The following is a 230686-nucleotide window of genomic DNA, read 5'->3' on the forward strand; positions in this document are numbered from 1 at the left end:
GCGATTTCGACGGGCACGGATGCGTTCATGGCGGTGCGTGTTTTGGATGGACGGATGCCGAAGCCGGCATCATAGGTCGAGACCCAACAGCGCCCCCGCGAAGGGGCCTTGAAGCTCCACCGCGAAGGGCTCGGTGTCGGGCGTGGGCCTGAGGCCGGCGGCCTCTCGGAAGTAGTGGGTGTAACCCCCGTGGATTCGCCCATGCACATGGCGGGCGAGCTGGAGCTGGAGGGCCACCAGGCCGCCCGCGCCCAGGGCCCACTTCCGCATGCGGCCCTCATAGAAGTTGATTCCGTCCAGGGGCCTGTAGCCCGGGTCCCCCGGCTGAAGCGCGTTGATCCTCCCCGTCGGCAGGGACACCTCCGCCGCGCTGCCGAACATGCTGAGGCCGAGTGTCAGGCTCCGTGTCAGCATGAACCGCTTCTCCAACCCGGGCCGCAGCGCCAGGACCTGGACGTCACCGCCGGCAAGGTACCAATCGATGCCGTTCGTCCACCACCAGTCGCTCCGGTCGAAATTCCGAACCAGGTTGAAGTGAATCCCACCGGACAGGCGCGCCGCGCCTCGGCGCGCGTCCACCGTTCGCACCCGTGAACGCAACGTGGGCACCTGCGTCGCCGGGTGGCGCATGGGCGCCAGCGTCCCGCCCACTTCGACGGCGAGCTGCGGCGGTAGGCCGGGCGCCCTTGACTCCTCGGATGCCTCCGTCGCCAGGGCTGCCGGCGACAGGCTGGAAGACACCAGCACACTGACGGTGCACACCACGCGAATGACGCTCATGGGGCTTCCTCTCGGACGAGGAATGCTTCCGCCCCGTTCCCGGCGGAAGCCCCGGCCCCCCAGGGCTGTTTCGCGGTGGAACGAGCGCCGCCTCAGAGCCCCGCGACTTTCGCCGCGCTCGTGACCACGTAGTCCATCGCCAGCTCCCGCTGCGAGCGCGGTGCGGCGGTCAGCTCGAAGCGGACGATGCCATCCTCGCTCACCCGGGCCGGCGCGGGCTTCATCTGCTCCCGCAGCAGCTGCACTTCCACGGACTCCACCTCGGAGACGGGAATCCGCTCCTCGATGGCGACGGGCATGGACTGCGCGCCCATGTTGGAGAGGAACAGCCGCACCTTGTGCGTCGTCACCTTGCGGCCCGTCAGCCGGCTGGTCTCCCGTGCCTGCTCCTCCGTGCGCGCCACGCGCAGCGCGTCCTCGCTGCCGAAGCCCAGCTTCACGCGCTCACCCTTGCCGGTGAAGCGCAGCTGCGCGCGCCCCACATAGCCGCTGGTGCGCACCAGATTCACGGGGCCCGCGAGCAGCACCGTGGGGCCCACGTTGTCGAAGCGAGCGACCCGGTGCACCAGGGGCGACTGCTCGGGGCAGGCCACCAGCTCCGAGGTCGCGGGCGCGGTGAACTGGAAGAGGGGCACGCGGTAGGGCTCTCCGTCCGGAGGCACCCTGGCCCGGTGGGGCGCCGCCACCGTCAGGGGCTCGCCTCCGTCGTCCATGCCGGGCAGGGCGTCCTCCCGCCGGGCCGCACCGGGTTCTCCCGTGGTCTGGATGACCTCCTCGCGGATGGCCACCTCCACGACCTGCTTCTCGCGCTCCGTCTTGTCGCGGAGCCACAGCCGGTCCTCCTGGAGCCGGGGCGGCGAGGCGCCCAGGGTGGGACGCGCGGTGGAGAAGGCCAGCTCGACGTCCTTCCACTCCTCCTCGGTGCGTTGCCAGACGACGGCCTCGCACTCCAGCGTCACGGCCTCGCCAGCGCCCTCGCGGGACAGCGTGGCCCGGTAGGACGGACGCCACGCCGCGCAGGGGACCAGGTAGGTGATGGACAGCGTCGCGGAGCCTCCGGTGGGGTGGCCCACCTCCAGCTCGGCCTGGACGTCGAGCTTCGGCTGGGCCTCCGGCTCGGCGAAGGACTGCGAGGCCCGGGCTTCTTCGAGCTGCTTCCGCAGCGAACCGAGTTGCCGGACGTTGTCGTGAAGTGCCGCGTCGACGGACGCTTCTTCCCGCCGCACCGCCTCCAACTGCTCCCGCCAGGCCTCCGGTCGTGCCTGGCCCGCGCCGGCCTGCTCGGAGATGGCGCGGTAGACGTCCGCACGCGCGGCCTTGAGCAGCCGCTTGCGAGCCTCCAGTCGCGCTGCGTCCGCCTCGAAGCGCCGGAGGTCCTGCTCCAGCTCGGCGACGCGCCGGCTCACCTCGGTGCGGTGCTCGCGCTGCGCCTCGGGCGGGACGGGACGGGCCGTCCGCCGGATGCGCGCCTGGGAGATGGTTCCGCCCGCCACCTTCGCCTGGAGCGACCGGTCCACGGCGAGCGGGGACAGCCCCTGGACGAGCAGCCGCTGGGTGCCCACGGACAGTGGGATTTCACCTCGCCGCTCGACGAGCGCCCGGTCCTCCAGGACCGTGACCTTGACCACCGGCAGCGTGAATGGGGTGCCCATCATGTCCTCCGGTTGCCGCCCCCGAGCATCTTGTTGCCGGGAATCTTGACGGTCCATGTCGCCTTCAGCGTCTGTGCCTCACCGGGCTGGAGCACCACACGCCACGCGCGCTCACCCTCCACCTTCAGCTCGCCGGGCAGCGGCAGTCGCTTCTGCCACACCGGCGCCACCTCGACTTCTTCCACCTTGATGTCCTTCTCCGCGCTGGGCGGCACCGTCGGGACGCGCTCGCACACCTCGACGAGGACGCGGTTGGACAGGCGGTTCGCCAGCTCCACCGAGACGTGGTGCGTGAGCATCGTCGAGCCGCCGAACATGCCGCCCGTGGCCTCGTCGAAGCGCGTGTTGCGCGCGACCTTGATGGACTCCTCGACCCCCAGGCCCAGGCGCTGCGTGGAGCCGGGGGCCATGGTGGGCAGCGGCGACGTCATCAGGAATTCACTCTCCAGCGTGACATCCACGGGGCCGGCGAGCAGGGGATACGGCGTCCGGTTCTCCAGCCGCACCGTGCGGAAGGCGCGCGGCTCCACGGACGGGACGCAGACGTACTCGGCGGCCAGCCCCACCGGGACGGACAGGACCGGCACGGTGTGCCACACCGCATCGGAGGGCACATCCGCCCGTGCCTCCACGTCGAAGCGCGCGTCGAAGTGCTGCGACGAGGCACGCGGTGGTTGCGACCATGCGGGGGCGGACACCGCCCAGACAGAGGAGGCCTCCTGTTCGCTCACCGCGATGAGCGCCGTGATGTCGATCTGCACGTGAATCGCCGCCAGTGCCCGCAGCTCCCGGGTGGCGTGCGCGGCGCGAGGGCGCAGACGGCCGCGCGAGCCGGGCTCGTCCGCGGGAGCCAGCGCCAGCCGGTCGTAGTCCAGCAGCGCGTCCGACGGCTCCTGCCTGGAGGGCGCGCGTTCTTCGCCGCCACCGCCTCCAGGCCCGCCGCCTTCGAGCTCGAGCGCAAGCTCGTCGTCGCTGAGCGCCTCCTCCTGTTCTGCGTCCACCTCCGCGGGAATGGGCGGCCTGCTGGCGCGCGGCATCATGGCGCCCCCTCGGGACCCAAGCTTCTTCATGGGCGCCGCCGAGGCCGCGGGACGCACTCGCCCAACGCTCCTGGGGGCCGCCGCTGGGGGGGCAGTTGGGGGCATGGACTCCGGTACGGCCAGGTCGGCTTCCGGCTCATAGGATTCCGAGGGCTCCAGGCGGGCCGCACCGTCTGGCTTGGGAGCCGGTGCCGGGGCCCCCCTGAACACGCCACCGAGGGTGGGCTGCGGAACGGGCATGGGCGCGCGCACCGCGTCGTAGCCCGCGAACAGCTCATCCAACCCGGCAGGTGGCTCTCGCCATCCCGAGCGCGCCGGGGGCGGCTGGTGGCGGCCAATGCGCAGGGCCTTCAGCTCCGGCACCTCCGCGTTCCGGGCGAGGTCCGCGGTGGAGACGGACAGCTTCACGCCGGTCCAGTCTTCACCGGTGCGCTGGAGCACCGAGGCCCGCATGCGCAGCGTGCCCTCTTCGAGCGTCCGGGGCAGGCGCAAGTCATAGGTGGGAACCCAGCGCGCGCCCTGGACGGCGTATTCGAGCGCGAGCTGCGCGCCCTGCTCGGCGGGCAGTGGGCCGCTGAGCGTCAGGACGACCGCGCGGTGCACGCGGGCACGCTGGCCCCGGAGGGAGGAAGAGGCCTCGGCCACGCGGTTGCGGCGCAGGGTGATTTCGGCCTCGGCGTCGCGCAGCTGCCGCTCCAGGTCCAGCTTGCGCGAGTGGAGCTTCTCCAACTCGGCATCCACGAAGGACATGAGTGACAGCATCGCCGCCACGGGCGCTTCCCGTGGTTCGGGAGGGCCGTCCTTCGGCCTGGGCGGGAACCCGGGCGCGAGGTTCGACACGCTCTCCAGCTCCTGCACCACGCGCGACAGCTGCCCCTGGATCTGGGCGTGGTGGAACTGGGCTTCCACCAGCGCGCGGTGCTCCGCGGGCACATCGACCTCGGGCGGAAGCTGGATGTCGTAGGTGGGGCGGAGGTCTCGCACGGCGAGCCCGGAGGGACCTCGGACCACGGAGGCGCGGAGCGACCCCGGCTGTAACGACAAGGGCAGGCCGTCGATTCGCACCTGCGAGGGGAGGTGCCCCCCCGTCGATGGAATCGTGGCGAGTCGCGTACACAGCGCGCCCGCTGCGTAGACGGTGACTGCATCGAGGTGGGATGGGACGACGAGCATGGTCGTCCACCGTAGCCGATGTGTCTGATAAAAATCAGTCCCCCCGGTCAAATGGCCACAACCCAGGAGGTCGGAATGCCCCGGCGTCGGATTGACGACGCAGCGCATTGGGGCTAGCGGGCCCGCCCCTGGGGGCCCGGCTCAGCTCTTCTCCGTGCTGGCCACGGCGGACGTTTCCCGCCGCGGGCGCTTCAGGGGGCGGCCCACGCAGTCGCGGCCCGGCTCGGGTTCGCGGGTGGAGCGCGGGCGGTACTCCCAGTGCCACGGCTCCGAGCGCACCGTCCGCTTGAAGCCGAAGCGGCACGCGTTCGACACGAGCCACTCGTACGTCGGCGTCTTGACGCCGCCGATGACCAGGTCCACCGCCAGCCCGCGTTGATGATTGGAGCGCCCGGGCTTCGCGGCCTGCGGCCCCTTCCCCTTGCGGTAGCGCTCGTAGAGCCGGCGCTGCTTCGCGTGGGAGCGGTAGCCGCTGCGGACCCAGAGGTAGATGTTCTTCGTGCGCGCTTCGGCCTTCATCCGCTGGTACGCGGCCGCGGCATCACGGTGCAGCATCTGCCCGTTCTTGAGACGCACGAGCTTCGATGCCCTGGCCGCGGTTCGCCGGGGCTTGGCATCGCCGGCGAGGGCATGGGGCGCGAACAGGCACAAGAGGAGAAAGACACCCCAGCGGAGCAGCGCGAGCGACATGTTTGGACGCCGGCCCGGTGGCCGGAATCCGAACTTTCGCGCGTCTGCTCCCAGAGGCAAGCAGACGGGAGGGCAGGCGCTTGTTCAGAACAGACGCAGCTGCGCATCTGTCGGCTTCTCCGCACGAGGAGGCAGTGGCTGGAACCCATGGGCTCGCGCCCAGTCCTCGCTGGGGCCTGACCAGTGGTGCGTCTCCATCCGCACATGGTCACGCTCGTCGAACGTGACGCCCTCGGCTTCCAGGGCCTCGCGCTGGCCGTAACCCGAGGTGCTGATACCTCCGGTGCGATTGATGACACGCTGCCAGGGAACACGGTCCGCGCGAGAGCCCAGTGCCCCCAGGGCATGGCCCACGATGCGCGCATCGCAGCCGTCTCCGACGATGGTCGCGATGTCGCCGTAGGTGGCCACCTGCCCATGGGGGACCTGGCAGGTGACCGTGTAGATGCGCTCGTAGTAGTCGCGCTCGTCGCGGGTGGGCGTGGACATGGCGTGCTCCTGGCGTCGTTCGGGGATGGGACGAGGCGTCAACTCTTCCGGTCCCTCAGGCGGGTGTACGTGTACGAGATGACGAGCAGCATCACACCCAGCAGGATGAAGGTAAGGATACGTTGGTTGACCGGGAGGCTGGCCAGGTCCACCAGCAGCAGGCGGAGCAGCGCGAAGCCGAGGACGGCGAGCGCCGCCAGCCGGTACCAGCGCTCCCTCACTGCGAAGCCGAGTCCGAACAGGCCGAAGGCGGCCACGACCCAGCCCAGCGTGGTCAAGCCCGCGGGCATCCAGGCGCTCACCAGTCCCACCAGGGCCAGCCCCGCGCCCGCCGCGCCCAGGGCGTGCAGAAGGCCCTCCGGCGCCCGGCCGCTCGTGGCCGCGCTGCCCGGCAGGGGCAGGACATGCGCGCGCTCCGCCAGCACGAACGCCGCGAGCAGCACGGCGTGGAGCAGTGCGTGCTTCGGTACGAAGACGTAGCAGGTGCCCAGCGCGGCGACGAGGATCAGCAGGCCCGCCCAGCGCAGCAGCGGGGCGCCCACACTTCGGGAGGCCAGCGCCGTCGCCACGCCCGTCACCGTCCACGCGGCCACCAGCGAGGCGCGACTGTACTCGGCGGGCATCGCCGTGGCGAAGGTGAGCGCGCACAGCAGGAGATAGGTGTGGAACAGGGCGCTGGGCGCGCGCCGCTCCCGGGCCACCACCGCGCTCCCCGCCTGGGCGAGCGCCAGCACCACGAAGAAGAGGAAGAGGCGGCCCTCACTCCACTGGGCCACCTCGTATCCACCCAGCAGCAGCATCCCCACCCAGTTGAGCAGCGCGAAGGCGAGGCACGCGGGCATGGACAGCTCGCGGGGGCGCGCCAGCAGCGCCACCGTGAAGAGCATGAAGTAGAGGGCAAGGAACCCGAGGCTCAGCAGCAACCGTTCGTTCTCGGGCGCCCCTGGCGCCACGCCGTCGTTGCGCAGCGCCCAGACGATGTGCGTGGAGTACACGGCCACGAGGCTGGACAGGGGCACGACGACCCAGCGGTTCCGGACCAGGAAGAAGAGCGCGCCCGCGGCCAGCATCGTGGTGGACAGCAGGGTGAACGGGGTGATGTCACTCAGCATCCCCGTGTGCAGCCCGAGGAAGAGCGCGATGCCCGCCACCGTCTCCGAGTGCATCCGCTGCGCGATGACCACGATGCCGACCACCACCGCGGCGAGCAGGACCAGCGCCAGTGCCTGGCTCTCGATGACGCGCACCGAGGGCAGGAAGTGCAGGGCGTAGGTGACGAAGTAGGCCAGCGCGAGCCCTCCGCCGAAGACGATGCGGCCGAAGAGCTGGTGCCGCCGCGACAACCACAAGCCGAAGGCCCCCAGGCCCGCGCTCAACAGGTAGCCGGCCGCCACGCGCGCCAGCATCCCCAGCTCACCGAAGTAGTACGTGATGAGGTACGCGATGCCGATGATGAGGGCGACGATGCCCACCCGGCTCAGCCAGTACGTGCCAAGGTGCGCCTCCAGGTCCCGCTTCGCCGGAGGGACCACGGGAGCTGCCGGCGCGGTGGGGGCGGGGAGGGGGCTCGTGACCCGCGGGAGCGATGTCTCGGGACGCGACTGGGCCTCCTCCAGCCGAGCCAGCCGTGCTTCCAGCGTCGCGACCGTGGCCTCCAACTTGCGAACCGTTTCCCGTAGCTCGTGCTCTTCCGCCTCGACGGCCATTGCTGTGCGCCCCCTGTACCGGCCTGGGCTCGGACCATAACCGACGGCACGGAGGGCGGCTGCTTCCGGCGCGGGGCGTCACCCGCTGCGCGAGCCCAGGCCGGTGGCTTCACCCACGCGCAGGCGTTCGTGCAGGGTGCTGGTGAGCAGGTACCAGAACTGCACGTTGCCCACGCTCAGGATGTCGCCATCGCGCAGCACCGCTTCGCGTCCGCCCAGCGAGCGGGCGTTGAGGAAGGTGCCGTTGGTGGAGCCCAGGTCCTGGACCGTGCAGCGCTGATCGGCCTCGTTCCACCGCAGCTCCGCGTGCATCTTGGACACGGACGCATCGTCGACGACCAGGTCGCAGTCCATGCGGCGGCCGATGCGCAGCCGGTCCGTGGCGTTCAGGGGCGGCAGCGTGGCCACGCGCAGGTGTTCGAATTCGAACAGGAGCGCGAGCATGCCCTGCTCGATCTCCGTGGGCGTCGCCATGCGCGTGGGCGCGAGCACCGCGGCCGAGGCCTCGGAGGGCGGACGCTGGATGAGTGCGAAGGGCCCCAGCTGACGCTGGAAGGCACTGGAGGGCAGGGCCGCGCCGAGCGCGCGCAATTCCTGGACGGACAGCACGGGGCCAGACTAGCGGGTCACCGGGCGCGCGCCCAGTGCATCTCCCGTTCCCTGTACGGGTTTCATTGACCAACTTGTCAGTGGTTCCCTACATTGGCCTTTTGGTCGTGGGGGCGGCTCCGGGAGGAGCGCCAGCCTCCAAGCATCTTGAACCTGGGAGTGGTGGAAGGAGCTGTGTCGATGAGCAGCGGGAGCGACAACATCCCGATGACCCCGTCTGGACTGCGCAAGCTGAAGGAGGAGCTGAAGCACCTTCAGTCCGTCGAACGGGGGAAGATCTCGCGCGAGATCGAGGTCGCTCGCGCCCATGGCGACCTGCGCGAGAACGCGGAGTACCACGCGGCGAAGGAGAAGCAGTCGCACATCGAGGGCCGCATCCTGACCCTCAACGACTGGATTGCCCGCGCGGAGGTCATCGACCCGACCAAGCTGGGCGGCGACAAGGTCGTCTTCGGAGCGACGGTGGACCTGATCGACACCGAGACGGACAAGCCGGTGACCTACCGGCTCGTCGGTGAGATCGAGGCCGATCTGAAGAAGCGCTGGATTGCCGTCACCTCGCCGGTGGCGCGTGCGCTCATCGGCAAGAAGGTGGGCGACATCGCCACGGTGCAGAGCCCCGGCGGCGTGCGCGAGCTGGAAGTCACGGAGATTCGCTTCGAGGAGCCCGAGGACGAGGCCCCGGCAGGCGAGAGCTGAACCTCGGAATACCCAGTCAGTTGCCGGGGGAGCGGGCCAGTGCTCGCTTCCCCGGTCTCGTTTTGTGGGAGACGTCATCCCCGTTCCGTAGGATGTACGGCGGAACCCGCGCGTGAACCATCCGCTCGCCAGCCTCGTTGGACCCCTCCGGTATGCGTGCCAGCGCGACTTCGCGATGCTCGCCACCGTGAAGTCGTTGCGCCCGGTGCTGGAGCGCGCGCTCGCTGGTGCCAGCGGCGTGGACGCCCAGGCGCTGGCGCACCTGCAGGCCGCGCTGCCCTATGTGGACCACCCGGTGCCCGAGCGGCGCAAGGCCGCGCTCCGGCGCGTCGTGGCGGGGTTGAAGCTGAGTGGGGTGGCGTTGCCCGAGGAGCTGCTCGGCGTGTCGGGGGATGGCGCTCCGCCGCGCCCCACGCCCGCACACGGGGGCCCGGCCGCCGTGGGCGCCTCGCCGCGCCCGACGCCCGCGCGGGGGAGTCCGGCCGCCGTGGATGCAACGCCTCCGGGCTACGTGCCGCCCTGGAAGTCCACGGACCCGCTCCCTCCAGCGCGTGGGACGGGGGAGGGGAGGCAGGCACGTGGACCCGTTGGCACGCATCCCGCGCGTGCTGCCTCCGAGCAGGGTTCTCCGCGTGGGAGCTCCTATGCGCTCCGGAGCCAGCGGGGCGCATTGGCCCCCGGTGCTGCGGAGCCGCATTCGGCGCGCAGCCAGTCGGATGCGATGGCGCCCAGCGCCCTGGGGCGTCAGCCTTCGCGGGTGCAGTCGGGCGAGCTCCAAGGTCGGCCGGTGAAGCCCCCGCCACGGGGCACGGCGCCGGGACCCTTTCCGGCCGGCTCGATGGAACCCCGGGGCCGTCAGGGACCCGAGACCGCCATGGCGCGCGCGCCACGGCCAGATTCGGACATCCAGGGGGCGAGGCCGGTCAGCCGCGGTCCAGTGGACTCGAACGGGGCAGGCGCCCCGTCGATGCGTGGCAATCCGGGAAGCCGCCAGGGGACGTTCGACACCGGGAGCGGCGAGGTCCCCGGGGCGAAGACGCGCAAGGAGAAGGCCCAGCGCAAGAAGAAGCGCGCCGTTGCGGCGGAGGCCTCGCGCTCCGAGGCCAAGCTCCTCTCCATCGCGCCGCGCTCCGGGCCGCTGTCCTCGCCGCTGAAGACGCTGGGAAAGCGGCTGGGGCCCCGGCTGGTCTCCACGCTGGACAAGAAGGGGCTGCGTCGCATGGGCGACATCCTCTTCATGCTGCCGCGCTGCTACGAGGACCGCCGCCAGCTGCGCACCATCGCCGAGCTGGAGCCCGGCGAGCGCGGCGTCACCGTGGGCATCGTGAAGGTCGCGGACTTCGTGGCGGGCCGGCAGGGCCGCAGGATGTTCCGCGCCGTCGTGGGAGACCGCTCGGGCAGCATCGCCGCCACCTACTTCAACGCCGGGCCGTGGCTGAAGAGCCGCTTCACCGTGGGCAAGCGCATCGTCCTCTCCGGCGAGGTCCGCGCCACCATGTCGGGCCGGGAGATGGCGCACCCGGAGATCGAGCCCGCGGAGGACATCGAGTCCACGACCTCGGTCCACTTCAACCGCATCGTCCCCGTGTACCCGGGCTTCGAGCGCGGCGAGCAGCGCTCCTTCCGCGAGCTGACCGCCCGGGTCGGCGAGCAGTTCGCGCATGAGCTCGATGACCCGCTGCCCGTGGAGCTGCGCCGTCGCCTGGACCTGATGGGCCTGCCGGACGCGCTGCGCTACATCCACTTCCCGCCGGGGGACGCGGACCTGGAGGCGCTCGATGCGCACCAGAGCCCCGCGCACCGGCGGCTCGCGTTCGACGAGCTGTTCTTCCTCCAGCTCGGCATGGCGCTCAAGCGCCAGGGCGTGAAGGCGGAGGTCGGCATCGCCTTCGACGTCTCCGAGCCTCGGCTGGCGAAGGCCCGCGGGGCGCTGCCCTTCCAGCTCACCGGCGCCCAGGCCCGGGTGGTGGAGGAGCTCTGCCGGGACATGGCGCGCCCGGAGCCCATGAACCGGCTGGTCCAGGGCGACGTGGGCAGCGGCAAGACGGCCGTGGCCATGGTCTCCGCGCTCATCGCGCTGCAGGCGGGCTACCAGGTGGCCGTCATGGCCCCCACGGAAATCCTCGCCGAGCAGCACGAGCGCAACTTCCGCAAGGTCATGGAGCCCCTGGGCTATCAGGTGGGGCTGGTGAGCGCGGCGGGCACGGCGAAGTCCAAGCGCCAGGTTCGCGAGGCCGTGGCCCGGGGCGACATCCACCTGGCCGTGGGAACGCATGCGCTGCTTCAGGACGACGTGTCCTTCCAGCGCCTGGGCCTCGTCGTGATTGACGAGCAGCACCGCTTCGGCGTCCTCCAGCGTCACACGCTCATGAGCAAGGGGCCCAAGCCGGACGTGCTCGTCATGACGGCCACGCCCATTCCCCGCACGCTGGCCATGACGCTCTACGGCGACCTCGACCTGTCCGTCATCGACCAGCTGCCGCCGGGGCGCACGCCCATCCGCACTCGCGTCTTCAACGACAAGCAGCGCGCGCTCGTCTACGAGTCCGTGGGCGCGGAGCTGGCCAAGGGGCACCAGGCCTACGTCGTCTACCCGCTGGTGGAGGAGTCGGAGAAGCTGGACCTGGAGGATGCCACGCGCGGGGTGGAGAAGCTGCGCAAGGTGTTCCCCGACGCGAAGGTGGGCCTGCTGCACGGGCGCATGAAGGCGGACGAGAAGGACGCCGTCATGGAGGACTTCCGGGAGAAGCGACTCCACCTGCTCGTCTGCACCACCGTGGTGGAGGTGGGCGTGGACGTCCCCAACGCCTCGGTGATGGTGGTGGAGTCCGCGGAGCGCTTCGGCCTGTCCCAGCTGCACCAGCTTCGAGGGCGCGTGGGCCGTGGCGCGGCGGCGAGCTTCTGCCACCTGGTGGCGGGGAACGCGCGCTCCTGGGAATCCGCCGAGCGCCTGACGGTGATGGAGCAGAGCAGCGACGGCTTCGTCATCGCGGAGAAGGACCTGGAGATTCGAGGTCCGGGCGAATTCCTGGGCACCCGCCAGAGCGGCCTGCCCGAGCTGGCGGTGGCCAACCTGGCGCGGGATGGGGACCTGCTCTCCATGGCGCAGTCGGAGGCCCGCCGCATCCTGGAGAAGGACCCGGAGATGAAGGCGAAGGAGAACCAGGGTCTCGTGAAGGCGCTCGAGGAGCGGTGGGAAGGGCGGCTCGCGCTCGCGCGCGTCGGGTAGTCCTGGCCCTCGTGGGTGGAGCTGGGGCGTCGCTCTGGCGCCGTGCCCGTCAGTCCTTTCATGGCTAGGGTTGGGGCATGGGAGACTGGGGACGGGCTGACTATCTGTCACGGCATGGCATCCAGGACCGGCGTGTCCTGGACGCGATTGCGCGGCTGAACCGCGCGGACTTCGTCCCCGAGGCGCTGCGGGAGGAAGCGGGGGCGGATGTGGCGCTGCCCATCGGTCACGGGCAGACCATCAGCCAGCCCTACGTCGTCGCGCTGATGACCGAGGCGCTCCAGCTCCAGGGGACGGAGCGCGTGCTGGAGATAGGCACGGGCTCTGGCTATCAGACGGCGGTCCTGGCCCAGCTGTGCCGTGCGCTCTTCACGGTGGAAATCGTTCCCGAGCTGGCCCGGTCGGCGCAGCAGGTGCTGCGGCAGCAGGGCTTTCACAACGTGTCTTTCCGCGAGGGCGATGGCTCCCTGGGGTGGCCCGAGGAGGCGCCGTTCGACGCCATCCTCGCGGCGGCGGCGCCCCAGGACGTGCCACTCCAGCTGCTCGCACAGCTCAAGCCGGGCGGGCGAATGCTGATTCCGGTGGGCCCCCAAGGGGGCACCCAGCAGCTGCTGCGCATCCAGCGCTCGCTCCAGGCGGGCGAGCTGCCCCGGGTGGAATCCCTGCTCTCCGTCCGCTTCGTGCCCATGACAGGGCAGGCCCTTTCATCGGGCTAAGGGGGCTCGGGTAGGGCCTGACCCGGTGAGGCAGCCGACATGCTGACTGTCCGCTTGCTCGCCATGTCCGCGGTGGCCCGCTAACGTTCGCACATCATGATTATCTGTCCGCTCTGCGACCACGTTCAGCCCGAAGGGACGGAGTGCGATGTCTGCGGCAAGCGCTTCCCTCTGCCCACGGCCGACGCGACGCCCGTCGCGACGCTGCCCGAGCTGGAGGTGACGCCGCACGCCGGAGGCCGCGCGCCCGTCAACGTCACGGCCCTGCCGGACCTGGACCTGACGCGGCTGCGCTCCGGCCCGGACCTTCCGGTGCAGATGGTCCCCGACCTGCAACTGACGCGTGCCCGGGACATGGGGCCGGTGCCTGTGGCGCCCATGGCCGAGCTGGACACGGGCCGTGCCGCGGATGATGGCGTTCGCACCGCGGCGCCCCTGGGGGCCGTCGTCTGTCGCTACTGTCGCAACACCCAGGCCGCGGGCCTGCTCTGCGACAACTGCGGCATGCGGCTGCCACGGGTGCGTCCCACGGCGGCAGCGGCTCCCGCGAAGAACTCTGGTGGCGAAGATGGGTGGAGGGCCTGCACGTCGTGCCATACACCCGTGCGGCCCGGGAAGGCCTGTCCGGAGTGCGGCACGCGGGCTCAGGAGGACGCATGAGCGAGGGCCTGGCTTCGGCTTTCCGCGCGGAGTTCGCATGCAGCGAGGGCTGTGACTTTCGCGCCTCGCTGCTGGACGTGGTGTACCGGTGCCCACGCTGCGGTGGGTTGCTGGAGGTCTCGCACGACGTGGCCGCGCTGCGCACCGTGCCCGCCGCGGAGTGGAAGCGCCGTTTCGAGACGCGCTTCGGCTCCGCGCGGCTGCCGGATGGCTCGGGCGTCTGGGGCAAGCGGGAGTGGGCCTATCCGCAGCTCCCCACGGAGGACATCGTGTCCCTCGGTGAGGGGCGCGTGCCGCTCAAGCCCCTGCCGCGCATGGCGGCGGAGCTGGGACTCGCCGCGCTCGACCTGAAGGAGTGCGGGGTCTCGCCCACGGGCAGCTTCAAGGACTGGGGCATGACGGTCCTCGTGTCCGCGGTGAAGCACATGCGCGCCCGGGGCGTCCCGCTGCGCGCGGTGGCGTGTGCTTCCACCGGCGACACGTCCGCGGCGCTCTCCGCCTACTGCGCGGCGGCGGGGATTCCGGCGGTGGTGTTCCTGCCGCGCAACAAGGTGTCGCTCGCGCAGCTCGTGCAGCCCATCGCCAATGGCGCGCGCGTGCTGTCGCTGGACACGGACTTCGACGGCTGCATGAAGCTGGTGCAGGCGGTGACGGCGGACACGGGGCTGTATCTGGCCAACTCGATGAACTCGCTGCGCATCGAGGGGCAGAAGATGGTCGCCGTGGAGCTCTGTCAGGACCTGGGCTGGGAGCCGCCGGACTGGGTGGTGATTCCCGGGGGCAACCTGGGCAACGCCAGCGCGTTGGGGAAGGGCTTCGAGCTGATGTTCGAGCTGGGGCTCATCTCCCGCCGGCCGCGCATCGCCGTGGCACAGGCGCAGCGGGCCAACCCCCTGGTGCGCTCGTTCCGGGGCGGCTTCCAGGAGCTGGTGCCCCTGCAGGCCGAGCCCACGCTGGCGTCGGCCATCCAGATTGGCAACCCGGTGTCCTTCAAGCGCGCGGTGAAGGTGCTCAAGGCCTTCGAGGGCGTGGTGGAAGACGCCACGGAGTCCGAGCTGGCCAACGCCGCGGCGCGCGCGGACCGGGAGGGAACCTTCGCCTGCCCGCACACGGGTGTGGCGCTGGCCGCGCTGGAGAAGCTGGTGGCCCAGGGCGTGATTGCCCGGGGCTCGCGGGTGGCGGTGGTGTCCACCGCGCACGGCCTGAAGTTCGCTGACTTCAAGGTGGGCTACCACCGGGGTGCGCTGGCGGACGTTCAGAGCCAATTCGCCAACCCGCCCGTGGAGCTGCCGGCGACGCTGGACGCGGTGAAGGGCGCACTGGCGGACCTGGGCTGACGCCGCTCCGGTCCGCCTGGCTGGCACACGTCAGTCCGGCTGGAGCGGGACGCGCTTCTCGATGGTGAGGCCGAAGCCGGCGAGCCCCCGGTAGGTGATGTCCGAGTTGGTCATCACCTGCAGCGTGCGCACGCCCAGGTCGTTGAGGATCTGGCAGCCCATGCCCAGGTCGCGCGACTCCTGGGGGCCCCGGGTGGGGCCGCTGCTGCCGTCCGTGTTGCGCTTGTGGTGGATGCCGAAGTCGTCGCCGTGCATGCCCGGCAGGTACACGAGCACGCCGTTGCCCTCGCGAGCGATGCGCGCCAGCGCTTGGTCCAGCAGCGCGTTGCAGTTGCACGTCGGCGAGCCGAACACGTCGCCCATGGCGCACGCCGCGTGCAGGCGGACCAGCGCGCTGGGGCGCGAGGCCGGGTCGCCCTTCATGAGCACCAGGGACTTCGCGCCGTCGGGCAGCCACGAATACGTGAGGGCGGTGAAGTCGCCGTAGCGGGTGCTGACGGTGTGCTGGCCGGGCTCGCGGCGCACCAGCCGGTCCTTGCGGCGGCGGTACTCGATGAGGTCCGCGATGGTGATGAGCGACAGCTTGTGCTCGCGGGCGAAGACCTTGAGGTCCGGCATCCGCATCATGGTGCCGTCGTCCTTCACCAGCTCGCAGAGGATGCCAGAGGGGGCCAGGCCCGCGAGGCGGGACAGGTCCACGGTGGCCTCGGTGTGGCCGGCCCGCCGGAGGACGCCGCCCTCGCGGTAACGGAGCGGGAAGATGTGACCCGGGCGCAGGAAGTCCTCCGCCTTGCTGGTGGGGTCCACCAGGGCGCGGATGGTCTTCGCGCGGTCCGCCGCGGAGACGCCCGTGTGGGTGCCGTGGCGGTAGTCCACGGAGACGGTGAAGGCGGTGCGGTGGGATTCGGTGTTGTCCGACACCATCTGCGGCAGGCGGAGCTCGTCCAGCCGCTCGGCCAGCATGGGCATGCAGACGATGCCGCTGGTGTGGCGCACCATGAAGGCGAGGTGCTCGGGCGTCACCTTCTCCGCGGCCATGATGAGGTCACCCTCGTTCTCACGGTCCTCGTCGTCGGCGACGATGACGAACTTGCCTTCCTGGATGTCGCGGATGGCATCGTCGATGGAGGAGAGCTCGCTGTCGTGGCGCATGGAGGGTTCGGTCCGGGCGGAGGGCTGCATGTGCGGCGCATGTAGCGTGGGCGCCCGTGGCTCGCAAGCCAACCGGCCCGTAGGCGTGTGTGGGGGTGATGGCGGGGATGAGGTGGGCAGGGGGCGCCGACTCGACGTGGGAGATGCCCTGATGTAGGGTGCTTGGCGCCGTGATGACTTCCAATACCCAGGAACTCCGGGCTCGGCTCGACCAGCTCCAGGACCGTCTTGCCACCCGTCACAGCACGACGCGCTTCGCCCATGCGGGGGTGGCCACCGTCATCGCCCTCCTGGTGGGTGGGGCGGCGGGCAAGCTCTTCTACGACTCCATCCGGACGCCCCTGCTGGCCTGGGCGGCCGCCCTGCTGTCCCTGGGGCTGCTGGTGTACGCCTTCATCAGCTACCGCATGGGGCGCAAGCTCCTGGTGGACGAGCTGAAGCAATACGAGTCGATGCTGGCCCTGCGCAGCGAGCTGCGGCTGGACGACCCCTCGGCGCTGCTTCCCCAGTGAGCGCTGCCCGGAAGAAGGCCATCGCGCGCTACCCGGGGCGGTTCATCGTCCTGGAGGGGCTGGATGGCGCGGGCACCACGACGCAGGTGGAGCGGCTGGCCTCGGCCCTGCGCGGGGAGGGGCACTCGGTCCTGACGACGCGGGAGCCCTCGGATGGCCCCGTGGGGACGATGATCCGTCAGGCCCTCACGGGTCGGCTGGGGCTGCCCGGAGGAGGGGGGCCCCTGGCGCCGGAGACGCTGGCGCTGCTCTTCGCGGCGGACCGGACGGACCACCTCACGGCGCGGGTGCTCCCGGCGCTGGCCGCGGGGCAGCTTGTCCTCTGCGACCGCTATGTCCTGTCGTCCCTGGCCTACCAGGGGGCGACGTTGCCCATGGAGTGGGTGGAGGCGGTGAATGCCTGCGCGGTGTCGCCGGACCTGACGCTGTTCGTCGGGGTGGCGCCCGAGGTGGCGGCCCGCCGGCGCAAGGCGCGGGGCGGGGCGGCGGAGCTCTTCGAGGCGGACGAGGCGCAGCGGCGGATCGCGAAGCAGTACCTCGCCGCCATCCGCCGCCGGGAGAAGCACGAGCGCATCATCCACATCGATGGTGAGCAGGGCATCGAGGCGGTGACGGCCGCGTCGCTGGTGGAGATTCGCAAGCTGCTGGGTCGCAAGCGCTGAGGGAGTCTCGCCTGGTCGCTACCCTGGCACCATGTAGCCGATGCCAAGTGGGACCAGGACGTGAGCCGCGCCGCCTGTCACGTGAGAGTTTGCGGTACAGTCCCGCTCCTTATGATGGAGCGGACCGGCGCGGCGGCAGTCATCATCGGCAATGAGGTCCTGACGGCGAAGGTCCAGGACCTGAACGGGCCGCACCTCATCAAGCGCCTGCGCGAGGTGGGCATCCCGCTGTTGTCGGTGGAGACCGTCCTCGACGACGTGGACGCCATCGTGGACGCGGTGTCCCGGGCACGGCGCAAGGCCCGCTACGTCTTCACCAGCGGCGGCATCGGCCCGACGCACGACGACGTCACCGTGCGCGCGGTGGCCATGGCCATGGGCCGCAAGGTGGTGCGGCTCCAGGAGATGCTGGACCTCATCATGTCCCGGGCCACCGAGCGGCAGTTGACACCCGAGGCCCTGCGGCTCGCCGATGCTCCCGAGGGCGCCGTGCTGCTCCCCCAGTCCGGCACCTGGTTCCCCGTACTCTCCGTGGATGACATCTTCCTGCTCCCCGGCGTGCCACAGCTCTTCCGGCTGCAATTGGAGACGGTGCTCGCGCGCCTGAGCGGTTCACCCGTGGCGATGAGCTGCCTCTACCTCAGCCTGGGCGAGAGCGACATCGCCGCCGTGCTGGACCGGGTGGCGCTCGACATGCCGCACGTGGCCATCGGCTCCTACCCGGAGTTCGACCCGGCCAAGGACTACCGGGTGAAGGTGACCATCGAGTCCGCACAGCGCGGGCCCGTGGACGACGCCCTGGAGCGGATCGTCACGGGCCTGCCCGAGGGCGCGGTGGTGCGGCGGGAGTAGGGCCCCGCCGCATCACGAGCCGACGCGGGGCTACAGCCCCAATCCCAGCCGCTGACGCAGCCGGAAGAAGTCATCCGTGAAGGCCCACGCCAGGATGGTGCGCAGCCGCTCGCCCTCGCGCACGGCCTGGAGCATGGGCTCGGGCGTGTCCAGCCGGGCGCCCGCGAAGTTCGGGTCCTCGCGCAGCACCATGCCCAGGCCCACCGCCACGTCGCCGCACATCAGCATGCCCGCGCGGTCCGCCGAGTAGTCGACGGCCTCCAGCCATGGCGCCAGCTCGACCTTCTGCACGTCGCCCAGCGCCATCGCTGGAATCTCCAGCGCCTTGAGCGCCTTGCGCGGGAAGGCCCGCTTGAGCTGCTTCACCGACTCGTCGTTGCGCCGGCCCAGCGCGCTGAACTGCGGCGCGTGGATGCGGATGGCGTTGCCGAAGAGGTCCGCCGTCTCACCCTGGGACAGCTTCTCCAGCACGGCCGACTTGTTGAGCAGCCCCAGCGCCGCGCGGCCCAGGAGGAACTTCTGCTCGCGGGCGTTGAAGCGCCGCACCACGTCCTGGCCGATGCACACCGACAAGGGCTCGGTGGTCTCCAGCACCGTCAGGCCGCGCCGCGCCTGGTAGGCCTCGAAGTCCTCCACGCCGAACACCTGCGCCACGGCGCGGATGGCCTTGTAAACGGCCGAGTCGGCCTTCAGCCGATCCGCCTTCGGGTTGACGCCCACGATGTCGAAGTTGGGCGGGTACACCTTTTCCAGGTGCTCGCCCATGGCACGCAGCACCTCGAGCAGCGGGCTCCGCGCACCCGGGTGCATCAGCACGGCGTCCACATCCGTCTGCGTCAGGGACTCGCGGGCCTCCTGTGCCAGCCGCGTGCGAGCCTCCATGTAGAAGGCCAGCTCCACCTCGTTGGCGGAGCGCAGGAAGTGCAGCACCGCCGCCGCGCAGAAGGCCTTGTCCAGCTGCTTCAAGCCCTCCCAGAGCTTGAACAGCGCGTGCAGGCTGTCCACCCGCGTCGGGTCCTGGCGGAGGATTTGACGGTGCTCCTCGATGGCCAGGGGCACCGACGACGAGTCCCGCGCATACAGGTCCGCGAGCACCGCGCGCGCCTGGAGGTTGGTGCCATCGCCGTCCACCACCTGCCGGTACAGGGCGGTGGCGCGAGCCGGCTCGGACAGCGGCCCCGCGTACAGGTCCGCGGCCCGCATCCGGAGCGTCGCGGCGCGCTTCGGATCCACCGGAAGCTGGCCCGCGGCCTGCGCCTCCAGGAGCTGCGCCAGCTCGGGCAGGTTGCGCGCGCGCTCGTAGAGGACGACCAGCCGATCCACCAGGGCGAGGTTGCCCGGAGACAGCTCCAGCGCCCGCCGGTAGAGCGGCGTCGCCGCGCCCGCGTCGCCCAGCCCCTCGTCGTAGGTGCGCGCCAGCTCCAGCGTGAAGCGCGCCCGGTGCTCCGGAGGCAGCTCCTGCTGCAGCAGCTTGTGCAGGCAGTCCACCGCGCCCGCATAGTTGCGCGCCTGGACATGGAGCCCGGCCAGCCGCTCCAGGGCCTCCAGGTGGCGGGGCAGGGTGGCCAGCACCGTCTGGAAGTGCGCGGCGGCGCGGCTCGGGTCATTGAGGTGCGTCGCGTACAGGTTGCCCAGCGTCAGGTGGAACTGGGCCAGGGTGCGCGGGTCGCCGCCCAGTTGCACGCGCTGGCTCAGCATGGCCGCGGCCTCCGCGTACTGCTGCGCCTCCAGGAGCAGCGCGCCGCGCAGCTCCAGGGCTTCCGGGTGGCCCGGCTGTGCGGCCAGTGCCCGCTCCAGCAGGGCCAGCGCCTTCGCCCGGTCGTTCAGTGCGCCGTGGCACAGCCGTGCCGCGCTGACGAAGGCCGTGGCCGCGGCGAGCCCGTCCCGCTGTGCCAGCTTCGCCTCGCCGCGCCGCTCATGCAGCGCCGCCAGGTCCGCGGAGCCTCCGCGCTGGGCCAGCAGCTCCTCCAGCCCCGCCTGCGCGCCCGCGTGGAGCGGATCCCGCTCCAACGCCTGGCGGTACAGCGCCGCCGCGCCGTCAGGGTCGTTCAGCCGCTGGGCGGCCAGCCGCGCCGCGCCGATGAACGCGTCGATGGCGCCGCGAGGGTCCTTGCACGCACGGGCTTCCGTCTCCAGCGCGGCACGGGCGCCCGCAAAGTCACCCCGCTTCAGGGCCACGCGGCGAGCGCCCTGGAGCGCGGGCAGGCCGTGTGGCTGCAGCTCCAGGGCCTGGTGGTAGAGCGCCGCCGCGCGCTCCAGATCGTTGAAGCGCGTGTCCGCCAGCTCCGCGGTCCGCAGCAGCATCTCCAGCGCCTCGTCCACATCCTGCGCGGCGGCCAGCCGCATGGTGTACATGCGCGCCAGCCCCGACGCGTCACCGGCCTGCCGCAGGCCGCGCTCCAGCACGAAGGCCAGTCGCGCGTCGCCCGGGTCGGCCTCGAAGGCGCGCTTGTAGGCCTCCAGCGTGCCTTCGGCGGGGCTCCGGTCCAGGTCCACCGCGGCGGACAACCGCAGCGCGGTGGCCAGCCGAGGGTCGTTCACGCGCTCGGCGATGCGCTGGCGCAGCTCCGCGCGGCGGGGGCGGTCCGAGGCGCGGATGCGCTCCAGCAGGGTGAGGGCGGTGAGGTTGCCCGCGTCCAGTCCCAGCACGGCCTCGCAGCACTGGGCCGCGCGCGAGGGCTCCTGGAACCGGTCCAGGTACAGCCTCGCCAGCTTCAGGTACGCCGTCACCTTGGCGGCGGGTGTGCCGCCCACCTGCGTCTCGCGGTCGAGGATGCCGACCAGCTCCTTCGCGTTGTCCTGGGCCAGGTACAGTCGCTCCAGCGCGCGCAGGGTGGCGGCATGGCCCGGCGTCAGGCGCAGCACCTCCTGGTACGTGTCGATGGCCAGCTCCGGCCGCAGCAGCTGCTCCTCCCAGATGGCCGCGGCCTGGTAGAGCGCATTGGCGCGCTCCAGCGGGTCGGTGCGGTTGGCGGCCTCGGCGCGGAGCACCTCGACCAGGCTCTCCCACGCGCCCTGCGCGCGGTAGATGCGCGCCAGCGCACGCAGCGCCGGGAAGTAGCTGGGCGCCAGCATCAGCGCCTCGTTGTAGGACGCGATGGCCTCGTTGTCCTGGTTCAGCCGCTGCTCGTACAGCTCGCCAATCTTGTAGATGAGCGCGGCGGCCTGCTCGGTGGAGGTCGAGCTCTCCGACTCCGCCCGGTACATGTCGACCAGCTTCTCCCAGCGGCCCTCCTGCGCGTACAGCCGGCCCAGGGCCTTGAGCGCGGGCAGGTAGGACGGGGACAGCGCCAGCACGCGCTCGTACGCGGCGATGGCGCCCGCGCGGTCCTTGAGGTGCTCGTCGAGAATCTCCGCGTTGCGGTGCAGCAGCGACAGCACCTGCTTGGTGTCACCCGCGAGCGAGGCCTCCAGGTCGTGCGTGTCCAGCAGCTCGCGGTAGCGGCCGGCCCGCTCGTACAGCCGCGCGAGGTTGCGGATGGTGGGCAGGTGGTCCGACGCCAGGTCGAGGATGCGCTTCATGCACTCGATGGCGTGGTCCAGGTCGCCCAGCCGGTCCTCGTACACCACCGACATCTTGTTCAGCGTGGTGATGAGCTGATCCCGGTCGCTCGTCTGGAGCAGGTCCTGCTCATACATGGCCACCAGCTCGGCGAAGCGTCCCTGGCGCTCGTAGAGGCGGGTGAGTGCCTTCTGCGCGGGGAGGTAGCCGGGCTGGAGCTGGAGGCAGGTGTTGTAGCGGGCGATGGCCTCTTCCTGCCGGCCCAGGCGCTCCTCCAGGATTTCGGCCGCCTTGTACATGCGCGCGGCCTTCTGCTTCGCGTCCTCGGCGGCGGCGACCTCCGCGTCGAAGACGGCGACCAGCCCCTCCCAGTTCTGCATGCGGTAGTACAGCTTGCCCAGGCCCGCGAGCGCCGCCGCATGACCGGGGATGCGCGCGACGATGGCCTGGTAGCGCGCCGCCGCGTCCGCCTCGCGCTTGAGGACCTCCTCGTACAGCGCGGCCAGGCGCAGGTTGGTGGCCACCAGCTCGCTCTCGTCGTTGAGCGAGCCCACGCGCGCCAGCAGCACGTCCGCCAGCTCCTCGAAGCGGCCCTGTGTCTCGTAGATGCCGGCCAGCTCGCTCAGCACCAGCGGCTCGTTGGGGGACACCTGCCGCGCGGCGAGCAGCGCGGCCAGCGCGTCATCCTTGCGGCCATTGCGCTCGTACACCTTGGCGATCTGCAGGTACGCGGGCGCCGCCTGTGCGCCCAGCGCTGCGGCCTCCGCGCCCAGCGCGGCGAGCAGCTCGTCGACGCGGCCCTCGCGCTCGGCCAGGCGCTTCATCGCGGCGAGGAGCTGGAGGTCCGACCGGTCCAGCGCGAAGGCCTCGCGGAACAGGGCCGCGGCGCCGTCCCGCTGCTTCAGGCGCTCCTCCAGGAGCAGGCCCGCGGCGGTGAGGTAGTGCGCGCGCAGCGACGGCTGCTGCACGGCGGCGGCGAGCAGCCGGTACACCTCCACCAGCGCCGGGGCGTCGTTCCGCGCGGCGTACACGGACTCCAGCTGCGTGAGCACGACGACGTCGGTGGGCCGGCGGTCCAGGCACTGGCGCAGGCAGGCGGCGGACTCCTCGTCACGGGACAGGCGCTCCTGGAGGATGATGCCCTTCTCGAAGAGCAGCGCGGCCTGGTGGCGCGTGTCCTCGGTGGCGGCGAGCTCCGCGTCCATCAGCTGCAGCACCATCTGCCAGTTGCCCACGTCCGAGAACAGGCGGCGCGCGGCGCGGATGTTGACGAGGTAGCGCGGTGACAGCTTGTACGCGTTCTGGAACGCGACCGCTGCATTGCGTGGATTCTTGAGCGGCTCTTCCCAGAGCAGTCCCACTTCGTGGAAGAGCAATGCCGCCGTGTGGGGCTCCGAGGCGCTGAGGGCCTTGGCCTCACGCTCCAGCGACGCGATGCGCTCTCGCGCCTCGTCTTCGGCGCGGGTGTTGGCGGCGGCCGCGGGAAGGTGGGGGGCGGCCTGGGCCAGCGTCTCCGTGGCCGGAGCGTTCGGGCTCGCGGGCGCGCCGGGCGCAGGCAGGGGGGCCACGGGAACAGTGGTCCGCGGGACGTCGTTGCGCTCGCTCATGGAAAGCCGGCTCCGAATGGCCAGTTTGGGGGTGGAGGGATTGGCCATCGGCGGTCGTAACACGCGCTTGGCCGGTCCCTCAACTTCCCGTCTTTCCTGGCGATTTGGGTGCCAGCCGCCCCAGGGGCCGGGCAGGCGGCGCGTGTTCCAGGACGACCCGCTCCCCGGTGCTCAGGTGCCTGTTTCGCCGATGGGGGCTCGCGCTTCGACGCGCTGGAGGAAGGCGGTGAGGTGGCGCGCCATGACCTCGACGTTCGGGGGCTCGATCATCGTCTGGTGGTTTCCCGGGACATGCACGAGCTCCAGGCCACCGCGGACGAGCTGCTGCCAGGGCCGTTCCGGATGCCGGGGATGGGGCGGCACATACTCCGAGGCTCGGAGGTAGACGGCCGCTCCGTCATAGGGCTGGGGCTGGTAGCTGAACAGCGCGCGCATGTGCGCCTTCCAGACGGCGAGGAACGTCTGCAGGTCCACGAGCGAGAACGACGCCTCGACGACACCGTCGGCACGGGCTCGGCGGAGGACCTCGAGCATCTGCTCATGGGGAGCGAGCCTTCGCAGGTGCTGGGTCAACTCCTCCGAGGCATCGCCGAACGCAGCCGCCAGGAGCGCGGCGTCGTCCTCGAACTGCGTGGGCAACTGTCCGGGGCCGGGCGTGTCGAGGAACACCAGGAGTTCCGGCGCAATCCCCATGCGCCGCATGCGCTGCGCCATGTCGTAGACAATCGTTCCGCCCATGGAGAGCCCCACCAGGTAGTACGGCGGGCGCGGCAGGTGCTGGAGCAGCGCGTCGAGGTGCACCGACGCCAGCTGCTCGACCGTCTGCAAGGGCTCGCACTCGCCATTCACTCCGGGCGCCTGGAAGCCGTAGACGGTCCGTTCCGGGCCCAGCGCTCGGACCAGGTCCTGGTAGCAGAACACCGTGCCGCCCACGGGGTGCATGCACAGCAGCGGAGGCAGGTCGGCCCGCCCCTGCTGGAGCAGCACGAGGCTTCCTGGTAGCGAAGGGCCCACGCCTTCCGTCCCTCCGCCGCGTTTCAGGTCCTGGAGCCACCGGGCGAGCGCGGCCACCGTGGGACTCTGGAAGAGGACCTGCAAGGGGACCTTCACGCCGAGCCGCTCGGAGAGCTTCGCCACCAGCTGCGCCGCCAGCAGCGAGTGGCCGCCCAGGTCGAAGAAGCTGGCCGTCACGCTGACGGATGGACGGCCCAGGACCTCCGCCCAGAGCGCCGCGAGCTCCTGCTCGAGCGGCGTTCGTGGCTCCACCTCATCGGCGGTGTCATCCGTGGCATCCGCGGGGCGTGGCAGCGCGCGGTGGTCGACCTTGCCGTTCGGCGTCAGCGGCAGTGCGTCCAGGACGATGACGGCCGAGGGCACCATGTGCGAGGGCAGCTGACGCTGGAGGTGCTCGCGCAGTGACGCAGGCGGCGCGTTCGCGGCGGCATAGGCCACCAGCCGCCTGTCCCCGGGCGCGTCTTCCCGGACGAGCACGACGGCGTCATGGACCTGGTCGTGCCGGCGCAGGGCGGCTTCGACCTCACCCAGCTCGATGCGGAAGCCACGCAGCTTCACCTGGTTGTCACGGCGGCCGACGAACTCCAGCGCGCCATCCGGGCCGCGTCGCACCAGGTCTCCAGTGCGGTAGAGACGCGCGCCAGCGGTGGCGGAATAGGGATGCGGGACGAAGCGCTCGGCGGTGAGCTCGGGGCGGGCCCAATAGCCCCATGCGAGCCCGTCACCTCCGACGAACAGCTCGCCGGTGACGCCGATGGGGACGGGCTGGAGCCGGGCATCCAATACGTACGCGGTGCTGTTGGCCAGCGGCTGCCCGATGGGAACGGAGTGCGCCGAGGGCTCGACCTGGGACGTCAGGTGCCACGAGCTGAACGTGGTGTTCTCGGTCGGGCCGTAGACGTGGAGCAGCCGCTGCGGGCCACCGTGCGCGAGGACTGCTCGGACGCAGTCGGGGTCCACGGCCTCACCGCCGAAGAGGAGCGTCCGCTGGGGTTGGAACGCCGCCGGTTGAGTGCGGGCGACGTGGTTGAAGAGAGCGGTGGTGAGGAAGAGCGCCGTGATGCGCTCCTCGGCGAGGCGCCTGGCCAGGACGGCCGGGTCGAGGATGTCATCCTTGGAGAGGATGACGAGCGTGGCGCCATTGAGCAGCGCTCCCCAGATCTCGAACGTCGATGCGTCGAACGAGGCGGTGGCGGCCTGTGCGACCCGGTCCTCTGGCCCCAGTTGGAGATAGTCCGTGTCCAGCACCAGCCGGAGGACACCCCGATGGGGAACGCAGACGCCCTTGGGCGTCCCCGTGGACCCAGATGTATAGATGACGTACGCGAGGTCATCCGCGCCGACTTGCGGCTGTCGACGAAGCGCGGCGGACGGAGCGGACGGAGCGAGCGCGTCGATGCAGAGGGGCTCTCCGGCTTCCGTGGGCACGCGGCTCGCCAGGCAGCTGTGCGTGATGACTCGCCGCATCTGGGCGTCTCGAGCCATGAACGACAGTCGCTCGGGCGGGTAGTCCGGGTCGAGCGGCACATACGCGCCGCCGGCCTTGAGGATGGCGAGGAGCGCGACCACGAGGTCACAGGACCGAGGCAGGCACACCCCTACCTGCGGCTGACGCCGGCTCACGCCGTGTGCCTGCAGCAGGGACGCGAGCGCCTGTGCCCGCCGGTCGAGCTGCCCATAGGTGAGCACCTCGTCACCGTGGCGAACCGCGATGGCTTCGGGGAACTTCGCGGCCTGCGCCTCGACAACGTGCGCAATGGAGGTCTCGGACGGATAGGGCCGTGCCGTGGCGTTCCATTCGAGCAGCGCCTGATGCCGTTCGTCTTCGGACATCAGTTCCAGCCCGCCCACGGGGGCAAGGGGCGCATCGACCAGCGCGTGCAGCAGGCGGACGTAGTGCGACGACATTCTTTCCACGGTGGAGCGTGTGAAGAGCGTGGTCGCATACTCGATGGTGCCGTGCAGGCCATCGGCTGTCTCTTCGAGCGACAACGTCAGATCGAACTTCGCCGTGCGGTTGTGCAGGGGCAGCGCTGTGGCTTGCGTCCCAGTCAGCTCAGGCAGAGCACCTGGGGCGTTCTGCAAGGCGAACATGACCTGGACGAGCGGGGCGTGGCTCAGGGAGCGCTCGACGTGGAGGGCCTCGACGAGCTTCTCGAAGGGCAGCTCCTGGTGTGCGTAGGCGTCGAGGCAGCAGTCGCGGACGCGGAGGAGGAGCTGGAGGAAGGAGAGGTTGGCGTCGAGGCGGGCGCGAAGCGGGAGTGTGTTGACGAAGAAGCCGATGAGGCCTTCGAGGAGTGGGTGCGTGCGGTTGGCGATGGGAGTGCCGACGAGGAAGTCGGACTGTCCGGAGTAGCGGGAGAGGAGGAGCTGGAAGCCGGAGAGGAGCGCCATGAAGAGGGTGGCGCCGTGCTGACGGCTGAAGCGCACGAGGGAGGAGTGGAGGGAGCGAGGAAGGGAGAAGCGGAAGGTATCGCCGGAGAAGTGCTGGGTGGGAGGACGAGGGAAGTCGGTGGGCAGCTCGAGGAAGTGGGGGGCGCCGTGGAGGTGGCCGGTCCAGAAGTCGAGGAGGCGCTGGAGGACGTCCCCCTGGAGCCACTGGCGCTGCCAGGCGGCGAAGTCGGCGTACTGGATGGGGAGCGGGGCCAGCGGGGACGGCAGGCCGGAGAGGCGGGCGCGGTACTCGGCGGACAGCTCCCGGTAGAGGACGCCCAGGGACCAGCCGTCGGAGATGATGTGGTGCAGGTTGAGGAGCAAGACGTGCTGCTCGTCACCGAGCGCGACAAGGAAGGCTCGGAACAGTGGGCCTTGAGCGACGTCGAAAGGCTCGCTGGCTGCGCGGAGCAGCAGCTCACGTGTTTCGTCCAGTGACGAGGCGGTGGCGTGCTCCAGGTGGACATCCAGCGCGACAGCAATCTTTTGCTCGGGGATGCCTTCGCCGGGAAAGCGTGTGCGCAGCGACTCATGCCGCTGGACCAGTGCCTGCACGCTGAGCTCCAGTGCGGTCACATCCAGTGGACCGTCGAGTTGGACGGCCATCGGCACGTTGTAGACGGACCGATCGACATGGAGCTGGTTGAGGAACCACAAGCGCTCCTGTGCGAAGGAGAGCGGCAGCGGCCCGTCTCGATGCTGCGTCGGAATGGGGGTCGGAAGGGTGACGGCCTTGTCTGCTCCGAGTCGGGGCCCCACAGCGAGGGCGAAGGACTCGAGCGTCGGCGCCTCGAACAGCACTCGGACCGACAACGGGATGCCGAGCGTTTCCTGCGTGCGTGACACCAACTGGGTGGCGAGAAGCGAGTGCCCACCCAACTCGAAGAAATTGGCGCGGGGGTCGAGGCGGGGAAGCCGAAGCACGTCGCACCAGATGGGGGCGAGCTTCTGTTCGAGCTCCGTCAGTGTTCGTGACGGTGGTGCCTCGTCCTCGGGGCTTCCGCCGTCCATGGGTGATGGAAGGGCCCGGCGGTCCACCTTGCCATTGGGCGTGAGCGGCAGCTCGTCGAGCACGAGGATGGTGGCCGGTACCATGTGCCCAGGCAGCAGGCCCTGCAGATGGGTCCGCAGTTCGGTGGTGGAGGCGGTGGACGCGGCATAGGCCACCAGTCGCTTGTCGCCCGGGAATTCCTCACGGACGAGCACGATGGCGCCTCGGACTTCGGGATGCTGACCCAGCGCTGCTTCGATTTCTCCTGGCTCGATGCGGAAGCCACGCACCTTGACCTGGGTGTCGCGGCGGCCCACGAACTCCAGTGCTCCATCCCGGCGCTGACGCACGAGATCTCCGGTGCGGTAGAGGCGTGCACCCGGCTCGGTCGAGAAGGGATGGGGGATGAAATGCTCGGCGGTGAGGTCGGGGCGGTTCCAATAGCCCATCGCCAGGCCGTCGCCGCCAACGAAGAGCTCACCCGTGACGCCGAGGGGAACGGGTTGGAGCCGCGCGTCCAGAACATAGGCCGTGCTGTTCGCGATGGGGCGTCCGATAGGGACGGTCAGGCTATTCGGAACGGCCTGGAGCACCTGCTGACATGTGCTGAAGGTCGCATTCTCCGTCGGTCCATAGGCATTGACCAGGAAGCCCGGTGCACTGTGCGCGAGAATGCGCTGAACGCATGCCGCATCCGCGGCCTCTCCACCGAAGAAGAGTCCTCGGAGGCCTCGAACCGCCGACGGCCGGTGTCGCGCGACATGGTTGAGAAGCGCGGTGGTGAGGAACAGGACCGAGATTCGTTCGGCGTGGAGTTTCTGCTCCAGGGCGACTGGGTCGAGGACGTCATCCTTGGAGAGGATGACAAGCGTGGCGCCGTTGAGCAGCGCACCCCAGATCTCGAAGGTGGATGCATCGAACGATGCAGTGGCCGCCTGGGCAACTCGGTCCTCGGGTGTGAACTGGAAGTAGTCGGCGTTGACCACCAGCCGGCTGACGCCTCGGTGCGTGATGCAGACGCCCTTGGGGATACCGGTGGAGCCCGAGGTGTAGATGACGTGAGCGATGTCCTGGCCCGTGGCGTTGGAGGCAGGGGGCCGTACGTCGAGGCGTGCGAGCTCGGAGCCAAGGGCGTCGAGGCACAGGCGCGCATAGTCGGAGGGAAGGCGCGAGAGGAGGGAGGAGTCAGTGACGATGGCGGAGAGGCGCGCATCGCGGGCCATGAAGGCGAGGCGCTCGGAGGGGTAGTCAGGGTCGAGAGGGACGTAGGCGGCCCCTGCCTTGAGGATGGCGAGGAAGGAGACGATGAGGTCCGGGGAGCGTTGGAGGCAGACGCCAACGAGAGGACGGAGTGGCGAGACGCCGTGCGAGCGGAGGAGGCAGGCGAGTGAGTCGGAGCGTGCGTCGAGCTGGGCGTAGGAGAGGGAGGCGTTGCCCTGCTGGACGGCGATGGCGTGAGGGCGAGCGAGGACCTGGGCCTGGAAGAGCTGGGGCAGGGAGGCGTCGGCGGGATAGGGACGGGCGGTGGCGTTCCAATCCATCAGCAGGCGCTGGCGCTCGTCACCACGGAGCAGCTGCACGCTGTGGACAGGTGTCTCAGGGGCTCGGACAATTTCTTCCAGCAGGACCTGGTAGTGCGCAGCGAGTGCTTCAATGCTATCGCGCGTGAAGAGCGAGGTTGCGTACTCGATGGCACCGCGCAGGCCGTCGTCCGACTCCTCCAGCATCAAGGTCAGGTCGAATTTCGACGTATGGGTCTGCAGTTCGATGGTGTCCGCCTGAAGGCCCGGGAGCTCAGGCAGAGCACCTGGGGCGTTCTGCAAGGCGAACATGACCTGGATGAGCGGGGCGTGGCTCAGGGAGCGCTCGACGTGGAGGGCCTCGACGAGCTTCTCGAAGGGCAGCTCCTGGTGTGCGTAGGCGTCGAGGCAGCAGTCGCGGACGCGGAGGAGGAGCTGAAGGAAGGAGGGGTTGGCGTCGAGGCGGGCGCGAAGCGGGAGTGTGTTGACGAAGAAGCCGATGAGGCCTTCGAGGAGTGGGTGCGTGCGGTTGGCGATGGGAGTGCCGACGAGGAAGTCGGACTGTCCGGAGTAGCGGGAGAGGAGGAGCTGGAAGCCGGAGAGGAGCGCCATGAAGAGGGTGGCGCCGTGCTGACGGCTGAAGCGCACGAGGGAGGAGTGGAGGGAGCGAGGAAGGGAGAAGCGGAAGGTATCGCCGGAGAAGTGCTGGGTGGGAGGACGAGGGAAGTCGGTGGGCAGCTCGAGGAGGTGAGGGGCGCCGTGGAGGTGGCCGGTCCAGAAGTCGAGGAGGCGCTGGAGGACGTCCCCCTGGAGCCACTGACGTTGCCAGGCGGCGAAGTCGGCGTACTGGATGGGGAGCGGGGCCAGCGGGGACGGCAGGCCGGAGAGGCGGGCGCGGTACTCGGCGGACAGCTCCCGGTAGAGGACGCCCAGGGACCAGCCGTCGGAGATGATGTGGTGCAGGTTGAGCACGAGGATGTGCTGGTGCGCTGCGAGCTCCAGGAGGCGCGCGCGGATCAGTGGCCCTTCGGCCAGCATGAAGGGGGACTCTGCTTCGTGCTGAATGCTGGCAAGCGCGGAGGACTCCAAGCTGCTTGTGCCGCTGAGGGGCACGTCGAGCGTATCGGCGATGACCTGCGTGGGAACGGCGCTACCCGGAAAGCAGGTTCGGAGCGCCTCATGCCGGGCGACCACCGCCTGGAGCGCGTCCTTCAATGCCTGGACGTCAAGTGGCCCCACCAGGCGAACGGCCATCGGGAGGTTGTAGACCCGGTGGTCGTCATGGAACTGGCTGAGGAACCACAGTCGCTCCTGTGCGAACGAAAGGGGCAGTGGTCCCTGTCGAGGGGTGACCGGGATGAGTACCGCCTCGGGATTCCCTGTCTGGCCCGTGAGTCGCTGTTGAAGCGCGCACGCAAAGTCTTCGATGGTGGGCGCCTCGAAAAGGGTCCTGACCGGGAGCGGCACCCCAAGGGCTTCCTGAACGCGCGACACCACTTGCGTGGCCAGCAGTGAGTGCCCGCCCAGGTCGAAGAAGTTGGCGGTGACGCTGATGTCCGGACGTCCCAGCACTTCGCTCCAGATGCCGGCGACCTGCTTCTCCAGCGGAGTCCGCGGCTCGGTGAATGCCTCGGTGTCGGAGCCGAGTGCTCCGGGAGCTGGCAGCGCGCGGCGGTCCAGCTTCCCGTTCGGGGTCAGCGGGAGCGCATCCAGCACGACGAAGGCGCTGGGCAGCATGTAGTTGGGCAACGACTCACGCAGGTGCTCGCGGAGCGCGGTGGGAGCAACGTTCGTGGCCACATACGCCACGAGCTGCTTGATTCCGGGTGTGTCCTCCTGGACCAGGACCGCGGACTCGCGGACAGCGGGGTGCCGACGCAGGGCGGCTTCAACCTCGCCCAGTTCGATGCGGAAGCCTCGTAGCTTGACCTGGTTGTCGCGGCGGCCGATGAACTCCAATGCCCCATCATGCCGGCGTCGCGCGAGGTCTCCGGTGCGATAGAGGCGCGCACCGGGTGCAGTCGAGAAGGGATGGGGGATGAATCGCTCGGCGGTGAGGTCGGGCCGGTTCCAGTAGCCCATCGCCAGACCGTCGCCGCCGACGAAGAGCTCACCTGCCACGCCGAGAGGGAGGGGTTGAAGGTGTGAGTCGAGCACGTAGGCCGTGCCGTTGGACACGGGGTGTCCGATGGGAACGGAGCCCTCCGGACCCGGCCCCGCGCGAAACCACGTGCTGAACGTGGTGTTCTCCGTGGGGCCGTAGCCGTTCAGCAACGTCCCGGGCGCACCGTGGGAGAGCACCGCGTTGACGCAGGAGACATCCGCTGCTTCGCCACCAAACACCACCCAGCGCAGCATGCGGAATGCGTCCGGGCGGGTTCGAGCCGTCAGGTTGAACAGCGCCGTGGCGATGACCAGCGCGCTGATGCGCTCTTCGAGAAGCCGGCGCGCGAAGACGGTGGGATCGAGGACCTCGTCCCTGGTGAGGATGACGAGCGTGGCCCCGTTGAGCAGCGCGCCCCAGATTTCCAGGGTCGAGAGGTCGAAGGCGACCGTCGTAACCTGCGCGACGCGATCCTCGGGGCCGAGCTGAAGGTAATCCGAGTCGAATACCATCCGGCAGATTCCGCCGTGCGTGATGCAGACGCCCTTGGGGATACCGGTGGAGCCCGAGGTGTAGATGACGTGAGCGATGTCCTGGCCCGTGGCGTTGGAGGCAGGGGGCCGTACGTCGAGGCGTGCGAGCTCGGAGCCAAGCGTGTCAAGGCACAGGCGCGCACAGTCGGAGGGAAGGCGCGAGAGGAGGGAGGAGTCAGTGACGATGGCGGAGAGGCGCGCATCGCGGGCCATGAAGGCGAGGCGCTCGGAGGGGTAGTCAGGGTCGAGAGGGACGTAGGCGGCCCCTGCCTTGAGGATGGCGAGGAAGGAGACGATGAGGTCCGGGGAGCGTTGGAGGCAGACGCCAACGAGAGGACGGAGTGGCGAGACGCCGTGCGAGCGGAGGAGGCAGGCGAGTGAGTCGGAGCGTGCGTCGAGCTGGGCGTAGGAGAGGGAGACGTCGCCCTGCTGGACGGCGATGGCGTGAGGGCGAGCGAGGACCTGGGCCTGGAAGAGCTGGGGCAGGGAGGCATCGGCGGGATAGGGACGGGCAGTGGCGTTCCAATCCATCAGCAGGCGCTGGCGCTCCTCGGCCGCCAACATGTCCAGCTGCCCGATGGGTATGTGCGGCGCCCGGGCCATGGCGTCCAGCAGGTTCAGGTAGTGCTGCGCCAGCCGCTCCACGGTCGCCGGCTCGAAGAGGGCCGTGGCGTATTCGATGGTGCCGAGAAGTCCCTCAGGGGATTCCTCCAGGGCCAGGAAGAGGTCGAACTTCGCCGTCCGCGTCTCCAAGGGCTTCGGCGTGACTTCGAGCCCGGAGAGTTGAAGCCCCGAGCCCGGTGCGTTCTGCAAAGCGAACAGCACTTGAACCAGTGGCACACGGCCTGGCTCTCGGACGACGTGGAGGGCCTCGACGAGCTTCTCGAAGGGCAGCTCCTGGTGTGCGTAGGCATCGAGGCAGCAGTCGCGGACGCGGAGGAGGAGCTGGAGGAAGGAGAGGTTGGCGTCGAGGCGGGCGCGAAGCGGGAGTGTGTTGACGAAGAAGCCGATGAGGCCTTCGAGGAGTGGGTGTGTGCGGTTGGCGATGGGAGTGCCGACGAGGAAGTCGGACTGTCCGGAGTAGCGGGAGAGGAGGAGCTGGAAGCCGGAGAGGAGCGCCATGAAGAGGGTGGCGCCGTGCTGACGGCTGAAGCGCACGAGGGAGGAGTGGAGGGAGCGAGGAAGGGAGAAGCGGAAGGTATCGCCGGAGAAGTGCTGGGTGGGAGGACGAGGGAAGTCGGTGGGCAGCTCGAGGAGGTGAGGGGCGCCGTGGAGGTGGCCGGTCCAGAAGTCGAGGAGGCGCTGGAGGACGTCCCCCTGGAGCCACTGGCGCTGCCAGGCGGCGAAGTCGGCGTACTGGATGGGGAGCGGGGCCAGCGGGGACGGCAGGCCGGAGAGGCGGGCGCGGTACTCGGCGGACAGCTCCCGGTAGAGGACGCCCAGGGACCAGCCGTCGGAGATGATGTGGTGCAGGTTGAGCACGAGGATGTGCTGGTGCGCTGCGAGCTCCAGGAGGCGCGCGCGAATCAGTGGCCCGTCGGCCAGAGAGAACGGTGCGTCTGCTTCCTGCTGCATCAGGGACTGTGCTTGATCGGCGGTCTCCACGACGTGCCGGGTCAGTCGAACCGTCAGGGCCGTGGCGATACGTTGCTCCGGGACACCGTCACCTGGGAAGGCCGTGCGCAGGGCTTCGTGACGCTGTACCAGGGCCTGAAGACTGGCCTCCAGGCAGGCCACGTCCAGGGGGCCACGCAGCTCGAATGCCATGGGGAGTGAATAGAGCGGCGTGCCTGGCATCAGCCGCTCCAGGAACCACAGCCGTTGCTGCGCGAACGAGACCTGTCGCCTGGCTTCCTCGCTGAATGGACCGAAGCGGGCTTCCTCGTCCACGGAGCCCCAGGTCGCGGTGGGCAGGCTCGCGCAGAACTCACGGAGGGTGGGATGGTCGAAGAGCGCGCGGAGTGGAATCGACTGTTTCAGGGCGGCGCGGAGGCGCGAGATGGCTTGCGCGGCCAGCAGCGAATGGCCGCCGAGCTCGAAGAAGCTCGTCGTCGCATCCACGGAGCCAAGCCCCAGGGTCTCCGCCCAGACCTTGGCGACGATTGCCTCCAGACCCGGCGCGGGAGCGGCGTCAGCGGCAGTGTCGGCGGATATGAGGGTATCGGGCCGTGGCAGTGCTGAACGGTCCACCTTGCCGTTGGGGGTCAGGGGTAGCGCCTCGAGCAGGACGAAGGCCTGCGGATGCATGTGCGCGGGGAGCTGGCGTTCCAGGTGCGCGCGCAGCGGCTCCGCGGTGACGTCCGAGGCCACGTAGGCCACGAGCCGCTTGTCACCGGGGACGTCCTCTCGAACCAGCACCGCGACTTCTCGCACGGCGGGATGTTGGCGCAAGGCCGCTTCGACTTCGCCCAGCTCGATGCGGAAGCCTCGCAGCTTCACCTGATGGTCGCGCCGACCGATGAACTCCAGCGCCCCGTCGGGCCGCTGCCGGACGATGTCACCGGTGCGGTACAAGCGGCTTCCGGGCGTGGTGCTTCGAGGGTCCGGAATGAAGCGATCCGCCGTGAGGTCCGGCCGGTTCCAGTACCCCCAGGCGAGCCCGTCCCCACCGACGAAGAGCTCTCCTTCTGACGCGGGCTGAAGCCGCTCGTCCAGCACGCACGCCGAGCCATGGGCCAGCGACTTCCCGATCGGAACGGTGAGCGCGGCGGCTTCGACGTGGGACGTCGGGTGCCAGGTGCTGAAGGTCGTGTTCTCGGTGGGACCGTAGACGTGAAGCAGGCGCTCCGGCGCGCCCCGCGCGAGGACCTCGCGGACGCAGGCGGGGTCCACGGCTTCGCCGCCGAAGAGCAAGGCGCGCAAGGGACGGAAGGCGGCCGGCCGTGTGCGAGCGATGTGATTGAAGAGGGCGGTGGTGAGGAAGAGCGCGGTGATGCGCTCGTCCTGGATGCGCTTCGCGAAGAGCACGGGGTCCAGCACATCCTCCTTGGCGAGGATGACCAGCGTGGCGCCGTTGAGGAGCGCGCCCCAGACCTCGAAGGTGGATGCGTCGAAGGAGACCGTCGCGGCCTGGGCGACCCGGTCCTCGGGGCGAAGCGCGAGGTAGTCCGTGTCGAGCACGCGCCGGAGCACGCCTCGGTGAGGAATGCAGACGCCCTTGGGCGTGCCCGTCGAGCCTGACGTGTAGATGACGTAGGCGAGGTCATCGAGCTCGGCGGGGGGGACCGTGGTCAGGAGTGCATCGGACGCGCGTTCATCGCGATGTTCATCCAGGCAGAGGGGTTGCCATCCCCCCTCGGGCAGTCGGGAGCAGAGCTCCGTCCGGGTGACGATGACGCGCAGCCCCACATCCGAGGCCATGAAGGCGAGCCGCTCGGCGGGATACTCCGGATCGAGTGGAACATAGGCGCCACCGGCCTTGAGGATGCCCAGGAGCGCGACGACCAGCTCCGGCGCGCGTGGAAGACAGACACCCACGCGAGGGTACGTCCTGCCCACTCCCACGGCGCGCAGCCGCTGGGCGAGGCGGCTCGCCTCCGCGTCGAGCTGACTGTATGTGAGCGCATGATCCCCGAAGGTGACGGCAACGGCATGGGGCTGCCGCGTCACCTGCTCCGTGAACGCATCCACGATGCTACGAGGACCCTGCGAGAGGCAGCGAGGCAACTGCTCGGTGGAATGGGTCATGTCGGCGCGTCGCCCTATGTGAGAACAGGTCGATAGCGCCTTCGCGAGACATCACGGAGACGGTTGAAACAGGGACTGACGCGTCTTGCAGGTTTAACGGCCCGGACGGATTGCGCGCAAGATTGGCCGTCCCCACGCCCCCCTATCAGGGTGGCTCGATGCCGGGGCGGCGGCTACTGCCTGCGTGTCCGCCAGGCGTTCCGGGTTTGCCCCCACAGGTCGACGCGCGTGGTGTCGAGCGGCGGTGGGAGCTGGCCCGGTCCGAGCAGCCGTGAGCCCAGCCGGAGCGCGACCTGCTGGGACGGCGTGTTCTCCGGCGCGATGCAGTGGATGACGTCGGTCCAGCCGAGGTGGTCGAACGCCCAGTCGAGGGTGGCCGTCGTCGCCTCGGTCGCGTAGCCCCGCCCCCAGTATTCGCGGAGCAGGCCCCAGCCAATCTCCGTTCCCGGCCAGCCATCCGGCTTCCATGGGCCCACCCGTCCCACCCACGCGCCGGTGGACTTCTCCAGGACGGAGAACATCGCGAAGCCGTGGAGTGCCCACGAGCCCGCCATCACGCACAGGCTCCGCCACGCCACCGAGCGCGGCTGGACGCCGCCGATGAACCGCGCGGATACCGGGTCCGCCAGCAGCGCCGCGAAGCCGTCCAGATCCGCGGCGACCGGCGGCCGCAGGATGAGACGCGGTGTTTCGAGCACAAGACTGGGGAGCGACATCTGTTGCCTCCACCGGGCGCCGGCCCATGGCTTCAAGAGAGCCGCCAGGCGGCCACGAAAGGACCGCCTGGCGGGAACCGCGTGGAAATCAGAGCGGCAAGGGCCGGCACACCTTGCCTTCGCAGTAGAAGCCATCCGGACAAGGCTTCGGGACGTCCACCTTGCACATGGGCAGCTCCTGCTCCTGGTCCGCCAGCATCGGCTCATGGGCGTCGTCCATCGGGCCACCACAGCCCACCATGGCCAGCACCGCGACGACACCCAGTCCCTTCCACAGCATGTGACGCATCATTTCGGCTCCTCCGGGGTGAAGTCATTACAGTCCTTCAATCCGGGTTAAGCCGTCAAATGCTCGGTTCACCAGATGTGAACGCGTTGCTCGGGAGCAAGGTACAGCGCCTGGCCGGGCTTGACATCGAAGGCGTCGTACCACGCGTCGATGTTCCGCACGGTGGCGGTGCGGTACGGGCCGGGCGCGTGCCCGTCCGTCATCAGGATGCGGCGCAGGTAGGGCTCGCGGAACTTGGTGCGCCACACCTGACCGAAGCCAAGGAAGAAGCGCTGGTCTCCGGTGAAGCCATCGATGACGGGCGCGGGCTTGCCACCCAGGGACAGCTGATACGCGTCATAGGCGACGGCGACGCCCGCCATGTCCGCGATGTTCTCTCCCAGCGTCAGCTCGCCGTTCACCGAGAGGTCCGGCAGCGGGCGGTAGGCGTTGTACTGGGCCGCCAGCGCCTTGCCCGCGGCCTGGAACTTCGCCTCGTCCGCCTTCGTCCACCAGTTCTCCAGCTTGCCGCGCGCGTCGAACTTGGCGCCCACGTCGTCGAAGCTGTGGACGATTTCGTGGCCGATGACGGCGCCGATACCACCGTAGTTGACGGCCGGGTCCGCGTTCGCGTCGAAGAAGGGGGGCTGGAGGATGGCCGCCGGGAAGATGATGGAGTTCTGCTGCGGCGAGTTCAGCGCGTTCACCAGCTGCGGCACCATGTACCACTCCTTGCGGTCCACGGGCTTGCCCAGCTTGCCGACGTTGCGGTGGTACTCGAAGAGGACGGCGCGCTCCGCGTTGCCGTAGGCGTCGCCGCGCACGATTTCGAGCCCCGAATAGTCACGCCAGCGCTCCGGGTGGCCGATGCTGGCCTGGAGCGTGGACACCTTCTCCTTCGCGCGGGCCTTCGTCTCAGGCGACATCCACTCCAGCGCGTCGATGCGCTTGGCGAACGCGGTGATGATGTTGCGGACCATGGCATCCGCCTCCGCCTTCACCTCCGGCGGGAAGTACTTCTCCACGTACAGCTTGCCCACGGCCTCGCCCATGGCGTGATTGGTGAAGTCGACGCCGCGCTTCCATCGCTCGCGCATGCTCGGCGTGCCGCTGAGCGTCTTGCCATTGAAGGCGAAGCTCTCGTCCACGAACGCCTTCGACAGATACGGCGCCGCGCGGGCCACGGCGTGGAAGGCCAGGTAGTCCTTCCAGGTCTGGAGCGGCTCGCTCTGCGTCAGCTTCGACAGGCCCGTCAGCGCGCTCGGCTGCCAGACGATGAACTGTGGCTGCGAGCCCAGGCCCGCGGCGGTGAAGAACTCGTTCCAGTTCAGCCCGGGTGCGCGCTTCGCGAACTCCGCGCGAGGCCAGGGGTTGTTCGCCTTGGAGACGTCGCGCGTGTCCACCTGCGTCCAGTGCGCCTGGGCAATCTTGCGCTCCAGCGCGAGGACGCGGCCCGCGCGGGCCTCCACGTCGTCGAAGCCCGCCAGCTTCAGCATGGCCGCGATGTGCGCCTGGTAGCGCTTGCGGACCTCCGTGAAGCGGGGGTTGTCCACCAGGTAGTAGTCGCGGTCCGGCAGCCACAGGCCGCCCTGGAGCAGGTAGGGGGCGTAGCGCGACGGCTCGTTGAAGTCCTCGGCCACCCAGAGGCCGAAGAGGCGGTCCGTGGTGACGTCGCCCATGTTGAGCGCGTCCACGTCCGAGCGCAGCGTCGCGCCCAGCACCGCGGCCAGCTGGCTGCGCTGGCTGATGGCGGCGATGCGGTCCAGCTCCGGCTTGAGCGGCGCGGCGCCCTTGGCCTCGATGGCCGCCTCGTCCATGAAGCTGGCGAAGATGTCACCCACCTTCCGGGCTTCACTCCCCTCGGGGGCCTGGGACTGGGATTCGATGAGCTGGCGGTTGCGCTGGTCCGCCTGCTCCGCGAGCGTCGTGAACATGCTGTAGCTGGAGCGGTCCGACGGAATCTCCGTCCGCTGCACCCAGCGGCCGTTGGCGAAGCCGTAGAAGTCATCTCCCGGCGGGACGTTGCGGTCCATGCCGTCGAGGTCGAACCCGAAGGTCCCATACGTGGGCTTCGGCGCGGAAGCCTCCGGAGCCGGCTGGGGCGCGGCGGGCGTGGCCGCGGGAGCGGGCGTCTCCGCCTTCTCGGCGGAGGTGGAGGAGGCGCACGAGGTCAGCAGGGCGGAGGTGCACGCGGAGACCAGCACATACCTGGCGCCGGCGAAACGTCGATGGGGATGTCTCAAGGGTGGCTCCTGAAACGGGGTGTCCAGACCGCGGGTAGGGCGGAAAGCCGGGGATATAGACGGTCTGGCGCATGAAGGCGCGGCTGGAACAACGGATTCGTTGCTTTCATCCCGGACGGGCACACCTTGCGCCTGGACCCGCTCCGCCCCGGATGCCGGACGGCCGGGCCGTACCCGAGTCCCGCGTGACGGACGCCTAGCTTTCCCTGGAGCCGGTGTCGCGGTGTGTTCGCGCACCAACATCCAGGAGGCTCGTATGCGTCTGCTGTTTCGGATGACGCCCGTGCTGTTGGGGCTGGCGCTGGCGGCCTGCTCGGGCATCCGCGTCAACACCAACTACGACCCCACGGCGGTCGAGCGCATCGAGCGCTTCCAGCGCTATGCGTGGCTGCCTCAGCCCCAGGGCAAGGATCCTCGCGTCTACAACGACATCATCGACGTCCGGGTGCGCATGGCGGTGGACAAGGAGCTGCAGGACCGCGGCTACCAGAAGGTCGACATGGGAGACGACCCGGACTTCCTCGTGGGGTGGCAGGGGGCCATCACCACCAAGGTGTCCGTGGACACGGTGGACTCCTTCTACGGCTATCCGTGGGGCCCTTACTGGAGCCCCTGGAGCGCCTTCTACGGACCCTACGGCTATCCGTATGGCGTGGGCGGGCCACGCACCTACGTCCGCGAGTACGACGTGGGCACCCTCATCCTCGACGGGGTGGATGCGCGCGAGCAGCGGCTCGTCTGGCGAGGCACGGCCCAGGCCGAGCTCCACCGGAACCTGTCGCCGGACGACCTCCAGAAGAAGATCAACGACGCCGTGCACAAGCTGCTGGCTCGCTTTCCTCCCAGCCCCGACAAGCAATGAGCCCGTGAAGGCGTCCGCCGTGCTTTCCGTTGCGCGCGCGGCCGCCGCGCTGCATGATTAGACCAGTGGTCCAACCATCGGTCTAGGACGGGATGCATGAATGAGGTGACGGGCTCGAAGCAGGGGGAGCGGTGGGCCGCCAGCTGGTACGCGGTGGCCCGGGCGTCAGCGCTCGGAGGGGCGCGGCCCGTGGGGCTCCAGCGGCTGGGGCGGCGGCTCGTGCTCTGGCGGGACGCGACGGGCGTGGCGCGCTGCGCGGATGCGGCCTGTCCCCATCGCGGCGCGGACCTCGGGCTGGGACGGGTGCAGGAGGGCGCGCTGGAGTGCCCCTACCATGGCTTCCGCTACGACGGCGGCGGCGCCTGTCAGCTCATGCCCTGCGAGGGCCGTGACGCGAAGCCTTCGCGGGCGCTGACGCTTCGCATGCACCCGGTTCGAGAGGCGCATGGCTTTATCTGGGCGTGGCTCGGGGGGCCGGCGCCGGAGGCCCTGCCCGCGCTGCCGTGGCTTCCGGGAGCGCCCGAGCCCGACGCGAACAGCGCCTCCGTCGAGGAGGTCTGGAGCGCGCGCTTCACGCGGGTCATGGAGGGGATGATGGACCTCCACCATTTCCCCTTCGCGCACCGGCGCTACGTGCCACCCGGGTACACGCGCCTGGACCCCTACGAAGTCCAGGTGGACGAGGGCGCCATCCGCACGGAGGGCTGGCTGCGGAAGGAGGAGCGGCCACCCGGCACCGGATTCCGCTTCGCCATCAGCGTCGCGTATCCGGGCGTGATTCATCTGCGCTTCACGTCGCGGCTGGAAGGCGCCGTGGTGTGTACGCCCGTGGACGCCGAGCACACGTGGATTGCCGCCCGCTTCCACCAGTCCTATGTCCGCCTGCCGTGGCTGGGCTGGCTCGCGGCGAGGCTGGCGATTGCCTTCGAGTTCCGGTTCATCCAGCCAGATGACCACCGGATGGTCCGCTCCAGCCTGCCGCGCTCCGGCGCGCTGACGCATGGCCACCTGGTCCGGTCGGACCGCGCCATTGTCGCGTGGCACCAGTTGCACCGCGCGGCGCTCGGCGACACCCCTGGCGCATCCTGATAGAAGCCCTTCGCTCCATGCCCCGTCCCCGCTCCAGCAGGCTCGACCCCGAGCGCCGACAGACACTCCTCGCCGTGGCCGCGGAGGAGTTCGCGGAGCACGGCTTCGATGGGGCTTCCTACAACCGCATCCTGGAGCGCGCGGGGTTCTCCAAGGGCGTCGCGTACTACTATTTCGAGGGCAAGGACGACCTGTATGCCGCCGTGCTCGGCCAGACGCTGGAGGCGCTGGCGCACCGGTTCGGCGCATGGCAGGCGCCCGCCAGCGCTGAGGACTTCTGGCGCACGCTGCGCGAGCGATACTTCGCGCTGATTGCCTACGTCATGGAGGAGGAGCGCGCGGCTCGGCTCCTGCGGGGCATGTCGCTGGTGCGGACGCACCCGAAGCTCCACGACGCCTGGCTGCGCTTCGAAGGGCCGTTGGTCGCGTGGTTCCAGCGCGCCCTGGAGGACGGGCGCAAGCTGGGCGCGGTGCGGGGCGATGTGCCGGAGGCGCTGCTGCTGACGGCGCTCATGGGCATTGGTCAGGCCACGGATGGGTGGCTGCTGGACCAGTGGGCACGAGCTGGGGCCCCGGCGCTGCAACAGGGCGCGGAGCAGGTGTTCTCCCTCTTCGAGGACCTGCTGGCCCCGCGGCCGTCGCGAGCGCGGCCCGCCCGGAAGCGCTGAAGCATTCCCGGCCGCATGGAGCAGGGTGCGTCACCCAGCCCCATGCCCGGTATCGTTGACGTCAGTAGGCGCAGGCCCGGCCCGCGCAGTATCCCTGCACACCGTTGCAGACGCAGTCGTCGTCGTACATGCAGCGTGTCGAGGGGCAGGAGGGACCGCCCGGGCCACCGCCACCACCACCGCCGCCGAAGGTGTAGCTGCACGCGTTGCCCGAGCACGTTGCCGTCCTCGCGGTGGGGCATGCCGCCTGGCATTCCTGGTCCGTCGAGCAGCGAACCGAGAGACAGACGAGCCCCGACAGCTCGCCCTCGTCAGCCAGGGCATCGGACTGGACTTGCTGAGAGCATACCGACGGCTCCGCCACGGCCAGCGAGGTGCCGGCCGGCTCCGTGGCGCTGGCGGTGCTGGCGGCGAAGGTCAGCAGGAGGGCGACGCTCCAGGACAGGCTGTGTCGGCGGGAGGACATGTTGGCGTTCCTTTCGTGGCCCGAATGGCTCTCCGTGAGCGGGTGGGAGTTTCGGGTTGGTCCAGATTATCATGGATGTGTCTGCCGATGCGTCGGGGCTCGAAACCTGTTTCCCTCGAGCGCGCGGCCGTGAATCATCCCGCGCATGTCGCCGCCTCCCTGGACCTCCCCCGCGCCCCGGCACGTGCAGCGACGGGTGCGGGGACTCGTCTTCGTCACGGTGTTCCTGGACCTGGTGGGCTTCGGGCTCATCATCCCGCTGCTGCCTTTCTACGTGGAGTCCATGGGTGGGACGGCCACCACCGCGGGGGTGCTGCTGGCGCTGTTCTCCACCGCGCAGCTCGTCGCCTCGCCGGTGCTCGGGCGGCTGTCGGACCGGGTGGGGCGCAGGCCCGTCATCCTGCTGAGCCTGCTGGGCAACGCGCTCTCCATGGCGCTGTTCGCCTACTCCACGCACGTACGCCTGCTGCCGCTGCTCTTCGCGTCTCGGCTGCTGGCAGGGGCCACCGCCGGCAACCTGGCGGCCTGTCAGGCGGCGGTGGCGGACGTGACGGACGAGCACGGCCGGACGGAGGGCATGGGCCGGGTGGGAGCGGGCATCGGCCTGGGCATGGTGCTGGGGCCCGTCATTGGCGGGGTGCTCCACGTATGGGGGGCCTGGGCGCCTCCGCTGGCGGGCGCGGTGCTCGCGGCGCTGGCGATGATGGGCGTGTTCTTCTTCTTCCCGGAGACCCACCGGCCTCACGCGGGCGAGCCCGTGACGCCCGAGCGTCCCCGCGTGCGCGTCTCGCAGGTCCTGGCCCGGCCGGGACTGGGCGCGGTGCTGGCCCTGACGTTCCTGGTGTTCATCGGGATGACGAACCTGCAGGTGTCCCTGGGGCTGCTGGCCCAGGCGCGGTTCGGCTGGGGCGAGCGCGAGGTGGGGCGACTGTTCGCGCTGATGGGGCTGACGACGTTCGTCCTCCAGGCCTTCGGCATTGGCTGGCTGACGCGGCGGGTGCGTGACACGACGCTGGTGCTGGTGGGGGCCGCGTGCATGGGGACGGGGCTGGGGCTCATCGCGGCCGCCAGCCATGGCGCCATGCTGGTGCTGGCCATGGTGCTCGTGGGCTCGGGCACCGGGCTGCTGCAGCCCTTGATGGCCAGCCTCGCCTCGGGCTTCGCGGGGCGCGAGCTGCGTGGCGGTGTGCTGGGTGTGGTGCAGTCCGCCGGAGGGCTTGCGCGCGTCGTGGGGCCGGTGTGGAGCGGCTTCCTCTATTCGCGGTTGGGGCCGGGCGCGCCCTTCACCAGTGGGGTGGCGGCATCCGGCATCGCGCTGCTGGTGGCCGTCTCACTGCGGCGTCGGCGCGTCCCGGATGCCTCGCCGCCGTCGACCCTGAAGGCCTGAGCCTTCCGGCCGGGGCACCGCTGTGGGGTGCCCCGGCGCGGAGCTCCAGGGGCGGCGTCGAACGCCCGAGGCCCTCAGAGGCAGTACTGGGCGAACGTCGGGTCGCTGCACAGCTTCTGGAAGGCCGTCAGGTTGCAGGTGTCGGCGCCGGGGACGACGTTGCAGGGATTGCCGATGGGGCTGCCGTAGTCCATGCAGGAGAACTCGACGCGCTCGCCGTGGAGCGTGGTGACGGCCACCACGCGGTTGTCATACTGGCCATTGACGACGCAGGCGTCCTGCACGCCCGCGCGGTCCGGCGTGTAGACGCCGTGGGACAGGATGGCGGGGCATTCCACCGAGCAGTGCGTTGGCGTCTCAGGCGGGCGGAAGCCGTACATGAAGGTGTTGGGCTGACCCGTGACGGCGGCGAAGGTGCCGGTCGGCGCGCCCGTGGGGCTCAGCGGGTCGCCGGTTCCATCCCAGTTCCCCTTGGCGAGCGAGTACGTGCTCGCCCCCACCGCCGCGAGCGCGTTGAGCGCATCCGCATGGCTACCGGCCGCGCCGTAGAAGGTGCGGAAGGAACGGACCTCACCCGGGGCGAGCGAGCCCAGCCGGAAGTCGAGCTGCGCGCCCAGATCGCCCGGGCCCAGGTTGGTGAAATCGCCCACGCCTCCCATGAGGGGGAAGTTGGGGGCCAGCGGATCCAACGAAACGAAGTTGTTGTCGACCGCGCCCACCACCCAGGGGTTGCCCGCGGTGCCCGCGATGGTGACGTACTCGGAGAAGGTGTTGGGCAGGATGTCGTAGTCGATGCCGCGCGTGTAGCGCAGGTCGGAGACGAAGGACGTGCCGATGTTCTCGATGAGGACGTTCACCTGATACAGGAAGGGCGTCGCGGGTGATGGCGTGTAGATGTGCGTCACCCGGAACGTGTCGCCGACCCGGACCACGGACAGGGTGGAGATGGGCGAAGGCGCGTTGATTTCCACCGTGACGTTGGCGGAGCCGCAGCCTGCCGAGCTGTAGCCGGAGACGCCCAGGTCGGCGCTCGCGACACCCCAGCCCTCACAGGCGTCCCCGGGAGCCGCGGCCTCTCCGTTCGTGGGCAGGTAGCGCAGGCCAATCGATGAGGTGCCATACGTGCCGCTGGAGACGGGGTTGGTGGGGCAGGGAATGTTCAGATGCCCGGCGGGTGCGACTCCGAGCCGGACCACCGTGTTGTCGATCATCCCGGGACAGTCGGGGAGGGGCGGGGGGATGAGATGTGGTTCGTCGGCGGGGACAGGGGCTGGTTGCTGCAATGCCCTCGCGTTCTTGGGGTGAGGCCGCACCTTCGTCGCGCCGTCGGCGACCGTCTCCGGAGGGGTCGCCAGGGCCTGTCCACCCCAGGAAAGGGCACAGAGCAGTGCCGTGTGTCGCAAGCGCAGGGGCTTCGTCAAAGCGTGCATCCAGTGTCTCCTGTGCCCGGGAGTCGGGCAGTAAGGGGGATTCCGAGCCGCTGTGTCACCGCGGTGCCAGGCCTGGATGCGCCGCGACCGTCCACGGCACCAGGTGGACCCGGGGCACACGCAGCGTAGCCGCTTACGCGGCGTGCGGGCGCTTCTCTCCCTGCGTCTCAGGAACACAGGGTGAATCAGGCTGCACGGGGAAGACGACGCGCTGCATGCTGGAGGCGCGGAGCGATTGGCTGCGATCGCTCAGGACGAGGCCCCCATTCCTCGAGCCCGGGAGTCCTGGCGGGATTATCAACCCATCCCCGCCGGGTGGGGTCTGAGCCGGCGAGCTCCGTGGGAGGAACCAGCAGTGCCGAAGCGCGTCCGGTCCGTCGATGAATGGGTCGTCCTCCTCAGTTCACCATCGGCGTCGGAGCGTGAGCTGGCCGTGGAGGGACTGGGAGACGCACTGGGCGCGGAGGACGGCATGGCGCGCGAGCGAGCCGCCGAGGTCCTCCTGGAGGCCCTGGCGCGGCCCGGAGCTGCGGTGGGCCCCCTGCTCTCCGTGTTGCAGTCCGCCTGGTGGCCGCCGCCGGTGCGACTGGCGGGCACCGCGATGCAGGCGGTGGTGGTGGCTGTGTCCACTCTGGACGCGGCGAATGCGGCGGTGGAGGACGCGGCCTTCGTGCTGGCCAACGTGTGCCGGGTGGCGCCCGCGCAGTGTGCGGCCGTGGATGCGGCGCTGGAGCACCCGCGGCCGGCGGTCCGACGCGCTGCGGCGGGAGCGGTCGGGCGGATGGGGGAGGCAGCGGTTCCGCTGCTGCCCCGGCTCATTCCCTTGTTGGACGACGAGGAGGACGTGGCGGGCGCGGCGCTGGAGTCGATGGGGGCGTTGGCCTCGTTGGCGCCGGGCGTGGCCATGCCCGCGCTGCTGGAGCACATTCGCACCGCCGAAGGCGCGCGGCTCTATCTGGCCCTGACGGCGCTGCGGAGCCTGGTCGAGGACGCGCGCCGCGAGGGCAGGCCGCTTCCCTCGCTGCAAGGGCTGGAGGCGTCACTCCATCGCGCCGTGAAGGAAGGGGAGTCCGCCATTCGCGTGGAGGCGCTCACGCTGGTGGGCCTCATGGGGGCTGCCAGCGCCGAGCTGCTGGAGCGGGTGAGCGGCCGTCTTGAGGATACGAACCCATCCGTGGCGGCGTGCGCGGCAGTGGCGCTCCTCCGGCTCGGGGCGCCATCGCAGGCGCCGGTGGCCCTGCTGGAGTTCCAGCTCCGCGCGGTGGAGGCCCCGGAGCAGCAAGCGGCCGCCTTGTCCGCCTTGGAAGACGTGGAGCCCGCGACGTGGGTCCATGCGAGGGACATGTTGAAGCGCGTGGCGGACACGGCATCGGGGCCGACGCGAGACGCGCTGCGCGCGCTCCTCGAACAGCTCGTATGACGCAGGCGGCCAAGGGGGCAGGCGGCACGCTGGCACACCACCTGCTACCGGAGGGCAGGGGGCCCTCTGGAGACCTGTCCGGCGGAATGGGCTATGGAGTATCTGGAATTCTCCGTCGAGGGCATCCTCGACGTCCCGCCTGACCCGAGCCCCGGCCGAACCGAATTTCGTCCTCATGAAACGCCGACCCGAGTTCGACAGCCTGCGCGGCGCGTTGCTCGTCCTGATGACGCTGACGCACCTGCCGACCCGCCTGAATACGTACAGCAACCAGCCCATTGGCTTCGTATCCGCCGCCGAGGGATTCGTCTTCCTGTCGGCGTTTCTCGTCGGCGTGGTGCATGCCCGCAAGGTCGATGACGCCGACCCGAACGTGCTCTGGCGCAGCCTCTGGCAGCGGGCGTTCAAGGTCTACGGCTACCACGTGGCGTTGCTGGCGTTCGCCTTCGCCGTCATCGGGACATTGGGCGTGACGGGGCACCGTCCCGCCATCCACAACCTGCTCGGCTTCTTCCACGAGGACCCCATCACCGCGCTCTGGAGCAGCCTGTTCCTGCTCTACTGCCCGCCGCTGCTCGACATCCTCCCGCTGTACGTCGTGCTGTTGCTGCTGACGCCGTGGGTCCTGCTGGGGGCGCGGCGACTGGGGTGGACGCAGGTGCTGTGCATGAGCGGCCTGGTCTGGCTGGCGGCGCAGCTCGGGTTGAAGCGCGCCCTCTATGACTTGCTGGTGTTCATCCCGGTGCTGCCCTGGCCGCCGCTGCGCATCGAGCTGTCGGGGGCCTTCGACGTCTTCGCGTGGCAGTTCCTCTGGGTGCTGGGCGTGTGGCTGGGGGTGAGCCGGGCCACGGCACCGGAGAAGCGCGAGGCCGTCTCGCCCGTGCTGCTCACGGGGGCGCTGGCGGTGAGCGTGGCGTTGCTGCTGATGCGCTACCAGGTGGGCATCTTCAACATCGACTTCGGGGTGTACGGCGCGCTCATCGACAAGTGGACACTGGCGCCGGTGCGGCTGGTGAACTTCCTGGCTGTGGCGCTGCTGGTGAGCTGGCTGAGCCCCAAGGTGTTCCGCTGGCTGCGGCCCCGCGTACTCGAGGCGCTGGGTCGGGCGTCCCTGCCGGTGTTCTCCGTCCACCTCGTGCTCTGTCTGCTGAGCCTGGCGCTGCTCAACGAGAACGAGGACCCGCTGGCGGAGTGGGAGGAGGCCGCCGTGCTGGTGGCGACCTTCACCGTGATGCTCCTGGTGGCGTGCCGGCAGGCGGCGGCTTTTCGCGACAATCAGCTCCGGTAGAACCCGCCGGACAGTCTGAGAAGTTTCTCAGGATGCCCTCAAACGGCATGCGCGTGCCCTCCCTAGGGTGCGTCGCATGTGGGCGCTCCTTGTCACGCTTGTCGCCGCGGCCCCCGCGTCCGACTCCCAGCCCCTCTCGTTCTCGGAAGCCCAGGCCCTGGCGGCGAAGGCCGCGCTGCCGGCCAGCCTGGCTCGTGCCGTGGAGACGCGGCGAGTCTGGGACGCAAGGCTGCCGTCGCTCGCGGCCAACCCCACCCTCAGTGTGATGCCCGGGCGTCGAGCCCAGCCGGACGGTCCTGGCTTCGAGCTGACGGTGACGGTGGAGCAGCCGCTCTTCCTGTCGAACCTGGCGGGCGCCCAGCGCGACGCCGCCCGGGCCGAGACGCGCGCCCTGGAAAAGGAAGCCGTGGCTGCGCTGCTGGACCGCCGGCTGGACGTGGCGCGAGCCTGGTTGACCCTGTGGGCGGCGCAGCAGGCCGCGGCATCGGCCGAGCATGAGGCGGAGCTCGCCGGAACGCTCCGGACGTCCGTGGCGGACGCGCTGGCCCTGGGGGGCGCCACCCGGCTGGAGCTGGCGGAGGCGGAGGGATACGAGGCGGAGGCACGCCTGGCGCAGCTGGCCCGGGAAGCCGAGGTGACGCATGCGCGCCTCGCCCTGGCGGTGCTGCTGGGACGCTCACCCGACGCGCCGCTGGTGGCCGCCGAGGCGCTGCCAGCGGTGGCGCTCCCGCCCGCCGCCGAGGAACCGCGGTGGCTGGCTCGCGCCGCGGAGCTTCCGGAGGCGGAGGCCCGGCGGCTGCTCGGGGCCGCGGAGCGAGCGCGCGCGGCGGAGGTCCGTGCCGCGCGGGGCTGGCAGGTGACGGTGGGGGCGCAGGGCGTGCGCGAGTACTACGGCGGCCTCAGCGGGCTGCTGATGGTGGGCGTGACGCCGCCCGTGTTCGACGCCGGCCAGCGCGAGCGAGGGGCCTTGCTCGCCGCCGCCGAGCGCCTGGAGGGCGAGGCCCAGGAAGCCGCGGTGCGCGCAGCCGCGGAGCTGGCGCTGGCCTTTCACGAGCGCGAGCACGCTGACGCCCAGCTATCCCTCGTCGAGAAGTCGCTGGTGCCCACCGCGGAGGAGGCGGCGCGGCTGGCGGAGGTCCTCCTGCGCGCGGGCCAGAGCACGCTGCCCGATGTCCTTCGTGCCCGCCGAGCGCGGGCCGCCGCCAAGGCGCGGCTCGCCTTTGCCCGTAGCGAGGCGTCGCTCGCCGCCGCGCGGCTCCACCTCCTGCTTTCGGCCCTGCCATGACGCTCCTCGTCCGTCGCTTCGTCACCGTGCCGCTGCTGCTGCTGGGCGCGGCCTGCACCTCGAACCCCTCCAACACGCCGGCTCCGGCCTCCGAGCCACCGGCGCGTGCCTCCGCGCCCTCGGCGTGGGTGCCCGTGCGGGCCGCGGCTCGCGTCGCCCTGGTGGAGGCGCCCGCGGTGGTGCTGTCCGCTCCGGACACCACGGCGGCGCTCACCGCGCCGTTCCGCGCCCGGGTGCAGCAGGTGCGCGCCCGGCCCGGCCAGCAGGTCCGGCAGGGCGAGGCGCTGGTGGAGGTGTTGATGCCGGAGGTGGTGGAAGCCGCGGGTGCCGCCAGCGCGGCGTCGCTGCGGCTGGAGGCCTATGCGCGGCAGGTGGAGCGCCTGGAGGCGCTGCATGCCCAGGGGCTGGCGAAGCTGCCCGAGCTGGCGGACGCGCAGACGCAGCACGCGGAGGCGCGCGCCGCGCTGGTGGCCGCGCACGCCGTCCTCCGGGTGGCGGGCATTGGCCCCGGTGAGGCTCGCGCCGTGGCCGAGCGCGGCACCGTCTGGCTCAAGAGCCCGATTGACGGCGTCGTCACGGAGGTGCGCGCGGTGCTTGGAGAGATGCAGCCGGAGGCCAGCACCGCCCTGGTGCGCGTGGCGGCGGACGGGCCGGCGCGCCTGGAGGCCCGGCTGTCGACGCGCCCTCCCGAGGGCGCCACGTTCGCCTTCGTTTCGTCCCTGGGGGCGCCCGTCCCCGTGCGGCTCGTGGGGCAGTCCCCACAGGTCGATTCCGCTGACGGGACGTGGCGCGCGTGGTTCGAGCCGGAGGAGGGCATCGTGCTGCGCGCGGGGCTGGGCGGCCGCCTGAGGATCCACGCGGCCGCGGGGGACGACACCGTCCTGGTACCCGCGCGCGCCCTCGCTTTCGAAAACGAGCGCACCGTCGTCTTCACGCGCGGCGCGGACGGTCAGCCCGTGCGGCGTGAGGTGGACGTGCTCGCGACCTCGGGCGCCGAAGCGCTGGTGAAGGGCGCGCTGTCCACCGGGGATGCCGTCGCCGCGGACGGCGCGGTGGTTCTTCAGGAGGCGCAGGCTGAGGAGGGCACGGGCGCCGATGGGGTGACGCCGTGATTGAGGCCCTCGTCCGCTGGTCGGTACGGCATCGGGGCTGGGTCCTGGCCCTGACGGGAGTGCTCGCGCTCGCGGGCGTGGTGGTGTCGCTTCAGCTGGAGCTGGACGCGATGCCGGACATCACCACCAACCAGGTCCTCGTCCTCACGCGCGCGCCCGGACTCACGCCCGAGGAGGTGGAGCGACTGGTGACGCGGCCCGTGGAGGTCGCGCTGGGTGGCATGCCCGGGCTGGAGGCGCAGCGCAGCCTGTCGCGCTACGGCCTCTCCTCCGTGACGGCCGTCTTCGCCGATGGCGTGGACCCGTACCGGGCCCGGCAGCAGGTGCAGGAGCGCCTCAACGTGCTCGGTTCGGCGCTGCCACCCGGCGTGGACCCACCGGAGCTGGGGCCCCTGACGGGTGGCCTGGGCGAGGTGTTCCACTTCACGCTGTCGTCGCAGGAGCGCACGGCGGCGCAGCTGCTCGAGCTGACCCAGCTTCGCGTTGCCCCTCGGTTGCGCTCGGTGCCGGGCGTGGTGGAGGTGAATAGCTGGGGCGGGCAGCAGCGAACGCTGGAGGTGCGGGCGGACGCGGTGCGGCTGGCCCAGCGGGGTGTGACACTCGCGCAGCTCCGCGACGCGCTGGAGCGCGCCACCGGCAGTGCCCCAGGCGCGAGCCTCCCGGTGGGCGAGCGCCACGTCCTCATTCGTGCGGTGGCGAGGCCCCGGGCGCCAGCCGATCTGGCCGAGGCGCTGATTCCCAGGGCTGGCGCCCCGGCCGTGCGACTGGGCGACGTGGCCGAGGTGACGGAGGGCGCGCTGCCGCGCATCGGCAGTGCCACCTCCAACGGCCGGGGCGAAACGGTGTACGTCATGGTGCAGATGCTGCGGGACGCGAACGCGCTCGCGGTGACGGGCGACATCTCCGCCGCGCTGCCTGATGTGCGGACCCTGCTTCCCGAGGACGTGCGCCTCGATGTCGTCTACGACCGCGCCACGCTGGTGCGCGGCACCGTGCGGACCGTGGCGAAGAACCTGCTGGAGGGAGGCCTCCTCGTCGTCGGCGTCCTCTTCCTGCTGCTGGGCAGCGTGCGGGCCGGTCTTCTCGTCGCGTCCGCCATTCCGCTGTCCATGCTGGGGGCCACCGCCGCCATGGTGGCGCTCGACATTCCGGGCAACCTGATGAGCCTGGGCGCCATCGACTTCGGTCTGCTGGTCGACGGCGCGGTGGTGATGGTGGAGGGCCTGTTCCACCGATTGGCCCACCTGTCACCGGAGGAGAAGCGGCGCCCGCCCCGGGAGCATGTCGAGGAGACGGCCGTCTCCCTGGCCCGCCCCGTGTTCTTCTCCGTGCTCATCATCCTGCTGGTGTACCTGCCCATCCTGTCGCTGCGTGGCGTGGACGGGAAGATGTTCCGGCCCATGGCGATGACCGTCGTCTTCGCGCTGGCCACCGCGCTCGTGCTGTCGTTGACCTTCATCCCCGCAGCCGCGAGCTGGCTGATTCGCCCCGAGCACGTGCCCACGCGCGAGCCGCTGCTGGTGCGCTGGTTCGAGCGGCTCTACGCGCCGGTGCTGGGCCGGAGCGTGCGCTCGCGCGTGCCGGTGGCTGCGGTCGCCCTGTTCCTGCTGGGCGTGGGCGGGTGGCTCTTCGCTCGCGCGGGGACGGAGTTCACGCCGCAGCTCGATGAAGGGGACATGGTCATCCAGACGACCCGCGCGCCGGACATCAGCCTGGAGGCCGCGGTGAGCGAGGCTGGCCGGCTGGAGCGCGCGCTGCTCGACGGGATTCCGGAGGTGCGGCAGGTCGTCTCGCGCGTGGGCAGCCCCGCGGTGGCCACCGACATCATGGGCCTGGAGATGGCGGACGTGTTCGTGTCGCTGGCGCCCCGCGATGCATGGCGGCCGGGCCTCACCCGCGAGTCGCTCATCACCGAGATGGAGCAGGTGCTCGACGCACGCGCGCCGGGCGGTGAGCCGTCCTTCACGCAGCCCATCCAGATGCGCTTCAACGAGCTGCTGGGCGGCGCCGTGACGGACGTGGCGCTGAGCATCTACGGCGAGGACCTGGGGGAGTTGAGCCGGCTGGCGCGGAAGGCCGCGGCGATGCTGAGCGAGGAGCCCGGCGCGGTGGACGTGCGCGTGCTCGCTCCGCCGGAGGTGCCGCTCTTCGAGGTGGCGCCCCGACCGCTGGATTCGGCGCGCGCGGGGCTAGCCGTGGTGGACGTGCTGGAGGCGGTGCGCGCGGTCCGCAGTGGCGTGGAGGTGGGCGCCACGTGGGACGGCGCGGTGCGCGTGCCCATCGTCCTGCGCTTGATGGGCGCGTCCGACGCCTTCTCGCTCGCCGAGCTACCCCTGCCCACCGAGACGGGGGGACTGGTGCCGCTCTCCCGCGTGGCGGACGTGCGCCTGACGTCCTCGCCTGGGCTGGTGAGTCGCGAGGACGGCCAGCGCCGGCTGGTCGTGGGCTTCAACGTGCGCGGCGCGGACCTGGGCACCGTGGTGGCGCGGGCCCGGGCGCGCGTGGAGCAGGCGCTCGCTCCGCCCGATGGCTACCGGCTCGTCTGGGGCGGCCAGTACGAGACCTTGACGGAGGCGCGGGAAAGGCTTTCGCTGGTCCTCCCCGCCGTGGCCCTCCTCATCTTCGCCGTGCTGCTGTTCGCCTTCCGCCGCCTGCGCCCCGCGCTGGCCATCTTCGCCAACGTCCCGTTCGCGTGCGTGGGCGGGATGATGGCGCTGGCCGTGCGCGACCTGCCCGTGTCCATCTCCGCGGCGGTGGGCTTCATCGCCCTGTCCGGCATCGCGGTGCTCAATGGCGTGGTGCTGATGTCGCGCGAGCAGCGGCTCGAGCAGGACGGCCACGCGCCCGCGGAAGCCGTGGTGCTGGCGGCGCGCGAGCGGGCCCGGCCCGTGCTCATGACGGCCCTGGTCGCGGCCCTGGGCTTCATCCCGATGATGCTCGCGCAGGGCGTGGGCGCCGAGGTCCAGCGGCCCCTGGCCACCGTGGTGGTGGGCGGGCTCGTCACGTCCACGCTGCTGACGCTGGTCATCCTGCCCACGCTCTACCCGTGGTTCGCGGGCGGCCGGCGCGCCGGAGCGGGTGCATGATGGCGCGGAGGAGGGCGGTGCCGTGAGGCTGTTGCTGGTGGAGGACGAGGAGCGGATGGCGAGCCTGCTCCGCCGGGGGCTCGGTGAAGAGGGCCACCTCGTGGACACCTGCCGCACGGCGGAGGATGCGCTCGACCAGGCGGGCGTGGTGGCCTACGACGCCATCATCCTGGACTGGGCCCTGCCTGGCATGGACGGCGTGGCCCTGCTGCGGCGCTGGCGCGAGCGCGGCCTGACGACGCCCGTCCTCATGCTCACCGCTCGCGGCACCGTGGGGGAGCGGGTGACGGGCCTGCGCGCCGGCGCGGATGACTACCTCGTGAAGCCCTTTGCCTTCGAGGAGCTGCTGGCGCGGCTGGAGGCGCTCCACCGCCGCGCCGAGGGGCAGGCCCAGACGTGGACGGTGGGGCCCATCCACATCGATGCCCGGCGGCGGATGCTGACGTGTGGGGCCCGGGAGGTGGCGCTCACGGGCCGCGAGTTCGCCCTGCTGGGGGAGCTGGCCTCGCGCGCGGGCGAGGTGCACACCCGCTCCAGCCTGCTGGCGAAGGTGTGGGGTCCGAGCTTCGACGGTCCCCCGAACATCGTGGACGTCTACGTGGGGTATGTGCGCACGAAGCTCACGGAGGTGGGCGCGGACGGGGTGTCCATCCAGGCCGTGCGCGGGGTGGGCTTCCGGCTGGTGGCCGAGGGCGCGCGGTGAGGCTCGTCCGCCGGATGTGGCTGTGGGGCGCGGTGGTGCCCGTCGTGGCCGTGGCCGCCGCGCTGGGCGTGGCGGTCCAGGTGTTCCGCGTGGTCCTCGAGCGCGCGCTGGACGAGGCGCTGCTGTCCCAGGCCGCCGCGGAGAGCGTCAGCCTCTTCGATGCGCCCGATGGGCGCCCGCACCTGCACGTCGAGCCGTCACCGCTGGCGGGAGAGGTGCGTGCCTTCGTGCCCGCGACGCGGCTGTACGGACCGGATGGGACGCTGCTCGGCGTCTTCCCGCCGGAGTCGCCCAGCGTGTCCGAGCGCGTGCTGCCGGAGGAGGGGCCCACCTCGCGGCTGGAGACGCGGACCGTGGGCTCGGGCCTGCGGCTCCGGGTGCTGACGGTGCAGGTTCGCTCGCCCCAGGGCGTGCCGCACGTGCTCCAGCTGGTGGCCTCCCTGGGCACGGTGGACCAGGCGGTGGGGACCTTCAGCTCCGTCGCGACGGTGCTGGCCCTGCTCCTCGGCGGGGTGCTGATTGGCATCCAGGGCTGGCAGGCCAAGGGGCTCGCGCGGCGCCTGCACGGCATCGCGGAGCAGGTGGCGCGCTCGCGGGATGGCGGCATGGTGGCGCCCATCCCCGCCGGGGAACCCCGGGACGAGATCGCGGAGGTGCGCGTGGCGTTGACGGACGCGGCGCTGCGGGTTCGCGCCGCGCGGGAGGGCCAGGAGCGGCTCATCGCGCGCGCCGCCCACGAGCTGCGCACGCCCCTGGCGCTGATGCGCACCAGCCTGGACCTGGCGCTGCGGCGCGAGCGCGGCGCGGAGGAGCTGCGCACCGTGCTGGAGGAGAACCGCCGCGAGGTGGACCGGCTGGCCAGCGTCGCGGATGCGCTGCTGGAGCTGTCCGCCGCGGCGGGCGCCGCGCTCGACGTGCAGGCGGGGGACCTGCGCGTCCTGCTCGATGAGGCCGCGGCGGGCGCGCGGGCGGAGGCGGACCTGCGCGGGGTGTCGCTGCGCATCGAAGGCCCCGGCGAGGCGTCGTGCCGGATGGATGCCATGGCGGTCCGCCGGGCGGTGGACAACCTGCTGGCGAACGCGCTCCGGTATGCACCGCGTGGCTCGACGGTGCGGCTGGAGCTCGCGCACCGTGGTGAGCAGTGGGAGGTCGCGGTCCAGGACGAGGGCCGCGGCATCCCCGAGAACCACCGCGAAGACGTCTTCACGCCCTTCCACCGCCTGGAGCGGGACGCGGGTGGGGTGGGCCTGGGGCTGAGCCTCGTGCGCGAGGTGGCGCGCGGCCATGGCGGCGACGCGCGTGTCGCGGAGAGTACAGGCGCCGGAGCACGGCTGGTGCTGACGCTGCCCATGCGTTGACGCATCCGCTAGAACGCCGCCGGCATTCCTCTCCCTTGACTCCTCAGCGTGGTGGGCATGGCCAAGGCGCGTCGTCCCAAGCAGGGTCCTGAATCTCCTCGTCCGCTCGCGGACGGCTTCGTCCGGGTGCGCGGCGCCCGCGAGCACAACCTGAAGAACATCGACGTCGAGCTGCCGCGTGACGCCCTGGTCGTGTTCACCGGCGTGTCCGGCTCGGGCAAGTCGTCGCTGGCCTTCGGGACGCTCTACGCCGAGGCCCAGCGCCGCTACTTCGAGTCCGTGGCGCCCTATGCGAGGCGTCTCATCGACCAGGCGGGCGTCCCGGAGGTCGATGCCATCGACGGGCTGCCCCCGGCCGTGGCGCTCCAGCAGCACCGGGGCGCGCCCACCACGCGCTCGTCCGTGGGCAGTGTGACGACGTTGGCGAACTCGCTCCGCCTGCTGTACTCGCGCGCGGGGACGTACCCTCGTGGCCAGCCGCACCTGGACTCGGACGCGTTCTCTCCCAACACGCCCGCGGGGGCGTGTCCCCACTGTCATGGCCTGGGCCGCGTCTATGACGCCACCGAGCGGTCCATGGTGCCGGACGATTCGCTGACCATCCGCGAGCGGGCGATTGCCGCGTGGCCTCCCGCGTGGCACGGCCAGAACCTGCGCGACATCCTGGTGACGCTCGGCTACGACGTCGACCGTCCGTGGCGGGAGCTGCCCAAGAAGGACCGGGACTGGATTCTCTTCACGGACGAGCAGCCGACGGTGCCCGTCTACGCGGGCTTCACCCCCGCCGAGACGCAGCGGGCCCTCAAGCGCAAGGAGCCCCCCAGCTACATGGGGACCTTCACGGGCGCCCGGCGCTACGTGCTCCAGACCTTCGCCACCACCCAGAGCGCGATGATGAAGAAGCGCGTCTCCCAGTACCTGGTGAGCGGCGAGTGCCCGGAATGCCACGGCAAGCGCCTGCGCCGCGAGGCCCTGTCCGTCAAGTTCGCGGGGCTGGACATCGGCGAGCTGTCGCGGCTTCCCCTGAGCGAGCTCACGGACCTCCTCGAGCCCGTGGCGGAAGGAACCGCCCCGGACGTGGCGGCGCTCGCGCGCGCGCACCCCGAGAAGGCGCTGGTGGCGCAGCGCATCGCGCGTGACGTGCTGGAGCGCGTCGGCGTCCTGACGGAGCTGGGCCTGGGCTACCTGTCGCTGGAGCGCGCCACGCCCACGCTGTCACCCGGTGAGCTCCAGCGGTTGCGGCTCGCCACGCAGGTGCGCTCCAACCTGTTCGGCGTGGTGTACGTGCTGGACGAGCCGTCCGCCGGGCTCCATCCCGCGGACACCGCTGCGCTGCTGCGAGCGCTGGATCAGCTCAAGGGCGCCGGCAACTCCCTGTTCGTGGTGGAGCACGAGGTGGACGTCATCCGCCACGCCGACTGGATTGTCGACGTGGGCCCCGACGCGGGCGAGCAGGGCGGGCGGATTCTCTACAGCGGTCCGCTCGAAGGCTTGAAGGCGGTGAAGGCGTCCCGGACGCGCCGCTACCTGTTCGACGAAGCGGAGAAGCGCCAATGGACCCGGCGCAGCCCCAGGGGCTGGCTCAGCCTGCAAGGCGTTTCCCGCAACAACCTGCGCGACCTGGACGTGGCGTTCCCGCTGGGCGTCCTCACCACGGTGACGGGCGTGTCGGGCTCCGGCAAGTCGAGCCTCGTCAGCCAGGTCCTGGTGGAGCTGGTGTCCAGCCACCTGGGCCACGAGGCCCCTCCGGACGATGACGAGGGCGAGGAGCTGGAGCGCACCGTCGTGCGCACCACCGGCGGCCGCATTGCCTCCGGCATGGAGGGCATCAAGCGCCTGGTCCGGGTGGACCAGAAGCCCATTGGCCGCACCCCGCGCTCCAACCTCGCGACGTACACCGGGCTGTTCGACAACGTCCGGAAGCTCTTCGCCGAGACGCCCGCCGCGCGGGCGCGGCGCTACGACGTGGGCCGCTTCTCCTTCAACGTGGCGAAGGGCCGCTGCGAGACGTGTGAAGGAGAGGGCTTCGTCAGCGTGGAGCTGCTCTTCCTGCCCAGCGTCTACGCGCCGTGCCCCACGTGCCAGGGGGCCCGCTACAACGCGAAGACGCTGGAGATTCAGTACCGGGGCAAGAACATCGCCGAGGTGCTGGGCATGACGGTGGACGCCGCCCACGACTTCTTCAGCGAGGAGCCCCTGGTGCAGCGCCCGCTCGCCGTGCTGCGCGAGGTGGGGCTGGGCTACCTGCGGCTGGGACAGCCCGCGACGGAGCTGTCCGGAGGCGAGGCCCAGCGCATCAAGCTGGCGACGGAGCTCCAGCGGCCCCAGCGCGGCAGCACGCTGTACGTCCTGGACGAGCCCACCACGGGCCTGCACCCCTCGGACGTGGACAAGCTGATGTCCCAGCTGGAGGGGCTGGTGGCGGCCGGCAACACCGTCATCCTCGTCGAGCACGACATGCGCGTGATCGCCGCCAGCGACTGGGTCATCGACATGGGCCCGGGCGCGGGTGACAGGGGAGGGCGGGTGGTGGTGGCGGGCCCGCCCGAGGACGTGGTGGGCGTGCCCTCCAGCGAGACGGCCCGCTTCCTGGAGGCGGCGCTGCGCTGACGCCGTCCCGTGCGGACGGCGGCGCCTCCGAGCCGGGCTCGGAGGCATGAGGCGCGGGCTTCAGCGCGCCTGCGCGGCGGGGATGGACAGGCCTTCCGCCTTGAGCGTCTGGCTGGCCATGGAGGACATGCTCTCCGCCAGCGTCTGCACGGAGCGGGTGGCCTCCTGCGTCTCCTGCACCGTCTTCAGCGTGCGCTGCATCTGCCCGGACAGCTCCTGGATGGCCTGGGCCATCTGGTGCGTGCCCGCGTCCTGCGCGCTGACGGCGGCGGTGATCTGCCGCACGCTGGAGCTGGTGTCGCTGATCATGTCCGCCAGCTGCTGGAACTGGGCGCTGGAGGTGCGCACGGCATCGAGGCTCTGCCGGACGCGCTCGTCGCCCTTCTCGCTGGAGCGAGCCGCCTCGCGCATGCTGTTGCTGACGCCGTCGAGCACCTCGCGGATGCGGTGCGTGGCCTGGATGGACTGGTCCGCCAGGCCGCGCATCTCCCGCGCCACCACGCCGAAGCCCCGGCCGCTCTCACCGCTGCGCGCCGCTTCGATGGCCGCGTTGATGGCCAGCATGTTGGACTGGTCCGCCAGGTCCTTCACGGAGTCCACGATGCCGGAGACCTCGCGGGTGCGCTCGTCGAGCGCGAAGATGCGGCGGGCCATGTCGGAGACCTCGGTGCGGATGGCCGCGAGGTCCTGCAGCGTGCGCTCCAGGGCCGCCGTGCCCTCGCGCCCCACCTGCTCGGCGGTCTCCGCCGACGCCGCGAGCGCGCTGGCCTTCTCCGCCGTCATCTGCGAGCTGCGACGGATCTCCTTCACCGTCTGCTCCGCCTCCTGGAGCGCGACGGCCTGGCGGCTCACGCCCTCGGTCTGCTCGTCGCTGGAGGCGCGGAGCTGCTGCACCACAGTGGCGAGCTCGCCGGCGCCGTTGCCCATGCGCTCGGCCAGGTTGCGCACCTCCTGCGCCCGCGCCTCCAGCTGGTGCGTATGGGCCTCCAGCGTGCGCACCACCATGATGGAGCGGCGGGTGACGATGCCCAGCAGGGACAGCGTCAGCGTGACGTAGCCCCAGTGCGTGACGTTGCCGATGTTCCAGCTCACCATGCCGATGACGGGGAGGATGGTGATGACGATGGAGAGCACCAGCCCCGCGAAGCCGCCCACGAAGAGGCGCGCATCCGGGTTGCCCATCCACGCCTGGACGATGGCCACCCCGAGCACCACGATCAGCGTCATCACCGCCATGGGCAGGAAGGGCACGAGGATGCGCTGGCCGATGCCCAGGTCCAGCAGCGAGGCCAGGGCGCAGACGGCCGCCACGGGGGAGAACACCATCGTCGCCCGCTGGAACCAGCCGCGCCGGTTGTCGAGCAGCGCGTCCGAGACGAACTCCATCAGGCCCGCGACGAGCAGGAAGATGCCCACCGTCGTCGCCAGCGTCGCGGGGCCCGAGTTGCCCCACAGCGCCATGGGCATGCCGCTCAGGCCCAGGAGGATGGCGCCGCCGCTGCCGGCGGACACGGACAGGCCCGCGAGCATGCGCCGCCGCCAGTGCAGCGCGAACGCGCCGCCCGCGCCGAGCGACACCGCGAAGAGGAGGCAACCGACGACGAAGGCCGCCTGGCCCTGGCGCGTGACGAAGACGAGCAGGTCGTACCGCGCGCCCACCTGCGCGGCCTGGAACACGCCGATGTTGGGGTTGTTGGACTGGATGCGCAGCAGCACGCGCTTGCCCTGGACCTCGCGCGGCAGCGGGATCAGGTGCCACGAGAGGTTCTCGCTGATCTCGTGCGTGTTCGTGCGGATCTTGCCGTTCGAGTAGATGTGCTGGCCATCCACGTACGCTTCCACCGCGTGGGTGACCTCACCCAGGTACAGCGCGGGCTCCGTCCAGCCGCCATCCGGGATCGGGATGCTGAGCCACATGAACGTGTGGTCTCCACGGCCCTCGGGCGTCGTGAGCGGGGGCGTGGGTGTCCAGCCCTTGCCTTGCCCTGTCTCTTTCGCCCAGACGAACGTGCCGTCGGCGGCCACGGGGGAGTCGCCCCACCGGAAGTGCCAGCCGTCGTGCACGTTGACGGGGGGTTTCGCCTCCGCCGCGTGGGCCGTGGAGGTCAGAGCGAACAGCATCAGAAGCGCGGAGCCCAGCAGGAGATGCGTGGGCGCAACGAACGCACGCACGGAGCAGAAGCGGAAGCCAGCCATGGAGTGCGTATGGTCTTCTGCCCAGGCCCCGGATGTAAATGGGTCTTCCCGACCTCTCCCGAGAATCCCCAGGCGTTGCTTGGAATTGACGTCCTGCGAGTGCGTGCGAGACGGTGAATGCCTCGAATTTTATGTTTGCGGTGAATTCTCTGGCCCTCCCACGCAGGGTGAACGCGGCCGACCGGCCGGGTCGTGGCCTGGACGCTGAACCCGGCCCCGACTGTGGGCGTTGCTTCCGCTCGGGTCTGAACGGCGACCCGGTGCGTCATGTTGAGTCTGGAGCGTGCAGGCGCGAAGGTTTGGCGCGTGGCCTTCCCTTGACGTGGGGCGAGCGGCGACACTGCGGGCATGGCGCATCTGGAGTTGATCCCCAAGCGGGACCTGTCGAGCTTTCGCAAGCTAGCGATTGGAAGTTGGAAGACGGCGTATGACCCCACCGTCTACGGCACGCTGACCGTCCGGATGGACAAGGCGATGGCGTACATCGAGGCCTTCCGCCAGCGCACCGGCGTCCGGCTCACGGTGACGCATCTGGTGGCCAAGGCCATGGGCGAGGCGCTGCGCCGCTGCCCGGACGCCAACGCCATCCTCCGCTTCAACCGCATCTACCTGCGCAAGCGCGTGACGCTGTCCACGCTGGTGGTCCAGACGGACGGTGGCAAGGTGGACCTCACGTCGGCTCGCATCGAGGACGCCGATCAGAAGAACCTGAAGGAGATTGCCCGCGACCTGGAAGATGCGGTGCGCCGCGTGCGCGAGCGCCGCGACGTGGCGCTGGAGAAGGGCAAGGGGACCATCCAGAAGATTCCCTACCTCCTCCTCAACACCTTCACCTGGCTGCTGTCCTTCTTCATGTACACGCTGAACCTGGACATGAGCCGGTTCGGCATGCCGAAGGACGCCTTCGGGTCCGCCATCATCACCAACGTGGGCTCGCTGGGGCTGGACACGGCCTACGTCCCGCTGGCGCCGTACACGCGCGTCCCCATCTTCGTCGCGCCCGGCGCGGTGAAGGAGGTCCCCGTGGTGGAGGACGGCAAGGTGGTGCCGGGCAAGGTGATGAACATCAACGCCACCTTCGACCACCGCTTCATCGATGGCTTCCACGCGGGCGTGCTCGCCAACACCCTGCGGGAGATGCTGGAGAACCCCTTCGAGAGCTTCGACGCGCTCCCGGAGGACGCCGAGGCGCAGGTCGCCGCCGTCGGGTAGGACGGCGGGGCTCTGGCCGACAGGGCCCCGTCATTGCCGCGCCAGCCTCCGGAGCCGCCGGAGGCCGAGGCCACCGGGGATGGGGCGGGGCCTGATCGGGCCGTGCGGCCCCTCCTCCGGGGCTCTTCGAGTCACGTATTCATGGCATTCGCTGGAAGTGCTCGGTCCGATGTCGGACATCAGCGGAAAATTGCGTGCGCCGCACGCAACCTGGCCTCCGTGCAGCCGATACTGGGACGTACCCCCACTCCCTCGCACGACCCTCGGCCGAGCCATGACCTCCCGGATCCAACAACCGAGCCGTCCCGCCTCCTCTAGCAAGACGTCCGCCCCCCAGCGCGCCGCGGAGCCGCGCGCGCAGGAGGACGCGTCCTCGCCGGGGGCCACCCCGAAGGCCGCGCCGCAGCCGCGCCCGGTGGTGAAGGACTTCTTCGACGACGCCCGTCAGGCGCGAAACGCCGAGTCCCAGCGGCATGGCTCCACGTTCCAGGCGGACCGGGGCCCCGCTGCGGCGCGGTCCGCGCAGCGGACGACGGGGACGCTGCTTCCGGAGCCCCTGCGGATGAGCGCCGCGGCGGTGCCCACCCAGCCGTCCAGCCGCCCCGGCATGGGCGCGATGCCGTATGACGGTGGCACCACGTTCCGCGTCTGGGCGCCCAACGCGCAGCGCGTGCAGGTGGCCGGTGACTTCAGCAACTGGCAGGCGGTGGAGCTGCAGCGCGAGCCGAGTGGCAACTTCTCGCTCGACGTCCCCGGCGCGAAGCCGGGGGACCAGTACCAGTACGTCATCCAGGGCAAGTACGGCGACTGGCGCTGGAAGGGCGACCCGCGCGCCCAGGACGTCACCAACTCCACGGGCAACTCCATCATCGTCGACCACAAGTCGTACGAGTGGAAGCACGACTACGACTTCAAGATGCCGCCCTGGAACGAGGCGGTCATCTACGAGATGCACGTGGGCACCTTCCACGACGAGCCCGGCTGGGGCCCCGGCAACTGGCAGAGCGCCATCGACAAGCTGGACCACCTCAAGGACCTGGGCATCAACGTCATCAAGATGATGCCCACGGCCGAGTTCGCGGCGGACTTCAGCTGGGGCTACAACCCCGCGTACCCCTTCGCGCCGGAGAGCGCGTACGGCACGCCGGACGACCTCAAGCGCTTCGTGGACGAGGCCCACAAGCGCGGCATCGGCGTGGTCATGGACGTCGTCTACAACCACCTGGGCCCCAGCGACCTGCCGCACTGGGACTTCGACGGCGAGACGTACGGCAAGGGCGGCAGCTACTTCTACACGGACTGGCGCGCCAAGACGCCGTGGGGTGACACCCGGCCCGACTACGGCCGTCACGAGGTCCGCGACTACCTGCGCGACAACGCCATGATGTGGCTGCGCGAGTACCACATGGACGGCCTGCGCGTGGACGCCACCAAGGAGATCCGGATGGCGAGCGGCGTGAACAACCCGGAAGGGTGGCAGCTGCTGCGCGACATCAACGACGCCGTCAACCGCGAGTTCCCGCAGAAGATCGTCATCGCCGAGGACCTGGGGGGCGATGGGGGCCTCACGCACCCGGACGGGGCGAACTTCGACAGCCAGTGGGACGCCAACTTCGTGCACCCGGTGCGCGCCGCGCTGACGGCGTTCTCCGACAGCGACCGGGACATGAACGCCGTCGCGGACGCCATCCGCTTCAAGTACAACGGCAGCGCCACCCAGCGCGTCATCTACACGGAGAGCCACGACGAGGTGGCCAACGGCAAGCAGCGCCTGCCCAGCGAGGTGGGGGGCTGGGACGCGGGTGGCTACCACGCCAAGAAGCGCTCGCTCATCGGCGCCGCGCTCACCATGACGAGCCCCGGCATCCCGATGATCTTCCAGGGCCAGGAGTTCCTCGAGGACGGTCACTTCCAGGACGCGGACCCGCTCGACTGGAAGAAGAAGGAGACCTACGCCGGCATCAACCAGGCGTACACGGACCTCATCAAGCTGCGCCGCAACTGGAACGACAACACCGCCGGCCTGCGGGGTGAGAACGTCAACGTCCACCACGTGAACAACAACGACAAGGTCATCGCCTTCCACCGCTGGGACAAGGGCGGGCCGGGCGACGACACCATCGTCATCGTGAACATGGGGGGCAAGCACCTCTCCAATTACGACCTGGGCCTGCCGTCCGACGGCACGTGGAAGGTGCGCTTCAACAGCGACTGGCAGGGCTACTCCGGTGACTTCGGCAACGCCCAGAGCTTCGACGTGGGCGGCCGGTGGAGCGGCAAGGACGGTATGCCCGCCAGCGGCACACTGAACAACCTCGGTCCGTATAGCGTGGTCATCCTCTCCAAGGACAAGTGATGAAGCTCGAAGGCTCCTGCCACTGTCGCGGCGTGCGGTTCAGCGTGGAGACGCACCATCCGTCTCCCTTCATGCGGTGCTACTGCTCCGTGTGCCGCAAGACGCAAGGCGGCGGGGGCTACGCCATCAACCTGTCGGGGGATGCGCGCACGCTCAAGGTGCGCGGCCGGCAGCACCTCAAGGTGTACCGGGCGCGCATCAAGAATCCGGAGGATGCGCGGGCCCGCAAGAGCACGGGGCAGCGACACTTCTGCGGTCGCTGTGGCTCCGCGCTCTGGCTGTATGACCCGACGTGGCCGGAGCTCGTCCACCCCTTCGCCTCCGCCATCGACACGCCGCTGCCGGAGGCGCCCGAGCTGGTCCACATCATGCTCGAGTTCAAGCCCGACTGGGTTCCGCTCCAGGCGGGCAAGAAGGACAAGAAGTTCCAGCGGTATCCGAAGGAGTCCATCGCCGAGTGGCATCAGCGCCACGGCGTGGAGGTGGAGTAGCCGCCAGCGCCTGGGGCATGGGCCGCCTGGCGGCCTGGTGCCCGGGCGTGCCGCGCGACGTTGCCCGGAACGTGGGTTGTGACGGAGGCCACCGGAGCCCAGCGTGACGCTCACACGCGGAGGGCAATCGATGGCACAGGGTGACACGCGGCGAATCCGATATGCGGTGGTGGGGGTGGGGAATATCGCGCAGGTGGCCGTGCTGCCCGCCTTCCAGCATGCCCGGGAGAACTCGGAGCTGGTGGCCCTCATCTCGTCCGACGCGGAGAAGCGCGACGTGCTGGGGAAGAAGTACGGTGTACGGTACACCGCGGGCTACGACGACCTCGAGCAGGTGCTGCGCGACGCGGACGTCGACGCGGTGTACATCGCGCTGCCCAACACCCTGCACCGCGCCTTCACCGAGCGCGCCGCGCGCGCGGGGGTTCACGTCCTCTGCGAGAAGCCGATGGCCACCACGGTGGAGGACTGCGAGGCGATGATTCGCGTCGCGGACGAGAACCACGTCAAGCTGATGATTGCCTACCGGCTCCACTTCGAGGAGGCGAACCTGCGCGCCATCGAGCTGCTGCGCTCGGGGCGCATGGGGGAGCCCCTAATGCTGTCGGCGCTGCTGACGCAGCAGGTGCGCGAGGGCGACATCCGGACGCGCGAGAGCGTGGGCGGAGGCGCGCTGCTCGATGAAGGGCCATACCCCATCAACGCCGCGCGCTACCTCTTCGGCGACGAGCCCACCGAGGTGTTCTGCTACACCAACGAGGAGCAGGATCCGCGCTTCCAGGGCGTGGATGCCTCGGCCTTCGCGTTGATGCGCTTCCCGAAGGGGCGGGTCGCGCAGTTCGCCATCAGCCACGCGGCATCGGCGGTCTCCAGCTTCCAGGTGGTGGGCGAGAAGGGCGACCTGCAGGTCGAGTCCGCGTTCGGATACGAGAAGGAGCGCAAGCACATCCTCACCGTGGGCGGGAAGTCCGAGGAGCGCGTGTTCGCCACGCACGACCAGTTCGCGCCCGAGCTCATCTACTTCTCGAAGTGCGTGCTGGAGGATCAGGTGCCCGAGCCGGACGGCTGGGAGGGGCTCGCGGACGTGCGCGTCATCACCGCGCTGCAGGAGTCGGCGAGGACCGGGCGCCCGGTGAAGCTTGCGCCATTCCAACGCCAACGCAGGCCTTCGGTGGACCAGCTCATCGTCCGGCCCGCAGTCGAGCAGCCGGAGCCCATCAACGCACCCGCGCCAGCGCAAGGCTGAAAGTGAGTTGAACGGAAATATCTCCCGCGTGCGTGCTTTTCAAGCGCACGATGTGAGGTGACGTCCGCCTCCGCAAGTCGTGTCAGACCCCTGGTGCATTCATTGCCGCGAACCGGAACACAAGGGGCGGCAATGACATCACACGCATCGCATCAGGGTTCCCACGTGGCGACGAATGTGCTGGAGCGCATTCGTCGCTGTGCCGCGGAGGTCACGCGCTATCCCATCGACATCCTGACGGCGGACGCGCAGCTCGAGGACGAGCTGGGGATCGACTCGGTCAAGCTCGCGGAGATTGCCGCGGTGGTCGGCCGCGAGTTCAGCATTCCGTCGGAGCGGCTGCCGCGCGGAGCCCAGGCCCGGACGCTGGGCGCCATCGCCGACGTCGTGGGACGGTGGGTCGCGGAGTCCTCGCGCCCGACATCGGCCGTCACCACGGCCACGCCGCCACCCGCTGTCGTTGCCGTCGCCACGGCGACCCGTGCTCCCGTCACGCCTCCGTTGCCCGCGGCGGCCAGCGAGGACCTCGAGGCGCGCGTGCGTGCCGTGTTCGCGAAGGTCACGCGCTATCCGGAGGCGCTGCTGACGGCAGAGGCGGACCTCGAGGACGAGCTGGGCATCGACTCCGTGAAGCAGGCCGAGGTGCTGGCCGTGCTCGTGAAGGAGCTGGGCCTGAGTGACGCCCCGCAGCCCTCCCAGCGGCTGCGGACGATTGCCGCCGTCTGTGAGATGGCGCGTGCGCGGATGGGGACTGCTCCCGCGCCCGTGGCGCCCGAGCGCGAGGCACGCACGCCTCGCCGTTCGCCGCCGCCAGTGGAGCTGCCTTTCGAGGGGAAGGTCGCGCTCGTCACGGGGTCGGGGAAGGGGATTGGCAAGGTCATCGCCGCGCGGCTGGCCAACGCGGGCGCGACGGTGGTGGTGAACTCCTTCCACTCTCGTGACGAAGGCGAGCGGACGGCTCGGGAGCTGAACGCCGCGGGTGGCAAGGCCATCCACGTGTGGGGCTCGGTCGCGCAGGAGGAGCACCTGGACCGCATCTTCGCCGCCATCATGGAGTCATTCGGCGGGCTGGACTTCCTGGTGTGCAATGCGTCCAACGGCCTCATTGGTCCGTTCGACCGGATTACGCCGCGCGACTGGGACAAGGCTTTCCGCACCTGCATCACCGGCACCTACGAGTGTGCGATGCGTGCACGGCCCCTGATGGCCCGACGGGGTGGGGGCAGCATCGTGACCATGTCCACGTCGATGTCCCAGCGGTACATGCATGACCTGGGATGTCAGGGCGTGGTGAAGGCGGGAGTGGAGTCGCTGACGCGCTATCTCGCCGCGGAGCTGGCACCGGACGGCATCCGCACCAACTGCGTGTCCGCGGGCCCGGTGCATGGGGAGTTGCTCGGCATGTTCCCGGACGCCGCGGGTCGTGTCGCGCGCTGGGAGGCCGCCACCCCGGGCGGAGAAATCTGCACGGCGGAGGATGTGGCGGACGTCACCGAGCTCCTGCTGGGACCGAAGACGCGGCGGGTGAACGGGGCCATCTGGGTGGTGGACGCGGGGCTCTCTGGAACCGTGGACGGGCTGCTGCCGGGAACGCCCGAGGCGCGGACCTCTCGGCCGGTGGAGCCGGGGTGGAAGCACCGCAATGGCCAGGACGTGGGCGCGCTGCTCGCGCTCGATTCCTGAACGCTTCGCACCGGAGGCAACCACCATGGGGTTCTTCGCCGTCCCGTACGACATTCATTTCGATGACACGATGGCCTACGGGAGCCATCACTTCCTCACGAACTTCAAGTTCCAATGTGCCGGACGGGAGCATCTGCTCTTCAGCCCGGCCGTCTTCGACGTGCCGGAGTTCCGGCGCGACTTCGACCAGGTGTTGTTGCTCACCTACGAGGGCTACACACGCAACCTGGCCTCCGCGTCGCTCGGGGACCGGCTCGTCGTACTGACGACGCTGGAGGAACGGGGAGAGGTCTCCATCCGCTTCTGCTTCCGGACGCTGAAGAGCGACGGCACGCCGGTGGCCTGCGGCTATCAGACGGTGCTCTGCGCGGACCGGACGAGCGGAGCGCTGTGCCCCTTCCCGGAGTCCTTCCAGCGCTGCTTCGAATCGCTGTCGGGAATCTTCGAGGCCGCCGCGCCGAAGAGCTTCCGGGACCGGGCGCAGCAGGGCGGCGCCGCCATCAAGGCGCTGTTCTCCGAGGACATTCAAGCGCTCGCGAAGGCGCTCCTCGCGGACCCTGCGTCCCTGGGGACATCCCGGGTGGTGTCGATGGACACCGTGTCCGCCTCACATGGCTCAGCGGAGTCGGGCCCGTTGGAGCTGCCTCCGGGGGCGACGGCGTACCTCTTCGCCGGACAGGGCTCTTTCGAGCCGGAGCTCTTCATCCGGCTCAAGGCGCTTCAGCCCGACCTCGGAAGTGAGCTCGAAGCCATCGCCACGGCCTGCCGCTCCGCGGGGGTGGACGCGGCCCCCTTGCTGTTCGCACAAGAGGCCGAGGACGTCCGGCGGGCGCTCGCACAGGTGCCGCAGTTGGATCAGCTCGGCATCTACCTGGCGGGCGTGCTGGGCGCCCGCTGGTTGCAGCGACAGGGCGTGAGTCCGGACGTGTTCGTGGGGCACAGCTTCGGGGAGATCGCCGCGATGGCGTCGGCCGGGGCGCTGGACCTGGCCACGGGCGCTCAGGTCGTCTGTCACCGCATCCGGGCGCTCCAGGTCCTCCCCGATGACCTGGGGACCCTGGCGGCGGTGGCGCTTGGTGAGGCGGACGCGGCTCGTGCCATCGCGGACTGTGGTGCCTCGGGGGTGACCATCGCGGGGCGGAACCACGCCCGGCAGACAGTGGTCGCGGGGGCGCGTGGGGCGCTCGAGCGGCTTCGCATGTTGCTGGAGTCCCGTGGGCAGGGGTTCACGTTCGTCTCCAGCCGCTACCCGTTCCATCACCCGGACATGGAGGAGGCCGCGAAGGGCTTCCGGACGTTGCTGGACGGCGTGACCATGCGCGCGCCGCAGGGACGCGTCTATTCGCCCATCGAACGCAGGCAGTACGTAGGTGGACAGCCCGAGCTGGCGGATGCCCTGGCCTCTCATCTGGTGCGGCCGTTCGACTTCTTCGGAACCGTGGAGGCCCTGTCGCGGGCTGGATGCACGCGGTTCGTGGACTGTGGGACCACCGGAGTCCTGGCACGCATCGTCCAGAAGGTCCTCCCCGCGAGCGGAGCCCATGAGGTCAGTGTCATCAGCAAGCTGCTGCCCGAGCCGGGCTCCGTCGGTGCGCCTCGTCCGGACGCTGGCGGGGCACCGCGTGTCGCGGACCCGGTTGATGGCATTGCGGTGGTGTCCCTGGGCTGCCTCCTGCCGGGCGGCGCGAAGGATCCGGAGGCGTACTGGCAGAACATCCGGCGGGGCATCAGCGGCATCGTCGACCCGAGCGTCGCGCAGCCGGAGCTGGTGACGGACTTCATGGGTCCGCATGGGACGCCGGACCGGGCGTACACGCTGCTCACGGGCCAGGTGCGTGATGAGGACCTGGTTCCACCTCCCGGATTCGACCCGGTGCGCTTCAGTCAGTACGTGCGCACGCAGAAGCTGCTGGCCATTGCGCTCGAGCAGGCGATGCGTGGGCTGAAGCCCATGGCGGCGGAGGCTCCTGGACGTATCCAGTGCCTGCTCGGTTCGACGGCGGAGGGCTCCGCCGAGTACGACGCCGCGCTGAGCGTGGAGGCCGGCGAGGCGCTGCTGTGCGCCAGGGGCGAGCGCATCCATGAGGTCGCGTCGCTCTCGACCGCCGCGCGCGAGGTGCTGGGCGTGGAGGCCATTTCCAGCGACCTGGCCCCGCATCCGACCCTCCAGGCGGTGGTGACGGACGTGGTGGGCGCGGGCGTCGCCACGACGTTGCTCGATGCGGCCTGTGCGTCGTCGCTCTACGCGATGGCGCTGGGCATGAAGGCGCTCGAGCGCGGCGACGCGGACCTCGTCCTGGCCGGCGGTGTCTTCTCGCCGGGACCTGGGAACAGCTGTCTGTTCTCCCAGTTCAACGGCCTCTCCGCCACGGGGAGCCGGCCCTTCGACGCGAGCGCGGACGGCGTCATCTTCGGTGAAGGCGCGGGCGTCGTGGGGCTGATGCGGCTGAAGGATGCCGTGGCCGCGGGACACCGGGTGTATGCCGTCATTCGTGGCGCGGGGCTCTCCAGCGACGGGCGGAGCAGCTCGGCGAACGTGCCTCGTTCGGAGGGGCAGGTGGCCGCGATGGAGGCGTGCTACGCCCAGGCCCAGGTGGAGCCTTCCACCATTCAGTACATCGAGGCGCATGGGACGGCGACTCCAGCGGGCGACGCCACGGAGCTGAAGTCGATTGCCCGCGTCTTCGGTGGCAAGCGCGGTGGCATCCAGCTCGCCAGCGTCAAAGCGTTGATTGGCCATGTTGGCTGGGCCGCGGGGGCGGCCTCGGTCATCAAGCTGTGCAAGGCGCTCGAGCACCGGCTCTTCCCGGTGCAGGCCCAGTTCACGCAGCCGGGGGCCGCGCTGCTCGCGATGGGGCCCGGCTTCGAGGTGAATACGCGAGAGCAGCCCTGGCCGGAGAATGGAGCGCTGCCGCGGCGAGCCGCGACCAATGGCTTCGGCTTCGGTGGAACCAATGCCCATCTCGTGCTGGAGGAGTACCGGGGACTGGCGGACGCGCCTCGGGCGGTGTCTGGAGCGCGGGACGATTCCGACCTCGTGGTGGTGGCCGCGGAAGGCCTGTTCCCCGATGGGCAGGGGAGGCCCGTGGCGGGGGCTGGCGCGGAGATGGGGGCGCGTTTCGACCTGTCGGCGCTGCGACTGCCGCCGACGGTGCGCCTGCTGCCAGACATCTCCGAGGACATGGACGCCACGCAGCATGTGGGCCTCGTCGTCGCGAGTGCGCTCGCCCAGAAGCTGGGGGCGTTCGACGCGCTCCGAGCGAAGACGGCCATTGTCGTCGGGCTCGAGGGAAAGACGCGTCGCGGGGTCGAGGCGGTCCAGCGGGTCCTGGCGTTCTCGCTGCAGCGACGACTGCATGAGAAGACCCGGCGCGAGCCTGCGTCCGCCGCCGTGCTGCCGCTCGCGGAGCGGTTGCATACGGTGGTGACGGAGTCACTTCGTCCCTCGGGGCCCTACACGCTTCAGGGCATGATGCCCAACGTCACGCCCGGCCGCGTCGCCGGAGCGCTCGACGTCAAGGGGCCCAACTTCGTGGTGGATGCCGGGGCCGCATCCTCGGCGGCGGCGTTGAAGGCCGCGCGGGGGCTGCTGGAGAGCGGCTTCGAGCTGGTGTTCGTGGGCAGCACGCACATCGGCCGGCCTGGGGAGGTTCGGGGAGCGATTCCTCCCGAAGAGGGAGCCGCCCTGTTCGCCGTGACGACGGCCGCGAGGGCCCGGAGCCTGGAATTGAAGCCCCTGTGTCACCTCCGGTTTGCGCCTGCTGGCAGGACGCGGCCTGGCCAAAGCGTCGATCTCCCGCCGCACTCGGCGGGAGAGAGCCTGGCGCTCCTCCGGGCGGTGCGGGCGGCGGCGAACGGACAGGCAGCCTCGCTTCGCTTCCACCCGGATGTGGCCACGGGCTCGCGGCTGGAGGTGGAACTCGTCCCGGCAGCGGAACATTCATCATTCGCTGTACGACCGGATGGGGCCGTGGGGGCACAGCTCCAGGCGGAGCTGGCTTCGACCGAGGGGCGTGCGTCGGCTGCTGCACGGTCGGCGGATGAACAGGTGTCGTCGAATGAGCGCATGCCGGTGGCCGGTGCACCCGAGTCTGCCGGTGGTGGCTTCGACCATTCGGGAACCATCCGCTACCACGCACCGGTCCTCGTCGAGCGGCCGGCAGCGCGGATACGGACCGCGCACCTGCGGGGACGAAGAGTGCTGTTCATCGCCCAGGACGTGACGATGGCCCGCGAGCTCGCGGGCAAGGCCGAGGCGCTCTGCGGTCCGGACCACCTCATCCTGTGCTCGGGGACTTCAGTCGCGGACGGCCGCATCCGGTACATCGACCTCACCTCGGAGGCCACTGCGGAGGCGGGCTTGTCGGCACTCGCCTTCGAGCCCGAGGTCGTCCTCGCGGTCAGCCGCGTCGAGGCGGGAGCGGGCCAGGCGGAGGTGGTGGCAGACACGGCCGTGAAGCACGGCGCCCTGGAGCTGCTCTTCCTTGTGGCACGTCGCGCCTATGAGCGACTGCAGCGCAGTGAGGTCGAGCTGGCCAGCCTCTGCATCGGCGCGGTGGGTGCGCGCAGGTGCCTGCACCCCATGTCCGGCCTGTTCGCGGGACTGCTCAAGTCCATCGGCCGCGAGGTCCCCGCCAGGAAGGTTCACGCCGTGTCCACGTCGGCCAATTCGCTTCAGGCTGCGCTCGAGCGGGTCGAGGCCGAGCTGGGAACGGAAGTGGAAGGCACTCCGTCCATCGAAGTCTGTTTCGACGGGCCACGGCGCTGCGTCCGCGTGCTGCGTGAGACAGCCGTCGTCGCGGACGCGGCGCCGACGCTCGACGCGGGTTCGGTGGTCCTGCTCACGGGCGGTGGACGCGGTGTCACGGCCGTGCTCGCAGGGGCGCTGCTCAAGCGCTACGGGTGCAGGGTGGTCCTCCTGGGCCGGAGCGATCCCAACGAGGCACCCCAGCACGTCCTCCAGGCGCGAGACGAGGACCTGCCCCAGGTGGAGCGTGCGTTCTATGCCTCCGAGCTGGCGCGCAATCCGGGCACGCGGATGCCCGAGCTGCGCAAGCGCTTCGAGCGATTCCTGGCCGCGCGCGAGCTGAAGGCGACCCTGGAAGGCCTCGCGAGGCTCCCGGGACAGGTGCGCTATCACGCCGCGGACGTGACGCGGGCCGAGGACGTCGAGCGGGTGGTCCAGGAGATTGCCGACACGTATGGACGACTGGACCTGGTGGTTCATGGCGCCGGCACGCAGACCTCCAAGAAGCTGAACCGGAGGCAGCTCGGGGAGCTTCGAACCAACCTGGGCACCAAGCTGAGGGGCCTCCGGAACCTGCGAGACGCCTGCGCCTCCCGCTTCGCGCGGCCCGTGGCGTTCCATGTCCTGACGTCCGCGTTCAGCTACATCGGGAATGACGGCCAGGCGGACTACGGGGCGGCGAACGAGGCCCTGGACAGGCTCTGCGCCTGGGTCAGCGATGCCAGCCAGGAGGTGCGCTGGTGCAGCGTGGGATGGCTCGCGTGGGACGGTATCGGCATGACGCGCGGCTCGGAGTACCGGGTGCTCGGTGCCAGCCGGCAGCTGCGAGGCATCCGGGCGGAGGAGGGCGAGGCGCTCTTCCTTCAGCTCGTCGAGGGGAAACCCCGTCAGCCCATCAACGTCCAGCTCACCGACAGTGAGCGCGGGTACTACGGGCTGGAGGTGATGCCCGCGGAGCCGGTGGCGGACAGTGCCTCCGGGCCGGTGCGCCACCCGCTGGTCGTCGACGCGGCGAGCGTGCCGTGCCTGGAGGACCACCTGGTCCGGGGCACACCGACCCTGCCGGGGGCCTGGGCACTGGACCTGATGCTGCAAGCCGCGGTGGGCGACGGGCGGCCGGAGCTGCGCACCGTCACCATCGAGGACGTCCGGTTCTCACGCTTCATTCGCGTGAAGCCCGGAGGCCAGCAGCACCTGCGCGCCGAATGCACGCCGCTCGAGGACATGCCGGGTCGGTACTGCGTGCAGGTCCGGCTCCTGGGGGACATCGTCCATGCAACGGGTGTCGTTCTGGAACGGGACCTCGTCTACGCGGAGGCCCGCTTCACGTTGACGCCGGAGCCTCCCCGGGGGACGCCGGCCCTGGATGCAGCGGCGCCCACGGGACGGGCGCTGCGGGTCCGCGACCCGCACTGTGCGACGGGAGCCCCCATCGAGCTGCGAAAGATGTTCGATTGCCTGGAGGAGATCCGGATCGAACCCGCGGCCCGTTTCGCACGGCTGGGGCTGCCCGCGGTGCCTCGGCAGGCGGGGAGTACGGTGCCCGCGCTCGTCCTCGATGCCGCGTTGCGGTTGAGCGCGATGCACGTGGACGGAGAGTCGAGCGCCGTGTTCGCACCCATCCAGTTCCAGCGGGCAACGTTCGATCGGGGACTGGTGGACGTCGGGGGCGGAGCACCGCTTCGCCTCTCATTGAAGGCGCTGCCGCCGCGAGTGGATGGCGAACTGCTGGAGTGCGGCAGCGTCGCGGCGCTCGACGAGGCGGGACGGCTCCGGATGTTGCTCGAGGGCGGCCTCGCGCGGCCCATGGCTTGAAACCTCTCCGCATTGGGTGAACACATGCGTGCTTCGATTTCCCCGGCGGGAGTGATTCCCGCCGATGACCCGCGCCGGCTCCGTGCCGAGCTGCGCCGGGTGATGCCTCCGGAGTCCTTCCAACCGCAGCCGTTGCGCGGCGTTGTCGCGCTGGGGCTCGTGCCGGTGGCCGGCGTCTTGATGTGGGCGGCGGGCAGCGGGACGTTCCCGTGGTGGGCGTGCCTGCTCATCTCGTTCGTGCTGGCGCAGGTGGTGACCGCCGTGGCGCTGATCGCACACGAGGCGCTGCACCACGCGGTGTTCCGCAGCAGAGCGCTCGAGAGCCTCCTGGGCTGGGTGGGCTTCAGCCCGTTCTTGGTAACGCCGGGGAACTGGCGGGCCTGGCACGTCCAGGCGCACCACAGCGCGGCGAATGTCCTGGCCCGCGATCCGGACATCCTGCCCCGTCAGAGCGAGTGGCGGACCCAGTGGTTCGCCAAGGTGTTCCATGCGATGTCGCCGGGCTCCGGCTCGTGGCTGAGCTTCGTCAGCTTCACGTTCTTCTTCACCGCGCAGGGGCAGGCCTTCCTGTGGCATCACAGCTCGCTGCCGCAGTTCAAGCACGTCCACATGCATCGGGCGCGTGAGCGCATCCTCACCGTGCTCGTGATGCTCGGTTGGATTGCCCTGGGCTGGATGATGGGGCCGCTGGGGGCGCTGTACGCGCTCGTCCTGCCGCTGCTCATCGGCAACTTCACGCTGATGATCTACATCGCGACGAACCACTGGCTGCTGGCCGCGCACGAGGAGTCGGACAACCCGTTCGTGAATACCGCCAGCGTGGCGACGCACCCGGTGATGGACTGGATGCACGTCAACTTCAGCCACCACCAGGAGCACCACATCTTCCCTGCGATGAGTCCGAAGTTCGCGCCCCTGCTGCGCAAGCACCTGCGCGAGCTCAACGCCGAGGCGTCGCAGGTGTACCCGCACCTGCACGCGCTGCGCATGCTCTACCAGCGCCCGGCGCTCTACGCGGAGGATGGCCAGACGTTGATGGGGCCGGACGGCACGCCCGCGATTGCCGCGGAGGAGCTGCGCCGCAAGCTCAAGGGACCGGAGGCTGTCGCGTCCTGAGGCTGGATGCAGGACGGGCGGGGTCGTTCGAGCCCCGCCCGTCCTGGAGGGCCTGGCCGGGTGGCACGGTGGGCGCACCCGGCGGGGCCTCAGGCCGTGGCGGAGCGCACCGCCGCGAGCAGCTCACCGGAGTCGACGAGCTGGCTCACGGCCTCGATGTCCCGGTGCAGCTCGCGGTCCTTCTCCATGTGGGGGACCTTCGAGCGCACCAGCTCGTAGGCCGCGAGGGCGCCCTTGCCGGGCTTGAGGGGCAGGCGGAAGTCCAGGGCCTGCGCGGCCACCAGGATTTCAATGGCGAGGCAGGTGCGAGCGAAGTCGCTGACCTGCCGGCCCTTGAGGGCCGCCGTCATGCCCATGGACACGTGGTCCTCGCGGCCGGCGGAGGAGGGAATCGAGTCCACCGACGCGGGGTGGCTCAGCACGCGCGACTCGGCCACCAGCGCCGCGCTCGTGACCTGCGCAATCATGAAGCCGGAGTTCAGCCCCGAGTTCTTCGCCAGGAACGCCGGCAGGTTCGACAGGGCCGGGTTCACCAGCTGCTCCACGCGGCGCTCGCTGATGGACGACAGCTGCGTGAGCGCCATGGCCACCACGTCCATGGCCAGGGAGATGGGCTGACCGTGGAAGTTGCCGCCCGAGACGATGCGCTCCGACTCCGCGAACACCAGCGGGTTGTCGGTGGCGCTGTTCACCTCCACCTCGAGGATGCGCCGGGAGAACGCGATGCCCTCGCGCGCAGCGCCGTGGACCTGCGGCATGCAGCGCAGGGAGTAGGGGTCCTGCACCTTGCTGCAGTTGATGTGCGACTCCACCAGCTCGCTGCCCGCCAGGATGCGCCGCAGGTGCTCCGCGACGTCCTTCTGCCCGGGGTGCGCGCGCACATCGTGAATCTCAGGGATGAAGGGCTTGTGGCTTCCCAGCAGCCCTTCCAGCGTCATGGCACCCGCGACGTCCGCGACGTCCGAGAGAGACTCGGCTCGGAGCTGGAGCAGGGTGCCCACCGCACACATGGCCTGGGTGCCATTCACCAGCGCGAGGCCCTCCTTGGCCTCCAGCACGACCGGCTTCAGGCCGGCGCGGTCCAGCGCCTGCCGCGCGGGCATCCGCTGCCCCTGGTAGAAGGCTTCACCCTCGCCGATGAAGACGAGCGCCAGGTGCGCCAGCGGGGCCAGGTCGCCGGAGGCACCCACGCTGCCCCGCTCGGGGACCACGGGCACCACGTCGCGGTTCAGCATGTCCAGCGCCAGGGACAGCGTCTCCATGCGGATGCCGGAGTAGCCCTTGGCGAGCACGTTGCACCGCAGCAGCAGCAGGGCCCGGGCTTCCGGGAGGGGCAGGGGCGTCCCGACGCCACACGCGTGCGAGAGGATGAGGTTGCGCTGGAGGTCTCGCAGGTCCTTCTTGTCGATGCGGACCTCGGCCAGGGTGCCGAAGCCGGTGTTGATGCCATAGGCGGGGGTGTCTCCAGCGGCGACGCGGTCCACCAGGGCGCGCGAGGCTTGAACGCGGACCGCGGCGTCGGGAGATAGCTCCACGGTGGCCTCGTTGCGGGCCACCTGGAGGATTTCTTCCAGCTTCAGCGTGTCGCCGTCGATGAGGATACGGGGGCGTGACATTGGGAGCTCCAAAGGGGTGCGGCGGAAGGCCGGGCACCCTAGCGTAAACGGGTGCGTTGGTTGCGGGCGCTTTACACCCAGCAGGAGGGCTCGTATAGCTCCCGGCCGTCCGAAGAGGGAGGTTGCAGGCGCCGTGGCACTCATCGTCCAGAAGTATGGCGGTACCTCCGTTGGTGACGTGGGCCGCATCAAGAACGTGGCCCTGCGCTGCCTGGCCGCCCAGGAGGCGGGGCACGACGTGGTGGTCGTCGTGTCCGCCATGTCGGGCGAGACCAACCGGCTGCTCAAACTCGTGTCGCAGATCACCGACCGGCCCGACGAGCGCGAGCAAGACGTGGTCGTCGCCACCGGCGAGCAGGTCTCCGTCGGCCTCGTGGCCATGGCCATCCACGCCCAGCAGGGGAAGGCGACCAGCTTCCTGGGACACCAGGTGCGCATCACCACCGACAGCACCTTCTCCAAGGCCCGCATCAAGAGCATCGACGCGCAGCCCATCCGCGCCGCGCTGGCCCGTGGGCACATCGTCGTGGTGGCGGGGTTCCAGGGCGTGGACGAGTCGGGCAGCGTCACCACGCTGGGACGCGGGGGCTCCGACACCACCGCCGTGGCCGTGGCCGCCGCGCTGAACGCGGACGCCTGTGAAATCTACACGGACGTGGACGGCGTCTACACCACCGACCCGAACATGGTGCCCTCCGCCCGCAAGCTGGACCGCATCACCTACGAGGAGATGCTGGAGCTGGCCAGCGTGGGCGCCAAGGTGTTGCAGATCCGCTCGGTCGAGTTCGCCATGAAGTACAAGGTGCCGCTCTGGGTGAAGTCGTCCTTCACCGACGACCCCGGCACCCTCGTGTGTGAGGAGGACAGTTCCATGGAGGATGTGCTGGTCCGCGGAGTCGCCTACGACCGGAACGAGGCGAAGATTACCGTGTGCGGCGTGCCGGACGTCGCGGGCGCGGCGGCGAAGATCTTCGGTCCGCTCGATGAGAAGCACATCGTGGTGGACCTCATCGTGCAGAACCCCGCGAAGGAGGGCCGCACGGACGTCACCTTCACCGTGGGCAAGACGGACTTCCTGACCGCGCAGGACCTGGTGCGGAAGGTCGTGGAGGAGATTGGCGCGACCGGCATCGAGACGGACCCGGACATCGCGAAGGTGTCCATCGTCGGCGTGGGCATGCGCAACCACTCGGGCGTGGCGGCGCGGATGTTCCAGGCGCTGTCGGCCGAGGGCATCAACATCCAGATGATCTCCACGTCGGAGATCAAGGTGTCATGCGTGGTCCACTCCAAGTACACGGAGCTGGCCGTGCGCGCGCTGCACACCGCCTTCGGGTTGGACCAGCCGCTGCCGCCCGAGGGCGTCTCCGCCGTGTCCGAGACGGCGGCTCTGAAGGGCGAGAAGGCCTGAGACCGTGGCGAGCCGCACCGCAGCGCTCGCTGCCGTCGCGCTGGGGGTGTTGGGCGTGGGCGTCGTCGCGCGCCTGCGCTGGCCGGATGCGGGGCCGGCGCTCGACTGTGCTCCGGAGGCGGTGCGGATCCGCCCGGATGGCGTGGCCACCTGCGGCGACGGCGCGGTTCCCACGGGAGCGCAGGCGCTGGCCCTGGGGCGCCGGCTGGATCTGAACTCGGCGACCGAGGAGGAGCTTGCCCTCCTTCCGGGCGTGGGGCGCTCGCTGGCGCGCAGCCTCGTCGAGGCACGGGAGGAACAAGGGGGCTTCAAGCGCTGGGAGGACGTGGACGCCGTTCGCGGCGTGGGTGCTGCCAAGTTGCAGACCCTCCAGGCGGCCACCTCGCTTGGAGCTCCTCCGGACGCCGGGCCCGTGTGGTAAGCACGTCGAGTGCAGATCGCGTGCCCTCAGTGCTCGATGCAGTACGTCCTCGACTCCCGCCTGCTTCCGCCAGGAGGCGCGTCCGTCCAGTGCACGCGCTGTGGTCACGTCTTCATGGCCGCGCCGCACGGCGCGCCGCCGCCTTCGCGGTCGACGCCTGCGGTGACGGGAGGCTCGGGGCAGGCGACGCGCTCGGCACTGAAGTCCACCCAGCTCTTCGGAGGGGCACCGTCAGGGGGCTCGGCGCCCGCGTCGAGCGCGACGCAGGCCTTCGGGGCCGTGCCTCCCGTCGGGGGCGGGGCGCCGGCGGCGGTGCCTCCGTCGATTCCGCCCGTGGGCACGACGCAGACGTTTGGCGCGGTGCCCCGAGGGCCCGGCGCCGATAACGCGACGCAGGCGTTCGGGGCCGCTCCCCCCGTGGGGCGGACGCAGACCTACGGTGCGGTTCCCGCGCAGGGGGCGGCTGTGGGGTCGACGACGCAGACCTTCGGCGCGGTGCCTCCCGTGGCGCCCGCGGTTCCTCCTGTGGGAAGGACGCAGGCCTACGGGGCGGTCTCCGGGCAACCTTCAGGGCCGGTGGGACATTCGACGCAGGTGTTTGGCGCGGCGCCAGGGCAGGTGCCCAGCGAACAAAAGGGCACGACGCAGACCTACGGGGCCTTCACGCCCCCGGAGCCAGGGGGCGCGCCGCCCAGCAACAGAACGCAGGTGTTCGGCGCCGCGCATGGGCAGGTGCTGACCCCGCCACCTGTCAGTCCACTCTCCGTGGGCTCCCTTCCCTCGAACGATGCCCCTGGCCCGCTGGGACGAAGCCAGGCGTTCAGGGCCGTGCAGGCGCCAGCGGCCGAAGCCCCCGGCGGTACCCGGAGCGTCGTCGGCTCGGTGCCTCCGGTCGCGCCTCTTGCTGAGGTTTCCGGTCCCTTGGCTCCGAGCCTTGGCGCGGAAGCCCCGCACGACGGCGTCCCCGGGACGCCGCAAGCCCCGGGTGTCCGTTCGACGAGCCCCTTCGGGCTCTCCTCCCTCCCTGCCGCCGACAGTGGCATCGACCTGCCTCCCGAGTCCGAGCCGGCCGCGGAGGCCCCCTCGCTGCCGGGAGACTTCGGCGCGATGGGGAACACGTTCGGTTCCGGGGCGGAGGCTGTCGATGCCCCCGCGCCACGCCGCGCTCCCGTGGAGTTGCCGCCTGACCTGCTGTCGTCCTCCCGCATGTCGGCGCCGGGCCCCATCGAGTACGCGAGCAGTTCCTCGTCAGGCGTGCGCCCCCGGCTGGTGCTGGTCCTCCTGGTGGGGCTCGCACTCGTGGCCAGCCTGGCCACCCTCGCGCTGAAGGGACGGCGCGTGGAGATTCCCACGGAAGCGGTGGACAAGACGGACCGGGCGGCGGTCCTCCTTCGCCGCGACGACACGGCCTCGCGCGAACAGGCCATCCAGCGCTTGCGCGAGGTCATCGGGTCACAGCCGCGCTATGTCGAAGCGCACGCCGAGCTGGCGGTGGCGCTCGCCCTGAACCTGTCCGACCTCCAGGCCGACGCCGAGCGGCTTCGTACGCGAAGTGAGGCGGTCGCGCGTGCAAGGGAGACCGCGCAGACGATTCGCGACCCCGCCGAGCGAGCGCTCCGCCGTAGCGCGCTCCAGCGAGACCAGGACGCCATCGCGCGTGACATGGCGCCGCTCCGCGCTTCGATTGAAACGGTCCGCAAGGAACTGGATGCCCAGATGACCCTGCTGGGCAAGGCGCCCGAGACGGAGTCCACGTCCGCGGCGGCGGCTCGGCTGAAGGCCCAGGCCCTATACGCCTCCGTCCTGGCGGCGCCGGATTCGCTGGGGCTCGCCGAACGCCTGCGGAAAGGGGAGAGCGCGCCGCATCTCTGGAGCACCGTGGCCAGGGCCGAGTATGCGCTGAGTGCCAGCTCCCCACCGGACACGCTCATGTCGGCGGCCAAGGACCTGGAGGTGCTGCGCCAGGCCGACAGCTCCTTGCTGCGGGCCTATCTCCTCGGAGCCCGGGTGGCGTTGCGGCTGCGGGATACGGCCACGGCGCGTTCGCTTCTGGACGATGCACTGGCGCTCAACCCCGGTCACCAGGTGGCAAAGCGGCTGATCGAGCAGATCGACTCGAACGTCGCCGCACCCTGAAACGACGACGGGCGTTCCGTCCCGCGGGGCTGGAGAAAGTCCAGTCCTGCACCGCCGGGCCCGGGCTCGACGGGGGGCTCCCGTGGGATTTGGGCGCCGCAGCCAAGGCATGCCTCTTGCTGGACCCAGCGCAAGTTCGAGGACTGGGTGCTCGGGAGGCTGGGTTGATGGCGGAGGTCTTCTTCTGGTGTGCGGTGGTGCTACTCGCGCACACGTATTTTCTCTATCCCTTGAGTCTTTTTCTGCTCGAAGGGGCCGCGCAGGTACTCAAGAACGCCCGCAAGGTGCGGCAGGGAGACGCGGAGCCGCAGGTGGAGGGAGGGCAGAGACCGTTGCCCTCGGTGAGCCTGGTCGTCGCGGCCTACAACGAGGCCTCGTGCATCCAGCAGAAGCTGGAGAACAGCCTCGCGCTGGCGTACCCGGCGGAGAAGTTCGAGGTGCTCATCGGCTCGGATGGGTCGTCGGACGGGACGGATGACATCGTCCGCGCGTGCACCGACGCGCGCGTGCGGTTGTCTCCGGCGCCGCGGGCGGGAAAGACGACGGTGCTCAACCGCTGCATCCCGATGGCGAAGGGGGACATCGTCGTCCTGTCCGACGCCAACACGATGATTGAGCCCGAGGCCATCGAGCGCCTGGTCCGCCACTTCGAGGACCCGGAGGTGGGGGCTGTCTGCGGCAAGCTGCGGCTCTACAACCCCACGAAGCAGGACTACGAGGAGAGCGCCTACTGGAGCTACGAGTCCCTCATCAAGCTGTACGAGGGGCGTCGCGGCGCGGTGGTGGGGGCCAACGGCGGGCTCTACGCCATCCGCCGCTCGCTGTTCACCCAGCTGCCGCCGTCCACCATCGTGGACGACTTCGTGATTCCGCTGCGCATCCTGGAGAACGGCTACAAGGTCGTCTACGAGGAGCACGCTGTCGCGCACGAGGAGACGACGGAGGACTACGGTAAGGAGTTCGGCCGGCGGGCCCGCATTGCCGCGGGCAACTTCCAGAGCCTGCGCATGGTGCCCGGCCTGCTGCTGCCGACCGCGGGCTTCCCGGCCTTCGCCTTCTGGTCCCACAAGCTGCTGCGCTGGTGCGCGCCCGCACTCATGGGGCTGGCGCTGGTGGTGAACCTGTTCCTGCTCGACCGGCTCTTCTACCAGTTCACCCTCTTCATGCAGGCGCTGTTCTACGCGCTCGCGTACCTGGGGAAGACGGGGGTGCTGAAGCGGGGGACGTCGAAGAAGGCCGCGTCGGTGGCGTACTACTTCGTGACCATGAACCTGGCCATCGTCGTGGGCTTCTGGCGCTTCCTGCGCAACTCACAGCGCGCCGCGTGGGACCGGACGGCTCGCGCCTGAGGGTGGTTTCGCGCTGGCCGGAGGCCGCTGCCCGACGATGGGGCGCGGCTCACCGGCCGGTGTGCCTTTCTGCCGGTGCCATGAGTCCCTGCCTGACGGCTGCAGGTGGCCCAGGGAGACGTGGACCCGCGTGACATGCAGCGTGGCCGGGCGGTTCACGGCGAGCGTGTCGTCACGGTTGCCGAACGCCCGGCGCGCCTTCTGCCAGGATTTCGGCGAGCGCGGCGATGTGCCGCTCGTCGGTGCCGCAGCACCCGCCGAGCAGGCGCGTGCCGAGCTCCGCATGGACACGGGCCATCTCCCGCGCGAATGCGTCCGGAGGCGCGGTGTCGAGCTCCGCGCGCCCGTCGAGCTCCTCGGGGGAGAGGCGGGAGGTATTGGCCTGCAGTCCCACCACCCGCGCGCCGAGGGAGGGGGACGCGGACAGCTGGCGCGACAGGCCCTCGCGGAAGACGGAGGGGTGGACGCAGTTCACCATGTACGCTGTCGGGCGCGCGCCGGGCAGGGCGTCGATGCGCGCCACGGCCTCACCCAGCGGGGTTCCGTCGAGCAGCGTCCCGGCGGGACGGAGGACGAAGCTCAGGAGGAACGGTGCCCCGGTTCGCGCCATCGCCAGGGCGAGGCCCTCGGCCTCCGAGAGCGCTGGCAGCGCCTGGGCCACGAGGAAGTCCACCCCGGCGCGCGCGAGCGACTCCACGTGGGGCGCGTGGAAGGCCGCCGCCTCCTCGCGGGGGAGGGCCTCCGCGGGCTGATAGGCGTCCCCGCGGCACCCGACGAGCCCTCCGATGAAGACGTTCTCCCCCCGGGCCCCGACTTCATCGCGCAGGCCCGCCAGCAGCCCCACTGCTTGGGCGAAGACGTCCCGGCCGGCGAGGCCTGCGCGCGCGAGCCGTTCCGTGTTCGCGCGCCAGGTGGGCGTGAGGAGCAGGGTGGGCAGGCCATGGCGCAGGCCGATGTCGCGGTAGTCGCGGTAGATGCCGGCGAGCGCCTCGCGTCCTTCCGGAGTGAAGAGGAGGCCCGCGTTGGCCACATGCGGGTCCAGCAGTCCCGCGGGGTGGCGGCGCAGGCGCTCGACCACGGAGCCCTCGGCGAGCACCCGCGGTGCCTCGTTCAGGGCACGAAGGAAAGCTCCGTGGCGCGCCAGGCCATCCATCAGCGCGCCTCCGTCATCGTCAACACCATCCGAAACCTCGCCTCACCGGACTTCATTCGCGAGTATGCCTCTCCCGCACTCTCGATCGGCATCGTTTCGATGGGCCGGGTTGCCTGCATGGCGTGGTACGTCCTCGGCAAGGCCATCACCTGCGCGCCCTCATCCGGTAGATTCCTGGTCATGGATGCTCCTGCCATGGGCGCGGCCCCATGGTGCGAGGCCGCCTGGGGAACCCTTCCCAGGGTCAGTTGTACGTGTTGCGTCCCGCCATGACGCCGCCGTCGACATCCCAGATGGCGCCGGTGACCCAAGACGTCTCGTTCGACAACAGATGGGCGATGGTCTGCGCAACATCCTCTGCGCGGCCCACGCGGCCGATCGGATGGAATCCACTGAACCCCTGGAGCGCACTGTGAAGCTGCTCCTTCGGGATGAAGCCTTCGTAGATGGGGGGCTCGACGACAGCTGGCGAAATCGCGTTGACGCGGATGTCATGGCTGGCCAGCTCCATCGCCAGGTGCTGCGTCAGCGAGTGAAGTCCTGCCTTGGCCATCGAATAGGCCGAGGAGGGAGTGGCCTGGATGGCCTGCTTGGCCCACATCAAGCCGATGTTGACAATCGCCCCCCCTTGCGCAGCGCGACCATGGACCTGGCGACGGCCTGCGTGATGAAGAAGAGGGCCTTGTTGATGTCGAGGTACAGGTCGTAATCGCGTTCCTCGCGCTCCAGGGACGCCTTCGGTAGGAAGACGCCCGCAGCGTTGACCAGCAGCGTCGCGTCGGCGTGGTCCCTGGCTGGCACTGGGTGAGCGTCGGGCCACCGCAGTCGGCGGCGGTCCGACACGGAACGCCTCAGGCGGCCTGATAGATCCGGATGTCCGGGGCGGCGTCGAGGAGCGGCGTCAGCGCGGTCACGACGTCGGAAGTGAACAGGTCGGTCTTGAGGTAGGCGCTGGCCTGCTGCGCCGTCTCGAATCCGTGGAGCACCTGCACGTCCTCGTCCCGGACGAGCAACTCCTTCGACTTCGCGCCGGCGATCGTCTCGAGGAAGGGCGCCTTGTAACGCTGGTACACACCGGCGGCCGCGGGCCGGTTGGCATGAGAGATCTGCAGAGTGATTTGCACGTAGACCATGGGGTTCCTCCGTCTTGACGTCCGTGTTACGTGAAAGATGAGCTATCCCGCAGAGGGCGCTTCGAAAGCAGCCGCTGGCTCCACTCCGCGCCTGGGATGGCAGGTCGGGCTCTCCTCACAGGGAGCCGACGAGGAATTCATGCGTCTGAGGACCCACTGTCGCAAACGAGATGTTCTTGGCTCCCGGCAAAGGAAATCTTGACCGCCCATGAGCGCGCCCGAACACCTCAATGCCCTGCGTGCCTTTGAGGCGAGCGCCAGGCACGAGAGCTTCTCCGCCGCAGCCGCCGAGCTTCATGTGACCCCTGCGGCGGTCGGGCAACTCGTGCGGAGCCTCGAGGAGGCGCTTGGCACGACGCTGTTCCACCGGGGCACGAGCGGACGGAAGCGGCTCGTCCTCACCGAAGCGGCCCAGCGGGCGCTGCCGGATATCCGCGCGGGGTTCGAGCGGCTGAGCGCCGGCGTCGCGCGGCTGAAGGAGGGCTCGGCGGCCGGTGTGCTGACCGTGACGGTCAGCCCCGCCTTCGCGGCCAAGTGGCTCCTGCCGCGCCTCGAACGGTTCCAGGCCGCATGGCCGGAGCTGGACGTGCGGCTCGACGCGTCCACCGAGCTGCTCGACTTCGCCACGCGCGGGGTGGATATCGGCGTGCGCTACGGACCTGGAGGCTGGCGCGGGCTGGTCGCGGAGAAGCTTCTCGACGAGGAGGTCTATCCCGTCTGCTCGCCTGCACTCCTGCGGCAGAATCGCCGACTGCGTCGGCCGTCGGACCTGCGCGGCCTACGGCTCATTCACGACCGGTCCGTGGACGCGCGCTCGGGCTTCGTCACGTGGGATGCCTGGCTCGAGAAGGCGGGCGCAAGGGACGTGGAGACGAAGCGAGGCCTGCGCATCAACAACTCCGCCGCGGTGCTTCAGGCGGCGATCGACGGGCAGGGCGTGGCGCTGGCCCGCAGCATCATGGCGCATGACGACCTCGCGGCCGGACGGCTGGTGCGTCTGTTCCCGGAGGTCGAGTTCCCTTCCAAGCTCGCCTACTACGTCGTCTACCGTCCCGAGTGCGCCTCGCTCCCGAAGCTGGTGGCGTTTCGTGAATGGCTCGTTCGCGAGGCGTCCGAGCGCCAGGCCCGCTGACGGGCGGGTGGCGAGGGGATTCAGCTCGGAGCGCATCACCATGCCGGCGCGCTGCCGCAGGGAGGCAACCAGCCGCGCCAGCAATTCCATCAGACAGCGCCTACCGCAGCGCCACCGGGACGGGCTTGGAGGCCTTGGGGCTGGCGGGCAGCACGCTGCCGTAGCCACCGAAGAGCTGCCCGGTGAGGACGGGGGCGCGGTTGGGGCCCGGGTGGCGGAGCATGTCGTTGAGCACCTCGCCCGTCTGCGGGTCGCGGCGCAGGTTCGGCCGCTCGAGGTTCATCCGGTAGCGCACGACGCCGCGGCGCACGCGGTGGATGACGGTGACGGTGCCGGTGGCGCTCACGCTCTCGACGATGCCCACGTGCGTGAGGCCGTCGTTGCGGCGGCCATCCCGGTTCTGGTCATACGTCTCGTTGAAGAAGACGAGGTCGCCGGGAGTGGGGCGGCCTTCCGAGTACACGCGGCCCCGGGCACGGGTGAAGCGGTACATGGCGGTGACGCCGTTGTCGCCTGGCTGGACGGTGCCCCGGAAGGTGACGCCGGCCTGGGCATAGACACCCTCGATGAGGCCCGTGCAGTCCGAGGGGTACTTCCGGCCGTTGAGCTTCACCTGCGTCTTGCCCACCAGCGAGCGGGCCGTGGTGACCACCTTCGCGCGCGCGTCGCCCGAGGCCGCGGAGGTCACGCGGGCAGGGGTGGCGCGAGCCTTCCGGCTCGAGCCCTTGCCCGCGCGGGTCGCCACGCGGGCGGGGCGCTCCTGGCGCGTGTCCTTGCTCGCGGTGGCCACCGGCTTGGACAGCGACTCGCGGGGGAAGGCGGGCGGGGAGGCGGAGCGGTAGCGAAGGGCATAGGAGTCCAGCCACGGCTCCAGCGGCGCTCCCGTGGTGGCACATCCCGTCGCCAGCACGGCGAGGGCTCCCATCAGCGTGATTGTCCTCATGGCGCGACCTCCCTGTAGCGTCCTGGGGCACATGCTCGGTCCGGGAAGCTGTGTCGTCAAAAAACCTACCCAGGCAACCGTCCACCAGGGCTCGGGTTTCCGGGTGGGCGCGGGTGCGGTATTGCTCCAGGGACATGGCTTCCCTTCGCCGAGCCCTCGCCGTCCTGCTGCTGGCCACTGGCTGCATCCCTTCGCCGTATGACCGCGCGGCGAAGACGGACACCATCGACGGCTACCGCGCCTTCCTGCGCGAATACCCCACGCACCAGGACGCGGACGCGGCCGAGGCCCGGCTGGAGGAGCTGGAGTTCGAGGAGGCGAAGCGGCTGCACACGGTGATTGCCTACAAGCGCTTCCTGGAGGCGTACCCGGACGCGGCCCAGGCGCGCACGGCGAAGACGCTGCTGGAGGGCCTGCGCTTCAACGCGGCGAAGGAGCTGGACTCCGTCGCGGGCTGGCGCCAGTTCCTCCAGGAGCACCCGGACGGGGCCCAACGCGACGAGGCGAAGCGGCTGCTGGCGGAGGCGGAGACGCGCGAGCTGGCCACGACGGACGACCCGCGCAAGCTGGCGGAGTACCTGCGCGCGGCGCCGGATGATCCGCGTCGCCAGGACGTGGAGGCCCGGCTGGACGCCCAGGCCTTCGCTCAGGCGAAGGCCTCCGGCGCGGCGAAGCTCTTCGCATACCTCAAGGACCACCCGGCCGGCGCGCACCGGGAGGAGGCGCGCGTCCTGCTGCTGGGCCTGGAGGTGGAGGGGCTGCTCGTCTCCGGACTGGTGGACGAGGCCGAGGCGCGGGTGAAGGCCCATCCCCTGGGCCCCAAGCTGACGGAGTTCCCGGCGCGGCTGGCCCGGGCTCGCGCCGAGCTGGCGGCCCTGGCCCGTCCGGAGCCCGTGGCCCAGGCGGCCCACGTGGGGTTCTACCTGCGGGGCATTGAGGACCTGAAGCGCGCGCTGGTGGCGCCGGACCCGCTGGACCGCTGGCAGGCGGCGGAGGAGCTGGGGCAGCACGTCTCGGTGCGGGTGCTGGATCCGCTGCTGGAGGCGCTGCGCTCCGCACGCAACCCGTTGATCCGCCAGCACGCCTTCGAGTCCCTGCACACCGTCCTGGCGGCGCTGCCCCGTCCGGTGGCCGAATACGAGGTGACCTCGCGCCTGGACGCCCTGCGCGAGCGCGCGACGAGCGCGGAGATGTACCTCACGGTGGCGGTGCTGCTGGACCTCTCCGGCCAGCTCGCCCAGGCGTCCACGGAGTACCAGCGGGCCGCCGAGTCGGGCGCGGTGGACCCCGTCATCCTCCGGCGCTGGGTACAGATTCGCGAGGAGCGGCGGCAGCACTTCTCCGCGGGGGTGGCGGCGCGGCAGCTCGCGCTGTGGTCCCTGGAGGTGGCGCAGGAGTCCCAGGTGACGCCGGAGGGCCGCGTGCCGCTGGCCTCGGCGCGGCAGCTCTGCGCGGCGGCCGTCAACGCCCGCTTCGCCGTGGAGGCCATCGCCCGCGCCCGGACCGCGAGCACCGAGTTCCCCGAGGACCTGGCCGAGTTCGAGCGCAAGGCCGCGGACGCGAAGCGGTTGGCCGACGCGCGGCTGGCGGACGCGGAGCTGCTGCTGCGCGAGCAGACGCCCGGCGTGCGGACCTGCGGGGACCGGGGCGTGCGCGAGCGCCTGGAGAGCGCCGTGAAGGAGCGCACCGCCGCGCTGGACGCGGTGGCCACGAAGCTGCCGCAGGTGGGGCGGCTGCTGCTCGAGGTGGCGAAGGCGCGTGATCCATCACCCCAGGTCCGCGCGGCGGCGTCGGCCCGGCTGACGGCGCTGAACGGCGCGCCCTGAGGCGCCCGGATCCGGATGTCCCGAGCGGGCGGGGCGGCTAGAGTCGGCGCCCCCATGGCCTCCCGCACCGACATGCTCAGGGCCGATCCGGCGAGGCCCTCGCTGCGGATCGACTACGCCGCGCTCCTCAACGAGGAGCAGCTCCGGGCGGTGGAGGCGGGGGCGGGGCCCGTGCTGGTCATCGCCGGGGCGGGCTCCGGCAAGACGCGCACGCTGACCTTCCGGGTGGCGCGGCTGCTGGAGCGGGGCGTGCCGCCCGAGGGCATCCTCCTGCTCACGTTCACCAACAAGGCCGCCCGGGAGATGACGCGCCGGGTGGAGGAGCTGGCCGGCGCCTCCGTGGACGTGCGGCGCATTCTCGGGGGCACCTTCCACCATGCCGCGCACGTGCTGCTCCGGCAGTACGCGGGGGTGCTCGGCTTCTCCAGGAGCTTCACCGTGCTGGACCGCGAGGACGCGCGGGACCTGATGGTGACGTGCATCGCCGAGCGCCGGCTCAAGAGTGACAAACGCTTCCCCCGGCCGGACCTGGTGCTCGACCTGGTGTCGCTGTCGGCCAACCTCCAGCAGCCCGTGTCGCACGTGCTGATGGACCGCAGGCCCCAGCTGCTCCCGCTGGCGCCCGAGGTGCTCGCCGCCGCCGCGCGCTACCAGCAGCGCAAGGCGCAGATGCACCTGATGGACTTCGACGACCTGCTGGTGCACCTCAAGCGGCTGCTGACGCACCACCCCGACGTGCGCGAGGCCCTCACCGAGCGCTTCCGCTGCGTCCTGGTGGACGAGTATCAGGACACCAACCGGCTCCAGGGCGACCTGGTGGACCTGCTCGCCGGGGAGCGCAAGGACCTGACGGTGGTGGGGGATGACTGCCAGGCCATCTACAGCTTCCGGGGCGCGGACTTCTCCAACATCATCGACTTTCCGCAGCGCTACCCGGGGTGCTCGGTCCACTCGCTGACCCGCAACTACCGCTCCACCCCGGAGATTCTGCGACTGGCCAACGCCTCCATCACCCTCAACACCCAGCAGTTCCCCAAGGTGCTGACGGCGGCGCGGCCTTCCGGGGCCAGGCCCCTCATCGTCCCGACCGAGGACGCCGCCGGGCAGGCCGCCTTCGTGGCCGAGCGAGTCCAGGAGCTGCGCGCGCAGGGCATGTCCCTGGAGGCCATGGCAGTCCTGTACCGGGCCCACAGCCACTCGCTGGAGCTCCAGCTCGAATTGACCCGCCGCGGCATCCCGTTCCGGGTTCGCTCCGGGGTGCGCTTCTTCGAGCAGTCCCACATCAAGGACGTGCTGGCCCACCTCCGGGTCGTGAACAACCCTGCGGATGAGCTGGCCTTCAAGCGGGTCATCCGGCGCGTTCCTGGCGTGGGCCCGGCGACGGCGGAGCACGTCTGGATGTCCCTTCGCGCGCTGCCGGAGGGGACGCCGCTGCCGGAGGGGCTGAGCCACCCGGAGGTCGTCTCGCACCTGCCGCGCAAGGCCCGGAAGGGTTTCCAGGCCTTCAGCGACCTGATGGGGCGGCTGACACGGCCGGGGGCGTCCACCGCGCCGGAGCGGCTCATCGAGGACGTGCTGGCCGGGGGCTACGCGGAGTACCTGAAGGCGGAGTACGCCGAGGAGGAACACCGGGAGGAGGACGTCCGGCAGCTGGCGGAGTTCGCCCGCCGCTTCGAGGACCTGGCGCGCTTCCTGTCGGAGATCGCGCTGGTGTCGGAGTTCGCGGCCGGAGAGGCCCTGGGGGAGGAGCCGTCGGGGGCCTTCCTGACGCTGTCCACCGTCCACCAGGCGAAGGGGCTCGAATGGCGGGCCGTCTTCGTCCTCTGGCTGGTGGACGGGCGCTTTCCGCTGTCGCTGGCCACACGCCTGCCCGAGGAGGAGGAAGAGGAGCGCCGGTTGTTCTACGTGGCCCTCACCCGGGCCCGGGACACGTTGTCGCTGGTGTACCCCTTGTCGGTGCTGCCCCGGGACGGCGAGCGGATCCTCCTGCGCCCGTCCCGGTTCCTCCAGGAACTGCCCGGCGGGGAGGACGCACCGTTCGAGCGGCGCTCCCCGTCCACCCTGGAGGCGGAGCCCGGGGCGGCCGTGGGGCAGGACGGGCCCCCTCCGGGTGGAACGGACCCGGTGGACTGACACCGTCGCCCAGAAACGCGCACTCGCGAGCGCGACGTGATAGACAGTGGCGTCAGGGGCGGCGTCTTCCGGCGCGTCCCCCCTCACTTCATGGCGGACAGACCTCGCATCATCGGGATTGACCTCGGCACCACCAACACGCTGGTGGCGTCCGTCCGCAACCGCATCCCGAAGATCGTCCCCACGGACCGTGGCAACCTCACGCTGCCGTCGGTCGTCGCGCTGTCGGCGCGCGGTGACCTGCTGGTGGGCGGGGTGGCCAAGGACCAGATGGTCACCAACCCCAAGAACACGCTCTGGGGGACCAAGCGGCTCATCGGCCGGAAGTACAACTCCAAGTCGGTGGACGACCTCAAGGCGTACTTCCCCTATGACATCGTCGAGGGCGCCAACGGCGACGCGGCGGTGATGATGGGCGGCAAGCTGTACACGCTGCCGCAGGTCTCCAGCTTCGTGCTGGGCCAGGTGAAGACGATCGCGGAGCAGTTCCTCGGCGGGCCCATCGAAGGGGCCGTCATCTCCGTCCCGGCCTACTACAACGACAACCAGCGCAACGCGGTGAAGGAGGCCGGCCGGCTGGCGGGCTTCGACGTGAAGCGCATCGTCAACGAGCCCACGGCCGCGGCGCTGGCCTACGGCTTCAACCGGGGGCTGGATCAGAAGGTCCTCGTCTACGACCTGGGCGGCGGCACCTTCGACGTGTCCGTGCTGCACCTGGCGGGCAACGTCTTCGAGGTCCTGGCCACCGGCGGCGACGCCTTCCTGGGCGGTGCGGACTTCGACAACCGCATCATGGAGTACGTGCTGGAGCGCTTCCGCGAGGAGACCAAGGTCGACCTCAACACGGAGAACCCCATCGCGCTCCAGCGCATCAAGAACGCGGCCGAGGCGGCGAAGATCGACCTGACGCTGATCCCCAACGTCGTCATCGACCTGCCCTTCATCGACGAGCGCAAGGGCAAGCCGCTGGACCTGCGCATCCCCCTGACGCGCGAGTTCCTCAACAGCCTCACCGGCGACCTGGTGGACCGCACCTTCGAGATCTGCGACCGGGTGCTGGAGGAGAAGGGCATCTCCCGCGCGGAGATCGACGAGATCATCCTGGTGGGCGGCCAGAGCCGCATGCCGCTGGTGCAGCAGAAGATCCAGGCGCACTTCGGCAAGCCGCCGCGCAAGGGCGTCCACCCGGACGAGTGCGTGGCCCTGGGCGCGGCGCTGCTGGGCGACTCGCTGGGCAGCATCGACGCGGTGACGCTGCTGGACGCGCTGTCCATGCCCATCGGCTACGCGATGCCCAACGGCCGCGTGAAGCGCATCATCGAGAAGAACTCGCTGATCCCGATGGTGAAGAGCTTCCGCCTGCCGCCCCCGAAGGAGCCGGGCTCGCCCTTCATCGAGCTGGACATCTACCAGGGGGACAGCGACCTGCTGGTGGACAACGAGTACCTGGGCACGGTGCGCGTGCCCTCGGCCGCGGCCGGCCGGAAGATCGACTTTCGCCTCACCGAGGAGTGCCTGCTCCAGGTGACGGTGGAGGAAGCGAGCGGTATGCGCAAGGTGGACCTCGCCACCCGCGACACGCCGGAGCAGCTCAAGCGGGCGCTCCAGGAGGTCGCGTCGCGCAACTCACAGCAGGTGCCCAGCTCCAGCAGCGGGAGCGACGACCGGGGGCTCTTCTCCAGCATCAAGAGCATCTTCCGGAGGGGCTAGGAGTCCAGATGGCGAAGTTCCCGTCGAAGGAGTGGGTGGACGAGGCCGTCCGCCTCACCAATGAGGATCCCGAGTGCGCCATGGCCGGCAAGGGCTGGAAGGGCGACTTCGGGGCGGTGGTGGAGGCCGAGCCGGGCAAGCTGGCGAAGGCCTTCGTGGTGCACGTCGTCCCCGGTGACTGCCGCATCGAGAGGGCCCACGTGCTGGCGGACCCGGACGACCTGGACGAGATCGAGCCGGTGTACCTGGCGCGCGCGCCCTACAGCGTCTGGAAGCAGCTGTTGAAGGGGACACTGGACCCCGTGGAGGCGGTGCTCAAGCGCCGCATCTCCATGAAGGGGGACTTGCAGCCGCTCATCGAGCGCATGAAGTACAAGGGCATCGCCGACCGCGTCTTCGCCAAGCTGCAGACGCAGTTCGACGACGAGCCCTGAGCCGGGGGGAGCACATGGGAATCGCGGACGACCTCAAGAAGCAGGCGCTCAACATGTCGGGCAAGGCCATGGAGAAGCTCATGGCCGACGACCGGCGCGCCATGGCCATTGCCAACGCCATTGGGAAGGCCCAGCGCGGCAAGCAGGCGCTCGACCGGGGGCAGGAGGAGCTGATGAAGGCGCTGAACTTCGCGCCCCGCAGCGAGTTCAAGTCCCTGGGCAAGCAGCTCTCCGGCCTCAAGCGCCGGCTGCGCGAGCTCGATGAGAAGCTCGGCGAGCTGTAGTCGAAAATGCGTTGACACCTGAGCGGGCGAATGGCATCTACACCCGCGTTCGCCGCTGGCAACACCGGCGGCGGGCAGCAGACAGCAGAAGGGCGTATAGCTCAGCGGTAGAGCACTGCCTTCACACGGCAGGGGTCGCAGGTTCAAACCCTGCTGCGCCCATTCAAAGAGAGGCCGTGAGTCCTGAATCGGACTCACGGCCTTTCTGCTTTTCGGGCTCCGGACGCGCCGCTGGGCCTGGGCCCGACGCTCCCTCGAAAGCATGAAGCCCACCCCGCATGCCTCGCGGAGTGGGCTTCGAATGAATGGCCTGACGGTCGGTTCGGCTCAGGCCTCGGGCACGTCGACGGTGGGCGTGTTCCGCGCCTTGATGAGCGACGCGACGATGCTGGCGCCCAGCAGGCCGGCGATGACGCCCAGGGACAGCGCGGGGGGCACCTTCACGAAGTCGATGAGCGCCATCTTCGCGCCCACGAAGACGAGCACCGCGGACAGGCCCACCTTCAGGTAGCTGAACTTCTCCACCGCGCCGGCCAGCATGAAGAACATGGAGCGCAGGCCGAGGATGGCGAAGATGTTGGACGTGAAGACGATGAAGGGGTCCGTCGTCACGGCGAAGATGGCGGGGATGGAGTCGAGCGCGAAGAGGATGTCCGACGCCTCCACCAGCAGCAGCGCCATCAGCAGCGGGGTGGCCAGCTTCCGGCCGTTCTCCACCGTGAAGAAGTGGTGCCCGTCGAAGTTGGGGGTGGAGGGGATGGTCCGCCGGGCCAGCCGCATCAGCGCCCCGTCCTCGGGGTTGTCCTCCTTGTTGCGCTGCAGGAAGAGCTTCACGCCCGTGATGATGAGGAAGGCGCCGAAGACGTAGATGAGCCAGTGGAAGCGGGCCAGCATCGCCACGCCGGCGAAGATCATGATGGCCCGTAGCACCAGCGCGCTGAGGATGCCCCAGAAGAGCACCCGGTGCTGGTAGAGCGAGGGGATGCGCAGCGCCGAGAAGATGACGACGAAGACGAAGATGTTGTCGACGGAGAGCGACTTCTCGATGAGGTAGCCGGTGATGAACTGGAGCCCGGGCTCCGGTCCGAACTTCCACCAGACTCCCACGCCGAAGAGCAGTGCCAGGCTGACCCAGACCGCGCTCCAGCCCAGGGCCTCCTTGAACTTCACCACGTGGGCCTTGCGGTGGAAGACGCCCAGGTCGAGCGCCAGCATCGCGATGACGAAGGCGACGAAGCCGGCCCACAGACCCGGACTGCCGACGCTTGGGAAGGTTTCCATATGAGGGCGTCAGATAAGAGTCACCTCAGGCTTCCACAAATAGGAATTCCGTACGAACTCCATCGGGAAAACCGAAGGACCGTGGCAAATTGCACCGGTGCTCGCCCTGTAGGTTGGGCGGCACACGGGCAGTCAAAAACCTCCCAATGGTTCGGGATGGGGTTCGGAAGGTGATGGGTTTGGAATCGTCCCGGTTGGAAAGAACAAACACGGGGCTATGAGACCAACCAGGCGTCACCGTCCCTGAGGGCAGCTCCTCCTCCCGACGGAAGGACGCGTCGAGCCAGCTCCAGGCGATAGGCGCCTGGGGACTCGTCACGCTCATGCCTCAAGCAGTAAGGACGCTATTTTGACTCGGAATCGTTTCCTGTCCTCGACGTGTGGCGCTCTCCTCGCTCTGGCTGCCATCACGGGCTGCGGAAGTAATGCTGGCAACGAGGACTCCACCGCGCCAGGGGGGACCGAGACCCCTGGCCAGGCCCCGCAGACGCCTGCTCCCTCGCCGTCCGAGCAGACGCCTGGAGATGAGAACACCGGAACGCCGGCGCCGGGAGACTCTGATAGCGACACCTCGCCGGATGATCCTGTCGCCACCACGCCTCCCGGCGGCGATGAAGACACGTCGACGGACACCGATGAGCCGTCCACCGAGCCCGAGGAGCCCTCCCAGGCCGGCACGGACAAGTTCGGCGTGACGATGATCCACCCGACCCTCGCGGGTGGCGAGCAGTGGTTCCTCGCGGACGATGCGACGTCCGACAAGCGGTTCGACCCGCAGGACGACATCACCCGCAACTCGGACGGCTCCTGGAACATCAAGAGCGACAAGGTCCGCATGTCCGTCTTCACGTCGACGGGCTACAAGCCGGACGAGATCGCCACGTACGACCGTGAGGTGCTCGCCAGCCGCGGTTACATGCAGTCGCCGAACGACTGGAAGAACATCGAGATGACGGGCTTCATGAAGCTCAACTCGGCTTCCGACGAGTCCGACAACTTCGACCTGTACGCCCGCGGCGGTAAGCACAACGACGACCACGAAGGTTGTGAGGGCAGCAGCTACAAGGGCGCGCTGCACTTCGATGGCCGGGCCCGCTACCAGAAGGAGTCGTGGCACGTCTCCTACGAGCAGGCGCCCTACAAGGAAGTGACGGAGCCGCTCACGGGCCGCTGGGTGGGCTTCAAGGCCGTCATGCGGAACACCAAGGCGAACGGCAAGGACGCCGTGCACCTGGAGCTGTACCTCAACGAAAACGCCGACAAGGTCTCCTGGGAGAAGATCTACGACTTCGTGGACGCGGGCGACTGGGGCGGTGACGCCGAGCACTGCGGCGCCGCGGACGGTGCCATGCCCATCACCTGGGGTGGCCCCATCGCCACGTTCCGTTGGGACAGCACCGACGACGTGGACTTCAAGTGGCTGTCCGTGCGCGAAATCGCGCCGGAGCAGTGAGCCGCTGAACCGGAGCGCGTCCGCTGACCGGGGGCGCGCCTGAACGGAAGATTGCAGTCCCACGAGGGCGCGGAGGAACCCACAGGGGGACTTCCGCGCCCTTCGTGCGTCCATGGACGGCGGCGTCCACCTCCCGGGCGGGTGGCAGGTGCGGCTTCGAGCCCCCCACCTTGCGGGCGCCGACGCGCCAGCCAGCCGCCGGCAGCCCTGTGTCCGGGCCCGGCGCTCAGGCCGGCCCGTTGGCTGTCAGAGAGGAAGACTTCCGATGCAGATTACTTTCCTGGGCCACGCCGGGTTCGTCGTGGAGACGGCGGGGGCCCTTGTCGTCATGGACCCCTGGCTGTCAGCCCGTGGGGCCTTCGACTCGGCGTGGATGCAGATGCCGTGCAACCACCACCTGGCGCCCCACGTCCGGGAGAAGCTGGAGACGCCCGGCAAGGAGCGCTTCCTCTACATCAGCCACGAGCACAAGGACCACTTCGACCCGGAGTTCCTGGCCACCATCCGGCAGCGGGACTTCACGGTGCTGGTGCCGCGCTTCCACCGCTCCGAGCTGCAGGACGTGTTCGCCAGATATGGCTGCAAGCGCGTCATCGCCTGCGAGGACGGCCACGAGGTGCCCATCAAGGACGGCTACATCAAGCTGTTCGTGTCCGAGCAGGGCACCAACCGCGACTCCGCGGTGATGGTGCGGGGGGATGGCCAGTGCTTCCTCAACATCAACGACTGCAAGCTCCATGACCGGATGGGGCGCATCGTCGCGGAGGAGGGCCCCATCGACGTGTTCTCCGCGCAGTTCTCCGGGGCCATCTGGCACCCCACCTGCTACGAGTACTCGCCGGAGACGTACGCGGCCATCTCGCTGAAGAAGCGGGAGAGCAAGTTCGAGGCGGTGGCGCGCACGCTCGAGATCATCCAGCCGAGGGCGTACCTCGCCGCGGCCGGCCCCGCAGCCTTCCTGGACCCGGCGCAGTTCCACCTCAACTTCGAGAAGGTGAACATCTTCCCGAACGCGACGCAGCTCTTCGCCTTCCTCGCGCAGCGGCTGCCCCAGGGGAAGACGCGCTACCTGGAGCCCATGCCCGGTGACGTGCTGGACGTGAAGTCCCTGGAGTTCACCTCGCGGTCGGCCGAAAGGGTGACGCCGGAGAACGTGAAGGCGTACCTGCAGGACTACGCGAAGCGGCAGGAGTCCGTGTTCCGCGAGCGGCGCCGCAACCTGCTCGTCGCGGAGGTGCTGGAGATCCACGAGCGGCTCCGCACGGAGCTGCAGCGCAAGCTGGACCTGCTGGACCTGCACGAGCGGGTGGGCATGCCACTGTACGTGGAGCTGACCGAGCTTCCGCAGCAGCTGCTGCGCGTGGACTTCAAGGGCCGCCGTGTGCACGTGGTGCCGGAGGTCCAGGAGGAGGTCCGCTACACGCTGAAGACGAGCGCGGCCGACGTGGGCCGCGTGCTGGATCGCAAGCTCACGTGGGAGGACTTCCTGCTGTCCTTCCGCCTGCGGCTGAGCCGCAACCCGGACGTGTACGAGCCGGTGCTCCATGGGTTCCTGGGCGTGGAGATCGAGGACATGCGCGACTTCTGCGAGGGCATCCGCTCCACGGAATCCCAGCGCGAGCGCACGGTGGTGGAGGCAGGGGGCCGGCGCTACTCCATCCAGCGCTTCTGCCCGCACCAGGGCGCCGACCTGTCCGAGGGATGGGTGGAGGAGGGGCGCTACCTGGTGTGCCCGCGCCACCGCTGGCAGTTCGACCTGGAGGCGGGGGGCGTCTGTACGCAGAACGCGTCGTCGCTCTGCGCCGAGCTGCTGCCGGAGCGCGAGCCGGAGAAGCCCCAGACGCCGGCGACGGACTCTCAGCCGCAGCTGTGAGGCAAACCCCGACGGGGCGACGCGACGACCGTGCGCGGCGCCAGGGGGCGGGCCTGGCGCGACCGTGAGGGATGCGCCGGGCCTCGCTGTGCGCGGTGCTGGTGCTCGACCGCGCGCGAGCGGGGGCTGACGCCCGCCGCTGGTGGTGGCTGGCGAGTCGCGAGCGTGACGTCAGCGCTCCCGTGGCCTCGCCGCAAGCAGCCGCCGCGAGCGCAGCCGACCCGCCAGGTCGCGAGGGCTGCCGCCGGGTCATCCACAGCGGGCGCGCCCGTGCGTGCCGGTCTCACTTCATGGGTGCGTGAAGCTGAAATCGCAGCCGCAGGTTGTCGGAGCGCAGGCCCACGGGAGCCCCCGCGACGATCGCCGCCGCGGGCACCGGGCCCTGCCAGGCGAGCGTACCGTCCGCCCAGATGCGCAGCCGCTTGCCGTCGAGCTGCGCGCGCAGCGTGTGCGGCACGCCCACGGCGGGCGCGGTGAGCGCGGTGTGCTGCTCGGGCTTCACGATGGCGTAGCCGCGGTTGCCGCACTCCCGGCTGGTGTGGAGGCCCGGGTTGCGTTTGAAGTTCACGACGATGCCCGGCTTCGGCGCCATGCGCCACATGGCGTACAGCACGTTGCAGGCATCCACCGACATCAGCTTCAGCCCCACCTGCTGACGCATCTCGCCCGAGGCCAGCGGCACCTGGACGGAGCTGGGACCCAGCACGGTGAAGCGCAGTTCCACGAGGCTCGTCGAGCTCCCGGGAATGACGGCGCGCATGCGCGGCCCGTCGACCAGCATCTGCTCTCCGGCGCCGACCTTCATCGTGCCTTCGGTGACGTCCATCCGCGACAGGGGGACATGCGAGAGGGGCATGGCTTTCACCGGGGCCGGCTTGGAGCCGCCCGCCTTTCTTCGCTGCTTCGGGTCCGTCCGACGGGAGTTGTCCGACGCGTGGGCGGGGGCCACGCCTTCGCCGAAGCCCAGCAGCACGGCCAGGGCCCCGGCGGCCGCGAGGGCCCGACGCGGGGGCCCTGACGCCTTCATGGCGCGCGCGCTCCCAGGAAGCCCTGGAGCGACTCCACATGGGCGCGCAGATAGGCCTGCTCCGCCCGCAGACGAGCCAGCTCCAGCAGCAGGTATCCGCGGAAGCGGCGTATCTCCCGCGTCTGGAGCGCCTCCAGCGACTGGAGCTGACCTTCCAGGTCCGACACCAGGGTGGTCACCTCGCGCAGCCGACCTTCCTCGGTGCGCTGCACGGCGCGCAGCTCCGCCACCAGCTCGGTGATGCGCTGGGGGACGCCGGCCACGTCGTCCAGCGTCGCGCGACGGCGGCCTTCACGCGCCCGGGCATTGGCGGAGCCCTGCCACAGGTGCCCCAGGTTGTAGGCCAGGGTGAGCTGCCCGAAGAGCGGCACGTCCTGGTCGGCGTCGATGAGCTCGTCGTAGCCGCCGCGCAGGCTCACCCGCCAGGCGCGGGAGCGGCGCAGCGCACCGTTGTATTCCTCGAACTGGTCATCCGCGGCCCGCAGCTCTTTCAGCACGCTCTCCAGCTGCGCTCCCGCCTCGAAGCGGGGACGCGCGGCGAGCCGCTCACGCGCGACCTGCGTGCTGGTCGCCAGCTGGCGCAGGGCGTCCAGCCGCACCTGCACCGCGTTCATCTCCTCCAGCGTCACCTGGCCCTGCTTCATGTCGTTGCGCAGGGCGGTGAGCATCGCCTCGGCCTGGGGCAGGGCTTCCTCCAGGACCCGGGCGCGGGCCTCCAGCGCGGCCTCCTCGCCCAGGCCGCTGCCTTGCCGGATGGCGGCCTCCAGCACCGCGACGGCCCGTTGCCGGCGGCAGTCCGCCTCCGCGCGCTTGCGGATGGCGTGGCCGCGATAGAGCCCCACGAAGTCGAAGTTGAGCCCCGCCGTCACGCGCGGGGTCGGCTCCCCCAGCGGCGTGGTGCCGGCGCCGCCGGTGGCCTCGCCCGCGTTGACCACGCCAAAGGCGCCGAACAGCTCGGGGCCCTGCTCGAGCGCGGCCTCCGCGCTGCCCACGCCGCGCACGAAGTCGCAGTAGCCGGCGGCCCGGTCCGTGTCGGAGGGCGCCGAAAGTTCTCCCTCGGGGGAAGGGGCTGGCTGAGCCAGCGCAAGCTGCGCGGCGAGCGACAGGAGCGCGCCGCAAGTGACGGTCTTCCGCATGGTCGAATGTCTCCGGCTCCGAGGCCGTTTCCAGGCAAGGGTGGGTGGGCTCACAGCAGCAGCGGCGGCCGGCCCAGGTGCAGCAGGTCTTCCCGGGCGGAGGGAGCGTCCGTCAGCTGGATCTCCACCATGACGCCGCGAAGCATGTACTGGCGGATGGGATGCTTGAGGGACACCTCGCCCTCGAGGATGCGCCCGATGACGCCGACCTCGTGGCACCAGAAGACGGTGGCGGCGCAGGCGTACAGCGGGGTGCCCTGCTCGGCGTTCGGGATGTTCTCGTAGGGAACGAAGGCGACCGTGAGGTCCTTCTCGATGGCCTTGAGGTACGGGGACGCTCGCAGCGAGGCAATCAGCGTGTCGTAGCGCATCGCGACCTCGTCCAGCGCGGCCAGGTCCGTCTGGAGGCTCTTGAGCGTGGCCTCCGCGCGGGCCTGTTCCAGGATGGACTGGGTGTACTCGCGCTCCAGCAGCAGCACGTCCGACGTCATTCCCTGGGGCGTCTCGTGCTTGCCCATGCCGGACTGCACCGCCGTCAGGCCCGCGATCTCGCGCTCGAGCGCCTCGAGCCGCGTCTCCAGGTCCACCGACGACTGCGCCAGCGACAGGTTGCTCTGGGCGAGCTGCGCCAGGTGGTGGTTGATGGTGAGCTTCTCCTCCTGCTCCAGCAGCCGGGCGTCGTACAGGGCGTCCGTGCGCGTGCGTGCCAGACCCGCATAGGCCTTGTTCGACTGCAGGATTTCCGCGCGGGCGTTGTTGTACTCGCGGCGCAGGGTGGCCAGGCGGCGCGCCACCCGGTCGCGGGCGTCGCGTTCACCACGCAGGGCAACGAGGAAGCGCTGCTGGAACGCGCGCTCCGCGGCGATGGTGCGCTCGGCGTCGGAGATGCGGTTCTCCACCGAGCGCCGATCCGACAGCACGTGGTCCCGGGCGGACGTCTGCGCGGCCACCTGCGTGTTGAGCGTGAGAATCTTCTCGTCCGTGGGCGAGATGACCGTGGGGGACACCCAGCTCCTGCTGACCAGGAAGAAGCCCTGGACGGACAGGAAGGACACCAGGCCCACCATGATGAGCGTGAGCAGCAGAGAACCGATGATTTTGTAGGCGGAGACAGCGATGCTGTTGAGTCGATTGGCGACGCGTTGATTCATGGCGTAGAGCCTTCACCAGCATGGGTGGGAGGAAAGCGGCCGCCGGAGTCCACCGGGGATGGCGCGGGCGCGGCGTTGGCACTGCCCCGTGTCTCCCAGCTGCCCGAGTCGAGCGTCAGCAGCGCGAGCGGCGTGAAGAGCGCGTACGTCACGGGCATCAGCAGGGCCATGGGCAGGAAGCTGGCGCCATGGACGCGCCGGTCATCCGGGAGGTGTCGCGTCTCGATTCGATAGATGACGCCCAGCAGCCCGATGACGAGGAAGTGGAACGCGAGGATGTCCCAGAACTCACCGGTCAGGACGTTGTGGACGATGACGAGGGGATACGACAGCAGCAGGGCGAGCTGCGATACGTAGTGGACCGTCACCACCGGATGCAGCCGCCACGCGTGGGACAGGCCGCCCAGGAGGTCCACGAGGTTGGAACGCCGCCAGCGGAGCTGCTGTGAGAAGTACCCGGCCAGCGTCGACGGCGCGGCGGTGAAGCAGAAGGCATCCAGCGTGTAGACGGTCTCGTAGTCGTGCTTGACGATCTGCCGCGTGAGGAACCGGTCCTCGCCGTACTTGATGGGGATGCCCGCGATGGCACGAGCCTCGAGGATGGGCTCCAGCTCCAGCAGCACGTGGCGGCGGTACGCGGTGAGGCAGCCGGACAGGCACATCACCTGGCGGAAGCTGCGCTCCAAATCCTTGAGCCACTCCTGGGCGAAGTGGAACTTGATTTCAATCATTCGCGTCATCCAGTTCTGATGACGGTTCGTCACGTAGGTGCGGCCTCCCACCGCGGCGATGCGGGGGCTGACGAAGCGGCGCACGAGCTGGCGCACGGCCGCCTTGTCCACGACGACGTCCGAGTCCACCGAGACGATGATCTCCGCCTCGGTGGCGGCCTTCACCGCGCGGTTGATGCCCTTGCGCTTGCCCATGTTCTCCGGGTTGCGCATCACGATGACGTTGGGGTTGCCCTCCGCCGCCTTCAGGGCCCAGGCGTAGCTGTCGTCCTTGGAGCAGTCGTCCACCACGACGATCTGCAGCAGGTGGCTGGGATAGTCCTGCTCCAGCAGGCTGCGCACGGCGTGATAGATGCCGATGCCCTCGTTGAAGAGGGGAATGACGATGGCGACCCGTGGCAGATAGGTGTCGTCGACCCGGTCGAACTGCCGCCCTCTGAGGCGCCGTAGCAACGGCCCGAGGACATAGCGGTTCATCAGAACCACCATGAAGAGTAGCTGAATTGGAAAGAGCTCCATCCGTACCTGTCCCCCGTCACGCCACCAGCTGCATGGGCCGCGGACTCCGCTGTCTCCGCGCCTCCCGATGCGAGCGACGACAAGGTGGGAGGGGGCGAGGGTGTGCGCCAACTGCCTCAGGGGTCAGCTTCAGTGGCCATCAGTGGCCATGCCCGCGACATCGAATCCGAGGAGGGCGAGCAAGCGTCGGTGATAGAAAGAGGCCATGCCGAAAGACTTCCAGCCGCTGGCGCTGCGTCCGGACGAGATCCACGTGTGGATTGTCGAGCCGGAGCGCATCGACGACCGGAGGCTCCTGGACGCCTACTGGGCGCTGCTGGACGCGAAGGAGCGCGACAAGCAGCAGCGCTTCCGCTTCGAGCGCCATCAGCGGCAGTACCTGGTGAGCCACGCGCTGGTGAGACTGACGTTGTCGCGCTACGCGCCGGTGGCGCCCGAGGCTTGGGCCTTCGACACCAACGAATACGGCCGGCCCACGGTGCGAGGCGAGTGGGGGCCCCGTCTGCGTTTCAACCTGTCCCATACGGACGGCATGGCGCTGGTCGCCGTGGGCTGGGACGCGGAGCTGGGCGCGGACGTGGAGGATGCCCAGCGGCCCGGTGAGACGGTGGAGATCGCGGACCACTACTTCGCCGCGTCGGAAGTGGCCGCGCTCAAGGCGCTGCCGCCCGAGCGTCACCGCGATCGGTTCTTCGAGTACTGGACGCTGAAGGAGGCCTATATCAAGGCGCGTGGGGCGGGGCTGTCCCTGCCGCTGGACCAGTTCGCCTTCGACCTGACGCCGGGACAGGCGCCGCGCATCTCCTTCGACCCGAGGATGCGGGACGTCCCCGAGGCGTGGCAGTTCGTGCAGCTCCGCCCCTCGGAGCGGCACCACGCCGCGGTGGCGGTGAAGCGCGCTCGCGGCGAGCCGCTGACGGTGCGCTGGCAGTTCACCGTCCCGCTGTCGGGGGACACGCCGCCCCGGTTCCAGGCGGCGTAGCAGGTCGGCTCAGGGCGCGCTGCCGAGCCACCGGGTGAGGTCCTCGCTGACGTTCGCGAGGATGGCGTCCCGCTGCGGCTTGATGAAGAAGTGGCCGCCGGGGAAGAGCCGGACGCGGACGTCCTCGTGGGTCGTCTCGTCGCGCCAGCGCTCCAGGTTCGCCGTGGGGACGTGCTTGTCCTCGGGCGAGCCCATGACGGAGATGGGGACCTCCAGCTTCGGGGGCTGGTGGCCGTTCTCCGTGAAGGCGAGCGCGAAGTCGGCGCGGAGCGTGGGCAGCACCAGATCCAGCAGCTCGCGGTGGTTGAAGAGCTCCTCGGGCGTCCCATCGTAGCGCCGCAACTGGGCGATGAACTGGTCCTCGGGCAGGTGGTGGATGGGCTCGCGGGTGTTGACCGCCGGCGGCCCGGCGGCCCCGAGGAAGAGGCCCAGCGGACGGGGCCCGCTGCGCGCCTGGAGCCGCCGCGCGAGCTCCAGGGAGATGCGGGCGCCCATGCTGTAGCCGAAGAAGGCGAAGGGCCGGTCCAGCAGCGGCGCCAGCACGGGCAGCAACATGTCGACCAGGACAGGCAGGCTGTCGATGGGCTTCTCCGACAGCCGCCGCTCCCGGCCGGGGAGCTGGATGGGGCAGAGCTCCACGCCAGCGGGCAGCCCCTGGCTCCACGAATGGTAGATGGCGACGCTGCCCCCGGCGAATGGAAGGCAGAACAGCCGTGCGCGCGGGGCCGTCAGCGGCTTCCGCGTCGGGAACCAACGGTCAGGGGCATGAGGGCTCGAGCTGGGCGCGCTGTGCATGACGGAATGGCTCTGTCGCATGGGCACGGAAAACGGGTCAAGTCCCGGAGGACGGGCCGCGTGTTAGCGTTCCGCGAGGGTGTGGCGACGGCGCTCGTCGCCGTTCCCACGGAGCGATGATGGACCGCACGGTGGGCTTCATTCTCTGGCTGACGGGACTGTCTGGCGCGGGCAAGAGCACCTTGTCGCGCGCGCTGCGCGAGCACCTGTCGCCAACCCGCGCCATCGAGGTGCTGGACGGCGACGAGGTGCGCACCTGGCTGTCGCGCGGTCTGGGCTTCTCGCGCGAGGACCGCGAGGAGAACGTGCGCCGCATCGGCCATGTGGCCCGGCTGCTGGCGAAGCATGGCGTGTGTGTCATCGCCGCGGCCATCTCGCCCTACGCGAGCTCCCGAGACGAGGTCCGCCGTCTGGCGGCGGAGGCGGACATCCCCTTCGTGGAGGTCTTCGTCCAGGCGCCGCTGGACGTGCTCATCGTGAGGGACGTGAAGGGGCTCTACAAGAAGGCCCTGGCCGGGGAGCTGGCGCACTTCACGGGCGTCTCCGACCCGTATGAGGCGCCCGCCGCCCCCGACGTCACCGTGCACTCGGACGTGGACACCGTGGAGGCCGGGGCGCGGCGCGTGCTGGAGGCGCTGCGCCAGCGAGGACTGATCGCGGCATTCGCGGCGGCGTGAGCCGGCATCCCGTGGGCCCACTGGGCGGTAGGTGGGTTCTTCCCGGTCCGCCCAGGGAGGATGCCCGGCGCCGGGGCTACGCGAGGATGCGCTCCATCTTCACGTAGGGCCGTTCGGCCTGGATGCCCTTGGCGCGGCAGTGCTCCAGGAACTTGTTCGACTCGACGATCTGCGGGGCCTTGTCGTCGTAGACGAGGATCATCACGTGGCGGAGCCACGGCTCCTGGCCCATGGCGTAGACGTAGACCTCCTTGGGCGACAGGTAGTTGGTGATTTCGATGGCGCGTGCGCTGTCGGAGCCATTGAGCCGGCGGGCCTGGTCCATCTTCCGGGGCAGGGGATTGGTCAGCAGCGGGCCGTACATCCAGCTCATCGGGCCGCCCTCGCACTCCATGCCGAGGAAGAGCACGTCGATGCTGCCGACGATGTCGCGAAGGTGCTGGTACATGCGCGGCTCGATGGCGTTGGAGTCCGCGGCCATCAGCATGGACTTGCCGCCCAGGCGCACCAGGTGCGCCGTCTTCGCCTGGATGGCCAGGTCGCTGTGCTCACCCAGGAAGGGCAGGCCGGTGATGGAGCCACCGGGCACCGGAATCTCCTGCAGGTCGTCGATCTCCACCACGTTCTTGAAGCCGTTGTGGTGGAGCATCAGCCGCAGCGACGGGTCCGCCAGCGAGTTGCCGTTGTTGCGCGGGACGATGATGCAGCCCACCCGGTGCCGCAGCTGGATGAGCGTCTCCATCATCAGGTGGTCGGCGTGGCCGTGGGTGAGGACCACGTAGTCGATGCGCTCGGGCAGGTCGGAGTGGGTGAAGCGGGGAAGGTCCGTGGGGAACTCGTAGCTGATGACGGGGTCGGTGAGGATGCTGACGTCCTTCGTCTCCAGCAGCACGCAGGCGTGGCCGAAGTAGCGCACGCGCACGCCGTCGCCGCTGTAGCGCTCGGTGCGGCGGGGCTCGGCGTCCGTGAAGAGGGCGGCGAAGGCATCCGCGGCCGAGGCGGGCACGCCGAGCATCTCCGCGACCTGGCCGGGCGAGCCCGGCGTGTGGCGCATGCGGAAGAGGGCGTCCAGGCCCTCGTGCTTGTAGGGGACGCGCAGCCACAGCGGCGTGTCCTCCTCCAGGCGGGGCGTGCTGAAGATGTAGGGTCGCCAGTCGCCGTCCACCTGCATCAGCGTCACGCTCTGCGACGACTCCTTGTGGAAGGGGCTGCGGTACAGCAGCGGCTCGATGAAGCGCGCGCTGGCGCGGTTGCTCAGGTCATACGTGAGCTCCACGTAGCCGCGCAGCAGGTCGGGCACCTTGGGGTAGAGGCCCTCCAGCGAGCCGCCGTTGTTGGGGGCCAGCAGCTGCTCCAGCTCCGCCACCGCCTTGGTGTACGCGAGCATGTTGGCCTGCTCCTTCTGCGTCCGCTCCAGGAGCTCCTTCACCCGAGGCGCCTTCGACGCCGGATGGTTGATGAACGGGCCGCCCATCAGCATCGGGTTCTTGAGGGCCGCAACGTGCACGTCCGGGTTCGCGACGAAGGACTGCATCAACTTCTGGTGCAGGTTCGTGACGAAGAGCGGAGCCGTCGCCGGAGACAGCAGGTACCACCACGCGTACCACTGGTTGTACAGCGGCTCGATGGCGACGTTCGGCTTGAGGTACATCGGGCGGTCCAGCATGGCGGTCTCCGAGCAAGGTCCAGAAAACGTCGGGAACTTGGCAAAGGCGGAGCCCGTAGATACACGGATTCGTGGGGGTATGCACGGGGCGGACGTGGCAGGTCCTCCGTGTCCCGCTACCCGTGCGAGCATTCGGGCGCATCCCTCTCACAGCGCAGCTCGAGCAAGGAGCGTCCCATGAAGGCAGCTTGGAGTGCCGTGGTGGCCCTGGCAGTGGGTGTTGTCCTGGGTTGTGGTGCTGGCGTCGCGGACCCGGAGTCCTCGCCGGAGGAGGCGCTCGGGGCATCCGAAGCCACACTGGCCGTCTGTGGCGACGGTGTCTGTGAGCTCGGAGAGCGCCTGTCCTGTCCCGCGGATTGCCCGCGGGGCGAGTACTGCGGAAACGGAGCGTGCTGCCCGGGAGAGACGGCGCGGACCTGTCCCCAGGATTGCACCCAGGGCGACCCGGGCCAGTTCTGCTATCGGGCTCACTGAAGCGACAACGGGCCTACGGGCAGTTGTCGAGACGCGCGAGCGATGAAGGTTCCATCGCTCGCGCGGGTTCCGCCTCGTCAGGAGGGGCGGTGCTCGTCGCTACATCGCGACGCAGCCGTAGACCTTCTCGTAGTAGAGCGTCTTGGTGCCGGTGAGCACCGTCTCCGGCTCACTGCAGCCGCACTGGAGCTGGCCGACCTGGGTGAGCTTCTCGGGCTCGGCGTAATAGGTGATGACGTAATCCCGTCCGGTGAAGTCACGACAGGGGATTGCCTGAGCCTCCGTCTCGAGGCCCATTGCGGCCTCCTCTTCGACACCGCCACAGCCCGTCATCAGCCCCGTCGCCAGCAGACCCGCCATGATTCCCATGCGCATGTGTTTTCCCCTTTTGTGAGAAGGTGGTGCTTCCCCAGGATAGCCGGACATTGGGGGAATCGCACCAGGGGGCAGGGGAGTGCTCGGTTCTGAACGTCCTTGGGGCGCTACCGGCTCGGAATCGGCAGTTGTGCATCTTCAAGCGGAAGTGGATGTGCCCGTCTTGCACATGGAAGACGCGACAGCCTCGAAGGCCGAGCGGCGCAGCCAGAGCGGGAGTGGGAAGATTCGCGGTGGCCCGCCGGGACACAAAGCCCCGACGCGCGCTGGTTGCCGAGGAGACGGCGAGCGAGTTCAAGCACCTCTTCCCGTTCGCGTGTGGGAATGGCTGGGCGCCTCGCTCACGCGCCGTGCGGCTTCTGGGGCATGTGCTGGGCATCGACAGCTCCCTGGGGCGGTGAGTGCCGTCAAGGCGCGCATTGACGAAGCGGTGAAGCCCGCGGTGGACGAGGCCTGGCCCCAGGTGTTGTTGGCGCCGATGAAGCCCGCGGACGGCACCAGTTGGCTTGAGGCCGGGCTGGCGCGCACGCTGGCAAGGCCCAGGTGACCAAGCCACTGCCACCGGAAAGGCGCTGGCCCGTGGAAGGGGCGCGTTCCCCCTTCCCGCTGCTCCACCGGCAGGGCGCGTGCAGTTGAGAGAGGATGAGGGCGAGAAACCGGGCTCGCTGTGAGCTGGACCTGAGGACTCCCGAGGGCCAAGGGGTGCCCCCGGGAGAGAAGGGGTGCGACGTGGTGCGCCACCGCCGGCAGCGCTATCCTGGTAAAGCGGCACAAACCATCAACCCAGGGAGAAGCGAATGCGAGTGAAACTCATGGGAGCCCTACTGGCACTTGGGCTCATGGCGGGATGCGGTGGTGTCGAAGAGGACCTGAGCGCAGGCACCAACGCAGCGCCAGAGAATGGCGGTCCTGAGCAGATGGCGCCGCCGTGCCAACAGCAGTGCTACAACCAAGAACAGCTGTGCCTCCGATACGCCACTACATTCGAGGAGCAGTATCACTGCTACGAGGTCGCCCGCGCGTGCTTTGCCTTGTGTCGGACGCCAACGCCAACCTAGCGAATCTCCGTCCGCGCGATTCGCAGGAGTGGAGGGCACCCAAGCCTTGCGCGCGGCTCGCCGGGGCGCGGCGTCCGTGGACTGGGACCGCCGTCAGGCGTCCGCGACGCGGCGGACCTCCAGGAGGGTGTTGGCGAAGGCGTGCGACAGGGCGCCGTGCCCCGGCGGTCTTGGGGCGCAATGGCCTGCTCAACAATGCGGTCTGGTCTGTCTTTGGCGTTGCCGCAACGCCACGCCAGCGCCACGGCGTCAGGAGTGTCACTGCCCCCCGCCCGCCGAAAACGCTTGGCGGGACGGGGGTTGGGTAGTGACCCCGACAGGAATCGAACCTGTGGCCTGCGGTTTAGGAAACCGCCGCTCTATCCAACTGAGCTACGGGGTCTTGCTCTCACGATTCTGAACCCACTGGGCACTCTTGGGGAGAGTCCCCCAGAAAGGCCCTGCCGTGCGCCGCACTGCACGCACAGCGGCGTGCGTTATAGCAGGCGGCCCGGCGCGCGCAACGCGCCAGCGAGCCCGATTCGAACGACCGGGCGCCTCGGCGCCCTGGCAGGGGGCTCAGGGGGCGGGCTGGACGTCCCGGAAGCGCACCATCCGGCGCCGGCTCGCGTCCCAGATGTCGAGCCGCAGACACGCGAGCACGTCCCTCGGGTGGAGGGTGGTGGTGCGCGGGTTCTGAAGCTCGGGGATGGCCGCCATGGCCTCGGGCAGCCGGTAGAAGGGGATGCGCGGGTTGAGGTGGTGCACGTGGTGGTAGCCGATGTTGCCGGTGAACCACGCCATGACCGGGCCGCAGGCCATGTAGCTCGAGGCCTCCAGCGCCGCGCTCGCGTGCGTCCAGTCCTTGTCCTCACGCAGCGCGACGTCCGGGAAGTTGTGCTGGGAGAAGAAGAGGTAGGCCCCCAGCGCGTACCCGATGGTGAGCGGCAGCACCATGGCCGTGAGGTACACGCCCAGGCCCGTGACGTGGAAGACGGTGAGGCTGATGGCCACGTGCAGCCCCACGGCGAAGCCAGCGCTCCAGTATTTCAGCGGGTGCCGCAGGAAGGGGACGAAGCACAGCCCGCCCAGGAACGCGAGTGGGTACGCGAAGAGCATCACCAACGGATGCCGTTCGACCACGTACGCCAGGCGCTCCAGCGCCGTCGCCTCACGCCACTGCTGGGACGTCCACGTGGTGAAGGTGCCGGACGCGGAGGCCGCCAGGCGCGCGGTGTTCGCATGGTGGTGGTTGTGCGTCTCCGTCCAGACGCGTGGCGGCGTGAGGAGCAGCACGGCGTGGGTGTGGAACAGCGCCCGCGCCAGCCGGGAGCCCGTGAGCAACGAGCCGTGCAGATAGTCGTGCACGAGGATGAAGGAGCGGATGAGGACGAGCGCCTGAAGCACGCTGCCCACCACGCGCAGCGGCCACCAGGGGGGCAGCGCCGCCAGGCTCACCGCGGCCACCAGTGCCGCGAAGGTGATGAACACTTCCCACCAGCTCCGCCGGGTGTCCTGTGTGGCGAAGGGACGCGTGCGGCCGATGAGGCTCCGCTCTTCGTCTCGGGTGAGGGACAGGAAGTCGCTGCGGGTCGCGGTGTCCATGCGCAGGGTCCAGGGAGTGACGGCGGCGCCTGCCGCCAATTCGAGTCCCTGGCACCATGCCTGCCCTCTGTCATGCGACCGTCATGGGCGGTGCCATGGTCAGACACCATCCAGCGTGGAGGCACGCCGCGCCGCGTCGGACGCGGCGGCGCCCCACGGAGGTCACGAGCGCTGCTTGTTCGCCCGGAACTCGCTGGCCCACTGCTCCACGATGGAGGCGACCTGCTCGCGCTCGGAGCGCTGGGCGGACGGCTGGACGGGCGGAATCACCGAGGCCGGCCCCAGCAGGGATGGCTGTGCGTCACCATTGCCATTGCTGGGCGCCCCCGCGGCGGCGCTGCCCTTCTTGCGAACCCAGACACGTGGCCCCTCGCTGGGGCGCACGACCTCTGGCGTCACCTGGGGCTCGGGCGTCTCGGAGGGCTCGCGGCGCTTGCGGCCCAGGATGACGTCCGGGATGCTGTTCGGCGCGGCGTCTTCCGTCCACGCGTGGTGCAGGCGTCCGGAGGCCACCATGAGGCGTCGCTTCTGGTAGTGCGCCGCGCAGTAGCCCAGGCTGCGCACCGGGCGCTTGCAACCGATGACCGCGCAGGCCCGGGCCTCGGGCGCGCCGGCTTCCTGCTCGGCATCCTCATGCTCCACTTCCACCGGAGCAAGCGCCGCCAGGGCGTTCAGCGCCGCCGCGTCCGACAACTTGCGCTGCGGCTGGCGGGGCGCGCTGGAGGACAGGCTCTCCGCGATGCGGAGGAGCGAATCCGTCAGGGACGACAGCTGCCCGGCGAGCTCCTCGCGCAGGACGGCGCGGAACGCTTGCTCCAGCGGTGGCAGTGCCGCCGCTGAAGCCCGGGAGCTTCGCGTGGATTGAAGAGAGGGTACGGAACGAAGGCTACGGTTTCTTGGCATGTGGATGATTGCCTGTAGTCGCTGCCGGCTGCTTCGGGGGGACCGTGGAGCGGACGGCCGTTGCGTTAGCACACCTGTGGCCGACCGCCCAGGACAGCCTGTCAAAGGGCTCGTGAGTGGATGTTTCGCGGCGCAGACCGAGGCGCTGCGTCCCCGTGTCAACACGTCTCATCGTCTTTCAATCCCGAGCCCACCCTGCGGCTGGTGAGGTGTGTTGGAGTCCTACCTGGCGGGTGATTGTTCACGACTTCCAAGGATGACGATTCTTCCTCAGCTGAAACAGGTTACTGCGGCACAATCCGCTTGCTGTGCACCTTCACTGAGAGGATTTGCCCGTGAGAACGATTCCGGCAGTGGCGGTATCCGTGGTTGCTGGTTTCATGGTCGCGTGTGGCGGTGGTATGGACCTGGACCCCCAGGGCGAGCTCCCCGCGTCTCCAGACACCGCGCAGGAGGCCGCCTCGGCGCCCGCGGAGGTGTCCTCGCAGGCCTGTACGACGCTTTATCGGCCCCGCATCACCACGTATTGGACCTCGTTCCCCATCGAGGTGGAAGGGCAGATTGGCATGTGCACGACGGCGGCGGACTGCTCGGTGACATGTGTCGGGGAGACCTCGCAGTACGCGCTCAACTCCCAGTTCTTCTACTGCACGTACTGTCCTTGACCTCCCGGCGTCTCGCTCCGGCGCTTGCCGGAGCGGGCGCCGTGTCGGTCCGCCGGCATCGGGCGTTGCCTCACGAGCGCTCGCGGCCTCCTCCCGCCGACCGGTGGCTTCGAACCGAGGTGGCGCACGCAGAGGCCGGCCGCCTCCTTGGGGCGCGGTCCCGCCTGACGGGGCCGCTCAAGGGCCCTTGTTCTCTAGGGCCCGCGTTGCCGTGCGTGCCTCCATAGCTTTCATACGGATGCCAACGGGGGCGCTGGCTCTTTTGGCCGTTTTGCAGGACGGGCGGGGCCTTGCCGGGCGCGGGACTTGGACGCAGCAAGGACGGCCGGTACAAGGCGGCGCGGGCCTCCAGGCATGTCGCCCTGGCCCTGGGACTCATGATCGCGAACCTCCACAACGCCGACATTCCCCAGCCCGTCCTGGACGTCATCGCGCGGCTGCGCGAGCTGGGGCACGCCGTGTACCTGGTGGGCGGCTGCGTCCGGGACATGGTGCGCCAGGTCCACCCGAAGGACTTCGACGTGGCCACCAGCGCGTTGCCGCAGGAGGTCCAGCGCGCCTTTCGCAAGGTCATCCCTACCGGTATCCAGCACGGCACCGTCACCGTCCTGCAGAACGGGACGCACGTGGAGGTCACGACGTTCCGCTCGGAGGGGGACTATCTCGACGGCCGTCGGCCCAGCTCCGTCGCCTTCGAGCGTGACATCGTCAAGGACCTGTCCCGCCGCGACTTCACCATCAACGCGATGGCCTACAACCCGCTCGACCGCGAGCTGGTGGACCCCTTCGGGGGACAGGCGGACCTCCAGGCCCACCTCATCCGCTGCGTGGGCTCCGCGCAGGAGCGCTTCTCCGAGGATGGCCTGCGGCCGTTGCGCGCGGTGCGCTTCGCCGCGGTGTTGGGCTTCGAGCTCGACGACGCCACCCGGGAGGCCATCCCCGCCACACTCGGCGTGTTCCGGAAGGTCGCCCTGGAGCGGATCCGCGAGGAGCTGGTCAAGCTGCTCCTGTCCCCCCGGGCCGAGAGCGGCCTGCTGCTGCTCGCGGATACCGGGCTGCTGGATTGGTTCCTTCCCGAGCTGGCGCGCGCGGAGCCTCGGACCGCCGCGCTCGCGCGGGCCGCGGCCCAGGCCGCCCCGCTGGAGGTGGAGGTCCGGCTCGCCGCGCTGCTGGCGGACCTGGTGGACCGCGCGCAGGCCCGTGACATCGGCCTGCGTCTGAAGTTCCCCAACAAGGTCGCGGACCTGGTGGCGCTCCTCGTCGAGCACGCGAAGGCGGAGGAGCGGGTGGGGGCGCCGGACGCCGCGCTCCGCCGGCTCCTGGCCCGACTGGGCCCGCCGCAGGTCCCCCATTGGATTGCCGTCGCCCGAGCCCGGGTCCAGGTGCGGCAGCCGGAGGCGCTCCCCGAGGTGGAGGCCCTGTTCTCCCGGGTGGAGGCCATCGCCGCGGGCAAGCCTCCGCTGACCGCGAAGGACCTGGCGCTCACGGGGGGCGACATCATGGCCACCCTGGGCGTGGGGCCGTCCCCCATCGTGGGCGAGGCCACGCGCTTCCTCATCGAGTCCGTGCTGGATGATCCGGCGCTGAACACGGCGGAGGCGCTTCAGGCCCGGCTGAAGACGTGGCACGCCCAGGCCGCCCGCTGAGCCGGCGGGCCGCCGCGGGGTGTTCCACGTCGGGAAAGGGCGCCCCGGACGTCCTCCCGCGTGCGCCCGGATGCGAGGGCGTGTAGGAAGGAGCACCATGCGAGTCGTCGTTGCGATGAGCGGCGGGGTGGATTCCTCGGCCGCGGCCGCCCTGCTCAAGGAGCAGGGCCACGAGGTCATCGGTATCACCCTGCGCGTCTGGTCCTACGAGGGCAAGGCGACGTGCGGGAGCTGCTGCAGCCCCGACGACATCGATGACGCGCGCGCGGTGGCCCAGACGCTGGGGATTCCCTTCTACGTGGCCAACGCGGAGGAGATCTTCCAGGACCGTGTCATCAACCCCTTCGTCCAGTCGTACCTCGGGGGGCGCACGCCCATCCCCTGCGTCGCCTGCAACCGGGACGTGAAGTTCAACTTCCTGCTCAAGCGCGCCCGCGCGCTGGGCGCCCGGCTGGCCACCGGCCACTACGCCCGGGTCGAAGAGGTGGACGGGCGCTACGTGCTGCGCCGCGCGGTCGACACCGCCAAGGACCAGAGCTACTTCCTCTTCACGCTCGGCCAGGACGAGCTGCGCGACATCCTCTTCCCCGTGGGAGGCATGACGAAGGCCGAGGTCCGCGCCGTCGCCGAGCGCCACGGCCTGGTCACCAGCCAGAAGCCGGAGAGCATGGAGATCTGCTTCGTGCCGGACGGTGACTACGCGGGCTTCGTGGAGAAGGTCGCCGGGCCGCAGCCCGCGGGCGAAATCGTCGACACCGAGGGCAACGTGCTCGGCACGCACCAGGGCATCCACCGCTACACCGTGGGCCAGCGCCGCGGCCTCAACCTGGGCGGCGGCGAGATTCGCTACGTGCACCGGCTGGAGCCGGAGACGCAGCGCGTGGTGGTGGGCCCCGCCGAGGGCACCGGCCGCGACAACTTCGGCCTGCTTCAGCCGCACTGGGTGGATGGGCCGCCGCCAGCCAGTCAGCCGGTGGAGGTCCGCATCCGCCACCGCCATGCCGGAGCGCCTGGCCGCGTCCACGTCTCGCCGCACGGGCTCGTCTCGGTGAAGCTGGATGCGCCCGCGCGCGCGGTGACGCCTGGACAGGCCGCGGTGGTCTACGATCAGGACCGCGTGCTCGGCGGCGGTTGGATCGTCTGACCCCGCCCACCCGGGAGGAAGCAGCACATGGCGCAGCGCTTCGTGGGACGTCTGCTCGCGGCCGTCGTCGTCTTCGGGGCCCCTGGCTGCAAGGAGCGCTCGGACAAGCCCGTCGCGGGGCTGCTCGCGGCCGGCGCGCCCGTGCTGCGCGTCGAGGGCAAGGAGTGGCGGCCCATTGCCGTCGGCTCCCAACTCCTGGGACATGACGAACTGAAGGCCACCGGCCCCGCGGTGCTGGAGTTCTTCGGCGGCGGCCTGCGCTTCCTGGAGAAGGGGGACTCGCTGGAGGTGGGCGCTGCCGACGAGGCGAAGCTCCACGGCGTCAACCTGCCGTCCCGCCACATCGTCGAGGGGAAGCTCCAGGAGGCGCCCCGGCCGCTGCGCATCATCGCCGCGCGCTACACCCAGGTGCAGGTGACGCCCGCGAGCGCGCAGCAGGACGACCCGTACAGCTCCAACGGCTACTTCGCCGCCTTCTTCTCCTACAAGGGCCTGTCGCCCAACAAGGCGTCGGATGCGCCGGCTCCCGAGGGGCCGCGCAAGCCGCTGCCGCCTCCGCCGCATCGCCCCCGGGTGCCACACATCCACGCGGGCGCGCTGGGCGAGGGCGGCCTCGTGGCCACCGTGGAGGACGGCTTCGTCGTGGCGGAGACGGATGACCTGGCCACCGCCGTGCTGCTGGAGGGCGGCGACGTGCCCCTGGGCCGCACCGTGCGGCTGGTGGTGCCGGATGGCGCGGAGGTGGTGCTGCGGACGGCGGAGGGGCGCGAGCTCGAGGTGGAAGGACCGGCGGACGTCCGCCTGCGGTGAGCGCGTGGGGGAGGGTGGTTTGTCCTTCCGGGGCCCGCTTCGGTAGAGTCCCCGGTCGCCCTTCGGGAGGTGTGCATGACGCGCAGTGAGCTCATCGAGCGCATCGTGGAGCGTGCCCCGCATGTGCCACGGCGTGAGGTGGAGGCCATCGTCCACGCCGTCTTCGAGGAGATGTCCCGGGCGCTGGTGGCCGGGAAGCGAATCGAGCTGCGGGGCTTCGGCGTCTTCTCCGTCCGCACGCGACGGGCCCGCACGGGCCGCAACCCCAAGACGGGCGAGCGCGTCTCGGTGCCCACGCGCCGCATGCTGTCCTTCTCCGCGGGGAAGGAGCTGCGCGAGCGGCTCAATGCCCCACCCGCCACGGCGGATGCCCCGGCAGCGGCGGCACACCCTGACGGGGCACTGCCCGCGTTGCCCCCCGCCGCGGCGCCCGCGTTCATCGTTCCCGTCACGGGTTGAAGGCGGCATCCAGCGGCGGACCGCGAATTTGACCGACCCTGGGGTGGGGCGTACTTTGCCCTCCACGCCGTCGCTACAGGCCGCAACACAGACGCGTGCGGCCCGCGGCGTTCGTGCCCGAGGACTTTCAAGCCATGCGTGATGCTCACCGGATGAAGGAGAAGTTCGACGTCTCTCTGGACAACCGGCAGATCGTCAGCCTGCTCATCGCCGGCATCGTCGTGATGGGCGCTGTCTTCGTGCTGGGCGTCGTCGTCGGCAAGAAGCTCGCGGGCAACGCGGACGCTGTCGCCGCGCCGGACCTGCTCTCCGCGCTGGATGCCAACGCGCAGGCGCTCCAGAACGTGCAGCAGGAGCCGCTGACCTTCCCGGACGAGCTGACCCGCAAGACGGCCTCCGAGCCGCCGCCTGCGCCCAAGCCCGCAGTGGCCAAGGCCCCGCCGCCGGCGGAGAAGCCCGCGGCGCCGAAGCCCGCAGAGTCGAAGCCCGCCACCGCCCAGCGTTCGAAGCTGGCGCCCACGCCGGATCCGGACACGGGCGAGCTGCCGCCGGAGGAGCCAGAGGCGGAGCCCGAGCGCATCGTGGCCGCCGAGGCGCCTCCTGCGCCGAAGGCCGCCGAGGCGGTGCCGGTGTCGGGCAAGGTGGAGGCCGCGGCCGTTCCCACGCGCACCACCACCACGGAGGGCGGTGGCCTGAAGGAGGCAATCGCTCGCGCCACCCAGCAGCCGTCACGGCCCGCGTCGCCGCCCGCGCAGGCGGTGAAGGGTGGGGCGTTCACCCTCCAGCTCTCGGCGTTCCAGGACAAGCAGGAGGCCGACCGGTTCGCCGCCCGGTTGCGTGACCGGGGCTATGCCCCCTATATCCTGACGGCCGAGGTGCCCGGCAAGGGCACGTGGTACCGCGTCCGCATGGGGAGCTTCGCCTCTCGCGACGCGGCCACCCGGTATCTGTCAGACTTCAAGCGTGAGACTTCGCTCGACGCATTCGTGGCCGGCACGAACTAGAGCGGAACGAGGAAGACAGGAAGCGCCATGACGACGACGAAGCGGGTGGAGAAGCCCTGGGGGCATGAACTCATCTGGGCTCACACCGACCGCTACGTGGGCAAGCTGCTGCACGTGAAGCAGGGCCACAAGCTCAGCCTGCAGTTCCACAACCGCAAGGACGAGACCATCCACGTCCAGAGCGGCAAGCTGCTCTTCGTCGTCGACGAGGGCCAGGGGCTCATCGAGAAGGAGATGAACCCCGGCGAGAGCTACCACATCAAGCCGCTCACCAAGCACCGCATGGTGGCGCTGACTGACTGCGACATCCTCGAGGTCAGCACCCCGGAGCTGGACGACGTGGTGCGGCTCGAGGATGCCTACGGGCGCACCGGCACCAGCAACCCGTAGCCAGCGTCCTCCGCGGAGGCCCGCCTACTCGCGGGCCGTGTTGTTGGGGTTGCGGGTCCACTTGTCGACGGTGCCATCGCCGTCCAGGTCCTCGCCGATGCGGTCCACCTGGCCGCCCTCCCAGTACTCCCAGTAGTCGATGCGGCCGGCGCCGCGGGTGTCGCGCTCCTTGCGCACCAGCTTGCCGCCCTCGTAGTAGGTGAAGCTGTCCGGGCGCCCGTCCCCGTTGGTGTCGCGCTCGCGGCGCGTGTTGACGCCCTTCTCGTAGAAGTAGGTGGCGTCCACGCGCCCGTCGAAGTCCAGGTCCAGCGCCTCGCGCGCCTTGTCGCCGTTGGCGTCGAAGTGGCGGACCAGGTCCACGCGCCCGTCCCAGTTCAGGTCCAGCTCCTGGCGCACCTTGGTGCCGTCCACCGTGTACGTCCACACGTCCGGGCGGCCATCGCCGTTGGCGTCCTGCTCGGCGACCTCCTCGTTGGCCCCGCGCGGTGGCCGGATGGCCTCCCCGGCGGCCCGGCTCCGGGCGTCAGCGGACGGTCCGTCCCGCTCCGCCGACTTGCTCCCGGCGCAGCCCGCCAGCGCGCCCGTGGCGAGGAAGCCCAGGAAAATCAACTGCTTGTAGCGTGGCATGGCGAACTCCCAGCGTCCGGGGACCGACTGGCGACGAGGCACGCACGAGATGCTTTCGCGCGACACGTCATTCCATATATTTTCACATATCGCCATGGCCCGAAAGAAAGTCAGCACCACCATCTACATCACTCCGGAGCAGAACGAGCTCCTCAAGGCGCTGAACCAGAAGACGAAGGTGCCCGTGGCCGAGTACATCCGCCAGGGCATCGACCTGGTCCTGGAGAAGTACAAAGCGCAGTTGCCGGGGCAGTCGTCGTTCGACGAGCTGTGAGAGAGAGGCGTGACGTGAAGAGCATGCGAGGCAAGCGGGTAGCGGTCCTGGGCGGCGCCGGCTTCGTCGGGTCGCACCTGTGTGAGCGGCTCCTGGATGACGGGGCCGCGGCGGTCATCGCCGTGGACAACCTCATCACCGGCAATGAGGAGAACCTGCGCACCCTCACCGGGCGGCCGGGCTTTTCGTTCGTGAAGGCGGACATCACCGAGGGCATCCCGGTGGAGGGGCCGCTGGACTACGTGTTCAACATGGCCTCGCCAGCCTCGCCCATCGACTACGCGCAGCTCCCGCTGGAGACGCTGCGCGTGGGCTCCATCGGCACGGAGAACGCGCTGAAGCTGGCGGAGGCGAACCAGGCCGTGTTCCTGATGGCCTCCACGTCGGAGGTGTACGGGGATCCACTGGTGCACCCGCAGCGCGAGGACTACTGGGGCAACGTGAATCCCATTGGCCCCCGGTCCGTGTACGACGAGGCCAAGCGCTACGCGGAGGCCATCACCGCGGCCTACGGGCGCACCCGGGGCGTGCAGGTCCGCATCGTGCGCATCTTCAACACCTACGGTCCGCGCATGCGCCTCAACGACGGCCGCGTGGTGCCCGCCTTCGTGGGGCAGGCCCTCAAGGGCGAGGACTTCACCGTCTTCGGGGACGGCAGCCAGACGCGCTCGTTCTGTTACGTGAAGGACCTGGTGGACGGCCTGGTGCGGCTCATGCTGTCGGACGAGCCGAACCCGGTGAACATCGGCAACCCCCGGGAGATGACCATCCGTCAGTTCGCGGAGGCCGTGCGTGCGGCGGCGGGCGGGGGCGGGGCCATCATCGAGAAGCCGCTGCCCAAGGATGATCCGAAGCAGCGCCAGCCGGACATCACCCGCGCGCGGACGCTGCTGGGATGGGAGCCGAAGGTGCCCCTGGAGGAAGGTCTCCGGGAGACCATCGCGTGGTTCCGCGAGGTTGCCGCTACGCGTCCCCCGGCATAGTTTGCCGGCGCGGAGATTTACGAAGGCCTGCAGGCGGGAGGATGCGTGAAGGTCCTGGTGACAGGTGGCGCGGGCTTCATCGGCTCGCATGTGTGCGATGAGTTCCTCCGGGGTGGCCACGAGGTCATCGCGTTGGATGACCTGTCTGGCGGCAAGCGGGAGAACCTGGACCCGCGCGTGCGCCTGGCGGTGCATGACATCCGCAGCCGGGAGGCGTCGGAGCTCATCAAGTCCGAGAAGCCCGACGTGCTCTGCCACCTGGCGGCGCAGATGGACGTGCGCCGCAGCGTGGACGACCCGAGCTTCGACGCGGACGTGAACATCCGCGGCATGCTCAACCTGCTGGAGGCCGCCCGCGTCTCCGGCGTGAAGAAGGTCATCTTCAGCTCCACCGGCGGCGCCATCTACGGCGAGCAGGACGTGTTCCCCGCGCCGGAGAGCCACCCCACGCGGCCCATCTCGCCCTACGGCGTCTCCAAGGCGGCGGGCGAGCTGTACCTGGGCTATTACCGTGCGCAGTACGGCCTGCCCTACGTCGCCCTGCGCTACGCGAACGTCTACGGCCCGCGGCAGAACCCGCATGGCGAGGCCGGCGTGGTGGCCATCTTCAGCCAGCGGCTCATCGCCGGCCAGGGCTGCACCATCTACGGCGAGGGCAAGCAGACGCGTGACTTCGTCTTCGGTCCGGACGTGGCCCGCGCCAACCGGCTGGCCTTCGAGAAGGACTACGTGGGCGCCATCAACATCGGCACCGGCGTGGAGACGGACATCAACCGCCTCTATGCGCTGCTGGCCGAGGCGGCGGGCTCCAGCGCGCCCGTGACCCACGCACCCGGCAAGCCGGGCGAGCAGATGCGCTCGTGCGTGGACAACGCCCTGGCGAAGAAGGTGCTCGGCTGGGAGCCCAGCGCGGACCTCCGCGAGGGCCTGCGCCGCACCATCGAGTACTTCCGCCAGAAGGCGGGGGCGCCTGCTCGCGCCCACGGCTGATCGCCGCTCGGGCCCCCGTTCCCACCGGGAGCGGGGGAGGGCGCTTCCCCTTCAAGGCGGCTCGTAGACGGCCCCTGGCAAGGGGCCTCCTGGCATGCCGGGAGGGGGGCCCTGGGCCCGGCGGCGGGGTATTCCCCTCCGGGAAGGGGCTGATGACTGGGGAACAAACGGGCTCCCCCGGTGGGTTGCTCATCGGTCGGACGCGTGTGCGTAGATTTTCGTGCGATTCCTTGTTACGCACGCCCGCTTCCTCCGACGAGCGCCCTGAACATGCCGGCTGAAAACGCGCACATCCGCAACTTCTGCATCATCGCCCATATCGACCATGGAAAGTCGACGCTGGCCGATCGTCTCCTCGACAAGACGGGGACGTTGACCAAGCGCGAGGCGCAGGCCCAGTTCCTCGACAACATGGACATCGAGCGCGAACGGGGCATCACCATCAAGGCCCAGTCCGTGCGGATGAACTACACCGCAAAGGACGGCAAGCAGTACGTCCTCAACCTCATCGACACGCCGGGACACGTCGACTTCGCCTACGAGGTCAGCCGCAGCCTGGCCGCGTGCGAGGGCGCGCTCCTGGTGGTGGACGCGTCGCAGGGCGTGGAGGCCCAGACGCTCTCCAACGTCTACATGGCGCTGGACCACAACCTGGAGATCATCCCGGTCATCAACAAGATTGACCTGCCGAGCGCGGACGTGGACCGCACCCGGGCGGAGATTGAAGACGTCATCGGCATCGACGCGTCCGTCGCCGTGCCGTGCTCCGCCAAGGAAGGCATCGGCATCCAGGACATCCTGGAGGCCGTCGTGAAGACGGTGCCGCCGCCGAGCGGCTCGGCGGACGCGCCGCTCAAGGCCCTCATCTTCGACTCCTGGTACGACAACTACCGGGGCGTGGTGACGCTGGTGCGCGTGCTCGAGGGCACCCTGAAGCTGAAGCAGAAGATCAAGCTCTTCAGCAACAACAAGGTCTTCGAGGTCCAGGAGCTGGGCGTGTTCAGCCCGTTCTCCCGCCCGGTGCCGCAGCTCATCGCCGGCGAGGTGGGCGTGCTCGTGGCCAACGTGAAGGAGCTGCAGGACGCCAAGGTGGGCGACACCGTCACCGAGGAGGCGCGGCCCACGCCCGAGGCCTTCCCGGGCTTCCAGGAAGTGAAGCCGATGGTGTTCTCCGGCATCTTCCCGGTGGACTCCGCGGACTACGAGAACCTGCGCGACGCGCTGGCGAAGCTGGTGCTCAACGACTCGGCCTTCACCTACGAGCCCGAGTCGTCCACGGCGCTGGGCTTCGGCTTCCGCTGCGGCTACCTGGGCCTGCTGCACATGGAGATCGTCCAGGAGCGCCTGGAGCGCGAGTACAACCTGGACCTCATCACCACCGCGCCCAGCGTGGTGTACCGCGTCACCACCAGCAAGGGCGAGACGCTGCTGGTGGACAACCCGGCCAAGCTGCCGCCGGTGCAGAACATCGAGAAGTTCGAGGAGCCCATCCTCACCTGCCACATCCACGTCCCCAACGACCACCTGGGCGCCATCCTCAAGCTGTGCCAGGAGCGCCGGGGCGTGCAGAAGGACATGAAGTACCTGGGCAGCAGCGGCCAGCGTGTACAGGTGACGTACGAGATGCCGCTGGCCGAGGTCGTCTTCGACTTCTTCGACAAGCTCAAGAGCGTGTCGCGCGGCTACGCCAGCCTCGACTACGAGCTGGCCGGCTACATCGAGTCGGACCTGGCCCGGCTGGACATCCTCATCAACGGGGACCCGGTGGACGCCCTCAGCGTCATCGTGCACCGCGAGCGCGCGTACCTGCGCGGCCGCGAGGTGTGCCAGAAGCTGAAGGAGGTCATCCCGAAGCAGATGTACGAGGTGGCCATCCAGGCGGCGATCGGCGCGAAGATCATCGCCCGTGAGACCATCTCCGCCATGCGCAAGAACGTGCTCGCCAAGTGCTACGGTGGTGACATCAGCCGCAAGCGCAAGCTCCTGGAGAAGCAGAAGGAGGGCAAGAAGCGCATGAAGCAGGTCGGAACGGTGGAGATTCCGCAGGAAGCCTTCCTCGCGGTCCTCAAGTCGGAGCAGTAGCCCATGAACGCCGCCATGCCTTCCGCCACCCCTCCCGTGAAGCTCTCGGAGGCGATGGCGGCTCGCCGTACGCCGGAGATGCTCCGCGCCCGCCGCACGCTGGTGTGGCGCGAGCGCCTCACCAGCCTCTGGTCGCCGCTGGTCATCCTCGGCCTGCTGTACGTGCCCTACACGATTCTCATCGAGAACTCGCGGGCCTCGGCGGTGTGGGCCCAGCCGGTGATGAAGGGGCTGGGACTGCTGCTCGTCGTCTACTTCGTGGCGCTGCTGGTGTGGCGCAACGTCTCCCCGAAGGAGAAGGCGCTGCGCGGCGTGCGCCACGAGGCCAACGAGCTGCTCGCGGAGAACGAGCGCATCCTCGGCAAGCCGGCCGTGCGCGCGAAGGTGCCGGGAGACGTCCAGGCGCGCATCGCCGAGCAGGCGCTCCGCGTGGAGCAGGCCTCCGCGGATGGCGACGCGGAGAAGCTGCGCACCGAGGTGAAGGCGCTGGAGGCGCTCACCGCCCAGCACCTGGGCGCGTTCCGCAAGCAGTCCGCCCTGGACTTCCTGGGAGGCTTCGGCAAGGCGCTGCTGGTGGCGCTCATCTTCCGGACCTTCATCGTGGAGCCCTACCGCATCCCGTCCGGCTCCATGCTGCCCACGCTGGAGATTGGCGACCAGGTCTTCGTCAACAAGTTCATCTACGGCGTGCGCATCCCGTTCCTCAACGTGGTGCCGTTCGTCATCGTCCGGCCGCCGGCGCGTGGGGACGTCATCGTCTTCAACAACCCGGTGAACGAGTCGGTGGACTACATCAAGCGCGTGGTGGGCGTGCCGGGTGACGTGGTGGAGTTCATCAACGGCGTGGTCTACATCAACGGCCAGCCGCAGACGCGCGAGCTCGTCTCCAACGAGTTCACCGTCCACAACGTCACCGACGACGGGCGTTGGTTCGACCAGCAGGAGACCCTCTACGAGGAGAACCTGTCGGGCGTGCAGCACGCCGCGCTGCAGACGCTGCCGCGCATGCCGCGCCGCGAGGGGCCCTACGAGGTTCCTCCGGGCCACGTGTTCGCCGTGGGGGACAACCGGGACAACAGCGCGGACAGCCGCCACGGCCTGGGTGTCACCGGGTACGGCAAGGCGGAGTACGTCCCCTACGGGCACATCAAGGGCAAGGCGATGGTGGTGTGGCTGTCGCTGGGCTACCACGGGCTGCTGCACAACCTGTTCGGTGGCACGGGCCTGCGCGTGGATCGGTTCTTCGAACCGGTCCGTTGAGGCGCTCGCTGGAAGCAGGCGGGCCGGCGCGTCGCGCTCGACGCTTGACGTGCCGCACGCCCCGGGGTACGCGGCGCCCCCGGCCATGAGACACCTGCTTGGAATCGAAGGCTGGCGCCGGGACGAGCTGGAGTCACTGCTCGACCGGGCGAAGGCACACCTGCCCGGCGGACCCGATGCCACCCACCTGCTGCGAGGCAAGGTGGTGGCGAACCTCTTCTTCGAGGACTCCACCCGGACGCGCACGTCGTTCCACATGGCAGCCAAGGGGCTGGGAGCCAGTGTGTTCAACTGGACTCACACCGGCTCCTCGGTGTCCAAGGGTGAGACGCTGCTGGACACCGCGCGCAACATCGAGGCGACGGGGCCCGTGGCCATCGTGATGCGCCACCGCTCCTCCGGCGCACCGCACCTGGTGGCGAAGCACGTGAAGTGCGCCGTCATCAACGCGGGGGACGGGACGCACGAGCACCCCTCCCAGGCCCTGCTGGACGCCTTCACGCTGCGGCGGCGCTGGGGCTCGCTGGACGGGCGCACGGTGCTCATCGTGGGGGACGTGCTCCACAGCCGCGTGGCCCGCTCCAACCTGCTGTGCCTGAAGACGCTGGGCGCGCGGGTGGTGGTCTGCGGTCCGCCCACGCTGCTGCCGCCGGGGCTGGAGGCGATGGGCGCGGAGGTGACGTACAACCTGGACGCGGCGCTGCCCCAGGCGGACGCGGTGATGTGCCTGCGCATCCAGCTCGAGCGGCAGGAGCAGGCCTTCCTGCCCTCGACGCGGGAATATGCGCGGCTGTTCGGCCTCAACGTGGCCCGCGAGGAGCGGATGAAGCCGGACGCGCTGGTGATGCACCCGGGGCCCATCAACCGGGGCGTGGAGCTGGCGCCGGCGGTGGCGGACGGGCCTCGCAGCGTCATCCTGGAGCAGGTGTCCAACGGCGTCGCCGTGCGGCGGGCCATCCTGGAGGTGTGTGCGGCATGAGCTCCACGGTGCTCTTCAAGCGGGGGCGTGTCATCGACCCGCGCAACGGCGTGGACGGCGTCCGCGACGTGCTGGTGCGGGACGGCAAGGTGGTGGAGGTGTCGGACGCGCCGCTGCCGGTGCCCTCCGGCGCCGAGGTGGTGGATGCCTCCGGGAAGTGGGTGGTGCCGGGCTTCATCGACCTGCACGTGCACCTGCGCGAGCCGGGCGAGGAAGGGAAGGAGACCGTCCTCACCGGTTGCCGCGCCGCGGTGGCGGGCGGCTTCACCGCGGTGGTGGCCATGCCCAACACCAAGGTGGTCAACGACAACGCCATGGTGACGGAGCTGGTGCTGAACCGCGCCCGCGCGGCCGGGCTGTGCCATGTCTACCCGGCCGGGGCCATCACCAAGGGCCTCAAGGGCGAGGAGCTGGCGGAGATGGGCGAGCTGGTGTCGGCCGGCTGCGTGGCCATCACCGACGATGGCCGCCCGGTGATGAACGCGTCGCTGATGCGGCGCACGCTCCAGTATGCGACGCAGTTCGACGTGCCCGTCATGGTCCACGAGGAGGACCTGACGCTGTCGGCGGGCGGCGCCATGCACGAGGGCGCCATGTCCACGCGGCTCGGCCTGCGCGGGATTCCCGCCTCCGCCGAGGTGGCCATGGTGGCGCGCGACCTGGTGCTCCTGGAGGAGACGAAGGGCCGGCTGCACGTGGCCCACGTGTCCTGCGAGGGCAGCGTGCGGCTCATCCGCGAGGCCAAGCGCCGCGGCCTGCGCGTCACCTGCGAGGTGGCGCCGCACCACTTCATCCTCGATGACCGCGCGGTGGGGGACTACGACACCCACGCGAAGATGGCCCCGCCGCTGCGCTCGGACAGCGACGTGCGGGCCCTGCGCGAGGCGCTGGTGGACGGCACGGTGGACGCCATCGCGACGGACCACGCGCCGCACGGCGTGCTCGACAAGCAGGTGGAGTTCGAGAAGGGCATCAACGGCATCGTGGGGCTGGAGACGGCCCTGGGGTTGACGCTGGAGCTGGTGCACGCCGGCGTGCTCACCGTGAACCGCGCGGTGGAGCTGCTGACGCACGGGCCGGCGAGGGCGTTCGGCCTGCCGGGCGGTCACCTGGCGCCAGGGGCGCCGGCGGACGTCACGGTGGTGGACCCGGACGTGGAGTGGACGGTGGACGCCCACCAGTTCCACTCCCGCAGCCGGAATACGCCGTTCCATGGCCGCAAGCAGAAGGGGCGCGTTATCCAGACGTGGGTCTCGGGCCAGAAGGTGTTCGACAAGGGCCAGGTCGGCCAGAGCAAGGAGTCTCGGTGATGACGAAGCGGGCAGTGCTCGCCCTGGCGGATGGCACCCTTTTCGAGGGCCGTGCCTTTGGCGCGGTCGGCGAAACGGTGGGTGAGGTGGTCTTCAACACCTCCATGTACGGCTACCAGGAGGTCCTCACGGACCCCTCGTACGTGGGGCAGATTGTCACCATGTCGTACCCGGAGATGGGCAACGTCGGCGCCAATCCGGTGGACGAGGAGGGCGCCCGGGTCCACGCGGTGGGCATGGTGGTGCGGGCTCTCAGCGAGCAGCCATCCAACTGGCGCGCGAAGGAGTCCCTGGACGCGTACCTGAAGCGCAACGGCGTGGCCGGCATCGAGGGCATCGACACCCGCCGGCTGGTGCGCCACCTGCGCGAGCACGGCGCGCAGATGGGCGTCATCTCCAGCGAGGGCCTGTCCCCCGCGGCGCTGGTGGAGCGCGCCCGCTCCGCGCGTGGCATGGAGGGCCTGGACCTGGCCACGGGCGTGTCCACGAAGGAGGCCTACACCTTCACGCAGCCCTCGCCGGAGGTCTTCACCGGGGTGGGAGAGGTGCAGGCGCCGGCGGAGCCCCGCTTCGACGTGGTGGCCTACGACTACGGCCTGAAGAAGTCGATGCTGCACTTCCTGGTGGACGTGGGCTGCCGCGTGACGGTGGTGCCCGCCAACACCACGGCCGAGGAAGTCCTGGCGCGCAAGCCCCACGGCGTCTTCCTGGCGAACGGACCGGGCGACCCGGCGGCCGTGAAGGGCGCGGACCGCACCGTGGCGGCGCTGCTGGGCAAGGTGCCGGTGTTCGGCATCTGCCTGGGGCACCAGATCATGGCGCTGGCCCTGGGGGGCCGGACGTACAAGATGAAGTTTGGCCACCGGGGCGGAAATCAGCCCGTCAAGGACCTGACCACGGGCAAGGTGGAAATCACCGCGCAGAACCACGGCTTCGCGGTGGATGACGCCAGCCTCAAGGGCCTGGCGGTCGTGACGCACATCAACCTCAACGACGGCACGGTGGAGGGCCTGGCCGTTCCGGATGCGCGGGCCTTCAGCGTGCAGTACCACCCCGAGGCCTCGCCTGGCCCGCACGACGCGCGCTATCTCTTCGGCCGGTTCGCGAAGCTGATGGCGGAGTAGGATGGCGCCACCGAATATGACCTCGTCGCTGTCACCGCTCTCCTATCAGCCGTACCTGGATCAGCTCATCGCCTTTGGCAGTGCCGAGTCGCGCAAGGAGGACCTCCTCCAGGCCAAGGCGGAGTACTTCCGTCTGACGGGCGAGGTCTTCGAGGACGACAAGCTCTTCGAGCTGCGGATGGCGTCCTTCCTGGACTACTACCTCTATGACCGCGTCTCGCCGCTGACGGGCAAGACGCCGGCCACGGAGTTCTACGAGCAGCGCCTGGCCAGCTCCCCGCCCGAGGAGGCCAACGCCTTCCGGAGCTTCACGGAGACGGTCCACGGCCTCTTCGAGGTCCGCAAGCTGGGCAAGGGCGAGGTCCGACTGCGCGAGCTGTACTCCGGCAAGGACTTCGACGTGACGGAGCGCCGCCACATGGCGGGCCTGGAGACGGGCGACATCCTGGAGGCCCGCCTCATCCCCTTCGGTGGCCACCTGCTGTTCTCCTCCGCCTTCTGCTACCACCCCCGCGTGGCCGTGAAGGCCATCAAGGCGGAGGTGAAGCGCCGCAAGAAGAAGGAGCCGGACCGCACGCCCAACGAGCTGGTGTGGGAGTGCGCCCGCCGCTCGCTCAACGTGGAGCGCTACCGCCAGCTCCCCGTCGAGAAGCTCTACGACTTCGAGCAGAAGGTCCTCTGAGTCCGCCCGCGCCGGGCCCCCGGTGGTGACGTCCGGGGGCCGCGCAGGGCCTCGGCTCAGATGCGGTGGATGCTCATCAGGTTGGTGTTGCCCGGGACGTTGAGGGGCACCCCGGCCACCACCACCACGGGCGTGCCGGGCGCGCAGATCTTCTCCTTCCGGCACAGGTCGCGCACCTGCTTGAGCATGGCGTCCGTCGTCGACACGCGCGCCACCTGCATGCCCGTCACGCCCCAGTAGAGCGCCATGCGGTTCACCGCCGACTCGTTCGGGGTGAGGGCGACGATGCGCGCGCGGGGGCGGAACTCGGAGATGAGGCGCGCGGTGTGGCCGCTCTCCGTGTAGGCGACGATGGTCTCGATGCCCAGCTGGGTGGCCGCCGCCACGGCCGCCGCGGCCACGCCGGTGCCCAGGTCTTCCGAGCGCTCGAAGGGGGAGTGGTGCTGGTGCTTCACCACGCCGCGCTCCGTCTCCTCGACGATGCGCGCCATGGTGGCCGCCGCCTCGATGGGGTACTTGCCCGCCGCCGTCTCGCCCGACAGCATCACGGCGTCCGCGCCGTCGAGGATGGCGTTGGCCACGTCCGACACCTCGGCGCGCGTGGGCCGGGCGTTGGCCACCATGCTCTCCAGCATCTCCGTGGCGACGATGACGAGGCCGCCGTGGCGGTTCACCACGTTCACCATGTGCTTCTGGAGGGCGGGCAGCTGCTCCAGCGGCATCTCCACGCCCAGGTCGCCGCGCGCCACCATGACGCCATCCGCGACGGCGGCAATCTCCTCCACGCACTCCACGGCCTGCGGCTTCTCAATCTTCGCGATGAGCGGCGTCTTCAGCTTCGCCACGTGCGCGCGCGCCTTCTTGATGTCCTCCGGCGTGCGGACGAAGGACAGGGCCACGTAGTCCACGCCCACCTCCTGGCCGAACGCCAGGTCCGCCGCGTCCTTGCGCGTAATCGTGGGCACCGACATGGGCGAGCCGGGCAGGTTGAGGCCCTTGTGGTTCTTCAGCACGCCGCCCACCTCCACGCGGCACCGCACGTCCGGCCCCTCCACGCGCTGCACGCGCAGGCGCACGCGCCCGTCGTCCAGGAGGATTTCATGGCCCTTGGCCACGTCCTTCACCAGCGACTTGATGGGCGTGGGGATGAGGGACTCCGTCCCCAGGACGTTCCGCGTCGTCACCGTGACGGCCTGGCCGGGCTTCACCAGGAGCTGCCCGCCGTCGAAGCGGCCCAGGCGGATTTTCGGGCCCTGGATGTCCTGGAGGATGGCCACCGGCGCGCCCAGGCGCCGCGCCACCTTGCGGATGGTTTCCACCCGGCGGCGGTGCTCCTCGTGCGTGCCGTGCGAGAAGTTCAGCCGCGCCATGTTCATACCCGCGCGGATCAGCCCTTCGATGACCTCGGGAGTGTCAGAGGCGGGGCCCAGGGTGCAGATGATTTTCGCCTTGCGCATAGGGCCGCGCATCCTAGGCGGCCGGGTGCCCGGCTTGACAGCCTTGCGCCCGCGGGACTAACTCTTCTGCCGACGCGGTGCCCGGTTTCGGGCCACGCGGAGCCTTTGCGCTCTCGATGGCAGAGAGAGAAAGCCCGGCAACCCTGGGAGGGGGGGCCGGGCTTTCTTGCGAGGGCCTAGAGCTCGATTTCCTTGCCCGTCCCCAGCGACGATGGCGATGGGGCCGTCGGCGGGTGCCCTGGAGGCAGCGCCTCCATGTCCATGTCGATGGGCGGCTCGCTCGGCGCGCCCGGGGCGGGGAAGTCCGGCATGTCCAGGGGCCCGCTGCCGCCCACGCCAGGGCCTTCCTGCTGCAGTCCCTCAATCTCCTCGCGGGTGATGCCGGCCAGCGTCAGCACCTTGCGCGTGACGCGGATGCGGGCGTCGCTGGAGAGCGCCATGGCGATGGAGTCCGAGGGGCGCGCCTCCAGGGTCATCTTCCGCTTGCCCTGCTCCAGGAAGACGCGACCCGAGTAGACGTTGTCGCGCAGGTCGTCGATGCGGACCTCGGTGACCTTGCCGCCGAGCTCCGACACCACGTCATCCAGCAGGTCCTGGGCGAGCGGCTGGGGTGGCTGGCGCTGCGCCAGCCGGAAGGCGATGGAGATGGCGGAGGCCTCGTCCACGAAGACGGGGAGGACGATGCCCTTGTCCTTGGTGGCCAGGACCACGGCGTGGGCCTGGGCCTCCTCCAGCGGGACGACGTCCTGCACCTCGAGCTCCACGAGCTCCGTGCAGGCCTTGGGGTCGTCTCCGCCTTCGGTGATGCAGGGCTGGCCCTGGGCTTTTCCGAGGGCCGCGAGGGCCTCCGGAGGGACGAAGGCGGGAAACATCAGCAGCCCTCCGAGCGCCAGAAGCACGGCCGAGAGAGGTGCGACGAACAAAGTGGCGCGGTTGGGCGTTTTCACGCTTCTAACCTACGCACCCGGCCATCTCCCGGGAGGGTTGCACTCCAGGCCCGGTTACCCCCTGGCTTCGGGAGCGCTCACCGGGCCGGGGGGCAGGCGGACGGGCTCAACGACGGTCGTCGTCGTCCTCGTCCTCGTCGTAGTCCTCCTCGTCGTCGACGTCCTCGTCCTCATCCTCGTCGAGGTCGTCGTCCTCGGACTCATCCTCGTCCTCGTCGTCCTCGTCGTCGTCGAGCATGTCCTCCAGGTCCTCGGACTCCAGCGTCATCGACACGGCGAAGCGCTTGTCGAGTGCGGCGATCTGCGCGCGCATCTCCGTGAGGGCGGCGACGAAGTCTTCCGTGAGGTTGGCGGGCGCCTTGGCGTCGCAATGCGGGCAGACGATTTTCTCAGTCCCTTCGATGAGGTCCTGAGCGTCCAGCTCGAAGCTCGCCTCGCACTTCTGGCAGGTGAAGTCGATGCTCATGGTCGGGCGCGGCATACAAAGCACTCCAACCAGCTGTCAACGTCCGAGACGCGGGGCCATTGGTGGGGGGCCTTGCATCCGCTAGCGTTCAGGGCATGGACCTTCCCAAGACGGTGGTGCATGCGCTCCATGACCGGGCCACGCAGCAGGAGCATCGGCCGGCCCTGTGGACGCGCCGCGGGGGCGCCTATGCGCCCACCTCGTGGTTCGAGTACGCGCAGCGGGTGAAGCGCTTCGCCCTGGGGTTGCACGCGCTCGGGGTGGGGGCGGGGCAGCCCGTGGGCATCCTGAGCTTCAACCGCGAGGAGTGGCATGTCGCCGACCTGGCCACCATCGCCATGGGTGGGGTCCCTGTCGGTCTGTACACCACCAGCGCGGTGGAGCAGCTCGAGTACATCCTGGGCCACTGCGAGGCGACCCTCCTGGTGGTGGAGAACGAGAAGCACCTGCGCACCGGCCTGGCCCTGCGGGAGCGCCTGCCGAAGCTGCGCCACCTGGTCGTCATCGAGGCGCCCGCGGTGCTCCCGGAGGGCGTGCTGCGCTACGCGGACGTCCTGGCCATGGGCGCCGGCGCGGACGAGAAGCCGTACTGGGACAGCGTCCACGCCCTGAAGCCGGAGGCCCTGGGCACGCTCATCTACACCTCGGGGACCACCGGCCAGCCCAAGGGGGTGATGCTCAGCCACCACAACCTGGTGTGGACGGCGAAGCAGCTCACGGACTCGGTGACCTTCGGCCGGCCGGACGCGTCCTCGCTGGTGTCGTATCTGCCACTGTCGCACATCGCGGAGCAGATCATCTCGCTCCACAGCCCCCTGCTGAACGGGGTGCAGGTGTTCTTCGCGACGTCGGTGGACACGATGCCGCAGAGCCTGCGGGAGGTGCGCCCCTCGTTCTTCTTCGGCGTGCCCCGGGTGTGGGAGAAGTTCAAGGCGAAGGCGGAGGAGGGGCTCAACGCACAGCCCCCCACGAAGCGCCGGGTGGTGGCCTGGGCGCGGCGCATCGCCGCGGAGCGGAACGAGCGGGTGATGCGGCACCAGAGCGTGCCCATGACGATGGAGGCCCAGTACCAGCTGGCCCGCAAGCTCATCTTCGCGCCGCTGAAGGAGCGCATCGGCATGGAGCGGGTGTCCTTCTTCGCCACCGCGGCGGCGCCCATCGGCCGGGACGTGCTCGACTTCTTCGCCTCCATCGACATCGTCATCCACGAGGTGTGGGGCATGACGGAGGTGACGGGGCCCGGCACGGTGAATACCGAGTCCCACACGCGCCTGGGCTCCGTGGGGCGGGCGATGATGGGCGTGGAGCTGCGCATCGCGGAGGACGGCGAGCTGCTCGTGCGGGGCGGCAACGTCTGCATGGGCTACTACAAGAACCCCGAGGCCACGGCCGAGCTGCTGGCGGACGGGTGGCTGCACTCCGGGGACGTGGGCCAGCTCGACGCGGACGGCTACGTCCAGATTACCGGCCGCAAGAAGGACATCATCGTCACCTCCGGCGGGAAGAAGACGTCGCCCTCCAATATCGAGGAGCTGCTGAAGGCCCTGCCCGGGGTGGGGCAGGCGGTGGTGCTCGGTGAGCGCCGCAATTACCTGGTGGCGCTGCTCACGCTGGACGCGGAGAAGGCGCGCGCCCTCGCCAGGGCCCAGGGGTGGCCGGAGGACGTGTCCCAGCTCGCGGAGGACCCGCGGGTGCACCAGCTCCTCCAGGAGCGCGTGGAGCGCGACGTGAACCCGAAGCTGTCGCGCTTCGAGACCATCAAGCGCTTCGCCGTCCTGCCGAGGGACTTCTCCGTGGAGGGCGGCGAGCTGACGCCGAAGCTGAGCGTGCGTCGCAACGTGGTGGCGGAGAAGTACGCCCGCGTCGTCGAGTCCCTCTACGAGGAGCCGCAGTCCGGCACCCGGACGGGCTGAGCCGAACGCCGCGCCAGGCGTGCGCGGAAAAGCGAAAGGGGCGGGAACCTCGCGGTCCCTCGCCCCTTCGTGCTTCAGGCCCACGCCAGCTGCGCGGGCCTCGTGTCACGGACTACTTGGCGGCGCGCTTGTCCATGGGGACGTAGTCGCGGCGCGTGGCGCCCGTGTACACCTGGCGCGGACGGGCGATCTTCTGCTCGTTGTCCGTCACCATCTCCTCCCACTGCGCGCACCAGCCCACCGTGCGGGGGATGGCGAAGAGCACCGGGAACATCTCGACCTGGAAGCCCATGGCCTCGTAGATGAGGCCCGAGTAGAAGTCGACGTTCGGGTACAGCTTGCGCTTCACGAAGTACTCGTCCTCGAGCGCGATGCGCTCCAGCTCGACGGCGATCTCGAGCAGCGGGTTCTTGCCCGTGACCTCGAAGACCTCGTCGGCCACGCGCTTGATGACCTTGGCGCGCGGGTCGTAGGACTTGTAGACGCGGTGACCGAAGCCCATCAGCTTCTTCTCACCCTCGCCGCTCTTCACCGACTTGATGAACTCCGGAATCTTGGAGATGTGGCCGATGTCCCGGAGCATGCGGAGCACGGCCTCGTTGGCGCCGCCGTGCAGCGGGCCGTAGAGGGCGCCGATGCCCGCGCTGACCGCCGAGTAGGGGTCCACTTCGGACGAGCCCACCGTGCGCACGGACGTGGTGGAGCAGTTCTGCTCGTGGTCCGCGTGGAGGATGAAGAGGATGTCGAGCGCGCGCTCGAGCACGGGGTGGACCTTGTAGGTCGACGTGCCGATGCGCTTGATCATCGCCAGGAAGTTGGCGACGTAGGACAGGTCGTTGTCCGGGTAGATGTACGGCAGGCCCATCGTGTGCCGGTACGAGAACGCGGCGATGGTGGGCATCTTCGCGATCAGCCGCGTGATCTGGATGCGGCGGCTGAGCGGGTCCTTGATGTTCTTCGCGTCGGGGTAGAAGCTGGACAGCGCCGCGACCGTGGAGCTGAGCATGGACATCGGGTGCGCGTCGTAGCGGAACCCGTCCATGAAGCTCTTCACGTTCTCGTGCACGTAGGTGTGGTGCGTGACGAGGTGGGTGAACTGCTCCAGCTCCTTCGGCGTGGGAAGCTCACCGTTGAGCAGGAGGTAGGCGACCTCGAGGAAGCTCGACTTCTCGGCGAGCTGCTCGATGGGGTAGCCCCGGTACTCCAGGATACCCTTGTCTCCATCGATGAAGGTGATGGCGCTCTTACAGTTGGCTGTGTTGAGGAACGCCGGGTCGTAGCCCATCAACCCAAAGTCATCGTCGCCCGTTTTGATCTGGCGGAGAGCATTGGTGCGAATACAGCCGTTCTCGATCGGGACCTCGTAGGTCTTCCCGGTCCGATTGTCGGTGATCGTCAGCGTGTCCTTGGCCATGGGGCGGAGATTTCACAGGGCGGAGAGTGCTTTCAACAAAAAAGAACGATAAGTCTGCTGGTCGGACACTGATGGTCTCAGGGTGCATCAGTTATCCGAACGCCCACCCTCGCCAGCTGACGCCAGAAGCCCGGAAAGCTCTTCTCCACGCACTCCGGCCCCGTGAGTGTCAGCGGCGTTCCGGACAAGACACACAGGGTGGCAGCTGTCATCGCGAGGCGATGGTCTCCCTGGCTACTCATCTCGAAGCCCGTGGGCGGCATGCGGGGTGGGTGGATTTCGAGCCGCTCGCCCTGGAGCTTCGTTGTTCCACCAAAGGCCGCGACGAGCGTGCGGATGCCTTCCAGCCGGTCGCTCTCCTTGACCCGGAGGATGCCGACTTCGGTGAGCGTGGACGGCGCGGGGAGCACGCAGGCGAGCGCCGCCAGCGTGGGGAGCAGGTCCGGGCACTCCTCTCCGGACGCGCGCAGGCCGCCAGAGAGTTGGCCCTCCACCTTCAGCGTGAAGGGCTCGTGGGTGGGGACGGCGCGCAGGCCCACCTGCTCGACGAGCCGGACAATCGCATCGTCCGGATGGGCACTTCCCGTGTCCGCCCGCACCACGGTGCCGCCCGTCTTCCACGCCACCAGCAGCAGGTAGCCCAGGGAGGACCAGTCCCCCGGCAGCGTGGGGACGGACGGGGGCGGCGTATACCCGGCCACGGTGTAGCTGGACGGCGCCGCCTGGATGTCGAAGCCGAAGCGCCGCAGCCACGTCAGCGTCAGCTCCAGGTAGCCGGCGCTGGTGAGGAGCCCTTCAATCTCCACGCGCCAGGGCCGCCGCTCGCGCAGGTACAGCGCCGCGCAGCCCAGCAGCAGGCTGGAGGCGTACTGGCTGCTCTGGGCGCCGGGCACGCGAAACACAGGCGTGACATTCGCCGTGTCTCGCGGCGCCTGGAGCGTCACCGGCCAGGGTGCGCCGTCGGTGAGGGTGAGGCCCGCGGGCCCCAGCGTCTCCCGCAGCGAGGTGAAGAGCGCACCATGGGGCCGCTCCCCCAGGCGCGGGGTGCCGGTGAAGCGCGCCTGGGCGCCGGGCGTCACCGCCGCCTGCGTGACGAGGATGCGGAAGGGGGCGCCGCCGTCCGCGCAGTCGATGTCTCGCACGGTGTCGGGTGGCAGGCGCAGGGCCTCCACGCCCCGGCGGAGCACGCGCACGTCGGCGGGGAGGTCCTCGTCCGGTTCGGCCTGGACGGAGGGCAGCGGCCACGCGCCGGTGAGGTGTCCCAGCACCAGCGCGCGTTGCGCGTCCGACTTGGACACCGGCGGGGTGAGCGCGGCGGGCCGCAGGCCGGAGGGGTCCACGAGAATGCGAGAGGCCTTCGCCGTGCTCACGGGCGCACCCCCTTCGTCCACGCGGGCCACAGGGCGCGCCATTGTGACTCCTCCACGTCGCGCACCTCGGTGGTGCCAATGCCCGTCAGCAGCACCATGCGCAGCTCTCCCTTGGCGCCGGCCTTCTTGTCGGCGGTGAGCAGGGCCACCACGTCCTTCATCGGCGCGCGGCGGAGCAGGGCGGCGGCGCGGTCGCGGCCCAGCACGCCCGGGCCCCGCGCCAGCGCGGCCTCGACCTCGGCGGCCACGGGCTCCGGTGTCACGCCCAGGTGACGGCCCACGTCCAGGGCCAGCAGCATGCCCAGGCCCACGCCGTCACCGTGGGACAGCTTGAAGCGGGACACGCTCTCCAGCACGTGGCCGAAGGTGTGGCCGAAGTTGAGCACGCGCCGCAGGCCCGAGTGCTCGTAGGGGTCCTCGGCGCAGATGCGCTCCTTGAGGGCGCGCGCGTCCTTGACCAGCTTCTCCAGCGCGGGTGGCTTGCGTACGTAGCGGCGGAAGAGCGAGGCGTCGAGGCTGACCACCATCTTCCAGGCCTCCAGCGCGCCCTCGCGCCGCTGCGCCTCGGAGAGGGTGTCGAAGAACTCGGGACACACCCAGCCTTCGTCCGCGTAGTGGAAGACGCCGGCGGGGTTCTTCACCACGCGCCCGCGCACCGTCATGTCGACCGCGCCCTTGCCGCCGACGCTGCTGTCCACCGCCGCCAGCAGCGTGGTGGGCACCTGCACCAGGCGCACGCCGCGCTTGAGGACGTGCGCGGCCACGGTGGAGACGTCACCGATGGTGCCGCCGCCCACGGCGAGCAGCGTGCCGGAGCGTGGGAGGGCCAGGCTGCTGGCCAGGACCTTCTCCAGCGCGGTGAACGTCTTGGCACTCTCGCCGCCGGTGAGCTGGATGATGGCGCGCGGGTTGCGGGACGCCAGGGTGGGGATGAGGGTGGGATGGAGCTTCGCGACCGTGCGGTCCACCACCGCCACGCTGCCCTCGGGCAGATTCCTGGCGAGGCGGGCGAAGGAGCCCCAACGGTCGGAGCCAGGACGGTAGGCGCCAGGAGGGAGCGAGCTCATGGCGTGTGGGGCCTGGCGTTGAGGTGGAGGACGAGGTCGGCGATGACGAGCGACACCATGGCCTCCAGCACCGGGACGGCGCGGGGCATGATGCACGGGTCGTGGCGGCCGCCCTTGGCGTGCTCCTGCAGCGTCGCGGGAGGCTTGAAGAAAGTGCGGAGCTGCATGGGCTCACCGTTGGCGAGCCCGCCCTGGATGCCGCCGTAGGCGTCCTTCACCGCGTGGAACTGGATGCCGGGCTGGCTGATGCGCTCGAGCAGGTCGGGCGGGCCCCAGACGACGCCCGTGACGGCGCCGATGCTGCCCAGGGCCTGCGCGATGCGCGCCTTGAGCTTGCCGAAGATGGGCTCGCCCAGGCCCACGGGCAGGCCCTCCACGCGCACGTCGATGGCGCCGCCCAGGCTGTCGCCGGCCTCCTTCGCGGCGAGGATGCGCCGCGACATCTCGTCGCGGATGTTCTCGTCCGGGCAGCGCGTGGCGTGGGCGTCCACCATGCCGCGGGTGAGGCCGGGGGCCGGCACGGCGGCCACGAGGTCGCCCACCTGCGACACGTAGGCCACGGTGCGGATGGAGGGCAGGTCCCGCTGGAGGTACGCCTCGGCGATGGCGCCTCCGATGACGCGGCAGAGCGTCTCACGCCCGCTGGTGCGGCCGCCGCCGCGGTGGTCGCGGTGCTTGAAGCGCTCGCGCCACACGGCGTCCGCGTGGCCGGGCCGGTCCTGGGCCTTCAGCTTGTCGTAGTCCCCCGAGCGCTGGTTGGTGTTGCGCACGATGGCCGCGATGGGCGTGCCCAGCGTCTTGTCCTCGAAGACGCCGGACAGGATTTCCACCTGGTCCGGCTCGCTGCGCGCGGTGGTGATGGTGGACTGGCCGGGGCGGCGGCGGTCCAGCGCCACCTGGATCTGCTCCCGCGTCAGGGGCACGCCCGCGGGGCATCCATCCAGCACGGCGCCGAGCGCGGGGCCGTGGCTCTCTCCGAATGTCGTCAGGCGAAACAGCTCGCCGAAGGTATTCATGTTGCGGACTCCCAGAGTTGGCGCTGACGCCGGGCTTGCGCGATGAACCACGCCGCACCCAGCAGGACCGGAGTACCGCCGCGGCGGACGATCTCCGCGGCGATGCGCCGGCCCGGAGCGCCGTAGGCGATGACCGCCACACGGGCTCCGTCGAAGCGCAGGTCGTCAGGAGCGGGCACCCTATCGGGCCACGTCCAGACGCCCGCCCCTGTGAGAGGCGCCTGGATGTCGGCGCGTCGCAAGACGCGCAAGTCGCAGCCCGTGTCCCTCGCCACGGAGCGGAGCGCGGACGTCGCGCCGCCATCTCCGAGGACGAAGACCTCACGGGCCCCGAGCCGCTCGAGCACCTTGCGGGCGCCGAACGTGTCGGTGTTGAAGGCTTCCCACCGGTTGCCCCGGCGGACGAGCGTGTTGATGGCGTCCAGCGGCGACCCCGCGTGCTTCGCCAGCCGAAGCTTGAACGGGCTGGTGACGGCGAAGCCCGCATAGTGCGGCAGCAGCGCGTCCACGACGGCCTCGACGGGGCCGTCCTCCGGCAGGTCGATGCGGTCGAAGGGCTGACGGTGGATGCGCGGCGAGCGCGAGTGGACGATGGACGTCCCGAGGATGCCCAGGCGCAGCGGCGGAGCCACCGTGTAGCGGTCCGCGCCGCGCAGTTCGCGCACGGCGTCGTCGAGCAGCCGCTGGCCCGGCGCCGCGACCCAGGCGCCACCCGCGGCGACGTAGTCGAGCACATTGTTCCGTGCGAGCAGCGCGCGCGTGGGCAGCGCCACCGCGCCCATGCCCAGCACGGTGACGCGCGTGGGACCGAAGCGCTCCATCATCCGGCGCTGCGTCTCCAGCAGCGTGGTGAGGTGCGCCGGGTCCGTCATCGGCTCCACGTGCTTCACCAGGGCGTCCGCGGGCAGCTCACGCTCCCAGAGCCCGAGCGCTTCCTCGGTGGACAGCGAGCGGCTGGCATGGTGCGACGCGAGCAGCTTCCCCGGAGGCGCCGCCAGCGAGCCCTGCTGACCCGAGGCATCCATCAGGTCCCTGTCCACGCGCCACGCGGCGGCCACCCAGGCCTCCGGAACCGGCTTGCCGCGCTCGGAGACGAGCAGGGGGAGCACCGCGGCCAGCGCTCCGGGCGCGACGGCGTCCGCGGCGTGCAGGTCCGTGCGAATCTCCAGGACGTCCGCGCCGCGGCGCTGGCAATCCCGTGCGAAGCGGACGGCGTCCTCGCCGAGCACGGTGGGGGGCAGGGTGACGACGCGCCGGGCGGGCGTCACAGGGGCACCTCGGAAGCAAGGCAGCCCCGGAGGAAGTCCTCCAGGGCCACGGTGGGGACGCGGGCGTGAAGTGCCTCGCGCTCATGGAACACGGAGGACAGCTCTTCTTCGAGCGACACATCGGCGCGCAAGCGCGGGCGCGTCCGGTCCGCGAGCAGGCGCTCACGGTAGGTGTCGAAGCACACGGGGACGACCAGGATGAAGTGCCCCGCCAGGGCTTCGGGGTGGTGCGAGAGGAAGCCGCCCCCCACGGCCACCAGCCCACCGGGCGGCAGCTCCAGCAGGGCGCGGCGCTCGGCGGCGCGGAAGGCCTGGGGCGCTTCGGCCACCCAGCTGCGCAGCGGGCGCCCGTGCAGGCGCTCCAGATGGGCGTCCAGGTCCAGGCCGGGCCGCCCGAGCATACGGGCCACGATGGGCAGCAGGCGCGACTTGCCCGCGCTCCGGTGGCCGGCAATCACCACCGTCTGTCCGGAGACGGGGTAGAGGGCGGGCCCAGGGCGGGCGACCGCCTCCCTCAGTCCCGGCGCGAGCCGGGGATCGACCGAGGCGAGTATTTCGTCAACGAGGTGCCGCCGCTCCTCAGCGGACCGTGCCGACATAGACGTAGGCGGTGCCGAACGTGAGGGGATGCGCGGCTCGCTCCGCGTACGCACCGGCCTGGTCCATCAGGTCCAGGAACCTGTCACCCGCGGGGAACGCGGCGGAGGTCCGCGGCAGGTACTGATACGCGGCGCGGTTGCCGGTCAGCAGGCCACCCACGGCGGGCATCACCGTCTTGCTGTAGAAGCGGAACAGCGCGCCGAACGCGCCGGTGGGTTGGCCGAACTCCAGCACCACCACACGGCCGCCCGGCCGGACCACCCGCGCCATCTCCTTCAAGCACTTCACCGGGTCATCCACGTTGCGGATGCCGAAGGAGATGGACGCCACGTCGAAGCTGTTGGCCGCGAAGGGCAGGTCCATGGCGTCGGCCACCTGGAACTCCACCTGCAGGCCCGCCTTCTCCGCCTTGGCCGGGGCGCTCTCCAGCATCTCCGGGCAGAAGTCGGTGCCCACCACGCGGCCCGACGTGCCCACCTTCCGCTTGAAGGCCAGGGCCAGGTCCCCCGTGCCCGAGGCGCAGTCGAGGATCCGGTCGCCATCCTTGGCGCCGCTGAGCCGGACGGCCTTCCTGCGCCACAGCCGGTGGATGCCGAACGAGAGAACCTCGTTCGTCACGTCGTACTTCGTGGCGATGGAAGAGAACATCTCACGGACTTCGGTACTCATCGCGCCCTCACGACCTGGGCCGGGGTCTCCGGCCTCCAAAGGTGTCGGTCCACCGCGTCTAGCACGGCTGGCAGCCTGCGCATCAAGGTCTCGAAGCGCTCCGGCGTCAGCGCCTGGTGCCCATCGCACATGGCCTGCTCCGGTTTCGGGTGGACTTCAATCAGCAAACCATCCGCCCCCGCGGCAGCCGCCGCCAGCGACATGGGGAGGATGAGCTCCGGGACCCCCGTCGCATGCGAGGGGTCGACGATAACGGGCAGGTGGGTGCGCTGCTTGGCCCAGGCCACCGCCGCCAGGTCCAGCGTGTTGCGCAGCTCCGTCTCGAAGGTGCGGATGCCGCGCTCACACAGCAGCACCTGCTCGTTGCCGCCGTCGAGGATGTACTCGGCCGCCAGCAGCCACTCCTGGAGCGTGGCCGCCAGACCTCGTTTGAGCAGCACGGGCTTTCGCACCTTCCCCAGCGCCCGCAGCAGCGAGTAGTTCTGCATGTTGCGCGCGCCCACCTGGAGGATGTCCGTGGACTCCTCCATGAGGGGAATCTGGGCCGCCTCCATCACCTCGCTGATGATGGGCATTCCGTGGCGCCGTCCCGCCTCCGCCAGCACGTGCAGGCCCGGCTCGCCCATGCCCTGGAACGCGTAGGGGCTGGTGCGAGGCTTGAATACGCCGCCGCGCAGCACGTGGGCGCCCGCCGCGGCTACCATGGCGGCGGCGTGTTGCACCTGCTCGACGCCTTCCACCGCGCACGGGCCCGCCATGACGACGAAGCCGGGCCCTCCGAACTCCACCGGTCCCACTCGAACCCGGGTGCCCTCGGGCCGCTCCGCGCGGAGCACCCGCAGTGCGCCCGGAGCCCGTCCGGACCCGGGTGATTCGTCTGGCCGCTTGCCTCCCACGGACCCTCCCATTCATGGAGTTCAAGAGGTTTTGAACTCCTTGGTGCATGTATAGCCGAGATGGCTTAGAAGACAACCGAAGGTGATTGCGCCGCAATCGCCGATGAGGAACGCTGATGAAGACGCTCAAACCCGTTGAGAGCCAGCGCTGGGTGGCAGGAATGACGCCCCTGGCGGTGGTGGATCCGCTCGCGGGTGCGGACGTGCTGGGCGTTCCAACCCTCTATTGGGAGCGCCCGCTGGCACAGGAAGCGGCGGCGGGGTGGGGCGAGGCGGCGGTGGTCGAGGCGCACGACGCTTCCGACATCCCGGAGGTGCTGGCCTCGCTGGGCCGCGTGCCGGTGCGCTGGCTGGGCGAGGCCCCGGCGTCGATGCCGGGCCCCTGGTTCGGTGGCATCCGCTTCGGAGCGTCCGGCACGGTGGACGCGGCGTGGGCCTCGCACGGCGTGACGCGCTGGACGCTGCCCGAGGTGCTGGTGTTCCGCTCGGGGCGCGGCGTGTGCGCGGTGGCGTTCGCCGAGGAAGGTCGCGGCGGTGAGGACGTGGTCCGCTCGCGGCTGGAGCGCGTGCGCGCCTGCTTCCCGGAGACGTACCGGCATGCGCGGGGCGAGCCAGTGGCGCTGGAGTTGCGCGCGTCGCGGCCGGACTTCGAGGCCCGGGTGCAGCGGGCGCTGGACGCGATTGCCTCCGGCCATCTCCAGAAGGTGGTGCTGGCGCGCCCCCTGGACGCGGAGGGGCCCGCGCCCTTCGACGTGGTGGACGTGCTGGCGCGGCTGAGAGAGCAGAACCCGCGCTGCGCCACCTTCCACTTCCGGGCGCCGGACGGGACGTGCTTCCTGGGGGCGACGCCGGAGACGCTGTGCCGCGTGGACGGGCAGGTGCTGGAGACGGAGGCCCTCGCGGGCACCGCCGCGCCCGGGCAGGCGGACGGGCTGCGCGGACAGGACAAGGACGTGCGCGAGCACCAGTCGGTGGTGCGCTACCTCGTCGCGGCGCTGAAGCCGCTGGCGGAGCAGGTGACCTCGGACCCCGAGCCCGCGCTGCTGACGCTGAAGAACGTGGTGCACCTGCGGACGGGCTTTCGCGCGGAGCTTCGCCCGGGCGTGACGCCGGCGCAGGTGGTGGCCGCGCTGCATCCCACGCCGGCCGTGGGCGGGACGCCGCGTGAGCGCGCGCTGTCCTTCCTGGTGGAGCACGAGGGGCTGGACCGCGGGTGGTATGCGGGGCCGGTGGGCTGGGTGGGGCCGGAGCGTGCGCACCTGATGGTGGCGCTGCGTTCGGCGCGGGTGAAGGGCGCGACGGCGCGGCTGTTCGTCGGGGTGGGGCTGGTGGCTGGCTCCAATGCCGATTCGGAGTGGCGGGAGACGGAGATGAAGAGCCTGGCCATGTTGCGGGCGCTGGGAGGCGGGGATGTCGTCCGACGCTAACCTCAACGTGCTGTGGGCGCGCGCGTTGCTGGAGGAGCTCGTGCGCGGCGGGGTCCGGCACGCGGTGGTGTGCCCGGGTTCGCGCTCGTCGCCGCTCGCGCTGGCGTGTGCCGGGGCGGAGGGTCTTCGCACCTGGTCCGTCATCGATGAGCGCAGCGCGGGCTTCTTCGCCCTGGGGCTCGCGAAGCAGTCGCGCGCCCCGGCCGTGGTGGTGGCGACCAGCGGCACGGCGGGCGCGCACTTCTATCCGGCGGTCATCGAGGCCGCGCTGTCCCACGTCCCCCTGGTGGTGCTGACGGCGGACCGTCCCCTGGAGCTCCAGGGGTGGGGGGCGCCGCAGACGGTGTCGCAGGCGCGCTTCTTTGGAGAGCACGCCCGGTTCTTCGCGGACCTCGGCCTGCCCGAGGCGCACGAGGCCGCGCTGATGCACATGCGCGCCACCGTCGCGCGCGCCGTCGTCAGTGCATGGCGCGCGCCCCGGGGCGCCGTGCAGCTCAACGTGCCCTTCCGCGAGCCGCTGGCGCCGGTGGCGGAGTCCTTCGCCGAGGCTGCTTTGAGCCCGCTGGCGAAGTCGGGGCGCCCGGGTGCGCCGCTCACGCGCATCGTGCCGCCCGCGCCGGTGCCGGACGCGGCCATCCTGGACGAGGTGCGGCGGTGCATCGCCGAGACGTCGCGCGGGGTCATCGTCTGCGGCCCGCGCGACGAGGCGGACGGCTTCGCGGAGGCCATCAGCGCGCTGTCGCAGGCAACGGGCTATCCCGTGCTGGCCGAGTCCACGTCCCAGGCCCGCTATGGTGGAGGGCCGCTCACCGTGTCGTACTACGACGCGCTGCTGCGCCACGCCCCCTTCGCGAGGGCCCACCGACCGGAGCTGGTGCTGCGCTTCGGGGGCGGGCTGACGCCCAAGGTGCCGCAGCAGTGGTTGGACGGCTCCGGCGCGGACATCGTGCTCTTCAGTGATGGGGGCGCGCTCTTCGACCCGGCGCACCGCGCGGCGACGGTGGTGGAGGGCTCGGCGGTGGCGGCGTGCGAGGCGCTGTCGCGAGGACTCGCGCGCGGCGCGGGGCCGTGGGCGCGCAGCTTCCTGGCCGCCGAGCAGCGGGTCCGCACGGCGCTGGAGGCCGCGTTCGCGGAGCAGCCCGACACGCTCTCCGAGCCGCGCATCGCCCGTGAGGTGGTGGCGGCGCTCCCCACCGGGGCGCTGCTCTTCGTGTCCAGCAGCATGCCCATCCGCGACGTGGACGCGTTCGCCCCGGCGGGTGCCGTGCCGCTGCGCGTCCTGGCCAACCGCGGGGCCAACGGCATCGACGGCATCGTGTCCAGTGCGCTGGGCATGGCCGCGGCGGTGGGGCGGCCCGCGGTGCTGCTCACCGGCGACCTGGCGTTGCTGCACGACGTGGGGGCCTTCGTCACCGCTGCGCGCGCCCGGGTGCCGCTGACGGTGGTGGCGGTGAACAACGACGGCGGCGGCATCTTCTCGTTCCTGCCCATTGCCCAGGCAGCGCCGCGTGACGCGTTCGAGACGCTCTTCGGCACGCCGCACGGCGTGGACCTGTCCCACGCGGCAGCGCTGGGCGGCGCACGGTTCCACCGGCCAGGGACGCCCACGGCGCTCCGGACCGCGGTGCGCGAGGGCCTGGAAGGCGGGCTCCACCTGGTGGAGGTGCGCGTGGACCGCGATGCGAACGTGGATGAGCACCGGCGGCTGTTTGCTCGAATGACCGCTTCCCTGGGAGATGGACCATGGGCGTGAAGCTGGCTTACGAGATGTGGGGTGAGGGTTCCCGTCCGCTCGTGCTGCTGCACGGCTTCACCGGGAGCCGCAGGGCCTTCGACGGGCTGCGCCCGCTGCTGGGACGCGATGTGCGCGCGGTGGCGGTGGACCTGCCGGGCCACGGTGCCACGCCGTTGCCGGACGCGAAGGGGCGTGACGGCTTCCTGGAGACGGTCGACGCGCTCGTGTCGCTGGTGGACTCGCTGGACCTGGGGCCCGTGGACCTGCTGGGCTATTCGCAGGGCGCTCGCGTGGCGCTGGCCGCGGCCGTGCGTGCGCCGGACCGCTTCGGCCGGCTCATCATGGAGAGTGGTTCTCCAGGACTGCACCGGCGTCAGGAGCGCGCGGCGCGACGCGACGCGGACGGGCAGCTGGCGGCGTTCATCCGCTCGCGAGGTGTGGACGCCTTCGTGGACCGCTGGGAGCAGCTGCCGCTGTTCGAAGGGCTGCGGCGGCTTCCGCAGGCGCGCAAGGACACCCTGCGGGCCCTGCGCCGCGCATGCACGCCGGAGGGGCTCGCGGGGGCTCTCGAGTGCCTGGGCCTGGGCGTCCAGCCGGACTTCTGGCCGGCGCTCCATGCCCAGCGGCTGCCCACGCTCCTGCTGACGGGCGCCGAGGACGCGAAGTTCACGCAGATTGCCCGGCGCATGGCCATGGAACTGCCGGTCGTGTGGCGCCATGCCTTCGAGGGCTGCGGCCACGCGCCCCACCTGGAGGCCCCGGAAGCGTACGCCCGCGAGGTCCTGGGCTTCCTCCAGACGCCCTGGTACGAGGCCCCGCAGTTCGACAGCCCCACGGTGGCGGGTGAGGGAAGGGTGACGTCGTGAGCACCTCGGTTCCGGCGCAGGGCCCGCTCCCGGTGAAGCCTCGTCCCGGGGTGAAGCACTGGGTGATGGCGGCGCGGCCCAAGACGCTGACGGCGGCGCTGGTGCCGGTGGCGGTGGGCACGGGACTGGCGTTCGGTCTGGGCGTGGGCCGGTGGCTGCCCGCGCTGGCGGCGCTGCTGGGCGCGGTGCTCATCCAGATCGGCACCAACTTCATCAACGACTATTACGACTTCAAGAAGGGCGCGGACACGCACGAGCGGCTCGGGCCCCAGCGTGTGACGCAGAGCGGCCTCATCGCTCCGGGCACGGTGCTGGCGGGCGCTGGCGTGTGCTTCGCGCTGGCCACGGCCGTGGGGCTCTATCTGGTGATGGTGGGCGGCTGGCCCATCATCGCCATCGGCCTGGCGTCGCTGCTGTGCGGCTATGCGTACACGGGAGGCCCGTTCCCCCTGGGCTACAACGGCCTCGGTGACGTGTTCGTCTTCATCTTCTTCGGCCTGGTGGCGGTGACGGGCACCTACTACGTGCAGGCGGGGACGGTGGACCCGGCGGCGTGGTGGGCCGCGGTGCCGGTGGGGGCCAGCGGCACCATGCTCATCGTCGTCAACAACCTGCGCGACGTGACGACGGACGTGAAGGCGGGCAAGCGGACCCTGGCCGTGCGCTTCGGCACCGGCATGGGGAAGGCGGAGTACGTGCTCCTGCTGGTGCTCTCCTATGCCACGCCCTTCGCGATGTTCGCGCTGCAGCTCGCCAGTCCCTGGGTCTTCCTGTGCCTGCTGAGCCTGCCGCTGGCGGTGCCGCCACTGAAAAGGGTGCTGAAAGAGGAGGGCGCGGCGCTGAATCCGGCCCTGGGCGCCACGGCGCGGCTGCAACTCGTGTTCGGGATGCTGTTCGCCCTGGGCCTCTACCTGAGATGATGTGAGTCCATGCGCATTGCCCAGGTTTCGCTCATCCCCCACCGTTTGGAGCTGCGTCAGCCCCTGAAGACGTCCCAGGGGGCGCACACGGTCCGCGAAGGCTTCATCGTCCGGGTGGTGGACGAGGACGGCCGCGAGGGCCTGGGTGAGGCCATGCCACTGCCCGCCTTCGGGACGGAGTCGCTCGCCGACTGTGGCGTGACGCTGAACGCGTGGCTGTCCGAGCTGAAGGGGCAGTTCCTGGGCGATTCGGTGCGGGCCATCGAGGACACGCTGTCACCGTTTCCTCCAGCGGTGGCGCGAGGCGAGGGGGTGCGCATCCGCGCTCGGCAGACGACCCCGCAGGGGCCCATGCCCGCCGCGGAGCACGCGCTGGAGCTGGCGCTGCTGGACCTGCTCGCGCAGCGCCAGGGCGTTCCCCTGTGCTGGCTGCTCGCGGAGGAGGCGCGGACGGAGGTGTCGGTGAATGCCCTGCTGGGCGCCGACAGCACCGAGGCGCTGGCGGAGGAGGCCCGCCAGGCCGTGGCGGAAGGCTTCGGGACGCTGAAGCTGAAGGTCGCCGGCCGCTCCCTGGATGACGACGAGGCCCGCGTGAAGGCCGTGCGCGAGGCGGTGGGGCCGGACGTGAGGCTCCGCCTGGATGCGAATGGCGGCTGGTCCGAGCCGGACGCCAAGCGCGCCCTGGATCGACTCGGCTGGTACAACCTGGAGCTGATTGAGCAGCCCACGCCGCCGGAGGACCTGGGCGCGCTGTGGCGGGTCCAGCGCCGCGCGCCGTGCGTGGTGGCCGCGGACGAGTCGCTGAGTTCACCAGAGGCGCTGCGCGCGTTGTTGACGGTGGACCCGCTCCTGGGCGGAGGTCCGGCGGTGGGGGCCGTGGTGCTCAAGCCGATGGTGCTGGGAGGGCTGCTTCCTTGCCTCGTGGTCGCGATGCGTGCGGCGCGCCTGGGCATGCAGGCCTATGTCACCAGCTCCATCGATGGCGTGGTCGCTCGGGCCGGCGCGGCGCATCTGGCCGCGGCGCTACCGTCCGGCGCGCTGGCGTCCGGGCTCGCGGTGGGGCGCCTGCTGGCAAAGGAGCCCGAGGAGCACCCGTACCGCCCTCAGCAGGGCGTCATTCGCCTTTCGAGTGTGCCCGGCCTCGGGCTGAATGCCCGGGCCCTGGTGTGACGAAGACGAAGGCGCGGGCCTCGCTCACCTTCGTACAGGGCCGCGGCTGGACGCCGCGTCCGAGGTGATGCAATGCCAGTCCTGTCGTGTCCCATTCGTGAAGGCGCCCGGAGCCATCCGGACGCGGAGGCGCTGACGTTCGGCGGCCGTGCCTGGTCCTACGCCGAATTGGATACGGACGTGGCCCGGTGGGTCGCCGCGCTCGAAGCCCACGGCATTGGCGCCGGGGACCGGGTCGTCTCGCTGGCCACGAACCACGCGGCCTCCGTGTTCCTTTTCTGGGCGCTGGGTCGGCTGGGCGCGGTGCTCGTTCCGCTCAATGCCCGCCTCACGGCCGCCGAGCTGGCGCCGATGCTGGAGGACATTCGTCCCAGCCTGACGCTGGCGATGGAGCCGCTCCTGCCGCGTCTTCCGGGGGCGAGATTGCTTGAGTCCTTCGCGGATGCCGCGGCCATGGGCTCCGCCACGTGCCGTCCTCTGGAGACGACATCCCCCCGGGTGGTGCTCTTCACCAGCGGCACGACGGGCAGGCCGAAGGGCGCGGTGCTGACGGAGGGGAACTTCCGCGCCTCGACCCGCGGCTCCGCGGCCAACCTGGGCGCGCACGCTGCGCCGCGCTGGCTGGGCACGCTGCCCCTCTTCCACGTGGGGGGCATCGCGATGCTCACCCGGACCGCGTACGAAGGGGGCTGCCTCATCCTCCACGAGCGGTTCGATGCGGACGCGGTGAACCGGGCCATCGACACGGAGGGCGCCTCCCACGCGAGCCTCGTCGCCACCACGCTGGAGCGGGTGCTGGAGGCCCGGGGTGACCGGCCAATGCCACCCTCCTTCGCGTTCGCGTTGATTGGAGGTGGCCCGGTGCCGGTGCCGCTCCTGGCCCGGGCGAGGGCCGCCGGCCTGCGGGCCCTCCAGACCTACGGGCTCACGGAGGCCTGCTCCCAGGTGACGACCGAGCGCCCGGACGAAGCGGATGGCCGCACGGCGGGCGCGCCGCTGCCGGGCACCGAAGTCCGAATCGTCGGTGCGGATGGGGACGTCTGCGGCCCCGGGGTCGAAGGTGACATCGAGGTGCGCTCGCCCACGGTGATGGCGGGGTACTGGCAGCGGCCCGAGGCCACACGGGAGGCGCTGCGGGACGGCTGGCTGCGCACGAAGGACGTGGGCGTGCTGGATGTGCGAGGGCGACTCACCGTGCTCTCGCGCCGCACGGACCTCATCGTGCGAGGTGGGGAGAACATCTACCCGGCGGAAATCGAGGCGGTGCTGCTCAACCACCCCGCAGTGCAGGAGGCCGCGGTGGTGGGCTTCCCGGACGACCGCTGGGGCGAGACACCCGTGGCCTTCGTCGTCCGGCGCCCGGGGCAGGAACAGCCCGGCGCGGAAGTGCTGGACGCGTGGAGCCGACAGTCGCTTGCGGGCTTCAAGGTGCCCGCACGCTTCGTCTGGCTGGACGCGCTACCCCGCAATGCCATGGGCAAGGTGGAGCGGACGGTGCTGCGGAAGCACGTCCTCCGCTGACCTCCGCCGCCACCTCGCCCTGGCGGGTGTCTCAGCTCTCGGAGACGGGGTGGCCCCAGGGGTTGGTGCGGGGGAACTGCCGGAGCACGGTGCTCAGCCGGCACGTCGCCGACACCGTGGCGCCAGCGCCAGGCCTGTGGTGGGCCGCGGCCCGCTGATGGTCAGAGGCTCCCAGCCGGGCCGCCTGCATCGACAGTTGCTGTTCCACCTCCGGGGACCAGCGAGAGAACTCGAGCCATTCCATGTGCGTGCTCCTTCGCGCCGCAGTGTTCGGGTGCATCCGACCGCTTCAAATCGGGAAAAGCACGACGCCGTGCGTCGGAGCGGCGCGTCACTGGGGATTTCCCGACACGGGTCGCCGTCACAACGCCGGGAGTTGGTCGCCATCTTTCAAATCGACTGCGGCCTGTCGGAGACCTGAAGGGTCGCCTGCCCTGCGAGGTGGGGCGCGCAATTCCTGCGCTGTCAGGGGAGGCGTGGACAGTCCTGCGCCAGCCCCGCGCGTGGTCCTGGGGCATTGCTGATACGGCTGCAACCTTTCAATCTCAAGGTCAAAACTCAGACATGCAAGGAATTTCACCTCATGCGTTGAAGAGTTGAAGAGACAACGCAAGGGAGGGTTGTGAATGACGCCAGCTCCCGAGGGGAGCGGGGCATTCCAGGACCCGTGAGTAATTCTCGTCCGCGCTGCGCCGGGGCAGCCAGGAATTTCCTGTGACTCATTCCTTGCGAGAGGATTGAACGGTTGTTTTGATATTGAGACGCCACAAAGGCAGCTCAGCACGTGTGCTCACAGCGAGAGGGATGGATGGCTCCGGAATCCGTTGATGTCATCATCGTGGGTTGTGGTCCGGTCGGAGCGATGGCCGCGAACCTCCTGGGGCAGCAGGGGGCTCGGACGCTGGTGGTGGAGCGGGAAGCCACGCCCCATGGCCAGTCGCGCGCCTTCAGCCTGGATGACGAGGGCCAGCGCATCTTCCAGTCGGCGGGTCTGGCGGGGAATCTCGGCCCGGGCTTCTTCCCCTGCAAGCGGCTGCAGTACCTGGATGACTCGCTCCGCTCGCTGGCGGAGGTGGACTTCCTCGGGCTGGACCGGCCCTTCGGCTATGTCCCGGCGGCCTTCTTCGAGCAGCCTCGCATGGAGGCGGCGCTGCGGCAGGGGATGAAGCGCTATCCGCACGTGGACCTGTGGCTCGGCCACGAGGTGGAGTCCTTCGTCCAGGACGAAGAGGGCATCACCGTTCGCGTGACGAGCCTGCGGGAGGAGCGCGCGGTCAACGTGCGGGCGCGTTACCTGCTCGCCTGCGACGGCTCGCACAGCTCCATCCGCCGGCGGCTGGGCCTGAAGCTGGAGGGGACCACGGCGCTGGAGCACTCGCTGGCCATCAACCTGAAGACGGCCTCGCCCGAGCCGGAGATTGCCAGCTACCTGTGCGGGCCCGTGCGGCGGGGGTTCATCGCGAGGACCTCCGCCACGGAAATCCGGATGGACATCATCCTGGAGCCGGATGCGGACCTGAAGGCGGCGCGCGAGATGGACAACGTGCGGCGCATCATCAGCTACTACGTGGACCCGGCGGCGGTGGAGGTCGACGCGGTGAAGATCTTCTCGTACCACAGCCGTATGTCCGAGAAGTGGCGGGTGGGGCGGGTGTTCCTCCTGGGGGATGCGGCCCACCTGATGCCGCCGTTCCTGGGGCAGGGCCTGTGCGCGGGCCTGCGGGACGCGGCGAACCTGTCCTGGAAGCTGGGGCGGGTGCTCGCGGGCGCGGCGGACGCGGACCTGCTCGACAGCTACGAGGAAGAGCGGCGCGGCCACGTGGCGGAGATCATCCGCGGCTCGGACGCCATGGGTCGGGTGATGATGTCGGGAGGGCGGGTGGCGGCCCGCGCGCGCAACGCGCTGATCCAGATCCTCTACCGGCTGCCGGTGACGGGGGACTTCATCCGTCAGTACAAGGTGAAGCCGCAGATGCCACTGCGTCGTGGCTTCATGCTGGGGGCCCGCCGCGAGAAGGGGGATGTGCCCGAGGGCTCCTACTTCCCGCAGCCCCGGGTGGAAGGCCCGGACGGTGGACCCGCGCTGCTGGATGACTGCCTGGGCGAGGGCTTCGTGGTGCTCACGCGGCCCGGTGCGTCCCAGGATACGCAGCGTGATGCCCAGGCGCTGGTGGACGAGCTGGGCGCACGGTGGCTGCGGGTGTCCCCCGCCGCGCGAGCGGGGGACGGCAGACCGGACGCGGTGGTGGACCTGGAAGGCCGACTGGGGGCGTGGTTCTCCCAGTACGCGGCCGACCTGGTGGTGCTCCGCCCGGACCGCTACGTGTTCGGTGTCTCCGGTGGCGGGAAGCGGGGCCACCTCCTGGGCTCGCTGAAGGGCCGCATCCGTCCTCAGGCGCGTCGCAAGGGCACTGAGGTCCGGCGGGCGGGCTGAAGCGGCGCGCGCGGAGGTGTCTGGATGGGAATGCGGGCGCCCGGGCCGGGGCGCCTTGCAACGTTGCGACGGTGCGACTCAGGCCGCGGCGGCCTGGACCAGCTTGCCGGCGCGATCCACGCAGTCACCGAGGAAGCGCAGGTAGATGTCGAGCGCGTCCGCGCCCGTCTTCGCGATGATGGGCGCCTTGTCCGGCACCTGCGACAGGAGCTTGCCCAGCATCACCTCGTTGAGCGCGGTGTGGCCCACGTCGATCTCGGTGTGCTCCTTCAGGAAGGACATGCCCTCGAGGATCTCCTCGCCACAGACGCGCTTGGCCTGCTCGAGCAGCGGGGGGCCGATGATGGTGGACAGGCTCTCGATTTCGTACTCGATGGCCACCTGCGCCGCCGGCATCTCCCCGACGATGGTGTTCTCGTGGATGTCCCGGTACTCCTTCATCGCCTGCGTCGGCGGCTGGGCCATCAGCTCCTCGGCGTTCAGCTTGGGATTGCGGCGCTCGTTCCACCGGGCCACCAGGTGCTTGGTGTCTTCCACCATCATCAGGTGGTGGCCGGCCTCGTGCTTGGCGTGGGCGATGAGCTTCTGGCCCACGTCGTCCAGGCCCACCTTGACGGTGGCCTCGCCGGCGCGGCGAATCCAGCCATCCACCGGCTCCGTCATGTAGACGCCCAGGGAGTTCCAGGTGATGAGGAACGCCTCGAAGAGCGCGGGGTCGGCCTTCTCGTCCAGCAGCGCCTTCAGCTTGGGGTCCGTCTTGATGCGCTCACGGACCGCGGTCACGTGATGGGTGTACAGCTCCTCCACGAGTTGCTTGCTCATGTTCGTGTTACCCCTGGCGAGTATTGGGCGCGTTACGACGCCCGATGGAGACTTCACTGATGTGTTCGAGATAGTCGGGGATCAGCTTCGCGGAGATGATCCACAGGTACGGGTCCGGCCCCGCGTGGATGCCGGCTTCCTGTACGTACTGCCCGCCCTCGTCCTCACAGAGGAAGTGGAACGAGCGGCGGCGGCGGGCGGCGTACCAACGGCGGGCCGCATCCACCAAGGCGACGTAGGTCGACGGCCCCGCGTCGCTCAGGGGGAACAGCCGTGCCATGTCGAGCAGGCTGTAGAGATTGATGCCCTGCTGGCCCAGCTCCAGGACCGCGGCGGCCACGGCCACGCCGTTGCGGCGCGCGACCAGAACCTCGCGCTCACGCTCCAGGCCGAAGCTGTTCCACTGGTTGCGGACGGCGCGCATGTCGATGCGCTCGCGCGAGAAGTCGAGCGCCTCCACGTAGCAGCCGGGGCGCGTGCGGGCGATGTACGTCGTGAGCAGCGTCAGCTCGGCGGACGTGGCGGGGCCAATGGAGATGCCCTCGTGCAAGCGGCCCGTCATCTCGGACGTGTACACGTCCATCATGTGGACTTGGCGCGAGTAGGCCAGGTCCGGGTCGAGGGCCATGTACCGCTCGGCGTAGCGGACGTGCGCCCGTGAAATCCAGGGGTTGAGCCCCTCCGCATAGGCCACGAACCAGCGGAAGTCCGTGTCGCTCTGCGGGTGCTCGAAGCAGCGGACGTACAGGTCGTGCATGATGCGGCCCGGCTCCAGCCCCTTGACGGCGGGCTTGCCCGGGCGCTTCGCCACCTGGTGGATGAGCCAGGAGTGCTGGTACGACTTCATCGAGGACAGCGTCGCCTCGGGGCCGCGCTCCGACGGCCACACGGCCTGGCAGAAGAGCTGCGGAATCTCCGCGGCCCGCTTCGCCATGTGGGCGAAGTCCTGCTTGAGCTGCTCGAACGCCTCGGCGCCCTTGCCCGCCAGGCTGAAGAAGCCGGAGAGCGTGAAGACATCCCAGAGTCCCTCGAGCTGCTGGTCGGTGGTGCAGGTGTTCGGGTTGGCCGTCTGGGAGATGTAGCGGACCCAGCGCGCCTCATCAGAGGAGTAGGGCGCCACGCTCAGGCCACACAGCACCGTGCCGTCCGCGCGCACGCCGGTGACGTAGCGGATCTCCCCGCGCAGGCTGATGGCCTGGCCGTCCGGGGTGTGGATCTCGAGCAGGGGCGGCAGCAGGCCCGGGAACAGCAGGTCCTCGGGGCGGCAGCGGATGCACAGGCCGGAGAAGGACAGGTCCACCACCGAGCGCTCCATCTCGCCCAGCTCCCGCCACAGCGGGTGGTGGAAGGTGACGCGCACGCCCTCGGGGGCCGGGATGCGGCGGTGCCAGCGGTGGCGGATGCGGAAGAGCACGTCCGGCATGCGCGTGGTCAGCCGCTGCCCGTCCGTCGTGCCCACCTCCAGCTTCATGCGGTGCGCGCTGTTGTGGCCGATGACGTCGATGTCGTAGGGACCCTCTCCCCAGTCCACGTCCGGGTCCTCGGCGTGCCACTCCAGGTGACGCGACTCCGGCGTGAGCCGCTGGAGGACGACGCGGATGGTCCGGCCCATGCGGCGCAGCACACCCTTGTTGCCGCCGGTGCTGATGGCCATGAGGATGGCGCGGATGCGCTCGGCCTCGTCGATGGTGTCCTGCACCGGAAGGACGGAGGCCGCGGGCTCCGCCACGCCCCGCTTCAGCGCGTCCGCCAGGAGCGACAGAATCTGCCGGCCCTGCTCCAGGGAGACGCTCACCAGCTGCAGCCCCACGGGGGCGCCAGCCGTCTCCGCGTCCGTCCGGATGAAGGCGCCGTGGATGGGCCCCAGCGTCACGCCACACCCCTTCAGATAGACGGGCAGGGTGCGCTGCTCGGAGGCCTCCACCTGCCCCTGGGGCATCACCCACACCACCGTGGGGCTCAGCCGCGTCACCACGCCGATGACGCCGTCCGGCGTCCCGACGGCGCAGGTGATGGCGTCCGCGCCCGTCCCATGGAGGGAGTAGCCCGAATCGTCCAGCGCCGCCTCGGCGGGCGGAAGCGGAATCACGTTGAACAGCGCGTCACGACTGCGGAACTCAACCGACCGGCGGTCGGAAGGCGGGTTTCCCCCTTCCATGACAAGGCGCCCCCTTCTCCGGTGCTGAGGAACGCTCGATGCAGTCGTCGAAATGGCAAGCACAGTAGCTCCTCCCTGCTCCAGCGGGCCTGCGTTAGGCGGCGAATCGCTATAGGTCCGCATCATACGGATTCCGGAGGAACAGTCAAATCGGATTTGTGCAGTCAGGCTGTTTTCTGGCTGGCGGAATTGACGTCCGTGGGTCGCAGATGACAGCAGCCCGTTTCCAACTCTCGCGAAGCGATGCTCCGAACACGCACTTCCACGGTCAGAATGTCGCGCGGCTGTAATGTCATAAGTCTGGCAGCGTGTGCGGACTTTCTCGTAGTGAAATGGAGATCGTCAGATACGGCCGTTACAGTTCTTTCCGTACAGCCAGCGGGAGGTGAGCGGGATGAGCGCTGTCGTGAACGCCGTGGGAGGAGCAACGACTTCGGAGCAGCGTCAGGCTCCGCTTCCGGAGCGCACGGCGGGGTTGGCGCTGGTGGACGTGCCGGACGTCTTCCGGGTGGACGTGGCGGACGTCGTTGCCAGTGCGGTGGAGCTGCTCTCGGCGACGCGGCGCCTGCGTGGAGTCCAGGTCTCACTGGAGCTGCCGGAGGATCCGGTTCCCGCCCACGTCAGCCACCGGCGGCTTCAGCAAGTGGTGTTGCTGCTTGTTGCACACGCGGCGGACGCGGTGGATGGGCAGGGCGCTCGCGTGGTGGTGGATTCCGCGGATGACTTCGGCGACCTGCCGCCGCGCTTCCAGGTCCAGACCCCGGGTGTGCAGCTCTCGGCGCGGGAGCTCCAGGCCGTCTCGCTGTCGCCCATGCTGGTGGGGCCGCTGCACCGCAAGCTGGCGCGGGCCCGCGAGCTGACGGAGGCCATCGGCGGGACGCTGACAGTGGCGAGCGACGCGGCGCGGGGCCTCACCGTCACGGTGGAGTTGCCCGCACCGGGCATGTCGAGCTGGTGACGCCGACGGGCACGCGGGCCCGTGAATGATCCGTCAGGGTGGAAGGAGAGGGCGGGCCCCCGGGCCTGGCCCTCTTTTTTCGTTCGGGCGCCCGGAATGCCGGCGCCATGTGCCCTGCGCGCGCCCGGGCGGGCCGTTATTCCGCGCCTGGCCGCTGGCTCCGATAAGTCGTTCCACCTGAGCGTGTGGCCAAACTCCTTGACGTCCCGAAGCGGGTTCTCGACTATCCCGCGCCGATTCTTACACGGTCACACCTTCTCAGGAGTCATTCCATGGCGCCCCCGTCGTCCGGAGAGAAGATCTCCCTGCAGAGCGGCAAGCTGTCCGTCCCGGACAACCCGATCATCCCCTACATCGAGGGCGATGGCACCGGCCGCGACATCTGGCGTGCGTCCCAGGCGGTGTTCGATGCAGCGGTGGAGAAGGCCTACAAGGGCAAGAAGAAGATCGCCTGGTACGAGGTGCTGGCCGGCGAGAAGTCCTTCAAGCAGGTCAACAACTGGCTTCCCGACGAGACGGTCGAGGCCTTCCGCACCTACCTGGTCGGCATCAAGGGCCCCCTGACGACGCCGGTGGGCGGCGGCATCCGCTCGCTGAACGTGGCGCTGCGCCAGCTCCTGGACCTGTACGTCTGCCTGCGCCCCGTGCGCTACTTCAAGGGCGTGCCCAGCCCCGTGAAGACGCCGGAGAAGGTCGACATGACCATCTTCCGTGAGAACACGGAGGACATCTACGCCGGCATCGAGTTCGAGGCGGGCACGCCCGCGGCGGAGAAGTTCCTGGGCCTGCTGAAGCAGGAGTTCCCGAAGGAGTTCGGGAAGATCCGCTTCCCCTCCAACGTGGGCCTGGGCGTGAAGCCGGTGTCGCTGGAGGGCAGCGGCCGGCTGATCCGCGCCGCCATCCAGTACGCCGTGGACCACAAGCGCAAGAGCGTCACGCTGGTCCACAAGGGCAACATCATGAAGTTCACCGAGGGCGCCTTCCGCAAGTGGGGCTACGAGCTGGCGGCCAGGGAGTTCGGTGACAAGGTCTACACCTGGGACCAGTGGGAGGCCACCAAGGCCGCCAAGGGCGAGGACGCCGCCAACGCCGAGCAGAAGGCCGCGCTGGCCGCCGGGAAGATCCTGATCAAGGACTCCATCGCGGACATCACCCTGCAGCAGGTCCTCACCCGTCCGGACGAGTTCGACGTCATCGCCACGCTGAACCTCAACGGTGACTACCTGTCGGACGCGCTGGCGGCGCAGGTGGGCGGCATCGGCATCGCGCCGGGCGGCAACATCAACTACGTCACCGGCCACGCCGTGTTCGAGGCCACGCACGGCACCGCGCCGAAGTACGCGGATCAGGACAAGGTGAACCCGGGTTCGGTCATCCTCTCCGGTGAGATGATGTTCCGGCACCTGGGCTGGCACGAGGCGGCGGACCTGATGATCCAGGGCATGGACCGCGCGATTGCCAGCAAGACGGTGACCTACGACTTCGCCCGCCTGATGAAGCAGGAGGGGCAGAGCGGGGTGACCGAGGTGAAGTGCTCCGAGTTCGGGCAGGCCATCATCAAGAACATGTAGTCCCCTGACGGGGACCCAAGGAGAAGCGAATCCATGGCTCAGAATGGCAAGAAGAAGATCAGCCTCATCGGCGGCGGTCAGATCGGCGGCAACCTGGCGCTGCTCGCCGTGCAGAAGTCGCTCGGTGACGTGGTGCTCTTCGACATCCCGGCGGCCGAGGGCCTGGTCAAGGGCAAGGCGCTGGACATCAACCAGCTGTCCGCGGTCGACGGCTATGACTGCCGCGTGACGGGCTCCACGGATTGGAAGGACGTGGCGGGCTCGGACGTGATCATCATCACGGCCGGCGTGCCGCGGAAGCCGGGCATGTCCCGCGAGGACCTGCTCGACATCAACCTGAAGATCATGAAGGACGTGGCGGGCAACATCAAGCAGCACGCCCCCAACGCCTTCGTCATCAACGTGGCCAACCCGCTGGACGCGATGGTGTACGCGCTCCACAAGATCTCCGGGCTGCCCAAGCACATGGTGGCGGGCATGGCCGGCGTGCTGGACACCAGCCGCTTCAAGTGCTTCGTCGCCGAGGCGCTGGGCTCCTCCATCCGCGACGTGGAGGCCCTGGTGCTGGGCGGCCACGGCGACGACATGGTCCCGCTCGTCCGCCACAGCACGGTGGGCGGCGTGCCATTGACGGAGCTGATCGCCAAGGACAAGCTGGACGCCATCATCCAGCGCACCCGGAACGGCGGCGCGGAGCTGGTGGGCCTGTACAAGACGGGCAGCGCCTACTTCGGCCCCGCGGCCTCCGCCATCGCCATGGCGGAGAGCTACCTGCTGGACCGCAAGCGCGTCCTGCCGGCCGCGGCCCTGCTGGAGGGCCAGTACGGCATCAACGGCTACTTCTTCGGCGTCCCCGTGCAGATCGGCGCGGGCGGCGTGGAGAAGGTCATCACCGTCGAGCTGAACGACGGTGAGAAGGCCGAGCTGGAGAAGTCCTTCCAGTCGGTCAAGAAGACGGTCGACTCCGTCAAGCTGTAGTCGCTGGACAGCCACATGTGGCCCGCTGGGGAAACCCGGCGGGCCCTGTGCCTGATGCTGTGGATGACGCGGGCTAATTGCCCCGGACGCCATCGTTGCAGCGCGTTTTCACCAAGTTAACTACCCTGTAGAACTCGCACGGGATGTCCGGGCCCTGGCGCGCCACCTGGCGGGCCGGCTCACGGGAGCAGTGTCCGGCGTCCGGCAGTCAAGGAGACGATGATGGCAGCAGCAGCGCGGTTCACGGTGGTGGGCGGCGGTCTCGCCGGGCTGATGACGACAATCAAGCTCGCGGAGGCGGGTCACCAGGTGGATGTGCTCTCGCTCGTCCCGGTGAAGCGTTCCCACTCGGTTTGTGCCCAGGGCGGCATCAACGGCGCGGTGAACACCAAGGGCGAGGGTGACCACCCGGACATCCACGTGAAGGACACGCTGCGCGGCGGCGACTTCCTCGCGGAGCAGGTGTCCGTGAAGGGCATGTGCTACGCCGCGCCCGGCATCATCTACCTGCTGGACCGCATGGGCGTGACGTTCAACCGCACGCCGGAAGGTCTGCTCGACTTCCGCCGGTTCGGCGGCACGCTGCACCACCGCACGGCCTTCGCCGGCGCCACCACCGGCCAGCAGTTGCTGTACGCGCTGGACGAGCAGGTGCGCCGCTACGAGGCCGAGGGCAAGGTCACCAAGTACGAGTACTGGGAGTGGCTCGGCACGGTGAAGGACGACACCGGGCGCTGCATCGGCAGCGTGGCGGTCGACCTGCGCACCATGGAGATCCGCACCTTCCCGGCCGAGGCCGTCTGCCTGGCCACGGGTGGTCCGGGTATCGTCTTCGGGCGCTCCACCAACTCCATCATCAACACCGGCACCGCCGCGGGCCGCGCCTACATGGAGGGCGCCCTCTACGCCAACGGCGAGTTCATCCAGGTGCACCCGACCTCCATCCCGGGTGAGGACAAGCTGCGCCTGATGAGCGAGTCCGTCCGCGGCGAGGGCGGCCGCGTGTGGGTGCCGCGCAAGAAGGGCGACACGCGTGCTCCCCAGCAGATTCCGGAGAGCGAGCGCTGGTACTTCCTCGAGGAGAAGTACCCCAAGTACAAGAACCTGGTGCCCCGCGACGTGGCCACGCGCGAGATCTTCATGGTCTGCCGCGACCTGGGCATGGGCATCAACGGGCGTGACGGCGTGTACCTGGACGTCACGCACATCCCGGCCAAGACGCTCGACGCCAAGATCAAGGGCGTGATGGAGATCTACGAGAAGTTCGTGGGAGACGACCCGCGCGTCACGCCGATGGTCATCTTCCCGGGCATGCACTACTCCATGGGCGGCCTGTACGTGCAGTTCGAGCCGAACAAGGAGAACACCCCGCTGGAGGGCAGCCCGAAGAACCAGTCCACCACCATCCCCGGCCTCTACGCCGCGGGCGAGGCGGACTACGCCTTCCACGGCGCGAACCGCCTGGGCGCCAACTCGCTCCTATCGTGCATCTACTCGGGCATGATCGGTGGCCCGGCCATGGCGTCCTTCGCCAAGAGCCAGTCCACCAGCGCGGCGGCGATGCCGGAGAAGCACTTCCAGGCGGCGAAGCAGTACTGGCAGGACCGGTTCAACGGCATCCTGAAGATGAACGGCACGGAGAACCCGTACGCGCTCGCCAAGGAGCTGGGCGAGACGATGACGGAGAACTGCACCGTCGTCCGCTACAACGACCGCCTGAAGAAGACGATCGAGAAGATCCGCGAGCTCAAGGAGCGCTGGAAGAACGTCAACGTGCTGGACACGGGCAACGTGGCCAACCGCGCGCTGTCGTACACCAACCAGCTGTGGAACATGTTCGAGCTGGGCGAGGTCATCGCCACCAGCGCGCTGCTGCGCGACGAGAGCCGCGGCGCCCACTACAAGCCGGACTTCTCGCTGCCCGAGCCCAAGACGAAGGACCCGACGCAGGATCCGGAGTGGATGAGCCTGTGGAAGCAGCGCCACGAGAAGTGGGCCAAGACGACCATCGCGACGTACAGCGAGGCCGGTCCGAAGATCCACTACGAGCCCATCCCCACGCCCGTGCTGGACCCCGAGCCGCGCTGGTACGCCTGAGTCGGGAACGAATCTGGCGGCGCCACGCCGTATCACGGCGCCGCCTCAACTGATTTGGAAGTGAAGGGTCGAGCGACATGGACACTGCACAGGCATCCGCTGTCACCACCAAGACGGTCACCTTCCGCATCTGGCGGCAGGACGACCCGGCGAAGCCAGGCCACTTCGATGAGTTCAAGGTCCCCTATGTGAAGGGCGCCAACGTCATCTCGTGCCTGATGGAGATTCAGCGCAACCCCGTCACCGTGGAGGGCAAGAAGGTGGCCCCGGTGATCTGGGACGCCGCCTGCCTCGAGGAGGTCTGCGGCAGCTGCGCCATGAACATCAATGGTCGCGTGCGCATGGCCTGCTCGGCGCTGATCGACAAGCTGGAGCAGCCGATCACGCTCGAGCCCATGAGCAAGTTCCCCGTGGTGCGTGACCTCACGGTGAACCGCGACCGCATGTTCGACGCGCTCAAGCGCATCAAGGGCTGGGTGCCCGTCGACGGCACGCACAACCTGGGCCCCGGCCCGCGCCAGTCCCCCAAGGACCAGTCGGTGATGTACGTGCTGTCCACGTGCATCACCTGCGGCAGCTGCCTGGAGGCGTGCCCCCAGGTGACGCAGGAGAACGACTTCGTCGGCGCGGCGGCCATCAGCCAGGCCCGCCTGTTCAACATGAACCCCACGGGCAAGCTGAACTCCGAGGAGCGCGTGCGCGCGCTCATGGGGCCCGGCGGCGTGCAGGACTGCGGCAAGGCGCAGAACTGCGTAAAGGTCTGCCCGAAGGAGATTCCGCTCGTCACGTCCATCGCGGTGATGAACCGCGAGGTGACGAAGCTGACCATCAAGGACATCTTCTTCGCCGACGAGACCAAGCAGGGCCACGGCGGCGGCCCGGGGTAGGGCGGTCCGTCACGTTCGTGTTTCGAGCGGCCCCGGGCCGGCGCCCACGTCGGGTGTCGGGCGGGGCCGCGGCCGTTTGAATGTCCGTGAAGAGTTCCGCCGTGAAGGCAGGCTCATCTTCGCGGACATTCCTGATTATTTGTTGTGCACCCCGTCGGACGGTGCGGGTCTCTCGGGGTCAAACGGTCTTGCACTCCGTCGCTTTCTGCGCAATGAGGGCCCCGCGCTGACGCCTCTGTTCAGGCTGTCTCCCTCGTCTCCACCGGAGCCTCGATGAAGATCCACGAGTACCAGGGCAAGGAAATCTTCCGGAAGTACGGCGTGCCCACGCCGAAGGGCATCCTCGCTCTTTCTCCCAACGAAGCGGAGGCCGCGGCGAAGGAGCTCGGCACCTCCGTGGTCGTCGTGAAGGCCCAGATCCACGCGGGCGGTCGCGGCAAGGGCGGCGGCGTGAAGCTGGCCAAGAGCCCCGCGGAAGCCAAGGAGCTGGCCAAGCAGATGCTTGGCATGAAGCTCAAGACCATCCAGACCGGGCCGGAAGGCCAGACGGTCCACAAGGTCTACATCGAAGAGGGTCTCGCCATCGGCCAGGAGCTGTACCTGGGCGTGACGCTGGACCGCGCCACCAGCCGCATCACCTTCATGGCCTCCCGCGAGGGCGGCGTGGAGATTGAAGAGGTGGCGGAGAAGCACCCGGAGAAGATCCTCAAGGAGTCGGTGGATCCGGCCGTGGGCTTCCAGGACTTCCAGGGCCGCAAGCTGGCCTTCGGGCTGGGCCTGACGGGCCCGACGGTGAACAAGTTCGTGCACTTCTGCACGTCGCTGTACCGGATGTTCATCGAGACGGACGCCTCGCTGGTGGAGATCAACCCGCTGGTCATCCTGAAGGATGGCGGCGTGGTGGCGCTCGACGCGAAGGTGAACTTCGACGAGAACGCGCTCTACCGGCACAAGGACCTGCTGGAGTACCGCGACCTGGCCGAGGAGGAGCCGCGTGAGATCCAGGCCAAGGAGTGGGACCTGGCCTACATCGCGCTGGACGGCAACATCGGCTGCATGGTGAACGGCGCCGGTCTCGCCATGGCCACCATGGACACCATCAAGCTGGTGGGTGGCAACCCGGCCAACTTCCTGGACGTGGGCGGCGGCGCGAACAAGGAGAAGGTCACCGCGGCCTTCAAGCTCATCCTGGCGGACCCGGCCGTGAAGGCGGTGCTGGTCAACATCTTCGGCGGCATCATGAAGTGCGACGTCATCGCCGAGGGCATCATCGCCGCGGCGAAGGAGGTCCAGCTCAAGGTGCCGCTCGTGGTCCGGCTGGAAGGCACCAACGTGGAGAAGGGCAAGGAGCTGCTGAGCAACTCCGGCCTCGCCATCACCCCGGCGGACAACCTGCGTCAGGCGGCGGAGAAGGCCGTCGCCGCGGTGAAGTAGTCCCGCGCACTCTTTTCCGGAAAGAACGCCATGGCCATTCTCGTCAACGAAAACACGAAGGTCCTCTGCCAGGGCATCACCGGCTCGGCGGGTTCGTTCCACGCGAAGCAGATGCTCGAGTACGGCACGAAGCTCGTCGCCGGTGTGACTCCGGGCAAGGGCGGCACCACGTTCGAGGGCAAGGTCCCCGTGTTCAACTCGGTGGCCGAGGCGGTGAAGGAGACGGGCGCGAACACGTCCGTCGTCTTCGTGCCGCCTCCCTTCGCCGCCGACTCCATCATGGAGGCCGCCGACGCGGGCGTGTCCCTCATCATCGCCATCACCGAGGGCATCCCCGTCCTCGACATGGTGCGCGCCAAGCGCTACCTGCAGGACAAGCCGGGCGTCCGGCTCGTCGGCCCCAACTGCCCGGGCGTCATCACCCCCGGCGCGCAGTGCAAGATCGGCATCATGCCGGGCCACATCCACAAGCCGGGCCGCATCGGCGTGGTGTCCCGCTCCGGCACGCTGACCTACGAGGCCGTGCACCAGCTCACCCAGCTGGGCCTGGGCCAGTCCACCGCCGTGGGCATCGGCGGTGACCCGGTCAACGGCACGGACTTCGTGGACGTGCTCAAGCTCTTCAACGCGGACCCGGACACCGACGCCGTCATCATGATTGGCGAAATCGGCGGTGACGCCGAGGAGAAGGGCGCGGCGTACGTGGCGAGCGAGTTCACCAAGCCCATCGCCGGCTTCATCGCGGGCCAGTCCGCGCCCCCGGGCAAGCGCATGGGCCACGCCGGCGCCATCATCTCCGGCGGCAAGGGCACGGCCACCGAGAAGATCAAGGCCATGGAGGCCGCGGGCATCCTGATGGCCGCCAGCCCCGCCGAGCTAGGCACCACCCTTCAGGAGGCCCTCAAGCGGGGCGCTCCGAAGAAGCGCTAAACCCCAACGGAAACACGAGAAGGAGCCAGTCACATGGCTATTGAGCGTACGCTGTCCATCATCAAGCCGGACGGCCTGGAGAAGGGCGTCATCGGGAAGATCATCAGCCGCTTCGAGGAGAAGGGGCTGAAGCCGGTGGCCATCCGCCTGCAGCAGCTGTCCCAGGCGCAGGCCGAGGGCTTCTACGCGGTCCACAAGGCCCGGCCCTTCTTCAAGGACCTGGTGCAGTTCATGATCTCCGGCCCGGTCGTCCTGATGGTGCTGGAGGGTGAGAACGCCGTCCTGGCCAACCGGGACATCATGGGCGCCACCAACCCCGCCCAGGCCGCCGAGGGCACCATCCGCAAGGACTTCGCGACCAGCATCGACAAGAACACGGTGCACGGCTCCGACAGCCTGGAGAACGCGAAGATCGAGATCGCGTACTTCTTCCGGGAGACGGAGATCCACTCCTACCCGTACCAGAAGTAGCCGGCCGGCCCCCTGCGGGGCCGCCGCTTCCGGCCCGGTGTTCGCGCTCCAGAAGGCGCGGGCCCGGGCCGCTGTTCTTTTCAGGAGAAGGCTCGGGTAGTGTCCACGGGGCGGGCAGGGGAGCATGGGCTCCTTTGACTTGCCGTGCCCAGGTGTGGGAAGGGACGCCCCCAGGCCCACCGTTAAGCGCAACGACGATGTCAGAGACCTCCGCCACCGCCCTGCCAGTCACCGAGCCGCTGCCGGCTCCCGCGCCCGCCAAGCTGGTGGACGTTGCCAGCCTGTCGCTGGAGGCGCTGTCGCGCTTCGTCACCGAGGAACTGGGTGAGCGCGCCTTCCGTGCGCCGCAGATCTACCGCTGGCTGCACCAGCGCGGCGTCACCTCGTTCGACGAGATGACGGACCTCTCCAAGGTCCTGCGCGAGAAGCTCAAGACGCGGGCGGAGATCGTCCCGCTGGTGAAGGACTGCGAGCTGCGCAGCACCGACGGCACCATCAAGTACCGGTGGAAGACGCGGGACGGGCGCTACATCGAGTCCGTCTACATGCCCACCGAGGACCGGCGGACGCTGTGTGTGTCCACGCAGGTGGGCTGCGCCATGGCCTGCGGGTTCTGCATGACGGGCACCATGGGACTCAAGCGCAACCTCACCCCCGGGGAGATTGTCGCCCAGGTCCACGCGGTGAACCGCGAGGTCCGCAAGAACGAGGGGCACGAGACGCTCCGCCCGCTCTCCAACCTGGTCTTCATGGGGATGGGCGAGCCGCTCCACAACTTCGAGAACCTGAAGACGGCGCTCTCCATCCTCCAGTCCGAGGACGGGCCCAACTTCAGCCACCGCCACATCACCGTCTCCACCGTGGGCCTGGTGCCGATGATCGAGCGCTTCGGCAAGGAGACGGACGTCAAGCTGGCCATCTCGCTCAACGCCAGCACCGACGAGCAGCGCAGCAAGACGATGCCCGTCAACCGCAAGTGGAACATCGCGGCCCTGCTCGACGCCTGCCGGAAGTTCCCGCTGCGTCAGGGCCGCCGCATCACCTTCGAGTACGTCCTCATCAAGGGCTTCAACGACGCGGACGAGGACGCGCACCGGCTCATCCAGCTGCTCAAGGGCATCCCGGTGAAGGTGAACCTCATCCCCTACAACGAGAATCCCGGCCTGGGGTTCCACACCACCGGCGAGGAGCGGGCGGAGCAGTTCCGCGCCATCCTCGCGGACGGCCATGTCGCCGCCTACATCCGCAGGAACCGGGGCCGGGACATCGCCGGCGCCTGCGGGCAGCTCGCCAATCGCGGTGAGCAACAAGCCGGGGCCGAGAGTCCGACATAAGGTCCCGAGCTTCCTTGACAATCCAGCGGGAGCGGCGTTAAGAGCGCCACCCCTTTCCTAAGACGTTTCCTGTTCGTTGGAGAGCATTCAATGGCCGTTGTCCTCCGTCTTGCCCGCGCGGGCGCCAAGAAGAAGCCGTACTACCACGTGGTCGCCACCGACTCCCGTAACCCCCGGGATGGCAAGTTCATCGAGGCCGTGGGTGCGTACGACCCGAACCTGGAGCCGCCGAAGGTGGAGTTCAACGAGGAGCGCCTCAACTACTGGCTGAAGACGGGCGCGACCCCGTCCGAGACGGTCGCGGACCTCATCAAGGTCGCCGGCAAGGCCAAGCCCGCTCCCGCGGTCTGAACCACGCCTGAGTGGACGTGGAGCAGCTCATTACCTATCTGGCGCGGGCCCTGGTCGACCAACCAGACCAGGTCAGCCTGCGCATTTCCGAGGCGGAAGGGGCCCGGCTCTTCGAGCTGAAGGTCTCCGCCGAGGACGTCGGCAAGGTCATCGGCCGTGACGGGCGCACCGTGAATGCCCTCCGGACGTTGCTCAATGCCGCCGCCCAGAAATCCGGGCAGAAGGTGCGCCTGGAGATTCTCGACGACCGGCGCAACGCGGCAGGCGCACCGGCGGCGGCTCCGGACTCCGCGCAGTGAAGGCCAGTCCCTACCTCGAGCTGGGGTATGTCGCGCGTGCTCACGGGCTGCGCGGCGAGGTGGCCATCCGGGCGTTGGATCCGGCGTCGGAGACGCTCGACACCGTCGAGCGCATCTTCGTCCGGACGCGCACGGGCGTGGAGCGGGAGCTGCGGCTGGAAGGGCTGCGGCCCACGCCGAAGGAGGACATCGTGGTCCTCGAGGGCGTGGAGACGCGCGACGACGCCGAGGCGCTCGTGGGCGCCAAGGTGTTCGTCTTCCGCGAGGACCTGGAGCCACCCGAAGAGGGCGAGTTCTTCCAGGGCGACCTGGTGGGGCTCGAGGCGGTGGATGTCGCTGGGAGCCCGCTGGGCCGCGTGGAGGAGATCTGGGCCACCAGCGAGGTGCCCAACCTGGTCATCCGCGCGCCGGGCCGCGAGGAGCTCATCGTGCCGTTCGCGGACGACTTCGTGCCCACCGTGGACCTCGCCGCCGGGCGCATCGTCATCCAGCCGCCCGAGTACGTGGAGCCGGGCCGCAAGGGCGCCGAAGCGGGTGGAGGCCCGGAGGACGCGGAATGAGCCCACCGTATCCGGTGGAGATTCTGACGCTGTTCCCGGGGATGGTGTCCGGCTACCTGGGGGCGAGCATCCTCGGGAAGGCGCAGGAGAAGGGCCTCCTGGCGGCCACCATCACCGACATCCGTGAGTATGCCGAGGGCAAGCACCGCGTCACCGACGACGCGCCCTATGGCGGCGGCGCCGGCATGGTGATGAAGCCCGAGCCGCTGGTGGCGGCCATCGAGGCGGCGAAGGCCCGGCTGCCGGGTGCCCGGACGCTGCTCATGAGTCCCCGCGGGCCCGTCTTCACCCAGGCCACCGCGCGCGAGCTGGTGCGCCACGAAGCGGGGCTCATCCTGGTGTGCGGCCGCTACGAGGGCGTGGACGAGCGGGTGATGGCGCACCTCGATGGCGAGCTGTCCCTGGGCGACTTCGTCCTCACCGGCGGCGAGCTGGCCGCGATGACGGTGGTGGACGCGGTGGCGCGGCTGGTGCCCGGCGTGCTGGGGAACGTGGACTCGTCCGTCACCGAGAGCTTCGAGGAGGGGCTGCTCGAGCACCCCCAGTACACCCGCCCGCCTGTCTTCCGGGGCGTCGAGGTGCCGGCCGTCCTCCAGTCCGGCGACCATGCTCGGATTGCCCGGTGGCGCCGCTGGAAGTCGTTGGTGCTCACCCGGGAGCGCCGCCCGGACCTCTACGCTCGCCTGGAGCTGTCGAAGGCCGACCAGAAACTTCTGGCCCGGCGGGAGGAAGAGCTGTAACCCTGAGCGTTGCTAGCGGGTTGGATCATCAGGGCTTGTCCGACACCGCTCTCTCTGTTAGTACGGCCCGCTCTTTCACGCGACCATCGCGTCAGTTCAAGTTTTTCCGGAGTTTGTCATGCGCAACGCCGCCATTCAGCACATCGAGGCCAAGTTCCTGCGCCAGGATGTCACCGCGTTCAACACCGGTGACTCCGTGCGCGTCCATTGGAAGGTCAAGGAGGGCGAGAAGGAGCGCGTGCAGGCGTTCGAGGGCATCGTCATCCGGAAGACGAAGGGCAACCACCGCGCCACCTTCACGGTGCGCAAGCTCTCCTTCGGCGTCGGCGTGGAGCGCGTGTTCCCCCTGCACAGCCCCCGGTACGAGAAGATCGAGGTCCTGTCGCGCGGCAACGTGAACCGCAAGCGCCTCTTCTACCTCCGCGACCTGAAGGGCAAGGCGGCGCGCGTCGACACCATCGAGGAGCCGACCGAGAAGTCCAAGAAGGCCGCTTCGGCGTCCTGAGCGCTTCCAGCGCCTCCGCAGTGAAAAGGAGCGTCCAATCCCGGACGCTCCTTTTTTCATTCGCGCTAACATGCGCGAGCCATGCAATTCGCCGAAGTCGCCGTCCAGAACGTCCGCGGTTTCTCGCCCGCCGGGCGCTTTGCCCTCAAGGCCGGGTACCTCGTCCTCAAGCCGCCCACGGCGGAGATGAGTCCCCTGGCGGGCCTGGCCCTCGCGCTGCTCTTCGCCGACGGACGCGGCGGTGACGCCAGCTTCGTCGCGCCGGGCGCCAAGTCCGGCAAGGCCGCCCTGACGCTGGTGGGCGTGGATGGGGTGACGTACCGCGTGCTGCGCGAGCTGGGCGGCTCCGGGACGCTGCACCGGATGAACCCGACGACGCAGCAGCCGGAGCTGGTGTCCTCGGACGCCTCGGAGATCAACCAGTTCCTCCGGGGCCAGGTGGGGCTGCCGCCGCGCACCACCTTCGAGCAGGTGTACTGCCTGCAGCCGAACCAGCTTCCCTCACGGCGCCCCCGGAAGCCGGCAGCGGCCGCCGCCGCGAAGGTGGACCCGAAGACGTCCGGCAGGTTTCCCTCCCTGGCCTCGGCGTCCGCGGTGCTGCCCGCCGAGGACATCCCGGCCGCGGAGGCGAAGCTGCGCGCGCTGGAGCAGGAGCTCGCGGCCTCGGTCGAGGTGGACGGCCTCCAGTTCAAGGCTGACGGCGTGGCGTCGCAGATCTTCGACGCCGAGCAGAAGCTGAAGGGCACCGAGGGGCTCAAGGTCGCCATCGCGGAGGCGGAGGCGGCCTGGCGCGCGGCGCCGACGCCCGAGTCGCTGGGGCTGCCCCAGGACATCATCAATCGCTTGAAGCGCCACCCGAAGGTCATCGCCCGGCGTGATGAGGCGCTGGCGCGGCTCCAGGCGGACCGGGAGGCGGAGGTGGATGCGCGACCGGCGTCGGTGGCACCGCTGACGCAGAGCGCGGGTTTCTGGGCTGGTCTGGGCGCAGGCGTGTTGTTCCTGGCGCTGGCGGTGGGGCTGGGCTTCGGCGTCGATCGAACCTTCCGCTACCTGGCACTGCTGGACATCCCGGCCTTCGGTGTGGCCGCCTTCCTGGCGCTGCGCTACGTGGACGACCTCCAGAAGGCGAGCCGGCACGGCAGCAAGGAGAGCCGCTTCGACATCCGGGAGAAGAAGATCCTGGAGGAGTACGAGGCCGAGGCCGCGCCGCTGCGCATGGCCCAGAAGGCGCTCGAAGTCGAGGAGATGGACGCCATCGCTCCCGCGCTGGAGCGCAAGGAGCTGCTCGCCGCGCGTGTCGCGGAGCTCCGGGATCAGCTGCACACCCTGGAGTCGGATCCGGACTACATCGCGGCGTCCACCCAGCTTCAGGCGCTCAAGGCGGAGGCGGAGGCTCTCAACGCGGAGCTGTCGCAGAAGGGCACCTACGTGCGCGACGTCCGCGAGGTGGAGCGCGAGATTGGCCGCGTGAAGGAGTCCATCGCCCTGGCCAAGGCGCCGCCGCCTCCCGCCGCGGCGGCACCGGATGGTTCGGCCGCGCCCGCGGAGCCGCTGGAGGATCCGTCTCCCGCGTTGCTGTCGCAGGCCGCGGACGTCTTCACTACGGATGTGATGTCCGTGCAGGGGCTGCTGAAGGAGCGCTGTGTCCAGTACCTCACCGCGCTCACGGACCGGCGCTACCAGGGCATCGAGTGGGACCGCGAGGGCCGTGCCTTCGCGCTGGCCGCGGGCCGCCGCGTGCCCGTGGGCGAGCTCCCGGTGAAGGACCTGGACCTCTACTACCTGGCGCTGCGCATGACGGTGGTGGAGAAGGCGAGCGCCCGGGTGAAGCGCCCCTTCCTCCTGGAGGACGTCTTCACCGGCGTGGAGGAGGTGAAGCTGCCCCTCATCGCCCGCATGTTGAAGCATCTGGGCACGCTGACGCAGGTGCTGCACGTCACCTCGCACCCCGGCTTCGCGCAGATGTCGGACGGCCCCGTTAACGTCTGACGTGACGTGGCGGGTGGCCTCCAGGGGGGAGGCACGCCAGGGGAGGTGGGATGGGACGGGCGGCGCCTCACGAGCGGCGGGCGTATGGGAATGCGGGCGAGGAGGCGGCGGTGCGCTTCCTGGAGTCTCAGGGGTGGAAGGTCCGGCACCGCAACTGGACCTGTCGCTTCGGGGAGCTCGACGTGGTGGCGGAGCGCGAGGACCTGGTGTGCTTCGTGGAGGTGCGGACGCGCTCCACGGCCACCTGGGGAGACCCTTCCCACAGCGTCTCCTTCGCGAAGCAGCGCCGCGTGGTGAAGGCAGCCTTGCGCTACCTGTTCGCGCATGACTTGCGTGGGCGGATGCTGCGATTCGACGTGATTTCGGTGGTGGGGCGCGGTGCGCACGCCACGGTGGAGCACATCCCTGGCGCCTTCGACGCCGGGATGTGAGAGGACGACGCCATGGCTGGAACGCTCTATCTGGTGGCGACGCCCATCGGGAACCTGGGGGACGTCACGTCGCGCGCGTTGGAGACGCTGCGCGCCGTGCGCTTCATTGCGTGCGAGGACACCCGGCACTCGCGGGTGCTGCTCGACCACTTCGGCATTGGCGGGAAGGACCTGGTGAGCCTGCCCGCCTTCGCGGAGGGGCAGCGCGCCGGGCGCATTCTCGACCGGATCGCGGAAGGGGAGGACTGCGCGCTCGTGACGGACGCCGGCAGCCCCGCCATCAGTGATCCGGGGGAGAAGCTGGTGGCCGAGGCACTGGAGCGCGGGCTGACCGTCGTTCCCGTGCCGGGACCCACCGCGCTGGTGGCGGCGCTGAGCGCCTCCGGGTTGCCCACCGGCCGCTTCCATTTCCTGGGATTCCTTCCGCGCAAGGGCGCCGAGCGAAGGGCCATGCTGGAGGAGGTGGCGCAGCTCTCCGCCACCCTGGTGCTCTACGAATCCCCGCGCCGGCTGGCGGAGACGCTGCCGGACCTGCTGGAGGTCTGGGGAGACCGGCGAGCCTGTGTGGCGCGCGAGCTGACGAAACTGCACGAGGAGTTCGCCCGAGGCACCCTGTCCGAGCTCGCGGCGCGCTACCAGTCGGAAGAGGCCCGGGGTGAGGTGGTGGTGCTCGTGGAGGGGCGCACGGGCGACACGCGCTGGTCGGAGGAGGAACTGCGCCGGGCGTTGGAGGAAGGCCTGACGCGCGGCGAGAAGCTCAAGGCGCTGAGCACCGAGCTGGCCCGCCGCGCGGGCTGGGCCGGTCAGGACGTCTACCGGCTGGGGTTGTCACTGAAGCGCTGACCCCGGCAGGGGTGCCTCAACGTGGCGCTCATGGGCTCTGCAGCGTGTTGCGCCCAGGGGCGAGCAGACCGGCATCACCCCATCAGGCGCGGCGTGACGGCGGGGCGAAATGGTCCCGCCATCACCGCATGTGCTGATGCCCGATTAGAAGCTGAACGTCGCGCTGAGGTCGAAGCGGAACGTGGTGCTCTCCACCGCGCGGAAGCGGCGGGACACCAGGTCATAACGCCAGTCGAAGTTGGGGTTGAGCTCGGGCGAGCCGGGCTGCAGGTCCACCGCGCCGTCACCATTCACGTCCTGGCCGGGCTCCTCGGCGGTGATCGCGTGGTTGGTGTTGTAGAGGAACGTACCGGACGCGCGAATCTGGAAGGCCTTCGAGGCGTTCGCGGTGACGCCCAGCATGCCGCCGACCTGGAAGTAGTCTTCCGAGGTGAGCAGCTTGCGGAGGGCGGCGCTCAGCTCGTTGTAGTAGCGGCCGCTGCCCACGTAGTTGCCGATGCCGCGCACGTCCAGGGCGAAGCGCTGGGACTTCGCGGGTCGGTTGAAGGGCACCAGCTCCACGCCGAAGAGCATGCCGGCCTGGTGGGGCGGGTCGATGCCCGTCGCCTTGCGGTCCCAGGGCCCCGTGAAGCAGTTGCGCGGGGCGCCCAGGTTGCCGGTGTCCGGGTCGGCTGCGGCCTGGGCACAGTTGGAGTAGGCGCCAGGACCACGCACGGGAATCGTGTAGTGCGCCTTGAAGTAGGGCTCCGCCGCGCCCATGCGCCGCGAGAAGGCCGTGTAGACCTGGTACTTGTGGACTCGGTCGCCGATGTTGCCCCGGTTGTCCGAGTCGGTGGTGTCCGCGGCCGGGTCACGCAGCTTCGCGGTGGGGGCCTCGTACTCCAGGCCGACAATCCACGTGGGCTTCGTCTCGTCCTTCTCCTGGTTGAAGAAGGCGTAGGCCAGGCCGAAGCGCATATTGCCCAGGCCGCCGCGGAAGCTCTCCTGCGGGACGTCGAACAGGGCGGATGGCGGGGCCGAGCCGTCCAGACAGCCCGGAATGACGGAGCCGTCGGCGTTCAGGCAGTTGTTGGTGATGGTGGAGTTCTCGGGGGACGCGTTGGACGTGTAGCCCCACCGCTCGTTCTGGGAGAAGACCACCGGCAGGGTGAAGGAGAACTCCAGGTCCCGGTAGAGGCCGACGGACAGCTCCAGGTTGAGCCGCGCGTCCACGCCCTTGTACCAGAGCTCCGCGGCATCCACGCGGCCCGAGCCGCCGCTCCCGGTGGGAGCGAGCTGCTCACGGACGATCTTCGCGCGGTTCTGGGTGCGCTCGAAGCCGACGTCGATGAAGAGATCGAACGGGTCGTCCTCCTCGAGCGACGACGCGATTCGGGTGATGTCCGCCGCGCTGGCGGCGAACGGCGCGCCCAGCGTCAGCGCGGCAAGTACGGCGCGAAGCCTGTGCATCCGACCTCCGACGGCGAATCTCCCGGGCCTTCCGGCAAGCCCGGGGGGCTTCCAGCTAGCCGTGCCGTCGAAGGAGTGTCAAGAATCGGGTGGCTTTTACTTACCGGCCACGACGGACGCACTGAGCAGGCCGTCCATGCGGCGCATCTCCGCCTCGAAGCCCGGCCGGTGCTGGGCGGCCAGTGAGCGGCGGTAGGTCTTGTGCTGGTCAAAGGGGTCCAGCACCCGGTCGTCCTGGGTCATGAGCTGGTAGTGCAGGTGCGGGGCGAAGCTCCGGCCGGTGTTGCCGCTCTTGGCAATCACCTGGCCCACCGAGAAGCGGGAGCCCGGCTTGATGCTCTTGTCCACCTCGTCCAGGTGGAGGAAGAGGGCGCGGCGCCCCTTTCCGCCCGACTCCACCAGCTCAATGCAGTTGCCGTTGCTGCCGAAGTTCCAGTTCTTGCGCTTCACGACGCCGTTGAAGGGCGCCTTGATGGGGGTCCCCACCGGGGTGCGGAAGTCCACGCCCTTGTGCCGCCGGCCATCGCGCAGCAGGGATGTAATCTGCTCGTAATCGTCGATGGGGGAGCGCTCCAGGCGAAGCTCCAGCTCGTCCCCGCTGGCCAGGTAGTAGCGGGCGTTGGACTCGCCCTCGGGCTGGTAGCGGTAGGCGCTCATCGTCTTGCCCAGCTTCGCGCTGTTGAAGCGCACCGCGTGGACCAGGGGCTCCTCGTTGACGCGGCGCTGGAAGAGCACCTCCAGCGTGTCTCCCCGGAGGATTTCACTGGGAACAGACACCCACCACACCAGCGTGCGCGTCACCACCTGCGCCAGCGCGGGGCCCACCTCCGCGTCCGTGGCGTTGACGAGCGCCGTCTCCAGGGGGCCGTTGATGCTGACGGACACGCGCTCCATGCCCGCGGCCTTCACCGGGTCGGTCGGGACGGGGGGCGGGGTCGGCGCGGCGACGACGGTGCCAGCGTCCGGGACGGCTGCCGTCGCCTGGGCGGCGGCCTCTTCCGTCGCCTGCACCATCCGCTGCTTCCACCACCAGACGCCCCCCGCGGCACCGCCGAGGATGAGCGACACGGCGACCACCGGTCCGATGGGACTGCGCTTCGGAGGGGCACCGAGGGTGGGAAGGTTCGGCCGCATACAAGCTCCCTGAGTTGGAATAGGTGGGCGGGCCCGAAACCGACGCGCGCGAAGCGGAATTCCGCCTCCTCGCCGGTCTACTCGTCCGGGCCGTCTTCCTGCCCGTCTGGTGTGGTGTCGCGCAAGCCGAACTCCTTCATCTTCGTCTGGAGCGACTTGCGGCTGATCTGGAGCAGGCGGGCGGCGCGGGTGACGTTCCCGCCCGTCTCCTCGAGCTTCTTCACGATGAGGTCCCGTTCGAGCTCGGCGGCCTTCATCCGGACGATGTCCTTGAGGCCCACCTCGCCCGTGGGCACGTCGAGCGCCGCCGCGGCGGTGGCCAGGTTGGCGCTCGCCTGGAGGCTCGCTCCCTGGCGGACCGGCTCCGGCAGGTCCTTGGCGGTGATGAGGGGGCCATCCGCGAAGAGGAGCACGCGCTCGATGAGGTTCTCCAGCTCGCGGATGTTGCCGGGCCAGCCGTAGCCCTGGAGCAGGGCCATGGCGTCGTCGGCGATGCCTTCGATTTTCTTGTTGAGGCGCCGGTTGTACTTCTCCACGAAGTGCCGCGCGAGCATCGGGATGTCGCTGCGGCGCTCACGCAGCGCGGGCAGGGAGATGGGCACCACCGCGAGGCGGTAGTACAGGTCCTTGCGGAAGCGGCCGGCTTCAATCTCCGCCTGGAGGTCGCGGTTGGTCGCGGCCACCAGACGCACGTCGACGCGTGTCGTCTTGATGCCGCCCACGCGCTCGAACTCGCCCTCCTGGAGCGCGCGCAGCAGCTTCACCTGCATCTCCACCGGAATCTCGCCAATCTCGTCCAGGAAGAGGGTGCCTTCGTCGGCGAGCTCGAAGCGCCCTGGCTTGGACGTGACGGCGCCGGTGAAGGCGCCCCGCTCGTAGCCGAAGAGCTCGCTCTCCAGCAGCGTGTCGGGGATGGCGGCGCAGTTGATCTTGATGAACGGCTTGTCGCGGCGGCTGGAGGCGCCATGCAGCGCGGTGGCGATGAGCTCCTTGCCGGTGCCGCTCTCCCCGGTGATGAGCACCGTGGACGGCGTGTCCGCCACCTTGTCGATGATCTTGTAGACCTCCTGGATGGAGGCCGAGTCACCGATGATGGCCGCGCGAGCCTTCACGTCCGGCCGGACGGAGCGACGGGCGCTCTCGTTCGTCTTCGCGGCCTTCGCCACGACGGAGGACAACTCCGCCTGGTCGAAGGGCTTGGTGATGTAGTCGAACGCGCCGGCCTTGATGGCGTCCACGGCGGAGTCCACCGTGCCATGCGCGGTGATGATGATGACGGGCACGTCCGGGTTGGCGGCGCGGATGGTGCCGAGCACCTCCATGCCGCCCACCTTGGGCATCACCAGGTCCGTCACCACGATGTCCGCGCCGTTCTTGTGGAACTCGGCGAGCCCCTGCTCGCCGTTCTCCGCCACGGTGACGTCGAAGCCGTCCCGGCGCAGCATCGCGGCGAGCACCTTGCGGAGGTTCGCCTCGTCGTCGATGACCAGGACCTTGGCCATGATGCAGTCCGCGTCCGCGTCCGCGAGGGACTAGCGGCGATCCACGGAGCCCGCGCCCTCCAGCGTGCAGATGGCGTCCGGGTGCTTGATGCGCAGCAGCAGCGCCTCCAGGACGCGGAACGGGTGGTTCATCCGCGAGGCGCCCAGGTACGCCGCCACCATGTCCATGGACACGGCGAGGTCCATGTTCTCCCGGCCGGTGGACACCACCACGCCGGAGTCCCCGCGCAGGCGGTTGGACTGGTAGACGCCGTCCGACGCGAGCTGCTTGATGGTCTCAATCTCCAGCACGCCCGTCTTCTCGTAGATGCGGTGCAGCTGCGAGTACAGGCGCGGCGAGAGGACGACGGCGTAGGGGCCGAAGTGCCCCTGCTCGTTGAGCTTGCGCGTGGCCTCGACGATGGCCTGGAACCCGCCACCCGCCGCCGACCAGTCCCCCAGCGCCACCGTGAGCCGGCCGTTGGCCGTCATCAGGCCCTCGTAGCCCAGGCGCGCGTCTCCGTAGAAGATGAGCTCGTCTTCCTGCTGCGCGCACAGCGCGGCGGCGCCCGCGGCGGCGGACACGTCCAGCGGCATGTTGTGCGTGCGGGCCGCCTCGATGTCGCGCCAGTGGAGGAGGAAGTCCTTGTAGATGATGGGGATGGTCTTGAACTTGCGCGCGTCGGTGAAGACCATCGCGGTCTCCTGCTCACCGACGATGTCCACCGCGCCCGGGGACACGCCCTGGAACTCGTCGTAGGGCACCGTCTGCACCCCGGCGCCCAGCGGCCCATAGATGTCCAGGATGCGGCGGCCCACGAGCGAGCGCCGAGCCACCTGGATGACAGTCTCATTCAGACGCGCCCACTCCTCCTCGCGGAGCGGGTTCTCGGCATGTCCAAGGAAGTCAGGCATGAAATGGGGCTCCAGAGGCATCAACAGAGGAAGAGGAAAGGACTTCAGCGACCGCTACCAGAACCGCCGCCACCCCGGCGGAGCGACCCCACCGTGAGCGGATGGGACTCCACGGCAGGGGGCGGCGCGGGCAGGCCGTACACCAGCCGCTGCGGCGGCAGGGAGGTGGGCGGCTCGGAGGGGAGGCGGCCGTTGTTGCGGCCGGTGACGGAGAAGGCGGGGGCCTCCGGTCCGGGGACGTGGACGGCGGCCGGGGAGGGGCTGGCGGCGGCGCCCTGGAAGTGTCCAGGGACGAACGGCTTGGCGAAGTGCTCGTTCTGACCACTGTCCAACATGCGCAGCATGTGGACGGCCTCGGAGACGTGCTCCTTCTCCTCGGCCGCGAGGTGCTCGAAGAACGCGCGGACCTCGGGATTGGAGGAGGCGCGAGCGTAGGCCTCGTACTCGTTGATGGTTTCCAGCTCACGCGCCAGGACGAGGCGGATGCGCGCCACGTCGTCCATATCGCTGTCGGAAGGGCCGGCCATTGGACCGGACCCTCGCAATCTGGAGGGTTCGGCGTCAAGCGAAACAGCGGGCCGGGGTTTCGCGCTTCATGACATCCAACGGGCCGCGTAGAGTCCGCCCCTCTCGTGACCACGTCCTCGCCCGAGTCTCCGCCCCCGCCGGTCGCGCCCCCCCGTCCCGAGCGCTCGACCGGCGGCGCGGCGCTGGTCGCCGTCGGAATCCTTGCCTCCCGATTGATGGGGCTGGTGCGTGAGCGCGTCTTCGCCCACTACCTGGGCAACGCGGAGGCCGCGGCCGTCTTCAAGGCGGCGCTGCGCATTCCCAACTTCCTGCAGAACCTCTTCGGTGAAGGCGTCCTCTCCGGCTCCTTCATCCCTGTCTACGCGCAGCTGCTGGGCCGCAGGGACGAGGAGGCGGCGGACCGGGTCGCCGGCGCCGTGTTCGGCATCCTCTCGCTGGCCACGGCGGTGGTGGTGGCGCTGGGCATGCTCTTCACGCCCTATCTGGTGGACGCCATCGCGCCCGGCTTCCAGGGGCGCGAGCGGGAGCTGGCCATCCACCTGGTGCGCATCCTCTTCCCCGGCACGGGCATGCTGGTGTTGAGCGCCTGGTGCCTGGGCATCCTCAACAGCCACCGGCGCTTCCTGCTCTCGTACCTGGCGCCCGTCGTCTGGAACCTGGTCATCATCGCGGCGCTGGTGGGCGCCGGGGGACGCTACGCCGAGGAGCAGTTGGTCGAGGTGCTGGCCTACGCCGTGGTGCTGGGCAGCTTCCTGCAGTTCGCGGTGCAGGTGCCGTCGGTCCTCCAGTTGCTGGGGCGCTTCCGCCCCGCGCTGTCGCTGGCGGCCGAGCCGGTCCGTCAGGTGCTGAAGAACTTCGTGCCCGTGGTGCTGGGCCGTGGCGTGGTCCAGTTCAGCGCCTGGGTGGACACGGCCTTCGCCTCGCTCATCTCCAACCGCGCGCTGTCCTCGCTGCTGTATGCGCAGACCATCTACCTCATCCCGGTGAGCCTCTTCGGCATGGCGGTGTCGGCCGCGGAGCTGCCGGAGATGTCGCGGGCCACGGGGGAGGGTGCCGACGTGGCGGCGAAGCTGCGCCAGCGCATCGATGGAGGGGCGCGCCGCATCTGCTTCTGGGTGGTGCCGTCGGCGGCGGCCTTCCTTTTCTTGGGGGACATGGTGGCGGCGGCGCTGTTGCAGACGGGGCGCTTCGACGCGGCGGACTCGCGCTACCTCTGGTACCTGCTGATGGGGGCCGCGTTGGGGCTCGTGGCCTCCACGGTGGGGCGGCTCTACGCGTCCGCCTTCTATGCCTTGAAGGACCCGAAGACGCCGCTGCGCTTCGCGGTGGTTCGCGTGCTGGTGGGCACGGCGGGGGCGTGGGTGCTGGGCCTGCGGCTTCCGGGCTGGCTCGGCCTGCCCGAGCACCTGGGCGCGCTCGGCCTCACGCTGGCCAGTGGCCTGGTGGCCTGGCTGGAGGCGGGCCTGCTGCGCCGCAAGCTGATGAAGCAGCTGGGCCCGGTGGGCGTGCCGCGTGGGCTCCTGCCCCGGCTGTGGGGGGCGGCGGTGGTGGCGGGCGCCCTGGCGCTGGGCATCAAGCTGGGCCTGACGTCGCTGCTCGGACCCATGCCGGGCGTGACGGCGGAGTGGGGTGGACACTTCCTGATGCCGCCCCGCCTGCATCCCGTCCTGGGCTTCGCCGCGGTGGCCCTGCCGTTCGGTGTCGTCTATTTCGGACTGTCGGCGGCGCTGGGCATCCCGGAGGCGGGCGCGGTGTTTCGCAAGGTGGGGCGGAAGCTGCGACTGGTGCGCTAACCCCTTGGGATTGCTTGGCTCCTCGCCGGGCTGACAGCAATTCCTTGGCGTGACAAACATCCACCAGGGATGGGCTGACGCGCTGCCTCCGTTATGGACGGAGCGTCGGCGTGGACGGCGTGTGCGTCATCTGGCTTCCTCCGGACATGGCGCGCGTGTAGAGTGCGCCGCCTTTTTCACCGGGGCCCGGCTTCTCGGGAAGCCAGGGTCGAATTCGCTTCAGGAAGGTCTCGGCAGTGAGCGACGAGAAGAACGGTTCCAATTCTGGCGGGATGGGTCCCAAGAAGCCGAAGGCCACCTTCGGTGACGTGATGCTCGGCATCCCCTCCGGGGGGGGCCGCAGCGAGGGAGGTCGGGGTGAGCGTGGCGGTGGCCGTGGTGGCGAGCGCGGCGGTGGCCGTGGCGAGCGCGAGGCCCAGCCGCGTCCCTCGGGTGGCGCGCCGCGCGAGGAGCGCGGGCCCCGTGGTGGGGGCGAGCGCCGCGGCGGTGATCGCCGTGGATCGGGCCCCATGGTCGTCGTGAAGCGCGCCTCGGGCGCCATCGAGACGCGTGGCCCGGTGGGCGACGTGCCCGCCGAGGCGACCGCGACGGCCGAGACGACGGCTGCCGCCGCCGAGGCCTCCGCCGCGTCGTCTGCGCCCGCGCCTCGGCCGGTGACGCCGACGCCCGCGCCGTCGAGCGCGCTGTACGAAGAGGTTCCGGAGTCCGAGTCCTTCGCCGAGATGTTCGAGGCCCAGTCCAAGGAAGGCGGCACGCCCAGCCGCCGCGGCCTGCGCGTGGGTGAGAAGGTCCGGGGCACCATCTTCCAGCTCGGCGCGGACACCGCGTTCGTGTCCGTGGAAGGCGCTTCCAAGAGCGAGGCGATGATCGAGCTGCGCGAGCTGAAGGATGACGAGGGCATCCTGCGCTTCGGCGTGGGTGACACCATCGACGCGCACGTCGTCGAGGTGGGCGCCAAGGGCATCCAGCTCAGCCGCGCGCTGGCCAAGGGCAGCGCCAACCTGGCCCTGCTGGCCGAGGCTCGCGCCTCCGGCATGCCCGTCGAGGGCCTGGTGCTGAGCGTGAACAAGGGCGGCGTGGAGGTCGCCATCGGCGACATCCGCGCGTTCTGCCCCATCAGCCAGCTCGACCTGCGCTACGTGGAGAAGCCGGACCAGTTCATCGGTGAGAAGCTCCAGTTCCGCGTCAGCGAGGTCCGCGAGCGCAACGTGGTCCTGTCTCGCCGCGCGCTGCTGGAGGACGAGCAGCGTCAGCTCGCCGCCGAGACGCGCAAGAACCTGGCCCAGGGCAAGGTCGTCAAGGGCAAGGTCACGGGCGTGCGTGACTTCGGCGTGTTCGTGGACCTGGGCGGCGTGGAGGGGATGATTCCCGTCTCCGAGCTCTCGTACACCCGCGTGGGCCACCCGAGCGAGGTGGTGAAGGTCGGTGACGAGGTCGAGGTCGAGATCCTCCGCATGGAGGCGGGCCAGCCCAACTCGCCGGACAAGTCCAAGCAGAAGGAGCGCATCACGCTGTCCATGCGCTCGCGCCAGGAGGACCCGTTCCAGAAGGCGCTCTCTGAAATCAAGGAGGGCGACCGCCTCCAGGGCAAGGTCGTGCGCCTGCAGCAGTTCGGCGCCTTCGTGGAGCTGCGTCCGGGCGTGGATGGCCTGGTTCACATCTCCGCCCTGAGCGACCGCCGCATCGCGCACCCGCGCGACGTGGTGAAGGAAGGGGAGACCATCTGGGTGTCGGTGGAAAAGATCGACACGCAGGAGAAGCGCATCAGCCTGCGTCGCATCTCCGAGGAGGAGGCGCAGCGTCCTCCCGAGGAGCGTCCCGCCGCCGAGGCCGCCGCGGCTCCGGCCCAGCCGGCCGCGCCCCGTCCCAAGGTGGGGCAGATCGTCATGGGCAAGGTGGACCGCATCGAGCCCTACGGCGTGTTCCTCGCATTCCCGGGCGGAAAGGGCCTGCTGCCGGCCAGCGAGACGGGCACCGAGCGTGGCACCGACCTGCGCAAGCACTACACGCTGGGCCAGGAGGTGAAGGTGGCCATCCTGGACATCGACGCGTCCGGCAAGATTCGCTTGTCGGTGACCGCCGCCATCCGGGCCGAGGAGCGCGCCGAGGTGGAGGCGTGGCAGAAGTCGCAGCAGCCGCAGGGCGCGGGCAAGAAGGGCTTCGGCACCTTCGCGGACCTGCTCAACAAGGCGCGCAAGTAATTCCCCTGTCTCCAGTGCTGGTGACGCCGAAGTGATCAGCGCTGGAGAAAGGTGTTGACGGTACAGGCAGGGGGCGGTAGTTACCGCCTCGCCTCTCTCTGCCGCGGGGTGGAGCAGCCTGGTAGCTCGTCGGGCTCATAACCCGAAGGTCGCAGGTTCAAATCCTGCCCCCGCAACTCGTTGCACCTCGAAACCTGATTGGAATCACAGTCAGGTTTCGAGGCGTTGAACCCAAGACATGACGCGGGGTGGAGCAGCCTGGTAGCTCGTCGGGCTCATAACCCGAAGGTCGCAGGTTCAAATCCTGCCCCCGCAACTCGGATCGGCCCGGTCATCGTTACGATGGCCGGGCCGATTGCTTTTTGACGGTCCCGCAAGGCTGCCGCTCCGCACCGTGCCCGCATTGCCTCCAGGCAAGCGGCGCATGTTCGCAGGTGAAGTCGTACCCGGCACCACGGTCCATCTTCCTCCTAGGGGATTGCCCCATCGGTGTGGCGAGCGGCAGCTGCCGCCGACAACGACGAGGAGGAGGCCATGGACACCGACATCACGCATGTCCTGCTGGTGGGAGGGACGGGGCGCTTTGGGGGCAAGCTGGCGTCGGCGTTGCTCGCGCGACCGGGCGTTCATCTCCACGTGTTGGTGCGGCCAGGGACGCGCAGCGCGGGCCTGGCGGCCCTGGCCGCACATGGGGTGACGCTGGTGCGCGGCTCACTGGACGACCTGCGCTCGTTGGACTCCGCGCTGGAGGGGGTGGACGCGGTCGTCTCCGCCGTCAGGGGGCCAGCCGAGGTCCGCGTGGAGGGGCAACTTCGCCTGCTGGACTCGGCGCGGCGGCATGGCGTCATCCGCTTCATTCCATCGGACTTCTCGCTCGACTACGCGGACCCCGAAGCGGGCGCGGGCTTCATGGCGGCGCACCGGCACGTGGCCGACGCGGTGGTGCGCAGTGGCGTGCCGCACAGCTTCGTCCTGTGTGGGGCCTTCATGGAGACCGCCCTGTCACCGCAGGCGCAGGTGTTCGACTTCGAGCGAGGTGTCGTCACCTACTGGGGCACGGGCGATGAGCCCTTCGACGTGACGGCCATGGCGGACGCGGCGCGGTGGGTGGCCGAGGTGGTGGTGGATCCGCACGCCGCGGGGAGGCGACTGGAGTTCGTGGGGGACGTGGTAACGGTGAACGAGGTGGCCGCGGTCTACGAGGCGCTCTCGGGCCTGCCCTTGCGGCGCGTGTGCCGCGGCACGGTGGAGGATCTGCGCCGGCAGCTTTCGCGCGCGCGACCCGCGGGAACGCCAGTCCACACGTCCTCCGCGCAGTTGAGTCTGCTCGCGCAGCTCGCGGGGAAGGGGAGGTTGCATGACCCTTCCAACGCCGACTACCCGCGCCTGCGCCCTCGCTCGGTGCGCGCCTTTCTCCAGTCGTACTTGATGTCGCCGGCGCCTGCGCAAAGCGAGGCGCCCCTCATGACGCAGCCGTGAGTGTCCACGGCCGGACGCGCGTGGGCTTGAGCTCAGCGGGTCTCGATGGCGGTGCGGCGCGGGCTGGGGTCACACACGAGGAGTGCGCATTCGCTCGCGGGCGCGCACTGCCCATCACAGCAGCGCAGGTGTCCCCAGGGGCAGGCTTGATCCGTCGCAGCGGAGTCCTTCGATTGGACTGGAGGGCGCTCCGAGCGCTCCGGGGGCGTGTCTGTGCTGGTGGTGCGTGACGAGGACCCGGGTGCCGCGTCACCTGAGTCGACAGCGGCCTGGGGCGGTGCGGACTGGTGTGCCGTGGTGCTTCGGCACCCGGTCGCGACGACCACCCATCCCGCAAACACCAGTCCCCAGGCCCCAATACTCCGAAATCGCGCGCTCATGGCTCCACCTGTACTGACGCAACCTGCCGTAATTACGGAATTCTGCGTTCCATTGGAAAAAAATCGCGTGTCGCCTTTCAACCTACATCCAATGGGGCACTAATCTCTCCGCCAGGTGACAATCTGTCACTTGGTCGCTTCCTAACCGTGACTGGGAGTTCCGGCGATGGGGCCGGAACAGTTGACCCAGGCTGTAGGGAATCGGCCACCCCCGTCGTCGTAAAAATGGAGTTTCCCCACGTGAGAAGGTTGGTTGCCACTCTGTCCGGGCTCGCCCTGGTATTGTCCGGTACCAGTGCCGTCGCTCGGAGTTTGCCGAATTACGATGCACTCCAGGACGCGAAGCCTACGGGCCGTGCCGCCGCGGGCTTCAAGCCGGTCAACAGCAACCTGAAGGGCGCGCGGATTGCCCACCGGGATGCGCTGACCGACACCCCGACGTTCGTCTGGACGCACCGGACGGCGGAGCAGACGAAGCTCCGCGCCGAGTACGCGAAGATGACGCCCGCCAAGGCGGCGCTGGCGCAGATCTCTGCCCACGCTTCGCTCTACGGCGTTGCCTCCTTCGAGGCCGCGGGCGCGAAGGTCACGAACGTCAGCACCAACAAGCAGGGTGTGACGGTGGTGACGCTGGCCCAGGAGACCGAGGGTATCGAGGTCTTCCGCCAGTCCCTCAAGGTCCTGCTGAACAAGCACAACGAGATCATTGCCATCTCCGGCAGCCTCTCGAAGCAGGGCACGTCGGGGAGCCTCCGGTCGAAGGCGCGCTTCAACCTGCCCGCGACCGAGGCCGTTGCCGCGGCGTACAAGGACCTCACGGGCACCTCGCTGGACCGCAACCTGCTCACCCCGGTGAACAAGGGCAAGAAGGGCGACAAGTACTCGCACTTCACGCTGGCCAGCTACGCGCGTCCGCTCGAGGAGGGGTTCATCATCCCCGCCCGTGCGAAGCAGGTCTACTTCCCGCTGCCCAAGAAGCTGGTCCCCGCGTACTACGTGGAGATCAACACGGGCCGTGCTGACAGCAAGGACTCTGACTACTTCGCGTACGTCATCTCCGCCGTCGACGGTCAGTTGCTGATGCGCAACGACCTGAAGGCACACGCGGAGTTCAGCTACCGCGTGTTCGCGGACACCACGCCCCCGTACACGCCGCACGACGGCCCCGTGGGCAGCGCGGGTACGCCGCACCCGGCGGGCCTCCCGAACGGCTATGTCGCGCCGTACGCCCCGGCGAACCTGATCACGCTCCAGAACGCCCCCTTCAGCCAGAACGACCCCTGGCTGCCGGACGGCGCGACGGAGACCACCGGTAACAACGTCGATGCGTACGCGGACCTCACCGAGCCGGACTACTTCAACACCGGCGACCTCCGTGCGTCCGTCACGGCCCCAGGCGTGTTCGACCGGACCATCGACTTCACCATCCAGCCGGACGCCAACTTGGAGCAGATCGCCGCGGCGACGACGAGCCTGTTCTACCTGAACAACTGGCTCCACGACTGGTACTACGACGCGGGCTTCGACGAGGCCTCCGGCAACGCCCAGATGGACAACTTCGGGCGTGGCGGCGTGGATGGTGACCCCCTCCAGGCGCAGGCGCAGGACTACAGCGGCACCGACAACGCCAACATGCTCACGCCGGCGGACGGTGCGCCGCCGCGCATGCAGATGTACCTGTTCGGCGGCACGCGCAACTCGCGCCTGACGGCGAACGCTCCCGCAGAGGTCGCGGGTGATTACGAGGGTGGCGTTTCGAACACCTTCGGTCCGCAGACCTTCGACGTCACCGGCAACGTGGTGGCCGCGCAGGACGAGGCCAACACCACCGGCCCGACCGCCACCGACGGCTGCACCGCGCTGACCAACGCGGCCGAGGTCGCCGGCAACATCGCGATCATCGACCGCGGCAGCTGCGACTTCATTGTCAAGATCACCAACGCGCAGAACGCAGGCGCCACCGGCGTCATCATCCATGACAACGTCGCGGGTCCGACGATCGACATGGGTGGTGATTCCAGCACGATCACGATCCCGGCGCTCCGCGTGAACCTGGACGATGGCAACACGCTGCGCGGCGCCATCGGCTCGGGCCTCAACGTCACGCTGTGGCGTGGTGAGAGCCTCTGGCTCGACGGCACCATCGACAACGCCATCGTGGCGCACGAGTGGGGTCACTACATCAGCAACCGCCTCATCGCGAACTCGTCCGGTCTGGTGAACAACCAGGGCCGCGCGATGGGTGAGGGCTGGGGCGACTTCACCGCCCTGCTGATGATGGTTCGCGCCGAGGACATCAACGTCCCGTCGAACGCGAACTGGAGCGGCGCCTACGGCGTGGCGGCGTACGCCACTCGCGCTTCGCCGGACTCCGACTTCTACGGTATCCGCCGTGGCGCGTACTCGACGGATCAGACGAAGAACGCGCTCTCGTTCCGTCACATCATGGACGGCGTGGAGCTGCCCACCGGCGTGCCCTTCCTCGGTAACACGGGCCTGCCGAACTCGCAGGTCCACAACTCCGGTGAGATCTGGGCGACGATGCTGTGGGAGTGCTACGTGTCGCTGCTCCGCGCGCATCCGTTCCAGGAGGCGCAGGACCGGATGAAGAACTACCTGGTCAACGGGTACAAGCTCACGCCGGCGGCCCCCACGTACCTGGAGGCGCGTGACGCCATCATCGCGGCGGCCTACGCCAACGACCCGGCGGACGCCGAGCGCTTCTGGCAGGCCTTCGCCAAGCGCGGCGCGGGCGTCGGTGCCCAGGCTCCGGACCGCTACTCCACGAACCACGCGGGTGTCGTGGAGAGCTTCGTGGTGGGTTCGGCCATCCAGATCGTGTCGGCCCAGTTCTTCGACGACGTCGAGGGCGGCACGTGCGACAACGACGGCATCCTCGACAACGGTGAGACGGGTCGCATCGAGGTCACGGTGCGCAACGTCGGCGCCACGGCTGCGACCGCGGCCAGCGTCACGCTGACCTCGGCCTTCGCGGGTGTTGAGTTCGGCAACGGTGGTGAGGCGGACTTCCCGGCCATCCCCGTGTTCAGCGAGGCCACGGTCTCCATCCCGGTCACGCTCAACGGCGCGACCAACCAGCAGGAAGTGGCCATCGACATCGCCGCCCGGGATGACGGTCAGGCGGTTCCGGGTGACCTCACCGACAGCCTCGTCCTCACCACGCACTACGACGAGCGGCAGAACTCCAGCCACATCGAGGACGTGCAGGCGACCCCGGAGAACCTCCCGTGGACGACCGAGTACGACGAGAACCTGACCCCGGCCGTGTTTGGCGTGGTCACGTTCGAGGACGGCAACCGCACGTTCTACGCCGAGAACACCCCTTCCTACTCCGACGTCCGCCTCATCACCCCGGAGCTTCACGTCAGTGAGACCGAGCCCTTCGTGCTCAACTTCACGCACGCCTGGGACTTCGAGGACTACTACGACGGCGCCACGGTCGAGATCACCGAGGACGGTGGCCAGACCTGGGTGGATATCGGCGAGCCCATCCACAACATGGTGCTGGAGAACTACGCGGGTAACCTGAACCCGCTGGCCGGCAAGCCCGCACTGTCGGGGTGGAACACGGAGTTCCCGGGCATGCTCCCCGCGACCATCGACCTGGGCACGGCCTACGCCGGCAAGACGGTGCAGATTCGCTTCCGCGTCGGTACGGACGAGAGCGCCGGCTACACGGGCTGGCTGATCGACAACCTCGAGTTCAACGGCATCACGAACACGCCGTTCATCACCATCGGGGCTGAGGATGGCGTGTGCGGCGGCGCGAATCAGGCGCCCACCGCCAACGCCGGCACGGACGTCTCTGCCACGAGCGGCAACCCGGTGAGCCTCTCCGGCTCGGCCACCGATCCGGATGGCGACGCCCTGACCTACGCCTGGGTGCAGACGTCTGGCCCCTCCGTCACCCTGACGGGCGCGGACACCCTGACGCCGTCCTTCACGGCGCCGAACGTCACCGCGAGCACCGCCCTGGTGTTCGAGCTGACGGTGTCTGACGGCACGGCCACGGCCACCGACTCGGTGACCGTGACGGTGACGCCGGGTACGCCGAGCAACCACCCGCCCACCGTGAACGCGGGCCTCGACGGCACGGTCGAGGAGCGCGCTGAGTACACGCTGAGCGGCTCTGCCAGCGATGAGGACGGCGACGCCCTCACGTACCTGTGGACGCAGGTTTCCGGTACGCCTGTGGCGGTGAAGAACTACACCACGCCGACGGCGACGTTCATCGCGCCCGAGGTCACCCTGGGTGAGGAGCTGGTCTTCCGTCTGACGGTTAGCGACGGGGTGGCCAGCGCGAACGACACGGTCACCGTGACGGTCACCAACGTGAACCGCGCGCCGATCGTCTCCGACACCTCCGTGGGCTTCGCCGCGGGTACCGTCACCGTGACGGCGGCCGCGGTCGACCCGGACGGTGATGCCATTAACTACAGCTGGGCGCAGACGGCTGGCGCTCCGGTGGGCATCAACGGCGCCGACACGTCCGCCATCACCTTCAGCACGCCTGCGGCGGGCTCGTACGAGTTCACCGTGACGGCGTCTGACGGCACGGACTCCGCCTCCAAGGCGGTCGCGGTGACCATCATCGGCGGCGGTGGCACGGATCCGGAGAACACGCCTCCGACCGTGAACGCGGGCGCGGATGCGACGGCGAACGCCGGCGACATCGTCACGCTCAGCGGCTCGGCGAGCGACGCCGAGGGTGACACGCTCACCTACACGTGGACGCAGATTGGCGGCACCCCTGTGGCGCTGGCGGATGCCTCCGCGCTGTCCACCACGTTCACCGCGCCGGGCACGGCGAACGGCGACACGCTGGCCTTCCTCCTGACGGTCAACGATGGCAACTCGTCCAGCAGCGACATCGTGCGCGTCATCGTGGCGGCGGATCCGGGGACCAGCCCGGGCAATGCCGCCCCGGCCGTGAGCGCGGGTGCTCCTTCCACCGTCGAGGCCGGTGCCACCGTGACCCTCAACGGCACGGCGACCGACGCGGACGGTGATGCGCTCACCTACACGTGGACGCAGATTGGCGGCACCGAGGTGGTGCTGTCCGACAGCTCCTCGCTGACGCCGACCTTCACGGCGCCTTCCAGCGCCGGGACGCTGACCTTCCTCCTGCTGGTCAGCGACGGCAAGGCCACCATCTCCGCCGTGACGACCGTCACGGTCTCCGACGCGAACGTCGCCCCCGAGGCGAGCGCTCGCGCGGTGGTCTCTGGCAACCAGACGTCGGCCACGCTCGACGGCTCGGCTTCCAGCGACGCGAACGGTGATGAGCTGACCTACAGCTGGACGCAGACGGCCGGTCCGACCGCGACCATCAACGGCGCGGACCAGGCGGTTGCGGTTGCCAACCTGCCCGACCTCGAGGGCAAGACCGCGACGTTCACCTTCCGTCTGACGGTGACGGACGCGAACGGCGCGGAGAGCAGCACCACCGTGACGTTCACCGCGAAGAACGACGTTGGCGGTGATGACGGCGGTGGCTGCTCCGCGACGGGCGCGGGCGCTCCGGCCGGCATGCTCGGCCTGGCGCTGCTCGGCCTGCTGCGCCGCCGTCGTCAGAACTGAGACGGACGGTTCCTCCTCCCGCCTGTGGGTGGGAGGAGGAGGCCGCGAGGCCCGGACGAAGTAACGGTCCGGGCGTCGCGGAAGGTTGACTGAGCGAGGTTCCTGACGGCCGGCTCCTGTCTACAGGGGCCGGCCGTTGTTCTTCCGGGGCCTCGACCGCGGCGTCAGAGCGGCCGGACGTGCTCGGCGATGCGCCCGGTGGCGATCAGCTCCAGGAGCTCGTCGCCCATGCGCTCGCTCTCGGAGACCACCTGGTTCCAGGCGCGCATCCGCTCGGCGTCCTTCATTTGTTCGAAGTCGACCCGGTCCGGAATGCGCCCACCGGGAAGTCGCGCCACCAGCTCGGCGGACGGCGCGATGAGCAGCGCCCGGCGGAAGTTCTCCGGGCGCGCCCGCCGCCAGCGCAGCGCCTTGTCGAACCAGCCGGGCACCACGTACGGGTAGAAGTGCGGGTACAGCACCAGGCCCGTCCCCGGTCCGAAGTCCAGGTCCAGGTGATAGTCGAGCACGCCGCCATCGCGGTAGATGCCGTTGGGCGCGCCGGGAATCCGCACGCCGCTCAGGACCAGGGGAATGGCGCCGGAGGCGAGCAGCGCCCGCCGCAGGTTCTCCCGGGTGAGGGGAAGGTGGGTGGAGGGCAGGTCCTTCAGCCCTGCGAAGGGGCTGGTGTCGCCGGCCGTGTGGAAGATGACGCGCTCCATGTGGAGCCCGAGCGTCCGTCGGCTCACCACGTTGCCCAGGGCGCACAGCGCCAGCCCGAGCAGTTGGGCCCGTGGATGTTCCAGACCCACGGCACCCCGGCACAGGGCGGTGACGACGTGGAGCCGGGCCCAGGGATGGCCCAGTACCTCCGCCTCGCCCGTGTCGCCCAGGAGCGCGTCGAGGATGCGCTCACACGTCTCGCTGACCTGCGCGGGCGACGGCTTGAGGGGATAGCGCTGGTCGATATAGGCGGCCTCGAAGCGGCGCAGCGCGAGCACCGGGTCCTTCTGGGCCACGCACGCCAGCCGCCAGCTGCCAATCGAGCTGCCGATGAGGTGCAGGGGGCGCGTCCGGTTCTGGAACAGGCTGCCGAAGAGGGCCCGGTCGAGTCCGGCCAGCACCAGCCACTTCGGACCTCCGGAGGCGCCGGGCACGACGTCCACGTCCTCGCCGCGCAAGCCCCGTTCGCGAATGAGCCGGAGGGCATCCGGCCCGGCCAGGAGGGTGAGGTGAGAGGCCATATGGACCCGCCACGCTAACCAAGCCCCGGCGGGGTTGCGACCCTTCATGCGCCGCTGCTGTAGTGCGCATCCACGATGAAGAAGCCTCCTTCGAAGCCCGCTTCCACGTCAGGCGCCGCCACGGGCCTCAGCCGCCGTGCCCTCCTGGGCGGCACCGCCGCCGCCACGGCGCTCGTCACGCTGGACGTCCAGGGCCGGGCTCCCGCCGAGCCGCCCTCGGTGAAGAAGGCCGCGCCCGCCGTGAAGCCCTTCGAATTGGAGGAGGCCACGGTGGCGCAGCTCCAGGCCGCCATGCAGACGGGCGAGCACACCGCGGAGGGACTCGCGGAGCGCTACCTCGCGCGCATCGCCGCGCTGGACACCCAGGGGCCGCTGCCGCTGCGCTCGGTCATCGAGCTGAATCCGGACGCGCTGGCGACAGCCGCGGCGCTCGACCAGGAGCGCCGCGAGAAGGGACCGCGAGGCCCCCTGCACGGCATCCCCGTGCTCCTCAAGGACAACATCGCGACCGCCGACGCGATGCAGACGACGGCGGGGGCGCTGGCGCTGGTGGGGGCCAGGCCTCCGCGCGACGCGTTCATCGTGGAGCGGCTGCGGGCGGCGGGCGCGGTCATCCTGGGCAAGACGAACCTGAGCGAGTGGGCCAACTTCCGCTCCACGCGCTCCTCCAGCGGCTGGAGCTCGAGGGGAGGGCAGACGCGCAATCCGTATGCGCTGGACCGGACGCCCTCGGGTTCCAGCTCGGGCTCGGGCGCCGCCACCGCCGCCAACTTCTGCGCCGTATCCGTGGGGACGGAGACGGACGGCTCCATCGTGTCGCCGTCGGCGGCCGCGTCCCTCGTGGGGCTCAAGCCGACAGTGGGCTTGGTGAGCCGCTCCGGCATCATCCCCATCTCCCACAGTCAGGACACCGCGGGCCCCATGACGCGCACCGTGGCGGATGCGGCGGCGCTGTTGAGCGTGCTGGCGGGGGTGGACGCGGCGGATGCGGCGACGGCGGCCAGCCGCGGCAAGGCACATGCGGACTACACCCGGTTCCTCGACCCGGATGGGCTGAAGGGCGCGCGCATCGGCGTCCCCCGGGAGCGCTTCTTCGGCTACCACCCGGCGACCGATGCCCGGGTGGAGGAAGCGCTCGAGGTGATGAAGTCCCGAGGCGCCATCCTCGTGGACCCGGCCCCCATTCCCTCGGCGGAGAAGCTGGACGCGCCCGAGCTCGACGTCCTCCTCTACGAGTTCAAGGCCGGGCTGCAGGCCTACCTCGCCACCCTGGGCGAGGGGGCGGCGCCACGCACGCTCGCGGAGCTCATCCGTTACAACGAAGCGCACGCCGCCTCGGCGCTGCCGTACTTCGGCCAGGAGCTCTTCCACATGGCGCAGGCGAAGGGGCCGCTCACCGACAAGGCCTACCTCAAGGCGCTCCAGGCCTGCCGGCGGCTGTCACGCGCACAAGGCCTGGACGCGGTGATGAAGAAGCACCGCCTGGATGCGCTGGTGGCGCCGACCCAGGCGCCGCCGGGGCTCATCGATCTGGTCAACGGCGACCACTGGCTGGGCAGCAGCTCCACGCCCGCGGCCGTCGCAGGGTACGCCTCCATCACCGTGCCCGCCGGCTACGTGCACGGCCTGCCGGTGGGCCTGTCCTTCATCGGGAGGGCGTGGAGCGAGCCCGTGCTGCTGAAGCTGGCCTACGCGTACGAGCAGGCGTCGAAGCACCGCCGCCCGCCCACGTTCGCGGCGACGGCGGACCTTCGCCTGCAGCCCGACTCGCGGGCGCTGCCGTCCACGCCCTGACTCAGGGCTCCGGCGACGTGGCCCAGGGCGTGGTGGCCTGGAGCACCGCCTCCTGCAAGGCCTCGGTGCGCAGGTGCGCGATGCGCTGGTACTCCGGGTCCGCCACCATCTGGAGGAACGCGGCGCGGCTGGGATAGCGCACCAGCAACACCGCGTCCCAGGCCTGGCCCGGCTCGGCCACCAGGGCCGTCGAGCCGTCGCCCGCATACAGGGGCTGGGCGCCCACCTTGTGGATGAAGGGCATCACCGCGCGGGCGTAGGCCTCGTAGGACGCGCGCCCACCTTCCTTGAAGCGGATCAGGTTCAACATGACCACGGGGCCGCCCGGGTCCTCGCGGGTGAAGCGCTCGACGTCGGTGCTGCGGGGATCGACGGCCATGGAGCCTCCTGGGTTCGAGATGAAGCCTATTCCAGCGTCCCGGCCCGTCCTCCTCCCGGGCGTTCGCGCTGGTCATCGAGGTAGGCCGCGAAGCCCGCCTTGGACTGGATGCGAAACGTGGGGATTCGCGCGAGCGCCTCGGGGGCGAAGGCGTACTGCTCGCAGACGAGGCTCGCGCGGCTGGCACCCTGCGGGCCACCGGTGAATGGCTGGACCTCGTGCTGGAGGTCGCCACGGAAGTGCACCAGCAAGCCCTCGCGGGGGCGGACTTCACCCACCGGGGTATCATGGCGCAGCAGGCGCAACGCGCCGCCCTGCGCATTCTCGGGGACCTGGAGGTACAGGACGCTCACGTGCTGCGGCGTTGCGTCCGGCACGCCGCTGGGCTCCTGGAGTGTGGCGTCGATGTGCCGGCCCACGCCACGTCCCGCATCCAGCAACAGCAGGTTGAGGTAGAATGCGTTGGGGACCGGCCGCGGCCTCCGTGCCCCCCAGAGTCGCTCGTGCCAGGGCCAGAGGCCCCGGGCGCTGGCCGGGTCCAGCACGCGAGCCAGGTAGGGCACCAGGAAGGGAAAGCGAGCCTCCAACGTGGCACGGCCCTCGTGCGTGAAGATGAAGGCGAACCCGCGGCTGGCCTGGAACGTCCCCATCAGTGGGCTCCGGGCCACGAAGCGCGAGCCGAGCAGCGCGGCTCGCAGCTCATGGAGCGCGCTGCGGGGCAGTGCGTCTCGGCGGGTGACGAATGCGCGCACGAGGAGACTCGGACTCAAGAATAGGTAAGAAAATCGTATTAGTTTTACAGCCTACCTTACGGGTTGTAGCCTCGCGGTAGCATCACCACACCTTGGAGACGGACACATGAGCCAGCAACCTCGAGCCTCTCACGCGCCTCCGCCCGCGGCCATCCAAATGACGCAAATGGTCTACGGCTTCTGGGTTTCCCGGTGCCTTCAGACCATGGCGGAGCTGGAGATCGCGGACACGATTGGTGACACGCCCAAGACGGTGGAGGAGCTGGCCGAGGCCAGTGGGACGCATGCGCCGTCGCTGCGCCGGCTGTTGCGTCTGCTCAGCGGGCTGGGAATCCTCGTGAAGGACGAGGCCACGCAGCGCTGGGGGCTCACGGAGCTGGGCGAGATGCTGCGCAAGGACAACCCCGGGTCTGTGTATGGCTCGCTGCGCGCACACGGCCACATCCTGTCGTGGCAGGCGTGGGGTGACCTGGCCAACGCGTTGAAGACGGGGCAACCATCCATCGAGAAATTCATGGGGGACTCGTTCTTCAACTACATGAGCAAGAACCCGGGTATCGCCACCATCTTCAATGACAGCATGGCCGCGTACCAGACGATGAACGCGCCGGCCGTGGTGAATGCGTATGACTTCTCCACCACGCGCAGCATCTGCGACGTGGGCGGCGGCACCGGCATGCTCCTGGCGCGCATCCTCCAGGCGAACCCCGGCGCACGCGGCGCCATTTTCGAGATGCCTCACGTGGCGCCCCAGGCCCGCCAGCAGCTGACTGAGCAGGGATTGGCGGGGCGCTGCGAGGTCCTGGAAGGCGACTTCTTCGCGCGCATCCCCGAGGGCTACGACGCCTATATCCTCTCGCAGATCCTCCACGACTGGGACGACGAGCGCAGCCTTCGCATCCTCCAGTGCATCCGCGCCGCGATGCGGCCCGATTCGCGCCTGCTCATCGTGGAGACGGTGCTCCCGGGCGACAACGTCCCCCACTTCGGCAACCTCTATGACATGGCCATGCTCGTCGTGGTGGGCGGCCGCGAGCGCACGGGGACCGAGTACGCGGAGCTGCTGGCGAAGGCCGGCCTGAAGCTGTCCAACATCTTCCCGACGACGATGCCGCCCAGCGTCGTCGAGGCCATGGTGGCCTGAGTCGCCGCATGCCGGGAGACGGGTGCGCATCAGTGGCGGCGCGCCCGTTTCCGTCGCTTCCGGCCGGCGTCGAGCATGTCGAGCAGGGCCTTCTCCGAGCAGTGCAGGCTCCCGCTCTTCGTCTCCGCCAGCTCATCCACGGAGTCGAACCACGTATCCACCACCTGGCCTCGCTCGAACATGGCCAGCACGGACGGATAGATGTACGAGGATCGGGCCACCGCGGGGGTGTTGCCCAGGTGCTCGGCGGCCTCCTTCACCGCGGCCACCATCGTCTTCTTGAGCACGGTGGGTTTCACCGTGCCGTCGTCGCCATCGGACGCTCGGACCCGCTCGCGGGCTCGGGCCAGCGCGCACGCGCAGATGAGCGTGCCGGCCCAGGTGCGGAAGTCCTTGGCGCTGTACTGCTCGCCCATGACCTCCTGGATGTACTCGTTGATGTGGCGGCGCCGCACGTCCACCACGAAGCCGTCATCCAGCACGAACTTGAACACGTCCCGGCCAGGGACCTTCATCAACTGCCGGACGAGCGTCGCCACCCGTCGGTCTCGCAGCTGCCGATGCTGCTGCTTGCCGCTCTTGCCCGGGAAGTCGAAGTAGACAGTGTCACCCGCCACGCGCACGTGCCGGCGCCGCAGGGTGGCGATGCCGAAGCTGCCATTCTCTTCGGCGTATTGCTGGCTGCCCGGACGGATGAAGCACGTCCCCAGGATGCGGAGGACGCCGGCCATCACCTTGTCCCGCCCCAGGCCCGGCTTGCGAAGGTCGGCGTTGATGCGGCGCCGCATGCGAGGCAGCGCCCGGGCGAAGCCGACGACGCGCCGGAACTTCTCCGCGTCCTGCTTGCGGGTATGGCTGGCGTGGTAGCGGTATTGCCACCGCCCCGCGGCGTCCCGGCCCACTGCCTGCAACCTCGCGGTGGGGGAGGGGGCGATGGCCACATCCACCCAGGCGGGGGGAAGGCGCAGTGCGTCGATGCGCTCGCGCTCCGCCTGGGAGATGGGCTTGCCGTTGGCGTGGAGGTAGCGGAAACCCCGCTTCGGCGTGCCCCGTCGCTGGATGCCCTCGCGCTGGAGCCGCTCGAGTTGTGTCTCGCCCCGGGCCCGGCGCCGGGCGACCTGCCGGGCATCGGTACGCGAGGCTGGCACCGCGTGCGTGGTCATGGACCTGGGTCGTGGGAATCCCGCGCACCCCATGTGAGCAGGTCTTCCTGTTGTGCGCAGGGTAGGGCCGCGCGGCAAGACAGGTGCCGTCCGGCTGGCTGCTCAAGAATCAGCCAGAAAAGCGCCCGGCCGCGTTTTCTACGGGAATGGCATTCGCTTAGAGTGCAGGCCGAGCCGTATGAACGCCTTTCTCGACACCATATTGGCCTTCCCGACCGCCATCTTCACCATCGTCCTGGGCGTGGTGATGACGTACTGGCTGTTCGTCATCGTGGGCGCGGTCGGCATCGACCTGTTCGATGGCGACGTCAGCCTCGAGGGCGGCGGCAAGGCGCTGAGCGGCGCCGTCGAGGGAGGCGGCAAGGCGCTGAGCGGGGCGGTGGAAGGCGGCGGCAAGGCGCTGAGCGGCGCCATGGAAAGCGGCGCGAAGGCACTGGGCGCGCATGACTCGGACTTCGACGTCGATGGCGGGGGGCTGCTGGCGGCGATGGGCTTCGCGGGCATCCCCATCACCGTCTCCGTGAGCTTCGTGGTCTTCATCGCCTGGTTGCTGTCGGTGCTGAGCGCGCAGCCGCTGCACGCGGCCCTGGGCGGGCTGCTGCCGTCGTGGCTGCTGAGCTCCGTGCTGGGAGTGGCCTGCTTCGCGGCGGGAACGGTGTCCGCGGGCTTCGTGGTCCGCCCGCTGCGGCCGGTGTTCGTGGCCAAGCGCGCGCCGGGGCGTGAGGCCCTGATGGGCCGCGTGTGCACCATCTCCAGCGGCAGCGTCACGGCCAAGACGGGCCATGCGACCTTCGAGGACGGCGGGGCAGGCGTCATCCTGAACGTGGTCTGCTCGAAGCCCAATGAGCTCAAGCGAGGCCAGCCCGCGCTGATCCTCGCGTACGACGCCGAGCGACACGTCTATGAAGTGGAGCCAGTCGACTGGCTGCTGCCCGAGGAGTTGGTGCAACTCCAGGATCCTGTGCGGGCCGCGGCGCTCGCTCGCATGAAGGCACGAGGCTGACGCATCACCGGCCGCGCAGAGGGGGCGGCCGTCACATTCGACGCCGGAGGGCTTTTGCGGGGGACCTCCGGCGCCTGATACAAGGCCCGCTGTCATCATCAATCAGGAATTGGCCATGGATCCCATTACCGCGGTCGCCGCCGGTGCCGGTGGCATCATCCTTCTCGGAGGCATCCTCCTGACCATTGTCCGGCTCTACCGGCAGGTGGACCAGGGCAAGGTGCTCATCGTCAACACGCTGAAGGCCGAACCGGTCGTCACCTTCACCGGCGCGGTGGTGTTCCCCATCATCAACCGGGCCGAGGTGATGGACATTGCCTTGAAGACGGTCGAGATCGACCGTCGCGGCAAGGAAGGCCTCATCTGCAAGGACAACATCCGCGCGGACATCAAGGTGACGTTCTTCGTGCGCGTGAACAAGACGCGCGAGGACGTCCTGAAGGTGGCGCAGTCCATCGGGTGCGCGCGCGCCTCCGACCAGGAGACGCTGGAGAACCTCTTCGAGGCCAAGTTCTCCGAGGCGCTCAAGACGGTGGGCAAGAGCTTCGACTTCGAGGAGCTCTACACCAAGCGCGAGGAGATCAAGGACGAGGTCGTCCGCGTCATCGGCCGTGACCTCAACGGCTACATGCTCGAGGACTGCGCCATCGACTTCCTGGAGCAGACCCCGGTCGAGATGCTGGACAAGGACAACATCCTCGACGCGCAGGGCATCCGGAAGATCACCGAGCTGACCACCAAGCAGAACGTCTTCACCAACGAGCTGCGCCAGGACGAGCGCATGGCCGTCACCAAGCGCAACGTCGAGGCGGACGAGGCCATCTTCGCCCTCGAGCGTCAGCGCGAGGAGGCCGCCGCGAAGCAAAAGCGCGAGATTGACAGCATCCAGGCGCGCGAGACGGCCGAGGCCGAGCGCGTGAAGCAGGAGGAGTACGCCAAGGCGCAGCTGGCGCGCATCAAGGCCGAGGAGGAGATCCACATCAACGAGCAGAACAAGGCTCGTCAGGTGGAGGTCGCGCAGAAGAACCGCGAGCGCGTGGTGGGCGTGGAGGCCGAGCGCGTGGAGAAGGACCGCGCCCTGGAGGCCATCAACCGCGAGCGCGAGACGGAGCTGCAGCGCATCGCCAAGGAGAAGGCGCTCGAGGCCGAGAAGAAGGCCATCGCCGACGTGGTGCGCGCCCGCATCGCCGTGGAGAAGACGGTGGCGGAGGAGGAAGAGCGCATCAAGGACCTGCGCGTGAAGGCCGAGGCCACGCGCCGCAAGGACGCGCTGCTCATCACCGCCGAGGCGCAGGCGCAGGAGAAGCTGGTCAAGGACATCAAGGCGGCCGAGGCCTCCAACGAGGTGGCCAAGTTCACCGCCAAGGAGAAGCTGACGCTGGCCGAGGCCGAGCTGGAGGCCGCGGACAAGACGGCGAAGGCGAAGGTCCGCCTGGCCGAGGGCATCCAGGCCGAGGCCGCCGCCGAGGGTCTGGCCGAGGTGCGCGTGAAGGAAGCCGACGCGCAGGCCCAGGAGAAGCTGGGCATGGTCAATGTCCGCGTGAAGGAGGCCGAGGCGGGCGCCATCGAGAAGCAGGGCCACGCGGAGGCGAACATCGTCCGCGAGAAGCTGCTGGCGGAGGCCGCGGGTGAGCAGGAGAAGGGCCTGGCCCACGCGCGCGTGCTGGAGGCGGAAGCCACCGCCATCCAGAAGCGCGGCGAGGCGGAGGCCATTGCCACGCGCGAGAAGCAGCTGGCGGAGGCCGCGGCCATCCAGGAGAAGCTCCTGGCCGAGGCCCGGGGCCTGGCGGAGAAGGCCGCGTCCATGAAGCTGATGGACGGCGTGGGCCGCGAGCACGAGGAGTTCCGCCTCAAGCTCAACAAGGAGCGCGACGTGGAGCTGGAGGCCATCCGCGCGAGGAAGGAGATCGCGCACGCGCAGGCCGAGGTGCTGGCCAAGGCGTTCGCCAACGCGAAGTTCAACATCGTCGGCGGCGACGGCCAGTTCTTCGAGCGCTTCGTCAAGGCGGTGTCGTTCGGCTCCGCGGTGGACGGCGCGCTGGACCACGGCGAGGCGCTGAAGAAGGCGCTGGGTGGCTACCTCAACGGCGAGAAGGACCTGCCGGCCGACCTGAAGGAGATCCTCTCCAAGCCGGGCCTGAGCAACGACGCGCAGAACCTGGCGGTGGCCGCGCTGCTGCACAAGATGGCGGCCAGCCCCGTCGCCGCGACCACCGCCGGCATCAAGGCGCTGGTAAACGAGGTGCGGCCCGGCGCGAGCGACACGCAGCAGGGCTGACAGTCCGAAGGGCCACCGCCGTGACAGGGCGGCGGTGGCACGGCCGTAAGACGACCCTCACCCCGGCCTCCCCTCCGGGGTGGCGCCCCTCCGCTCCGGAGGGTGTGGGGGTGGGGGTCTACGCTTTTTCGGTGAACATCCATGGCAACTGACGGTGGCAAGGGCGCGGCGCCCGCGGGCGAGGCGGCGCTGGAAGGCGGCAGCTACGAGGTCATCCGGGCGCGGCTCCTGGCGCAGGCGGACGTCCTCGGGGCGAAGGCGACGGACCTCAACGGGCGGCGCAAGGCGCTCTTCGGCGGGACGGAGCTGACCGTCATCGGCAACGAGCGGGTGCGCACCGAGAACAACTGCGTCCCGTGCGACATCGCCAGCGTCGGCAAGTACCTGCTCTTCGGCTACAACGTCTTCATCGGTCTGAAGCGCGAGACGTCGGTGTCCGACGTGTTCTCGCTGCACAAGTTCGAGAAGACAGCCGACGGCTACGACTTCTCCACCGTGCCGAACACCGAGGCCGGCGGGTTCCTGGCGGACCCCCGCTTCGTGAAGGACTTCGGCGAGCTGTACAAGTATTACAAGGACGCGAAGCTCCTCCAGATTCGCAAGCTGGACTCGCGCCTGCTGGCCATCTTCCAGACGGGCCAGTCGCTGCGCGACATCAAGGTCTTCCGCTTCAGCCTGGACCTGGAGGGCCGCGCCACCTACCTGGACAACCAGGGCGAGCGCGACCACGTCTTCCCGCCGTCGCACGACTTCGAGTGGACGGTGGCCACGCGCGACAACTACGTCACTGGCCAGCACCCGCACGTCAACGTGCTGGACCAGGTGTTCGTGGAGACGGTGAAGGGCGACCTCACCATCAAGGTGGAGGACAACACCTCCTCCGGCATGGGCATCTACAGCGAGCCGGTGGATGACCCGGACCAGTCGCTGGATGATGCGGAGTTCGCCTGGGCGCAGGTGGGAACGCTCATCCTGCTGCGCGTGCTGCCGTTCCGCGAGAAGGCGCACCGCTATCTCGTGTTCAACTCGCGCACCCAGCACGTGGTGCGCATCGACGCCATTGGCCAGGCATGCGTGCGGCTGCCGGAGGACCAGGGCATTGTCTTCCCGGGCGGCTACTATCTCCAGACGGGCGACTTCAAGGTCTTCGACGGCGCCGCGGCTTCGGAGGGGATGGAGTTCAAGCGCGCCATCCGGTCGCCCAACGGCGAGGACGTGCTCTACATCTTCCACCGGCGCACGGACGGCTGCTACGTCCTGTTCCCCTACAACCTGGTGCGCAAGGAGGTGCAGAATCCCCTGGTCGCCCACGGCATGAGCCTCTTCGCCGACGGGCAGCTCGTCATCTTCCGCTCCACGTCGGACGAGCCCACCCGCGTCCACCCGATGCAGGTGTGGCAGACGCCCTTCGTCTCCGCGGAGCACGCGGCAGCCACGCCGCCGGCGCCCGGCTACCTGGGCAAGGTGGGCAACGCGGAGCTGGTGCGCGGCATCTCCGACGCGCTGACGCTCCAGCGCATCGCGAAGTCGGAGAAGCCCACGCGGCGCACCTACGAGGACCTGGTGGCCGCGGCCACCCGCGCGCTGGACGCGTACTACTGGCTGGGGCACGAGGAGACGGGGCTCCAGGAGCCGGTGGAGACCCTGCGGCGCACCGCCGAGCTCATCATCGATGAGTTCGAGAAGGTGGTCGCGATGCAGAAGCGCGCCACCGAGTCGCTGGCGGCGGCGGAGGTGGAGCAGGAGACGCTGCTCCTGCGCGTGCAGCCGGAGAACCTCACGCAGGCGGAAGCCTTCATGCAGGCGCTGGCGGACCTGCGCAAGCAGCGCGGGCACCTGATTACCCTGAAGGACATCCGCTACATGGACCTGGGGCGTGTGGATGCCCTGGAGTCCGCGGTGGTGGAGGCATCCGACAGGGTCAGCACGGCGTGCGTGGACTTCCTCCAGAAGGGCGAGGCGCTGGCGCCGCTCGCGTCGCGCCTGGACGAACTGCTGGCCCAGCTGGAGCCGGTGCAGACCTCCGCGGAGCTGGCGCCGCTGGGCGAGGATGTGGACCGCACCGCCCACGGACTGGAGGTCCTGGGCGAGGTCGTCGGCGGCCTGCAGGTGGGTGACCCGCTGGCGCGGGCCCGCATCCTGGAGGGCATCTCCGAGCTGTTCAGCCGCCTCAACCGGGTGCGCGCCAGCCTCGCGGCCAAGCGCAAGGAGCTGTCCGGCCGGGAGAAGCGGGCGGAGTTCGGCGCGCAGTTCAAGCTGCTGGGGCAGAGCATCGAAAGCTCGCTGTCCCAGGCGGACAGCCCGGAGCGCTGCGACGAGGCGATGTCCCGCCTCACGGTGCAGCTCGAGGAGCTGGAGGGCCGCTTCGGCGAGTTCGACGAGTTCCTGGAGCAGATCACCCAGAAGCGCGAGGAGCTGCTGGAGGCCTTCGGCGCGCGCAAGCAGTCGCTGGTGGACGAGCGGCAGCGGCGCGCGCAGAGCCTCTTCGGGGCCGCGGAGCGCATCCTCCAGGGCGTGCAGCGCCGGGCCAAGTCCTTCAAGACGGACGACGAGCTCAACGGCTACTTCGCCTCCGACGCGATGATCCTCAAGCTGCGTCAGCTGGCGGACCAGCTGATGGAGCTGCAGGACAGCGTCCGCGCGGACGAGGTGATGTCGCGCGTGAAGTCCGCCAAGCAGGACGCGCTGCGGGCCCTGAGGGACCGGCAGGACCTGTTCGCGGACGGCGAGAACCTCATCAAGCTGGGGACGTACCGCTTCAACGTCAACACGCAGCCGCTGGACCTGACGCTGCTGCCGCGTGATGGCGAGCTGTACCTCCAGCTCACCGGCACGGACTACGCGCAGAAGGTGGAGGACGCGGAGCTGCTGAAGTACCGCGACCTCTGGGAGCAGCACCTGGTCTCCGAGTCCACCGGCGTCTACCGCTCCGAGTACCTCGCGGGCTGCCTCCTGGCGGACGCGGAGGATGGAAAGGGCGGCCAGTCGCTGGACGCGCTCCACGAGGCGCTGGTGGGGGGCACGCTGCTGGAGAAGGTGCGCGCCTACGCGGCGGACCGCTTCGACGAGGGCTATGAGCGTGGCGTCCATGACGCGGACGCGGCCTCCATCCTGGAGAAGCTGCTGGGGCTGCACCAGGGCGCGGGTCTGCTGCGCTTCGCCCCGGTGCCCCGCGCCTGGGCGGCGCTGTACTGGGCGTTCGATGCCGACGAGGCGGGCAAGGCGGTGTTCCAGCGGCGGGCGCGGAGCCTGGCCCGGCTGCGCACGACCTTCGCGTCCGGCGGCAGCCTGGCCGAGGTGGGCGAAGCGCTGGGCGACCGCATCGGTGCGTTCCTTACCGCGCATGGCCTGAAGCACTCGCCGGCCGAGCCCCGGCAGGCGGGCCGTTACCTCGTCGAGGAGCTGGGCGCCGAGCACCCGCGCTTCACCACCAGCGGCGAAGCGGTGGCGCTGAAGGACGCGTTCCTCCACGAACTCGACCGCCACGGGACGCGCTCCGCCTTCGAGGACGACCTGCGCGGGTTGGAGAAGGACCTGGGCGCGCGGCTGGAGCTCGCCCGGGTGTGGCTGGACGGCTACCTGGCCCAGCGGGAGGAGGGGCCGGGCGACGCCGCCCACGTGGCGCTGGAGACGGCGGTGCTGCTGCTCACCGGCAGCAAGCTGGACCGCGAGTCCGCGGGCGCGCTCACGGCCACCGAAGTCACTGGGCTGCTGGGCACACATCCCCGCATCCAGGACCGGAAGCTGGCGCTGCGCCTGGACGAGTTCCTGGCGCGCCTGGGCGAGTTCCGGCAGGTGCGCGTGCCGCAGTACCAGGCCTACCGCGCGATGCAGCGCGAGCTGCTGGAGCGTGAGCGCCGCAAGCTGCGGCTGGAAGAGCTGACGCCGAAGGTCCTGAGCTCCTTCGTGCGCAACCGCCTCATCGACGAGGTGTACCTGCCGCTCATCGGCGCGAACCTGGCGAAGCAGCTCGGCGCGGCGGGCGAGGGCAAGCGCACCGACCGCATGGGCATGCTGCTGCTCATGTCGCCGCCGGGCTATGGCAAGACGACGCTGATGGAGTACGTGGCCAGCCGGCTGGGCCTCACCTTCGTGAAGGTGAACGGCCCCGCGCTGGGCCACTCCGTGAAGTCGCTGGACCCGGCCGAGGCGCCCAACGCCACGGCGCGGCAGGAGGTGGAGCGCATCAACCTGTCCTTCGAGATGGGCAACAATGTGATGCTCTACCTCGACGACATCCAGCACACCGACCCGGAGCTGCTCCAGAAGTTCATCTCGCTGTGCGACGGCCAGCGCCGTATCGAGGGCGTGTGGAACGGCCGGACGCGCACGTACGACCTGCGCGGGAAGAAGTTCTGCGTGGTCATGGCCGGCAACCCGTACACGGAGACGGGGGAGCGCTTCCGCATCCCGGACATGCTCGCCAACCGCGCGGACACCTACAACCTGGGTGACATCCTCGACGGCAAGGAGCACCTGTTCGCGCTCAGCTACATCGAGAACGCGCTCACGTCGAACCCGGTGACGGCGCCGCTGGCCACGCGTGAGCCGGCGGACACCCACCGCCTCATCCGCATGGCGCAGGGCGAGGACGTGCAGACGAGCGAGCTGAAGCACGGCTACGCGGCGGCGGAGCTCCAGGAGATCATCGCCGTCTTCCAGCGCATGTTCCGGGCCCAGTCGGTGCTGCTGAAGGTGAACCTGCAGTACATCGCCTCGGCGGCGCAGGACGAGCGCTTCCGGACCGAGCCCGCGTTCAAGTTGCAGGGCAGCTACCGCAACATGAACAAGCTCACGGAGAAGATCGTCGCGGCGATGACCGACGACGAGCTCGAGCGGCTCATTGACGACCACTACCAGGGCGAGTCGCAGACGCTGACGACGGCGGCCGAGCAGAACCTGCTCAAGCTGGCGGAGATGCGTGGCCGGCTCACGCCGGAGAAGGCGAAGCGCTGGGAGGAGATCAAGCAGGGCTTCGCGCGCGTGAAGCGCATGGGCGGCAAGGACGACGACCCGGTGGCGCGCGTCACGGGACAGCTCAGTGGCATCGAGGAGCAGCTCGGCGCGGTGCGGGACGCGGTGGTGCAGGCCGCCACCCACGTCTCGGCCAGCCACAGCCGCGAGGAGCAGCCTGCCGCGGTGGTGGAGGTGCTGCCCCGCCTGGAGTCCCTGCGCGAGGCGGTGCTGGAGGTGGCGAAGGTGGGCCGCGAGTCCGTGCAGGTCGCGAAGTCCACGCCGGCACCCGTGGCCGCCGCCCCCGTGGCCGCGGGGCCGGACCTGACGCCGTACCTCAAGCACCTGGCCCACCTGCTCAAGGCGCTGACGGAGCGGGTGGCGGCGCAGGCGGAGCGCGCGGCGGAGGCGGCGGAATCCGCGCCCACCGTGCGCATGACGGCGCCGGCGCCTTCACCGGACTTCGGCGCGTACATGGAGCAGCTCTCCCGCGCCATCACCGCGCTGGCGGAGCGGCCGGTGAACGTGTCCGCCAACGTGCCCGCGGAGGCCCTGCAGCGGACCGCGCTCACCGGGCCTTCACCGGCGGAGCTCAGCAGGCAGATTGAGCTGGTGGAAGGCGTGCTGCTCCCGCTGGAGCGCGCCTCGCGCCGCGCCATCCAGGGCGAGGGCGAGGGCGTGAAGTCGCTCCAGGTCTGGCAGAACGTCACCGAGGCCCTGGAGCTGCTGCGCTCCATGCTGCGGCGCTGAAGGGCGCCGCGCGTCAGCGGAACTGGCCGGAGCCCTCGACGCTGGCGTTGTCGAGGACCCGGTCCAGCGTGTCCTCCAGTTGCTGGCCGTCCACGGCGGTGACGCGGACGGAGAAGGGGCCGTCGCCCATGCCGCTCGAGTTGACGAAGTAGTTGTAGCTCTCGCGCGGGACGTCCTGCCAGGCGCCGGTGCCGCGGCGCCACTCCAGCTTCTGGATGGGCAGGCGGTGGTTGCGGACCTGGATGGCGGTCCACCAGGGGTTGCTGCCGTCCTTGAAGTGGTACTCGACGTTGCCCGCCACGTCGCAGGAGACCGGGGTCCAGGTGATGTTGACCCGGCCCTGCTGCATCTCCGCGATGCGCGCGAAGGCCTCGCGGCTCAGGTCCAGGTGGCCGGATTCGCACTCCGGGCAGCGGTCCACGATGCGCACGCGGACCGAGCCCTTGGGGCCGACGATGTCCACGCACTGCCCGCAGGCCGCGCTGTTGGCGTACTGGGGCGTGTTCATCGCCGCCACCATCAGGTCGCCCGTGGGCTCGTAGCTGCAGTTCCCCGCGCCCGTGGCGTCGTAGAAGGTGGCGATGCCCTGCTGCTCCTCGCCCAGCGGGGCACCGCCGCCGGACGGGTCGTCACTGCACGCGCCGCAGGCCAGGAAGGCCGCGGCGACCGGGAGGAGGAAACGTCGGGACTGCGAGCGGAATGGGTGCATGGCCGCCCAGCTTACCCCGTTGCCCGGGCGGCGGCCCGGTGGCTGTGCGGGCCACCGCCGCCGGGAGTTCAGCGGCCCCGGGCGGAGGCGCTCTTCAGCGCGCGGGCCTGGGTGACCAGGCGGAGGAACTCGGCGCGGTCCGCGTTGCCGTCCGTGGCGCCCTGGGCGAGTTTCTCGGCCGTGGCGAGGCTCCAGCCCTCGGACGCGGGGCTCTCGCGCAGGATGTCCGCGGTGGCGGCCACGGCCAGGGCGAAGCGGAAGTCCGAGGACGCGCTGTCCAGCGACGCGCGGAGCTGGGCGCGCTCGAAGGGGAAGGCCTGCTCGGTGGCCTCGGTGCCATTGGGCGCCTTGGCGCGGACGCGCACCGTGGCCAGGGGCTCGGTGGTCTCGTCCGCCAGGTCCACCTCGTACAGCGCGGTGACGTTGTGGCCCGCGCCAATCTCGCCCGCGTCCACCTTGTCGTTCCGGAAGTCCGCGTCGGCGACGTCGCGGTTCTCGTAACCGAGCAGCCGGTAGCGCCGGACGGACGCGGGGTTGAACTCGACCTGGAGCTTCACGTCCTTGGCGATGACCTCCAGCGTGCCGGTGAGCTGCGTCTCGAAGACCTTCCGCGCCTCGCGGAGGCTGTCGACATAGAAGCAGTTACCATTGCCCTTGTCCGCGAGCTTCTCCATCAGGTCATCGCGGTAGTTGCCCATGCCGAAGCCCACCGCGGTGAGCGTGACGCCTTCGGCCGTGTACTTGTGGATGCGCTCCAGCATCGCGTCTGCGCTCACGTTCCGCCCGATGTTGGCATCTCCATCCGTGAGGACGACGACGCGCGACACCACGCTCCCGGAGGCCTTCTTCACCGCGTGCCGGTAGGCCAGCTCCATGCCCGAGCCCATGGCCGTGCCCCCGCCTGCTTCGAGCGAGTCGAGCGCGGCATGGATGCTCTTCACGTCGGTGGCCGGCGTCGGCGGCAGCACGTCCCGCGTGCTGCCCGCGTAGGTGACGATGGCCACGGTGTCGTTCTCGTTGAGGTTCTTGACGGCGACCTTGATGGCCTCCTTCGCGAGCGGCAGCTTGTCCGCCGAGTGCATGGAGCCGCTGGTGTCCACGAGGAACACCAGGTGCGCCGGCTTGCGCTGCGAGCGCGAGACGACCTTGCCCTGCACGCCCACCCGCAGGAAGTAGCGCTGCGCGTGGAAGGGGGAGGGCGCGCCCTCCAGGTGCACGCTGAAGGCGCCCTTCTCCGGAGGCGCGTAGCGGAACTTGAAGTAGTTGACGAACTCCTCCACGCGGACGGCGGAGGCCGGCGGGAGCCGCCCCTGGACGAGGTACCGGCGCGAGACGGTGTAGGAGGCGGTGTCCACGTCCGCGGCGAAGGTGGAGAGCGGGTCCTTCTGCGTCTCGATGAAGCCGTGGGCCTTCCAGGATGCGAAGGTGTTGCCTCCCGCGTCGTCGGCAGGTGCCGCGCCTTCAGCTTCGGCGTGGATGGGAACCGGCATGGCGGGTGGGGGCTCGCGCCGCGCCAGCGCCATTTTCTCCCGGACCGGCATGTGTGCCTTTCCCTTCGCGGGAGCCTGGCGCGCGACGGGCATGGGCGGTGGCGGTGGCCCGCCGAGGTCCGCACCGGCGAGGTCCGCCTCGGAGGGGGCGAGCGCGCCGGCGCTCGATGACGGCGCGGGCGCGGCGATGTCCTTGCTGGGACGTGCCTCGGCGAGGGGCTCTGCCTGGGCGATGGACTCACGGGTGCGTGCCTTGGAGGCCGTCTTGGCTGGTGCAGTGGACGTGTCCGCGCGAGGGGACACCGCGGCTGGGGGCAGCTCCGCATGAGCGGGCGTGTACTGATCCGCGGTCGGACTCCGGCTGTAGCAGGCGGGCAGGGTGCTCACGACAAGCAGGGCACTTCCCCAGGCTGTCATCTGGCGCTTCAGCGAGAAGGGGGACATCCGGTCTCCAAGGTCGAGGCGTGAGTGGTTCGCCGCCTGGAAACGCGTGGCTTTCGAAAATGGGTCTACGGCGATGAATTTTCCGGCGAACACCCGCGCCCGGCGTCCTTGTCTGGCGTACGTCCGTCTGACAGGGTGCCGGTCCATGCAGACCGCGAGGCCATTTCGAGTTCTGGGTGTCCAGCAGATCGCCATTGGCGGGACGGACAAGGCGCCGCTCCGCAAGCTCTGGGTCGACCTGCTGGGCTTGACGCCCCACGGGACCTACCGCAGCGAGCGCGAGAACGTGGACGAGGACATCGTCACCGCGGGCGCGGGTCCCTTCAAGGTGGAGGTGGACCTGATGCAGCCGGTGGACCCGGAGAAGAAGCCGCGCGTCCATGAGACGCCGCTCAATCACGTGGGGCTCTGGGTGGATGACCTGCCCGCGGCCGTGCAGTGGCTGGAGTCCCAGGGTCTACGCTTCGCGCCGGGCGGCATCCGCAAGGGGGCCGCGGGGCACGACATCTGCTTCGTCCACCCCAAGGGCGGCGAGCAGTTCCCCTATGGCGGAGAGGGCGTGCTCATCGAGCTGGTGCAGGCGCCGAAGGAGGTCATCGCCGCCTTCGACACGCTCGCTGCCGCGGGCCACTGAATCACGGTCCGGCGGGGGCTTGCTGCCCCTGCCGGAGGACGCGCTCCGCGAGGCTCCGGAGCGCGGGCCGTACCACGCGCTCCAGGCGGTCCACGACGACGCACAGCACGAAGGTGAGGCCAATGATGACGGCGGTGAGCACCCAGTACTGGAGCCAGCCACTGCGGTCGCCCCAGAAGCGCTGGAATGAGAAGACGCCGCCGAGCCGGTAGAACAGCAGCATCTCGTGGAAGAAGTACGCGGACAGCGACGAGGTGCCGAACACCTCCACGAAGCGCCGCAGCCGTGATGGCGCCGCGTCCACGGGGGTCCGGGCCTCCAGCCACGTCAGGACGAGCAGCACCGTGCTCACCCAGCCGAAGCGCGCCGCCGCATTGGACGGGTTGGCGACGAAGAAGCGGTGGGGCGGGTAGAGGCCGTAGAGGAAGTCTCCGAGCACTGCCCCCGTGAACCCTAGCGCCATCAGCACCAGCAGGGCGCGGATGAGACCGGCGCGGCCCCAGGCACCCGCCACGGTGCCCGCGAAGACGCCGAGCCACGCGTAGCCCAGCCAGGGTAGGAGCGGGAAGGGCGCGAAGGACGACTTCTCCGTCAGCGTGGCCCAGGGGCCGTCCACCTGTTCACCGAGCGGCGACACCGCGAAGGTGAGCATGGCCAACAGGAACGCGCCCGTGCTCAGCAGCCGCGGGCGCGCGGACAGGAGCGCGGCCACCGGCAGGACGATGAGCAGACAGAGTCCCACGCACTGGAGGATGTCCATGCGGAGGATCCACTTCGGCTCGCGCAGGAGCGGGAACCAGGCCCAGTTGACCAGGGTGGCCACGGCGAGCACCTCGCCGGCGCGGCGGAGGTTGCGGTGGACGCGAGCTCGGAGCGCACCGCTCGCGGCGCTGCGGACCATCATCAGGGCGGTCGCGAAGCCGGCGGAGAAGATGAAGGCGGGAGCGACCAGCCCGTCGACTCGGAGCAGCCGCGCCACCCATTCACTCTGGCGGAGCTCGGGCGTCAGCAGGGCGAGCGTGTGGGTCTGGACCATGAACAGCACCGCGATGCCCCGAAGCCAGTCGATGGCTCGGACACGATCGCGGGACACGGGAGCAGGGGCGATGGATGCGGGCGTCACGTCCGGGCCAACCTACGGCACCCATGCGCCAGGTCCCAAGGAGGATGTGGACGCAGGTGGACCCGGTGCCTCTTGGCGTGGGGACCCCCGGCAGTTGAAGTTGCATCGGGTCCCTCTGGCAGGACCGGGTGCGCATGAGTCCATGGCTCGCCCTGGCCTGCCTGGCAGTCCGGGTGACTTCCGCTCTGACGGGCCTCGGGTGCCGAATCGATGGTCTTGGCGCTTCGTCGAGAAGTCCGCACTCGCCCGCGGGGAGCGCCCACTGGCGTGCACGGCGACGCCTCTCGATGATGCGCTGGCGCCTGCGGGAGCCGAGGGCCGGGCAGGCGGGCCTGGGGATGTCACGGCCCGCCTGCCTTGAAATGGCCTACCGGTAGCCTGTGGCGTCCGCGGGCTTCCCGGCGTCCTGCACCTCGGGCACGTAGCGCCAGGCATCGGGCTTGCTGCCGTCCAGGTCCGTGAAGCCGTAGACGCGGGCGAGCTGTCCGCTCGACAGGGATTGCCCGGACCAGCGCGCCCGGTCCGGGTCCGCGGCCAGCGCAGCCACCGCGCGGCCCACGTAGGCCGGCGACTCCGAGATGATGAAGTGCGGTTCCTTCGCGGTGGCGTCGCGCCAGTTCGCCTCGGTGACGCCGAAGTGTTCCAGCATGCCTTCGGAGCGCATCCAACCCGGCGTCAGCGCGACGGCGGTGCCGCCGTGGGGCTTCAGCTCCTGGGCCTGGCTCCACGCGAGGCGGAGGAGGGATGCCTTCGCGAGGTCATAGAACGTCGAGACGCGGTAGTGCGTCGCGTTGTAGTCCGCGGTTCCGTCGGTGACTTCGACGACCAGACCGCCTGGACGGCGGATGAGCAGCGGCAGCGCGAAGTGACTGGTGATGAGGTGCGTGTCCACGCCCAGCCGGAGCAGCCGCAGCCCCTTGTCGAGCGAGTGCTCCCACACACTCTTGTTCCACTCGAAGATGTGCTCGCCGCCCCAGATGTCATTCACGAGCACGTCGAGCCGGCCGTGTTCCTGGTCGATGCGCGCCACAAGCGAGCGCACCTGCTCGGGCTCCAGGTGGTCCGTCTGCACGGGGATGCCGACGCCGCCTGCCGCCGTGACGAGCTCCGCCGTCTCCTCGATGGTCTCCGGCCGGTTCTGCTCCGAGCGCTGGGCCCGCGTCGACCTGCCCGTGACGTAGACGGTGGCTCCCGCCGCACCAAGCTGTACCGCGATGCCACGCCCGGCCCCGCGCGTTCCACCGGCCACCAGCGCGATACGTCCCTTCAAAGGCCTCGTTGCTTCCTGCATGTCAGTTACCTCCATGGATGTCCGAACTGGGGGGAGACCCTACGAGCCTTTCTTGACACCTCCTGACAGGATTGGGCGAGTTGGCGCGGTTCGCGCAGGAAATCACCGCAACCTTTTCACGGCTCGCCTGGTCGACCGTGCACGCGTCTCCACGACGCAAGCCGTACGCGAGGAGGTTCTGTGATTCGACGACTCATCCTGGGCGCTGCCCTCTGCTTGCCGGGAGGCGCGCTCGCCAGGCCCCCCGCGGGCGGCGGGGTATGCGCCACATATCCCTCGGCGCCCGCCTGCATGGGGCAGCAGCCCGCCTGCACGCTGTGCCACACGGCGCCGCCACAGCGGAACGTCTTCGGCACCTCGCTGGAGCAGCACCTGGCGCCGGGCGCACCACGTCCGTTGCCCGACGGTGACTTCTCCACGGCCCTGCCCGCGGCCCTGCGCGCCGTGGAGTGGGAGGACGCGGATGGCGACGGCGTGACGAACGTGGAGGAACTGCTCCACGGCACCCTGCCGGCGGATCCCGCGAGCGTACCCGCGGAACGGGGGCGCTGTGCGGCGGGTCACAATCCCGGCTTCAACGTGTGCGGCTACGACCTGCGCTTCGCCTACCGCCGCGTGCTGCTCGACTTCTGTGGCAAGTCGCCCACGTACGCGGAGCTCAAGGCGTTCGACGCGCGCGATGAGGCAGACCAGCGCGAGTTCATCGACGCCGAGCTCGACCGCTGCACGGCCAGCGAGTTCTGGCGAGGCAAGGATGGCCAGCTGTGGAAGCTGGCCCACCCGAAGATTCGCCCGGTGAGCTCCATCAAGTCGGGCGAGGACGCCGGCACCATTCCGCTCGCGGACTACTACGACGACTACGCGCTCTACGCCTACGCCCAGCTCGATGACCACGACGCGCGTGAGGTGATGACGGCGCGGTACTACGTGCGCCGGCAGACGGGGCCCACGCGCTACACGGCGACGCCGACCTTGCCCTCCCAGTTCGTGGAGGAGGGGCGCCGCGCGGGCAATCTCACGTCGGCCTGGAGCCTCGTCTCCTTCATCATGTTCACGGCGCTGCCCCGGAACGCAGCGGCTCAGAGCTACCGTGCCTACCTGGGATACGACATCGCGATGCAGGAGGGGCTCTACAGCATCCCCGGTGAGCCTCGGGACTACGATGCCAAGGGTGTGCAGGCGCCGGCCTGCGCCGCGTGCCACGCGACACTGGACCCATTGAGCTACCCGTTCCGCAACTACCACGGCGTCGGCGGGTCCGTGTTGGCGCGGTACGTGCCTGACCGCATCGAGCGCTACTTCGCCGCCGAGGCGCCCGACATCACCCAGATTCCCGAGGCCGGCTACCTGATGGGCCAGCCCGTGCGGGACCTCCTGGAATGGGCGCAGGTGGGCGCCAACAGCGACGCCTTCGCCATCTCCGCCGTCACCGACTACTGGAAGCTGCTGGTGGGCCACGAGCCGACAGCCGAGGAGCAGGGCGAGTTCGTCGCCGTCTGGCAGCGCTTCAAGGGCACGCACCAGTACAGCGTGCAGCGCATGCTTCACGACCTGATTCGCACGGAGGCCTACGGTGCGCCCTGAGAGATTCCTGGTGGCCGCAGTGCTCACACTGGCCGCGTGCACGCAGCAGCCGGTGGCCCGAGTGGTGGACGTGGACTCCGGCACGCCCCCGGTGGATACCGAGCCGGATTCGGGGACGCCCGACGCGGTCGCGAAGTCGACCCGGAACAACCTGCGCTTCAAGGGACCCGAGCGACTGACGGCCGACTTCGCCGCGGCGCTCGAGCTTCCTCCGGAGCAGCTCTGCAGCGAGCTGGGGCTTTATCCGTGCACCACGTCTGTTCACACCGTCACGCTGGGGGGCGTGGATCCGTATGGAAGCGGCATCTACGAGCCACTGCCCGTTACAGGCGTGACGACGCCCATCGCCGTGGATCGCCTGGCGCTGGCGAGCTGCTCCCAGCGCGTGGCGCTCGACGTGGGGCGTCCGTCGGAGGCGGTCATCTTCAAGGGCCTGATGCTGGACGCTCGGGGGCGGCTCGTGGACCGACAGGGCAAGCTGGTGCAAGACGCCGTCAACGCCCTCTACCAGCGCGGCCTTCAGCGGGATGCGCTGGCCTCTGAAGTGGACACCTGGGTCCAGCTCGCCGCCGAGATCGAGTCCTCGAGCAGCCTGCGGCCCGGCCGCGACTGGATGACCGCGGTCTGCTTCGCCGTCCTCTCTTCCGCTGAGTCCGTCTTCTTCTGATGGGAGCCTTCCATGTCTCTTCGCACTGATGGCCGGCTCTCGCGCCGGGAGTTGATGAAGGCGCTGTCGATGTGCGCCGCGGGTTCGCCGGTGCTGGGGTCGTTGCTGACGGGCTGCCGGGAGTCGCTGGACACGCCCGCGTCCCTTGAACAGCGTGGCGGCGTCCGCCGAGCGCGGCTCGACGGCAAGCCTCGCTTCCTCATCGTCGTGGGGGCCGCGGGTGGGGCCTCCATCATCGACAGCTTCCTGGCGGTCCGCGCCTCGGAGGCGGGCGCCGGGGCGGCCCGGCTCAACACCTTCGCGGACGCACAGGTACAGGCTGTGCCCGACTCGCCGTTCCGTGCGGTGCGGGTGAGCAGCCCTCGCTTGGGGAACATCCCCGTGCCGGTGGAGGCGGACCAGCTTCCCTTCGTGAGGAAGCATAAAGACTCGATGCTGGTGGCGACGACGGTGGGCACGTCCGTCAACCACGTCATCGCGCAGAAGCGGAGCCTCACGGGCAACGCCGCATGGAGGGGACGGACGCTTCAGGAATGCGTGGCCTGGCAGTACGGCGCGGGCTTTCCCATTCCCAACGTGAACATGGGGACGGGCGGGTACGCGGAGCGGGGGACGGACGGCTCGCTGCCCGCGCACTGCTACGGCGAGGTGGTGACGAACCCTTCGCTGTGGCCACTGGGGCTCGACGGTCGCAAGGGACTCAAGGACGTGCCGCCCGAAGACGTGGTGAACCTGGCTCGCCAGGCGCGGAACGCGGCCGATGCGCGGTCGGTGTTCGGGCAGACGTTCGAGAACGCTCCCACGCTTCGTCGTTGGAACGACCTGCGCATGGTGGGCCAGCCCGCGCTCGAGATGCAGGACCTCATCAACCGCCTCAGCGTGCTGCCCGACGAGCCGCCCCGGCTTCCACTGTCCGAGTACGGCCTGTCCAGCTCACCCGATGGTGCACGACTCCGAGCGGCCTTCCCCGACTACTTCACGGACCCGGTGGAAGGGCAGGCGGCCCTGGCGTTCCTGCTCATCAAGCACCGCGTCTCGGTGACGGTGACGCTGGGGCCGTCGTTCAACGTCGCGGTGGGCGGTGCGTACGGCCTCGCGAATCCGCCCCTGGCTTTCGACTTCAGCCACAACGACCACCGCACCGGGCAGGCCTTCATGTGGGCGCGCATCCTGGGCGTCGTCGACCGGTTGATCGACCTGCTCAAGGCGGAGCCCTTCGACGCGGCGTCGGGGGAGAGCCTCTGGGACCGGACGTTGATCTACGTCGCCACCGAGTTCGGGCGCACCCGGTCTCGGGTCGCGAACGCCACCGAGTTCGGCACCGGGCATGACCTGAACAACGGGTTCGTGCTGCTCTCGCCCATGCTCCGCGGGAACACCGTGCTGGGTGGCATCGACCCGCTCACGACGCTGGCCTACGGCTTCGACGCTCGCACCGGAGCGCCCCTGCCGGGAAAGTTGGAGTCGAACGAGGCCGACATCTTCTCCGGCATCCTGACGGCAATGGGCGTCGACACCTCGGGCAGCGGATTGCCCGACGCGAGCGCCTTCTTGCGCACCTGATGCCGGCGCCTCCACACAGCGCCGGAATGGAATGGCTCTCGAGTGAGGGAACGCCCGGGAACGTCGTCAACATGCGGACGCTGGCGTGACGCAAGGCTGGCTGAACGCATGGGGCGGCGTTCCCGCCGGAGAGGCCGGAGGAGGGCGGGCCATCAACGCAACGACCTGCCGCATCAGCCTGGGAACGCGCCCCGCCGCTCCACGTCGATATCGCGCAGCCCCTTGAACCCGAGCGCCGAGGCCAAGCCGAGGAAGTCCGCCTGGAGCAGGCTGCCGTCCTTTTCTCCCGCCTGCACACCGAGCGCCTGGAAGAGCCCGCCCAGGTCCTCGGGGATACGGCTGCGCACGGCGAAGTCCACCCTGCCAGGCAGATACCCTGCGTTGGCGGCGATGACGATGTGCTCGGGCAACCGCTGGGCCCAGCGCACGGCGACCTGGGGATGCACCTGCGCACCCGAGCTGAACAGCAGCAGGGCCACGTTGCCCGCGATGCGCGGAGGCGTCTTCGAGCACCGCGCCACCTCTCGCCGCACCTCCAGCCGGCAATCGTGGAGCGCGTCGACACCGGGCACGTTGCCGCGTGTGATGTCCGTGGCGCTGCCCGCGCGAAGCAGCACCTCCAGCGCGAGCGGCGCCTCGAAGCGGGACGACCGCCGGGCGGCATTCAACAGGGCTACCGACTCCGTGATGGCCGTCCGTCCGGCGCGTCGAAGCCCATCCTTGAGGAACGGGATGGGCGCGTCCACGCCCTGGTCCGCCACCGTTCCCAGCACGGCAAGCCACTCCAGGGGGCCCGGGACGACGTCGGGGGATACGAGGACGTAGGTGAGCAGGCTGCAGCTCACGGCAGGCTCAAGGCCGTGCGCTGAGAGCAAGGTGGCTCCGGGAAATCCGTCCCCGGAGGCCTGCGGCGCGACGACCAGGGAAGGCACGTCCAGAGACGCTCCTGAAGCGGTTCTCGTGGCCATTGCGTCCGAGGGGAACTTCTGGCCAGCGGACCCGTGCCCGGCAGGCCGTGCCTTCGATGAGCCCTGTCCTGGTGCTGGCCGGTGCCCCTGCGAAGGGCCGTCCAGGGACGTCCCTGAATCGTGTCCCATCGATAGGGCGTCCGAGGAGAACGCCTGCCTTGCGGGAGCGTGTCCGGCAGGCCGTGCTTTCGATGATGCGCGGGCTGGCCGGCTCCAGAGATCGAGCACGCCCTGCGCGTCATGCCGCGCGCCGTGTCGCCGCTCCCGTGTCGTCGGCGAGGGAGGATGCCCGCTGGGGCTCGGCAATCGCGTGAGCCCGGCCGGAACCGTGTGGTTCCCGCGTTCGTGCATGACGTGCGCATCCGATGCCGCGGCATGCAACGCCATCTCCGCCGGAGCCGGGCGGTTTCCGCGTTCGAGAATGACCAGGGCATCCGGTGCCGAGGCGCGCAGGCGCTCCTGCATGGCTGGAGAGAAGGCGTCCTCGCCCTTGGCCGGGACACGCGCGGTGACCCGGGCTCCCACGGCCTGGAGCGCGCGGAGGGCCAGCACCCCGGCGGCGAGGCCATCCACGCCGGCATGGGGCACCACCACGACCCGCTGGCCCTTGAGCGCGGCGAGGAATCGGCGGCACTCCGTCAGCGCGGCTTCAGTAGCGGGCCAGCGCGGGTCCTGGATGTGTCCGAGCAACATGGGCAAAGGGTGTAACGCCGCCCTGTCGCGCCGGACGTCCCGCTCGGGAGTCCGCACGCTGCCCGGCCGGGCGGGCGCGAAGGCTGGAACGAGCGCTTCGGGGGCTCCTCCGCGAGACGGCCGCCGCCACGGCGGAGTGTCGCGCCGCGTCGGCGATGGCCCGGGCCGCGCGAGCGTATTGAGGGCGACACGCGGGCGCGCAGGCCCAGTTTCAGGGTGTCATCGGCCGCGGGTTCTTCTACGGTCCACCCACATGAACCGGAAACATCCCCTGAATTCCCTCCTGCGCGCGGCCGCGGCCGTGGCGCTGCCCGCCTTCCTGGGGTGTGCCCAGGACTCGCAAGTGACGCGCGAGGCCCCCCCGTCGGCCGAGGCCCAGGCCCCCGCCAGCGCCGCCGCGACCCAGCCCACGCCGGAAGAGGCGAAGGCGTTCGTGGAGAAGGTGAACGCGGACCTGAAGCGCCTGTGGACGAAGCAGGCCACCGCGGAGTGGATCAAGTCCACGTACATCACCGACGACACCGAGCGGAACGCCGCCTACGTCAACGAAGAGGTGCTGGCCTACGTCAACGGCGCCATCAAGGAGGCCCGTCGCTTCGAGGGCCTGACGCTGGACGCGGACACCGCGCGCATGATCCACCTGCTCAAGGTGTCCCAGGCGCTGCCGGCGCCGTCGGACGCGCAGAAGCGGGCCGAGCTGGCCGCCACGGCGGCGAAGCTGGAGGGCCTCTACGGCAAGGGCAAGTACTGCGGTCCGGACGGGAAGGGGAAGTGCCGCGACCTGGAGGTGCTGTCCGACGTCATCGCGGAGAGCCGCAACTATGACGAGCTCCTGGACGCGTGGCAGGGCTGGCACTCGGTGGCCCGCCCCATGCGTCCGCTGTACGAGAACCTGGTCGCCATCTCCAACGAGGGCGCGAAGGACATCGGCTTCAACGACCTGGGTACGCTCTGGCGCTCCGCGTACGACATGTCCCCGGCCGAGTTCGAGGCCGAGGCCCAGCGCCTGTGGGGCCAGGTGAAGCCGCTCTACGACGACGTGCACTGCTACGTGCGCGGCCGGCTGGCGAAGCAGTACGGCGCCGACAAGGTGCCCGAGGGCAAGCCCATTCCCGCGCACCTGCTGGGCAACATGTGGGCCCAGGAGTGGAACAACATCTACCCGCTGGTGGAGCCGTTCCCCGGTCAGGCCAGCCTGGACGTCGACGCGGCGCTGAAGCAGCAGAAGTACGACGCGATGCGGATGGTGAAGCTGGGTGAGAAGTTCTTCACCTCGCTGGGGCTCAAGGAGCTGCCGCAGACCTTCTTCGAGCGCTCCCAGTTCACCAAGCCGGAAGGCCGCGACGTCGTGTGCCACGCCAGCGCGTGGGACGTGAACTACAGCAACGACCTGCGCATCAAGATGTGCATCAAGCCCACGGAGGAGGACCTCGTCACCATCCACCACGAGCTGGGCCACAACTACTACTACACGTACTACTACCAGCTCCCGGTGCTCTATCAGGCCGGCGCGAATGACGGCTTCCATGAGGCCATCGGTGACGCGCTCACGCTCTCCATCACCCCGGGCTACCTGCAGCAGGTGGGGCTGCTGAAGGCTGTTCCGAAGAACGAGAAGAACCTCATCAACCTCCAGATGAAGGACGCGCTGGAGAAGATTGCCTTCCTGCCGTTCGGTCTGCTCGTGGACCAGTGGCGCTGGGAGGTGTTCTCCGGTCGCGTGCAGCCGGCGGACTACAACAAGGCGTGGTGGGCGCTGCGTGAGAAGTATCAGGGCGTGGCCGCGCCGGTGGCGCGTTCAGAGCAGGACTTCGACCCGGGGGCGAAGTACCACGTGCCCGCAAACGTTCCGTATACGCGGTATTTCCTGGCGCGCATCCTCCAGTTCCAGTTCCACAAGGCGCTCTGCGAGGCGGCCGGCTACAAGGGCCCCCTCCACGAGTGCTCCATCTACGGGAACAAGGAGGCCGGCAAGCGGCTCCAGGCCATGTTGGAGCTGGGCGCGAGCAAGCCGTGGCCCGACGCGCTCCAGGCCATGACGGGAACCCGGCAGATGGATGCCACGCCGCTGCTCGACTACTTCAGCCCGCTGCGCACGTGGCTCCAGGCGCAGAACAAGGGCCAGAAGTGTGGTTGGTAACGGTCTTGAGTAGACGCGCCGGGCGGGCACGCTTAAATTGCGGCCGTCTAGGCGGGTTCGCTCGTAGGACCGGACGGCGGATATTCGCGTCCGTGACGAAAGAAGAAGAGAGCAAATGGCTACTGGTACCGTGAAGTGGTTCAACGATGCGAAGGGTTTCGGCTTCCTTACCCAGGACGGCGGTGGCGAGGACGTGTTCTGCCACCATACCGCCATCAACATGGATGGCTTCCGCACCCTCCAGGAGGGGCAGAAGGTGGAGTTCGACGTGACCCGCGGCCCCAAGGGCCTGCAGGCGCAGAACGTCCGCGCCATCTGAGCTGAGCGTCGTTCGAACGCTTCTGATGCATCATGAGGGTCCGGCCCCCACGGGGTCGGGCCCTTCGTGCTTTCTGGAGTCCACTTGGTGTCCTCGTCGACGAAGTTCCGTCTCCCGCGCGCCCGCCTGCTGCCCGTCCTCGCCGTCCTGGGCTGCTCAACGACCCCCGCCGTGCCGACGGGCCCGGGCCCGGCCGTCCCCCCGGCGCCGGCAGCGCCCGGCACACGGACCCCCACCGCCTCCGGGAAGGAGCCCGCAATGACGCCTGCTTTCGACGCCGCTGCCCTGAAGGCGGAACTGGTGGCGCGGCATGGCGAGGCGCAGCGGGCGCGCATCGAGCGGGGCGTGGACCAGGTGGCGGCGATGTGGCGGCCGGAGGACGGCGACCTCGCGGCGTTCGCTCGTGAACAGTTCCTGTCGGACCCGAAGGCGCTCGACGCGACCTTCCACCGGCTGGAGCGGCTGTTCGAGCAGCTCGACGGGCACCTGTACGAGATTGGCCGCGAGCTCCAGTGGTACACGGACCTGGACCTGGGGCCCCTGCTGCCGGTGGAGCCCTTGCTGGCGGCGTACAACCCGGCCGCGCACGTCACGGAGGACCTGTTCCGTTCACGGGTGGGCTTCGTGGTGCTGCTCAACTTCCCCCTGACGACGCTGGCGGAGCGCGTGGAGCGGGGCCCCACGTGGACGCGGAGGCAGTGGGCGGAGGCCCGGCTGGCGGGGCGCTTCAGCTGGCGGGTGCCCGCGGAGGTGGAGCAGGCGTCCTCGCGCGCCATCGCCGCGGCCAACCTCTACATCGCGGAATACAACATCTGGATGCACCACCTGGTGGATGCGCAGGGGCGGCGGCCCTTCCCCAAGGGGCTGCGTCTCATCAGCCACTGGAACCTGCGGGACGAGCTGAAGGCTGACTACGCGGACGCGGCGACGGGTGCGCTGAAGCAGCGGATGATCGTCCAGGTGATGGAGCGCATCGTCACGCAGACGATTCCCGCGGCCGTCATCGACAACCCCCGGCTGGACTGGGATCCCTTCACCAACACCGTGACCGTGGCGCCGCCGGAGACGGTGGAAGCGGACGCGCCCGCGCGCTCCGCGAAGCCGGAGGCCGCCCCGGAGCCGGACACGCGCTATGCGCATCTGCTGGCCACCTTCCGGACCGCGCGTGAGGCGGACCCCTACGTGCCCGTGGCGCCCACGCGAATCGCGCGCAGCTTCGAGCTGGGGCGGGAGCTGCCGGAAGCGCGGGTGCGGGCGCTGCTGACGCAGGTGCTGGAGTCTCCGCTGGTGCCGCGCGTGGCGAAGGAGATCGAGGCCCGCCTGGGCCGGAAGCTGGAGCCGCAGGACCTCTGGTACTCGGGCTTCAATCCCGGTGGGAAGCGGCCGGAGGCGGAGCTGGATGCGCTGACGCGCAAGCGCTACCCCACGGCGGAGGCGTTCGCGAAGGACCTGCCACGCATCCTCCAGGGCATGGGCTTCACGAAGGAGAAGGCCGCGTGGCTGGCGGCGCACATCCGCGTGGATGCCTCTCGTGGCGCGGGCCACGCACAGCCCGCGCTGCGGCGCGGTGACTTCCCCCGTCTGCGCACGCGCGTGGAGAAGGGGGGCATGGACTACAAGGGCTACAACATCGCGGTGCACGAGCTGGGACACAACGTGGAGCAGGTGTTCAGCCTCTACGGCGTAGACCACACGCTGCTCACGGGCGTGCCCAACAACGCCTTCACGGAGGCGCTGGCCTTCGTGTTCCAGTCGCGCGACCTGGAGTTGCTCGGCCTGGGCAAGCCGGACGCGACGAGCGAGCGGGAGCGGGTGCTCGGCGAGCTGTGGCAGACGTGGGAGCGCTCAGGCATCGCGCTGGTGGACATGGAGGTGTGGCACTGGATGTACGCGCACCCGGACGCCACGCCGGCCCAGCTTCGCGAGGCGGTGGTGGGCATCGCCCGGGACGTGTGGAACCGGTACTTCGCGCCGGTGCTGGGCGGGGAGGGGAGCACGCTGCTGGCCGTCTACAGCCACATGATCAGCTACCCGCTCTACCTGCCCGACTATCCGCTGGGCCACCTCATCGCGTTCCAGATTGAAGAGCAGCTGAAGCGCAAGGGGCCGCTGGGCGCGGAGTTCGAGCGGATGGCCACCTACGGCGCGGTGACGCCGGATCAGTGGATGGTCCACGCCACCGGGGCCCCGGTGAGCGCGGAGCCGCTGCTCCGCGCCGCCGAGGCCGCGCTGGGGCGCTGACGCGGCTTACGGCTGCCGGGACGTGTCGCCGGGGATGTCGATGAGCTCGACGTCGAAGACGAGGACGGCGTTGGGCGGGATGCGAGAGCCGGTGGGCGGGCGCTCGCCGTAGGCCGTGTTGGCGGGGCAGGTGAGCTTCGCCTTGCCGCCCACCTTCATCTTCGACACGCCCTGCGTCCAGCAGGGGATGACGCCGTTGAGCGGGAACTCCACGGGGATGCCGCGCCGGGCGGAGGCGTCGAACACGGTGCCGTCCACCAGCCGGCCTTCGTAGTGGACCTTCACGGTGTCGATGGCGCGCGGGCTCTTGCCGCTGCCCGCCTTGACCTGCTTGTAGACGACGCCGGAGGGCAGCACCTCCGCGCCGGGCTCCTTCGCCGCGCGGTCCAGCACCGCCTGGCCCGCCCGCGCCTGCCGGGCCTTGGCGAAGGCCTGGATGCGCTGCGCCTGCTCCTTCGGATCCAGGTCCGACGTCTTGCCGCCGAGCCCGTCGGTGAGCCCGCGCTGGAGGACCGCCATCTCCTCGGGCGACAGCGCGAAGAGGGACAGGTCACGGCCGATGGTGAGCCCGAGGGTATAGATGGTCTGCTCCTCCTCCGGGGAGAGTGGCGTGGCCGCTGGCTCGGTGGCCGGTGCCGCCTTGCCGGCGGGCTTCTTCGCCGATTTCGAGTCCTGGGCCTGGGCCGCCGTCGCGCCGAGCGCGAACACGAGGGCCGCCATCCACATCGATCGCATGCATCCACCTTTCATGAGGACCGGCGCACTATAAAGCGCGGTTTTCCGCTGTGTGGACACAAGCCCGCGCGAAGAATTCAGCGAGGAAGCACGGTGCGCTTGCGAGGCCTCGGCGCGGCGACCGTTTTCTTGCGCGTTCGGCGCTCGCCTCTACCCTGCATCCAGGTTGCTTCACCCCCGGAGCAACCTGTTGCACGGACAAACCGGAGGCGATGAAGTCATGAGCGACAAGCGGAAGAACAAGCGGGCGCCCCTCGACATCTACCTGAACAAGTACATGGGTGGCGTGCCGTACATGTCGCGGGCCGCGGACATCAGCCCGGAAGGACTGAGCCTCTCCCGGCTGCTCGAGCCTCAGCACGAGGCGAAGCGCATCGGCCTCCAGTTCCAGCTCCCGGGCTCGGAGGAGATCATCTACGCCGAGGGTGAAGTGGTGCGCGAGTGGGCGGAGCTGGGGACGGCCAGGCGCGAGCGCTCGGGCGTGCGCTTCACGCTGCTCACCGACCGTCACCGCAAGATGATCGACGCCTACGTCGACCGTCACGGCCGCGAGAACTGACTCGCGCGCGTCGTACCCGCGGCGCCTGCCTTGACTTCCCCGGAAGCAGGCCCGTTGAATGGGGAGCCATTCTGCCCCGGAACACGACCCGTGACGTCGGTCGAGGGGCTGGAGGATTTCCCGTGAGGCACTCGCTGTGGGGGATGTTGCTGGCCGTGCCGTTGACGGCGTTTGGCCAGGGCAAGGAAGCGAAGGCCCCGAAGCCCACCGTCGCCGCCGTGAAGGCGGCTCCGGGGACACCGGGAGTGAACTGGGAAGGGCAGGTCCTGCGGGCCACCGGTGCCGGCGCCCCGGACCTGAGGGCGTCGAATCCCGGGCAGGCCCGTCTGGGCGCCGAGCGGTCCGCCAAGCAGGCCGCCGTCCAGAGTCTCCTCGAGCAGGCCCGGCGGCTGCAGATCAGCGCGGGCCGCACCGTGGCGGACGCGCTGGCCCAGGAGGACGTCCGCAAGCGCGTCGAGTCCGCCGTCAGCGGCTACAAGGTCGTGGGCCGGCGGTTCTTCTCCGACAGCGGCGTGGAGATTGACGTGGAGCTGCCCCTGGCGGCCCTCAGCGCGGCGCTGTTCTCCGCGGCCAGCGCGGATGCCGTCATCGCCATCAACGGCGCGGGCACGAAGAAGTACACCGGCCTGGTGGTGGACGCGCGGGGGCTGGGCGTGCAGCCGGTGCTGGCTCCTCGGCTGCTCGATGACAGTGGCAAGGCGCTCTATGGCGCGGCGGCGCTCTCCAGCGAGAGCCGGAGCGCGAGGGGAGTGGCGGCGTGGTTCCAGAGCTTGGATGCGGCGAAAAAGGCGGCGCTGGTGGGAGACAAGCCGCTGGTGGTGAAGGCCACGGGCTCGAAGGGGTCGGACCTGGTGCTGGCCTCGGAGGGTGCGAAGGCGCTCACCGAGGCGGACACGCGCTTCCTGGCCGAGGGCCGGGTCGTCATCGTCACCCAGTAGCGCATGGCTTCGGAGCCCCGGGCGTGGTGATGCGGAAGTTCCTGCTGGTGGTCATGGTGTGTGGGGTGGCCGGGTGTGCCAGGCGCCAGGAGCCTGGCTCGCTGGCGAAGGCCCGTGAGCTGATGGCGGAGGCCGCCAACCCGAGCGGCAACCTGGCGTTGCTGTGCGAGCCCGCGGACGCGGAGGTGTACCTGGACGGCGTCTGGCAGGGGCTCTGCAGCGACTTCACCGGCTCGCCGAAGGGACTCCAGGTTGGTATTGGCCTGCACCAGATCGAGGTGAAGAAGCACGGGTACTGGCCGTATACGACGTACTACGAGCCCAGCGGCGCCCGCGCGCGGCTGACCATCCAGCTCCGAGCGACCGGCGGTTCACCGGGTGGCACGGAATAGGGCGCCCGGGGAGAGGGCGGGCGAACGGGCGCGGCCTTTCAATTTGGAGAGGTCCGGCGATGATTCCGGCGCTTTCGCGAAGTGCAATCAGGACACGACGCCGCCGTAGCCAGGTCTGAAGAGGAGAGTGCCATCGGACGCCGCAGGAAGAGTCATTCGCCCGCTGCCGTGAAACGCGCCGCCGCACCGGCGCCGGTTCGGCCCGCGCCCGTGCTCCACGAGGTGGCTGCTCCTGCGGTGGCCGTCGCCCCGACCCAGGCCGCGCCCGAGAAGGAAGGGCCGGAGGTCGCCGTGCCCGTGGGCCTGGACGCCAGCGCGCTGCCCGAGGCCGACGCGCGTCGCATCGACATGTGGTGGTCGGTGGTGATGGTGGGCTCGCTGGCGCTCGTCTTCGCGCTGCTTTCCGTCTTCGGTGGGGTGGCGGTGCCGGTGCTGCTCGCGCTGGCGGGCGCCTACATCTTCAATCCCATCGTGACGGCGCTGGAGAAGAAGCGCCTGGACCGCACCTGGGGCACGACGCTCGTCTTCGCGGCGGGGACGCTGCTGCTGGTGGGCGCGGTGCTGTACCTCGTCCCGGTGTTCCGTGAAGAGGCGTCGAAGCTGCCGGACTTCTTCAACCGCGCGAGCACCCAGGTCGTACCCAAGGTGGAGGCGCTGCTGGGGCGCTCGCTGCCGGACCTGGTCCGTCAGCGCACGGCCGAGCTGGGAAAGCAGGCGTCGGACCTGGTCCAGAGCGCGGGCCCCGCGGCGGCGCGCATCCTGGCGAGCTTCGCCGGCAATACGGCGCGGCTGGTGGTGACGCTGCTGGGGCTGTCCGTGGTGCCGGTGCTGGCCTTCTTCTTCCTCCAGGACTACCCGCGGCTGATGGGGATGGTGAAGGACCTGCTCCCCCGGCGCGCGGTGGGGCTGGTGAGCCGCCGCTTCGCGGAGGTGGACGAGGTGCTCTCCGCCTTCGTGCGCGGCCAGCTCATCGTCGGCGCGGTGCTGTCGGGCATCTACGCGGTGGGGCTGTCCGCGGCGCGCATCGACATGGCCATCGTCATCGGCGTGATTGCCGGGTTCGGCAACATGGTGCCCTACCTGGGCACGGGCGTGGGCATCGTCCTGTCGCTGGTGGGGCTGATGCTGTCCTGGCAGGGGCCGTGGCAGTTCGCGGCGGTGGCGGCGACCTTCATCATCGGGCAGATGCTGGAGGGCTTCGTCATCACCCCGCGCATCGTGGGGGAGAAGGTCGGCCTGGCGCCGGTGGCGGTCATCCTGGCCATCCTCGCCTTCGGTGAGCTCTTCGGCTTCGTGGGCATCCTGCTCGCGGTGCCGGTGGCGGCCATCCTCAAGGTGGTGCTGAGCGTGGTGGTCCAGCGGTATCGCCGGACGACGCTCTACACGGGGGAGCCCCGGTCGCCGTGACGAAGCTGGAGGCGCTGCACGAGGAGATCACCGGCTGCCGGGCCTGCCCGCGGCTGGTGGAGTGGCGGGAGGAGGTGGCGCGGGTGAAGCGCCGCGCCTACCGCGATTGGAACTACTGGGGCCTGCCCGTCCCGGGCTTCGGAGACCCGAAGGCCCGGCTCATCATCGTCGGGCTCGCGCCAGCGGCCCATGGGGCGAACCGGACGGGGCGGATGTTCACCGGAGACCGCTCGGGCGACTTCCTCTATGCCGGGCTGCACCGCGCGGGCTTCGCGAATCAGGCGCGCAGCGAGCACCGGGAGGACGGGCTCCGGCTGAAGGACGCCTTCATCGTCTCGGCGGCGCGCTGTGCACCGCCCGACAACAAGCCCCTGCCCGAGGAGCTGGCGCGCTGTGCGCCGTTCCTGGACCGCGAGCTGGCGCTGCTGCCGGGCCGGGTGCTGCTCGCGCTGGGGGCCATCGGCTGGAACGCCGCGCTCGTCGCCCTGGCGCGGCAGGGGATGGTGGTGCCGTCGCCCCGGCCCGCGTTCGGCCACGGGGCGGAGCTGGAGCTGCCGGGCGGCCGGACGCTGCTGGGCTGCTACCACGTCAGTCAGCAGAACACGCAGACGGGGCGGCTCACGCCGGCGATGTTCGATGCCGTCATGGCCCGGGTCCACGCGCTGCTGGAGCGCCCGGATCCGAAGGCGCGCGGGAAGAGTTGAGGAAGCCTTCTGTGTTTCCTTGACAGCTGGGGGAGCCCGCTGTTATTCCCCGCGCCCACCGAAGCGGCTGCAACGGGTCGTTAGCTCAGCGGTAGAGCACTACCTTGACACGGTAGGGGTCAGTGGTTCGATCCCACTACGACCCATCATTAGAGAGTGACTTTCAGCGGGCGGCACGGCTTTTCAAGAGCCTGCCGCCCGTTGTTTTTCCGAGGTTCATATGTCCGACATGATCACGGTGACGCTCCCCGACGGCTCGCAGAAGCAGACGGCCCGGGGCACCACCATCGCGGACTTCGTGCGGGAGAGCATCGGCCCCGGTCTGGCGAAGGCCGCCCTGTTCGCGCGGGTGAACGGCCAGGACATGGACCTGGCCCGCAAGCTGGACGAGGACGCGAAGCTCCAGATCTTCACGCCCAAGAGCCCCGAGTCCCTGGAGCTCATTCGCCACGACGCCGCGCACGTGGTGGCCAGCGCGGTGCAGAAGCTCTTCCCGGGCACGCAGGTGACCATCGGTCCCGCGACGGAGGAGGGCTTCTACTACGACTTCTTCCGCGAGAAGCCCTTCACGCCCGACGACCTGGAGAAGATCGAGGCCGAGGCGAACGCCGAGCTGAAGCGCGACGTGCCCTTCGTCCGCACCGAGATCTCCATGGACGACGCCGTTCGTCTGTTCGAGGAGAAGGGCGAGAAGTTCAAGGTGGAGATCGTCAAGGACATCGCCGCCAAGGGTGCCCAGACGCTCACGCTCTACTCGCACGGGGACTGGGTGGACTTCTGCCTGGGGCCCCACGCGCCCAGCACGGGGAAGATCGGCGTCATCAAGATCCTCTCCTCCAGCGGAGCGTACTGGCGCGGCGACCATCGCAACCCGATGCTCCAGCGCGTCTACGGCACGGCCTTCTTCGACAAGAAGCAGCTGCAGGAGTACCTGACGCGCATCGAGGAGTCGAAGAAGCGCGACCACCGCAAGCTGGGCAAGGAGCTGGACCTCTTCCACTTCCACCCGTACTCGCCCGGCTCCGCCTTCTGGACCCCGAAGGGCACCACGCTCTACACCACGCTGTCGAACTGGATGCGTCAGCTGACGCAGAATGACGGCTACGTGGAGATCAAGACGCCCCTGATGTTCAACAAGGGGCTCTGGGAGACGAGCGGCCACTGGGGTAAGTACAAGGAGAACATGTTCCTCGTGCTCGACAGCGAGTCGGGGGAGCACGACTTCTCGCTCAAGCCGATGAACTGCCCGTCGCACCACCTGTTCTACGGCTTCAAGAAGCACAGCTACCGCGACCTGCCACTGCGCTACCACACGCAGGACGTGCTGCACCGCAACGAGGCGGCGGGCTCGCTGGGCGGCCTCACGCGCGTGCGCCAGTTCGCGCAGGACGACGCGCACATCTACTGCACCGAGGCGCAGATCACCGACGAGGTGCGGCGCTTCGTGAAGCTGCTGGACCACGTCTACAAGGCGGTGGGGCTCACCTACGCGGTGAAGCTGTCCACGCGGCCCGAGCAGCGCCTGGGTGATGACGCCCTGTGGGATCGCGCCGAGGGCGGCCTGAAGGCGGCGCTCGAGTCGCTGGGGCTCCAGTACGAGCTGGCCCCGGGCGACGGCGCCTTCTACGGCCCGAAGATCGACTTCGCGGTGTCGGACAGCATCGGCCGCAAGTGGCAGCTGGGCACCATGCAGCTGGACTACCTGGCCCCCGAGCGCTTCGACCTGACCTACGTGGGCGAGGACAACGCCGAGCATCGTCCGGTGGTGCTCCACCGCGCCATCTTCGGCTCCTTCGAGCGCTTCACGGCCATCCTCATCGAGCACTTCGCCGGTGCCTTCCCGGCCTGGCTGGCGCCGGTGCAGGCGGTGCTGGTGACGGTGGCGGACCGGCAGAACGACTACGCACGGAAGGTGCGGGACACCCTGAAGGCGAAGGGTTACCGGGTGGAGTTCGACGAGCGCGGCCTGTCGATGAACGCGAAGATCCGCGAGGCGCAGCTCCAGAAGGTGCCGTTCACCCTGGTGGTGGGCGACACCGAGGTGGCGGGCGAGGCCGTGGCGCCGAGGCGGTACGGCGGCGAGGATCTCAAGACGATGAAGCTGACGGACTTCGAGGCCCTGCTGGCCAAGGAAGCGGCCCTGCCGTGATCGGGAGGCCCGCCTGGCAGGTCGCTTGCGGACGGGCCTTGACTCCCGGTTGCACCTAAGTATCTTGGCGCACTTTCGAGGGGAGTCCGCGCAAGTTCCCCAATTTTCGAGAGTTCTCGCACAGCCGGGGAGTCCGACGGCGAAGTGCACGGAAGGATCAGGACGATGCCGAAGTTGAAGACCCGCAGCGCCGCGAAGAAGCGCTTTGACGTGAAGAAGGGCGGCAAGGTCAAGCACGCGAAGGCCTTTGCCAAGCACCTCTTCACGTTCTCGAAGACGCCGAAGTCCAAGCGCAGCAACCGGGGCACCGGCCACCTTCGCGACATGGACGCGAAGAAGGTCATCAAGGAGATGTTCCCCTACGGGGGCTGATTCCGGCTTTTCGGAGTCAGGGATTTCGTGGCCTCGTCGGGGCGGCGGTACGCCTGCACCGGGGGGCTTCCAAACTACGCAGTCCGAATAGAGGCAGTCATGCGCGTCAAGAAGGGTGTCAAGGCTCGTCGCCGTCGTAATCGTATTTTGAAGCTGGCCAAGGGTTTCCGCGGCCGCCGGAAGAACTGCTACAAGCGCGCCAACCAGGCGGTTGAGCGGGCGCTGGACTTCGCCAGCCGCGACCGCATGCAGCGCAAGCGGGACTTCCGCCGTCTGTGGATCGTCCGCATCAACGCGGCGGCGCGCACGGTGGGCCTCTCCTACTCGAAGCTGATCGCGGGCCTCGCGAAGGCGAAGATCGGCCTGGACCGCAAGGTCCTCTCCGACATGGCCATCGCGGATCCGTCGGGTTTTGCGGCCGTCGCCAACATCGCGAAGGCGGCCTGAGACACATCCGGCCCGAAAGGCTGGAGACAGAACGGGTGGGGTGGCGGCCATGGGTTGCCGCCCCTTCCGGAAGCGTGAACGGGCTGCCTCTTCGGGGCGGCCCTTTTTTTTGCCTCGGCGCCAAGGGCGCGCGGGGAACAGGAACGGAGGCGGAAGTCCATGCGGGATCGGTTGCTGGCGCTCGCGGAGTCCGCGAGGCGGGAGATTGGCGGAGCGTCGGAGCTGTCCGCGGTGGAGGCGCTGCGGGTCCGCTACCTGGGCAAGAAGGGTGAGCTGTCCGGCGTGCTGGGCGGCATGGGCAAGCTCCCCCCGGACGAGCGGCGCTCGCTGGGCGAGGTGGCCAACAGCGTCAAGGCGGAGCTGGAGAAGCTGCTCGCCGAGGCCGTGCAGCGAGCCGAGGCGGCGGCGCTGGAGGCCCAGCTCCAGGGCCCGGGCCTGGACGTGACGCTGCCCGGACGCGGCGTGGCGCTGGGCAGCCGGCACCCCGTGTCGCGGACGATGGAGGAGATTGTCCGGACCTTCTCGCGGCTCGGCTTCGACGTGGCCAGCGGCCCGGAGATCGAGCTGGACTACTTCAACTTCGAGGCGCTGAACCTGCCGAAGGACCACCCCGCGCGGGACATGCAGGACACCTTCTACGTGGACGAGGCCACCCTGGGCCACGCGAAGAAGGCGGACAGCTCGGCGCTGCTGCGCACGCACACGTCCCCGGTGCAGGTGCGGTACATGCTCAACCGCAAGCCGCCCATCCGCGCGGTGATGCCGGGCCGGGTGTACCGGCGCGACTCGGACCTGACGCACACGCCGATGTTCCACCAGGTGGAGGGCCTGCTGGTGGACAAGGGCGTGACGTTCGCCGAGCTGAAGGGCTCGCTGGCGGCGTTCGTGACGGCGTTCTTCGGCTCGGACACGCGCACGCGCTTCCGCCCGTCCTTCTTCCCCTTCACGGAGCCCTCCGCGGAGGTGGACATCACCTGCACCAACTGCGGCGGGAAGGGCTGCCGCATCTGCAAGCAGACGGGATGGCTGGAGGTGCTGGGCAGCGGCATGGTGCACCCCAACGTCTTCAAGTCCGCCGGGTATGACCCGAACGAGGTGACGGGCTACGCCTTCGGCATGGGCGTGGAGCGCATCGCCATGCTGCGCTACCGCATCGATGACCTGCGGATGATGTTCGAGAACGACGCGCGCTTCCTCGAGCAGTTCTGAGATTCCAGGGGGCCCTTCGTGGGCCCCCGTGTTCCAGCCGGTTGAAGAAGAGGGTGGACCTGTGAAGATTTCGGTGAAGTGGCTGGGCGATTACGTGGCGCTGCCGCCGTCCGTGGACGAGCTGGCGCGCAAGCTGACCGCCGCGGGCCTGGAGATTGAGGGCATGGAGCGCCCCGCGGACGCCCTTCGCGGCGTGGTGGTGGCGCAGATCAAGGAGTCCGTGCAGCACCCCAACGCGGACAAGCTGTCCGTCACGCAGGTGGACATCGGCGGGACGGCGCTGCTCCAGGTGGTGTGCGGCGCGAAGAACTTCAAGGTGGGCGACAAGGTGCCGCTGGCCACTGTGGGCACGAAGCTGCCCAACGGCGCGGACATCAAGCAGGCGGCCCTGCGCGGCGTGGACAGCTTCGGCATGCTCTGCTCGTCCAAGGAGCTGGGCCTGAGCGAGGAGTCCAGCGGCCTGCTCATCCTCCCGCCAGATACGCGCGTGGGGCAGCCCATCGCCGAGGCCGTGGGGCTGGACGACGTGGTGCTGGAGGTGAACGTCACCCCGAACCGCCCGGACGCGCTCAGCCACCTGGGCGTGGCGCGCGAGGTGAGCGTGGTGACGGGCTCCGCGCTGAAGGTGCCCCAGCCGAAGCCGCCCGAGTCGGGCACGCCCGCCGCCGAGCAGGTGAAGGTGCGCGTGGAGGCCCCGGACCGCTGCCCGCGCTACGTGGCGCGCGTGGTGGAGAACGTGAAGATTGGCCCGTCACCACAGTGGATGCAGGACCGGCTGAAGGCGGCCGGCGTGCGCGCCATCAACAACGTGGTGGACGTCACCAACTACGTGAACCTGGAGTACGGGCAGCCGCTGCACGCCTTCGACCTGGAGAAGCTGGCCGGGCAGGAGATCGTCGTCCGCACGGCGACGCGCGGCGAGAAGCTCAAGACGCTGGACGGCAAGGACCGCGTGCTGGACGTGGATGACCTGGTCATCGCGGACAAGGAGCGGGCGCAGGCCATCGCCGGCGTCATGGGCGGCGGCGACAGCGAGGTGACCGAGGGCACGAAGCGGCTGGTGCTCGAGTCGGCGAACTTCCAGGGCTCCACGGTGCGGCGCTCGTCGAAGCGGCACGGGCTGCACACGGAGGCGTCGCACCGCTTCGAGCGCGGCGCGGACATGGACGCGGTGGTGCCGGCGATCGACCGGGCGGCGCAGCTCATCGCGGAGCTGGCGGGGGGCACGGTGGCCCCGGGGCGCGTGGACGTGTACCCGGCGCCGCAGCCGCCCCGGAAGGTGACGCTGCGCTTCGCCCGGGTGGAGCAGGTGCTGGGCGTGGCCGTGGCGGAGAAGGAGGTCCGCCGTATCCTGGAGGCCCTGGGCTTCAAGGCGGTGGAGGAGGGGACGGGGCAGGCGACGTACGAGGTGCCCCGGGCCCGCGTGGACGTGGAGCGTGAGGAGGACCTGCTGGAGGAGGTCGCGCGCATCTACGGCTACGACAACATCCCCGCGACGCTGCCGCGCGGGCTGGCCACGCTGGCGCCGGAGCCCGCGCACGCGGAGGCCGAGCGCCGCATGCGCCAGGCGCTGGCCGGGGCGGGGTACGACGAGGTGGTGAACTACTCGTTCGTCGCGCCGCGCAGCCTGGAGGTGCTGGGGGGGGCGGAGAAGCCGGTGGCGCTGCTCAACCCGCTGAGCACGGAGCAGTCGGTGATGCGCACCAGCCTGCTGCCGGGCCTGCTGGAGAACCTGTCCCGCAGCGTGCGGCACCAGGTGGAGGCGGTGGCCCTCTACGAGACGGGCCGCGCCTACTTCCAGGACCCGGAGGGCGGGCAGGGGCAGCGTCCCGCGGCGCGCGAGGTGCCTCGTGTGGCCGGCCTGGTGTGGGGCCTGCGGGGTGGCGGCCGGAGCTGGACGCACAAGGATGCCCGCGCGGACTTCTACGACGCGAAGGCGGCCGTGGAAGGGCTGCTGGGGGCGCTCCGCGTGGAGGGCGTGACGTACGTGCCCGCGGGGCCTGCGGCGTACCACCCGAAGGCCGTGGCGCAGGTGACGGCGGCGGACGGGACGGTGCTGGGCCATGTGGGCGAGGTGCACCCCCGGGTGGCGAAGGCGCTGGGCCTGCCGGACGGGGTGTTCGTGTTCGAGCTCGACACGGAGCCGCTGTACGCGGCCTCGAAGCTGGTGCCGGCGTACCGGTCGCTGCCGCGCTTCCCGGCGGTGCTGCGGGACCTGGCGGTGGTGGTGCCGCTGGAGCTGCCCAACGACGAGGTGCGTCGGGTGATCCTGGAGGTGGGCCAGCCCCTGGTGGAGGACGCGCAGGTGTTCGACGTGTACACCGGTGAGCAGATCCCCCAGGGCCGGAAGAACCTGGCGTACGCGCTGCGCTATCGCTCGCCCGAGCGGACGCTGACCGACGTGGAGGTCAACGAGGCGCACCAGCGCATCGTGGACGAGGTGAAGCAGCGACTGGGGGCTGCCTTGCGCGCCTGAATTCCTGAATGAAGTCAGAGGGTTGACACGTCTTCGGGAAGGCTGCAACAGTGCCCGGCGTTCAGCCCCGAGGGCTTCCCGAGGATTCGCATGACGAAGGCGGACATCATCGAGGGTGTCTACGAGAAGGTCGGCTTCTCGAAGAAGGAGTCGGCCGAGATCGTGGAGCTCGTGTTCGACACGCTGAAGGAGACCCTGGAGCGCGGGGACAAGATCAAGATCTCCGGGTTCGGCAACTTCCAGGTGCGCCAGAAGAAGGCGCGCGTGGGCCGCAACCCGCAGACGGGCAAGGAGATCGAGATCTCGGCGCGTCGGGTGCTGACCTTCCGGCCGAGCCAGGTGCTCAAGAGCGCCCTCAACGGTGAGGCCCCGCCGGAGGACCACGCGGAGATCGACGCCCGGGACGAGGCCGCGGCCGACGCCGCCGAGGCCCGTGGCGAGGACTTCGACGAAGAGGGAATGGAGGACATGGAAGGGTGAGTTTTCCGACGGTGCCCTGCTGCTCTTGCTTGACCTGAACGTCATGTGGGGGCATAAGGGCGCACCCTTTCACGGCAGCAGCAGTGCCGGGGCGTAGCGCAGCCTGGTAGCGCACTTGCTTGGGGTGCAAGTGGTCGCAGGTTCAAATCCTGTCGCCCCGACCATCGAAGGCCCTGGAGATTCGCGGGTTTCCCGTGAGCCTCCAGGGCCTTCACCTTTTGGGCTCCCGGACTCCAGCAGCAAACTAGCAGCAAGCGGAGCGGGGGCGGCGCCAGCAGCAAGCAGCGCGTGCGGAACGGCCTCGGCGGGGCCCGGAACCGCGGGCCCGAACGCGAGCAGGTTGAGTCCCTTGCGCATGTCCTCCACGTCGAGGTGGCCGTATATCTCCGAGGTGATGGCCGGGTCCGAGTGGCGCAGGATGCGCTGCACGGTGGCCAGCGGGACGCCCGCCTTGAGCAGCAGAGTGGCGGTCGTGTGCCGCAGGTCATGGAAGCGCAGCGGGCGAGGGGTAAGCGTCCGGCCAACGACGTGGTGAGAGACGTTGAGTGAGGACTCGCCGCCGTGGACCCTGGCGGCATGTCGAAGCCGGTGGAGAAGCAGGAGTGGTTCCGGGTTGCCGAAGCCTTCGAGGCGAGCGGGCTGACGCAGCAGGAGTTTTCCCTGCAGCGAGGGCTGCGGCTGAGCACGCTGCAGTCGTGGGTGTACCGACGGAGGCGTCAGTTGGCCGGGAAGGCCGAGCCGGTGCGCCTGCTGCCGGTGGAGGTAACGGGCACGCCTCAGCCGAGTGCGGCGCTGCTGGAGGTGGTGCTGGCCAGCGGAGCGCGGGTGCGCTTCTCCATGGGTGCGTATTCCGGCGATGGTGAGCACCCGTTCCGGCTCAAGCCGAGCAGCCGTTCCGGCCATGGCGAGCAGTCGGAGCGTCAGCGACGCTGGGACGTCCCATCACTTCGCTTGCTTGCGCCCCTTCGTCAAATTCGCGTCCGCCTTGCGGATGGACTCGCCTGCCAGGCGCAGGCGGTGAGCGTTGTGGACCAGCCGGTCGAGGATGGCGTCGGCCAGCGTCGCGTCACCGATGACCGCGTGCCAGTCCTTCGGTTCGAGCTGGGAAGTCACCACTGTCGAGGACTGCTGGTAGCGGTCCTCCAAGACTTCGAGCAGTTCCTTGGTAAGAGCTCGCCGTCCCCCCCTTTGGGCGCGAGGTTGACCGGACCGGAGCACGCCGGACGGTCGTCGGTCAGTCGTGGCTCTTAGGCAGCGTAACGGTGCCGGGGTTCTCGATGGCAGCGAGGGCGGCGCGCAGCAGGTAGGCGCCCGGGTCTTCACCGCGCAGCTTCGCCGTCTCAATCAGCGAGTAGAAGAGGGCGGCCACCTGGGTGCCTCTCTCGGACTTGCTGCCGTAGTGGTTCTTCCTGCCGAGGACGACGTCGCGCATCTGGCGCTCGACGTGGTTGTTGTGTGCGCCTTGGCAAGGCGCACGTTCCCTCCGGGTGAGAGACCCGGCCGGCAAGCTGTCGCTCCAGCCGGAAGCACTTGGGGCGGCTCAGGAGGAGACGAATGGGCTGAAGCACCTCAAGAGAAAGGCCTCCTTTGGGAGGTCAGCGAGCCGTGCGGGCTGCAACGAGAGTGAACGCCGAGCAGGCCTCGAAAAGACGGTCAAGTCCCGAATCTTGTGTAGTTGGTTCGGAGGGGGTTCGGGGGAGGGAGGCTCCTTGGCGGCATCAAGCAGCGGCAGTGTCAGGGGTTGAATTCAGCAGAGACATGTCGAGGTAGCGGCGGTCGTCCCAGACTCCGGTGACTTCGAGGGCGACGGCGGTGATGAGGCGCAGCGCGCTGGCGCGGTCCGGGAAGGCGCCCACGGAGCGGATGCGGCGCTTCACCTCACCGTGGAGGCGCTCGAGGCCATTGGTGCTGCGAAGGCGCTTCCAGTGGGCCTTGGGGAAGGCGAAGAAGCAGGTGGCGGCGGCGAAGCCCTCGCGCAGGCACTCCATGGCTTCGGGGACTTGCCGCCCCAGTCCCTCCTGGAGCGCTTCCAGCCGCTTCC

General features: G+C 69.7%; 175 protein-coding genes, 6 tRNA genes and 5 pseudogenes (2 of these 186 cut by a window edge). 117 read left to right on the plus strand and 69 right to left on the minus strand.

Going from position 1 to position 230686, the window contains the following annotated elements; translation table 11 throughout:
- The 8 genes from VZL07_RS32755 to VZL07_RS32790 all read right to left on the minus strand — a co-directional run.
- Positions 1-29 carry the 5' portion of an AadA family aminoglycoside 3''-O-nucleotidyltransferase gene (locus tag VZL07_RS32755; protein WP_426751880.1) on the minus strand. Its footprint begins 790 nt before the window's first position, so only the first 29 of its 819 coding nucleotides appear in the window; the start codon lies at positions 27-29; its stop codon lies off the left edge, out of view.
- 40 nt (positions 30-69) lie between these two features.
- Positions 70-780: a hypothetical protein gene (locus VZL07_RS32760; protein WP_426751881.1), complete on the minus strand. Its 711-nt coding sequence runs from the start codon at positions 778-780 to the stop codon at positions 70-72.
- 92 nt (positions 781-872) lie between these two features.
- Positions 873-2432 carry a mucoidy inhibitor MuiA family protein gene (locus VZL07_RS32765; protein WP_426757416.1) on the minus strand — a complete coding sequence of 520 codons (1560 nt, stop codon included), beginning with the start codon at positions 2430-2432 and terminating at the stop codon, positions 873-875.
- Positions 2432-4645 carry a mucoidy inhibitor MuiA family protein gene (locus VZL07_RS32770; RefSeq protein ID WP_426751882.1) on the minus strand — a complete coding sequence of 738 codons (2214 nt, stop codon included), beginning with the start codon at positions 4643-4645 and terminating at the stop codon, positions 2432-2434. Before VZL07_RS32770 ends, VZL07_RS32765 begins: the two co-directional genes overlap by 1 nt.
- A gap of 141 nt (positions 4646-4786) precedes the next feature.
- Complete coding sequence (locus VZL07_RS32775) at positions 4787-5335, minus strand: M15 family metallopeptidase (RefSeq protein WP_426751883.1); 549 nt, start codon at positions 5333-5335, stop codon at positions 4787-4789.
- Between the two features lie 84 nt (positions 5336-5419).
- Positions 5420-5824, minus strand: a complete 405-nt coding sequence (locus tag VZL07_RS32780) for an MGMT family protein (protein WP_426751884.1) — start codon at positions 5822-5824, stop codon at positions 5420-5422.
- 38 nt (positions 5825-5862) lie between these two features.
- The gene (locus VZL07_RS32785) at positions 5863-7530 is read right to left on the minus strand and encodes a DUF2339 domain-containing protein (protein WP_426751885.1); all 1668 of its coding nucleotides are present in this window, start codon (positions 7528-7530) and stop codon (positions 5863-5865) included.
- Positions 7531-7608: 78 nt separating this feature from the next.
- Positions 7609-8139 carry an FHA domain-containing protein gene (locus tag VZL07_RS32790; RefSeq protein WP_426751886.1) on the minus strand — a complete coding sequence of 177 codons (531 nt, stop codon included), beginning with the start codon at positions 8137-8139 and terminating at the stop codon, positions 7609-7611.
- A 180-nt stretch (positions 8140-8319) separates the two neighbouring features.
- Between VZL07_RS32790 and greA the strand changes: the two genes are divergently transcribed.
- From greA to thrC, 5 genes are all read left to right on the plus strand, one after another.
- Positions 8320-8838: a transcription elongation factor GreA gene (gene greA / locus VZL07_RS32795; protein WP_426751887.1), complete on the plus strand. Its 519-nt coding sequence runs from the start codon at positions 8320-8322 to the stop codon at positions 8836-8838.
- 112 nt (positions 8839-8950) lie between these two features.
- The gene (gene recG, locus VZL07_RS32800; RefSeq protein ID WP_426751888.1) at positions 8951-12067 is read left to right on the plus strand and encodes an ATP-dependent DNA helicase RecG; all 3117 of its coding nucleotides are present in this window, start codon (positions 8951-8953) and stop codon (positions 12065-12067) included.
- 77 nt (positions 12068-12144) lie between these two features.
- Entirely contained in the window at positions 12145-12783 is a 639-nt protein-coding gene (locus VZL07_RS32805) for a protein-L-isoaspartate(D-aspartate) O-methyltransferase (RefSeq protein WP_426751889.1), read from the plus strand.
- Between the two features lie 96 nt (positions 12784-12879).
- The gene (locus VZL07_RS32810; RefSeq protein ID WP_426751890.1) at positions 12880-13443 is read left to right on the plus strand and encodes a hypothetical protein; all 564 of its coding nucleotides are present in this window, start codon (positions 12880-12882) and stop codon (positions 13441-13443) included.
- On the plus strand, positions 13440-14780 hold the full coding sequence (gene thrC / locus VZL07_RS32815) for a threonine synthase (RefSeq protein WP_426751891.1): 1341 nt from the start codon (positions 13440-13442) through the stop codon (positions 14778-14780). Before VZL07_RS32810 ends, thrC begins: the two co-directional genes overlap by 4 nt.
- A 30-nt stretch (positions 14781-14810) precedes the next feature.
- On the opposite strand, the gene ribB is transcribed toward thrC, so the two are convergent.
- Entirely contained in the window at positions 14811-15962 is a 1152-nt protein-coding gene (ribB, locus tag VZL07_RS32820) for a 3,4-dihydroxy-2-butanone-4-phosphate synthase (RefSeq protein WP_426751892.1), read from the minus strand.
- Between the two features lie 143 nt (positions 15963-16105).
- On the opposite strand from ribB, the gene VZL07_RS32825 reads away from it, so the two are divergent.
- From VZL07_RS32825 to VZL07_RS32835, 3 genes are all read left to right on the plus strand, one after another.
- Positions 16106-16444 carry a hypothetical protein gene (locus VZL07_RS32825; protein ID WP_426751893.1) on the plus strand — a complete coding sequence of 113 codons (339 nt, stop codon included), beginning with the start codon at positions 16106-16108 and terminating at the stop codon, positions 16442-16444.
- Positions 16441-17106 (plus strand): dTMP kinase, encoded by a 666-nt coding sequence (gene tmk, locus VZL07_RS32830; protein WP_426751894.1) that lies wholly within the window; start codon positions 16441-16443, stop codon positions 17104-17106. The genes VZL07_RS32825 and tmk overlap by 4 nt, the downstream gene beginning before the upstream one ends.
- 114 nt (positions 17107-17220) lie before the next feature.
- Complete coding sequence (locus VZL07_RS32835; protein ID WP_426757417.1) at positions 17221-17958, plus strand: competence/damage-inducible protein A; 738 nt, start codon at positions 17221-17223, stop codon at positions 17956-17958.
- 30 nt (positions 17959-17988) lie between these two features.
- Here the strand turns inward: VZL07_RS32835 and VZL07_RS32840 are convergent, their stop codons facing one another.
- The 5 genes from VZL07_RS32840 to VZL07_RS32860 form a co-directional block, all read right to left on the minus strand.
- On the minus strand, positions 17989-23067 hold the full coding sequence (locus VZL07_RS32840; protein ID WP_426751895.1) for a tetratricopeptide repeat protein: 5079 nt from the start codon (positions 23065-23067) through the stop codon (positions 17989-17991).
- 171 nt (positions 23068-23238) lie between these two features.
- Positions 23239-35349: an amino acid adenylation domain-containing protein gene (locus VZL07_RS32845; protein WP_426751896.1), complete on the minus strand. Its 12111-nt coding sequence runs from the start codon at positions 35347-35349 to the stop codon at positions 23239-23241.
- A 173-nt stretch (positions 35350-35522) separates the two neighbouring features.
- Complete coding sequence (locus tag VZL07_RS32850) at positions 35523-36065, minus strand: GNAT family N-acetyltransferase (RefSeq protein ID WP_426751897.1); 543 nt, start codon at positions 36063-36065, stop codon at positions 35523-35525.
- A gap of 88 nt (positions 36066-36153) precedes the next feature.
- Complete coding sequence (locus VZL07_RS32855; protein WP_426751898.1) at positions 36154-36345, minus strand: hypothetical protein; 192 nt, start codon at positions 36343-36345, stop codon at positions 36154-36156.
- 77 nt (positions 36346-36422) lie between these two features.
- Positions 36423-38576 (minus strand): M13 family metallopeptidase, encoded by a 2154-nt coding sequence (locus VZL07_RS32860; RefSeq protein ID WP_426751899.1) that lies wholly within the window; start codon positions 38574-38576, stop codon positions 36423-36425.
- Between the two features lie 256 nt (positions 38577-38832).
- On the opposite strand from VZL07_RS32860, the gene VZL07_RS32865 reads away from it, so the two are divergent.
- From VZL07_RS32865 to VZL07_RS32875, 3 genes are all read left to right on the plus strand, one after another.
- Positions 38833-39438, plus strand: coding sequence for a DUF4136 domain-containing protein (locus VZL07_RS32865; protein ID WP_426751900.1), 606 nt, complete (start codon positions 38833-38835; stop codon positions 39436-39438).
- Between the two features lie 96 nt (positions 39439-39534).
- Complete coding sequence (locus VZL07_RS32870; protein WP_426751901.1) at positions 39535-40527, plus strand: Rieske 2Fe-2S domain-containing protein; 993 nt, start codon at positions 39535-39537, stop codon at positions 40525-40527.
- A 17-nt stretch (positions 40528-40544) separates the two neighbouring features.
- Positions 40545-41195, plus strand: a complete 651-nt coding sequence (locus tag VZL07_RS32875) for a TetR/AcrR family transcriptional regulator (protein ID WP_426751902.1) — start codon at positions 40545-40547, stop codon at positions 41193-41195.
- Between the two features lie 61 nt (positions 41196-41256).
- On the opposite strand, the gene VZL07_RS32880 is transcribed toward VZL07_RS32875, so the two are convergent.
- On the minus strand, positions 41257-41661 hold the full coding sequence (locus VZL07_RS32880; RefSeq protein ID WP_426751903.1) for a hypothetical protein: 405 nt from the start codon (positions 41659-41661) through the stop codon (positions 41257-41259).
- Positions 41662-41806: 145 nt separating this feature from the next.
- Between VZL07_RS32880 and VZL07_RS32885 the strand changes: the two genes are divergently transcribed.
- Complete coding sequence (locus tag VZL07_RS32885) at positions 41807-43048, plus strand: MFS transporter (RefSeq protein ID WP_426751904.1); 1242 nt, start codon at positions 41807-41809, stop codon at positions 43046-43048.
- 74 nt (positions 43049-43122) lie between these two features.
- Here VZL07_RS32885 and VZL07_RS32890 read toward each other — a convergent pair whose 3' ends face one another.
- A complete protein-coding gene (locus VZL07_RS32890; protein ID WP_426751905.1) occupies positions 43123-44259 on the minus strand; it encodes a hypothetical protein in 1137 nt (378 codons plus the stop codon).
- Positions 44260-44833: 574 nt separating this feature from the next.
- Here VZL07_RS32890 and VZL07_RS32895 point away from each other — a divergent pair.
- From VZL07_RS32895 to uvrA, 8 genes are all read left to right on the plus strand, one after another.
- Complete coding sequence (locus tag VZL07_RS32895; protein ID WP_426751906.1) at positions 44834-45898, plus strand: hypothetical protein; 1065 nt, start codon at positions 44834-44836, stop codon at positions 45896-45898.
- Between the two features lie 175 nt (positions 45899-46073).
- Positions 46074-47186, plus strand: a complete 1113-nt coding sequence (gene opgC, locus VZL07_RS32900; RefSeq protein WP_426751907.1) for an OpgC domain-containing protein — start codon at positions 46074-46076, stop codon at positions 47184-47186.
- 76 nt (positions 47187-47262) lie between these two features.
- Entirely contained in the window at positions 47263-48471 is a 1209-nt protein-coding gene (locus VZL07_RS32905; protein WP_426751908.1) for a TolC family protein, read from the plus strand.
- Complete coding sequence (locus VZL07_RS32910; protein ID WP_426751909.1) at positions 48468-49583, plus strand: efflux RND transporter periplasmic adaptor subunit; 1116 nt, start codon at positions 48468-48470, stop codon at positions 49581-49583. Before VZL07_RS32905 ends, VZL07_RS32910 begins: the two co-directional genes overlap by 4 nt.
- Positions 49580-52669 carry an efflux RND transporter permease subunit gene (locus tag VZL07_RS32915; RefSeq protein WP_426751910.1) on the plus strand — a complete coding sequence of 1030 codons (3090 nt, stop codon included), beginning with the start codon at positions 49580-49582 and terminating at the stop codon, positions 52667-52669. The genes VZL07_RS32910 and VZL07_RS32915 overlap by 4 nt, the downstream gene beginning before the upstream one ends.
- 22 nt (positions 52670-52691) lie before the next feature.
- Entirely contained in the window at positions 52692-53372 is a 681-nt protein-coding gene (locus VZL07_RS32920) for a response regulator transcription factor (protein WP_426751911.1), read from the plus strand.
- Positions 53369-54730, plus strand: a complete 1362-nt coding sequence (locus VZL07_RS32925; protein ID WP_426751912.1) for a sensor histidine kinase — start codon at positions 53369-53371, stop codon at positions 54728-54730. Before VZL07_RS32920 ends, VZL07_RS32925 begins: the two co-directional genes overlap by 4 nt.
- A gap of 57 nt (positions 54731-54787) precedes the next feature.
- Positions 54788-57340, plus strand: coding sequence for an excinuclease ABC subunit UvrA (gene uvrA, locus VZL07_RS32930; RefSeq protein ID WP_426751913.1), 2553 nt, complete (start codon positions 54788-54790; stop codon positions 57338-57340).
- Between the two features lie 60 nt (positions 57341-57400).
- Here uvrA and VZL07_RS32935 read toward each other — a convergent pair whose 3' ends face one another.
- A complete protein-coding gene (locus VZL07_RS32935) occupies positions 57401-59536 on the minus strand; it encodes a methyl-accepting chemotaxis protein (RefSeq protein WP_426751914.1) in 2136 nt (711 codons plus the stop codon).
- A gap of 348 nt (positions 59537-59884) precedes the next feature.
- Here VZL07_RS32935 and VZL07_RS32940 point away from each other — a divergent pair, with 348 nt between their 5' ends.
- The 7 genes from VZL07_RS32940 (at position 59885) to VZL07_RS32970 (ending at position 74202) form a co-directional block, all read left to right on the plus strand.
- The gene (locus tag VZL07_RS32940; RefSeq protein ID WP_426751915.1) at positions 59885-60748 is read left to right on the plus strand and encodes a 2-oxo acid dehydrogenase subunit E2; all 864 of its coding nucleotides are present in this window, start codon (positions 59885-59887) and stop codon (positions 60746-60748) included.
- 274 nt (positions 60749-61022) lie between these two features.
- On the plus strand, positions 61023-63104 hold the full coding sequence (locus VZL07_RS32945) for an alpha-amylase family glycosyl hydrolase (protein WP_426751916.1): 2082 nt from the start codon (positions 61023-61025) through the stop codon (positions 63102-63104).
- The gene (locus VZL07_RS32950; RefSeq protein WP_426751917.1) at positions 63104-63595 is read left to right on the plus strand and encodes a GFA family protein; all 492 of its coding nucleotides are present in this window, start codon (positions 63104-63106) and stop codon (positions 63593-63595) included. The genes VZL07_RS32945 and VZL07_RS32950 overlap by 1 nt, the downstream gene beginning before the upstream one ends.
- 130 nt (positions 63596-63725) lie before the next feature.
- Entirely contained in the window at positions 63726-64841 is a 1116-nt protein-coding gene (locus VZL07_RS32955) for a Gfo/Idh/MocA family protein (RefSeq protein ID WP_426751918.1), read from the plus strand.
- A 132-nt stretch (positions 64842-64973) separates the two neighbouring features.
- A complete protein-coding gene (locus VZL07_RS32960) occupies positions 64974-66524 on the plus strand; it encodes an SDR family oxidoreductase (RefSeq protein ID WP_426751919.1) in 1551 nt (516 codons plus the stop codon).
- Positions 66525-66549: 25 nt separating this feature from the next.
- Entirely contained in the window at positions 66550-73086 is a 6537-nt protein-coding gene (locus VZL07_RS32965) for an SDR family NAD(P)-dependent oxidoreductase (protein WP_426751920.1), read from the plus strand.
- A gap of 24 nt (positions 73087-73110) precedes the next feature.
- On the plus strand, positions 73111-74202 hold the full coding sequence (locus VZL07_RS32970; protein ID WP_426751921.1) for a fatty acid desaturase family protein: 1092 nt from the start codon (positions 73111-73113) through the stop codon (positions 74200-74202).
- 89 nt (positions 74203-74291) lie between these two features.
- On the opposite strand, the gene hutH is transcribed toward VZL07_RS32970, so the two are convergent.
- Positions 74292-75818 (minus strand): histidine ammonia-lyase, encoded by a 1527-nt coding sequence (gene hutH, locus VZL07_RS32975; protein ID WP_426751922.1) that lies wholly within the window; start codon positions 75816-75818, stop codon positions 74292-74294.
- A gap of 133 nt (positions 75819-75951) precedes the next feature.
- On the opposite strand from hutH, the gene VZL07_RS32980 reads away from it, so the two are divergent.
- Together VZL07_RS32980 and VZL07_RS32985 are read left to right on the plus strand one after the other, a co-directional pair.
- Positions 75952-77229: an aspartate kinase gene (locus VZL07_RS32980; protein WP_426751923.1), complete on the plus strand. Its 1278-nt coding sequence runs from the start codon at positions 75952-75954 to the stop codon at positions 77227-77229.
- 4 nt (positions 77230-77233) lie between these two features.
- Positions 77234-77650 carry a ComEA family DNA-binding protein gene (locus VZL07_RS32985; RefSeq protein ID WP_426751924.1) on the plus strand — a complete coding sequence of 139 codons (417 nt, stop codon included), beginning with the start codon at positions 77234-77236 and terminating at the stop codon, positions 77648-77650.
- Positions 77651-77754: 104 nt separating this feature from the next.
- Here the strand turns inward: VZL07_RS32985 and VZL07_RS32990 are convergent, their stop codons facing one another.
- Positions 77755-77991 (minus strand): hypothetical protein, encoded by a 237-nt coding sequence (locus VZL07_RS32990; RefSeq protein WP_426757418.1) that lies wholly within the window; start codon positions 77989-77991, stop codon positions 77755-77757.
- 580 nt (positions 77992-78571) lie between these two features.
- Between VZL07_RS32990 and VZL07_RS32995 the strand changes: the two genes are divergently transcribed.
- Positions 78572-79786 (plus strand): hypothetical protein, encoded by a 1215-nt coding sequence (locus VZL07_RS32995; RefSeq protein WP_426757419.1) that lies wholly within the window; start codon positions 78572-78574, stop codon positions 79784-79786.
- 167 nt (positions 79787-79953) lie between these two features.
- Positions 79954-81135 (plus strand): glycosyltransferase family 2 protein, encoded by a 1182-nt coding sequence (locus tag VZL07_RS33000; RefSeq protein ID WP_426751925.1) that lies wholly within the window; start codon positions 79954-79956, stop codon positions 81133-81135.
- Positions 81136-81307: 172 nt separating this feature from the next.
- Here VZL07_RS33000 and VZL07_RS33005 read toward each other — a convergent pair whose 3' ends face one another.
- The 4 genes from VZL07_RS33005 to VZL07_RS33020 all read right to left on the minus strand — a co-directional run bounded on the left by VZL07_RS33005 (position 81308) and on the right by VZL07_RS33020 (position 83421).
- Entirely contained in the window at positions 81308-82288 is a 981-nt protein-coding gene (locus VZL07_RS33005; protein ID WP_426751926.1) for a homocysteine S-methyltransferase family protein, read from the minus strand.
- Positions 82289-82532: 244 nt separating this feature from the next.
- Entirely contained in the window at positions 82533-82889 is a 357-nt protein-coding gene (locus VZL07_RS33010) for an SDR family NAD(P)-dependent oxidoreductase (protein WP_426751927.1), read from the minus strand.
- Positions 82889-83131: a hypothetical protein gene (locus VZL07_RS33015; RefSeq protein WP_426751928.1), complete on the minus strand. Its 243-nt coding sequence runs from the start codon at positions 83129-83131 to the stop codon at positions 82889-82891. The genes VZL07_RS33010 and VZL07_RS33015 overlap by 1 nt, the downstream gene beginning before the upstream one ends.
- An 8-nt stretch (positions 83132-83139) precedes the next feature.
- Positions 83140-83421: a hypothetical protein gene (locus tag VZL07_RS33020; RefSeq protein WP_426751929.1), complete on the minus strand. Its 282-nt coding sequence runs from the start codon at positions 83419-83421 to the stop codon at positions 83140-83142.
- Positions 83422-83629: 208 nt separating this feature from the next.
- Here VZL07_RS33020 and gcvA point away from each other — a divergent pair, with 208 nt between their 5' ends.
- Positions 83630-84553 carry a transcriptional regulator GcvA gene (gene gcvA / locus VZL07_RS33025; RefSeq protein WP_426751930.1) on the plus strand — a complete coding sequence of 308 codons (924 nt, stop codon included), beginning with the start codon at positions 83630-83632 and terminating at the stop codon, positions 84551-84553.
- 100 nt (positions 84554-84653) lie between these two features.
- On the opposite strand, the gene VZL07_RS33030 is transcribed toward gcvA, so the two are convergent.
- Complete coding sequence (locus tag VZL07_RS33030) at positions 84654-85496, minus strand: CHAP domain-containing protein (RefSeq protein WP_426751931.1); 843 nt, start codon at positions 85494-85496, stop codon at positions 84654-84656.
- Positions 85497-85630: 134 nt separating this feature from the next.
- Between VZL07_RS33030 and VZL07_RS33035 the strand changes: the two genes are divergently transcribed.
- The 6 genes from VZL07_RS33035 (at position 85631) to VZL07_RS33060 (ending at position 92045) form a co-directional block, all read left to right on the plus strand.
- On the plus strand, positions 85631-87322 hold the full coding sequence (locus tag VZL07_RS33035; protein ID WP_426751932.1) for a HEAT repeat domain-containing protein: 1692 nt from the start codon (positions 85631-85633) through the stop codon (positions 87320-87322).
- A 54-nt stretch (positions 87323-87376) separates the two neighbouring features.
- Entirely contained in the window at positions 87377-89455 is a 2079-nt protein-coding gene (locus VZL07_RS33040; protein ID WP_426751933.1) for an ATP-dependent helicase, read from the plus strand.
- Positions 89456-89545: 90 nt separating this feature from the next.
- Positions 89546-91165, plus strand: a complete 1620-nt coding sequence (locus VZL07_RS33045; protein WP_426751934.1) for an Hsp70 family protein — start codon at positions 89546-89548, stop codon at positions 91163-91165.
- A gap of 8 nt (positions 91166-91173) precedes the next feature.
- Positions 91174-91599: an SCP2 sterol-binding domain-containing protein gene (locus VZL07_RS33050; protein WP_426751935.1), complete on the plus strand. Its 426-nt coding sequence runs from the start codon at positions 91174-91176 to the stop codon at positions 91597-91599.
- Positions 91600-91613: 14 nt separating this feature from the next.
- On the plus strand, positions 91614-91883 hold the full coding sequence (locus tag VZL07_RS33055) for a hypothetical protein (RefSeq protein WP_426751936.1): 270 nt from the start codon (positions 91614-91616) through the stop codon (positions 91881-91883).
- A gap of 90 nt (positions 91884-91973) precedes the next feature.
- A tRNA-Val gene (locus tag VZL07_RS33060) sits at positions 91974-92045 on the plus strand.
- A gap of 165 nt (positions 92046-92210) precedes the next feature.
- Here the strand turns inward: VZL07_RS33060 and VZL07_RS33065 are convergent.
- Positions 92211-93164 carry a TerC family protein gene (locus VZL07_RS33065; protein WP_426751937.1) on the minus strand — a complete coding sequence of 318 codons (954 nt, stop codon included), beginning with the start codon at positions 93162-93164 and terminating at the stop codon, positions 92211-92213.
- 349 nt (positions 93165-93513) lie between these two features.
- On the opposite strand from VZL07_RS33065, the gene VZL07_RS33070 reads away from it, so the two are divergent.
- Both VZL07_RS33070 and VZL07_RS33075 read left to right on the plus strand, forming a co-directional pair.
- Positions 93514-94617: a carbohydrate-binding protein gene (locus VZL07_RS33070; RefSeq protein ID WP_426751938.1), complete on the plus strand. Its 1104-nt coding sequence runs from the start codon at positions 93514-93516 to the stop codon at positions 94615-94617.
- 265 nt (positions 94618-94882) lie between these two features.
- Positions 94883-96490: a Rieske 2Fe-2S domain-containing protein gene (locus VZL07_RS33075; protein WP_426751939.1), complete on the plus strand. Its 1608-nt coding sequence runs from the start codon at positions 94883-94885 to the stop codon at positions 96488-96490.
- Positions 96491-96773: 283 nt separating this feature from the next.
- On the opposite strand, the gene VZL07_RS33080 is transcribed toward VZL07_RS33075, so the two are convergent.
- From VZL07_RS33080 to VZL07_RS33095, 4 genes are read right to left on the minus strand one after another with little or no spacing between them, the layout of a single operon-like run.
- Positions 96774-97517, minus strand: coding sequence for a hypothetical protein (locus VZL07_RS33080; protein WP_426751940.1), 744 nt, complete (start codon positions 97515-97517; stop codon positions 96774-96776).
- A complete protein-coding gene (locus VZL07_RS33085; RefSeq protein WP_426751941.1) occupies positions 97514-98653 on the minus strand; it encodes a hypothetical protein in 1140 nt (379 codons plus the stop codon). Before VZL07_RS33085 ends, VZL07_RS33080 begins: the two co-directional genes overlap by 4 nt.
- 50 nt (positions 98654-98703) lie before the next feature.
- Positions 98704-99804: a hypothetical protein gene (locus VZL07_RS33090; RefSeq protein ID WP_426751942.1), complete on the minus strand. Its 1101-nt coding sequence runs from the start codon at positions 99802-99804 to the stop codon at positions 98704-98706.
- A complete protein-coding gene (locus tag VZL07_RS33095; protein ID WP_426751943.1) occupies positions 99801-101054 on the minus strand; it encodes a glycosyltransferase in 1254 nt (417 codons plus the stop codon). The genes VZL07_RS33090 and VZL07_RS33095 overlap by 4 nt, the downstream gene beginning before the upstream one ends.
- 205 nt (positions 101055-101259) lie before the next feature.
- Here VZL07_RS33095 and VZL07_RS33100 point away from each other — a divergent pair, with 205 nt between their 5' ends.
- Positions 101260-102036 carry a 4'-phosphopantetheinyl transferase family protein gene (locus VZL07_RS33100; protein WP_426751944.1) on the plus strand — a complete coding sequence of 259 codons (777 nt, stop codon included), beginning with the start codon at positions 101260-101262 and terminating at the stop codon, positions 102034-102036.
- 9 nt (positions 102037-102045) lie between these two features.
- On the opposite strand, the gene VZL07_RS33105 is transcribed toward VZL07_RS33100, so the two are convergent.
- On the minus strand, positions 102046-102831 hold the full coding sequence (locus VZL07_RS33105; protein ID WP_426751945.1) for a thioesterase II family protein: 786 nt from the start codon (positions 102829-102831) through the stop codon (positions 102046-102048).
- Between the two features lie 119 nt (positions 102832-102950).
- Between VZL07_RS33105 and cysC the strand changes: the two genes are divergently transcribed.
- Positions 102951-103508: an adenylyl-sulfate kinase gene (gene cysC, locus VZL07_RS33110; protein WP_426757420.1), complete on the plus strand. Its 558-nt coding sequence runs from the start codon at positions 102951-102953 to the stop codon at positions 103506-103508.
- 76 nt (positions 103509-103584) lie between these two features.
- Here cysC and VZL07_RS33115 read toward each other — a convergent pair whose 3' ends face one another.
- A complete protein-coding gene (locus VZL07_RS33115; protein WP_426751946.1) occupies positions 103585-105174 on the minus strand; it encodes an MBL fold metallo-hydrolase in 1590 nt (529 codons plus the stop codon).
- A 573-nt stretch (positions 105175-105747) separates the two neighbouring features.
- Complete coding sequence (locus VZL07_RS33120; RefSeq protein ID WP_426751947.1) at positions 105748-106023, minus strand: hypothetical protein; 276 nt, start codon at positions 106021-106023, stop codon at positions 105748-105750.
- Between the two features lie 175 nt (positions 106024-106198).
- Between VZL07_RS33120 and VZL07_RS33125 the strand changes: the two are divergent.
- Positions 106199-106555, plus strand: a pseudogene (locus VZL07_RS33125) (IS66-like element ISMxa3 family transposase); the annotation flags it as partial.
- Between the two features lie 834 nt (positions 106556-107389).
- Here VZL07_RS33125 and VZL07_RS33130 read toward each other — a convergent pair.
- The 3 genes from VZL07_RS33130 to VZL07_RS33140 form a co-directional block, all read right to left on the minus strand.
- Positions 107390-107463, minus strand: a tRNA-Arg gene (locus VZL07_RS33130).
- 176 nt (positions 107464-107639) lie between these two features.
- The gene (locus tag VZL07_RS33135) at positions 107640-108665 is read right to left on the minus strand and encodes a fatty acid desaturase family protein (RefSeq protein WP_426751948.1); all 1026 of its coding nucleotides are present in this window, start codon (positions 108663-108665) and stop codon (positions 107640-107642) included.
- Between the two features lie 162 nt (positions 108666-108827).
- Positions 108828-109568, minus strand: coding sequence for a cell wall protein (locus VZL07_RS33140; protein ID WP_426751949.1), 741 nt, complete (start codon positions 109566-109568; stop codon positions 108828-108830).
- A 335-nt stretch (positions 109569-109903) separates the two neighbouring features.
- On the opposite strand from VZL07_RS33140, the gene VZL07_RS33145 reads away from it, so the two are divergent.
- The 7 genes from VZL07_RS33145 (at position 109904) to VZL07_RS33175 (ending at position 115686) form a co-directional block, all read left to right on the plus strand.
- On the plus strand, positions 109904-110233 hold the full coding sequence (locus VZL07_RS33145; RefSeq protein ID WP_426751950.1) for a hypothetical protein: 330 nt from the start codon (positions 109904-109906) through the stop codon (positions 110231-110233).
- A 377-nt stretch (positions 110234-110610) separates the two neighbouring features.
- Positions 110611-111879 carry a CCA tRNA nucleotidyltransferase gene (locus VZL07_RS33150; protein WP_426751951.1) on the plus strand — a complete coding sequence of 423 codons (1269 nt, stop codon included), beginning with the start codon at positions 110611-110613 and terminating at the stop codon, positions 111877-111879.
- Positions 111880-111976: 97 nt separating this feature from the next.
- Positions 111977-113023 carry a tRNA 2-thiouridine(34) synthase MnmA gene (gene mnmA, locus VZL07_RS33155; protein WP_426751952.1) on the plus strand — a complete coding sequence of 349 codons (1047 nt, stop codon included), beginning with the start codon at positions 111977-111979 and terminating at the stop codon, positions 113021-113023.
- A gap of 27 nt (positions 113024-113050) precedes the next feature.
- On the plus strand, positions 113051-113833 hold the full coding sequence (locus VZL07_RS33160; RefSeq protein ID WP_426751953.1) for a hypothetical protein: 783 nt from the start codon (positions 113051-113053) through the stop codon (positions 113831-113833).
- A 75-nt stretch (positions 113834-113908) separates the two neighbouring features.
- On the plus strand, positions 113909-114292 hold the full coding sequence (locus tag VZL07_RS33165; RefSeq protein WP_426751954.1) for an integration host factor subunit beta: 384 nt from the start codon (positions 113909-113911) through the stop codon (positions 114290-114292).
- A gap of 134 nt (positions 114293-114426) precedes the next feature.
- Complete coding sequence (locus VZL07_RS33170; protein WP_426751955.1) at positions 114427-115296, plus strand: SPOR domain-containing protein; 870 nt, start codon at positions 114427-114429, stop codon at positions 115294-115296.
- A gap of 27 nt (positions 115297-115323) precedes the next feature.
- On the plus strand, positions 115324-115686 hold the full coding sequence (locus tag VZL07_RS33175; protein ID WP_426751956.1) for a cupin domain-containing protein: 363 nt from the start codon (positions 115324-115326) through the stop codon (positions 115684-115686).
- A 24-nt stretch (positions 115687-115710) separates the two neighbouring features.
- Here the strand turns inward: VZL07_RS33175 and VZL07_RS33180 are convergent, their stop codons facing one another.
- Positions 115711-116313, minus strand: a complete 603-nt coding sequence (locus tag VZL07_RS33180) for a hypothetical protein (RefSeq protein WP_426751957.1) — start codon at positions 116311-116313, stop codon at positions 115711-115713.
- Positions 116314-116407: 94 nt separating this feature from the next.
- On the opposite strand from VZL07_RS33180, the gene VZL07_RS33185 reads away from it, so the two are divergent.
- From VZL07_RS33185 to VZL07_RS33225, 9 genes are all read left to right on the plus strand, one after another.
- Positions 116408-116587 (plus strand): ribbon-helix-helix domain-containing protein, encoded by a 180-nt coding sequence (locus tag VZL07_RS33185; protein WP_426751958.1) that lies wholly within the window; start codon positions 116408-116410, stop codon positions 116585-116587.
- Between the two features lie 23 nt (positions 116588-116610).
- Complete coding sequence (locus tag VZL07_RS33190) at positions 116611-117570, plus strand: UDP-glucuronic acid decarboxylase family protein (RefSeq protein ID WP_426757421.1); 960 nt, start codon at positions 116611-116613, stop codon at positions 117568-117570.
- Positions 117571-117615: 45 nt separating this feature from the next.
- Entirely contained in the window at positions 117616-118560 is a 945-nt protein-coding gene (locus tag VZL07_RS33195) for an NAD-dependent epimerase/dehydratase family protein (RefSeq protein ID WP_426751959.1), read from the plus strand.
- Between the two features lie 270 nt (positions 118561-118830).
- Positions 118831-120642 (plus strand): translation elongation factor 4, encoded by a 1812-nt coding sequence (lepA, locus tag VZL07_RS33200; RefSeq protein WP_426751960.1) that lies wholly within the window; start codon positions 118831-118833, stop codon positions 120640-120642.
- Between the two features lie 3 nt (positions 120643-120645).
- A complete protein-coding gene (lepB, locus tag VZL07_RS33205) occupies positions 120646-121902 on the plus strand; it encodes a signal peptidase I (RefSeq protein WP_426751961.1) in 1257 nt (418 codons plus the stop codon).
- A gap of 85 nt (positions 121903-121987) precedes the next feature.
- The gene (locus tag VZL07_RS33210; protein ID WP_426751962.1) at positions 121988-122881 is read left to right on the plus strand and encodes an aspartate carbamoyltransferase catalytic subunit; all 894 of its coding nucleotides are present in this window, start codon (positions 121988-121990) and stop codon (positions 122879-122881) included.
- Entirely contained in the window at positions 122878-124191 is a 1314-nt protein-coding gene (locus tag VZL07_RS33215) for a dihydroorotase (RefSeq protein ID WP_426751963.1), read from the plus strand. The genes VZL07_RS33210 and VZL07_RS33215 overlap by 4 nt, the downstream gene beginning before the upstream one ends.
- On the plus strand, positions 124191-125315 hold the full coding sequence (gene carA / locus VZL07_RS33220; RefSeq protein WP_426751964.1) for a glutamine-hydrolyzing carbamoyl-phosphate synthase small subunit: 1125 nt from the start codon (positions 124191-124193) through the stop codon (positions 125313-125315). The genes VZL07_RS33215 and carA overlap by 1 nt, the downstream gene beginning before the upstream one ends.
- 16 nt (positions 125316-125331) lie before the next feature.
- Positions 125332-125997 carry a hypothetical protein gene (locus tag VZL07_RS33225; protein ID WP_426757422.1) on the plus strand — a complete coding sequence of 222 codons (666 nt, stop codon included), beginning with the start codon at positions 125332-125334 and terminating at the stop codon, positions 125995-125997.
- 56 nt (positions 125998-126053) lie between these two features.
- On the opposite strand, the gene pyk is transcribed toward VZL07_RS33225, so the two are convergent.
- From pyk to VZL07_RS33240, 3 genes are all read right to left on the minus strand, one after another.
- The gene (pyk, locus tag VZL07_RS33230; RefSeq protein WP_426751965.1) at positions 126054-127454 is read right to left on the minus strand and encodes a pyruvate kinase; all 1401 of its coding nucleotides are present in this window, start codon (positions 127452-127454) and stop codon (positions 126054-126056) included.
- A 176-nt stretch (positions 127455-127630) separates the two neighbouring features.
- A complete protein-coding gene (locus tag VZL07_RS33235; RefSeq protein ID WP_426757423.1) occupies positions 127631-128326 on the minus strand; it encodes a bifunctional nuclease family protein in 696 nt (231 codons plus the stop codon).
- Between the two features lie 181 nt (positions 128327-128507).
- Complete coding sequence (locus VZL07_RS33240) at positions 128508-128882, minus strand: hypothetical protein (RefSeq protein ID WP_426751966.1); 375 nt, start codon at positions 128880-128882, stop codon at positions 128508-128510.
- Between the two features lie 80 nt (positions 128883-128962).
- Here VZL07_RS33240 and VZL07_RS33245 point away from each other — a divergent pair, with 80 nt between their 5' ends.
- Positions 128963-130780, plus strand: a complete 1818-nt coding sequence (locus VZL07_RS33245) for an AMP-dependent synthetase/ligase (RefSeq protein ID WP_426751967.1) — start codon at positions 128963-128965, stop codon at positions 130778-130780.
- A 112-nt stretch (positions 130781-130892) separates the two neighbouring features.
- On the opposite strand, the gene VZL07_RS33250 is transcribed toward VZL07_RS33245, so the two are convergent.
- From VZL07_RS33250 to aroF, 8 genes are all read right to left on the minus strand, one after another.
- Positions 130893-132194: a citrate synthase gene (locus VZL07_RS33250; RefSeq protein WP_426751968.1), complete on the minus strand. Its 1302-nt coding sequence runs from the start codon at positions 132192-132194 to the stop codon at positions 130893-130895.
- A 77-nt stretch (positions 132195-132271) separates the two neighbouring features.
- Positions 132272-133606 carry a 3-phosphoshikimate 1-carboxyvinyltransferase gene (locus VZL07_RS33255; RefSeq protein WP_426751969.1) on the minus strand — a complete coding sequence of 445 codons (1335 nt, stop codon included), beginning with the start codon at positions 133604-133606 and terminating at the stop codon, positions 132272-132274.
- Complete coding sequence (locus tag VZL07_RS33260; protein WP_426751970.1) at positions 133561-134631, minus strand: 3-dehydroquinate synthase; 1071 nt, start codon at positions 134629-134631, stop codon at positions 133561-133563. The genes VZL07_RS33255 and VZL07_RS33260 overlap by 46 nt, the downstream gene beginning before the upstream one ends.
- Complete coding sequence (gene aroC, locus VZL07_RS33265) at positions 134628-135647, minus strand: chorismate synthase (protein WP_426751971.1); 1020 nt, start codon at positions 135645-135647, stop codon at positions 134628-134630. Before aroC ends, VZL07_RS33260 begins: the two co-directional genes overlap by 4 nt.
- Positions 135644-136915 carry a shikimate dehydrogenase gene (locus VZL07_RS33270; protein ID WP_426751972.1) on the minus strand — a complete coding sequence of 424 codons (1272 nt, stop codon included), beginning with the start codon at positions 136913-136915 and terminating at the stop codon, positions 135644-135646. Before VZL07_RS33270 ends, aroC begins: the two co-directional genes overlap by 4 nt.
- Positions 136912-137373 (minus strand): shikimate kinase, encoded by a 462-nt coding sequence (locus VZL07_RS33275; protein ID WP_426751973.1) that lies wholly within the window; start codon positions 137371-137373, stop codon positions 136912-136914. Before VZL07_RS33275 ends, VZL07_RS33270 begins: the two co-directional genes overlap by 4 nt.
- Before the next feature lie 121 nt (positions 137374-137494).
- On the minus strand, positions 137495-138184 hold the full coding sequence (ubiE, locus tag VZL07_RS33280; protein WP_426751974.1) for a bifunctional demethylmenaquinone methyltransferase/2-methoxy-6-polyprenyl-1,4-benzoquinol methylase UbiE: 690 nt from the start codon (positions 138182-138184) through the stop codon (positions 137495-137497).
- Positions 138181-139020, minus strand: a complete 840-nt coding sequence (gene aroF, locus VZL07_RS33285) for a 3-deoxy-7-phosphoheptulonate synthase (RefSeq protein WP_426751975.1) — start codon at positions 139018-139020, stop codon at positions 138181-138183. Before aroF ends, ubiE begins: the two co-directional genes overlap by 4 nt.
- A gap of 176 nt (positions 139021-139196) precedes the next feature.
- Between aroF and VZL07_RS33290 the strand changes: the two genes are divergently transcribed.
- The 6 genes from VZL07_RS33290 to menE all read left to right on the plus strand — a co-directional run bounded on the left by VZL07_RS33290 (position 139197) and on the right by menE (position 146719).
- Positions 139197-140507, plus strand: coding sequence for an isochorismate synthase (locus VZL07_RS33290; RefSeq protein ID WP_426751976.1), 1311 nt, complete (start codon positions 139197-139199; stop codon positions 140505-140507).
- Complete coding sequence (gene menD / locus VZL07_RS33295; protein ID WP_426751977.1) at positions 140491-142260, plus strand: 2-succinyl-5-enolpyruvyl-6-hydroxy-3-cyclohexene-1-carboxylic-acid synthase; 1770 nt, start codon at positions 140491-140493, stop codon at positions 142258-142260. Before VZL07_RS33290 ends, menD begins: the two co-directional genes overlap by 17 nt.
- Positions 142251-143108: a 2-succinyl-6-hydroxy-2,4-cyclohexadiene-1-carboxylate synthase gene (menH, locus tag VZL07_RS33300; protein WP_426751978.1), complete on the plus strand. Its 858-nt coding sequence runs from the start codon at positions 142251-142253 to the stop codon at positions 143106-143108. The genes menD and menH overlap by 10 nt, the downstream gene beginning before the upstream one ends.
- Positions 143105-144028, plus strand: a complete 924-nt coding sequence (locus tag VZL07_RS33305; RefSeq protein ID WP_426751979.1) for a 1,4-dihydroxy-2-naphthoate polyprenyltransferase — start codon at positions 143105-143107, stop codon at positions 144026-144028. The genes menH and VZL07_RS33305 overlap by 4 nt, the downstream gene beginning before the upstream one ends.
- 9 nt (positions 144029-144037) lie before the next feature.
- On the plus strand, positions 144038-145198 hold the full coding sequence (menC, locus tag VZL07_RS33310; RefSeq protein ID WP_426751980.1) for an o-succinylbenzoate synthase: 1161 nt from the start codon (positions 144038-144040) through the stop codon (positions 145196-145198).
- Positions 145199-145270: 72 nt separating this feature from the next.
- On the plus strand, positions 145271-146719 hold the full coding sequence (gene menE, locus VZL07_RS33315; protein ID WP_426751981.1) for an o-succinylbenzoate--CoA ligase: 1449 nt from the start codon (positions 145271-145273) through the stop codon (positions 146717-146719).
- Positions 146720-146750: 31 nt separating this feature from the next.
- Here the strand turns inward: menE and VZL07_RS33320 are convergent, their stop codons facing one another.
- Complete coding sequence (locus tag VZL07_RS33320) at positions 146751-146963, minus strand: hypothetical protein (protein WP_426751982.1); 213 nt, start codon at positions 146961-146963, stop codon at positions 146751-146753.
- 564 nt (positions 146964-147527) lie between these two features.
- Here VZL07_RS33320 and VZL07_RS33325 point away from each other — a divergent pair.
- Complete coding sequence (locus tag VZL07_RS33325; protein WP_426751983.1) at positions 147528-149153, plus strand: bifunctional 3-(3-hydroxy-phenyl)propionate/3-hydroxycinnamic acid hydroxylase; 1626 nt, start codon at positions 147528-147530, stop codon at positions 149151-149153.
- Between the two features lie 78 nt (positions 149154-149231).
- Here the strand turns inward: VZL07_RS33325 and VZL07_RS33330 are convergent, their stop codons facing one another.
- Together VZL07_RS33330 and VZL07_RS33335 are read right to left on the minus strand one after the other, a co-directional pair.
- On the minus strand, positions 149232-149975 hold the full coding sequence (locus tag VZL07_RS33330) for a hypothetical protein (protein WP_426751984.1): 744 nt from the start codon (positions 149973-149975) through the stop codon (positions 149232-149234).
- A gap of 7 nt (positions 149976-149982) precedes the next feature.
- Positions 149983-152133: a hypothetical protein gene (locus VZL07_RS33335; protein WP_426751985.1), complete on the minus strand. Its 2151-nt coding sequence runs from the start codon at positions 152131-152133 to the stop codon at positions 149983-149985.
- A gap of 394 nt (positions 152134-152527) precedes the next feature.
- Between VZL07_RS33335 and VZL07_RS33340 the strand changes: the two genes are divergently transcribed.
- The 17 genes from VZL07_RS33340 to rsmI all read left to right on the plus strand — a co-directional run bounded on the left by VZL07_RS33340 (position 152528) and on the right by rsmI (position 168511).
- Complete coding sequence (locus tag VZL07_RS33340) at positions 152528-153091, plus strand: sensor histidine kinase (protein ID WP_426751986.1); 564 nt, start codon at positions 152528-152530, stop codon at positions 153089-153091.
- 272 nt (positions 153092-153363) lie between these two features.
- A complete protein-coding gene (icd, locus tag VZL07_RS33345) occupies positions 153364-154662 on the plus strand; it encodes an NADP-dependent isocitrate dehydrogenase (RefSeq protein WP_426751987.1) in 1299 nt (432 codons plus the stop codon).
- Positions 154663-154695: 33 nt separating this feature from the next.
- Positions 154696-155640, plus strand: coding sequence for a malate dehydrogenase (mdh, locus tag VZL07_RS33350; protein ID WP_426751988.1), 945 nt, complete (start codon positions 154696-154698; stop codon positions 155638-155640).
- Positions 155641-155862: 222 nt separating this feature from the next.
- Positions 155863-157737, plus strand: a complete 1875-nt coding sequence (sdhA, locus tag VZL07_RS33355) for a succinate dehydrogenase flavoprotein subunit (RefSeq protein WP_426757424.1) — start codon at positions 155863-155865, stop codon at positions 157735-157737.
- Positions 157738-157814: 77 nt separating this feature from the next.
- Positions 157815-158624 (plus strand): succinate dehydrogenase iron-sulfur subunit, encoded by an 810-nt coding sequence (sdhB, locus tag VZL07_RS33360; protein WP_426751989.1) that lies wholly within the window; start codon positions 157815-157817, stop codon positions 158622-158624.
- Positions 158625-158897: 273 nt separating this feature from the next.
- Positions 158898-160058 (plus strand): ADP-forming succinate--CoA ligase subunit beta, encoded by a 1161-nt coding sequence (gene sucC, locus VZL07_RS33365; RefSeq protein ID WP_426751990.1) that lies wholly within the window; start codon positions 158898-158900, stop codon positions 160056-160058.
- Positions 160059-160088: 30 nt separating this feature from the next.
- Complete coding sequence (sucD, locus tag VZL07_RS33370; RefSeq protein ID WP_426751991.1) at positions 160089-160988, plus strand: succinate--CoA ligase subunit alpha; 900 nt, start codon at positions 160089-160091, stop codon at positions 160986-160988.
- A gap of 33 nt (positions 160989-161021) precedes the next feature.
- Positions 161022-161459 (plus strand): nucleoside-diphosphate kinase, encoded by a 438-nt coding sequence (gene ndk / locus VZL07_RS33375; RefSeq protein WP_426751992.1) that lies wholly within the window; start codon positions 161022-161024, stop codon positions 161457-161459.
- Between the two features lie 197 nt (positions 161460-161656).
- Positions 161657-162793, plus strand: coding sequence for a 23S rRNA (adenine(2503)-C(2))-methyltransferase RlmN (gene rlmN, locus VZL07_RS33380; protein ID WP_426751993.1), 1137 nt, complete (start codon positions 161657-161659; stop codon positions 162791-162793).
- Between the two features lie 90 nt (positions 162794-162883).
- The gene (gene rpsP, locus VZL07_RS33385; RefSeq protein ID WP_002640623.1) at positions 162884-163144 is read left to right on the plus strand and encodes a 30S ribosomal protein S16; all 261 of its coding nucleotides are present in this window, start codon (positions 162884-162886) and stop codon (positions 163142-163144) included.
- Positions 163145-163155: 11 nt separating this feature from the next.
- The gene (locus tag VZL07_RS33390) at positions 163156-163443 is read left to right on the plus strand and encodes a KH domain-containing protein (RefSeq protein ID WP_426751994.1); all 288 of its coding nucleotides are present in this window, start codon (positions 163156-163158) and stop codon (positions 163441-163443) included.
- A complete protein-coding gene (gene rimM / locus VZL07_RS33395; protein WP_426751995.1) occupies positions 163440-164003 on the plus strand; it encodes a ribosome maturation factor RimM in 564 nt (187 codons plus the stop codon). The genes VZL07_RS33390 and rimM overlap by 4 nt, the downstream gene beginning before the upstream one ends.
- Positions 164000-164743 carry a tRNA (guanosine(37)-N1)-methyltransferase TrmD gene (gene trmD, locus VZL07_RS33400; protein ID WP_426751996.1) on the plus strand — a complete coding sequence of 248 codons (744 nt, stop codon included), beginning with the start codon at positions 164000-164002 and terminating at the stop codon, positions 164741-164743. Before rimM ends, trmD begins: the two co-directional genes overlap by 4 nt.
- A gap of 118 nt (positions 164744-164861) precedes the next feature.
- A complete protein-coding gene (gene rplS / locus VZL07_RS33405; protein ID WP_426751997.1) occupies positions 164862-165248 on the plus strand; it encodes a 50S ribosomal protein L19 in 387 nt (128 codons plus the stop codon).
- Between the two features lie 81 nt (positions 165249-165329).
- Complete coding sequence (locus tag VZL07_RS33410) at positions 165330-167237, plus strand: chromosome segregation protein SMC (protein WP_426751998.1); 1908 nt, start codon at positions 165330-165332, stop codon at positions 167235-167237.
- 50 nt (positions 167238-167287) lie between these two features.
- On the plus strand, positions 167288-167668 hold the full coding sequence (locus VZL07_RS33415) for a YraN family protein (RefSeq protein WP_426751999.1): 381 nt from the start codon (positions 167288-167290) through the stop codon (positions 167666-167668).
- A gap of 12 nt (positions 167669-167680) precedes the next feature.
- On the plus strand, positions 167681-168511 hold the full coding sequence (gene rsmI / locus VZL07_RS33420; protein ID WP_426752000.1) for a 16S rRNA (cytidine(1402)-2'-O)-methyltransferase: 831 nt from the start codon (positions 167681-167683) through the stop codon (positions 168509-168511).
- Positions 168512-168655: 144 nt separating this feature from the next.
- Here rsmI and VZL07_RS33425 read toward each other — a convergent pair whose 3' ends face one another.
- From VZL07_RS33425 to VZL07_RS33445, 5 genes are all read right to left on the minus strand, one after another.
- Entirely contained in the window at positions 168656-169960 is a 1305-nt protein-coding gene (locus tag VZL07_RS33425) for a hypothetical protein (RefSeq protein WP_426752001.1), read from the minus strand.
- A 96-nt stretch (positions 169961-170056) separates the two neighbouring features.
- Positions 170057-171094, minus strand: coding sequence for a M23 family metallopeptidase (locus tag VZL07_RS33430; protein ID WP_426752002.1), 1038 nt, complete (start codon positions 171092-171094; stop codon positions 170057-170059).
- Positions 171095-171171: 77 nt separating this feature from the next.
- A complete protein-coding gene (locus tag VZL07_RS33435; protein WP_426752003.1) occupies positions 171172-172596 on the minus strand; it encodes a sigma-54-dependent transcriptional regulator in 1425 nt (474 codons plus the stop codon).
- 30 nt (positions 172597-172626) lie between these two features.
- On the minus strand, positions 172627-173490 hold the full coding sequence (gene encA, locus VZL07_RS33440) for an encapsulin nanocompartment shell protein EncA (protein WP_426752004.1): 864 nt from the start codon (positions 173488-173490) through the stop codon (positions 172627-172629).
- A gap of 44 nt (positions 173491-173534) precedes the next feature.
- Positions 173535-174017, minus strand: a complete 483-nt coding sequence (locus VZL07_RS33445) for a ferritin (RefSeq protein ID WP_426752005.1) — start codon at positions 174015-174017, stop codon at positions 173535-173537.
- A gap of 105 nt (positions 174018-174122) precedes the next feature.
- Here VZL07_RS33445 and murJ point away from each other — a divergent pair, with 105 nt between their 5' ends.
- The 6 genes from murJ (at position 174123) to VZL07_RS33475 (ending at position 185472) form a co-directional block, all read left to right on the plus strand.
- Positions 174123-175811 (plus strand): murein biosynthesis integral membrane protein MurJ, encoded by a 1689-nt coding sequence (murJ, locus tag VZL07_RS33450; RefSeq protein ID WP_426752006.1) that lies wholly within the window; start codon positions 174123-174125, stop codon positions 175809-175811.
- A gap of 272 nt (positions 175812-176083) precedes the next feature.
- Positions 176084-178012 carry a S1 RNA-binding domain-containing protein gene (locus VZL07_RS33455; RefSeq protein WP_426752007.1) on the plus strand — a complete coding sequence of 643 codons (1929 nt, stop codon included), beginning with the start codon at positions 176084-176086 and terminating at the stop codon, positions 178010-178012.
- A 102-nt stretch (positions 178013-178114) separates the two neighbouring features.
- Positions 178115-178188 (plus strand) — tRNA-Met (locus VZL07_RS33460).
- A 66-nt stretch (positions 178189-178254) separates the two neighbouring features.
- Positions 178255-178328 (plus strand) — tRNA-Met (locus VZL07_RS33465).
- A 218-nt stretch (positions 178329-178546) separates the two neighbouring features.
- Complete coding sequence (locus tag VZL07_RS33470; RefSeq protein WP_426752008.1) at positions 178547-179491, plus strand: aromatic alcohol reductase; 945 nt, start codon at positions 178547-178549, stop codon at positions 179489-179491.
- 620 nt (positions 179492-180111) lie between these two features.
- Positions 180112-185472, plus strand: a complete 5361-nt coding sequence (locus tag VZL07_RS33475; RefSeq protein WP_426752009.1) for a myxosortase-dependent M36 family metallopeptidase — start codon at positions 180112-180114, stop codon at positions 185470-185472.
- 164 nt (positions 185473-185636) lie between these two features.
- Here VZL07_RS33475 and VZL07_RS33480 read toward each other — a convergent pair whose 3' ends face one another.
- A complete protein-coding gene (locus VZL07_RS33480) occupies positions 185637-186695 on the minus strand; it encodes a patatin-like phospholipase family protein (RefSeq protein WP_426752010.1) in 1059 nt (352 codons plus the stop codon).
- A gap of 75 nt (positions 186696-186770) precedes the next feature.
- On the opposite strand from VZL07_RS33480, the gene VZL07_RS33485 reads away from it, so the two are divergent.
- Complete coding sequence (locus VZL07_RS33485; RefSeq protein ID WP_426752011.1) at positions 186771-188489, plus strand: amidase; 1719 nt, start codon at positions 186771-186773, stop codon at positions 188487-188489.
- A 1-nt stretch (position 188490) separates the two neighbouring features.
- Here the strand turns inward: VZL07_RS33485 and VZL07_RS33490 are convergent, their stop codons facing one another.
- Both VZL07_RS33490 and VZL07_RS33495 read right to left on the minus strand, forming a co-directional pair.
- Positions 188491-188868: a DUF1330 domain-containing protein gene (locus tag VZL07_RS33490; RefSeq protein ID WP_426752012.1), complete on the minus strand. Its 378-nt coding sequence runs from the start codon at positions 188866-188868 to the stop codon at positions 188491-188493.
- A 26-nt stretch (positions 188869-188894) separates the two neighbouring features.
- Positions 188895-189620, minus strand: coding sequence for a 2OG-Fe(II) oxygenase (locus VZL07_RS33495; protein ID WP_426752013.1), 726 nt, complete (start codon positions 189618-189620; stop codon positions 188895-188897).
- 106 nt (positions 189621-189726) lie between these two features.
- Here VZL07_RS33495 and VZL07_RS33500 point away from each other — a divergent pair, with 106 nt between their 5' ends.
- Positions 189727-190764 (plus strand): methyltransferase, encoded by a 1038-nt coding sequence (locus VZL07_RS33500; RefSeq protein ID WP_426752014.1) that lies wholly within the window; start codon positions 189727-189729, stop codon positions 190762-190764.
- Positions 190765-190793: 29 nt separating this feature from the next.
- Here VZL07_RS33500 and VZL07_RS33505 read toward each other — a convergent pair whose 3' ends face one another.
- A complete protein-coding gene (locus VZL07_RS33505; RefSeq protein ID WP_426752015.1) occupies positions 190794-191927 on the minus strand; it encodes a DNA topoisomerase IB in 1134 nt (377 codons plus the stop codon).
- A gap of 178 nt (positions 191928-192105) precedes the next feature.
- On the opposite strand from VZL07_RS33505, the gene VZL07_RS33510 reads away from it, so the two are divergent.
- The 3 genes from VZL07_RS33510 to VZL07_RS33520 all read left to right on the plus strand — a co-directional run bounded on the left by VZL07_RS33510 (position 192106) and on the right by VZL07_RS33520 (position 200911).
- The gene (locus VZL07_RS33510) at positions 192106-192930 is read left to right on the plus strand and encodes a hypothetical protein (protein WP_426752016.1); all 825 of its coding nucleotides are present in this window, start codon (positions 192106-192108) and stop codon (positions 192928-192930) included.
- 115 nt (positions 192931-193045) lie between these two features.
- The gene (locus tag VZL07_RS33515) at positions 193046-195208 is read left to right on the plus strand and encodes a hypothetical protein (protein ID WP_426752017.1); all 2163 of its coding nucleotides are present in this window, start codon (positions 193046-193048) and stop codon (positions 195206-195208) included.
- A gap of 141 nt (positions 195209-195349) precedes the next feature.
- On the plus strand, positions 195350-200911 hold the full coding sequence (locus VZL07_RS33520; protein WP_426752018.1) for a DNA repair ATPase: 5562 nt from the start codon (positions 195350-195352) through the stop codon (positions 200909-200911).
- A 13-nt stretch (positions 200912-200924) separates the two neighbouring features.
- Here VZL07_RS33520 and VZL07_RS33525 read toward each other — a convergent pair whose 3' ends face one another.
- A complete protein-coding gene (locus VZL07_RS33525; protein ID WP_426752019.1) occupies positions 200925-201620 on the minus strand; it encodes an expansin EXLX1 family cellulose-binding protein in 696 nt (231 codons plus the stop codon).
- Positions 201621-201688: 68 nt separating this feature from the next.
- Positions 201689-203554, minus strand: a complete 1866-nt coding sequence (locus VZL07_RS33530; RefSeq protein ID WP_426752020.1) for a YfbK domain-containing protein — start codon at positions 203552-203554, stop codon at positions 201689-201691.
- A gap of 145 nt (positions 203555-203699) precedes the next feature.
- On the opposite strand from VZL07_RS33530, the gene VZL07_RS33535 reads away from it, so the two are divergent.
- Positions 203700-204188, plus strand: coding sequence for a VOC family protein (locus VZL07_RS33535; RefSeq protein WP_426752021.1), 489 nt, complete (start codon positions 203700-203702; stop codon positions 204186-204188).
- A 1-nt stretch (position 204189) separates the two neighbouring features.
- On the opposite strand, the gene VZL07_RS33540 is transcribed toward VZL07_RS33535, so the two are convergent.
- Complete coding sequence (locus tag VZL07_RS33540) at positions 204190-205311, minus strand: heparan-alpha-glucosaminide N-acetyltransferase domain-containing protein (protein ID WP_426752022.1); 1122 nt, start codon at positions 205309-205311, stop codon at positions 204190-204192.
- Positions 205312-205678: 367 nt separating this feature from the next.
- A complete protein-coding gene (locus VZL07_RS33545) occupies positions 205679-206602 on the minus strand; it encodes an SDR family oxidoreductase (RefSeq protein ID WP_426752023.1) in 924 nt (307 codons plus the stop codon).
- A 180-nt stretch (positions 206603-206782) separates the two neighbouring features.
- On the opposite strand from VZL07_RS33545, the gene VZL07_RS33550 reads away from it, so the two are divergent.
- From VZL07_RS33550 to VZL07_RS33560, 3 genes are read left to right on the plus strand one after another with little or no spacing between them, the layout of a single operon-like run.
- Positions 206783-208186: a hypothetical protein gene (locus VZL07_RS33550; protein ID WP_426752024.1), complete on the plus strand. Its 1404-nt coding sequence runs from the start codon at positions 206783-206785 to the stop codon at positions 208184-208186.
- The gene (locus VZL07_RS33555) at positions 208176-208853 is read left to right on the plus strand and encodes a hypothetical protein (RefSeq protein WP_426752025.1); all 678 of its coding nucleotides are present in this window, start codon (positions 208176-208178) and stop codon (positions 208851-208853) included. Before VZL07_RS33550 ends, VZL07_RS33555 begins: the two co-directional genes overlap by 11 nt.
- Positions 208854-208865: 12 nt before the next feature.
- On the plus strand, positions 208866-210416 hold the full coding sequence (locus tag VZL07_RS33560) for a hypothetical protein (protein WP_426752026.1): 1551 nt from the start codon (positions 208866-208868) through the stop codon (positions 210414-210416).
- 173 nt (positions 210417-210589) lie between these two features.
- Here the strand turns inward: VZL07_RS33560 and VZL07_RS33565 are convergent, their stop codons facing one another.
- The gene (locus VZL07_RS33565) at positions 210590-211261 is read right to left on the minus strand and encodes a hypothetical protein (protein WP_426752027.1); all 672 of its coding nucleotides are present in this window, start codon (positions 211259-211261) and stop codon (positions 210590-210592) included.
- Positions 211262-211759: 498 nt separating this feature from the next.
- Between VZL07_RS33565 and VZL07_RS33570 the strand changes: the two genes are divergently transcribed.
- From VZL07_RS33570 to VZL07_RS33585, 4 genes are all read left to right on the plus strand, one after another.
- Positions 211760-212092: a hypothetical protein gene (locus tag VZL07_RS33570; protein ID WP_426752028.1), complete on the plus strand. Its 333-nt coding sequence runs from the start codon at positions 211760-211762 to the stop codon at positions 212090-212092.
- Between the two features lie 238 nt (positions 212093-212330).
- On the plus strand, positions 212331-214217 hold the full coding sequence (locus VZL07_RS33575) for a M2 family metallopeptidase (RefSeq protein ID WP_426752029.1): 1887 nt from the start codon (positions 212331-212333) through the stop codon (positions 214215-214217).
- Between the two features lie 115 nt (positions 214218-214332).
- Entirely contained in the window at positions 214333-214536 is a 204-nt protein-coding gene (locus VZL07_RS33580; protein WP_426752030.1) for a cold-shock protein, read from the plus strand.
- A gap of 258 nt (positions 214537-214794) precedes the next feature.
- Positions 214795-216777, plus strand: coding sequence for a hypothetical protein (locus tag VZL07_RS33585; protein WP_426752031.1), 1983 nt, complete (start codon positions 214795-214797; stop codon positions 216775-216777).
- A gap of 6 nt (positions 216778-216783) precedes the next feature.
- Here VZL07_RS33585 and VZL07_RS33590 read toward each other — a convergent pair whose 3' ends face one another.
- Positions 216784-217503: an FKBP-type peptidyl-prolyl cis-trans isomerase gene (locus tag VZL07_RS33590; protein WP_426757425.1), complete on the minus strand. Its 720-nt coding sequence runs from the start codon at positions 217501-217503 to the stop codon at positions 216784-216786.
- A gap of 229 nt (positions 217504-217732) precedes the next feature.
- Here VZL07_RS33590 and VZL07_RS33595 point away from each other — a divergent pair, with 229 nt between their 5' ends.
- From VZL07_RS33595 to VZL07_RS33655, 13 genes are all read left to right on the plus strand, one after another.
- The gene (locus VZL07_RS33595; protein WP_426752032.1) at positions 217733-218071 is read left to right on the plus strand and encodes a PilZ domain-containing protein; all 339 of its coding nucleotides are present in this window, start codon (positions 217733-217735) and stop codon (positions 218069-218071) included.
- Positions 218072-218193: 122 nt separating this feature from the next.
- A complete protein-coding gene (locus VZL07_RS33600) occupies positions 218194-219009 on the plus strand; it encodes a hypothetical protein (protein ID WP_426752033.1) in 816 nt (271 codons plus the stop codon).
- 29 nt (positions 219010-219038) lie between these two features.
- On the plus strand, positions 219039-219401 hold the full coding sequence (locus VZL07_RS33605) for a PEGA domain-containing protein (protein ID WP_426757426.1): 363 nt from the start codon (positions 219039-219041) through the stop codon (positions 219399-219401).
- Positions 219402-219749: 348 nt separating this feature from the next.
- Positions 219750-220808 carry an AI-2E family transporter gene (locus VZL07_RS33610; protein ID WP_426757427.1) on the plus strand — a complete coding sequence of 353 codons (1059 nt, stop codon included), beginning with the start codon at positions 219750-219752 and terminating at the stop codon, positions 220806-220808.
- Complete coding sequence (locus VZL07_RS33615; protein WP_426752034.1) at positions 220805-221512, plus strand: uracil-DNA glycosylase; 708 nt, start codon at positions 220805-220807, stop codon at positions 221510-221512. The genes VZL07_RS33610 and VZL07_RS33615 overlap by 4 nt, the downstream gene beginning before the upstream one ends.
- A gap of 74 nt (positions 221513-221586) precedes the next feature.
- Positions 221587-221658, plus strand: a tRNA-Val gene (locus VZL07_RS33620).
- 74 nt (positions 221659-221732) lie between these two features.
- The gene (gene thrS / locus VZL07_RS33625; protein ID WP_426752035.1) at positions 221733-223661 is read left to right on the plus strand and encodes a threonine--tRNA ligase; all 1929 of its coding nucleotides are present in this window, start codon (positions 221733-221735) and stop codon (positions 223659-223661) included.
- 165 nt (positions 223662-223826) lie between these two features.
- Complete coding sequence (gene rpmI, locus VZL07_RS33630; protein ID WP_426752036.1) at positions 223827-224033, plus strand: 50S ribosomal protein L35; 207 nt, start codon at positions 223827-223829, stop codon at positions 224031-224033.
- Positions 224034-224132: 99 nt separating this feature from the next.
- Complete coding sequence (gene rplT, locus VZL07_RS33635) at positions 224133-224480, plus strand: 50S ribosomal protein L20 (RefSeq protein WP_426752037.1); 348 nt, start codon at positions 224133-224135, stop codon at positions 224478-224480.
- A 159-nt stretch (positions 224481-224639) separates the two neighbouring features.
- Positions 224640-225689, plus strand: coding sequence for a phenylalanine--tRNA ligase subunit alpha (gene pheS / locus VZL07_RS33640; RefSeq protein WP_426752038.1), 1050 nt, complete (start codon positions 224640-224642; stop codon positions 225687-225689).
- 61 nt (positions 225690-225750) lie between these two features.
- Entirely contained in the window at positions 225751-228165 is a 2415-nt protein-coding gene (pheT, locus tag VZL07_RS33645) for a phenylalanine--tRNA ligase subunit beta (protein WP_426752039.1), read from the plus strand.
- 90 nt (positions 228166-228255) lie between these two features.
- Positions 228256-228645 (plus strand): integration host factor subunit alpha, encoded by a 390-nt coding sequence (locus VZL07_RS33650; RefSeq protein WP_426752040.1) that lies wholly within the window; start codon positions 228256-228258, stop codon positions 228643-228645.
- A gap of 87 nt (positions 228646-228732) precedes the next feature.
- A tRNA-Pro gene (locus VZL07_RS33655) sits at positions 228733-228809 on the plus strand.
- 211 nt (positions 228810-229020) lie between these two features.
- Here VZL07_RS33655 and VZL07_RS33660 read toward each other — a convergent pair.
- A pseudogene (locus tag VZL07_RS33660) lies at positions 229021-229338 on the minus strand (tyrosine-type recombinase/integrase); the annotation flags it as partial.
- Here VZL07_RS33660 and tnpA point away from each other — a divergent pair.
- A pseudogene (gene tnpA / locus VZL07_RS33665) lies at positions 229222-229464 on the plus strand (IS66 family insertion sequence element accessory protein TnpA); the annotation flags it as partial. The pseudogenes VZL07_RS33660 and tnpA sit on opposite strands and share 117 nt — an antisense overlap.
- A 123-nt stretch (positions 229465-229587) precedes the next feature.
- On the opposite strand, the pseudogene VZL07_RS33670 reads toward tnpA, so the two are convergent.
- From VZL07_RS33670 to VZL07_RS33680, 3 genes and pseudogenes are all read right to left on the minus strand, one after another.
- A pseudogene (locus tag VZL07_RS33670) lies at positions 229588-229809 on the minus strand (ATP-binding protein); the annotation flags it as partial.
- Between the two features lie 70 nt (positions 229810-229879).
- Entirely contained in the window at positions 229880-230152 is a 273-nt protein-coding gene (locus VZL07_RS33675; RefSeq protein ID WP_426752041.1) for an IS66 family transposase, read from the minus strand.
- Between the two features lie 211 nt (positions 230153-230363).
- Positions 230364-230686 (minus strand): annotated as a pseudogene (locus VZL07_RS33680) (IS256 family transposase) (its annotated part continues 754 nt past the right edge of the window); the annotation flags it as partial.

The sequence above is a fragment of the Pseudomyxococcus flavus genome, from assembly GCF_050038885.1.
Classification (GTDB): Bacteria; Myxococcota; Myxococcia; order Myxococcales; family Myxococcaceae; genus Myxococcus; species Myxococcus flavus.

What these genes read in the sequence shown, in the direction of transcription:
- VZL07_RS32760 (WP_426751881.1), bottom strand. Translation starts at nt 780, where the DNA reads ATGAGCGTCATTCGCGTGGTGTGCACCGTCAGTGTGCTGGTGTCTTCC.
- VZL07_RS32765 (WP_426757416.1), bottom strand. Translation starts at nt 2,432, where the DNA reads ATGGGCACCCCATTCACGCTGCCGGTGGTCAAGGTCACGGTCCTGGAG.
- VZL07_RS32770 (WP_426751882.1), bottom strand. Translation starts at nt 4,645, where the DNA reads ATGCTCGTCGTCCCATCCCACCTCGATGCAGTCACCGTCTACGCAGCG.
- VZL07_RS32775 (WP_426751883.1), bottom strand. Translation starts at nt 5,335, where the DNA reads ATGTCGCTCGCGCTGCTCCGCTGGGGTGTCTTTCTCCTCTTGTGCCTG.
- VZL07_RS32780 (WP_426751884.1), bottom strand. Translation starts at nt 5,824, where the DNA reads ATGTCCACGCCCACCCGCGACGAGCGCGACTACTACGAGCGCATCTAC.
- VZL07_RS32785 (WP_426751885.1), bottom strand. Translation starts at nt 7,530, where the DNA reads ATGGCCGTCGAGGCGGAAGAGCACGAGCTACGGGAAACGGTTCGCAAG.
- greA (WP_426751887.1), top strand. Translation starts at nt 8,320, where the DNA reads ATGAGCAGCGGGAGCGACAACATCCCGATGACCCCGTCTGGACTGCGC.
- VZL07_RS32805 (WP_426751889.1), top strand. Translation starts at nt 12,145, where the DNA reads ATGGGAGACTGGGGACGGGCTGACTATCTGTCACGGCATGGCATCCAG.
- VZL07_RS32810 (WP_426751890.1), top strand. Translation starts at nt 12,880, where the DNA reads ATGATTATCTGTCCGCTCTGCGACCACGTTCAGCCCGAAGGGACGGAG.
- thrC (WP_426751891.1), top strand. Translation starts at nt 13,440, where the DNA reads ATGAGCGAGGGCCTGGCTTCGGCTTTCCGCGCGGAGTTCGCATGCAGC.
- ribB (WP_426751892.1), bottom strand. Translation starts at nt 15,962, where the DNA reads ATGCAGCCCTCCGCCCGGACCGAACCCTCCATGCGCCACGACAGCGAG.
- VZL07_RS32825 (WP_426751893.1), top strand. Translation starts at nt 16,106, where the DNA reads ATGACTTCCAATACCCAGGAACTCCGGGCTCGGCTCGACCAGCTCCAG.
- VZL07_RS32835 (WP_426757417.1), top strand. Translation starts at nt 17,221, where the DNA reads ATGGAGCGGACCGGCGCGGCGGCAGTCATCATCGGCAATGAGGTCCTG.
- VZL07_RS32840 (WP_426751895.1), bottom strand. Translation starts at nt 23,067, where the DNA reads ATGAGCGAGCGCAACGACGTCCCGCGGACCACTGTTCCCGTGGCCCCC.
- VZL07_RS32845 (WP_426751896.1), bottom strand. Translation starts at nt 35,349, where the DNA reads ATGACCCATTCCACCGAGCAGTTGCCTCGCTGCCTCTCGCAGGGTCCT.
- VZL07_RS32850 (WP_426751897.1), bottom strand. Translation starts at nt 36,065, where the DNA reads ATGTCGCTCCCCAGTCTTGTGCTCGAAACACCGCGTCTCATCCTGCGG.
- VZL07_RS32855 (WP_426751898.1), bottom strand. Translation starts at nt 36,345, where the DNA reads ATGCTGTGGAAGGGACTGGGTGTCGTCGCGGTGCTGGCCATGGTGGGC.
- VZL07_RS32865 (WP_426751900.1), top strand. Translation starts at nt 38,833, where the DNA reads ATGCGTCTGCTGTTTCGGATGACGCCCGTGCTGTTGGGGCTGGCGCTG.
- VZL07_RS32870 (WP_426751901.1), top strand. Translation starts at nt 39,535, where the DNA reads ATGAATGAGGTGACGGGCTCGAAGCAGGGGGAGCGGTGGGCCGCCAGC.
- VZL07_RS32875 (WP_426751902.1), top strand. Translation starts at nt 40,545, where the DNA reads ATGCCCCGTCCCCGCTCCAGCAGGCTCGACCCCGAGCGCCGACAGACA.
- VZL07_RS32880 (WP_426751903.1), bottom strand. Translation starts at nt 41,661, where the DNA reads ATGTCCTCCCGCCGACACAGCCTGTCCTGGAGCGTCGCCCTCCTGCTG.
- VZL07_RS32885 (WP_426751904.1), top strand. Translation starts at nt 41,807, where the DNA reads ATGTCGCCGCCTCCCTGGACCTCCCCCGCGCCCCGGCACGTGCAGCGA.
- VZL07_RS32890 (WP_426751905.1), bottom strand. Translation starts at nt 44,259, where the DNA reads ATGATCGACAACACGGTGGTCCGGCTCGGAGTCGCACCCGCCGGGCAT.
- opgC (WP_426751907.1), top strand. Translation starts at nt 46,074, where the DNA reads ATGAAACGCCGACCCGAGTTCGACAGCCTGCGCGGCGCGTTGCTCGTC.
- VZL07_RS32905 (WP_426751908.1), top strand. Translation starts at nt 47,263, where the DNA reads ATGTGGGCGCTCCTTGTCACGCTTGTCGCCGCGGCCCCCGCGTCCGAC.
- VZL07_RS32910 (WP_426751909.1), top strand. Translation starts at nt 48,468, where the DNA reads ATGACGCTCCTCGTCCGTCGCTTCGTCACCGTGCCGCTGCTGCTGCTG.
- uvrA (WP_426751913.1), top strand. Translation starts at nt 54,788, where the DNA reads ATGGCCAAGGCGCGTCGTCCCAAGCAGGGTCCTGAATCTCCTCGTCCG.
- VZL07_RS32935 (WP_426751914.1), bottom strand. Translation starts at nt 59,536, where the DNA reads ATGGCTGGCTTCCGCTTCTGCTCCGTGCGTGCGTTCGTTGCGCCCACG.
- VZL07_RS32940 (WP_426751915.1), top strand. Translation starts at nt 59,885, where the DNA reads ATGGCGCATCTGGAGTTGATCCCCAAGCGGGACCTGTCGAGCTTTCGC.
- VZL07_RS32945 (WP_426751916.1), top strand. Translation starts at nt 61,023, where the DNA reads ATGACCTCCCGGATCCAACAACCGAGCCGTCCCGCCTCCTCTAGCAAG.
- VZL07_RS32950 (WP_426751917.1), top strand. Translation starts at nt 63,104, where the DNA reads ATGAAGCTCGAAGGCTCCTGCCACTGTCGCGGCGTGCGGTTCAGCGTG.
- VZL07_RS32955 (WP_426751918.1), top strand. Translation starts at nt 63,726, where the DNA reads ATGGCACAGGGTGACACGCGGCGAATCCGATATGCGGTGGTGGGGGTG.
- VZL07_RS32960 (WP_426751919.1), top strand. Translation starts at nt 64,974, where the DNA reads ATGACATCACACGCATCGCATCAGGGTTCCCACGTGGCGACGAATGTG.
- VZL07_RS32965 (WP_426751920.1), top strand. Translation starts at nt 66,550, where the DNA reads ATGGGGTTCTTCGCCGTCCCGTACGACATTCATTTCGATGACACGATG.
- VZL07_RS32970 (WP_426751921.1), top strand. Translation starts at nt 73,111, where the DNA reads ATGCGTGCTTCGATTTCCCCGGCGGGAGTGATTCCCGCCGATGACCCG.
- hutH (WP_426751922.1), bottom strand. Translation starts at nt 75,818, where the DNA reads ATGTCACGCCCCCGTATCCTCATCGACGGCGACACGCTGAAGCTGGAA.
- VZL07_RS33000 (WP_426751925.1), top strand. Translation starts at nt 79,954, where the DNA reads ATGGCGGAGGTCTTCTTCTGGTGTGCGGTGGTGCTACTCGCGCACACG.
- VZL07_RS33005 (WP_426751926.1), bottom strand. Translation starts at nt 82,288, where the DNA reads ATGGATGGCCTGGCGCGCCACGGAGCTTTCCTTCGTGCCCTGAACGAG.
- VZL07_RS33010 (WP_426751927.1), bottom strand. Translation starts at nt 82,889, where the DNA reads ATGTGGGCCAAGCAGGCCATCCAGGCCACTCCCTCCTCGGCCTATTCG.
- VZL07_RS33020 (WP_426751929.1), bottom strand. Translation starts at nt 83,421, where the DNA reads ATGGTCTACGTGCAAATCACTCTGCAGATCTCTCATGCCAACCGGCCC.
- gcvA (WP_426751930.1), top strand. Translation starts at nt 83,630, where the DNA reads ATGAGCGCGCCCGAACACCTCAATGCCCTGCGTGCCTTTGAGGCGAGC.
- VZL07_RS33030 (WP_426751931.1), bottom strand. Translation starts at nt 85,496, where the DNA reads ATGAGGACAATCACGCTGATGGGAGCCCTCGCCGTGCTGGCGACGGGA.
- VZL07_RS33035 (WP_426751932.1), top strand. Translation starts at nt 85,631, where the DNA reads ATGGCTTCCCTTCGCCGAGCCCTCGCCGTCCTGCTGCTGGCCACTGGC.
- VZL07_RS33040 (WP_426751933.1), top strand. Translation starts at nt 87,377, where the DNA reads ATGGCCTCCCGCACCGACATGCTCAGGGCCGATCCGGCGAGGCCCTCG.
- VZL07_RS33045 (WP_426751934.1), top strand. Translation starts at nt 89,546, where the DNA reads ATGGCGGACAGACCTCGCATCATCGGGATTGACCTCGGCACCACCAAC.
- VZL07_RS33050 (WP_426751935.1), top strand. Translation starts at nt 91,174, where the DNA reads ATGGCGAAGTTCCCGTCGAAGGAGTGGGTGGACGAGGCCGTCCGCCTC.
- VZL07_RS33055 (WP_426751936.1), top strand. Translation starts at nt 91,614, where the DNA reads ATGGGAATCGCGGACGACCTCAAGAAGCAGGCGCTCAACATGTCGGGC.
- VZL07_RS33065 (WP_426751937.1), bottom strand. Translation starts at nt 93,164, where the DNA reads ATGGAAACCTTCCCAAGCGTCGGCAGTCCGGGTCTGTGGGCCGGCTTC.
- VZL07_RS33075 (WP_426751939.1), top strand. Translation starts at nt 94,883, where the DNA reads ATGCAGATTACTTTCCTGGGCCACGCCGGGTTCGTCGTGGAGACGGCG.
- VZL07_RS33080 (WP_426751940.1), bottom strand. Translation starts at nt 97,517, where the DNA reads ATGAAGGCGTCAGGGCCCCCGCGTCGGGCCCTCGCGGCCGCCGGGGCC.
- VZL07_RS33085 (WP_426751941.1), bottom strand. Translation starts at nt 98,653, where the DNA reads ATGCGGAAGACCGTCACTTGCGGCGCGCTCCTGTCGCTCGCCGCGCAG.
- VZL07_RS33090 (WP_426751942.1), bottom strand. Translation starts at nt 99,804, where the DNA reads ATGAATCAACGCGTCGCCAATCGACTCAACAGCATCGCTGTCTCCGCC.
- VZL07_RS33095 (WP_426751943.1), bottom strand. Translation starts at nt 101,054, where the DNA reads ATGGAGCTCTTTCCAATTCAGCTACTCTTCATGGTGGTTCTGATGAAC.
- VZL07_RS33100 (WP_426751944.1), top strand. Translation starts at nt 101,260, where the DNA reads ATGCCGAAAGACTTCCAGCCGCTGGCGCTGCGTCCGGACGAGATCCAC.
- VZL07_RS33105 (WP_426751945.1), bottom strand. Translation starts at nt 102,831, where the DNA reads ATGCACAGCGCGCCCAGCTCGAGCCCTCATGCCCCTGACCGTTGGTTC.
- cysC (WP_426757420.1), top strand. Translation starts at nt 102,951, where the DNA reads ATGGACCGCACGGTGGGCTTCATTCTCTGGCTGACGGGACTGTCTGGC.
- VZL07_RS33115 (WP_426751946.1), bottom strand. Translation starts at nt 105,174, where the DNA reads ATGCTGGACCGCCCGATGTACCTCAAGCCGAACGTCGCCATCGAGCCG.
- VZL07_RS33120 (WP_426751947.1), bottom strand. Translation starts at nt 106,023, where the DNA reads ATGCGCATGGGAATCATGGCGGGTCTGCTGGCGACGGGGCTGATGACG.
- VZL07_RS33135 (WP_426751948.1), bottom strand. Translation starts at nt 108,665, where the DNA reads ATGGACACCGCGACCCGCAGCGACTTCCTGTCCCTCACCCGAGACGAA.
- VZL07_RS33140 (WP_426751949.1), bottom strand. Translation starts at nt 109,568, where the DNA reads ATGCCAAGAAACCGTAGCCTTCGTTCCGTACCCTCTCTTCAATCCACG.
- VZL07_RS33150 (WP_426751951.1), top strand. Translation starts at nt 110,611, where the DNA reads ATGATCGCGAACCTCCACAACGCCGACATTCCCCAGCCCGTCCTGGAC.
- mnmA (WP_426751952.1), top strand. Translation starts at nt 111,977, where the DNA reads ATGCGAGTCGTCGTTGCGATGAGCGGCGGGGTGGATTCCTCGGCCGCG.
- VZL07_RS33160 (WP_426751953.1), top strand. Translation starts at nt 113,051, where the DNA reads ATGGCGCAGCGCTTCGTGGGACGTCTGCTCGCGGCCGTCGTCGTCTTC.
- VZL07_RS33165 (WP_426751954.1), top strand. Translation starts at nt 113,909, where the DNA reads ATGACGCGCAGTGAGCTCATCGAGCGCATCGTGGAGCGTGCCCCGCAT.
- VZL07_RS33170 (WP_426751955.1), top strand. Translation starts at nt 114,427, where the DNA reads ATGCGTGATGCTCACCGGATGAAGGAGAAGTTCGACGTCTCTCTGGAC.
- VZL07_RS33175 (WP_426751956.1), top strand. Translation starts at nt 115,324, where the DNA reads ATGACGACGACGAAGCGGGTGGAGAAGCCCTGGGGGCATGAACTCATC.
- VZL07_RS33180 (WP_426751957.1), bottom strand. Translation starts at nt 116,313, where the DNA reads ATGCCACGCTACAAGCAGTTGATTTTCCTGGGCTTCCTCGCCACGGGC.
- VZL07_RS33185 (WP_426751958.1), top strand. Translation starts at nt 116,408, where the DNA reads ATGGCCCGAAAGAAAGTCAGCACCACCATCTACATCACTCCGGAGCAG.
- VZL07_RS33190 (WP_426757421.1), top strand. Translation starts at nt 116,611, where the DNA reads ATGCGAGGCAAGCGGGTAGCGGTCCTGGGCGGCGCCGGCTTCGTCGGG.
- lepA (WP_426751960.1), top strand. Translation starts at nt 118,831, where the DNA reads ATGCCGGCTGAAAACGCGCACATCCGCAACTTCTGCATCATCGCCCAT.
- lepB (WP_426751961.1), top strand. Translation starts at nt 120,646, where the DNA reads ATGAACGCCGCCATGCCTTCCGCCACCCCTCCCGTGAAGCTCTCGGAG.
- VZL07_RS33210 (WP_426751962.1), top strand. Translation starts at nt 121,988, where the DNA reads ATGAGACACCTGCTTGGAATCGAAGGCTGGCGCCGGGACGAGCTGGAG.
- VZL07_RS33215 (WP_426751963.1), top strand. Translation starts at nt 122,878, where the DNA reads ATGAGCTCCACGGTGCTCTTCAAGCGGGGGCGTGTCATCGACCCGCGC.
- carA (WP_426751964.1), top strand. Translation starts at nt 124,191, where the DNA reads ATGACGAAGCGGGCAGTGCTCGCCCTGGCGGATGGCACCCTTTTCGAG.
- VZL07_RS33225 (WP_426757422.1), top strand. Translation starts at nt 125,332, where the DNA reads ATGACCTCGTCGCTGTCACCGCTCTCCTATCAGCCGTACCTGGATCAG.
- pyk (WP_426751965.1), bottom strand. Translation starts at nt 127,454, where the DNA reads ATGCGCAAGGCGAAAATCATCTGCACCCTGGGCCCCGCCTCTGACACT.
- VZL07_RS33235 (WP_426757423.1), bottom strand. Translation starts at nt 128,326, where the DNA reads ATGTTTCCCGCCTTCGTCCCTCCGGAGGCCCTCGCGGCCCTCGGAAAA.
- VZL07_RS33240 (WP_426751966.1), bottom strand. Translation starts at nt 128,882, where the DNA reads ATGCCGCGCCCGACCATGAGCATCGACTTCACCTGCCAGAAGTGCGAG.
- VZL07_RS33245 (WP_426751967.1), top strand. Translation starts at nt 128,963, where the DNA reads ATGGACCTTCCCAAGACGGTGGTGCATGCGCTCCATGACCGGGCCACG.
- VZL07_RS33250 (WP_426751968.1), bottom strand. Translation starts at nt 132,194, where the DNA reads ATGGCCAAGGACACGCTGACGATCACCGACAATCGGACCGGGAAGACC.
- VZL07_RS33255 (WP_426751969.1), bottom strand. Translation starts at nt 133,606, where the DNA reads ATGGCGCGCCCTGTGGCCCGCGTGGACGAAGGGGGTGCGCCCGTGAGC.
- VZL07_RS33260 (WP_426751970.1), bottom strand. Translation starts at nt 134,631, where the DNA reads ATGAGCTCGCTCCCTCCTGGCGCCTACCGTCCTGGCTCCGACCGTTGG.
- aroC (WP_426751971.1), bottom strand. Translation starts at nt 135,647, where the DNA reads ATGAATACCTTCGGCGAGCTGTTTCGCCTGACGACATTCGGAGAGAGC.
- ubiE (WP_426751974.1), bottom strand. Translation starts at nt 138,184, where the DNA reads ATGAGTACCGAAGTCCGTGAGATGTTCTCTTCCATCGCCACGAAGTAC.
- VZL07_RS33290 (WP_426751976.1), top strand. Translation starts at nt 139,197, where the DNA reads ATGAAGACGCTCAAACCCGTTGAGAGCCAGCGCTGGGTGGCAGGAATG.
- menD (WP_426751977.1), top strand. Translation starts at nt 140,491, where the DNA reads ATGTCGTCCGACGCTAACCTCAACGTGCTGTGGGCGCGCGCGTTGCTG.
- menH (WP_426751978.1), top strand. Translation starts at nt 142,251, where the DNA reads ATGGGCGTGAAGCTGGCTTACGAGATGTGGGGTGAGGGTTCCCGTCCG.
- menC (WP_426751980.1), top strand. Translation starts at nt 144,038, where the DNA reads ATGCGCATTGCCCAGGTTTCGCTCATCCCCCACCGTTTGGAGCTGCGT.
- menE (WP_426751981.1), top strand. Translation starts at nt 145,271, where the DNA reads ATGCCAGTCCTGTCGTGTCCCATTCGTGAAGGCGCCCGGAGCCATCCG.
- VZL07_RS33320 (WP_426751982.1), bottom strand. Translation starts at nt 146,963, where the DNA reads ATGGAATGGCTCGAGTTCTCTCGCTGGTCCCCGGAGGTGGAACAGCAA.
- VZL07_RS33325 (WP_426751983.1), top strand. Translation starts at nt 147,528, where the DNA reads ATGGCTCCGGAATCCGTTGATGTCATCATCGTGGGTTGTGGTCCGGTC.
- VZL07_RS33330 (WP_426751984.1), bottom strand. Translation starts at nt 149,975, where the DNA reads ATGAGCAAGCAACTCGTGGAGGAGCTGTACACCCATCACGTGACCGCG.
- VZL07_RS33335 (WP_426751985.1), bottom strand. Translation starts at nt 152,133, where the DNA reads ATGGAAGGGGGAAACCCGCCTTCCGACCGCCGGTCGGTTGAGTTCCGC.
- VZL07_RS33340 (WP_426751986.1), top strand. Translation starts at nt 152,528, where the DNA reads ATGAGCGCTGTCGTGAACGCCGTGGGAGGAGCAACGACTTCGGAGCAG.
- icd (WP_426751987.1), top strand. Translation starts at nt 153,364, where the DNA reads ATGGCGCCCCCGTCGTCCGGAGAGAAGATCTCCCTGCAGAGCGGCAAG.
- mdh (WP_426751988.1), top strand. Translation starts at nt 154,696, where the DNA reads ATGGCTCAGAATGGCAAGAAGAAGATCAGCCTCATCGGCGGCGGTCAG.
- sdhA (WP_426757424.1), top strand. Translation starts at nt 155,863, where the DNA reads ATGGCAGCAGCAGCGCGGTTCACGGTGGTGGGCGGCGGTCTCGCCGGG.
- sdhB (WP_426751989.1), top strand. Translation starts at nt 157,815, where the DNA reads ATGGACACTGCACAGGCATCCGCTGTCACCACCAAGACGGTCACCTTC.
- sucC (WP_426751990.1), top strand. Translation starts at nt 158,898, where the DNA reads ATGAAGATCCACGAGTACCAGGGCAAGGAAATCTTCCGGAAGTACGGC.
- sucD (WP_426751991.1), top strand. Translation starts at nt 160,089, where the DNA reads ATGGCCATTCTCGTCAACGAAAACACGAAGGTCCTCTGCCAGGGCATC.
- ndk (WP_426751992.1), top strand. Translation starts at nt 161,022, where the DNA reads ATGGCTATTGAGCGTACGCTGTCCATCATCAAGCCGGACGGCCTGGAG.
- rlmN (WP_426751993.1), top strand. Translation starts at nt 161,657, where the DNA reads ATGTCAGAGACCTCCGCCACCGCCCTGCCAGTCACCGAGCCGCTGCCG.
- rpsP (WP_002640623.1), top strand. Translation starts at nt 162,884, where the DNA reads ATGGCCGTTGTCCTCCGTCTTGCCCGCGCGGGCGCCAAGAAGAAGCCG.
- trmD (WP_426751996.1), top strand. Translation starts at nt 164,000, where the DNA reads ATGAGCCCACCGTATCCGGTGGAGATTCTGACGCTGTTCCCGGGGATG.
- rplS (WP_426751997.1), top strand. Translation starts at nt 164,862, where the DNA reads ATGCGCAACGCCGCCATTCAGCACATCGAGGCCAAGTTCCTGCGCCAG.
- VZL07_RS33410 (WP_426751998.1), top strand. Translation starts at nt 165,330, where the DNA reads ATGCAATTCGCCGAAGTCGCCGTCCAGAACGTCCGCGGTTTCTCGCCC.
- VZL07_RS33415 (WP_426751999.1), top strand. Translation starts at nt 167,288, where the DNA reads ATGGGACGGGCGGCGCCTCACGAGCGGCGGGCGTATGGGAATGCGGGC.
- rsmI (WP_426752000.1), top strand. Translation starts at nt 167,681, where the DNA reads ATGGCTGGAACGCTCTATCTGGTGGCGACGCCCATCGGGAACCTGGGG.
- VZL07_RS33425 (WP_426752001.1), bottom strand. Translation starts at nt 169,960, where the DNA reads ATGCACAGGCTTCGCGCCGTACTTGCCGCGCTGACGCTGGGCGCGCCG.
- VZL07_RS33430 (WP_426752002.1), bottom strand. Translation starts at nt 171,094, where the DNA reads ATGCGGCCGAACCTTCCCACCCTCGGTGCCCCTCCGAAGCGCAGTCCC.
- VZL07_RS33435 (WP_426752003.1), bottom strand. Translation starts at nt 172,596, where the DNA reads ATGGCCAAGGTCCTGGTCATCGACGACGAGGCGAACCTCCGCAAGGTG.
- encA (WP_426752004.1), bottom strand. Translation starts at nt 173,490, where the DNA reads ATGCCTGACTTCCTTGGACATGCCGAGAACCCGCTCCGCGAGGAGGAG.
- VZL07_RS33445 (WP_426752005.1), bottom strand. Translation starts at nt 174,017, where the DNA reads ATGGCCGGCCCTTCCGACAGCGATATGGACGACGTGGCGCGCATCCGC.
- VZL07_RS33455 (WP_426752007.1), top strand. Translation starts at nt 176,084, where the DNA reads ATGGGTCCCAAGAAGCCGAAGGCCACCTTCGGTGACGTGATGCTCGGC.
- VZL07_RS33470 (WP_426752008.1), top strand. Translation starts at nt 178,547, where the DNA reads ATGGACACCGACATCACGCATGTCCTGCTGGTGGGAGGGACGGGGCGC.
- VZL07_RS33480 (WP_426752010.1), bottom strand. Translation starts at nt 186,695, where the DNA reads ATGGCCTCTCACCTCACCCTCCTGGCCGGGCCGGATGCCCTCCGGCTC.
- VZL07_RS33485 (WP_426752011.1), top strand. Translation starts at nt 186,771, where the DNA reads ATGAAGAAGCCTCCTTCGAAGCCCGCTTCCACGTCAGGCGCCGCCACG.
- VZL07_RS33490 (WP_426752012.1), bottom strand. Translation starts at nt 188,868, where the DNA reads ATGGCCGTCGATCCCCGCAGCACCGACGTCGAGCGCTTCACCCGCGAG.
- VZL07_RS33500 (WP_426752014.1), top strand. Translation starts at nt 189,727, where the DNA reads ATGAGCCAGCAACCTCGAGCCTCTCACGCGCCTCCGCCCGCGGCCATC.
- VZL07_RS33505 (WP_426752015.1), bottom strand. Translation starts at nt 191,927, where the DNA reads ATGACCACGCACGCGGTGCCAGCCTCGCGTACCGATGCCCGGCAGGTC.
- VZL07_RS33510 (WP_426752016.1), top strand. Translation starts at nt 192,106, where the DNA reads ATGAACGCCTTTCTCGACACCATATTGGCCTTCCCGACCGCCATCTTC.
- VZL07_RS33515 (WP_426752017.1), top strand. Translation starts at nt 193,046, where the DNA reads ATGGATCCCATTACCGCGGTCGCCGCCGGTGCCGGTGGCATCATCCTT.
- VZL07_RS33520 (WP_426752018.1), top strand. Translation starts at nt 195,350, where the DNA reads ATGGCAACTGACGGTGGCAAGGGCGCGGCGCCCGCGGGCGAGGCGGCG.
- VZL07_RS33525 (WP_426752019.1), bottom strand. Translation starts at nt 201,620, where the DNA reads ATGCACCCATTCCGCTCGCAGTCCCGACGTTTCCTCCTCCCGGTCGCC.
- VZL07_RS33530 (WP_426752020.1), bottom strand. Translation starts at nt 203,554, where the DNA reads ATGTCCCCCTTCTCGCTGAAGCGCCAGATGACAGCCTGGGGAAGTGCC.
- VZL07_RS33535 (WP_426752021.1), top strand. Translation starts at nt 203,700, where the DNA reads ATGCAGACCGCGAGGCCATTTCGAGTTCTGGGTGTCCAGCAGATCGCC.
- VZL07_RS33545 (WP_426752023.1), bottom strand. Translation starts at nt 206,602, where the DNA reads ATGCAGGAAGCAACGAGGCCTTTGAAGGGACGTATCGCGCTGGTGGCC.
- VZL07_RS33560 (WP_426752026.1), top strand. Translation starts at nt 208,866, where the DNA reads ATGTCTCTTCGCACTGATGGCCGGCTCTCGCGCCGGGAGTTGATGAAG.
- VZL07_RS33570 (WP_426752028.1), top strand. Translation starts at nt 211,760, where the DNA reads ATGCAACGCCATCTCCGCCGGAGCCGGGCGGTTTCCGCGTTCGAGAAT.
- VZL07_RS33575 (WP_426752029.1), top strand. Translation starts at nt 212,331, where the DNA reads ATGAACCGGAAACATCCCCTGAATTCCCTCCTGCGCGCGGCCGCGGCC.
- VZL07_RS33580 (WP_426752030.1), top strand. Translation starts at nt 214,333, where the DNA reads ATGGCTACTGGTACCGTGAAGTGGTTCAACGATGCGAAGGGTTTCGGC.
- VZL07_RS33585 (WP_426752031.1), top strand. Translation starts at nt 214,795, where the DNA reads ATGACGCCTGCTTTCGACGCCGCTGCCCTGAAGGCGGAACTGGTGGCG.
- VZL07_RS33590 (WP_426757425.1), bottom strand. Translation starts at nt 217,503, where the DNA reads ATGTGGATGGCGGCCCTCGTGTTCGCGCTCGGCGCGACGGCGGCCCAG.
- VZL07_RS33595 (WP_426752032.1), top strand. Translation starts at nt 217,733, where the DNA reads ATGAGCGACAAGCGGAAGAACAAGCGGGCGCCCCTCGACATCTACCTG.
- VZL07_RS33605 (WP_426757426.1), top strand. Translation starts at nt 219,039, where the DNA reads ATGCGGAAGTTCCTGCTGGTGGTCATGGTGTGTGGGGTGGCCGGGTGT.
- VZL07_RS33610 (WP_426757427.1), top strand. Translation starts at nt 219,750, where the DNA reads ATGTGGTGGTCGGTGGTGATGGTGGGCTCGCTGGCGCTCGTCTTCGCG.
- thrS (WP_426752035.1), top strand. Translation starts at nt 221,733, where the DNA reads ATGTCCGACATGATCACGGTGACGCTCCCCGACGGCTCGCAGAAGCAG.
- rpmI (WP_426752036.1), top strand. Translation starts at nt 223,827, where the DNA reads ATGCCGAAGTTGAAGACCCGCAGCGCCGCGAAGAAGCGCTTTGACGTG.
- rplT (WP_426752037.1), top strand. Translation starts at nt 224,133, where the DNA reads ATGCGCGTCAAGAAGGGTGTCAAGGCTCGTCGCCGTCGTAATCGTATT.
- pheS (WP_426752038.1), top strand. Translation starts at nt 224,640, where the DNA reads ATGCGGGATCGGTTGCTGGCGCTCGCGGAGTCCGCGAGGCGGGAGATT.
- VZL07_RS33650 (WP_426752040.1), top strand. Translation starts at nt 228,256, where the DNA reads ATGACGAAGGCGGACATCATCGAGGGTGTCTACGAGAAGGTCGGCTTC.